Raw genomic sequence first — 230,686 nt, 5'->3', positions numbered from 1 at the left:
TTGCTCAGTAGCTTATCTATTTCACTGGCAAGGCATGCCGACCTAGATGCAGGCACGTGGTTAAAACAAGTTAAACCTACCTATACGGATTCAGTGCTACGTGAGTGGCGGGTACGTAATGAGCTATTAAAAGGGAATTGGAAGCAGGCATTGTATTGGATCAATCATTTAACACGTAGTGAACAAAAACTTCCTTGTTGGCGTTATTGGCGGGCGAGGGCATTAGAAGAAACCCAGCAAACACAGGCGGCCACGGTTATTTATAAACGTTTAGCCACTGAAGTGGATTATTACGGTGTATTGGCCAGTCAACGCTTAAAGCAACGCTATTCTCCAGCAATACAGCGGGTATTAGGCAGTCCGGTGGCGTTGCAACAAAGTGAAGCGATACAACGTGCAAAAGAACTTCATGCATTAGGCTTTACAGGCGATGCGCGTCGCGAATGGTTATGGGCGCTACCGCATTTATCTATTCCACAGCGCCAGGCGGCTGCACAGTTAGCGAAGCAATGGGAATGGTACGATTTAGCCATCATTGGTGCCGCTAAGGCTAACATACACAATGATATTCGATTACGTTTTCCGATGGCTTATCGTACACCGGTTTTAGCGACGGCAAGAAGTTTGCATTTAAATGCCGCTTGGATTTGGGCCATTATGCGCCAAGAAAGTGCCTTTATGTGGAATGCAAAATCGAGTGCGGGGGCATTAGGATTGATGCAAATTATGCCCGGAACAGGGAAAATATTAGCGAAAAATCTTAATTTAGCCTCGACTAATTTATTAGATCCCAAACAGAATATTCGTTTAGGCGGTTTTTATTTAAAACGCTTGTTAAAAACATTTGATGGTAACCTGGTATTGGCTACAGCGGCGTATAATGTAGGGCCTACACGCGTTAAAAATTATCAAACGCTGTATCAACGTTTACCACGAGATGTTTGGGTGGAAATTTTACCTTGGAAAGAAACGCGCGACTACGTTAAAAGCGTTAGTTTGGCCCGAAACTTATATGGCCAATCCTAAGCAATGACGGTCTATTAGCGAATGCTTTGAGTGACTCGGGCCTGTCTTATTATTGTCTTGCTCCTTTTTTAAAAAAGAAAACATTAAAAAGCCAAGCGGCTTAATAAATCCTTAATTTATTTACTCTATTATTCTTATCAAAATAATAATAGGACAGATCTCAAATGATTTTGGATAATAAAAATAAAAATCAACTGGTAGGAAGACTATTCGATAGATTGAAGCGCGATGAGGCGTTCAAAAATTTACTATTTAACAATGATAAAGTAAAAACATTACAGGTATTTTTAACCCTGTTTCCGTTTAAAAGTGATTTGTCTAAGCCTACAGATAATGAGAAATCATATAATGATCTGGTATCTCTAGAATCGACTAAAGAGAAAAATAAAGAACCAGAAAACAAGGGCTTTATTTATAAGACACTGTTCACTTTAGCAACGCAGGTCAAATCTGCAGCTCCCCTGAGATCTTATGTACTTTCTAACTGCCGTCGTGATCACGACGAAAAAAGCATTCTCGTAGAAAATATCGTCTGGGAGCGTATAAGAAAGACTATCGATTTTTTTCTTAATTTTGACGTTGAAAATGAAAAATATCGTATAAAAAAAACGAGGGTGTCAAACAATACGCAAGATTATTGGGTTCAACCTTACGCTTATAAAGGGAGAGAGGAGAGCGGTGTATTGTACCTTTTAGGGGAGTATGAAGATGGGGAAAAACCTAAAAATCTAATCGAATTATTATCGAATCAAGCCGGATGGAGCTTAAATTCAACAAATGATTCATTGTTATTAGAAGATTTATTGTATCAACTATTAACCTATTGCCTAGTCCATTTTTTAAAGCTTAATTTTAAAAATATTTCATTAAGCTTAACGGAACACCTAGGTTATTTCATGCAGAGTAAGCAGATAAGAACCAATATAAAGAACTGTGATATATATCTTGAGGCTTTTAATGATTCAATACGCCATATAATCAGTGGGTTTGGTGAAGAAAAATTAAAAACAGGCGAGTTTGAAAAAAATAAATCCCCTTTGCAATACAATATCGATGCGGCTACTTTTCCAGAGCTTGGTTCAGGGTATGTGCTTACACAACAAGATTTATATGCTTATTTAAGTGCTGAATTCTTTTCAGGCGAGATCCTCAATAATAAGTTATTTAGAAGCTTTGTTATTAAGCCGGACGGCAACGGTGCTGTTAACCGACTAGAAATAGAATATGACCCTATACGGGTATGCTGTTCCAAATTAAGGCTAACCCATCACACTGAGCTGAATAGGCTTCCTCATGAAATCCTCGATTACGTTACTTTATTAATTGTTAATTTTGGTACCGAAGCAAACCCAAAATGGTCTTGCCTGAAAAAAAATAAAGCAGGAGATTGGTTAGCTTATTTGCCAAAAAAACATGGGGTAACGCTATGGAGCATCATTGATATCGCCTCTACAATTTCTTTCGTCGATGATGAAGTGAGTGATTCTATAGAAGCTAAGCCAGAGGACTGGAGCGAATGGAATACCGCGCTGCTGAGTATCATTATTCCTTCCTTATATCATAATCAGGAAAGTGAGATTGAAGAACGCATCCGAGCTTCTACGCTTGAAGAGCGTTTTAGCGCGGTGACTGAAATCTTAGTCACCGCTGATAAAAAAAAATCATATCACGAAGCATTAGTTTTATCCGGCCGTTACTCAGATCATTCTATAAAAGATATTCTTAATGATCCAAATTTAGTCAAGGAAAATCCATTTTTAAGTCTGCCAGATTATATTGAGTTTGAAGCGCAGGTATTAACCGGTAGTTATAGAGATATCTCAAGCGATAATAAGACACTCACTTTATCTCCCTCTAATGCTCAGGAACTCATTGCAGGTTTATATAAAAATGAACGAAGCAACATCGTCGTTAACTTAAAGGATACGTTTAGTCTTTCAAATGAAGAAGGTGCTTTATTGATTGAACTGTTTGCGCATGATGCACATATTTTAAATATTAGCTTTGAATTTTCAACGAGCACTAATAACCAAGCGGCTAACGATATTAATGCATTGATTAAGCATTCAAAAATCTGTGTTGCTAGAAATAATTATCTCAATTTAAATTTAAAGGCATCGTTTCCAGGTTGCTATAACAGCTTAAAAAATGCTGAACACATGTGGCGTGACACGGGTCTGTATATGGTTGATTATTTAAGCGTTAATCGAAAAAAATTTTCAAATAAATCATTTATTGAACATTATTTAAAATCCAGATCATCTTCGCCGGAGCACCCAAGCTATTGGACCGCTTTGGGGGAATCTGGATTAAACACATTTTTTAAACAGCTCAGTCAATTTCCTGTCGATAATGAGCGATTCCCATTGCATGGCTTTTTTGATCTTGAAAGTGAAATAGAGCCTTTATATAGCCAATATTTTTACAAAGCACTCAAAGTCTTTTATGAAGCTAGGGATAAAATAAACGATAATGATGCAAAAGATTTACCTGTTTTTGAGAAGCTTGAAATTGTTCTTCCAAAAAAATCGGTAGATACCGATAGTGTTGCTAAGCTATTGGCTTTATTAGATAAATATGACAATAAATCGCCTTTACTGAAACAGTGTTTGGTGTTACAGGGATTTGACGTCAACTTGAATGAACATAGCGCATTATTAGCCGTATTAGAACAAAAAATCCATGCGTATAAAATAAAAGTTCAAATCGCTATTCCGGCTTTAGATGCTCAATATTTTACGGATATAACAAAATCATCTATCGTTGCTCAGTATAGAGCCTTGCAAAATCAAGTACAGTGTAACTGCCAAAAAGACGATACCCGCCAAGAAGTCGTAGAAAGTGCTAAAGAAACCTTAAGCAACCATAGCGTAGTACCTCAACCTGTAGTCCCTCAATCGGATGGAAAATTAACTGGTAACACACAATGGTTATTAAAGGAAACGCCTGTTTTGTGTTTTCAACAGCAGCAGCAGCAACAGCAGCAGCAACAACAGCAGCAGCAGCAACAACAGCAGCAGCAACAACAGCAGCAAACGGCAAAGTTGGATGCTTATTTATATGACGAATCACAGTTGTTGGCACGTAATAATATATGCGCCTATTTATCTGAACATTCAAACAATCTTTCAGCCGATCAAAAACAAGATTTTTCTAAGCAATTTTCTAGTGACGCACTTAAATTATTCAATGCCATTGTAGGCAGTACGAAAGAGGCCAAAGGATTGATTGAGGCCATAGAGAAAGACGCAATGGATGTCATCTTAAAACATTCAGCTCAATTTCAAATGGGTATATCCATACATTATCCCCCCGCCGGATTTTATTTTTGTAGCGGAAAAAACGATCGTATTATTTTATGTTATAGCGAATTACAGAAAATATCAGATCTTAAACAACAATCCGCCGCGGAGAATTCTATTGCCTATAGAGTGAGCTTAGACAATAAAATGCCGACAGAAGTCATGCAAGGTGATTACCGTTTATTTGAAAGTATTTCTATTAATGAAAAAAGCGCATTGAACGTATGTTTTGACTTAGCAACACCATCGTATGATGACTCAAGCGATCTTGTTCTTAATGCATTCGAGACCTTAAGGGATAAGAGTCAGACAGCGCCTAATTTTTTTAATAAAAAACCTTTGCCCGTTGCCGCTATACAAATGAGTTACTACGCTGTGAACGGAGCGTTGTTTTTGGCCAATGAATCTGCTGAGACAACGCGCGAACAACTTAATTCTTTTCTGAGCGATAAGGATAGCTTTGATAAAAATTTTATTACATTATGTTTTGCAGATAATTTTCTGACAGAAGCTAATTTAAAGGCTTTAGGGCAGCTTTATTATTATTATGGCGATGCAGCCGTCGTTCAATTTTTCAAATTAGCTGAATCTATTTATGCTTGTTTTGGGGAAGAATACTTCAAACAATGGAAAATTGGCTTTGTTGATACGGTTGTTAATTTTTCTGAGCTATTAGATATAGCTCAAGTTAATGCCGTGTGCGACTGCATTAAAACCTTGCAACAGAGTGACTATCGACTATTCTGGGAGTTATCGAAAAAAAATACCGATTCATTAGCTTATCATCCATTTTCTACAGACTGGAATAGCTTTAAATGTTTCATGACTTATCTAAAAAAAAGGCGATTACAAGTAAAGCCAGAAACGATAGATGCATTGATACTTTATAAAAAGCCATTCCAGTTATCCTTATTTATAGAGCGGGTCATGTATGCACTGGATAGCATAGAAAACATAGGTAAAGATATAACTGCGAAGCAACAAGATCTTATTGACGATTTGGCTAAGTTTTCTTGGTGTTCCGGTGATCTGATCTATGCCATAGATGAAGGCTTCTCTTATTTTGATCCTGATTTAGCATTAGAAAACTTTACAGGCTCAGAAAATAAAATTTCTTATCGTACTTCTATGAGCCCGAGCAATGATAAGCAATATTGTATGTTTAGAGGCTTGCGATTTGCTGCGTTTCTGTCAGATATTACGCTAGCGCAATTTAAAAAATATAAGACTCACTTGCAAGCGATTAATGCTTTAGCGATTCAGGATTGTGACAAAGAAACTTTAACGACGCTGCTTTTTATTATGACCCGTAGCGGATGTGATTCAATCGATGATTTAAAGAATGATTTATTTGATAAGTATAGCGAAGTTGATAGTTCATTTTTTACTTTTATCAGTGATTTTAATAGAAAATTTGTTTTAGAGACTGAAACTCAATTTGGCATAGACCCCTGTAAATTACACTTACAAGATCTCAGTATTCTTTATAACTTTTGCAATCAGGAGAATTTATTAGCCGATTTTACAGCTAAAAGTAATCATTTTATTAACGCGGTTGGAAGGTTATTACAGTTAAGCAAAGAAAAAGATTTATACGGTAAAAATGGTTATCTTGAAATATTAAATAAATACGATGTCTTCTTAGAAAGAAAAAAGATTAATCAATATTGTCTTTCTACCATCGCTTACTTTATTTTTCGTACTAAGAATAGTAACGATGAGGCGATAGTCTCGTTATTTAATTTAATTAATAACGTTTATGAATCATCTAATGATAATAAGATCAAGCAAGTAGATTTTCTTTTTCAACAACTTAATTCTATTGATTTTAATCATAAATTCCCGGATAAATCAGAAGTTGAAAGCGTTTTAACTTTGATTAAAAACGCAACGAATGAACAAAAAGTAAAGCAGATCAGACGCGAATTTATTAACCAGCAGATCAAGGCTGGCTGTATTATTCCCTTGCAAGATGCGGATTATCGTATGTTGTCAGGGGATGAGCAAATAAAAGCCTTTGGTAAATTAAAATTATCACGTTTGTACTGCGATGAAAATCAAAACTCGCTAAAGGCTTTATTTAAACGCATTGCGGTTCCTTCGAATGAAAATACGGATATAGATTCATTGCTAGATAATTTAGCAGAGATTTTATCTAAATTAGATACACATCCAAATTTTAATCAGCTTATTCAGATCGTTGCTTTACTTAATAAACAGGCTGAAAAGGGAAGTTATTATTCTTTGTCGGCGTTGAATTCCTTATTATCTGCTTTATTACCCGTGTCAAATGGATTCCTGCAACTTTATCCTATAAGCGCATTGGACGTTATTTTAAATGAACTAAAAAATCAACAGGGTATGCAGGGATTAATCAGCCCTAATTTAGGCTTATTATCTGGCAGCATAGATAGTGATTTACTCGTATCTATTCAACAATTAAAACAGGAATCCTTTACACCAACGCAAACGGTTAAGTTAATCCAACTTTTCTTAAAAACCAAGCAAGGAAATTTGTTAGATTACGATAGATGTTTAGAGGTTTTAAAAGAAATTAAAAGTAACGGAAATGAAGCACTGGCTGCTAATTTTCTGAATTTATTTTTAGGTATTGCGCAAGAAATTGAACAGGGTGAAGATGAAAATATACCAGAGAAAGCCATGGAATCTCTTCATGATTTAAGAGATTTAGCTCTAGAAAAAGATGAAAAAAAACAAGCGATCGTTATTCAACTCATAACACTTAGCCTAAGCACTAACTCGGCAATTATTTTTTTAGATACATTTTTAGATAACTATAAAAAAATCCTAAACGAGAACCAATCAAATGAATTAAACGAAACTAATTTGTTGATGGTACTGGTTCAATCAATTAAACAATCGAATCTGCTGGATGAGAGTTCTTTACAAAATTGTGATGCACTTATTAGCTTATTAACATCATTATCTGACCCGGAACTTGAAGAATTAGCGCTGTATTATGCTTCCTCGGTACCCGTGCCAGATCTTAACTTTTATCGAGATTATCAGCAGCAGAATAACGCTTCCGCTGCTGAAACAAATATTACGCAGATGCTGGATTATTTTGAATGTGGCTATCAAAAGGGTTCTACACGTAATTATAGTGTAACTGAAGAAGATAAAAGTAATTTAAAACGCATTTTATCTGAACTGAAGTTTAAAGGTGGTGCGTCCTTAGATTTTGAGCAACAACAAACGCTGATCAGTCTCTTATATTTTACTAACAGCTATAGTCAATCAGAAGGTTTAGCTACATTAAAGACAGTTAAACTAGTCAGTAAATTGCATGGCTTAGCAGAGGATTTACGTGCTGGCAAGATGGATAGCTTTGACAAGATGAAGCTGGTTGCCATCATGCGTGAAATTTTATTACGTAAATCGGGTAAGTGGGCGACACATACACAATTATTAGCCTTGACTCAAGGGATTTTAAGCAAGGATCAAAGTTTGATCCTGCAGATAGCGCCTGGGCAAGGAAAAAGTATGATTAGCGCGCTGTATACCGCATTTTTAGCGCTAGCAGGCCACGAGATAGATCTTTTCAGTGCTAAAACCGAGCTCTCTGTGCGTGATTATGAGGAATCCTTGCCATTCTTTAAGACGATGGAAATTCCTTGTGGTTATATTGATCAAAATTCCGCTGAAAATGATTATAAATCGGCTATTGATGGTTCTTTAGGTGCTGTTAATTTTACTACCCCTGCTGGATTGAGCTTATTTTTTTCTCGCTTTGTTCTACTTGGAAAAAGTATATTTTCAGATAAAAGCAAACGCATTGCTTTTATCGATGAAGCCGATTTCATCTTATTTCAAGAAGCCAAGATTCAATATAATTATGCGCCAGGTGAAACGGCTGCTTTTGATTCTAATGTTTGGATTTATAAGGTTATTTTCGATTTTTATGAAGAACATCCAGATCGGTTTACTACATACATCCAAACAGATGATCTAAACCTATTGCTTGAAGAAATTAAAAAAAATAGTTCTTTAGCACCTGAATCTTCCGACTTTATCGAACGTTATGCCATTGAACAACCGAATCAAGCAACAGCAGAAATATTAGTCACGCTAATTAAAGCGGCCCATGCTGCAAAACAGTTAACTAAAAATAAAGATTATTCTATTGTCAAAGAACAACGTTTAATTCAAAAGGAGTTGATTACTGTAAGCATGGCGTGTCCTTTGATTGAAAGCCAGCTTCAATTAGGATCAAGCTATGGAAACTATGTACAGCAGTTTTTACATATTGGCTTGAATAAACGAGAAGCTAACCAAGATAGAACCCCTAACTTTTTGATTAATCCTATTTCTTCAATCGCATTATCACTCAATATACGATCGTTTCTAGCGGAGTATTATCAAACTTGTATCGGTCTGACAGGGACCGCTGGTGGTCGTGAAAAACGCAGGCTCTTAAAAGCACAGGGTTTTAACACACTTAAAATACCACGGCATACTGAAAGTCGGGCTATCGAATTAGCATCTATTTTTGCGTCGTCACTAGACCAGCAAGTTAACTCTACTTGTGACATGTTGCTTAAATACCATCAGCAACCTATTTTAATAAGCTGTAGGGACGATAATGAAGTGTTAGTGCTGCATCAAAAAATTAAGGATGAGTTAGAAAATAGAACCGCAGTGCAAGAAAATAGTACGATACAAGAAATACTCAATCATTTAATATGTGATACCAACACGAGTGGTAAATCTGAATCAGAAATATTAAATGAAGTGGGAAGGGCCGGTACCGTAACACTCAGTGCTCGAATGGGCCGTGGTACTGATATTAAACCGTATTCATCGGAGGGGGCTGTCGATTTAGGGGTTATACAAAGTTATTTACCGGGTGAAAATGACAGTGACGGAGATACGCGTAAACAAGAAATAGGGCGTGGAAATCGTGGTCATGAGGAAAAAGAGATAGTTGCTTTTTCTATCGGTATCTATGATCTATCCGATATTAATCGTAGGGCTTCTTCAGCAGAAAATAATTATCCTGAGTTATGGAAAGCTGCCGAAACGTATACACATTATAAAATAAACAAGCGGAAAACAAAAGCCAGTGAAACGCTAACAAATGTTTCTGAAATTACGCCAGAGATATTAACGGCAGAGACATTAGTTGAATTTGAATCGGGCCTAGCAAGAAGAGAACATCAACTAAGCAACGCAAAAAATACAACCTTATCCACCTTATCGCTTTTGGTTGCAAAGTTTGCCTCAGCTGGAACAATCACTATTAGCGATAAAAAAAATAAAGAAAAATGGATAAGCTTCATGCTAGAAGTGAACGAAAGTTATGCTGGCTTTTTATCGCTGGAAGAAGAAGGCACTGCAATTAATAAATTTAATCAATTTATTAATGATTTAAAGTCAAAAACGCGTGAGGTATTTAGTTCATTAAGTCTTCCTGTTTTAACAAAGTATGTTGACGTTATTAATAATGCACTCAATCTACTTAAATTAGAAGAAGTCGATTTAAAAGAAGCCTTAATAAAAGAATGGGAAGTGCCAAAAGATCGAGCAGGGCAAGCACAAACAGAAACTAATCCTACAAAAGGATTACTCGACTTTTTACCCGATTACGCAAATAAGATTAATACCCGTTTTTTTTCTGAGGATATTAATGATGTGGATCTATTAAAAAATAGCTTTCTTCCTGAAGGCGATAAAACATTGCTCCAGTTTTATCGTCGTATGGATTCATTAATAAATAATAAAACCTATTCAAATGAACAATTGCATAGAGTTCATTCTGCGCTGAACGAGTTATTTAATTCAGATGCTATATTGTTGATAGCATTAGATAAGATTCAGATCTTATTAGATATTTTAGATAATAAAAATGATCCGGGCCGTTTAAGTGGTTTTATACATCTATTATCTATTTTTCATCAACATGCTATTTTTAAAAATAAACCCATTACAGCAGACTCTTTGAGCTGTTTTTCAACATTGTCTGAAATGCTCGCCGATTTAATGGGATATACGCAGACTGAAGAAGACAAAGAGGATTATGGTAAATTTTTAAATGAGCTGTTAGACGCATTTAAAGATAGATCGCTTGATCATAAACGTTTAGCTGCTATTAAAAAATACATAGTAGGTAATAAACAAGCATGTGACATACTCATCAGCTTTTCAAAACAACAAGCTAATAATGAAGAAGGTGCGTTTAACTATTTATATGATTTAATTTTAAACATTAATACGCTGCCACGTGTAAACGATCTAGAGGATAGACTCGATACGTTTGTAAACATTATTATAAGCAATCAATCTACACTGCGTAACAAGCCTTATTTTGTAGAAGTTATTAGCTTACTTTTTTTTGCTGACGGATCCACTGTTAATGCGAGCGTTTCTGACAAGAAAGAAGTGTGTGATCTTTTGTTTAAATTGTCGGATCTAGCAATACCCGAACAAATTAAAGCCAGTCTTTACGCTAGCTATCCAGCGCTTAAAGCAGTAAATGAAATAAAAACTTATTTAAATTTCGTTTTAGCATGGGAGGAAGCAGCTAAAGATTATTTAAGTCAAGCAAATTTAAATAAGGATGAAGGTCTAGGTCAATCCATTTTACGGTGCTCACAGCAAGATAGGACTGAAAACCATGTAGTTAAAAATTTATATTTTTATAGCTCACTCAATAAAGAAAACTGTCATAGTGTAGCTCCAGCCTTTATTTTAGAACTAAGCCAGGATTATTTTTCTTCTGAGACCGCTCAAACCGACAAAGAACTATACCAGAGCCTACATCTGGCAGGATGTTTGTCGAGCCGATTAGAGTATATAGAAACTAAGACCGCCCAATTTATTGAGTCTTATAGACAAGATGAATATGCCTTAGCGTTTAGTAAAAAAATAAAGGCTTTTCATGGAAATAAAAAAGAAGAAGAACTTTTTACTTCACTGAAGGCGCCTAATGCTGAAAAAGAACGGATGCTATTCGGATTATTATTAGCTTCTGAATTATTAAAAAATCAGGATGAAGGGAAAAAGGCATGGTTGGAGCAGCTTAGCCAACTTTATGCTGAATTAATTACACCAGCGCGTAAAGACAAATCAAAGCTATTGGCACGTTCAAAAGAACTTCAGCATATCAATGAGAATAAAAACAATTTTTTATCTGATCCTATCCCTCTCTCAACAGGTGATAAAGTCTTAATAGACGAACCATTGAGAAACACGTTGGCGAATATAATTCAAACGATGAATATACTTTTCAATTCGGGTGAAGGTTCCCTTGCTCAGGAAATAGCCAAACAATTAAATGGTTTAGGTGCGATTATTTCAGATCAATTGATTATTAAGTGCTTTGATAAATTTAATTCAAATGTACCTTGGCAAAAAAAGTTAAAGATACTAAAAGCTAAGCTGGATCCCTTGTTTAAAACGAGTGAAGCGGTTGCACGATTCGAGAATTCATCACCTAGTTTATATCAATTTTTCAAAGATAAAAAAAGAAAACAGATAGATCAGTTTTTTGGATTAGTAATAACACAGGATTGTGAACCGGTGCATGACAACCTTCTGCTAGCCTTAGCAAAAGAATATGTTGCTAAATCTATTTCTTTAGCTGACTTAGAAGCCGCGCTTAAACTAGCCGGTCACTTTGGTACTTATTTGAATTCAGGAGATCCTTCAGCGGTGCTTAAGTTTTTAAAGGAAAATAGCAACGATGAAAATAGCGAGCGATATAAGAAGCTTATTGATATTGCAAACGCTTTAAAGGAAGAAAATTGGGCCATATGGTTTGAAAAAGTTAGCGCTTATTGGGAAGAGCGCGTCTTATTTATGAGCTTATTAAGTAATAATGTTATTGTTAACGCTACTGGTTTACATGCCGAGGCTTGGGAAAAATATTCTCAGCTAGCTAAAGAAACGATAAATGAAAACGAAATAAACGAAAAGTGTCAATTTATCGATACGCTCAATCTATTAAATGAACTCAATCACGTCGTCTTATCAGAAGAAGAAAATCAGCCCATAATACAAGATCAAAGACTCAGTGATGATGGTGATTTTGATACATGTAAAACAAGATGGTTAAATGAACTTCATCAATACGGTGGATTTTTTTCAACAGCTGATTGCACGCGTAATCAACAAAAGAAAAAACTGTATACGGCCGTTGAATCGATTCAAGCTGATCGACCAGAACTTTATTTAGAAGTATTGCAGGCGCTTGAAAAGCTGCAGCGCGATATTTTTGTGAGCGACCAATATTCACATAGAAATAAAAAGAAGGGCTTTAGCCGCTTACTTGACTTAAGCATGAAGATTAAGATAGAGGTGATAAAAAAAATAATGGCAAGCAAGGATTCATCGCAGATTGAAGAGGCCTTCACGCTGGTTGAAAAAGGATTTGAAAATAGTGAAGCTATATTAAGCCGGCGTCTAGAGAACGAAGGTAGTAGCTTACTGCTTAACCTAATAAAAAGCTGGTTCCTTAAAATAATAGCACTCTTTTCTCCTGAACTTGATTCTCAAGTGAGCGAGCGAGCTACGATTTTTAGCGACGAGGGATACCCTAAACAGCTCAATTATCTAGTAAAACATTGTGAGGATATGAACGAAAGTGCTTTTTCTGAAGAAAAAGCTAGAGATTACGATCTTTATTCTATAAGCGGGTCTTATTAAATAACTATCGTTTTTATAATCAATAAAATAGCCTGTCACCCCACATGAAAGTGGGGTGACAGGTTTAAGTCTATACGCCGATTAATTTCTTACTTTGGCATTTTTTTAACAATTAAGGCATTGTTTACATTCGTAACGCCTTCAACTTGTTTTGCGAGCTTGGTTGCTTGTAGTTTTTCAGCGTCTGTATCAACAAACCCCGTTAGCTTGACTTGGCCTTTGTAGCTCATAACAGAAATAGCTAAGCTTTTAAGATCGGCATCAGCCAATAACTTTGATTTAACTTTCAGTGTTATTACACTGTTATCAACATATTGACCCGTGGATTCTTGTGGTAGTATTTTATGATTACCCATAGCCATTGGGCCAACAATAGGTAATGCGATTAAGCTTAAAATAATAAGTAATTTTGCTTTCATAATAATGAATACTCCTATTTAAAAATAGAAACCTTAGTTTTCGACTATTTTTTTACGGTTTTGTATCAAAATAGATGACTAAATAACCAAATAAGTAGTAATACGGCAATAGGGATGCCCAATAACCAAGCAATTAAATATTTCATCGTTTTTTATCTCATATTGATGATCTTGCAGAGAAAAAAGCCTCTCTATCCAAAGAGTAGCCAAGTCATTCAATAAATCAAGTTTAAGGATAGGTAGCCAAGTGAGTCGCTATGCTCCCGAAGAATTTCGGCCATCGTGTCCCCGAAATTCGTTCGCATGACGCGACTGAAATTAGGCCGCGATACGTCCTGCGTCCGGCACGCACTCACTACTTCGGAGTTCATGCCCGTGCCTCCCACAAATGACTTTACGGCGTGATGCGTTTCCTGCTTCGCCCGTCAACGCACGCCTATCGCGGGCTCTTCGACTTCGCATTGCTTTCACAATGCTTTCCTGTCTCATCGTTGGACCGGCGTGCTTAAAATTTGCGCTATAGCTAACAAAATTTAGCTAAGCAAGGTGGTCCAGCCGAAGGACAGGAGCGCGTGTCGTTGTTTGCCTTTTAGACAACTCTAGTCGCATCCCTATTAAAAAGGAATATCATCGTCAGCAAATTCACTGACCATTTCGGTTGACTTGTTCGTTCCGCGTGCAGGCTGCGGCGATGCTGAGAAATTATTATTCTGTTGTGTAAACGCAGGGGTGTCGGATGCTTGAGCACCTCGACTATCGAGCATTTGTAGTTCATTTGCCACAATTTCAGTGGTGTACCGATCTTGACCGGTTGTTTTATCTTGCCATTTTCGAGTTTGCAAGCGTCCTTCAATATAGACTTTAGAGCCTTTTTTCAGATATTCACCGACAATTTCAGCGAGTCGCTGAAAGAGAACGACACGATGCCACTCGGTACGATCATGTTGTTCACCGGTTTGTTTATCTTTCCAGGTTTCACTGGTTGCAATATTAATGGTTGCTACAGCACCACCACTTGGCATATGGCGAATTTCAGGATCCGCACCTAGATTACCTATCAATATTACTTTATTAATGCCTCTAGCCATTAGGGTACTCCGACAAAATCGATACTAAATACAAATTCTAATTCTTGTGAGTAAAAAAAGAAAGCTAAAACTAGGGTTTTTATAAGAGGTTTCTTTTCGCAATGTTCGGGGTTATAGTGCGAGGTTTGTTAGATCATTGACTCGTTTATTCTAAAATTTAACGTAGAGCTCTATGGATATTATTCAAATTCGCGGCGCGCGTACGCATAATCTAAAAAATATCGATTTAGATATACCCCGCGGACAATTGGTTGTCATGACAGGCTTATCCGGTTCGGGTAAATCTTCTTTGGCGTTTGATACGCTCTATGCGGAAGGGCAACGTCGCTATGTAGAGTCTTTATCGTCCTACGCACGCCAATTTCTTTCGATGATGGAAAAGCCCGATGTGGATCACATTGAAGGACTTTCTCCAGCGATTGCGATTGATCAAAAATCGACCTCACATAACCCACGTTCCACGGTGGGAACGGTCACCGAAATCTATGACTACTTACGTGTTTTATTTGCCAGAGTAGGGGAGCCACGTTGTCCTATTCATGGTACTAGCTTAGCGGCACAAAGTGTCAGTCAAATGGTAGACACCTTGATGGCTTTGCCGAACGAGACCGGGCTTTCCATCTTAGCGCCGTTAGTTCGAGGGCGAAAAGGCGAATATAAACAATTGTTTGATCACTTGCGTAGTCAAGGTTATCTGCGCGTACGTATTGATGGGCAACTCCAAGAATTAGATCAACTTTCTTCTTTAAACGCTAAACAAAAACATACGATTGAAGTGGTGGTAGATAGAGGCATTAAAATAAAACCTGAAAATCGATTGCGTTTAAGTGAATCCTTGGCAACCGCCGCTTCACTCAGTGAAGGTTTGGTGATGGTGGTAGTACAACCGGATTCAGCCAATAAAAAAGCGCAGGAATTAGTTTTCTCCGAACGATTTGCTTGTACCGAATGTGGTTATAGTATCAGTGAGTTAGAGCCGCGTTTATTTTCATTTAATAATCCAGCCGGCGCTTGTCCACAATGTGACGGTATTGGCCATGAACAAATTTTTGATCCCGAAAAAATATTATCGCATCCTGAAAAAACCTTAGCTAAAGGTGCTATACAGGGTTGGAATGCACACAATCCCTATTATTTTTCGCTATTAAGCGCTTTAGCCAAGCACTACGACTTTTCTTTGGATAAACCCTTTAATAAGTTGCCAAAAAACATTCAAAAGATGATTTTAGAAGGTAGCGGAGAAGAGGAAATTAATTTCCAGTACAAAACTGAAAAAGGACATACCTATAGTAAAAAGAAAGCATTTGAAGGCGTTATTCCAATGATACAACGCCGTTATCAGGAGACTGAATCACAAATGGTGAGAGACGAACTCGCGCGTTATTTGGTATTAAAACCTTGTTCGGCCTGTGGTGGTACTCGTTTAAAAGAAGCTGCACGTAACGTTTTTGTAGCCGATAAATCCATTGCACAGTGGGCTGCCTTACCGATTGATCAACTCCGCGCTCGTTTTGAAAAATTAAGCTTATCCGGACAACGTGCTGAAATTGCCAAAGGTTTAAAAAAGGAAATCATTGATCGTTTAAAATTTTTAATTGATGTGGGCTTAAATTATTTATCATTAGATCGTAGCGCCGATACCTTATCGGGCGGTGAATCACAACGTATTCGACTGGCGAGTCAAATTGGTTCGGGTTTAGTAGGGGTGATGTATATTTTGGATGAACCTTCGATTGGCTTGCATCAACGAGACAATGAACGCTTACTCAACACCTTATTACATTTACGCGATTTAGGTAATACCGTTATCGTGGTAGAGCACGATGAAGAGGCGATACGGCACGCTGATTATGTGGTTGATATGGGCCCCGGTGCTGGCGTACACGGCGGGCAGGTGATTGCACAAGGTTCACCGGCCGCGATTATGCGTAACCCGGACTCCTTAACCGGAAAGTATCTCTCAGGTGAGCGCCAGATCAATCCACCTAAAAAGCGTCATAAACCGAATTCAAAGCATGTACTGAAGTTGATAGGGGCTTCTGGGAATAATTTAAAAAATCTGGATGTTACGATTCCTTTGGGTCTGATGACCTGTATTACCGGCGTTTCGGGTTCAGGTAAATCCACCTTAATCAATGACACGCTTTATCCCATCACCGCAAGAGCATTAAATAATGCCACGCTGATTCAGCCTGCGCCTTATACGGAAATTACCGGTTTAGAACAGCTGGATAAGGTGATTGATATTGATCAAAGCCCCATTGGACGTACCCCTCGTTCCAATCCAGCCACGTATATTGGGCTGTTTACACCCATACGCGAATTGTTTGCCGCTACCCCAGAATCACGTTCACGCGGTTATAAACCAGGGCGATTTAGCTTTAATGTCAAAGGCGGGCGCTGCGAAGCTTGTGAAGGCGACGGTGTACTGAAGGTTGAGATGCATTTTCTGGCTGATATCTATGTGCAATGTGATGTGTGTAAGGGCAAACGTTATAATCGAGAAACCTTAGAGATACAGTATAAAGGTAAAAGCATTCATGAAATTCTAGAAATGACCGTGGAAGATGCGGCAGTTTTCTTTAAGCCTGTTCCGGTACTGGCTAGAAAGCTACAAATGCTGGTTGAAGTCGGTCTTTCTTATATTCGTCTCGGTCAAAGTGCACCCACACTCTCCGGTGGTGAAGCGCAGCGGATTAAACTGGCAAAAGAACTCAGTAAACGTGATACCGGTCAAACGCTTTATATTCTTGATGAGCCCACCACGGGTTTACATTTTTACGATATTGAGCAGTTATTAAAGGTTTTATATCGTTTACGTGATCATGGTAATACCGTGGTCATCATCGAGCATAATCTGGATGTCATTAAAACAGCAGATTGGATTATTGATTTAGGCCCTGAAGGTGGAAATAAGGGTGGGGAAATTGTTTGTGAAGGCACACCAGAGCAAGTGGCTAAGAATCCTGCGTCTTATACTGGGAAATTTTTAAAACCCTTACTGGGAAAACAAAGCGGATTGTCAGCCGAGAAAAATGGCCGTCACGGCTAGGTGCATTGTCATTGCGAGCGCCGCAGGCGCGCGGCAATCCAACGATGAGACAGGAAAGCATTGTGAAAGCAATGCGAAGTCGAAGAGCCCGCGATAGGCGTGCGTTGACGGGCGAAGCAGGAAACGCATCACGCCGTAAAGTCATTTGTGCGAGGCACGGGCATGAACTCCGAAGGAGTGAGTGCGTGCCGGACGCAGGACGTATCGCGGCCTAATTTCAGTCGCGTCATGCGAACGAATTTCGGGGACACCATGGCCGAAATTCTTCGGGAGCATAGCGACTCACTTGGCAAAGGATAATTATTATCAAATAAAAAAGCCAGGGTGAACCGGGCTTTTTAGATCTTAGAGTTAAGATCAGATGAGTAGACTCATCGATTAACCGAAGTGGTAACCAAGACCCACAGCAACAAAATCAATGTTACCGGGACGGTTTTTACCAACGGGTTGGATATGCGTCCAAGAAGTATCAACCGATACATTTGGCGTAATGTCATAGCTCACACCCACAGCCGCTTCAGGCGCCCATATGTGTTTAGCTACGTCACCAGGAACTAATGTCATGGATGATGGAATAGGAAAATTAGCAGGTTTATTTTTAGCATCTGTCACGGAAATAGAGTTAGCTTCTACTGTCGTGGTTAAATAAGCTACACCCAGCTTACCATAGACATTAAAATTGCTTGCAATCGGTAAAATACCTTTTGCAGCCACGTCAATAGCATTCTGATTGAGTTTTAATTTTCCATTAACATTTACGGTGTTATTATACTCAGGGTCAATATTGGTATCGGTTATAGCATAATTTGCATTCGTTTTTCCGCCATGTAATTGCATATAACCTAATTCAACTGCAAAATTTTGGCTGAATTGATAGCCCAAGGCTAAACGGCCGGCTAATCCATTATCAGAAACTTTATTCGCGCCTAAGCTTTGTACAGAGAGTGTATCCTGATCATCGCTAAACGGAGATACTATATTGTTAATATCATTAGCAATATTTAGTTTATTACCCATATGGGCATTGGCATAACCGAGCTGGCCAGAAACATACACGCCAGGGGTTGCTGCATTAGCGGCCATAACACCCAGTGCAGAAACACCAAGTACGGCTGTTGTGATGATTTTCTTAAGCATTTTTATTGTTCTCCAAAAGAGCTTAATTAGTTAAGTTGAGCATTATTTAGACTAAAACACGGATTGTCAATCAATCTACTAAATTAGTAAAAATATTGTTATCTAAAAAATTGATTAAGTTTAATAAAAAAAGCCCGGATAAACCGGGCTTTTTAACGCTCAAACTTTGGTCAGATTAAGAATAATCGATTAACCGAAGTTATAACCTACACCGACGGCAACAAAGTCAATGTTACCAGGGCGGTTCTTACCACCGATAGGCTGGATATGTGTCCAAGAGGTATCAACTGAAACGTTTGGTGTAATGTCGTAGCTCACACCAACAGCCGCTTCAGGCGCCCATTTGTACTTATTAACAGCCGATACGGAATCATCATCCGATTTAACGGTTGTGGTTAAATAAGCTACGCCCACTTTTCCATAGACATTTAGATTATTAGCAATCGGTAAAATACCTTTTGCAGCTAAATCAATGGCATGTTGGCTAAGCTTAGGATTTAGATCGGTATTTACTTTTTTACTACGTAATTGTAAATAACCTGCTTCAACCGCTAAATTTTGGTTTAGTTGGTAACCAACGGCCAAACGACCTGCGATACCATTGTTAGACAATTTGTCTACATTGGTTTTAGGTCCCATGTGCGTGTCAGCGTAACCGAGTTGACCAGTAATATACGGGCCAGGAGCAGCGGCATTGGCAGTCATAACGCTAAGCGCAGAGACAGCAAGTACAGCCGTTGTGATTACTTTTTTAAGCATTTATTATTCTCTCCTAAGAGGTTAACTAGTTAAACGAGCCTCTATTTAAACGTTCGCTCAACTTGTTGTCAAGTTATGTCAAGAGATAATAACTTTTATCAAATTAATCTATTACTAATTATTAATGTAAGTAAAAGTGCATATACTTTTTAAAAATAATTAAACTAACGGTAAAAATAAGTGTTTTAATCAAACCTTAAGTAAAGGAGTTGGTTAAAAAATGTACTGTTATCCAATGAAGGGTAAAGTGTAAAGGTAAAGCTAACATTACCAAAAAATGAACTGATAAAACAAAAAACCCCTTATACAAGGGGTTTTTTTTAACACGATAACGAACTAACCAAAAGTGTATCCTACACCGACAGCTAGAAAGTTAATGTTACCCGGACGATTGTTTCCTACTGGGTGGATGTGGGTGAAGGAAGTATCAACGTTAATATTTTGTGTAACGTCATAGCTCATACCTACAGCCACTTCAGGCGCCCATTTGTGTTTGGCAATACCTAGGGCATCGTTAGTATTAAAGGAGTTATTACCATCATTTGTTTGTAAACGGGTTGTTAAGTAAGCAACACCGGCTTTACCATAAACATTAACATTATGCGTTACAGGTAATATGCCTTTTCCAGCAATATCAAGCGCATATTGGTTACTAGAAACAGTTGCTGCGTCAAGCTTGGTTTTGCCATCTTGTAATTGCAAAAAACCAACTTCCATGGCAACGTTTGGGGTGATTTTATAACCCAGCGCTACACGACCGGCAATACCATTATTATCAAGCATTCTTTGCTGTACGTTAGATTTTAAGCCGGTATCAGCGTAACCAATTTGACCTGTTACATACACGCCGGCAGGAACTTGGCTAGCACGTTGTACAGAAATGGTTTGAAACTGACCGTTGCTGTCTTTCGCTTCTACAACAACAGGCTTAGCTTTGCGCTTTGCAGGTGCTACTTGAGCAGGCTTGTTGTTCTTTTTCGCGTTTTGAGCGGTATCTGAAACAGTTGCAGCGTTAGCGTTTACGAGCGCTAAAGCGGAAACACTGAATAGACTAATAGTGATGATTTTCTTAAACATTGTTATTATTTTCTCCTGGAGAGATTTTCTTGTTAGAAGCTGTATTTAATCGTCTGGCGTTGACATTGTCAATTTTTACAGCAAATTATTAGGCTCATCCATTCATTAGAAACAAAAATCTGTCTGGTTTAGCCAAAATAATAAGAAACACCCAGTGCATAAAAGTCACTGCTAGGCGCGTGATTGCCACCACCTATTTTTTGAATACGATTCCAGGAAAATTCAACTGGTACATTAGGTTTTAATGCATAACTGATACCTAAACCAATGGTAGGTTCTAATGTATTCGTGTAACTATGGCTAGTGGAAGTATATGATCCATTCGTAGTTGCATAACCTTGAGAATTAGCTTTGACATAAGCAACACCTAGTTTTCCGTACGCACTCAGTTCCTTGGTCAGTGGCAATATCGCTTTCCCGGTTAAATCAAATGCTCTTTCTTGAGCGGATGCCGTGGCAAGATAATTTGTACCACCCGTTGCGGTGATTTCGCTGTTGCTAAAACGACGGTAACCGACTTCAACGGCTAAATTTTTATTCAGCTGATAGCCAAAACTAAGCCTATAAGCGGCCGCCCAGTTATTTAAATCCGGTAAGGCAACCGAGGAAACACCATTGTTGATGGTTACCAAATTACTGGTATTAATATGCGTATTACCATATCCCAGTTGTGCGCCGGCATAAAATCCATCCATTTCTGCCCGTGCGGATTGTGTGATACAGATACCTATGAGCAAGGCGGCAGTAGAAATTTTTTTTAGCACAGGGGACTCCTAAAGCTTAGAATTATAAATATACAGCAGAATATATTAACGTATTTTGTTGCTGCTTTGTTTACTAACCAAAATAATAAGCCACGCCCACAGAATAAAAATCAGCGCTAGGGGTAGAATTACTTCCACCTACACTTTGGAAGCGTGTCCATGCTAAATCAATTAATACATTGGGTGTAATGTCATAACTGAGACCTAAACCAAAAGCAGGATCCCAGCCATCTGAATAACCTAAATACGATATCCCATTCACGATACCAGAGCCATCTGCTTTAACGTACGCTAAACCCATTTTTGCATAAATATTAAAATTATTAGAAAGTGGCAATAGCGGTTTTGCCATAAAATCAAGCGCGTTCTCACTTAACGAGATATTTTGACCAGAAACACCACCTACACCTGAAAAATCTATATCCGAAAAGCGCGTATAACCAATTTCCAACGCTAAATTTTGGTTGAATTGATAACCACCCGCAATACGGCCAGTAAATACGACTTTACTATCAATAGAAAGTGCCGCTGCATCGGACGCTTCCGCATGCGTATTACCCGAGCCGATTTGACCTAAAATATAAAATCCAGGGATAGTGGCATTCGCTAACGCCGGAAGGGCACTAAAAAAAACAAATAAGCTCTTTAGCCAAAATTTTTTACACATCGAGCACTCCTTGCTAATATGTTGCAACATTGTACTCTTTGCACTTGGATTTTCGGCTGTGTTCCCGCTCAATTCGCAATCCTCATGTATGTCATATACACTGCGGTTGCTCATTTTCGCGGCGCCTTGCCGAAAACCCCATTGCTGTGAGTATATCAATGCAATCGATTTTCTTCTTGCTTATTATACGATACCTTTCATGAAGCAGCTAACCCGTTTACGACCCTACGCACATTTACTACGACTACATCAGCCCATCGGTGGTTTTTTACTGCTAGGGCCTACGTTATGGGCCTTATGTTTAGCAGGCGAAGGGCATCCTTCTTTAAAGCTGATTTTTTTATTTACGCTAGGGACTTTTTTGACACGTGGGTTAGGTTGTGTGGCTAGCGATATTGCCGATAGAAACTTCGATGGCTTGGTGGCACGGACTAAAAAGAGACCGCTAGTGACTGGCGAAGTAGGGCTTAAAGGAGCACTCGGCTTATTAGCAGGCACCTGTTTTTTGGCACTTTGTGTGGTACTGCAACTGAATGCACTCACCATCAAGCTTTCTATTATCGGCCTTGGGTTGGCATTGATTTATCCTTATGCAAAACGTTTTACGTATTGGCCACAAATGGTATTAGGTTTGGCTTTTTCATGGGGAGTCCCTATGGCATTTGCCGCGCAAATGAATCAAGTTCCACCTATGGCGTGGTTGCTCTTTATGACGGCCGTTTTATGGCCATTAGCCTATGATACGATGTATGCCATGGTGGACAGGGAAGATGATAGACATATAGGCGTTAAATCAACGGCACTGTTATTGGGCCGGCATGATCGTCTATTTATTGCAGCCATACAGACTAGTTTTATGGCCTTGTTGATTTTATTAGGGTTTTTACTCAAACTGCAGGCGAGTTATTATTTGTTTTTAAGCCTAGCGGCGAGTTTGTTTGTTTATCAACATTACTTGATCAAGGATAGAAACCCTGAACGTTGTTTTAGAGCCTTCCTTAATAATAGTTGGGTAGGCGCCTTACTGCTGTTAGGATTTGTTTTAGGAACGCACCCCCTATGAATAAGACCGTTATTTATCCCGGTACCTTTGATCCCCTCACTAACGGGCACTTTGATCTGGCGCAACGCGCATCGCGTTTATTTGAGCGGGTGATTGTTGCGGTGGCTAAAAACCCGAGTAAGACCCCTTTATTTGATCTGAATAAACGCATCGAATTAGCACAGGAGGCCTTGAAAGGCTTGGCCAATGTTGAAGTCACTGGTTTTGAAGGCTTATTGATTGACTGTGCACGACAACACCATGCACATGTTATTCTACGAGGGTTACGCGCTGTTTCGGATTTTGAATATGAGTTTCAATTAGCTAGCATGAACCGTAATATGATGCCCGAGCTAGAAACCTTGTTTTTAACGCCGGCGGAGCAACACTCCTTTATCTCAGCGAACCTGGTCCGAGAAATTTCCAAACTAGGGGGCGATGTGACACAGTTTGTACCCGCTATCGTTGCACAAGCCTTAAAAGAACGCACCAAAGTTAAACTATAATATGAAAAAAAAGCGAGACTATGTCATTACTCATTACTGATGACTGCATTAATTGTGACGTCTGTGAGCCTGAATGTCCGAACGAGGCTATTTCACAAGGTGAGCTCATCTATGAAATCAATCCTAACCAATGCACCGAATGCGTTGGTCATTTTGATGCGCCACAATGCGTCCAAGTCTGCCCGGTGGCTTGTATCCTCGTCGATACCAAAACCCCCGAGTCCCCCGAACAGCTGTTAAAAAAATATAACGAATTAACAACGCTAAAAGCCCCATCGACGGGTGACGCGTAGGAGGGTCCCCTGTGTTGCGGTTTAGCAACAACAGGGTGCCGAAGCGGCAGGACCCATCGCCTCCGTAATTTAAACGAAATCAAGGTTGTTTTTTTACAGCGTAAACCTCATAATACGCCCCTTTCAACGTTGTTTACTGAGGGCCTTCTATGGCAGTCCAAAAATCACGCAAATCCCGCTCTAAAAGAGGCATGCGACGTGCGCATGACGCTTTAACATCACCTTCCTTGGCGATTGATGCTAAAAGCGGCGAGACACATTTACGTCACCACATCACTAAAGATGGCTATTATCGTGGAAAAAAGGTCGTAGCAGCTAAGGAATAACCCCTTTAATGACCCTCTACACAATCGCAATTGATGCCATGGGAGGCGATCATGGGCCTTCTGTGACCGTGCCTGCGGCACTCATGTCCCTTGAAGATGATGCCAACCTAAGCATCATCCTTGTCGGCGATCCGGCTGTTTTAAACCGGCAACTTCGCCTTAGTAAAGTAGCTATTCCTGAGCGTCTAAAAATACATCCTGCTTCGCAAACCGTCGCCATGGACGAGCCACCGGCTTTAGCGTTGCGCGGTAAAAAAGACTCATCGATGCGCGTCGCGATTGATTTGGTTAAGGATGGCCAGGCGCAGGCCTGTGTCAGTGCCGGAAATACCGGTGCGCTCATGGCAACGGCCCGTTTTGTACTAAAAACCTTACCCGGGATTGATAGACCCGCTATCTCTGCCATGCTCCCCACCATGAAAGAAAACACCAAAGTGCGTGTCCTTGATCTAGGGGCAAATGTCGATTCACAACCCGAATCGCTCTTTCAATTTGCGGTGATGGGCTCAGTATTAAGCTCAGAAGTGGACAATATTGATCGTCCGCGCGTGGCGTTACTGAATATTGGTTCCGAGGAAATAAAAGGTAACGAACAGGTAAAAAAAGCCGCTGAAATATTAAAAGCGAGTAGCCTTAATTATATTGGCTACGTGGAAGGCGACGCGATTTACCAAGACGTAGCTGACGTCATCGTCTGTGATGGTTTTGTAGGAAACGTTGCGTTAAAAGTAACAGAAGGTGTCGCTAAACTGGTTGGTCATTACACGAAATTAGCGTTTAATCGCAATTGGTTTTCAAAGCTTTCTGGCTTAGCGGCGTTACATGTCTTAAAAGGATTACGTAAACGAATGGATCCCGCACATTACAATGGTGCTAGCTTAGTCGGCTTGAAAAGTACTGTGGTTAAAAGTCATGGTAGTGCAAATGACTTAGCCTTTAAAAATGCAATTAATGAAGCCGTCTTAGAAGTGAAAAAGAATATTCCCGAACGTATTCAAGAACAGGTTATTGGACTATTAAAAGAATCTGATAGTAGCCTATGAAATATTCTAGAATTGCTGGTACAGGCGCGTATTTGCCTAAAAATAGCGTAAGCAATGCTGACCTCATTAAACGGGGTATTGATACCACCGATGAATGGATAGTCTCACGCACAGGAATCCGCGCACGTCATTTAGCCGATGCTTCGGATACCACCTCAACCATGGCAGCAGCCGCTGCAAAAAAAGCTTTAGAGGCCGCGGGTTGTGCGGCAAAGGATATACAATTAATTATTGTTGCGACCAGTACCCCTGATAAATATTTCCCCAGTACGGCTTGTTTAGTACAATCTGCTTTAGCCGTTGATGGTTGTCCTGCATTTGATGTCGTTGCGGCATGTGCTGGTTTTAATTATGCTTTAAGTGTTGCGGATCAGTTCATTCGTAACGGTCAAATCAATTCAGCTTTGGTGATTGGCAGCGAGACCATGTCGAGCATCATTAACTGGGAAGATCGCTCAACATGTATCTTATTTGGTGATGGCGCGGGTGCCGTTGTTTTGCAAGCCAGCGATACGCCCGGTATTATTTCTACGCATCTTCATGCTGCAGGTTCCTATAAAGATCTACTTTTTTTAGGTACCGGATTACGTGAAGAAAAAGCCCACTTGGTTATGCAAGGAAACAAGGTATTTAAAATTGCCGTCAGTAAATTAAGTGAAATTTTAGATGAAACCTTGCAAGCAAACAATATTCAAGCATCAACGATTGATTGGCTAATACCCCATCAAGCTAATTTACGTATTATCACGGCGATGGCTGATAAACTTAAGCTGTCTATGGATAAAGTCGTTATTACGGTGGATCAACATGGAAATACTTCGGCAGCGTCTGTACCCTTAGCGTTAGATACCGCTATACGTGATGGTCGAATACAGCGTGGACAGTTATTACTGATGGAAAGCTTTGGAGCAGGGTTAGCGTGGGGCTCTGCCTTAGTCAGATATTAATTTGAATAAAGAGAACTATGCCTAAAAAAATTGCTTTTATTTTCCCTGGTCAAGGCTCACAAGCCGTTGGCATGTTATCTGAACTTGCTGCGCATTATCCCTTGATCGAAGAAACCTTTGTTGAGGCTTCGCAATCATTAGCGTTTGATCTTTGGCAACTCAGTCAACAAGGTCCGGCCGAACAACTGAACCAAACTCAAAACACACAGCCTGCTTTGTTGGCTGCCAGCGTTGCACTTTGGCGACTTTGGCAAAAAGAGGGCGGCAAACTTCCGCTATTAATGGCCGGCCATAGCCTGGGTGAATATTCTGCCTTGGTGTGTTCAGGCGCACTCGAATTTTCTGCCGCGATACGATTGGTGGCTGAACGAGGACGATTAATGCAAGAAGCCGTTCCTAGCGGCGTGGGCGCCATGGCGGCAATCGTTGGTTTAGAAGATAGCGCACTGCAAGAACTGTGTACCTCGTTAGCGCAAGGCCAAGTATTATCGCCGGCAAATTACAATTCCATTGGGCAAACCGTTGTGGCAGGAAACAGCGAAGCGGTTGATAGATTAGTGGAAAAAGCGAAACAAGCAGGCGCTAAATTAGCCAAACGTATCCCAGTCAGTGTTCCTTCGCATTGTGCGTTAATGAAACCCGCGGCAGAACGTCTCGCTGACTACTTAAATACCGTTTCTTTTTTACCGCCGCGATTTCCTATCATTAATAATGTGGATGTCAAAATAGAGGAAACGCCCGAAGCGATTAAAGATGCGTTAGTAAGACAGTTATCTAGCCCCGTACGTTGGGTGGAAATTATACAATACTTAGAAAAACGAGGTATTGAACAACTTATAGAATGTGGATCAGGTAAAGTATTGGCCGGTTTAAATAAACGTATTACGGATATCCCTACCTTATCAATACAAAACCCTGAAACATTTAAAAGTGCTTTAGTCGCGTAAGGATCTTTTATGTTATTACTAGAAAATAAGGTTGCATTAGTTACCGGCGCTAGCCGGGGTATTGGTGCCGCCATTGCCTTAGAATTTGCAAAACAAGGTGCCAAAGTAGCAGGGACGGCAACAACTGCAGAAGGCGCAGAAAATATTTCTAAGCAATTCAAAGAATTAGGTTTAAATGGCCAAGGTTTTGTATTAAACATTACCGATCCAAGCTCAATAGAAAATTTATTTAACGAGCTAAAAACGTTTGGGGCCGTTGAAATTGTGGTTAACAATGCGGGCATTACGCGTGATAATCTTTTATTACGCATGAAAGATGATGAGTGGAATGCGGTGATAGAAACAAATTTAAATGCGGTTTTTCATTTAACACAACAATGTTTGAAATCCATGCTCAAAGCGCGCTATGGCCGTATTATTACTATCTCATCGATCGTAGGTACCACGGGGAATCCCGGCCAAGCTAACTACGCCGCCGCTAAAGCAGGCATCATTGGTTTTACTAAAGCCTTAGCCCAAGAAGTCGCTACGCGAAACATCACCGCTAACGTGGTGTCACCCGGCTTCATAGAAACCGATATGACAGTCAAGCTCAATGAGGAGCAAAAAAAACTCTTATTGCAAAAAATTCCAGCGAATCGTTTAGGTAAACCAAATGATATTGCACAAGCCTGTGTCTTTTTAGCATCCCCTTGGGCAGATTATATTACCGGCCAAACACTGCATGTGAATGGCGGAATGGCTATGGTTTGAACGGCTTTTTAAAAAAAATTTTCCAAATAGATTCAATAGCGTCAGTTCAATTTAATGACGCTACTTGCGTTCCAGCAAGAATTGAATAAACTAAGCGACAGGTTTTTTACTAAATAGAGAGGAGATGCGAGTGAGTACAATTGAAGAACGTGTGAAAAAGGTCGTCATTGAACAACTAGACATCCCAGAAGCAGATGCCACCATGGAAGCTTCCTTTGTTGATGATTTAGGCGCCGATTCTTTAGATACCGTTGAGCTCGTGATGGCATTAGAAGAAGAATTTGATACTGAAATCCCCGATGAAGATGCCGAAAAAATCCGCACCATTCAACAAGCGGTTGATTATGTAAAAGCACATGAGAAATCGGCATAAGCGGATCCGTTTAAACTTAATATGACTGCGGGGGCAGACAAACGGTGAAAAAAAAACGACGTATAGTAATAACCGGCATTGGTATGGTGACCCCGTTGGGTCTTTCGACTAAAGAAACCTGGGAAGCTATTCTTGCTGGCAAAAGTGGAATAGCGCCTATTGATTTCTCAGCGCCGGATTCACTCTTTAAATCGTTTGAGCCGGATAAATTCCCCTGTCAGTTTTCTGCAAGCGTGAAAGGTTTTGAGGGATCAAACTATATCGATAAACGCGATTTAAAAAAAATGGACTTGTTTATCCAATATGGCTTAGCCGCTGCGGTTGAAGCCATTACGGATTCAAAACTCGAAATCACTGAAAAAAACGCAGATAGAATTGGTGTGGCGGTTGGATCGGGTATTGGTGGGTTACCTTTTATTGAGGAAAACCATAGCAAACTCGAAAAAGGCGGTCCCCGAAAAATATCACCTTTTTTTATACCCGGTGCAATCAGCAATATGGTGGCTGGCCAAATCTCTATTCGTTATGGCATGAAAGGGCCTAACATTGCGGTTGTCACCGCCTGCACCACAGGTACACATAATATCGGTTTGGGCGCACGTACCATCCTCTATGGTGATGCGGATGTCATGATAGTTGGCGGATCTGAAATGGCGACGACGCCTTTAGGTTTAGGTGGATTTTCGGCATGCCGTGCCTTATCGACACATAATCAAGATCCACAAGCGGCGAGTCGGCCTTGGGACAAAGCCAGAGATGGGTTTGTATTAGGTGATGGTGCCGGTATTTTAGTGTTAGAAGAATACGAACGGGCTAAACAACGTAATGCCCCCATTTATGCTGAATTAGTTGGGTTTGGTATGAGCTCCGATGCGTACCACATGACAAGTCCTGCACCGGATGGGCAAGGCGCTATGGCAGCTATGTTAAATACGCTACACGATGCCAATATCGATAAAACAAAAGTGGGTTATATCAATGCGCATGCGACTTCTACACCCTTAGGTGATGAACTAGAATTACGTGCTATCCGTCGTGTATTTGGTGAACATACAAAAAATTTAGCGATTAGCTCTACAAAATCCATGACTGGCCATTTGTTAGGTGCAGCGGGCGCGGTTGAAGCTATTTTTACTATTTTAGCGTTGCGCGATCAAAAAGCACCGCCTACGATTAACTTGGATAATCCAGGTAATCCGCCTAATGCAGAAAATCCCAATAGCAACGATGATGACTACAACGGTCTAAATTTTGTTCCGAATAAATACCAAGAATTAAAAATGGAATATGCCTTATCCAATTCATTTGGATTTGGTGGAACCAATGCCTCATTGCTTTTTGCACGCTTATAGTAGGCATGTCTAAAAAACTGACGCCAATCGCTCTCATTCTTCTGGTTGTATCGATTTTTTTAACGTATTTTGCAATACAATACCATCGGTTTTTGATAACACCCTTATCAAAAACCGAAGTCATTCATTATGTATTTAAACCCGGATCATCGATGCATCGTTTAGTCGATGATTTACAAGCACAAGGGTTTATTCAACATCCGCGTTTTTTTTATTTTTTAGCTTATTCAAAAGGCGCAACGAATAAACTAAAAACAGGTGAATATTTATTTGATCCCGGCACAACACCTTATCAGCTGGTGGATCAAATGATGTCAGGCCGTGTTATTTTACATCGGTTTACTATTGTAGAAGGTTGGACTTTTCAACAGTTTCTAACCGCCTTACAAGCATTGCCTTATGTAAAACATACCCTCAATAAAACTTCACCTGAACAAGTATTGGCAAACCTTGGCTTACCGCCTGAAAATCCAGAAGGTTTGTTTTTTCCTGCCACGTATTATTTTAGTTTAGGTGCAAAAGATACGGATTTATTAAAATGGTCTTACCAGCTTTTAGAAAAAAAGCTAAACCAAGAATGGCTTAAGCGATCCAGCGATTTACCGTATAAAACGTCTTATGAAGCGCTAATTGCCGCTTCATTAGTTGAAAAAGAAACCGCTATTCCTAAAGAACGGCCGATGATTTCAGGTGTGATTGCGCGTCGCCTACAAAAGGGAATTCCTTTACAAATTGACGCGAGTATTATTTACGGTTTAGGCGTGCACTATACGGGAAAAATAACGGTTGATGATTTGCGAAAAGATACACCTTATAATACCTATACTCGCAGAGGCTTACCGCCTACACCGATTGCAATACCGAGTTTAAGTTCCATTGAGGCCACGCTACATCCTGATAATAGTCAAAATCTTTATTTTGTTGCCAAAGGTGATGGTAGTCACCAATTTTCGAGTAACTTAGCTGAACACAACCGAGCGGTACAAATTTATCAATTAGATATGCGTTATCCGATTATTCGCAAAAAAACGAAAGGTTGCCAATCACTTTGGTATTTAAGCAAGCGAATGAAATCACTTTTTTGTCAGTTAAATGAGGTACATTCCCATTAATATGTCACGTGCGCGCTTTATTACCTTAGAAGGTATTGAAGGGGTTGGAAAATCAACACAGTTAAAATTTATCACTGACTATCTAAAACAAAAAAATATTCCTCTGACCGTAACACGCGAACCGGGTGGTACACCCTTGGCAGAAGCCATTAGAGAATTAGTGTTAACATTTGATCCCTCTAAAGAAACCATCACGCCTGACTCCGAATTATTACTTTTCTTTGCCGCACGTGCGCAGCACATTCACACCGTGATTGAACCGGCGCTAGCGCGGGGTGATTGGGTTATTTGTGATCGTTTTATCGAAACCAGTTATGCTTATCAAGGCGGCGGGCGGGGCATCGATTTAGCTTTTATTCAAGATTTACAAAAATGGGTACAAAAAGATTTAAAAATTGATTGCGTGCTCCTATTGGATGCGCCTGTTGAGCTGGCATTAAAACGAACGCATCGCCGAAAACACATTGATCGCATCGAATCTGAAACGGCTGATTTTTTTAATCGCGCCCGTGATACTTATCTTGCGCGTGCAAAACAAACGCAAAATAATTATCATGTCATCGACGCCAGTCTTCCACTCAAAGAAGTACAAAAACAAATTCAACTAATATTAGATAAGCTGTTACAACATGGATAATTTTTTACCCTGGCAACAGCAGCAATGGAGTGATCTCAATCAACTACATCGCACGAATCGCTTACCACATGCCTTACTTTTTACCGGACAATCGGGCTTAGGAAAATATGTACTGGCTATGCAGTTTGCAAAAAGCTTGTTATGTAAAGCGACAATAACCCCAGCAAGTGCCTGTCATACCTGCAATAATTGTTTATTAGTTGCTGCGCAAACCCATCCCGATCTAACGTGTGTTGTTCCAGAAAATGTGGGTAAGGCGATTAAAATTGAGCAAATACGCCATCTTATTCAGCATTCAAACCAAACCACGCAATCGACTTATAAGATAATTATCATTAATCCGGCTGAAAGCTTATTAGCCGCTGCCAGCAATGCCTTATTAAAAAATTTAGAAGAACCCACCGAGCGTACCTTATTTATTTTGATTAGTGATAAGCCAGGGTTACTGCTGCCCACTATCCGTAGTCGTTGTCAGTTTATTCGTTTTACGCCACCGCCACCATCATTAGGAAAAAGCTGGGTACGTAGTCAACTAGACTATAAAGTGGATGAAGCAGAGAACGCTATTGATATACTCTACCATTTAGCGAATGGCGGTCCTTTGAAAGCATTAGAATATGCTAAAACAGACGCGCATAAGTTATATGCCGACTTACTCCTTGCGCTGGCACAGCTACGCAGAAAAGAAATTGATCCTATAAAACTGACTGAAAACTACTTAAAAACAGACTTATCCATGTTGCTACACTGTCTGATGAAAATTGTCAGTGATCTTATTAAGTGTCATTTTATATCGGAAGATCAAACGATCCCGTTGCGTTCATTAGCGGCTGAACTCGATCCTACTTTCCTGCTCGATTTTTTTGATCAATTAATCGAGTTACAACAACATACAAAAATAGCTTTAAACCAATCATTGCTGTTAGAAGATTTATTTTGTCATTGGTTCTTACAAGGTGAAGTATGTACCCTATAGTTGATTCGCATTGTCATCTCGATCGACTGGATTTAAATTATTTTCAAAAAGATTTGAGTCAGCTATTAGCCTTTGCAAGAGAGCAGGGTGTTATTCATTTTCTCTGTGTTTGTATTGATTTAGAAAATTTTCCTAAGGTTCTGTCTATTGCTGAGCAATTTCCCGATGTGTCTGCCTCAGTCGGCATTCATCCCACAGAAGATATCGCCGAAGAACCATCACTGGAACAATTAATTGCGCTTGCTAAACACCCCAAAGTAGTCGCTATAGGTGAAACAGGCTTAGATTATTATCGTGATACAACTAAAAAAGCAGAACAACAAGCACGATTTCGACAACATATACAAACGGCGTTAGCCGTTAATAAACCGTTGATTGTGCATACACGTCATGCCCGAGAAGATACGATAGCTATCTTAAAAGAAGAGGGCGCTGATAAAGTGGGTGGCGTATTACACTGTTTTACCGAAGATTTAGCGATGGCGACCGCTGCGATTGAAATAGGATTTTATATTTCCTTTTCCGGCATCCTGACCTTTAAAAATGCTAAAGAATTACAAGCGATTGCCCAGCAACTTCCCCTAGAACGAATCCTGATTGAAACAGATTCACCTTATTTAGCACCGGCCCCTTTTCGCGGCAAATCCTGTCAACCGGCTTATGTACACTATGTTGCTGAAAAATTAGCTGAACTTCGTCAATTACCCTTAGCAGAAATTGCACAACAAACAACCACTAATTTTTTCAAATTATTCCACGACGCACAACCTAAGCCCTAATAATGATGCGGAAACTGATTTTTACTACGATTCTTTTTCTTAGTATCACAGCGAATGCACATAGCGTCTCAGAACAAGCCACCGAAAAATATTTTGCCACGATTAAAAACGATCCTAAACAACTGGATATTTTTTTAAAAACAATGCCCAAAGGGGGGGATTTACATAATCATCTCGGTGGCGCCAGCATGGCAGAAAATATGATTCGCTATGCTAAAAATGATCATCTGTGTATTAACAAGCAAACCTTGTCTACTCAGGAACAAGCGGCTTGTTGTCCCGCTTATCGCTTAGAAAACCTCCTTCACTATCCTCATTTATATAACGCAACGATTGATGCGTGGTCGATGCGAAATTTTCATAGCGATAAAGAATCGGGCCATGATCATTTCTTTGCAACATTTGAAAAATATGCGCCTATTTTAGTCAAGCATCGTCGCGAAATGATTAGCGAAGTCGTTAAAAAAGCATGCGCACAAAACTCGCTTTATTTAGAACTTATGATAACGCCAGATAATAATGCATCCGGTCTGCTAGGCAAGCAAGTTGGTTGGAACCCTAATTTAAGGCTATTACGAAAAACACTTTTAAACCATGGTTTAGGCCCTATTGTCAGCAAAATGTCAGAACAACTTGATAACGATGAAAAAGTAAAGGCATGCCGTGATTTTAAACTACGTTATCTTTATCAAGTATTACGAGAACAGCCACCTGCACAAGTCTTTGCACAATTACTGGCAGGGTTTGAACTAGCGAGCAAAGACGCGCGTGTACTCGGAATTAATATTGTTCAGCCTGAAGATGGAAAAATTGCTATGCGAGATTATACGCGGCATATGCGTATGATCGCCTTCTTGCATGGTTTATATCCTAAAGTACACATCAGTTTGCATGCAGGCGAGTTAAACACCGATTTAGTTCCTGCCAGTGGGCTACGATTTCATATTCGTCAAGCCGTAGAAATAGCGCATGCAAACCGTATTGGTCATGGTATTGATATTCAACAAGAAACTAATTCAAGCTCATTACTCAAAGAAATGGCAAGAAAACACATTTTAGTAGAAATTAATTTAAGTAGTAACGAGGCTATATTGGGTATTAAAGGAAAAGCACATCCGATATTATTATATAGGCACTATAAAGTACCGGTGGCATTATCTACCGATGATCAGGGTATACTTCGAACTAATCTAACTGAACAATATAAAAAAGCCATTTTAAGCTACAATTTTTCTTATTTAACGCTAAAAAATTTGGCACGCAATAGCATTGCTTATAGTTTTTTACTGGGTAAATCATTATGGGAAGATGATCAATATCATCAACGAGTACCTGCTTGCCGAAATAGTTTTTCTCACCGGTGTCAATACTTCCTAGAGGCTAACGAAAAAGCACAATTACAATGGGTACTAGAAAATCAATTTTTAAAATTTGAAAAACAATTCAAGTGATGAATCGGTATATTGCAAGACTTTTGTAATTTTAGATTATCTTTATCTTTCTTCTCTATCACCCGCAGATTAGCCTAATCAGAATTTTTCTTTTCTTAAAGAAAGTCCCTTCCTGAAATCTGTCATTGTGACGATGGCTATATTTAGTAGCTTTTAAACGCATTAGATTTATTTTACTCTTTAGCAAATTTAATACAATTTATGCTTAGGGACGTTGCTGACATGCAATGAATTACTGCACTTTCTATCTCTAATAGAATTATCTCATTATTTTTTTAACTTTTAGAAAAGGATATCTTATGAATACCGAACACATTACCTATAGTGCAAAACCTGATTTGAATGAAGAGTTCTACTGGGAACGCGTAAACAGAAATTTGGGTTGGCTAGGCGCTACTAAAACAGAGCAGCGTGAACGGCAAGAAAAATTACGCGATGTGGTTATTGGCGTGGCTGGCTGTGGTGGTATTGGTGGTGCCACTGCCGATCGCTTAGTCAGAATGGGCGTAAGGAATCTAAAACTTGCTGATCCGGATACATTTGAAATTTCTAACATCACAAGTGAGTCGCTATGCTCCCGAAGAATTTCGGCCATGGTGTCCCCGAAATTCGTTCGCATGACGCGACTGAAATTAGGCCGCGATACGTCCTGCGTCCGGCACGCACTCACTCCTTCGGAGTTCATGCCCGTGCCTCCCACAAATGACTTTACGGCGTGATGCGTTTCCTGCTTCGCCCGTCAACGCACGCCTATCGCGGGCTCTTCGACTTCGCATTGCTTTCACAATGCTTTCCTGTCTCATCGATGGAAAGATAGCATTGCCGTCAAAACCATTGCTTATGGCCTAAATGGTTTTTTCTTTTCAGCCTATATTGTTGGAAACGGCAAATTTATTGCGGCTCTTGGAAATACTGAGGCGGGCGCTGGCTCTTTAGTATCACCTTACCAATCTGTTATTTTAGGAAGCTCCGTTGGCTTTTGTTTGAGTACGGGCCTTGAAATGAGTGCCTTAGTTGGAGAAGAAAATTATCGCGCCGCCGGTAACACAGCAAAAGCCGCTTGGCGATTAAATGCGGTACTGGGTGGAATAGGTTCACTTGCCATGGTTTCAACGCGCTGGATTTTTCCATTGATGTTTGAATTAGAGACCGCTAAAGCGGCGGGTGACTTTTTTGCAGGGTGCGCCGTTGGTAATATCCCCATGTTAATGATCGTTACCGATGTACAAATTGGTTTTCAAGTGAGTCGCTATGCTCCCGAAGAATTTCGGCCATCGTGTCCCCGAAATTCGTTCGCATGACGCGACTGAAATTAGGCCGCGATACGTCCTGCGTCCGGCACGCACTCACTCCTTCGGAGTTCATGCCCGTGCCTCCCACAAATGACTTTACGGCGTGATGCGTTTCCTGCTCCGCCCGTCAACGCACGCCTATCGCGGGCTCTTCGACTTCGCATTGCTTTCACAATGCTTTCCTGTCTCATCGAATGAAGGCCACTGGTTTATTCCACCCGGCGTTGCTGCTGTACTGTTTGGATCCACAACAGCCTTGAGTTATTTACTGGCGTTTAAAGCAGATCTGGGTGCGCTAGGAATAGGCTTGGGTGGTTCACTGGCGCAAATTGGAGTTTGCACCGGCTTAAAATTGTGGTTTCTACAAGATAGTTATCAAAAATATCAACTTTACCAAAAATTAGATGCGCCTCTGAAAGAAATCCTAATCAAATTATTGAGTTCGGGTTGGAAATTGTCCTTACAACGATTATCCGAGTGGGGAAATTTGATGCTGATAGCAACCGTCATTGGTATGCACAGTAACAAAGATTTGAAAGCATCCAATCCATCTATTCAATATATTGGTTTAATTGCCGCTTCTTTGCAAGGTATCGCGCAAGCAACGGGTATGCTCCTGGTACGAAACAAACGTAAACAAGATAAAGCACTTGAACGAAAAGATACTACCGAAGCGATGCAGTGGAATCATAGAAATAAAATGACTATTATTCAAAGTAATGCCATTGCGTTGTTGATCAATGGCAGCATTGCTAGCACATTTTATTTTTGTAGAGAACCATTAGCGAATTTTTTTCTAGATGATGCTGAGGATCATGAAACGCATATACTCGCTGAAACATTATTGTGGGTCAATATGTTAGGGTTATTGCCTGATTCTATTCGTATTATTTCAGCAGGTGCTTTGCGAGGCTGGGGAGATATTCTTTGGCCAACAATGATAAGTTTATTAACGATGATTATGGTAGGAGTGCCGCTTGGATATGGCGCGGGTGAGTTTTTTTCAGGTGATGCGGCAGAAAATAACGAAGCGACGTGGATGTTTTATATGTAGTAGCTCAGACTTGATCGTACAGTTGCCGGTTTATAAGAAGTGACTGTCAGTTCAAGTTTAGTGAATAAACTTTTCCTTCCAGATTTGTTTCCCATCAACGAGAGTTTCTATAGGTGTTCTTCCACAACACATTTTGCCTTGACGAGTTCGTTTATTATTATAGAAATTAATCCATTCGTCTAGATCGTGTTGTAACATTTCTATACTTGAATACAATTTTTTTCGAAAAGTAATTTGATAAAACTCCTGCAAAATAGTTTTATGAAAACGTTCACAAATTCCATTCGTCTGAGGTGAACGTACTTTTGTCTTTGTGTGATCAATGTCATTAAGCGCTAAATAAAGCTGATAATCATGATGTTCGGCTTTACCACAATACTCTGTGCCTCTGTCAGTTAAAATCCGCAATACGGGCAAGCTGTGCTCCTCAAAAAACGGTAATACCCGGTCATTGAGCATATCGGCTGCCGTAATCGGTGTTTTCGTCGTATACAGCTTAGCAAAAGCAATTTTACTATAGGTGTCGACAAATGTTTGCTGGTACACACGACCAACTCCCTTTAATGTCCCTACGTAAAAACTATCCTGCGATCCAAGGTAGCCAGGATGGACTGTCTCAATTTCACCACACACTTCATCATCGTGTTTTTTCCTTCGATGAGACAGGAAAGCATTGTGAAAGCAATGCGAAGTCGAAGAGCCCGCGATAGGCGTGCGTTGACGGGCGAAGCAGGAAACGCATCACGCCGTAAAGTCATTTGTGGGAGGCACGGGCATGAACTCCGAAGGAGTGAGTGCGTGCCGGACGCAGGACGTATCGCGGCCTAATTTCAGTCGCGTCATGCGAACGAATTTCGGGGACACGATGGCCGAAATTCTTCGGGAGCATAGCGACTCACTTGTCAAGTGCGACAATCTGTGCTTCTGTTAGTAAGATGCCTTCTTCAGCCACCTTGGTTTCTAGCGCCTTCAGACGTTCTTTAAAATTCTCTAATGAATGACGAACCCAGATACTCCGTACACCACTGCCGGATACAAAGATACCTTCCTTGCGTAACTCATTACTTGCCCTGTGTTGACCGTGGGCTGGATAGGCGACGGCATAGTTCACGACGGCTCTTTTCAAATAAGGCTTCCATTCCACCTTTTTCAACCGCTGATTTATAGCTGTAAAAGGTATCTCGAGATAGCCCCATGACCTGGCAAGCTTTCGATACGTTTCCTAATTCCTCCGCTAAATTAAGCAATCCGACTTTATGTTTAATAATTTTATCAGTAGTATGTAACGTGAGAGTTTCCTCTGTTTTTAAATTTTGATTCGAAGTTTTGCACCTCTATCAAAACCGGAAACTCTCGCTTTTTCAAGCTCTGTGTACGATTACATCTGAACTAATACAGCTTAGGCGCAAAAAATATTTTCATTGTGGGTTTGTCGTTGTTTGTATTGACATCTATTGGCTGTGCCACCGCACGGCATCCTGGGTTATTAGTTTTTTACCGTTTATTTCAAGGTTTTTCTGCAGCGTTAGTGGTACCAACATCACTTGCATTAATTAAATCTTCTTATCAATCAAAACAAGAACAGTCAAAAGCGGTCGGTATATGGGGAGGAATAGGGGGTATTGCTGCTGTTTCTGGGCCACTTTTAGGTGGAATACTCACCGCATGGTTTGGTTGGCAAGCCGTGTTTATTATTAATGTGCCGATTGGGTTACTTGGTATTTTTCTAACCATGAAATACGTTGCTAATCCGCCACCTAATATTTGTAAAAGTGGTTTTGATTTGCCCGCGCAACTTAGCATTATCATAAGTATTGCTGCACTAGCATTTAGTTTAATTGAAGCCGGAAGATACGGCTGGCTTTCACTACCCGTTATCAGCAGTTTTTGCCTCTTCGTCATTACATCTGCGCTTTTTATTGCAATTGAAAAACGTACTGCATTACCGATGCTTCCTTTAAATCTTTTTCAATCAAAAACTTTTTCGGCCTCACTCATTGTTGGCCTGATGTTGAATATCGGATTTTATGGCGAATTATTTGTACTACCTTTATATTTTCAGCGGGTAGCAGGGTATTCCGTATTAATGACCGGTTTAGCAATATTGCCGCAGCCTGGGCTGGCAGCGATTGCTTCTTATCTGGGCGGCAAAATGGCAAGCCTATCGGGTCCAAAATTACCGATGATGATTGGATTGGTGATTGGCAGCATCGGTTTTTTTAGTTTATTCATCTTATTAGCTGTCATTCCGCCTCATGTTTCATATTGGTATTTTATTTTACCCTTAGCCGCGATGGGATTTGGCTCCGCCTTTACGATGCCTGCTGCAACCATTGCAGCCATGCACTCTGTCTCTAATGCACAAGCTGGAATTTCTTCAGGTGCATTTAATGCAAGTCGTCAAATTGGTAGTTTATTGGGCGTTGCTATTTTCGGTACACTCTTAAAGATGATTACACCCTTTACATTGGGCATGTGCGTGACGCTTGCTATCGGCGGCTTAGTTTATTTATCTGCTTTTATTATCACGTTACTTCGAGTGCAAACAACGAATTAAATAAAACAGAAAGTTTAAAAAAAACAATTCTAGTGACGAAGACTATTTAGTAAACTCAAAAATTCTGCACGTGTTTTCATATCATCACGAAAAACGCCTAACATAACCGATGTTTTAAGCGAAGCGTTTTGTTTTTCTATGCCGCGCATCATCATACAGAGATGCTTTGCTTCAATAACAATAGCAACACCTTTTGCATCAAGTAGGTTCATCAACGAATCGGCTATTTGGCAGGTTAAATTCTCTTGTATTTGTAGACGTCGCGCATAAAAATCTACCAGTCGTGGAATTTTTGAAAGGCCAATAATTTTACCATTCGGTATATAAGCAATATGACAGTGACCAATGAAAGGTAACAGGTGATGTTCACATAAAGAATATAATTCTATATCTTTAACCAGAATCATTTCAGTTATGGTAGAACTGAAAAAAGCGCCGTTGATCAATGTTTCAAGTGATTGTTGTGTGCCACTGGTTAAATAACGCAGTGACTTGGCAACCCGTTCGGGCGTTTTTTTTAAACCTTCACGCTCGGGATCTTCCCCTAATAATTTTAGAATCGCTTTGACATGTGTTTGCATATTTTTACTTTTTTATCCAGGCTGGGATCGCTTCGTTATGGAATAATTTTTGTGCAGCAGCTACCACTTCAGGAGATTGCAAGGCTTTTACCAGCGCTTGTAATTTTGGATCGTCCTTATCCTTTTCTTTAACCACTAACAAGTTAGCGTACTCGGAATCTTTATTTTCCGAAAACAACGCATCTTGTTGAGGATAAAGATTTGCCAGTGCCGCATAATTGCTATTAATAACTGCCGCATCCACATCCGGCAATGAACGGGTTAATTGTGCTGCATCTAGCTCTTTAATCTGCAAATGTTTAGGATTAGCCATAATATCCCGTGGTGTAGCAAGGCTTTTTGCATTCGGATTTAACTTCAGCAAACTAGCCTGCCGAAGTAATAATAAGGCACGTGCTTCATTACTCGGGTCGTTAGGAATGGCTATAATCGCATTTTGTTGGATTTTCACTAAAGTCTGTATTTTTTTTAGAATAAATACCCATCGGATAAATAAAAATCTTAGCCAACGCGACTAAGTGGTAATGCTTATTTTTAATCTCTTCATCTAAAAAAATTCGATGTTGAAACATATTGGCATCTAAACTACCCTCATTTAACGCTCTATTGGGCAGTGAGTAATCTGAAAATTCAATGATTTTCAGCGGCAAATCGGCTTGCTTTAATAAGACTGATTTAGCGACTTGCATTAATTGCGTTTCAGGACCACTGATAGTGCCTACACGAATTTGCTTCGCATCACTTTCTGAATGACATCCACTCAGACTGCTGACAAAACAGCTGAATAAAAAACATAGGCTTAAAATTTTTTTTAGCATGATTAGATAAATCTCTTTCTACCTTAATGGGAAAACCGTTTGACCCATCGATCGCCAACATATTGTATACCTTGTACAAAAGCTATCAAAATCACAATCGTGGCTAGCATAACGCTCATATCAAATCGTTGATAGCCATACCGTATCGCGAGATCCCCTAAGCCACCACCACCTACCGCACCAGCCATCGCTGAATAAGCCACTAAGTTAATTAAGGTAATCGTTAGGCTATTAATAATGCCAGGCCTCGCTTCGGCCAGCAAAATAGCCCTTATCAACTGATAAGGGGAGGCGCCCATCGCTTGACCGGCTTCTATTAGCCCTGGAGATAGCTCATTAAGGCTATTTTCAACCATACGTGCAAAAAACGGAATAGCCGCTAAGCTTAAGGGGACAATCGCCGCGTTGGTTCCAATAGACGTTCCCACCAACAATCGTGTCAATGGAATGATAGCCAACATTAAAATAATAAACGGAATAGAACGGGTGATATTAATGAGCATTGCTAAACATCGGTGAAGCAGCGGATGCGGTAATAACTTATTTGGACGCGTGACAAAAAGTAAAACGCCTAAAGGTAAACCAAAGATAAAGGCGAGGGCACCCGAAAGCAAAACCATCATCACGGTTTCACTGGTTGCATGCATTAATTCAAACAATAGATCCATCGACATAACCCATCACCTCAACCTGAAGACCTTTAGCGATTAAATAATCGATACCTTGTTGTAACGGTGTTTGATCGCCCATCACTTCTGCCACCATAATACCCAAAGTAACCTCTTTTAGAAGCTCAATATTGGCCTGTAAAATATTAAGATGTATACCTAGTTTACGCATTAAGTGCGCAATTAAAGGCTCAGCCGCTGCTCGACCATGAAACAAAATACGTAATACCGCGTGGCTATTTTCTTTTTTAGTAGGGTTAAGGCGCATTTGTAATAAAGGCGGGAGTTCCTGTTTTAACGAATGGTACACAAATTTTTCGCTAAAGCGCTTGAGGGGTGAGTAAAAAAAGTAACAATATCGGCCACTTCTACCAAATGACCTCGATCCAGCAAGGCGACACGATCACACAGTGTTTTAATGACCTCAACTTCATGCGTAATAAGAAAAATAGTCAATCCAAGACGCTGATTAATCTCTTTTAACAGCTGAAGAATATTTTTAGTCGTTTCAGGATCCAGTGCTGAAGTGGCCTCGTCACAGAGCAATATCTTAGGTTGATATGCCAGTGCGCGGGCTATGGCGACACGTTGTTTTTGACCACCGCTGAGCTCAGCCGGATAACCAAGTGAGTTGTGACTTGAATTAGAAAAATTATCTATTTGATAATTAATTTATGCTTTAAATACTTTAAATCATTTGTTAGAATGTTTCGCAGAAAGGCCTCAACCAGAAGTTTCACAAGCATCATTCCGTTTAAGGGTTTAGTTTAAACTAACACAGGAGTAAAAATGACCACAGGTAAACTTCTAGCATCCATCATTTTTAATTTAACCATTGCTACTTTGCTTGCTTTATCAGTATTTGTACCCGGATGTGCTTTTCTTTTTCCTGCTGTAGCGGGAGCAATTATTGGTTTACATTTAACAATCCCTACCTTAGCTATCATTTATCTTGCAATTTCAGCCGCTTTTATTTTAAAAGACACGATGAACGTTATTTTTAATCTTACTTGTGCCAATACCCAGTATCAATCAACAAATTCAGATATTAGCCCTAATGATACGTATTTTAATAATATGAATTATAGATTTTCTAGAACCAACGATCGTCCGTTTGTTAGCCCATCAGGCCCCTTCTTTAAGAGTAGCGATAGAAGTAACTCAGTTAATAGTCATGCCACTAACAATTAGTTATAAATAAAACAAGAATCCTTACGCCTAAGGGTTTAATTTAAATTATAAGGATAAATCTAGATAATCATGCTTAACTATAAAACTTTAACGACTCAATTAAATCTACACTTAGCTAAATTACATATTAATGTTACCAACATAGAACTTTTTGAACATGCATTTCTGCACCTTATAGGCTATCAATTTGTTCCAGAAAAATGTAGGGCTTATTATAAAGAGGGTGATAATAATTATTTATGTATGTTATTGAAAGAACCTTATAAGGTAGATGTAAATGATTTTATAACCCATTTAAAACGCTGTGTCACAGGGAAATTTTCAAGTATTAGCATTCAAGAAATTCTTATGGGGCACAATTCAAGAAATTTTTGTGCCAATATAAAAATTCCTTATCCGTTAATAGAAGAGTACCTGCCAAAAATAGTTGAAACTATCGATCTGATGCTATTAGATCCAATAAAGCTAGATTTTTATAGGTATAACCATGAATATATAAAAAAACATGGTTATTCTTTAGCCATAATCAATATTAAATATTTATTGAGTTTACAATTAAAAAATTATCCTTATGCTGATTTACCCGAAATATGGAGTGCAATGGCTAAAAAAAACGCTGGGCTAGATAAAAATACGGAATTAAGGTTTTTACAAAAAGAAATAGCGTCAGATATCGATAATTTCCCAAAAGTCACGATAACACTTCAATCGAAGGAGGGCGGAGTAAAGAAAATTGATCTTACTCGTCAATATATCGTTGCTACATTAGCCAATCCATATAGTTTAGATAGATTTTTAACTTATGATATATCACAACAAGAATTTCTTATTCCTGCTATTAAAAGTAAAAGCTCTAAAATATCGCTTTCTTTTAATGAAGCAGGTAATTATGAAGTAGACTTAGGTTGTAGCGGCTATAAAGCGCTAAATAGCTTAGAAAAATTTGGAATAGAAGCGTCTTCATATGCTATTTTTCATTCCGCAGAAAAAAATATTCGATATTGTTTTTATGATAAAGAAAATTATCTGCGATCTGTACTCGCATTTAAAGAAATAAAAGGGGATCGATGTTTTAATGAAAGGTTACATCAATTAACCTACTATATTCGTAATAACAGGTGGGAAAAATTAAGCACTGCATTAGACTTTTTTCTTAACTTTAAAGAAGAAACAGCTATATCTACTGACTACACGGGATTAGGATTCTGTTTATTTGATCTCGCTAGGAATAGTTTACATGGTGAAGCAAGAGAAAAAACGCTTTCAATTCTATTCAAAGCCTTTGAAAGGTTAATAAATAAAAATAAAGTACAAGCCATCTATAAAACAACGATGCATATGGTTTTATTTGAAATATGCTTAATAAAAATGAATGAACTATCAAAATCAGACAACAAAGCTGAAAAATTAGAATTACAAAAAAAATTATTTATTCATTCACAACAAGCAGGATTAGAGGAAAGCAATTTTTATCTAGCAGAACTAACGGGTTTAAAGTTTGGAAATACTTTAAAAAGTGATGTTATTCAAGATCCATTAGCTGTCATTTTAGAGCTAGCGGCTCTCCATAAAGAAAATAGTGAAAAAAATGAAAAATTAGCGCAGACACAAGCAGGCAGCGCTACAAATCAAGTTTTTTATTCTGGCGTCATGTTTGGCCGGAAATAGCATTGATGACTGAATATAAGGTAATTTAAGCCCAGCACTTCCGATAATTTTTCTTACCGGATTCTATAGATTACATAAAATGGGCACAATCAATCCTGCTATTCACCTTACCCGTAACAGCGGCCACCGTGGTAGGGGGGGATGGGGGATAAACTGCTAATAATAGTCGATCGCTGCAACATATGAATAGCGGGTCATACTACCATTTCGTACCACCACATAGAAAAAGTATCTTCCAGGTTTAAGTTTAGGCATGGGCACAATCAATTCCGTACGCTCTGTATTCACCTTACCCGTAACAGTAGTAAGCAACTTAGAAGACTCGAAAATTTCCACGGTATCACTAAAGTGCAGTCCGGTAACCTTCATCTCCCCCCCGTTCGCATTAAACGCCTTAGGGTTATAATCATAGATAATCGGGTCATCTACGCCTTTCTCTGGATAAGTATAGTTAGTCACAGGGGGGGTGATTACACTGGGCCCTCCCGGGGTGACTACCACAACACTGTACCTCCCTGGACTCATGGGCGGTGAGATAACCGTTATTTGCGTACCCGCACCATTTACGCGCACATCGTTGCCTTGAACACCGCCAAACGTCACTCTGCTTGCCCCACTAAAACTGGTACCCGTAATCGTTACCAACGTACCCCCTTTGGTGTCACCGTAGTAGGGCGATAGACTGCTAATAGCGGGTGCATCCACATAGGTGTAACCGCCTTTCTTAGTCACATTCCCACCAGGCGTCGTCACCATCACATCCACAGGCCCCGCTGTGCCCGCCGCAGGCGTATCGACTGTCATTTGCGTACCATCGGTACTTACCTGCACATTCTTTCCTGCCTTGCCGCCAAAGAGCACGGTCGTTTGGCCTGCAACAAAACCTGTACCGCTTATCGTGACAGGAACGCTACCGTTTAGAGGGCCTGTAGCAGGCGTGATACCCGTCACCGTCGGCACGCCCACATAGGTGTAACCGCCTTTCTTAGTCACATTCCCACCAGGCGTCGTCACCATCACATCCACAGGCCCCGCTGTGCCCGCCGCAGGCGTATCGACTGTCATTTGCGTACCATCGGTACTTACCTGCACATTCTTTCCTGCCTTGCCGCCAAAGAGCACGGTCGTTTGGCCTGCAACAAAACCTGTACCGCTTATCGTGACAGGAACGCTACCGTTTAGAGGGCCTGTAGCAGGCGTGATACCCGTCACCGTCGGCACGCCCACATAGGTGTAACCGCCTTTCTTAGTCACATTCCCACCAGGCGTCGTCACCATCACATCCACAGGCCCCGCTGTGCCCGCCGCAGGCGTATCGACTGTCATTTGCGTACCATCGGTACTTACCTGCACATTCTTTCCTGCCTTGCCGCCAAAGAGCACGGTCGTTTGGCCTGCAACAAAACCTGTACCGCTTATCGTGACAGGAACGCTACCGTTTAGAGGGCCTGTAGCAGGCGTGATACCCGTCACCGTCGGCACGCCCACATAGGTGTAACCGCCTTTCTTAGTCACATTCCCACCAGGCGTCGTCACCATCACATCCACAGGCCCCGCTGTGCCCGCCGCAGGCGTATCGACTGTCATTTGCGTACCATCGGTACTTACCTGCACATTCTTTCCTGCCTTGCCGCCAAAGAGCACGGTCGTTTGGCCTGCAACAAAACCTGTACCGCTTATCGTGACAGGAACGCTACCGTTTAGAGGGCCTGTAGCAGGCGTGATACCCGTCACCGTCGGCACGCCCACATAGGTGTAACCGCCTTTCTTAGTCACATTCCCACCAGGCGTCGTCACCATCACATCCACAGGCCCCGCTGTGCCCGCCGCAGGCGTATCGACTGTCATTTGCGTACCATCGGTACTTACCCTGCACATTCTTTCCTGCCTTGCCGCCAAAGAGCACGGTCGTTTGGCCTGCAACAAAACCTGTACCGCTTATCGTGACAGGAACGCTACCGTTTAGAGGGCCTGTAGCAGGCGTGATACCCGTCACCGTCGGCACGCCCACATAGGTGTAACCGCCTTTCTTAGTCACATTCCCACCAGGCGTCGTCACCATCACATCCACAGGCCCCGCTGTGCCCGCCGCAGGCGTATCGACTGTCATTTGCGTACCATCGGTACTTACCTGCACATTCTTTCCTGCCTTGCCGCCAAAGAGCACGGTCGTTTGGCCTGCAACAAAACCTGTACCGCTTATCGTGACAGGAACGCTACCGTTTAGAGGGCCTGTAGCAGGCGTGATACCCGTCACCGTCGGCACGCCCACATAGGTGTAACCGCCTTTCTTAGTCACATTCCCACCAGGCGTCGTCACCATCACATCCACAGGCCCCGCTGTGCCCGCCGCAGGCGTATCGACTGTCATTTGCGTACCATCGGTACTTACCTGCACATTCTTTCCTGCCTTGCCGCCAAAGAGCACGGTCGTTTGGCCTGCAACAAAACCTGTACCGCTTATCGTGACAGGAACGCTAACCGTTTAGAGGGCCTGTAGCAGGCGTGATACCCGTCACCGTCGGCACGCCCACATAGGTGTAACCGCCTTTCTTAGTCACATTCCCACCAGGCGTCGTCACCATCACATCCACAGGCCCCGCTGTGCCCGCCGCAGGCGTATCGACTGTCATTTGCGTACCATCGGTACTTACCTGCACATTCTTTCCTGCCTTGCCGCCAAAGAGCACGGTCGTTTGGCCTGCAACAAAACCTGTACCGCTTATCGTGACAGGAACGCTACCGTTTAGAGGGCCTGTAGCAGGCGTGATACCCGTCACCGTCGGCACGCCCACATAGGTGTAACCGCCTTTCTTAGTCACATTCCCACCAGGCGTCGTCACCATCACATCCACCGGCCCCGCTGTGCCCGCCGCAGGCGATCTGACTGTCCCAATTTTGCGTACCATCGGTACTTAAGGGACCCTGCACATATCTTTCCTTTCCCTGCCTTGCCGCCAAAGAGCACGGTTCCGTTTGGCCTGCACAAAACCTTACCCTAGCCTGCTTATCGTGACAGGACCGCTGAAGCCGGTTTAGAGGGGCCCTGTAGCAGGCGTGATACCCGTCACACCAGTCGGCACGCCCACATAGGTTGTAACCGCCTATCCTAGTCACATCTCCCACCAGGCGGTCGTCACCATCACATCCATCCACTAGGCCCCGCTGTGCCCCGGCCGCAGGCGTATCGCGACTGTCATTGCGTAACCATCGGTACTTACCTGCACATTCCTTTTCCTTGCCCTTGCCGCCACAGAGCACGGTCGGTTTGGGCCTTGCAACAAAACCTGTCACCGCTTATCGTGACAGGAACGCGCTCAAACAAACGTTGGAGAGGGCCTGTAGCAGGCGTGATATCCGTCACCGTCGGCGCGCCCACATAGGTGTAGGTTGTCGCAGGTGGATTGGCTACACTGACACCTCCGTATGCAGTAACTATCACTTGTACCGCCGCGCTAGCAGTACTCGCCGGTGCGATAACGGTAAGTTGGGTGCCATCAGGACTCACGTTATTAATCCTAGCGGCAGCACCGCCAAACATCACGCTGCTTGCCCCACTAAAACTGGTACCCGTAATCGTTACCGACGTACCTCCCGCTACAGGCCCATTACGAGGCGCTAAGTTCGTGATACTAGGTAAATTATTATACGTATACCCATTATTCATTATAGCTTGCTGATTATCAGGACTCTCTATCACCACGTCAACAGATTTTGTCGTTGTCGATCCAGCCATACCCGGCACTTCCACCGTTAGCATCGTCGGTGAGAACAACTCAATAACCTTCGCTAACTGTCCGCCAAAAAATACCTTTAACCCTTGGACAAAATTACTCCCCGTAATCGTGACAATATTACCTCCCGCTACAGGTCCATTATTTGGGTTAAGTTTGCTGATAGTCAGTGAGGATAAACGCGTTATCTGTTCTACTATCGCTAACACCTGAGGCATGTACACTGCGGGCGCTTTCACCCAATGGCTCACGTTAGATAACTGTTTTTGCTTCGAATCAAAGTATTCATCATAATTCAGGTTAGTACCTGGCAACCACTTTACCTGTAAACTGACGTTGCTATTACTCTGCATGCTATCGTGGAAAACCACATGCTGGCCCAACACACTTAATTCCACTCCTAATTGTTTAGATAATGGCAACCAACTTGCCCCCGCCCCGTAGCTGTCATAGCTATTCCGTACAGAAGCCTCTGTCCATAGTTTAAAACTCCCTCCAAATAATTGTTCTAGCTTAATTCCCCCTCCTAACCCTTGCCGATTTCGGCTGGTAGCTCCCGTTAATTGCGTACCGTAACGAACTCGATCGAAATACAGATTCCCACCCAGTAAGGTCTTCCGACTTAATAGCAACTCCGTTCCAACATCGATGCCGGAGCTGATTGCCCCTGCTATGCGCCGTTCATTCAAATAATTCAAACCATTCACACTGAATACCACAGGTGGTAGATCTTTATTTGCAGCCCTGGCATAATAGCCTCCTAGGCTAATACTTGGCCTATAGGGCGATTCAAACACTTGTCGGAACCGCACACCGTAGGCGAACTGATGCAGTCGATGTATAACGCTGCCCGAATCAAATTGAAAAGACAAACGCTGGTTCAAATACTCTCCACTCACCTTAAGTTGTGACAGCGGTGAAAACCCATATCCAATGGTTCCATTCAAACGGTACTGACCAGGACCATATTCGCCCAATAGCCCTAAAGCAACTTGCTCGGCTAAAGGTAGAATATATTGGGCATTCAGAAAATATCCTGTCACATTACTGTAACTTACTCCCCCACTTAAAGGACCGCTTAATCCAAATTGTTGGCTTGTTAAAGAGATATTCGATAGGTCCCCACTTTTGGCCAACTGGGCTAACGGCCCCGCTACAGACTCTATATAGCCTAGGTCGCTTAGAGACATCGCGGGCTCTTCATTCCATTGATGCTTTAATAGGGGATCCGCGGGGTTGAAACTTCGAGGCGGTTCATCCCCTGTAATATGCACTTTTAACTTCTTTTTAAGAGCTTGTAGCTTCTTATTAGTCAATGCATGAGGCCTAGCCTTTGTTAGCACGGGCTTCTTCTTCAATGTTCCCCGGCTTCCTACCCCCAGAGACTCTTTTGTTCTTGCTTGCACATATACTACAGAACTAGCGCTGGCGGGTTGAGGAGACAGAGTCTGCTCTGGCTTTTTTGCAGCCATATGATGAATAACAGTCTGCTGAGAAGGTAACGCGTTGAGTTCGGTTATCGGTGAGGCACCTACAACCCCTATCTGTAATATTTGACTATATAGCAATAATTTTATTACACGGCTGGCCTTACTAAAAAAATGAGCATACATCCCAGGCAAACTGCACTTCCTTGTCATTTTAACCTAGCGAAAGAATGGAAAAACTTTTTTGCTGTTCAGGATGAGTATAGAAGTTATTTTCGAAATTTCTAGTTTTTCCTATACGCATCAAGTGAGTCGCTATGCTCCCGAAGAATTTCGGCCATGGTGTCCCCGAAATTCGTTCGCATGACGCGACTGAAATTAGGCCGCGATACGTCCTGCGTCCGGCACGCACTCACTCCTTCGGAGTTCATGCCCGTGCCTCCCACAAATGACTTTACGGCGTGATGCGTTTCCTGCTTCGCCCGTCAACGCACGCCTATCGCGGGCTCTTCGACTTCGCATTGCTTTCACAATGCTTTCCTGTCTCATCGACGGCGTATTTTCTGTATTTAGGGTATTGATAAGCGCAAACCATATTAGACAGATGATTGGTTTTAGCGTCCAATAATTTTTAGATATAGAATAAATTTTTTGGTAAAGTAACTTCCTCAATAATGCACGAGTTTTCGTGTTTCTAAATGATATCCTAGTACGACGACTTATTTTAACATAATGAAATACAAGTGAGTCGCTATGCTCCCGAAGAATTTCGGCCATGGTGTCCCCGAAATTCGTTCGCATGACGCGACTGAAATTAGGCCGCGATACGTCCTGCGTCCGGCACGCACTCACTCCTTCGGAGTTCATGCCCGTGCCTCCCACAAATGACTTTACGGCGTGATGCGTTTCCTGCTTCGCCCGTCAACGCACGCCTATCGCGGGCTCTTCGACTTCGCATTGCTTTCACAATGCTTTCCTGTCTCATCGGTAGCTTATCCCTCAAATAAGGATAATAGCGCTTACTGATTCCATAATCACTGTAAAGAAAAGATATTCCAAATTATACTTTTTCCTTTGTTCAGACGACCATATTAGGTGTAATTTTTTAAATACATAATTTCGCAGTTGCTTATTGCTATCTGGCTTTAATCGCTTTCGTCGCATGGTGTTCACTTGCGAGGGAGACGCCGGGCGCGTTTTCCAGTTTTTCCCCTACCTAGACAGCAATAGGCGTTTTTAAATAAATCAGGTATTTCAAACCGCTACGACTCTATATCAAAAAGCTATCAATAATTACAATAAAAATATTAGATATGGTGATAGCAGTAAGAATAGAATTGAGGTTCCTATCATTACATAGCACATATAAATGCTTATTTATATACCATCTGGTTTAATCGTACTCCAATTACGACAAGCCGGACAAAACCAGTCTAAAAATTTACTATTAAATCCACAACGTAGACAACGATAAATAGGTTTTTTTTTTAATAGTTTAGCCGTAAGTGTCTTTAAGGTCGCTAAATTATTTTCCTGCTGATATTTCTCTGTTTTTTCTTCACTGCAAACATTATCTTCCTCCAAATGTAAATCAATTAAGTAATATAATCCCTGTAAGGAAGGACTTCTCTCTAATTGTTGAACTAGAAACTGCAGTGCTTTCTCTCTATCTTTTTCTTGGATTAATTTTACAATAGCCAGACAAATAGATATTTTTGAGTATTCAGATAAGGTGGTATATAAATAATTAAGCCAATCCGCTTCGCCTGATTCGCGTTTCAGATAACATTGGCTTAAAGGTGTTAGCGTTTCGGTAATATAGTCTGGATCTTGTTTTTTAATGCTTTGGTATATCTGAATGGCATTTTCCCATTTTCCTGCTTTGATCGCTATTTCACCTTTCATTAGACTCGCACGTACACAACTTGGATCATATTTAAGCGCTTGCTCGAGGAACGTGATAGCTTCTTTGGATGAGGATTCATTCTTTAGTGTGTTAAATGCTAGCTCGCAATAGTAATGGGCAATATTTTTAATAATACGCGGTTCCCATTTAGAAATTTTTTTAGCATTTTTTATGGCGACTTCCCAACGTTTTTGTTGTTGGTAGATCTCTAATAAATAACGTAATGCAACTCGGGTATATTCATTATTATTATCCTCTTCATTGGTTGCGACCTCAAAAAACAAACGCTCTGCCCTATCTAATAATCCGCCATAATAATAATCTTGGCCTAAGGCTAACAACGCCTGTATTTTTTGTGATTGGGGTAATTGGGGTCTATCAATCAAGTTTTGATGTAGTCGAATAGCACGATCGATTTCACCGCGACGCCGAAATAAAACACCCAATGCCAAATGTGTTTCGACGGTCTCGGTATCAACTTCTAGGATTTTAATAAAGGTATCAACCGCTTTATCGGCTTGTTCATTTAATAAATAGTTTAAGCCCAATAAATATTCACGATTGAAGTCATTTTTTTTATCGCAGGTGGAGTGAGAAAAATGATAATAAGCCGCATACCAGCCTGAAGCAGCTGCAAAGGGAAGTAATAAAAACAATAGTTCCAGCATACTAATGAGGATGATCTTTAAGTGGCAAAGCACGCAGATTAATCAGTTCTTCCTCTACCAACTTTAAGCGGTGTCGTAAGCGGCGATTCGCGTATTTTAATTTCACATAGATACTAAAAGCGGTTAACAACCCTAATAGCCCACCTACAATAAAACTTAATATGGCAAACAAGGAAAGCGGTAATTGTGCTGTTCCCAAATAATAATTAATGCTGATCGGCGCTGCATTAAGACCGGCAAATGTAAGGGAAAAAAGAACTAATAAAATGAGGAACAAATAAGTTAGGATGCGCATAAAACTACTACCCTTCCTATCTAACGATTACCCCACGCTTTAACGTGGGGTTTTCAATAGCTGTGAGTCTATTATTAAATAGAAGATTTTTCTTCTAATGGAGATAAAGAAAGAGAGAGGATATGATTTTTACGATCAATATCTAAAATCCTCGCTTCAATTTCTTGTCCGACTTCAAAGGTTTTACCTTCTTCGCCTAACTCTGAGGTTTTAATTTCAGCTTCTACATTATTGCCTAAATCAACTTTAATGACATCACTTTCAATAGCTCGTACTTTCCCTTTTACCCATTGACCCTTCACATAGTTATCAAAGGGATGAGCAGAAAGCGAGGCATTTTCATTCTCTAATTGTTTAATTCCGAGTGAAATACGCTCACGTTCGGGATCAATCGATAAAATAACGGTTTCGAGTTCGTCACCTTTTTTATATTTCCGTACCGCTTCTTCACCCGATAGGTTCCAAGCAATATCAGAAAGGTGAACTAATCCGTCAATACCGCCTGATAAACCGATGAAAAGTCCAAAATCGGTAATGGATTTAATCTTACCGGTAATGTGTTCACCTTTTATATGTGTATTAGCGAAATCTTCCCAAGGGTTTAATTGGCATTGTTTGATCCCTAAAGAAATACGACGTCGATCCAGATCAATATCTAAAACAACGACCTCAACTTCCATGCCTACTTGCACTATCTTGTTCGGATTAATATTTTTGTTGGTCCAATCCATTTCAGAAACGTGGACTAAGCCTTCTACGCCTTCTTCAATTTCTACGAAGCAACCATAATCCGTCACATTGGTTACTGTTCCTTTTAAGCGTGTGCCAACAGGGTAACGCTTGATCAGGTCTAACCATGGATCACCGGCTAATTGTTTGAGCCCTAATGAAACACGTCCTCGTTCTTTTTCAATCTTCAGTACAATGACTTCAATTTCATCGCCAATCGTTAATACTTCACTTGGGTGTTTAACACGCTTCCAAGAAATATCTGTCACGTGAAGTAAGCCATCGATGCCGCCTAAATCAATGAAAGCACCGTAATCAGCTAAGTTCTTCACAATACCCTTGATAACTTGGCCTTCTTCTAATTCTGTTAATAATTGTTCGCGACCCGCTTGCCCTTCTGATTCGAGGACAGCACGACGTGATAGAACGATATTATTACGCTTCGGATCAAGTTTAATAACTTTAAATTCAAGTTCTTTATTTTCAATAATACTGGAATCCCGAACAGGTCGAACATCCACTAAGGAGCCCGGTAAGAAAGCACGGACATTACCTAATTCTACAGTAAACCCACCCTTCACTTTGCCTGTTACAAAACCTTTTATAATAGAGCCAGCATCATGTGCTTTTTGTAATGACGTCCACATTTCAGCGCGTTTTGCTTTTTCACGCGATAAACGTGTTTCACCAAAACCATCTTCTAAAGACTCTATACTAACGTCAACTTCGTCGCCTACCTGAACTTCTAATTCGCCCGCTTCATTATAGAATTGTTCTATAGGAATTAGACCTTCGGATTTTAAATTGGCATTCACAACAACACGGTCTTTTTCAATTCGAACTACCGTACCGCTGATGATCATTCCTGTATGAAAAACTCGATCTGAGAAACTTTCCTCAAGTAATTGCTTAAAACTCTCTGTCATATCGTTATATCACTTGTTCTTTTTTAGAGAACTATTGTAAAAAATAGCGCAAAAAAATGCGCAGTTAATATTCAGTCATTATTGTAAAATAATGACCCCCAAAATAGCGTATTTAGCTTACTTGCAGTTTATCTAGGATACGCTGCAGTACGTCCCGAACGCTTAAATGTGTGGTATCGATCATAAAGGCATCTTCAGCGGCTTTTAAAGGTGCAGTAGAACGCTGTTTATCCTGATTATCACGTTGTTCAAGCTCTATCCGTACTGCGTCAAGACTAACACGCTCCCCCCTCGCCTTCAACTGTAAATAGCGTCGTTTTGCACGTTCTTCTAGGCTCGCGAAAAGGAATATTTTGAGCTGGGCATCTGGGAAAACAACCGTCCCCATATCACGGCCATCCGCGACCAACCCAGGGGTCTGTCGAAAGGCCCGCTGGTAATTGAGTAAGGCCTCCCGAACCTTCGGATAAGCACCCAGTCTGGACGCCAAACGTCCAGATTCCTCGGTTCGTATATCCTCGGTAATATCGCGCTGTTCCCATAGGATTTTCAGCTTATTGTCGGAAGAATCGCTAATAAAGCGCAATGTTAACTGCTTGACCAAAGGAAGCAATGAGGTCTCCTCGAAGGGGGTATAGGTTGCTACCGCTATAAAGGCAAAAGCACGATAAATAGCGCCGCTATCTAAAAAATGCCAACCTAGTTTTTCGGCTAATCGGCTACTGACGGTACCTTTTCCTGCGCCACCGGGGCCATCGATGGTAATGACTGGGACTGGGGTGTTTTCTAACAACATGATAAATAGGCTTCCCACGTCGCTTCTCGGTATCGCCTCGCTTCAAGCAACGGGTCACTGGCCTGATAAATGCCCCGTCCCACGATGATAATATCGGTTCTATTTTCCAGAATAGCCTGCTCAGGTAAGATATAATGCTGACCTAAACTGTCGCCCGCCTGATGCCATTGTACGCCAGGCGTCATATGGATGAGCCCAGGATTCTCAGTTAATTGTCTTTGCGCAATAAAGCCCATCACAAAATCAGGGTAATCTTCTGCCATTTTGACACTGGCTTGGGTATAGCTGCCCTGAGCAAGCGAACCCACAGAGCTCATTTCAGCCAGCAATAATAACCCACGCTGCTTGCTTAAACCTACTTCTTGTAGCCCTTGGATAATCCCAGGCCCAGGAACTGTGTGTGCATTAGTGATATCGGCCCATTCAGCAATTCTATAGAGCCCTCCTCCATATTGTTGTTTAACCGTATGGCCAATATCAGCAAACTTTCTATCCTCAAAGATCAAAAAAGCATGCTTTTGCGCTAAGGTTTTAAGCGCTATCAAAAAGTCAGAATCAAAATCACTCAGAATATCGATATGTGTTTTTAATAAACAGATTTCTGAACCAACGTGATCGACCAAATTCAATAATTTTTTACTGTCGGTTATATCGGCTGATAAACAAAGATTAGATTGTTTACTCGCTATCACTTCACACAAACGTTTTGCCGTTTTATTTACGCAATAGTTAATACGATCGGTATAAGGTAATTTTTTAATTTTTTTTAACATGGGATTAGAAAAGTAAAGGATCAAAGGCGGTCATCATGGGCTTAAGTTGCGTTTCCTTACTTAATAGCTCCCCCAAGCTTTTTAGTTTCGCTGGTTTAATTTCAGGCCCAACAAAAACACGGAGAACAGGTCCCGTTGAAAGTATCACTTGTCGCATATACGTTTTAGAACCCTTTTGACGTAAGGATTGCATAAGCGCATTAGCCGCTACGTTTTCCTTTAACTTAAAATCAGCCACTTGCAATACCCAAGCCTCTGCAGGAGATATAAATGCTTGGTTTGAGCCTGGATTAAACTGCTCTTGAGTAGGAGAAAAAGGCCAATGGGGCATGGTTAAGGATCTAAATTCCGCTGGCATCTTTTTAAAAAGGAGCGGTATAGCAATAATAAGTACCGCCGTCATAACAACCGCAGCAATTACCCTACTGTTTCTTAATTGTGCCACCTTTTTCCCCTAGAAATCTATTCTCTAGGATTATAACCCATTCATTAATAGACTGCCCATACTAAAAAATGTGAAATTAGCAAACTATAAATGCCCGGTATTTGCTCACATAGCCCTACACAAACTAACCTATGCTTAGACATTTAATTGTATTGCATTAAATATAGTTTCTTTATATGATCGTATAAAAAATAATATGGATTTATTTTTATAAAAAAAAGGATTTTTTAGTGCTTGATATCCTATTAAAAACTACAAAACTAACTGAACGTGCCTTTCAACCAAAACCCAAAGATCTCGATCTCCTCAAAAACAGTGAACAGTTTTGGCGGGAAAACTATCAAATTCTAGATACCGTAAAAGGTTTGAATCATTTTCACACTGAGTTGCGTCAAAAACACGCTGAAATTGATCAACTCTTTGAGACATTAATAGAGGCTATAAAAAGCCTGAAAAAACCCTACAATCTATTAGAAGAAAGCACGGAGGCGCTTGAAGGGTTAAAAGGAAGATATTGGCATCCGTTTTTTGGAAATTACCGAAAACAAATAAAAAAGCAATTAGAAATCATTACTTATTTCCTAATAACGAATGATGACTATGATAGAAAAATGCTCGTTGTTTTGCAGCTATCAGAAACGGATGTTTGCGCAGGAGGATGCTATTCTAAATTACAAAAAACTATTGATGAATTAAACAATAAAATCAGTCTATCCAGTTGGTTAACTAATTTACGCCTAGAAATCATTCAACGTTATGTTAGTAGTAAGCATAATAGCCAAGCGGTACATCATTTTAACGCTATTTTAACTTATGCTCAAAAAATAGGCTTAAATGTAGTGAATGACGATGCAACCTATCATCAGCTTAAAAAAGATCAGTATATGCAAGCTTTATCAGAAAGCGAAAAAAATGAGTTTAAAGATTTTTTCTGTTCTCAATATAACATACGAATAATCATTGAATATATTACTGAACAATTACAATTAGAGGCCAAGCAATCTCTAGCACCATTTCAAAAGCAAATTCCTCCCTTTGGTTTGGTTTTTTTATCTAGTGATTTTATGCCTATTAATGAAAACTTAAAGCACTTACCTATTGGACCTTCTACACTGTTTACTAGCATCGAAGAAGATTATAATTATTTTAAATTTAAATCAGTAAAAGAAATAAAAGACGGGGTTTTATCAAACTTATTAGAAAAAAATATTTTAAAAAAACAAAGCAAAACATTTATATTTAACGGGCAAAGCTGGAAATTTAATACTATAGACGGTGATTCTTACAATGATTATGGCTTTATTCATAGAAACGATGAGTTAGATCCTGAAGAAAAATACCCCCTTTCTGCTTTTGAAGAAAAAAAACTATACCAATACTGTTCTGCAGAACAATTTCATAAAAACAAAGCATTTTTTAATTTAGGTCAAAATGCTTTTAATTATTTTTATGAAAAAAAGGCCAATTTTAGCAATTGCCACTTAATAGATATAGATTTTCGAGAGTTAGATGCTGATTTTATCTCTGAGCTTTATGATACTGACGATAAGGATGCCTGTTTTATTCGTGCCAAATTAACTTATAAACAATTACTCTGCTTTTATAAGCTTAAAAAATATCATACTTTAAATAATAGCTATCTCGTTACTATAACGAGTGCTCAGCAACTTTTTGAGATTATAACAGAAATTATTGCGCCTGATAAAAAAGAACAAGCCTTATTTTTAGAACGCCATAAAGCTATTTTAACTACTAATAAATTACATCTAGAAATCTTGCAATATTTAAACGATAAAAAAATCAGAAAAGAAAAGGAATTAATAGAAACGATACAAAAAATAAACTTTTTTGAAGAATATATTATGTTATTCCTTTCTACAGAAACGCCTCTATTTATTATCGGTTTTATACTCTTAAGCCTATGGCTTTTTTATTATCTACCCTTAATATACTGCAGTATCAGCTTAATATTTTCGACTATTTCAATCCCTATTGTTTTTATCATATTCGATGAACTACAAGACAGCCCGGATCTTTTTAATTATAAAAAGAAATTAGAAGAATTAAGAAGAGAAGAACAGGATCTTTTAGCTTTAGATGAAAAAATACTTGAATTTAGCAATGAACAAGAAAAAATTGCACTAGCGGCCGCTGAAAACAATGAAGATAAAACGACTTCTGCTATAGCACATCCCTCTTCAAATCCAACCAGCATAAGTACCCTTTTATTAAAAGGCCAGGAATTAACAATAAAAGATGAACTCGAAGAAACATTAGCTACGCCACAAACTATTAATTCAAACGTTTATGCATATCGCATTTAGTTCATACCGGATATACTAAACCAACGGTATGAAATGAACCAAAAATAAGCACGCGATCGCCTTTACTAGCTACTTTACATGCCTCTTGTACTGCAATAACCGGTGAAGAAAATGTTCGTGCGGGGGCTTTAGTATTTAATCGCATCAAATGCTGGTTTAACTGCACTGCTGTCGCACCTCTAGCGACATCTAAATCAGCCAGATAAAACTGATCGATCTGTGCCGTCAATGGCGCTAAAGTATTACTTATATCTTTATCCACTAACATACCAACAACCGCATGGGTCTTTCCAGCACAAGCTTCTTGTGCCAATCTTTTTGCTAAACACCTTCCTCCAGCAGGATTATGCGCAACATCAAGAATAAATTGCAGACATCCTTGCTCAACAACTTGGAAACGACCTGGAATAAAAACCTGTTTTAATCCTTCTTCTATAGCCTCTAGTCTAATAGAAAGTTGCTTGCTAAGTAATTCAATGACTTGCAAAACAGTCGCTGCATTCTGCAAATCAATTTTTGGTAAGGGTAAATCGCTTAAGGTTTGTCGTTGGCTCTGCCATGACCAAGAGGAAATCTGTTTTTTATAGTCAAATTGCTGGCCTTGGTTATACAAAAAAACATTTTCTAAAACAGCATGCTCATAAACCGCTGCGGGAAGTGAAAAATCACCCATAACACAAGGCTTATTCGGACGCATAATGCCGGCTTTTTCTTTAGCAATCAGCTCTCGTGTATCACCTAGCCATTCCATATGATCTAAATCCACCATACTAATCACAGAAATATCGGCATCAACACAATTAACCGCATCCAAGCGGCCTCCAAGACCCACTTCTAAAATAATGGCATCCAGTTGCGCTTGTTTGAATAATAACAACGCCGCTAACGTCCCGAATTCAAAATACGTTAATGAGACCGCTGCACGCGCTTTGTCAATGCAGTTGAACGCCTCACATAATGCACTGTCACTAACAGGCTCTCCGGCTATCTGTATGCGTTCATTGTAGTCAAGTAAATGGGGTGATGTATAAGTTCCTACGCGATACCCCGCCGCTGCTAAAACCGCTTGGGTTAATGCAACACAAGAACCCTTGCCATTGGTTCCGGCTACCGTAATAACAGGGCAATCAAAATCTAATACCTCAAGGCGCGCCGCGACTATTTTAATACGCTCTAAACCTAAATCGATGGTTATAGGATGAGCCGTTTCTAAATAATTTAGCCAGTCTTCCTTTGTGCCTAAATGCGGAGCAAGAACCTTATTCATTATCCGTATCAAGGGCCGAAATTGAATAGTGATTATTATTGGTCTGGAGCAATTTATTTAATAAGGACGCTATTTTGGCTTTTAACACGCGTCTATCAACTATCATATCAATAGCACCATGTTGCAGTAAAAACTCGCTGCTCTGAAACCCCTCTGGCAATACCTGACGAACCGTTTGCTCAATAACGCGAGGACCTGCAAATCCAATCAAGGCCTTAGGTTCTGCAATAATAATATCGCCCAACATCGCAAAACTAGCCGATACCCCACCCATCGTCGGATCAGTTAATATGGAGATAAAAGGCAAGCCGACTTGTTTAAGTTTTCCCAATACAGCACTGGTTTTAGCCATTTGCATCAATGAAAAAAGACCTTCTTGCATCCTGGCACCACCACTGGCAGCCACACAAATAAAAGGCAAGTTCAATTTTATCGCGGCTTCTACCCCTCGGGTAAAACGAGCACCGACCACGGACCCCATCGAGCCACCCATAAAATCGAATTCAAAGGCTGCCGCGATTAATGGAATTCCACTTAATTGGCCTTGCATAACCACCAGCGCTTCTTTCTCGCCTGTTTTTTTTATCGCTATCTTTAAACGGTCCTTATAAGATTTTTCATCTTTAAATCGAAGCCTATCCACCGCTTCAATCTCACCGCCTATCTCTTCGCCTGTTTCATCTAATAATTGCTGTAGCCGCTGCCTGGCTTTAATGCGATGATGATGGCTACAGGTAGGACAGACTGCTAAATTACGTTCAAATTCCGCTCGATATAAAGTAGCTTGGCACGCTTTGCACTTAATCCATAGTTCAGGCCCGTCGGTAGTCTTTCTAACCGCCGTCCGGATGCCCGTAATTACTTTTTTTAACCAACTCATACTGTCTATATTCCTAAAACAAATAAACTTTTTACCTAGTTCTTCTCTCTATGGGGGACCAAAAAACCACTATCATTACACGAGCCGTGAGGAGAAGCAATCCAGTAAAATTCGAGTTTTTTACTAGATAGCGAGGCGGAAATGAATTTCTGGCTTTGCTATGGCGAGATATTTTAGTTTTATCCCCTACAGGGAATCACCTTCAGCAAAGCACCCATTTTAATATTTCTTTAATTTTCCTAAAGTAAACTGATTATATACCGCTCGCGGCGGGTGGTATATACGATTTAAAAATATCTATCGCGATAAAAAAAAATAAAAATGAAACATTTTAATTGGCTTGTAAGGCTCATTCGATGAGACAGGAAAGCATTGTGAAAGCAATGCGAAGCCATTATAGATTTTCTAACTGATTACGCAAAAAATTCATTATGGAATATTTGTAAAACACATAAAAATCAAGTTAAAAAATTCTTAATGGAAAATAACAAAATAAAAAGCCTTTCCGCACTTTTAACCAATTTAAAAACATTGGAAAATCCAGCTGAATCGACTAAAAAAGATCTTTATGAGCGTTTACAAACAATAAAATCCATATCGGGGAAAAGATGCGCATAAAAAAGCATTCCTCGAACAAACTATCCGCCTATTTTCAATAACTCCCAATATTTTTGATAAATACTCTCTGCATTCCCCACATCTGCTTGCACCACACTACGCTTTAAGATCGTCTGAGCGGGGTAAATCATGGGATTGCTTAAAATTGATTTTGGCATCAATTTAACAGCCCCCTCATTAGGCGAGGCATAGCCCGTGGCTAAACTAATTTTCTTTGCGATATCTGGGCGCAAAATAAAATTCATAAAACGATAGGCATTATCCAGGTGGGTTGCGCCTATAGGAACAGCCATGCTATCGATTGAAATAACAAAACCGTCCTTGGGATAAACAAATTGAATCGCAGGATTTTCTTGAGCGGCTTGATAAATATCGCCATTCCAACCCATACCCAAGGTCAAGTCCTCATCAATAAACAATGACTTAACCCCATCCGCATTGAATAATCGAACATTGGGCATTAGCTGCTTGAGCTTTAAGTAGGCCTGGCGAATGTGCTCAGGATTGGTGTCATTCGGAGAGTAGCCTAATACCAGCAACGCAACCGAAAACACCTCGTGCATATCATCTAACAAAAGCAATTGATTGCGATATTCAGGCTTCCAAAAATCAGCCCAGTTTTGAATCTCAGTAAGCGAATGGTAGTGTGTATTCACGGCAATGCCAGTGACACTCCAAAAATAAGGAATACTATAGCGATTATCGGGATCATAGGCTTTGTTTAACAAAGCCGGATTTAGATTCTTGAAATTACTCAGCTTAGCTTTATCTAAAGGCTGCAACATCCCTTGTTTACGCATACGATCAACAAAATAGGTTGAAGGTACGACAATATCATAACCTGAAGTCGGATTTGCCTTGAGTTTGGCATACATCGTTTCATTACTAGCATACGTCGCATAATTAACTTTAATGCCGGTTTCTTTGGTAAATTCTTTTAAGACATCACTGGAAATGTAACTTGACCAGTTATAAACATTGACGACATTATCTTGCGCAAATGCAGCACTGTTAAAAAATAAGCTAGTAAAACAGCAGAAATAGAATATTAACGATCTCATCCTACTTCCTTCTTGCTTAAAATCAGTTGGAATATCACGACGATGCATAAAGTGATGGCAAACATCACGGAACAGAGTGCATTTAACTCCGGTTTCAAGCCAATGCGCACTAAAGAATAAATATAAAGGGGTAAAATTTGAAAGTCAGGGCCTGTTACAAAGAAACTAATAATCACGTCATCCAGTGATAAGGTAAAACTCAAAAGCCATCCTGCTAAAATAGCCGGCCATAACATAGGAATAATAATGCGACGGAAGCTCATAAAGTCACTGGCACCTAAATCCCGCGCCGCCTCAAAAATATTTTTATCTAACCCCGTTAAACGGCTGTAAACCGTCACCGCAACGAAAGGAATACAAAAAGTAATATGCGAAATTAATAGCGACCAAAACCCTAACTGCATTTTAATAAGAAAAAATAAAATGAGTAAGGAAATCCCCATAACGATATCAGGCGAAACGATTAAAACAAACATCAAACCATGTAACAGTTGTTTGCCAAAAAAAAGATAACGATAAAGACAGGTAGCTGCCAAGGTTCCTATACACGTAGCCAATGTAGCCGCTAAAACACTCACTTCTAAGGAATGCAAAGCAACCACGGCTAAATCGGTATCATCGCCTAATTGCTTGTACCAATCGAGAGTAAAACCGTGCCACAAGGAAGAATAAGTCGAATTATTAAATGAATAAATAATCAAAATAATAATAGGAAAATAAAAAAAGCAGTAAATAGCGGTTAAATAGCTAAATTTCGCTAATCGATTCATGCTGTTGCCCTATTTTATCTGCGCGTCTATAAATCAACAAAAGGAGTCCCATGCTTAAGGTTAGTACCATGCTAACCGCTGACCCTAATGGCCAATTATGGGCGGATAAGAACTCATTTTGAATAAGATTTCCCACTAATAATGATTTTGCCCCACCTAAAATATCAGGAATATAAAACATACTCATCGCTGGCAAAAAGACTAAAACAATTCCACCCACAATGCCGGATAAGGTTAAAGGCAAAATAACTCGAGTAAAAATAGTGATCGTGTTAGCGCCCAGATCACGCGCCGCATCAATAAAGCGAATATCTAATTTTTCTATATTGGCATACAGCGGTAAGATCATAAAAGGCAAAAGACTATAGACTAGCCCGATAATGACAGCGCTGGGTGTATATAAAATAGAAAGCGGTTTATGAATAATACCCAGTGATAATAAAACTGTATTTAATAAGCCTTTTGCTTTTAAAATAGAAATAATGGCATAAGTTCGAATCAATGAGCTGGTCCAAAAAGGAATGATGACCAAAAATAATAACAAGCTTTTATATCGCGATTGCATTCGTGCTAAAAGATAAGCAAAGGGGAACCCTAAACACAAGCAAATCAGTGTACATAACCCCGCAATATAAAAAGAATGCCAAAATACTTTAAAATAAATAGGATTAATTAAAGCGCGATAGTTTTCTAAGGTAAATTGCCAACGAACCAGATGCACGGGATCGTTTTCTAAACAGCTGATTACCAACACTAAAATAATAGGTAACAAAGCAAATAGCGATAACCACAGCCAAATCGTCGCAATGTTTGTCCATTTAAATAAACGATCAGCCTTCATCAGGTAAAATAACCTCCCACCCTGGAATCCAATGCACCCATACCGATTCACCGCTATGGAAATCCAATTTCTCATCGTCTTCATTGAAAAATTGTGTTGCCGCCAATAAGGTTTTACTTTCTAGGCGAACCATTAAATCAACCGTTGAACCTTTATATATCACTTGTTCTACAACGCCAGGAAACATTTGCGAAGTATCGGTGACTTCCGACGGTGACCAAACCTCTAAATCTTCAGGGCGAACCAAGGTATATACTTTTTGATTAGGGGTAAAATGACGGCGATTTTTTAAGGTAAACTGTTTTCCTTCAATAATGACATGAAAAACATGTTCATCCACCGAAATAACTTGGGTTTCAAAAATATTCACTTCACCAATAAAACGCGCCACGCGTAAACTATGCGGCTCTTCATACACTTCGCGCGGTGTTCCAATCTGCTCAATGTGTCCCTCATGCATGACAACCACACGATCGGACATAGATAAAGCTTCTTCTTGATCATGCGTTACAAATATAAACGTAATTCCCAATTGGGTTTGTAATTGTTTTAATTCAAGTTGTAGAATTTTACGCAGACGGTAATCTAGAGAACTTAAGGGTTCATCCAGCAAAAGAATAGAAGGGTTATTAATCACGGCACGCGCAATGGCAACACGTTGTTGTTGTCCACCACTTAATTGATAAGGCTTGCGTTCACTTAAATGCTCCAATTTGACCATTTTTAATGCATCTTCAACTTGCTGTTTAATCGTCGCTTTTGTCACGCCGCCCTTGCAGCGCAAACCAAAAGCAATATTGTCAAACACATTGAGATGTGGAAATAAAGCATAACTCTGAAAAACAGTGTTGACGTGCCGTTGTTGTGGCGGCAAGCCTTTAACACTTTTTCCATTGATACGAATAATTCCACCATCCGGTTCTTCAAAGCCAGATATCAAACGCAGCAACGTGGTTTTTCCACACCCGCTCGGACCTAGCAAGGTCAAAAATTCACCGTGTTTAACTTCAAAGTGAATGTCTTCCAACACTTCTTGATCATGGAACTTTTTGTAAACGCCCTCGAGCTCAAGCACATTCCCATTCATTAAATAGGCAACCTCACGTCAGGGTGGAATGGTAAAATCGAGAGCGATTATGCAATGTGTAGCTGGCTATGTCTACTTTTTGTATTTAGGCAAAAACTAAAATGCTTTTATTCTAAACACTGCGTTTTCCTACGCCTCATAATAAGCGTCTTGTATATGACTAAAAAATTAAATCAAATGAATCGTAGGCGCAGGAATAGAAAACCGCTCCGGGTAGAAAACCTTAGCAAGGTATAAGCCATTAGGATGCGCTGTTGCAGCTGCTTTTGTCCGATCTTTTGCTAATAATACGGCTTCAGCCCAAGCGGGTTCACGTTGGCCCGAACCTATCAGCATTAATACACCCACAATATTTCGCACCATATGATGTAAAAAAGCATTGGCTTGTATATCAATTAGAATTAAACCTTGCTGTTCACGACTTATTTTAAGATGTTGTATGTGCCTATGACTACTTTTAGATTGACAACTCACCGCACGAAATGAGCTGAAATCATGCTCTCCGATCAAATAATTAGCCGCTGTTTGCATTAAGGTTTCATTTAAAGCGTAATAACAGTGCGTGGTGTGTTGGTTCCATAGCGCGCTGGCCAGCGGTTGATTATAAATAAGATAACGATAGCGACGTGCAGTCGCTGAAAATCGGGCATGGAATTCATCAGCCACTTCGCGCACCCAATCAATACGGATATCGGCTGGAAGATGGCTGTTAATGCCTAAAACCCAAGCCCTATCACTGCGTATCGCGGCGGTGTCAAAATGCGCTACCTGCCCTAATGCATGCACACCTTTATCAGTACGCCCGGCGCAGGTCAGCGTAATAGGATGATCGGCTACTTTTGCAATCGCTGTTTCTAAGGTCGATTGAACGGTTTGCAACCCTGCTTGTGTTTGCCATCCATGATAAAGAGTACCTTGATAGGAAATACCGAGTGCAATTCTCATAAATTAAAGGACCACGTCATGGCGAGGCTGGAACTTTGTTCCGGCCGTGGCCATCCAGAAAAAAACTAAACTTTTCACTGGATTGCCGCGCGCTTCGCGCTCGCAATGACGAAATTATTATCATTTATTTAAACTTTTCTCTTAGCGACGATATTCGCATTAGCCGAAATCATTGCTTGAAACTGCTGTAATCTTGCTTGCGCTGCTTGAGCCGCTTTAGAATCTGGATAGCGTTGAATTATTTTTTTAAATGTATCCATCGCCGTGGGTTTATCGCCTTTAGCAAAAAAAGCCAAGCCTAATTGCAAAAGTGCATCCGGAATACGGGCATCTTGTGAATAGGCCGCGATAAAATGATTAAATCGACCGATTGATTGCTCAGGCTGCCCTTGCAACAAATACAGTTGACCTAAAAAATAATTGGCATTAGGAAGGTTAATGTCCGAAGGGTATTTCTTGATAAAATCTTCAAACCCTTGAATAGCCAGCGGATATTGTTTATTTTTTAGCAGTTGAAAAGCCGCTTGATAAGCACGTTCACCCACAGCCGTTGGTACCCCAGGAGCCGAGCTAACTGAAGTCTTAACGGCCATGGCCGGCGCTGAAGAATTTGCGTGAGTGACATTAGCCGCTGGTAATGCGCTTGTGTTTGCAACCGATCCGGCAGAAACAGGCGCGGTTCTGGACGTTAATCGTTTATCTATATCTTGGTATTGGCTTCGAATTTGATCGTCTAATAATTTTAAACGATGTTGTTGCTCTTCTATCTTACCTTGTAGCACTTGTACCTTTTGTGTCAGATCATCCACTTGTACTAGTAATGGATTTAGATTAGCAATTTGTTGTTCTTGAATGGAAAGACGCTGCCCTAGCGAAAACGAAGATTTATTATTTGCCGCAGAATCACTGCTATTCCCTGTATCCTGTGATGTAGAAGGTGCAGGTGCAGTAGAAGAAGAAGATGATGATGATGAAGGTGAAGGATCATCACCATCATCATAGGCATCGACAACGGGCGCTATCGCGTAAGCACCCGCACTAATACAAAAACCTAATAACAAAATACTGACTCTAATAAATTTCATTGATTAAGTTCCTAACTAATTTAAGCGGCTTGAATACGCCGCATTGAGTTACTCTTTATCCGTAATAATGGGCACCTGATATTGTAAATTGGCGCGGCGATTTTTTGAATAATCCGCTTCAGAGTGACCAAACGCCACTGGCTTTTCTGCACCATAGCTCACTAGGCTAATTTGATTTTTATTCACACCATTCGATTGCAAAAAATTTGCAACGCTCGATGCGCGCCGTTGGCCTAAAGCAATATTATATTCCCGACTACCACGCTCATCGGTATTACCCGCTATTAAGATTTTAGCTTGTGGATGCCTAATTAGGTAATGTGCTTGTATTCTAAGTGAAGGAATAGCACTGCTTTGAATAACGCTGCTATCAAACTCAAAATAATAGGTTTGGGTTCCTACTTTAAGGGGATTGGTATTGGCTTCATCTGCATAAAAACTGCCCACATCCCCTGCTCCGCCGGTCATGGCTTTATCTGAATTTTGTGTCGCACTCAGATTTCCATCCCCCAATTCATCTTTTCCGGTTGAACAAGCGGCCAAAATAAAAAAGCTTGCACTGATTACACTTATTTTTAGGATTTTTTTAACTAACATTTTTTTCCCCATTACCATTAAGATTTAATCACTATTTTTATGACATAAAAGGCGACCACGTCGGATCTTGCACATCACCTTGTGGCGTTGGTAAACGTAAATTTATCCGACCATCCACGGATACCATACCTAACATACTGCGGTTTCCCGGCTTTGATTCATAGAGCAACATTTGACCATTCGGTGCAAAGCTAGGTGATGCATCGTAACCGGAATGGGTCAATATCTGTAATGTATTATCGTCGTCTAAATCTTGTACCGCTATATTATACGATCCTTGTTCTTGATTGAGTACCACTATCGTCTTTCCATCATTTGCAAACGAAGCCCGTGCATTATAGTTTCCATCAAACGTAACACGACGCACTACACCAGAACGAAGAGCGAGTTGGTAGATCTGCGCAGCACCTCCTCTATCCGAAGTAAATAACAATGATCGTCCATCTTTAGAAAAACTGGGTTCGGTGTCTATAGAAGGGCCAAACGTAATTTGTCGTAATTTTTTATTGGCTAAATCCATTAAATAGATTTTTGGTGCCGCAGAATCTTTTGATAAAGCTAAAGCCAAGGTTTTATCATCCGGCGACCAGGCGGGTGCACCATTAATGCCTGAATAACTGCTCACTAATTCACGAGCGCCCGTATTGACCTGTTGTATATAGATGCGCGGTAACACTTTCTCAAATGAAACATAAGCCAGACGTTTGCCGTCACGTGACCAAGCCGGCGACATAATGGGCTGTGTAGAAATGAGTAAAGATTTAGCGTTATAACCATCCATATCGGCTACTTGTAAACTGTAGCGTCGATTACGGCTGTTTTTATCGGTTACTAAGATATAAGCGATGCGCGTTGAAAAAACGCCCTTAAGACCGATTAATTTTTCATAGATAAGATCGCTAATATGATGTGATAACCGACGCAATTGTGCTTCGTTGGCAGTAAATTCCTGTTGAATCAAGGCTTGGCTTTGTCCCTGAGCAACATTGACCAGAGAAAATCTAACACGGTATTGTCCTTGACTGATCGTCTGAATCTGTCCTACCACCACATCATCAAACTTTTTATTACGCCAATAAGACGCAGAAACTTGGCTTAAGGTATAAGGCAAAATGCCGTTTTGTGGGGTAGTTACTTTAAATTGGCCACTGTTATTCAAGTCATTTTTTATGATCGCACTAACATCGCTGGTTTCAGCTAAATTAGCGGATCCTGAAAAAGGCACTATTGCAATAGGTAATTGATTAGAAATCCCTTGCGTCAATTCTAAATTAAGTGCTGCGCGTGCGGGAAGAACCCATAAATCGATTAGCAATAAAATGATAATAGTTCGAATTTTCACGTCAATCCTCTAATGTTTTTGTTGGCAATATGTCTCTTTAATACCGAAAGCCACGAACACGGCAAGCAAGAGACTGCTTAATAAAACGAGTAATGCCCAGTGAAAATCAGTAGTAGAATAAACAGCCAATCCATTCACAATTAATCCACTCCAGTTTTTCTGTAACAACCATCCAATTAACGGCTGAAATCCCGCGCCAACTAATACCGAAGCCATATTAGAAAAAGCGACGGAAGTACCGGATATGGCATGTGAATTAATTTCAGCCGCAACCGCATAGGCCGTTGCAACTCCGGTATTGGCTAAGCCATACAAAAACAATAAGCTAAATAAAAGCGGTAGCGGTAAATGCGGCACCATTAACACCGTACTCGCAAGCACAAAGCTTAAAAAAGCCGAGAGTACCAAGATTATTTTTCGGCGTTTTATTCGATCCGAAATCCAACCCGTTAAAGGACCACCGATTGCCCAACCAATAAAAATAAGTCCGATTGCCATAGCAGCTATTTCATTACTTAAATGATAAGCCTGACGAAAAAATTTAACGCCCCATAATTCAGCTAATGCCGCGGTGGGCGCATAAAGAAGACCTGCAAACAAGGCATTCCACCAGCTTTGTGGGTTTTTTAAAACCTCAACTAATCCTGACCAGGGGGAATGCAATAAGTTTTTTTTAGTGGGAGCATGCGGTGCTGCGCGATCACGTACCACGGCGGCAATAACAATGGCTAATACAACCATAATGCTCGCAATTAAAAACAACGTAATGCGCCAGCCAAAATGAGCGACTAAATAAGCCATCGGCATTTGTCCAATAGCGGCCCCTAACATACCTATCGCCTGTGTTAAACCCGCCAACAACCCAAATTGATGCGCCGGAAACCAGACTGACGCGACTTTTAGTGCGCTCACAAAAGCAAAAGCAGCGCCAAAGCCCATCATTAAACGTGCGAGCGCCGCGACATGTATTTGAGTGCTAAAAGAAAAAATAAAACAACCCGTGGCACAAATTAAAATCATGCTGGTTAATAACCAACGCAAACTAAAGCGGTCGATTAATATCCCTACGGGTATTTGCATGCCCACATAAGTATAATAAAAAAAAGCCGATAAGCTTCCTAAGGCTAATGCTTGTACTTTAAAATCTCGCATCAGCGAGTCGATCATAACGCCCGGTGCTACTCGGGCGAAATATTCAATAAAAAAAGCGCTCGCCGCTAGTCCCCAAATTAGCCAAGGATAGTAAGGCGATTGCAAACATTTGGTTATACTCTTCGCACTTGAACTTTTGGCGGCGTTCCCGCTCAACTTGCCATCCTCATGTATCATACATACACTCCGGTGGCTTCGTTTTCGCGGCGTCTTGCCAAAAGTCCCATTGCTGTGAGTCTATAATATGATAGTTGGACATTTTATAACCACATAGTTTTTAAATACAAAAATATCCGTATACTCATTTATAAGCAATATATTAAAGAGAGACTAAATTTTTGTCTATCGATTTGTCAATGATGCAAACTATATGACGGCATAGGTATTCGCGGCGATGCATGGTCATTAGAATAACTTTCTGATAATTCATTCCCCAAAAATTCTTTTGCCGGAAATCTTTTCTGCCTTGGTTTTAAGTTATGGAAGGGTATGCCTAACAGTTCACTTTTTAAGAGTATTGTCTCTATGCATTTTTTTCTTAAAAGTTTTCTTTCTAACGCATTTTGTTCTAAATGTTTAAAAGGATATTTTTCTATGTTTTCTAATGCATCGAGTTTCCATTCTAAGATCTCTAGCTCCCTCTCTTTTCTTGCTGTGCGATTTACTATAAATCGCTCTTTGTCAAAACAAAGATTACGTTTCTCGCAACAGAAGAAATGCCGCCTATTAGGGGCGTTAATAACCCTAGAGAAAAACGTTACGCGGTCTAGTGGTAAGATTAATTCCTTGCGCCAGTTACCTGCTAAGCGAACCTTAGAAAAATCGCTTACCCCTTGTTTATATAATCGATGTAGTTGAGAAACGGATAAAGTAAGATCCGTTATAATAGATTTTTCCAGTAGCGCACACACTAACTCGGATCTTGAAAAATTAACCTCATTTAAATCAGACGCACTAAAATTTACGCCTAATATTTCGCTGCGATTAAAATCAACGCGATTTAAACATGCGCCCTCAAAGAGGACATCGATCAATTCAGTGTTCTTAAAGATAAGCGCTGATAGTTTAGCTTTATAAAAAGAAGCTGACATTATCTCCGCCCGTAAAAAATTGATATTCTCTAAATTAGCAAAACGAAAACTAACCCGTATTAAACGCGTGTTAAAAAAATTTGTATTTTTTAAATCCGCGCTTATAAAGTCAACCATCGATAGATAAGCTCTATCAAATTTACAATCTAACAAATTAGCATGACTAAAATCACTATCTGATATGCGAGTACAGCTAAACTTTGTCCCTTGTAAATTAGCATGGCTAAAATCACAGTTTGAAATAGCTTCATGAAATACGACATTCGCTAAGATAGTGCCTGAGAAATCTATATTGTCTAGATAACTTTCTCTTTCTACCACATCGTAACGTAGATCTCTTTTTTTAAACTGAATACCGCTAAAATCCTTAAAACCAGCCTGTATTATCCTACGAATAAACCAGTTAATCATGAATAAAACGTTGTTATGATTTAGATCTTCCATTTGCTGCAGAATATCATTCAGTATCGAATAAACCAGTTCAGGATAATTACTTATAAAAAATTGCCGGCCTTCTTTTGACAAACAAGTAAATAGATTATAAAAGTCGATGAAATTAATAGAACCATCTAATTTGTCGACTAGAATTGAAGGTATATCAAAGTCAATAGACACTAGTTTTGCTAGTGTGTTTAAATGATACGATGCTGGTAAGTGCTTAAAAAATAAAACCAGATCTTTCAGGTTTTGTAGTAGATCCTTTAGATTTTTAGGATCCGAAAAAATATTACTATTTAGCCACTCAACCCCTTCTTCTGTTGCCAGCACATCAAGCATGGCTTGTCTTTTGTCCTCTTGCTTCACCCAACTTAAGGCAATATTATTGGGATAAATTCTAAAACTTGGGTGTATTGGCTTTAATGGTAACTGGGATAAACCCAAAAGATTCCTAAACCAACTAAAGAAAAGATTATTTGATTTTAGAGAAGGAAACTCTAACCACTTGCTGTCCATCAAACGCTCTGCAATGGTAATCATAAAATCATCAATGTTTTTTAACCCCCCCTCCTCGGTGAAAATATCACCCCAGCTAAACTCAGGATCGTTACCTAATTTGATTAATTGACTCTCTATAAAAGTTTGTAGTAAATGATAATCGCCCAAATAAATCGAACAGGCCTCATAAAGTTGATGACTAATGAATCTAACTAAATTAGTCGCATTGAACTGCCGTTCAAATTCATGAAAATATTGAACGTAAAGACGATCTTCTCGTCCGGGCTTCTTAATTGCACTTAGATAAAGTGCTTGCATAAACGAATCAACGTAAGGATCATTAGGCATGATTAAAAAATGCAGCTTTAAATCAAATTTAAGTCGTTCACAGAGGTAATTCGCCGCATGGATTTCGTAATTTGCGATTAAACAGCCTGCATAGGTGCAAAGAACTGCGCTGAAAGACCTGCAGTCATGTACGGTATTACTTAGCGCTACTTCTCTGGCCATTGTCACTGAAAATAATTTTATTAAGCCAATAGGTAAAAAATGGTCATAATTTTTTAATTTTTCTGCCGCATCCGAGAGATTTGTCAAACAAGCCCCTACACAACGATTAAAGTTATTCTCATCTAACAGTAAAACAATAACTTCTTTTCGAAATTCTAGGCTAATACTTTCTTCTTTTATTAAAAGAGCAATAATTTCAAGGTTTTTTTTCCCTTCGCTATAAAGATAAGTTTTAGACTGAGAAAATTCATTGCTTTGTAAACGATTCAAAAAATCATTCAGTACATAAGGTCCTGAATATTTTCTGGCATCTTGCGATAATTTTAATACAATTTTTTTTTCTAGCATCCAAAGATTAATGCATTCAATACAGGTTTGAAATTCTTCAATTAAAATATTAAATTTTTCTGAGTGAATAAAATCATCTAACTCTGCAGGATTCTTATTAAATCTGGAATTATAATAAACCGGTAAACGCTGAGTATAACCATAAATATCTTTTTTAATTCTTGCATCAATGTCATTGCAATGCGCGTTATCTCTAGGATAATCGTGAAATGACAGTAATTTTTTTGATAGCAAATGGTTTGGAAAGGAAAAAGGTTCACCATGTTCCTCAAGTGGTTCGCGAACTACCATCATTATTCTCCTTAAAATAGATACATTTAGAATACCAAGAAACGAGGTGTGATAAAAATAGATAAATAGCTAAGAAATTAAACCTTCTGGTCTTACCGTAAGATTAATTTGTCTAAAACTATTAAATAAACCACTCTCTTTAGGAACGGGTAACGGTGATGCTTTATACACAGCCGTCTGTGCAGAGCGATCTAAAACAGCGTTACCACTACCTTTTATAATAACCACTTCTAATACCATACCTCCAGGTGCAAGACGTACAGCTAATCTCGTTTCTAAGTGTTTATCCACATCGGGAGGAATAATCCATTGTTGCGCAATAGATTGCAAAATTAAATGTCTGTATTTTGTAGTAGCCGCCGCATTACGCGTCGCCCTTTGATTTTTTTGCAAGGTCGTGTTCACTTCTTGCTGTAACAATTGCTGTACGTTTTTCTGTGCTATTTGCAGCGATAAAGCGTGGTTAGCACTTTTTGCTTTTTCTATTGGCTTATGTTGTGCTAACGGAGTAGCCTGTTTTTTTTGCGGGGTTGTCATCGTTTTTAAGCGTGGTTTAGCCAGAACCGGTGTTGGATTGATTTGCTTTTTAACTAATTTTTTCTCTTTAACCGGCAAAGCGATAGCACTTTTTTCTATCAGTGTTGGCTTTATAAGCACATGCTCTGTTTTAGAAGGTGGCTTAATCTTTTCTTCTGCAACAGGCGTCGGTAATGGAGCAGTCTCCACGGCTGTTGCATGAATAATCGCTAAAGGTGCCGAAGCGCTCAACAATAAGGGCTTTGAACAACGCAGTGTTAAAAATAAAGCTGAAAACAATACAATATGGAACAAGGTAGCCAGTAATAAAGTAAAACGATAATTTTCTTTACGCGTGACAGAATAAGATTTCATAACTCAAGCAGCCAATTTATTAGGGGACTCCGTTATTAATCCAATATTAATAGCGCCCGCCTTCTGTAATAAGACCATCGCGCCTACCACTTTCCCATAATTGACGTTTTTATCTCCCTTAACAAAAACTTGACGCACTTGATTTTTTTGCTGAGCTAATGCTAATTGTTGTCTGACCTCTTGGCCAAGTTGTGTCTCATCAAGCACTACATCAGGATGTACGCTGGTATTTAAATAAAAATGACCTTCGCCATCGACTGAAACAATGATAGGTTCTTGTGATTGTGAGATTGTCTGTGCTTGTGCTTTAGGCAAATTAACGTTAATACCCTGAGATAATAAAGGCGTTGTCGCCATAAAAATAACCAGCAATACCAACATGACATCGATATAGGGAACCACATTAATCTCTGCGAGTGGGCCTTTATGGCGTTGATGGCGGGATTTATTATGAAACATGGTTACTTCCATGAATCTGTCTATAGAGAATATTTGAAAACTCTTCTTGGAAGGTATGATACTGATGGAGTAAATGCTGAATTTGACTTGCATAGCGGTTATAAAAAATAACCGCTGGAATTGCCACAAACAAACCCATTGCTGTCGCAACTAAGGCTTCAGAAATGCCAGGTGCAACCATAGCAATCGTTGAGGTTTGCTGAGAAGCCGACAGTGCTTGAAAGGAAGTCATTATTCCCCATATGGTGCCAAATAATCCGATATAAGGGCTGGTAGAACCTAAGGTCGCTAAAAAATCGAGATGCTTTTCTAAATGTTGGTGTTGCTGTGCATAAGCAATGCGCATGGCACGCTGAACACCTTCCATAATAATGGCCGGTTTATCGCCTACCTGCTTATGCAAACGCACAAATTCACGAAAACCTGCATGAAAGATATGCGCTAAGCCTTCGTGTTCATCAGCGGCACGACTTAATTCAGTATAAAATTTACTCAAATCCAAACCTGACCAAAATTTTTCTTCAAATTCGACAAGCACCGCTTTGGTGCGCCGCAAAAAAAAGCCACGGTGTAAAATAATTGACCATGATAAAATCGATGCAAAAAGCAACAATAACATGACCAATTTTACAACGGTGCTTGCTTGTAAAAAATAACCCAAGAAAGTTGGATCAGCGACTGGCATTCATATCTCCTTTTTTATACACGCATTTTTATATACGGATTGTTATGCTTAATTTTTAAACAAAGATTGAATCGTATCTCACTTGATCTTATCAGAAAAATCAAAAAGAAGGGGGTTGTTTGCATTAAAAGAAGGAAAATTTATCGTCACTACGAGCGCCATAGGCACGCGGAAATCTAGTCTGGATCGCTTTCATACCCTTGGTACTCGCAATGACGACAGTATTAGACTTTCACACTAAAAAATATTTCTCTATAAGTGCTTAACGCGTCAATCTCACTTTGGCAATCTTTGCACTCCGTTGTACCGCTTGCCTATCAGCGGCTGCCACATGGATATCGCGAGGCGTAATATTCGCTGTGACACAAAGTTTACAATTGTTAGCAATGTAATCAAGTGAGTCGCTATGCTCCCGAAGAATTTCGGCCATCGTGTCCCCGAAATTCGTTCGCATGACGCGACTGAAATTAGGCCGCGATACGTCCTGCGTCCGGCACGCACTCACTCCTTCGGAGTTCATGCCCGTGCCTCCCACAAATGACTTTACGGCGTGATGCGTTTCCTGCTTCGCCCGTCAACGCACGCCTATCGCGGGCTCTTCGACTTCGCATTGCTTTCACAATGCTTTCCTGTCTCATCGTATGACTGTCTGCTCCACCTACGTGAATATCAGTAACATTCACTAATTTATTCGTCCCTATATTTTTATCTTCAAAGCTACCTATACCGCTGAAGTAAATGCTATCACCAGGTAACACCTCGTTGCTTATCAACCTCACTTGGGCGGCAGGCGTTCCATCATAGGCCTTGTCCGCTGCCGTCGCTATTACGTTAACATGTAACGGTACGATAGTAGCCACCGTACTGACTTTAGGATTGTTAATTTGGTAATTACCTTTATCGGTGCCTTCTACTCGAATATCACCAACCTTCACGGCTTTATTCGTCCCAGCATGTTTATCTACAAAATTAGCGGTGTCTGCCATCAAATTAACTTTATCACCGGGTAATACGCTATCGCTCGCCAACGTCACTTGCGCAGCAGGAGTACTGTCATAGACCTTGTCCCTACCCATCGCTGCCACATCGATACCTAGCGGCGTAATACTCGCTACGGCGTTACTCAAAGAAGTCCGTACTAGCAGATACTTACCGGCATCAGTGCCCGAGAGGGACGGCTGGATTATGGTCACCGGCTTTTCCATTCCCACATTCGATGAGACAGGAAAGCATTGTGAAAGCAATGCGAAGTCGAAGAGCCCGCGATAGGCGTGCGTTGACGGGCGAAGCAGGAAACGCATCACGCCGTAAAGTCATTTGTGGGAGGCACGGGCATGAACTCCGAAGGAGTGAGTGCGTGCCGGACGCAGGACGTATCGCGGCCTAATTTCAGTCGCGTCATGCGAACGAATTTCGGGGACACGATGGCCGAAATTCTTCGGGAGCATAGCGACTCACTTGTGGCTTTCTGGCGTACCCTTGAGAGAATCCTTATCCACCAACTCAATTAATTGATGTAATTTAGCATCTGGCATCGAAGAATCTTTTTTAAGAAATGCTAGGTATTCGTCACTGTTAATTTTTATTTCACTAAATTCTCTATTTTTCTCTTTCTCTGCATTAAATTCATCCACATCGTCCCAGTTAATTTTACACTGTTCTTCTATATTTCCAGTGAAACAGTCCTCTAGCTGAAAAGAACCTACCCCACTATACTGTTCAGCTGAACGACGGTTACGAAGACCATCACTATAAATTTGATTTGTTATTCTTGGCATAAGAAAAATTCTCCTTAAAATTATTAGTATTAGAATTATTTAAAGCGCAATTCTTTAAAACTTGAAGCGCAGCCCCGAAGTCTTATAGATGCGAAAAATAAAGGAAAAATAAAGATTGCTAACAACCGTAGCCGGCATGAAAAATCCTTTTTTTATTGATGATTTAAATCAGAATAAACAACATGAAATGAATATTCAATAAAGTATAATTTATTGAAGGTAATGTGTTTACCAATAGGGATATACGGCTAAAAACGAATGAAGCGCTGGCTAGATTAGCGCGCGCTTACGCTGTCATTGCGAGCGAAGCGCGGCAATCGCAATGAGGTCTACCATTACAAGGCCGTATTTTTTATGAAGATAGGCGCGGGCCCGCTGTGACAATGAGGCTTAAACCAAGATTTTTTTCATACGCGCTAACACTTCTTTTTTACCTAGCAAGCGCAGCGTCGCATTAATAGGTGGTGATACTTGCAAACCGGTCACAACAAGACGTAACAGCGGCGCTAATTTACCTAGTTTTAATGAAAACTGCGCCGCGGTTTCAACCAGAATCTGATGCAGTGACTCATCGCCCCAATCATTGAGTTGCGTAAACTGAACTTGCAGTGCTTTTAATGCCGATAAAACATCCTCAGGAAAGCTTTGTGGCACAGAAAAATTTGCTTCGTAAAAAAAGCGACTTTTTTCTGCCATTTCTCGTAGCGTTTTAACACGCTCACGTTGCAACATAACAACATCTTGTAAATCAGGTAATCCCTCTCCTTGTGTCTTGACGCCCAATTGTTGCATTTCTTTTTCTAATAACTGCGTTATTTTTCTGGGATCATCGGTTTTTAAATAATGTTGGTTGAGCCAACTTAATTTATCTGGATTAATTGCCGCCGGCGATTTATTTAAATCAGCGATATCAAACAGATTAATCATCTCTTCACGTGAAAAAATTTCTTGATCGCCGTGTGACCAACCTAATCTGACTAAATAATTTAATAAGGCATCCGCTAAATAACCTTCTTCTCGATATTCCAATACGTTCGCGGCACCTTGTCGCTTGCTGAGTTTTTTTCCATCGGGGCCCAGAATCATAGGCACATGCGCATAGATAGGTAAATGCGCGCCTAACGCCAATAATAAATTAATTTGACGCGGTGTATTATTCAGATGATCATCGCCGCGAATCACATGGGTAATTTTCATATCCCAATCGTCTACAACCACCGTAAAATTATAAGTGGGCGAACCATCGCTTCGGGCAATAATTAAGTCATCCAGCTCTGCATTTTGAAAGGTCACATTTCCATGTACCTGATCCGCCACCACCACTTCGCCTTCTAATGGATTACGAAAACGAATGACAAACGGTTGATTGGCTAGCACTGTTTTACGGTCTCTACAATGACCATCGTAGCGTGGTTTTTTTTGCTGCTGGAGTTGCTCTTCGCGCAAAGCCGTCAAACGTTCTTTAGAACAATAGCAACGATAGGCTTTGTCTTCGCTGAGTAATTGATCTAATACCGCTTGATAACGCGCTAAGCGTTGGCTTTGATAAAAAGGACCTTCATCCCATGTTAAACCTAACCACTGTAATCCTTCTAAAATAATATCAACCGCTTCCGGTGTTGAACGCTCTAAATCGGTATCTTCTATGCGTAATACAAATTCTCCCTTTTGTTTTTTTGCATACAACCAGCTATACAAGGCTGTTCTGACGCCACCAATATGTAAATAACCAGTGGGACTGGGTGCGAAACGTGTACGAACTTTCATAGCTTTCTCTTTAATTTTTATATACTTATAGATTTCCGCGATATATTAAAGAAAGGGGGTAATATCGCCCTTTCCCTTACGAATAATTCTTGGCAGACCATCCACTAAATCAACCACGGTGCTTGGCTCTAAACCACAGGGTCCGCCATCAATAATTAAATCCACCCGCTTGCCCAGCATATCACGCATGGCTTCAGGCTCTAATAAAGGTAAATCGGCACCCGGCAAAATCAAGCTACTACTGACTAACGGCTGATCGAGCATCTCTAACAGTGCGGGCACAATTTTATTATCTGGAATACGTACCCCCACTGTTTTGCGCTTGGTATTCATGATCGTTTTAGAAACTTCTTGGGTAGCCGGCAATATAAAGGTATAGGGGCCTGGCGTATTGGCTTTTAACAGACGAAAAATAGGGTTTTCAAGCTGCGCATACGTCGCTAGCTCAGAAAGATCACGGCATAACAGTGTTAAAGAATGCCTATCATCTAACTCACGGATTTGTCGCAAGCGTTGAATACCTGCCTTATTACGCATTTGACAGCCTAAGGCATAGGCGGAGTCGGTAGGGTAAACAATTAGCCCCCCTTTTATCAAGAAGCCAGCCGCCTGACGAATCAAATGAAGTTGGGGGTTGTCGGGATGGATTTTAAAAAACTGACTCACTGCTACCACTCTTTCCTAAACACGGAGCACTGTTATATACTAAAGGCTAATTTAGCCCACCCTTTCCACTACATGCGCTTACTTTTTGATTTTTTACCGATTGCTGCCTTCTTTGTGGTTTATAAGTTCTATGGTATTTATGTTGCCACAGCAGCCGCTATTTTAATCAGCCTTGTCCAAGTCATCAGTTACTGGGTCAAGCACCGATCGCTGCCTAGTATACAACTTATTAGCCTTATCCTCATCCTCTTATTTGGTGGCAGTACCTTACTTTTGCATAATGAATTATTTATCAAATGGAAACCCACCGTACTGTATTGGCTCTTAGCTTTTGTCGCCCTTATTTCACATTATATTGGCAAAAAACCGTTCATACAGCATCTCTTAGAAACCAATATTACCTTACCTAATACCGTATGGTCGTCCTTAAATAGAAACTGGTTTGTTTTTTTTATGTTGATGGGTGGCATTAATTTATGGGTTGCTTATTCGTTTGATACCAACACCTGGGTCAATTTCAAATTATTTGGTTTCTTAGGCATCACTTTTTTATTTATTTTGATTCAAGCTATTTATCTGAGTCGTTATATTCAATCCGATGAAAAAACATGAAAACAACTAAAACCGATGATCGTATCGCCTCGCTGCAAACTAAACTTTCGCAAGCCTTAGCGCCCACGTATTTAGAAATTATTGATGACGGCGCTCAGCATATCGGCCATTCCGAAGAAGGCGCTGGCCATTTTACGGTTCGTATTAGCTCACCGCTTTTTCAAACCAAGCCGCTTATAGAATGCCACCGACTTGTTTACTCAGCACTAGGCAACACGGTAGGCACCGAAATCCATGCCTTACGTATTGAAATAATACCTCAAAAATAAGCCGCCTTATTAAGCCGCTAGCGCAGGCGTGCTAGCATTTTCATTTGACAAAAAATTGTCCATGGCCTCAATATACTTTTCTGAAACGAGTTCCTTCGGCAGTCCATGCTTCGGCGAGTCCTTCGTTTTAAAAAAGTGATATGCATTTGAAGATCCAACTACCACACAACCAACGGCTATTACCGCTGTAACACCTATGGTTAACACCGCAATGGCTAAAGGCAATACCACCGTAACGGCCAAGGTTGAAGTAATTCCAAAAGCCAATACAGCCAGTGCCTTATAGGTATACTCTAATAATCGCTTATATTGCGCAGCCATTTCCGGATTATTTTCGGCTTCGGCATGAAACTTAGCGTTGGCGAATACACGACCTGGAAGCGTTACAAAACAGGGAATAAAACTAGGCCATACAATCCCACAGCTAAGGTAATTCAAGCTAACATTAGAAGAGTCAGGCTTTGGAATATTTGCAAATTCACTCAGAAACCATTGTGCTGCCACGGCACAATTCTCGCTCAAAATACTCGCATTCTGCGAAGTATCATCCCAGTATTGGTTCCAATTTTCAGTGATCGCAGCGGGATCCGCAACAATATCAAAGCTATAAACTGAACTGGCTCGTTGGATACAGTTATTAGGGTCTCTACTCCATTTATTGAGAGGCGTTTCCCAGCGATTAATACTATAAAAAGCAGGGGCTTTGGAAGATAGATCTTCTAACACAATCTCAATATGCGAATTAAACACACTATGAAAATTTAAAAGATGCACTCTTATATTAGTCATACTATCAAACAAAATAAATAATCTTATTCAATAGCGTATCAAACTAGTATTAACCCAATATTAGCCCAATATTAACAAAATATTAAAAGGCTAGAATTTAGGGCTTATAGACAAGCTCTGTCATGACGGAATCTAATTGATCAGCCGAGCTATTCTTGTCGTTTTTAGTAATACCAAAGGCGCTATACAGAGATTGCTGGTAGCGCGCAGAAGCTACCGAGAAGGGGTCAACATTATTTGATACGCTAAATAAGTCTTCACGCAGCAAACTCGTTTGTTTTGAAAATAAAAGTTCTTTCAATGGTTTATAGTTGGGATCATTCAATAAACTCAAACAGGCTTTAGCTGAATGCGTTTCTGAGCCTGTAAACTAACAAGTGAGTCGCTATGCTCCCGAAGAATTTCGGCCATCGTGTCCCCGAAATTCGTTCGCATGACGCGACTGAAATTAGGCCGCGATACGTCCTGCGTCCGGCACGCAGTCACTCCTTCGGAGTTCATGCCCGTGCCTCCCACAAATGACTTTACGGCGTGATGCGTTTCCTGCTTCGCCCGTCAACGCACGCCTATCGCGGGCTCTTCGACTTCGCATTGCTTTCACAATGCTTTCCTGTCTCATCGAAGGATGGCGCCTTAAATAGGCAAAGATTGTAGCTGCGGATTTTTGGTATAGGCATCGATAATTTCTTCAGCGATTTGCTCGACTAAGCCTAAACGTGAATCTTCCGTAATCAGTCCCTGTTCTTCTTTCAAGTTAGCTAAGCGTTTTTCAACTAATTTTTTTATGGTTCCATTCGGAAATAAGCGTGCTAATACGCGACGCGTCTCAACCGGCCCCAACTGGTGGTAAAGTCTATTACGTAAATTAGCATCTTCTACGGTGGTACTAAATGCCCATAATTCGATAGGGCCTAAGGTTAAGGTCAATAATTGGGTATTCATCCCTTCTTTAGTTGCAAACTGTGCTAAGAAAGTCGCACCGCCTTCCCGTGGTCCATGCACACGCGTACGTAAAGCAATGGTTGCAGTAGGTGACAAACCAAATATCTTAGCGGACTTTTCTACTGATTGTGCAGGGCCTGCATCCATAATATAAATAGAAGTTGCAAACTCTACCATGACCTCATCAAAATCATCTAAAGATTGCGATAACAAGGCAATTTGAATGTTCCATTTACGTCCTTCACGCATATCCACCACAACTTGATCACGTACCGCTTTCGCTTTTGAGGTACGGTGAAATTCATCAAATACAATACGCTTGGGATCTTCTCTTAATTCAGCAATACGTTGTTTGTGATAATCACGGTACTGACTAGAAATATCACTGAGATTATCTTCACTTAAGTAATAATGTCGTGCCAATATATAGCGCGCTAACATATACATCACTGCCGTTTGTCTATCCGCTGCATCACCACCACTCTTTGCGACTTCATCTAAATCTAGCGATACAATGCGTGCTTCACCTAAATCAAAGCGCGTGACGCGTGATAAAATAGGATATTCTCGAATAGCACTGGAAATCATGCGCGCAAAGGCATTAATTAAGGTTTCACCGGTAGGCGCGGTAATTTTTCCATATAAATCTTCGATAATTGGCGTACGACAAATAGACGCGGCATCGGCTAATAAAGGCATCGCATAACGTTGTGCCAACATGGCTTCGTGCGGGAAACCCGATATAAACAAGGCATCGGTTACTTCCCACCAAGTCGTCAACTGATCGGGAATAAAACCCATTTCTTCTAAAATACCGTCGACTAACGGTTCAATTCCCGCTGTATATGGATAAGGTTTTCCATCGTCAGCAAGATTTTTATAGAGTTCATCAATCACCAAACCTGTCATATCTGAAATCGCATCGTAAGGCTTGGTTGCACCCAACGGTGTTGTTAATAACGTTAAAAAATTAACTAAAAAACTTCGCTCTTGCGGCGTTGGATAACGACAACCTAATTGGGTATCAAATGGGTTAATGGAATAATCCGCCGTCATACGTAAACGATGATAAGCAACCCAGTGGCGATTTTCTAAGGGCAGCGCTTCGCGCAACAATGAAATCAAGCCGCTACTTGAAGGACCAATATCAATAATAGCAATGCGAGGCAAGCGTTGTAGTCCACCTGCTAAGCACAGCGCTAAATTTAAGGTATTTGAAAGCACCGATTTACCGGAACCGGGTCTTGCATAAATCAGATCAATCCAGGTCGTCTGTTCGCTTGAACCGGGTTGAAATGGCCAAGGTTTACCATCAGGACTTCTAAATAACTGTGCTCCGGTTTTCCACGGCGATGCGGGACGTGTAATCGGTAGCATGTAAACAACTTGCGAAAAAGGAACAATGGTGGGTGTTGCAACACTATGTGCTGATATACCTAACATGGTTGATGCTAAGCCACCAAACGGATCACCCGACACTTCGGATACATCACAAGAACCCCACCCTTCTATCGCTTTAGCAAGCTCAGCTGCACGCGTTCTAAGTAAAGGAAGCTGACCCTCAGGCGCCCAGGTGCACGCCGCGACGCGTAAACGAACGACCGCATCATCGGTATTGATCGCAATGTATTGTAATAAATTATTCGCGTCACTGAGCAATCGATTTTGTGCCGATGAAAAACTTAACACTGACGCTAAAACAGATTTTAATTTGATGGTACGTAAACCATCACTTTCAATAAAAAATGAGATCCGCCAAGGAATTCGCGCCGCTAAAGTCCTTTGTAATAAGGCATTAAACGATTTTATTTCTTTAGGTAATAAATCAATAAAAATACAAGAATAAATTTGATCGCCTAGTCGCACCGTTCTTAAATCGAGGTTTTCAGCATCTCTAGGCAATACTTGTCGGGCTAGCGAAGGCCACAAGACATCCGAAATCGTATTGCGGGATCGATCATATTCTTTAGGGAGTATTTTATCGCCCGGTAAGCTAGGGCGCCAATTTTTATCGGTAAAACGAGGATCCGCCACGGTTCGAATCGCATGCACCGCATCATGGACTTCTAAAAGGCTAGCCGCAATATTTAAGGTTGATAAATCATGAATAATGGAGCGCACAAAGGCATCGTGCGTATCGCGTAAATCAGGAATAGCTGCAATTGCATTTTGCGTGATCTGAAAAGGCGGTACTTTCTTATCTCGTATGAATTTTAGTTTGTCTTTAGTTGAACGCTGGTATTGCTCGGTGGTCAAACTTAAAGGACGCGTCCATAAAACAAAATACACGCATTCATAAGCACAATGTTTAGATAAAAAAGAAACGCGTTCTTTAAATAAATCACTTAGATTTAAGCCTAAGCGCTCACTGGTTTGCTGACCAGGCGCTAAGGTATCATTAATTAAATCCTTAACCACTTCTCGATCATAATGAAATAAAACCTGTAAGGCATGCCCCGCACGCGATAAAGCCGTTTGCAAGCTGAGCGTTAAGCCTTCATGTAAACGCTCAAATTCACTGCTACCAATTAACTGTGTCACACCTGAAATTTTAATTAAGGAAATTAAAGAACCATCATGCGCGACGATAACGGTGGGGCTATCGGCTGTTTCCAGATCACAATACGATTCCGTGGTTTGTTTCAGCGATGTGCTTAACCAAGCAAGGAAGGTATCGATACCATCTAGAAAAGAGTTGAAATAACTAGCCATTGCTTTCTACCTCAAGCTATCAAAGAAGAGGCATTCAAGCCATATTCGCTTTTAAACCCTGCCCGTGAAGGCAGTAAGCGAATAGATGTAAAAAGTTCCTTTTCAAGTAATGAGGCTTTATGACCCGATTCAATTAATAACTGTCCAAACAGTGCGGGGTCCTGCATATTTTCACCCCACTCTGCTTCTATAATTTGTGAACGTAATTTAAGGTGCCTATACGCATTTTGAGCCGATTCTTTGTATTCTATATTATTATTCATGGCTTGAAATAAAAGATGACATAAAGCATTCAGATAATTTTGTTCTATTTCGGGTAAATAAATTAATACCCCGCCGCCCTGTCCGCCCGCACCTACAGATTCCAGAAAAACACATTGTGCACACAAAACACAGGCAGTCACTAAGTTTGAGGCTTTATTATTAAAATAATTGTGATCCAAATTAATAATTTCATGCTGATCGCGAGATTCTAAACCACAAAATTGACAACAAAACTCATCACGCGCAAAGATTTTTTTACTAAAATCAGTAAAGCGCAGATCAAGCTTGCGGCGCATAAAAAAGCGCCAACCTTCGGGATTTACATTTAATTTAAGTGGAAACACGTTTTTCTTTTTAATTACCGATTAACCCGGTTGTACCATAAATACCTGCCGCACCACTGGTATCGCCAAAGACGGTTTGACCCGCAATCGAGAAGATTTGCGGTAAAAACATCAGTGAGGAACCCACAAATAACAACGCGATGGGTGTACCAATAGGAATTTGCGTAGGATTATCTTTATGCGCTTTAAACTTTAGCATCGATGCCATGACAAATCCTATGCCTGCCATATAAGCACCCGCTGTGATTAACTTGGCTAAACCATAAAATGACTGCGTGATCGTTAACGCCATATCACCTAGGGTTTTTACTCCCTCTGCATGGCTAATAGCGGTATAGCTTCCCGTCGTGATAGCAACGATAAAAGCGAACAAGTTGCGTTGTATTCTAAAAAGCCTTACCAGACGATCATTTTTATTTTCATTCATAAATACGGATAACCTCAATACTTTTTTATAGCGCACCCATGGCGTGGTTTTTAAAAACGAGTATCCCCGCATCTATTTTAACAAAATAAATCAGTTTATTTCGCTAAAATAGATGCGGGGGTTACCCGCTCTATACTCACAGCACTTGAACTTTCGGCAATACAGCCAAAAATTCAAGTGTGAAGCATCTATTTATTAGGCGCCTCCGGCCAGACCGGTCACACCGTAAATACCACCCGCACCGCTCGTTCCACCAAAAATCGTTTGACCAGCAATACCAAAGATATTCGGTAAAAATATTAATGCGGCACCAATAAACAATAACGCAATCGGTGTTCCGATAGGAATTTGTGTAGGATTATCTTTGTGCGCTTTGAATTTAAGCATCGATGCCATTGCAAAACCGATACCTGCCATATAAGCACCCGCAGTAATCAGTTTAGCCACACCCTCAAAAGAGCTCGTTAATGTGGTTGCAATAGCACCTAAGTTATCTCCATCCTTCGCGCTAGCTAATTCCGTATAAAGAAAAGGGACTATAAATAGCGCGAGCTTTGCTTGCCAACGCATAAAGCGACGCACTAGTTTTGTTGCAAGGTATTTATTCTTCATTCTTATCTCTCCAAACAAGTAAATAATAATAGGGTTATCAACATAAAAAACCTTAAGAAATGCCAAAGCTCGCTTGTAGCATTTCCCGTGTCCCTTCAATATTAATGGCCAATAAGCCGGCAATGATATGCGTCACTGCTTTTCCAAAGGTACTACGGCCATTAGGATTTGATGTATGCGTGAGGTAAACCCAACCACGTATAAACGAAATAGTACCTATTAATTGTATAAAGCGCAAAACCGCTTCTGAGGCCCAAGGACTCCATAGCCCTTTTGCAGGCTGGTAACTCATTGGATCGGTCACTGTAGTTGTCGCAAAGGTCGACAGTAACATACTCTTAAAAGCTGTAGGCGTATATAAAAGCGCTGCGCCCGCGAAAAACACCATCATCGTCGCTTTAAAATTAGTTTGCACCGACATCATAGTACGAAGATCACCGTACACCTTCAGCTGATACACACCCCTAAAAATAAAGGCTATACCCATCAAATAGGCTGTTGCTGTGATCAAACGATAGATGTTCGGAAACTCATTCGTCACATTCACTAACATGCTTTCTACTTTTGGAAATCTCATACTAGAGCATCCACTCAGTAGCAAACAAGCAAGCAAAGGTAGTAAAAAACGACCTATGTTTTTAATAGACTCAGATTTTATGGCTGACATAATACTTATCTATCATCTGGACTATAACCAATCACGGCACCTGAACTAAAGGTAACAATGCCTTGATTTACATTAATCGAATCAAGAACGCCATAACCTGCTAATTTATCACTTACACCTAAGGTCAGCGTCGTACCTTCTTGGGTTGTTAACCAAACACGGCCAGGAATCATAGCGCGAACATAATAAACAGGTTTAGGTATTTCTTTTTCGGCAATAGGCTTTTTTACCGGCTTTATTTGGCTTTTAATTAATGTTGCTTGGCCCGCGTGTAGGCTTTGAATTTCATCATTAACCTGCGTAAGCTGGGTTGTTAAATTAGCCAGTGTGGTTTGAATACTCGATAGCTCTGAATCCAATGATTGAATTGAGGATTGAACATCCAATTGTCCTTGTGCTAAATGATCTAAACGACTCGTCGTATTATCAACGTTAACCACCATACCCTGTTTACTTGGATCTATTTTTGCAATGGGTTTAACCTTTGCAACCACAGGTTGTTTGCTGATGCCGTGAAAAAGTCCACTGAGTAATTTATAAGTACCAAATATTAATAAAATAAAAATAAATCCGGCAATAATATTCTGACGGTTGATACGCTCAAAAATACTCGATGCCTCTGGCGAAGGACTCGTTGTAGAAAAGTGAGCAGCTGCCTCAGGTTCTTGGAACTGATACTCTTCTTCGTTCACATTATAAGTTTTTTTATCCATCATAGCCTCGTACTATAAAACGTTGTAAAAATAAATTTATTGCGGCAATGCCGGTAAATCAGAAAGAAATAATATGCCCATCGCCGTACCTGAATAAACATGTACCGTCGGTGGCGTATTGAAAATACTGCCTAAAGCGGCGGCATACTGCACCCCTACTTGACCTAAACCGACAAAAACTCTGTCTCTAGGCTTTAAGTCAGGCGCTTTATTATCAGGGTTAACAATAATTGCGCCGGAATAGTTTGCATTTGACGCTAAGAAGGACTGTCCATAACCTTGAACAAACGCAGAAGCAAATAAAGTCCCGTAACGCAACCAGTAATGGTTGTTGGTATAGCTTGATAACGCGGTACGTGCCGTATTGTCATCAATCGCGACGGTATTAATAGGAATACTTTGCGACAACTTCGGTAAGGTTAAGGTGTTAAAGGAAAGTAATACTTTCTTCTTTTGATTGCTTAAGGTACCAATTAAACGCGCACCTTTAAATTTACCTTGCACGATTTCTGCTAACACAGGACCCGGTTCATCGCTGTTCACCGCGGTTAATAGCACCGCATACATAATCGTTCCTGCTTTAACAGCGGGTGGTGCAGTGGATGCCAACGCCGTTCCATTAGCAGCCATAACACTGCCTAGACTTAGATTTCTATCCGCAGAAGGCGTACCCGCCACATATTGTTGTGTGGGTGAAGCCCAGGCAACAAACAATTGATTTGCCTGCGTTGCCATAGACGACTGCATTTGTTGTTGTAATTGTTCTGCTTTTTGCGCCGATATTTGTTGTGCTTGTCTATCGAGAATAGCCTGCAATGCTGGATTAGCATTATCGGATGCGCTCGGCAATAAACTCACGGAAGACGCTTGATTTAAAGCTGCATTTGGATTTGCCGGATCATTAACCGATGAAGTTGGCGGCGTCGTACTACCTAAAGCGGTACCTTGTGCATCACGCGCAATACCATCGGATCCCATGTTGGCAATGGCTCGTCCTTGGCTATCTCTTACAATACCATCACTACCTACCGTTCCTACTAATCGACCTTGCTTATCATAAACCGGTGTACCAGGTGCAGTAGCACCCACTTTTCCTATTAGCTGTTGATTTTCATCACGCAGTGTTCCATCGCGCGCTAATGTACCTAAAACCTTTCCATGCGCATCACGTACACGACCATCGGATCCGACGGTTCCCATTATTTTACCGTTACGATCATAAACAGGTGCGCCCGGAACAATACTAGAAGCACGTTTAGCCATGCCACCTAAATAAGCACGTCCTATTGATTTGCCATTAACATCCTGCACAACACCGTCCGCATTCACGCGGCCAATGACATTACCTTTTGTGTCGCGTACTTTACCGTCTGCTCCAACGGTTCCAAGTAAACGACCTTGTGCATCGTAAACCGGCGCACCTACGCTATTAACACCGGTTTTTGCAATAATTTTTCCATCCGCATCACGCACAATACCATCAGCGCCTACGGTACCAATGACATTGCCTTTTGCATCACGTACTTTACCGTCTGCTCCAACGGTTCCAAGTAAACGACCTTGTGCATCATAAACAGGTGCGCCTACGCTACTCATACCGGTTTTACCAATAATTTTTCCGTCAGTATCACGCACAATACCATCAGCACCGACGGTACCAATGGCATTGCCGTCTTCATCACGCACTTTACCATCAGAACCGACGGTCCCAAGTAAACGACCTTGTGCACCATAAACCGGTGCGCCTACGCTATTAACACCGGCTTTACCAATAATTTTTCCGTCGGCATCACGCACAATACCATCAGCACCGACGGTACCAACGACATTGCCTTTTGCATCACGTACTTTACCATCGGAACCCACGGTTCCAAGTAAATGACCTTGTGCATCATAAACCGGTGCGCCTACGCTACTCATACCGGTTTTACCAATAATTTTTCCGTCGGCATCACGCACAATACCATTAGCATCTACTTCACCAATGACATTACCTTTTGCATCACGTACTTTACCATCGGAACCCACGGTTCCAAGTAAATGACCTTGTGCATCGTGAACCGGTGCGCCTACGCTACTCATACCGGTTTTACCAATAATTTTTCCGTCAGTATCACGCACAATACCATCAGCACCGACGGTACCAATGACATTGCCATCTTCATCACGCACTTTGCCATCAGAACCGACGGTTCCAAGTAAACGGCCTTGTGCATCATAAACCGGTGCGCCTACGCTATTAACGCCCGCTTTACCAATAATTTTTCCGCTGGCATCACGCGCAATACCATTAGCATCTACTTCACCAATGACATTACCTTTTGCATCACGCACTTTGCCATCGGAACCGACTGTTCCAAGTAAATGACCTTGTGCATCATAAATCGGTGCGCCTACACTACTCACACCGGTTTTACCAATAATTTTTCCATCAGCATTACGCACAATACCATCAGCACCCACGGTACCAATGACATTACCCTTTGCATCACGCACTTTGCCATCGGAACCGACGGTTCCAAGTAAACGACCTTGTGCATCATAAACTGTCGCACCAGAACCAGAATTTGTTAATTTAGAATTGACTGCTTTTCCAATCACCGCGCCTTTCAGATCACGAACGATGCCATCGGCAGCAACCGTACCAATCACCGCGCCTTTCAGATCACGTACTTTACCGTCAGCACCCACATGACCGATTAAATGACCGGTTGCATCGTAAACAGGATCACCCGATGCGGCTACCGCTGCACTTCCAATGACCGTACCGTCCGCCGTACGCACTAAACCATCTGGCCCTACTTGACCGATAACCTCGCCATTTTGGTTACGTACTTTACCGTCTGGTCCTAAACGACCAATCACTTTGCCTTGTGTATCGTAAATTAAGGTACCTGATCGTAGATCACTGGGTTGTAATAACGATCCCGCTGAAGAATTAGTCGCTGAAGAAGCATTATTTCCACAACAGGAACAAGGTTTACAACACGAAGTACAACCACCCAACTGATTCTGTGACTGACTATTAAATTCAGAGCTATCTAATAAGGTAGGAATCACACTCGCGCCGGTTTTTTCTGCCAGCGCGGCCTGTTGCAAATTTTGTTGCTGCTGAAGACGTTGATAATCCGCTGATGGTGATTGTTGAAGGCCACCCGGAACAGATTGTATGTTGCCTGGCGCATCTTTTAATTGAACCGAGGTATCCGCTGCCGGCGCCGTTCGACTCATTAAATGCCTAAAGCCTAATAAAAATCCAAATAAAAGAATTAAGACCGTGACAATAATAATGCTACGCGTTCTCACATTCTTAAATGCGTGTGTAATATTTTGTAATTTAAGATTCATAGGAATCCTTAAAACCCTTCAACTTTTAATTGTATTGATTGACCATCCTGAAAGCCTAAAATAAGCGATGTTTTAGGCATTTCATACGCTTTCATGCCATCAGGACTGGACATGGTTGCAATCCATGCAGGTGAAATTAATGTCAACCGTGTACGTACGTACAGGTGACTACCGCTATACCACGCTTGCGCAGGGCCGCCTGAAATCTTTAATGCCGTGCTTCCTTGTGGCGCAACGCCTTCTAAAATATTTAACAACATCGGATCCGCATTATCCGGCAACGATCTACCTAACAATGCTTTAGCATTCGGGCCATTACCTGGAATACGCAGATCAATACGATAATCAACGGCCTTTTGACCAGAAATTAATGTCACCATGACGGGGGTGGATAAGCCTTGCAACTGCACCGCAAGATTACCTACGCTATATAAAGCCGTCGCTTGTATCATCAATAAATTACTTTTTTTATCCCACTGAATATTAAACGACTGTGGATTACCGATGTCATAATTATCGACGGGCCAAGGCTGTCCTGTAGAATCTAAAAATGCGACCGTTGTCACATAACCTTGCGATAAACGAACCACTATCGGTGTTGCACCGGGCTCTAATTTGACATACTGCGAAGAAATAGTGGGTCGCGGTGGCGTACCAGGTGTTGCTGCCGCTGCCGCCTGTGTTTGATTAAACAACGCTCTTAAGCGTTGAATCTGCTCCGGTGTCATCGGCAGCATGGCTTGTGCCATAGAACCAAATGCTGCTTTATTCAAGACGCCTACTGAAACTGAACCATCACTCGCATCAGAATTATTATTTGCTGCGGCACTATTTCCCGCTGAAGCTGCCGCTTGCGTGGGTGCTGCCGCATTATCCGCAGCTTCTGCCGTCGTACTAAGCAATCCTATTAATAGTATTCCCATAACACAGTAAAGGTATCTGCGAATAAAATTAAGTCCATGATGCCATTTTAAAAGAGGTCTATTCATGGTGTGACTAACCGGTAATACCGCCGCCTCCTGATACAATGAATTGCGCAATACCAATACCACGAGGCGATGTTAAAGGCGAAACGCGCACAATAAGCATCGTCACAGTAACCGATTGCTGTGAAAATTGGCTGGCACTTTGAAATGTAATTAACATAGGGATTTGTACTTTCCACGTATAACGACCCAACATAACACCCTGCTCGAGCACAACAGGCACGCCCGTTGCTACCGCAGAAACAATGAGCTTCTTAGCAATCACTGCCTGCAAATTATTGGAGCTTTTTACGGCATTGAAAAACATCTGTCTACCTTCCGGGGTAAAATAATCCGCTGCTTGCTGTAATGCCTCTCTATAATTAACAAAATTATAACTATAAGCGGCTGTAGCAGCGGTATTAGACCACTCCAATACGGTAGAATTAGTCAGATTAGGGCGATCAAAGGGAATTAAAGGAACCAGACGGCCATCATTGCTCGTAGCAAAATAACGTGGCGCAGGCGGATGCGTGACGATATAAAATAACGCCCCAGCCAAAGTCAGCACAATGAAGAAACTGAGTAGTAATGCCGCTACAACCTTCCGGTAATTATCGCGATAGAAGTCATTGCGTAATTTAACGACTTGGAGTGCATCTTCTTTCATATCATCTCTCTTACAATTTATTCTTATTAAGCACTCGCTTGTACAGGCGAATCCAGAGAGACCAAGCGAGTTATTTGCCCATCCATAGAAGTAGCATAAATATCCGAAACAGGACGGAAAACAGCTAGATAAATAACTAAAGCGCTGAGTAGTAAAATAGCCGCCAAGGCTAACAAAAGCCCGATGCAAACTCGATTATAATTATCTCGATAAAAACCTTTTCGAGACCGCACTAACTCAATTCGGCTGCCCACCTTACCCCTCTACACCTATACAGGATTTATTTGAGCGAACTATAACCTAGTCTTATTAGAAAAAGCTACTTTTAAATGTATTATTTAATTATTCGCCAATGTTTTTTATATTTTTGCCTATTTTACAGGCGTAAAGACTATTGACTCTGCTCCGGCTGTAACAAACGAGCCCTTATTTCAACTGAAAAAACACCCGGCGCATCATCACTGAAACAGCCCGTACCTTGTTTTTGCTTATCGCTGACCCCCGTCCAAGCACTCGCCGTAATCAGTCGTGTATTTAAACCGTGTTGTAAAAGGTAGTCCACAATCGCTTGCGCCTGCTGCTGTTCTAAACTGGTATTCGCTTTAAAGTCATCCGCCACCTCTAAAGAGGGGGTATACGCTAATACACTAATGCCAAAGTTTTTTCTCTGATTAAGCAAAGCCACTATCTGATCCAAGCTAAGCAACGAGGTTGCTTGTAAAGTATAAGTGTTTTTGCCGAAAAATCGCTTAGTAGGGAGCACTAAGCGCAGCTCATCCCCAAGTTGAATCACTTGTACCCCCCCTTTTTTTAAATTATCGATTTGATTCTGCTGCTGATACATCACAGAACCTGGCACGGGCGTAGCGACCGGATGTTGACTTGCACATCCGCTCAGCAATAAAACACTAAAAATAAAAAAATGGCATGATTTCATAGCTTAAACACTTATATTGATATTAATTTTACTTATATTCTAAAACACCAGACTACCGTTTTTATACGCACAGCAATGGGGTTTTCGGCAAGGCGCTGCAAGAATGAAGCAACCGCAGTGTATATAACACACATGAGGATTGCGAGGCTAGCGGGAACGCCGCCGAAAATTCAAGTGCAAAGCGTATATTATTCTTTTTCCTTCTGGGGCTCTTCCCGTCCCTTCTTAATACTTTCAACCAGTTCCTCGGTTACTTTTCTTATATCCTCAGCAGAAAAAGCCGTGGTTACTTCAGGCGGATAATGTGTCGCCACCGTCATATCTTTTACAATTTCTGTCGCAATACTGAGCGCATGTTTTTCAAATTTACCGGATATTTTTTCTATAACCGCCATTTGCCCTTGTGTAACGCTGCGATTTAAGAAAGGCGCGGAAAATTGATCGATATTATCCGCCAATAATACGCTTTGTAATTTAGCTGAAATGTTCAGCCTGCTAAATAAATTTAACTCACCGGTCTCTAAAATTTCTTCTTCAATGCTGAACGCTTCATCATTTTCTTCTGTTTCATGTATAGCTAATAAGGCGGTTAATGCCGCATCAATTGGCTTTAAATCACTGTCCTCGCTTAAAGTATCCGCTAAATCAGCAATAATAGAAGACTCATCTAATTTATCGAGTGCAAATGCGTCTTTATCCATCACCTTTTTAAAGTTAATCAATCGCTGTTGTAGATTGATCATCACACGATGGGTAGGCAGCCCCACCTTTAAAAACTGATTTAAACGCATCCGTTTCACAGGCAGCGGATTCGCATAAAATAAACGTGCCCGAATAATTTTTGACTTAAATAAAATATGCGCTTCACCTTCGCGTTGTTCTTTCAGGTCTAACAGATCAATACGCGCACGTTTTTCACTGGAAGCACTACGTGTATCGGCATAATTATTCAGAAGACTTTCGGCACGTGTTTGGAAAGCATCCACCTTCGTTACCCAAGCCTCGCCTGCACTTTTCGAGAAGAAATCCCAAGTTTCTAAGGGATCCTCTAATTTCATACACAGTTTTATATTACAGTTTGCACCGATAGAGGCCGCTTCTTCTTTAGAAGCCTTTTGAAAAGCAGGTAAATCTTGGCCGGCAAAAACAATAGAAAAACCTAAGGATCGTGCCTGTGCGGGAACCACAGCAAATCCAGGCACCGCATAGTAACCATATTCATCTAATACGCATAAATAAGGCGTCAACGCATTGGTGGGTTTTCGTTCGATAATATCGCTATAATCACCCTCAACTTCTTCTCCTAAACCAGCCGCTAACATCGCTTTCAGCGAAGCAATAATAATTTTACCTAAATTAGACAATTCATCCGGTGATTTCTCAAATGCCGGTAATAACACTAATAAGATGCGTCGATTCAAAACAACGTCCTTTAAATCAACTTCCGCTAAATTAGTCCGTAAAATATGCCCATAGGTATCCGCTAGCGATCCAAACACACGGGTTAACTGCATGGTAATAAAACCATGCTGTTCTAACACCTGAGAAACTTGTTTACCTTTTTTTGATTTATCATAACCCGGTAAGTTGATGAGATAGTTAGTAATCGGCTCCAAGACTAAGTCCGGCACTTCATTTAAACTCAACGGTTCCTGACCATCACGTGGGAACACTTTATCGACTACAATGTTTTCTACGCGTGTTAATTCAAAATAATTCCGCACCACGTGTACATCTAATAAAATAGCGCCTTGATCGCGCATATAAACCAATAGCTTCATTAACGCTTCAACGAAAACTATCGCACGCCCTTTCCACATATCACCATCGGGGGTCTTACTGCTACCGTCCATCAAGCTCACCACGAGCTGCGATAACATACTCGATGAACCGTTCGCAAAGGGATTCATGGTATTCGACAAACGTTTCTCTTGGGGTCCAACGATATCCCGTGCACCCGTCATAAAGTTTACAACCAAAATATCGTCTTCACGTCCCATCGAACGCGCCATTGAAAATATTTTAGCGTATAAGCTATTATCGCCTTTTCCATCCACATAGATAAAACCACTGCCTTGCACCAGCGCATTAAAAGCAAGCGAAACTAAGGCTTCTGTTTTACCACTACCGGTGGAACCAAAGATTAAGCAATGGGTACGCATATCATCATTGCTAAACCAAAGCTCTTCGCCCGTAGAAATTTCATTACCAAACAAGCAAATACCGCGCGCTTTACGCGGTTTATTACTACTTGGCATTAAGTCATTATTATCCAGTTGCTTTGCACGCTGCGGCATACGAAACGGTAATGAGGTTTTACGGGTATAGGCATACCAAAAAGAAAGAACGCCGAGTAATAAAGCGATGTCGGCAATGGCAGGAAGAAAAAAAGAACCTGAAGCAAATCCTACTAATAAGATAGTAACGGCTTGTGGATTTTTAAAGAAATCAACAAAACGCTGTCCCAGCGTACGCGTATCCCGTAATAGTCGACGGGGATCTTGTTCATGCTTTTGTTCTAAGCCACGTGCAACAGCAACCATTAGTCGGAGTCCGGTATATATAAAATATCTTTAATAGCGGCATCCAAACCATTAACGGCTTCATCTACCATAGGCGCCAGTAACCGCCTTCCCATTGCGCGCTCAACATTCCAATGCGCAAAAGGTCCAGCTACTTCGGAGCAAACAGTTTGCCGCCCCACTGAATTTAACATAAACCACAACGCCCTATCCGTGGGTTTTAACCATAAAAAATCAGCCGACGCTAGTACACCGTCTTTTCTTGCTAATTCTAACATCGAAGCCATTACGGTTAACACGTAGGCATGGCTATGAATAACGCGATTAACCGCTTTATTATGCTTATGTTGTTCCCACAAAGCATTAACACCGGAAAAATTAAGCCGCCCTGTTTGGGTTGATTCGGCTATTTGTAATAACAACTTAAGTGCACCATCACGATCGTGGTTAGCCCGTGCCGCAAAAACCGCCAACAACGCTTTAGTTGAGGGCGTTAAACGTTCTACATCTTGCCAATAATCCCCTAATTGTAATGTAAACACATGATGCGCTACATCTCGTCGTATCTGCACGCTGGTTTGACTACGCGGTGCGGTCGCGGTCATCGTCAATACTGTTTTTTCCTCTCGGAGTAGCTGATGCTTCTTTGCAAATTGCATAGGCGTTAAAGCCATTGCCCAGGCACCTTTATCGATATCTTCTTTAACCAAATTAAGCTTAACCACGGGCGTAATCTGCGGCCAATTTTGCCGTTCCGCCTCCGTTAATGACTTCATGGTATAAGTTTTTTTAAAGTTTATATTGATATGACCAAAGTAAATAATAGAGGCTAATACAACTAGCACTAGAATAACCGGGTAACGTAAGTACTCGCCAACGGTTCGACTAATATCGAGTAATTGTGAAAACGCGACGGCCGAAGGCGATAAATGCTTTATTTCAGCAGGTAGATAGGAAACACTCGGTAGAAAAAAGGCAATGAAACGGGCTTCCCACGATTTAATGAGCAGCGTGAACCCTACAATTTGCGTATGGAAGAATGCCCACAATAACCACCCAAGCACGAAAAGGGCTATGATAATCCATAAAGGTGCAAGCGAATTATCGCCTGATTGCTGTTGTGGACCGGAAGAAGGCGGCATAAGTAAGTGTTATTCTTTTAATTGCTGTGAGTATACGTTTATATATGGCAATCTCAAAATTTCTGTTCTGCCACTTGAGGCCACCCTGTTGACTCAAGCCTGCTTAACTAAAAAATTTCCGACCAGTTTATAATGGCCTGAAGCATGCACTAGACGAACAATATTATGTAAGGTGATGGCCCCTTCCTTCAATATAAGGAGTTTACGCCCTTCTCGATCTACTCTTGGCTGTTCTACTGAATCAGCTAAGATAGAATCAGCATTCACCTTCAGCACCACATAGGCATTATTAGGATTTCTATCCGTTAACTGTATAGCTGCTCGGACATCATCCTCATTCTTATAGATAGGCCGACCCATGGAATAATGCACGAGTGAAGCAATAACTTCTTGCCACTTTTGTATATTACTGCCCTGTGATTGGTAAAGCGATATATAAATTTCGGCGGTATTATTCAGACCTTGACCCAACGAATCATTACCGCTAGAGACCTCTCGCTTCAAGTGTTCTAGACCAATGTCTGCTTCAAATTGACTGTGTAATTCTTCTAATTTTTTTTTTATACCTTTTAGAAATAAATTAGCTTGCCAGGGACCTTCTTGAATACCTTTGTCTAATATTTTTTTTACTTCTCTGGCAATCTCTACTTCTTGTTCTGAATAAGGCATACATAAACCTATTTACGGTAATTAATGCCGGTACTATTAAGTGGCGAGACTGTTGACTCAAGGCTGTTTTTCATCTCGTTTAGATTGTTAGCGCCTTTTTCTAAAGCATCAATAACCGGTGTTTTAGACCCCGCTTTGTCTAAAAGAAGAACCTTAATTAATCGCATTATAGAACTGCGCAAATCTTTAATTCCATCAGTCACTTTTTTGACTTTATCGATAACTGAGGCCTTTTCTCTCACCAGGGCTTCCCCTTTTTCAGCAGAGAACATTGTTCTATTCGCCATAAACCTCTTCCTTATTTTTATTATATAAAAGTTTAAACATATTATTATGCACCAAACTAAACCTACAAACGAGCCCGCTTATCATACTGCAGAAACCCCTGTAGTGTTGATTGATATCCACGAGTCAGCCCTATTACCTTAATTAGCTCGCCCATTTCATTCGGCGAAGTTAAATATTGCACCTGTCGATTGATATCCACAGCTGCAATCGCATTATAACATTCTTCCATGCATTGTAACAAACCACTATTAATCAAAAAGGCCGCCTGAGATGTAAACCCGGCTAAATCCAACCCCGCCTCTATGGCATAACGGGCCAGTAAACTAAAATCAACCGAGGCGGTCAGGTCTTGTAGACCCACTAAAACAAAAGGATTGCTATGACCACGATGCTGGTAGTAACACATCGATGTACCTAAACAGCGGTCTGGGTGATAGTACTCATGCGCCGGGAACCCATAATCAATAATCAATATCAAACCTTGCTGTAAAACCGCGCTCAGCTTATTCATCCAATCATACAAACCCAAACAAACTTCAGATTCATAGCGAAGCGTTTCATTAAAATAATTTAATTTCAGCTGCGCTAAGCGGTTTTCAAGCGGCGGTGAGGCTAGCGGTGCGCAATGCCAAGTAAAGTTATTTTCTACATGCGTCACACGCATTTCTTGAATGCTATTCTCTTCCCATAAAAATTTATGCACGGGTAAGGCATCCACGACTTCATTCGCAATAATAACCCCTGACAACGGCTTATCAGGCCAATCGTCTAACCATTCAATCAACGGGAATAAATGTGGAATTTGCGCTTTGAGCCTATCTTGTTGGCGCTGTTTTAGATCCGGACTAATTTCTAAAATTTTATATCGTACTGGTAAAGCGCCCTTCCTTTCTAAAAACAATAAGAGATCCTGGGCCATTTTACCGGTTCCTGCACCAATCTCTAAAATATCACCACCACCCCACTGCCCAAAAACTTCCTGACATTGTCGCCCTAGGCATTGTGCAAATAACGGCGAAATTTCCGGTGCGGTGACAAAATCACCCTGTTCACCCAATTTATTTAAACTCGCGGTATAATAGCCAAAATTCGGCTCATACAGCGCTAACGCCATAAAGCGCGCAAAACTAATTGACTGGGTTTCATCCTGCTGAATCGCATTAATGATCAATTGGCGCAGCGCTTCACTTTGCGCTTGATGCGTGGAACTAAGATGTGGCAAATCAGCGAGTGTTTTTGTCGCCATCATTCTACTGGTATACTCACAGCAATTGGATTTTTGGCAAGGCGCCGCGAAAATAAGCAACCTTCGTTCCTACAACATACATGAGGATTGCGAGTTGAGCGATGACGCAGCAAAAAATTCAAGGGCGAAGCGTATATAGGTAAAAAATTAATATGTCTGATTCTAATACAGATTCTAAAGTTGTCCTAATCACCGGTGCTGGGAAACGCGTAGGTGCGACGATTGCCCGTCACTGTCATCGCCAAGGCATGCGTGTTGCCATTCATTACCGCTGCTCAGCCACAGAAGCCGAGGCACTGGCACAAGAACTGAATCAACAACGGCATGATACCGCTATTACCTTACAAGCTGAACTACAAAATACCGACGCTTATCCCGATTTAATCAAAAAAGTCATTGCACAATGGGGACAATTAGATGTCCTGATCAATAATGCCTCCAGCTTTTATCCAACACCCCTCGGTGAAATTACTGAAAAGAGCTGGAGCGACTTATTAGGCAGCAATTTAAAAGCGCCACTTTTTTTATCCCAAGCGGCGCTACCTTATTTAAAACCGCAAAAAGGCTGTATTATTAATTTAGTTGATATCCAAGCCCAACGTCCTCTGAAAAAATATCCGGTTTATTGTGTCGCAAAGGCTGGTCTGGTGATGCTCACCAAGTGCTTAGCCAAAGAATTAGGTCCTTCCGTCAGAGTGAATGCTGTTGCGCCGGGCATTGCACTTTGGCCCGAGGATGAAACTGAATTTAATCCGGCGCTACGTGAAAAAATCGTTGGCCGTACCGCACTAAAGCGTGCTGGAACACCGGATGATATTGCAGATGCCGTTACTTTTCTTATCCAGCATGGAAACTATATTACGGGCCAAATTATTGCTGTCGATGGAGGCTTATCACTCGATTATTAACAGCCACTTATAGAGCGCCTATGCTTTTTCACTTACTTAACGCTAACAATAAGAAAAGCAGATTTTCATGCCAGAAGAAAAACGTATTAATGTTGTCAATAAAAACATACCAACGAGTGGACTGGGCCTATTAGCTTATGCCGTATCCAGGTTTGCACACGATATAAATCAACTAGCAAGCGGCGTAAAAGGCATTTTTAACCCTGTATTTACACCGGATACGGAGGGTGAGACGCCATTAGAAGAGGGTGATGCATTATCAAAAGAAAGTGAACCTTGCAAAGAACCCAGTCTATTAGCAGGGCCATCTAATGCCATATTTACTGCTGAGGATGCGGAAACGCTAAACAGCGCTAAAATTAAGATAGCAAAACTTAAAGAAGAATTGCTGAATGAAGAAGCACAGCAGAAAACTCCCTACACTCAGCTAGCCGATAGTCCCTCAGCAAAAATAAGAATACAATCAATACGCCACCAGCTTGATCCTGTATCTAGGCTGATGAGCGATAAAATCCGACGCTTGGTTAAAGAAGGAAATGACAGCGCAAAGAGGAAAGCCAGACTACTTGCTGAAATTACAAAACCTATTTCAATGCTGTTAGCATCCAATCTTGAACACGAATACTATCGTAAAAACGCACTAATCCAAGCTATCGCCACCATCAGAAAATCTATTCTAGATAACCAGCGTGAACTATCGAACTATAGCAGTAAATGGGGCAGCAGTTTCTTTTTTGGCAAAATACTTAGAATCGACCTGGGGAAGCGTGTCGCCAGTAAAATACTCATAGATAGCTTAACGACTGAATTAGATGAGATTGAAAATCAGCTTGGGATAAGAGGATTGACTCCGCGCAGAGAATGGTGAGGACAACGTAGATAAAGTAAAAGCTCCGTTGGTGTCTTAATCTACTTGAAAGCGACTAAGCTATAATGGCGATATGTGATGCACTTTAGGCTTCCTACTCGAGGTAGGCTTGCACACCATGCTTCAAGACAATCCCCAACCTTCTAGGATCAAACTTCAAGCGCAATCCAACGGAGCTTTAGTAAAGTGTAGCTTCAATTAGACATAATGCAAATACGAGCAAATTTAATGCATTATTCCGAAAGAGAGGCCAATGCAGCACTTGCTTTGGCCTCCTCTCAATTGCCCTTATCATGCATCGGCTCTTTGGCTAACTAAGCACGGCCTCTCTGCAATATACGCTGCGACGGCGCATCATCCTTTAGCTGTGTTAGATTATTAATATTCTCAAGTAAATAACGTAAATGCTTAGGCACATTATCATATTGATTCTTAATAAAATCTTTTAAGCCCTTTAACTCCATTGAGCCGGGAAGCCATTCATCGGCAACAGGTATTTTTTCTGCTAATGTTTTTAATTTAGCTTGTTCAGACAAACGCTCACGCAGTATTTTAATTTGCAACCCTAATTGATCTTGTAATAAATCATTTAAGTTATTTTTCGTATTCAAACTTACCTGCTCATTGACCAAACAATCGTGTGCCATACTCAAAAACATCTGCACCGTTATGTCATAAAGACGACTATACCCTTTTTTATTATGTATTTTTGCTTTATCTTTATAGACATCGCTATCGCTTTGTAAAATATCTCGTTGTGCTTCCAATATCTGTTTAAAACTAAGTAAATAAACATCATCGATTGAACCTGAAGAATTCTCACTGTCTAAATTTTCAAGTGATTCAAAGAATTTGTGTGCCTGCTCTTTGCGCAACTTATTCGTAAACCAAAAACTGGAATACCGAGCGCGTTGTGCCGCTATATACTGTTGACGTTCAATTAAAAATTCTTCATTAGACGCATGATTAACGCTATTAGCGGCAACAGCAAAAGGTGATCGCGCCACAATAGCAAGCTCTCTGGTTACACGCATTAATCGTTGAAAACCATCCCTAATTGATAAACGAACCTGCTGATCCTTGGTTATTTTATCTGGAATAGACCCAAGTTGTTTCTGTATAAGCTGTAGATAATATTTCCAACAGTTATTATTAAATGCATCGCCTAAATTAAGCACCCCATGATGCAAATACTGCATGATTTGCTGCCTTTTCTTTTGATTCTGCGTAGAAAAATCATAGAAATAATCGGCATAATTCTTCTTGTTAGCTAATTCATTTGCCTCGCAAAGTATCGAAAAAGCATGTAGTAACGCATCAACCCTAGCCGGACTATCACCAAAATGCGCTTTACATAGCGTTACCATAGCAATTTCCGGAACTTTCTCGCCTTTAAGTGTATTGCTTACTTTAAAGAACTCCAAATCACATTTAAGTTCATCTACACTTCGATCAGCCATACTATTCACGTAACGCAGCATAAGCTCTTTTGCGCTAGGATATTTTCGGGCATAGCTATCAATTTGCTCCAGAATTTCTAAAACAATTGAATTCCCTAGCGTATCCAGGCTTAAATTTTTCCACTGCTCGAATAAAGGGCTTAGTATATCGCTATCGCCTTTAGCACTATTGATAAGCGAAACAAACGTACACATCTGGTTAAGCTGTGGCTCAATTTCATTAGGATCTGCATTTAAAATTTCTAAAAGTTCAACGCGTAATCTACTTTGATCATCTAGAGATAATTTTTCTATATCTTTAAATAAAACAAAGATTTTTTCCAGCAATGCCGGGCAATTTATTTTTTCATTAGCAAAATTTTCAGCTAAAATTAAGTGCACTGCGTGTGAAATATTTGAATATTTTGTTAGCAATCCAAAGAAAACCTGATTTTTTATTGGCGACATACTTTCAAAACCGTTTAAATAAGCGTTATAAAGCGCTTTTTTATCCGGATCTGAGGGTATTTCATATTCTACTTCTGGCTGGATGATGCCTTGTTGAGATAGAAAACTATTTAATGCATCACCAGCCTCTTTGATCGCTACTATATTATTTTTACAATCTTCAAGAGAGTTTTTACCCAACGCAAATGTCAACTGTTTACTAATATAGCTTAAGGAGACATGTGCCGGTAAATTTACCAACGGCTTAAAACTTTGCTCGAAAAACGCCGGATTTTTTTTCTGGCTGTTTAATAATCGAATTAATTCTTCAGTCTCATATTGGCTTATTGCTACACGCTGACTTAAGAAATACCAGAAATTTCCCTGCTCCACAACCGATACGCCAGACAAACAACCAGGCGCAGGCAGATAATTTACTCCATCTTGGTTTGGTGTTAAATACATAGCAAACAAAGGTTTAATCACATGCGGTGATTCCCCTAGTGCTGCTGCATTTTTCTCAAGATAGATGAATAACTGTTCTACACGCGCATCCGATCCCTCATCCAGCTTAGCCAGTAGATTAATAACATAAGCAATATCTGCTGCATTCGTATGGCACATTAATAATTTGGTGACCTTTGGATCTTGAGCAAATATCTGTTGAATATAGTTTATATTTCTAAAGTTATCCCAAAAATTATCATGCACGGCATGCGTAAAGTCATCAATAAACTGTAAAGAATCATCTTTAACATAAGCCGTTTTAATGGTATCCATAGTCAGTTTAAGCAAGGCATCATTTTTTGCCATGTCTTCTTTACATAACTCGCTAGCAGGTTTTTTAGCAAACCATGTTTGACTGAAGAAACGCTGCGCAGATTTCATATAGTTAGTTGCATGCTCGTCGCCTGCACTACTCAATACTTCAACTAACGCTGACCACGCGTCGCAAGAAAGATGATAGGCCGAAGCGTTTTGAACTATTTCTGTTAATCCTGTGAATAATTCAATACGGCGTTTTTCTTGCTGAAGTGCCGGCGTATTATCAGATAAGTCTATACTCGCTGCGTATAATTGCCTATAAAACTTATCTAGACCCGCATAAAACGCTTCGACTAATTCAGCATCTTCTCTAACAAGGTCGTTAGCTATACCTGTTAACCATTGCTGGTAAAAATTAATCACCGTTTCTCTATCCGCTTCATGCGCGATAGCTTGCCCTGGCAATCCGCTATACGGAACAATAGCGCCTTTTGATAAATGCGCTTCCATAACGGCTGGCTCAGCCGCTTGTTCGACTGGCTTGCTAGCAGGTGTAATCGTATCTAAACAGTTATCAACTAATCTCTTTAACTCATTAAGTAGCTTGAAAGTGTCTGCGTAGCGATCCTTTTCAACATTGTCAACATTTTTATCCGGATGAAAGACAAGCGTCTTTTTTTTCAGCTCTTTACGTAAGATCTGTAATTTCTCTTTATCCCCTGGCAATAAACTATTTTCATCAAGCTTTTTTTGCCAGAACTTTAAATCTATGTTGGCTTGTTTTTCTGCTTTATCGGCTAATGTATCGATTCTAAGCGCTGTACTACCATTAGGTATAAAGTCTAATAATAAAAAGTAATCAAGATCGGGATACCGCGCAGAAAGTATTTCCCACTCCTGCGCCGCTTTGTCGAAAAATTCTTTATAGATCGCATCACTATCAGCTAATTTGCCAGTAAGACGTGCATTCCAAAGCGCTTCTATTTTTTTTCTACCGTCTAACCAAGCATCAATCAATCTTGTATGAGAAGAACCCTCTGTATTGATATATTGATGCAATACCTGCTTAACATTACCGCTCATTGAGGCAATGATAAGCTCTTTGCAACGCAAAAACTTTTCTTGTTGTTGCTTAATCTCATCACTTAATTGCACCACAGAGCGCATTTTAATATAGTTTTCACGACTGTCTGCATTAGATAACCAAGCAAATTTTTCAGACTTGTTACTATTATGCTTCGCTATCTTTTCATCTAAATGAACAGTCTGTTCTTTTTCAATCGCTTCAAGTCTTGCTTTATAGTCCGGAGAATTAAAAAATTTAGTGTATTGCTTTTGTATGAACGAATTATCAAAGATATCTTGACACGTTCCTTGCGCACCATTACGTCCTTGACGCCCATATTCCTGCTTGGTGACACGTGAACTGGTTGCATAGGTGCGTAATACCATCAGACCTTTTTCTGATTTTGGTTTGATATCGGTGCCGCGTCCTAAACGTGAACTAATCGTTACAGCCGCCTTATTTCCAGCATCTGGCACGATCTGACTTTCTGTTTTACCACTATCATTCGTATCGACGACAAGAGTACTCAGATCATAACCAGGGTGTCCTACTTGCAATTGTTCACTTATTTTTTTAGCAATACGTTTAACAGCAATATCATCTTCACAGGTAATTAATATCGGTTGGTCTTGATGACTCATGATCTTAGCCACTAAGCACTCGATCTGCGCCTGTTCAGACTCACAAAACTCACTCGCTAAAAACTCTGTTCTTATTCGCTCGTGACTCGGTGGTTTGACGACATGCTTGATCCCATAAATCGCCTCATAGGTCGCTAGATCATCCTTATTCCCTGCCGTACCGGTACAACCTTCTAATTTACAGTAATATTTTTTTAATAAATAAGACGCGTTTTCCGATAAAGCAATTTCGGTACAGGGCTCAACAAAATAATTCGGTGTTTCGCGAGCGGCTGCCGCTTCTTTATTTAAGCGTACATGTAAAAATTGTTGTACTAAATCACTATAAGTAGAACCGTGTCTAACTTGATTATTAATCACTACTTTAGCAAAACGTGTATGGATAACCGTATTGCCAGTCAGCAATTTTGACTCAGGCCTTTCACAGAAATGAACACCTTCGTCTAAACCATGCGCGGTATGCGCAGCAATCAACAATTGCTTTAACTTTTGATCACGTTTTTCAACCGCTTCGGCATTATTGTCCAAGGCCGGAATAATATATTTTTGAAAAAAAGTAGACTGTTTAGGTGCTTGTTTAAGGCATTCTTGTAAATAGCGGCACAAAGGCTTTAGATGTCTTTCACGAGAAATGCGCGGATCAGATTTAAAGGCATCCTTATGTTCCAAATAAAAATCATAAGCCGCTCTATAAACCCATTCATCTAAATTATAAACCACATCACTGTCTCGGCTATCTGAATAATTAAACTGCGTTTTCTCATCCTTTAAAACATGGTCACACTCATCTAAGAAGGCAACCCGATTATTGGTATAAAGATTAACGGCCTGCTCGCCTTGCCAGATATGTCTGGATTGAAACAAACTAAAATTACCGATAGTTGCGTAATTGATAGCCCCTACCATACCTGCATGCTCTAAAGAAGAAGCTACTTTATAAGTCTTCGCGTCGGAACTTTCGGCAATATAGGCATTTTGAATACCAAACGCATCCAACACGGGCATAAACTCTTCATGATCACGTTTCGATAAACTATCTTTAGCACTGAATACATCCACGACAAAGCCGGTTAACGCCAAATAGCTAGCGCGCATCACCGTAATTATGCTTTTCCCTTGTCCCGTGCGCACTTGATGCAACAAACTTTCATCGTTATAAAGTGCTGCATAAATTAAATCGAGCATTTGTGTGTGATTTGCCCATTTACCCGATTTACGTAATAAAGCTTCCCGCATACAGGCCAATAATTGCGCTGAGCGCTGATGTTTTTCTTCCTCAGAAAACGCACCTTTTAAGGCTAACAAATTCTCCTGCAGGATTTCTTGTAACACTTGCATTGGCTGTACATGCAATTGATTCGCTTCAACATAGCTATTGGTGTAATAAAAAAGATTAAGCAGTTTTTTTTGTTCGCTATCCGCCAGCTGTGTTTGTCCTTTACGCTTTAAGCCTTTCAATATTCGATCTAAACCTTCTTTATCTGCTGGGGTAATACTGTAATGCCGCTTAGAACTTCCATCTTTGTTGCTTGCTTGATCGATGGATTCATAATGATGAATTATTTCTTCTGCCGAATACAGTTCCTTTTCAGTAATTAAGCGTTTAAGCAAGCTAACTGAAGGACAAGGGGGAGTTGCATAATAGACTGTAAGTGCTTTTAACTCGGCTACAGGCAAGCTGGTAAGCACTGCTTTGAGATTTATAACGTCACTATTACCTGTTGATAAATCTGTTTCTGTAACGGCTTGCGTTAAAATCATTTGTAAGTACGGTTGTTTTACCGTATCACTTATTGTAAAAGCATATTTTAAGCCCGTTGTATCTATTAACCCTTTCTGTACCCATTGAATTAATGTAATCTGACTTTTTTCCCATAACGAAATTAAAGCTTCATTACGCGCGTCCGCTGAATCAACAAATACTTGCTCAGCCGCTTGGGTAACCCTAGCAAGTATTACATCGAAAGATGATTTTTTCGCTGCCATTGCCTCAATCAGCTGACCGCTGGCATTTAACCAACGCGTACTTGCCTTAACCGCCTGAAGCCTTAATAAAACCTGTTCAGCTTCCCCTACATAAGCATTGTTTTGTAAAATTAATTTAATTAACGTGGACTTACATAAACTAGGCAGCTCATTTTTTACCACGCGTTCAATCGCGTTTTGTTGCTTTCTATCGGCCGCTTGATTAAGTTTATTTAAGCGCGCATTAACTAGACTGGAATTAGGATTTTTAATGGACTCGTTCAACACCGTATTCAGTAAATCCACTGGATAATGCTGTTGTGAGAGGGTGTTTTTATCCATTAAACAGTTTAACCAGCTTATTAATTGCGGCACTGAATAGTAAAGCGCAGGTTTAGATAACTTTACTTTTTCTAATAAACAGCCAATTAATTGTCCTACTTCGTTGTAATGGGTTTTTTTATCTAAACGAATAAAAAATTCCGCTAAGTCTTTCATCTGTTCTTGAAGATCTAGATCTGATTTAACTGCCAGATGCGAGGTTAATTCATTTAGTAAGGATAAATTTTGCGCTTTAAAACCTTCAAAAAAACTTTTCTCTAAATATTGCTTACTTTCCTGACGTTCTTCCTCTTTAAGTGATTTAAAATCAGCATCCTGATAGCTAATCGTGCAGCCTTGACTCAGCCATTGTTCTATTATGCCTCTTCTTGTAGCAACAGGGCTGGTCGCCGTTGAAATAGATTGATAAGCATTTTCAAGTTCTGTATAGCTGGGTAAATAACTCGATGTAGAAAAATCAATGGACTGTAATTGTTTTTCAAACAACTGCAACTGATCTTGCCTCCTTGAGCCAATGGATTTTGCTGTTAAGAGTTTTCTTCCTTGGGCGATGTCATCCAATAACCAAGGATAGTAGTTTAATAATGGTTCTAATGCTTTTTTCTGCGATACAAGCTTAATAAGTTGATCAAATTTATCTTTATAATTAGCTTTATCCGTAACTCTGTAACACTGAATCGCACGTCCACAGTTGTTAATAAAATCAATTGCTTCATGAGACGGTAATTTTTTCAACTCTGGTAAAGCGTTATTTTCTAATAATGTTTTAGCCAAAAGCGCTATATCACTAAAACGAATTTTTAGTGTGCCACGCAATAAATTAGCATCCAAAACAAACTGCTGATTGATCCAATTTAAAATTTCAACATCACAACTTTGCAAAGCAGTGAAATGGCTTCCTATTTCAGGATGATCGGCTACACGATCAACGCCTAAAGCAATACACGCCAAATACAAACGTGTTACAAGAAATGATTCTTGCTTACCTTCAATTGCAGCGAGTCCAGCGTAAAGCTCGTCTTTAAATAGATTAAAGTCGTTAAAATCAAGCCGGATGTGTTGACTCGCATAACGCAATGCTTGCAACTCAATTAATCCCGCTGGAATCTTTTTATCCCATTTAGCACAATAGCTTTTTTCATCACCCTCAGCAGAGGCCGTAAATTCTTTTAATTTTGTCTGTGCATGCCAGTAAGGGTAATCCTCATATTGATTCGCATAATAAAAGCCATTATGGCGCCAATCTATCTGATCGATATGATTGAAAATGCTTTGCTGTATTATATTCCCTGCTACTTCAGCACCTACTCTTTTTAATACACGATAAAGCCTGTCAAGGAATACCTGTGCTTGAAAATTTTCATCGCCCGCTAAACACCGGAAAAATGCAGCTTTATCGATAGCAAGCTGCGCTTCTTCAGCTAAACCCAGTACTTTTTGAAAGGCATACCATAAATCTGCATAATGCATATGACCGGTTGCTGCACCATGCGCATCGACTAATTTCCACCATAGCGCTTGATAATCCGGTTTATCTTTTAAAGTAACCATGCTGAGCGCATAAGCATCGATCTCGGCTTTATCCAATAACTCTGAGCAATTTAGCGAACTATCTAAAAATCGCTTTTTCCATACCGCAAAATGATCCGCCCCAAATTTTTTATAGATTTGATTCGCAAGAAATAAGAAATGTTGCGTCCCTTGATTGTCTTGCCTTTGATTTTCTATATCATAAACATTAAAAAGCTGACCAAATGCCTTGAGATTTGATTCAGTCAATGCTGTAGCACTATCTGGCGTAAATAAATCATTAATTAATGCACTAGAAGATGAATATTTATTTAGGATCCATTTTTTTAATATTGTAAGGCAAGCATTAAAATCACCCGCTGTTATAGGTTTAGCAGGGTTATTGAGCTCAAAATATTGTAGGCTAGTAGAAATATTTTCATCGCGCAGTGTACCGTCCGTTAGCATTTTAGTTAACACGGCCCTAGCATTAGCAACCCGCTGTGGATCCTTATCTTCTAAGGCCAGATGTTTCCATACGGTTAAAGCCTCCTGATCTGTTAAATTCTCATTAACTATCTTTGTAAATTGACGAAAATCCCCTCTAAATTCACTTTCTACTGCGGCTTGATGAAGTTGTACCGTAAATGGATTACGTTTTTTTAAAGCTAAAGACGCCCGTTCTCTTAGATCTCGTTTTTCACGTTTTTCATCAAAACATAAAATTAATCCTTTATTTCTCGAGTAATTTAAATAAAAACCAGCAGGAAGATTGTCTTTGGAAAAACCCAAGCGAAACTGCGGCGCATTCTGCATTATTTTTTGCACCGCCTGTGGATGAATTTTCTCAATGACCTGCGCTGCATTTTTATCACTACCCACCCACAGCGAAAACAACTGCGCTAAATCAGTTTTAGTCCAACCCGATGCATTTTTAATATCTGCCGATAATTCGTCCCATATTTTCTGGCATTTTAAATCGATATTGCCACGGCTAATAAGATTTTTTTCATCGCCGTGAAACGGAGTAACTTCTTGCTCCTGCTCTTGTTCTTGCTCTTGCTCTTGCTCCTGTTCTTGTTCCTGTTGAAATTCTTGCGTTACTTCTTGTTGTAACTGTTGCTGAATACCCGGTGTTTGTGCAGATAGCGGATATAAAATATCGTCGCCATCAAAAGGCTGTTCTTTTTTAGCATCTTGATCCGCAATAATGACTTCCGCATTTAATCCCCCGTCCGCAGCAATATAAATAGACTGAGTATTTTTTATTAAAGAAGCTTGGCGAAGTTTTCTTTGATTATCTAGAATCTTATTTTGAACTTCACGATACAGTGCTTTTACTTCACAATCGTTTTTATCCGTATAAGCGTCTCTATCCCAAGCGGGTATACGAATTAAAATGGCTAAACCCTTAACAGCCTCCTGCTGCAGTGCTCGCAGAAAATCTCTACTATTTAAATCTTCAATATCTAAATTATATAAAAGCACTTCGCTGAGATCATTCGGAAATTTTTTATGGCGATCATTTAAGCCCGAAATCAGACCTTTAACAGCGCGTTGATTCTCATGTGATAAACTATCAGGCATAATCAATGACAAGCTATTAAATAAAGGGTTACAACCCTTTCCTAACCGTCTATCAAACTGCCTAATTTTATCTGTTAGATAAGCAATATATTCATGCGGTTGATCACTTAAACTTCCGGCTAAATCAAAAGTACAGCTAAGATTTGGCGCAGGTTCTTGTTCAATGCCATTCCAAGTAGCCGCATAGTGAATTTCTAAGGCCTTAAAAAACTTATCTAAGCCTTCACTACCCATTTGAGCCATTTGTAGAAAAGCCCATGCTGGCGCATGTGGATCTAATGTAGCTTTATTATTTTCACTGCAGAAAGTATCGCGCCAACTTTTATTAAACGGCGTTATTCTATTAATTAAATCCAAATCTAGCGTAGCACCATACATTTCAAAAAAGCGTATCATTTCCAAACCAGTAGCATCCCAAAGGGTTGTACGTTTTTTTATGCTATCTTCTGCTGCTTGAAGGTGATCAGCTGCGAATGCCGCTAAAAATCGATTGCGCGCCGCACACTGTAAGGGATAGACATAACAAGCATTTAAGTTAGCCAGCGAATTACCTAGCGGAGAAATTTCTCTCAAATGCGGATCATAGTTAAACAATTTTTTAACCCGATCATCATTACTCACTATAGTAGGAAAAACTAGCCGCGCTAATTTGGCATGATAGACAATTTGCAAGGCGCCAATAAGATCGACTGCTTGGAACTTATGCTGTTTAAGCGTTAGTGTTTTTTTAGTATTGTCGAGCTCAAATAAATGCTTATCAAACTTGTCTAATATATTGCTTACCAACAAATCGTCTAAATCAGAAAGTTTGCTTAATAGCGTAGAAACGCTTTTTTCTTTATCCCTACAAATCAATTCATCAACACTAAAACTCGTGAATGGTTTGCGATTTAAAAAGGCCATTCTAACTTCTTTTTCAACGGTATAAGGCCTAAACTGTATTTGCACCCATTCCCACAAAGTAAATACAGGCGTGTTATAGCGATAGGTTTTTACATCCATCTGCTCACGGCACGCTGGGAAAATTCGACCAAATAAAACTGCATACCAAGCCGCTTCTGCAGACATTTCAATATCATTGAGCTGGGTATTTTGCGCTATATTGATTGACTGGGTTTTAATCTTATGTTCTGTAAAAATAGCCGCTACCTCTTCTGGTACTTCAATATTTCCATTCGTATAAGCCACCCATTGCTCGTTTTTTTTATTTAAAAGAATCCATAATGGATCCGCTTCCGTACGAATATTGACAAATAAGATTTGAAAATGCTGCCATTGCGAAGGATGGAAATGTTTAAGTTCGCTAATATGGAAGGGAGCATAATTTGGCGTATCGATATTATCTATAGATTCGACCCTTAATCCATTTTTACTTAAAAAATGTATTACATCGATACGATTGGGCTGGTACGATGACAGAGAAGAATATTTTTGCGTTTTATTACTTGGACTTAATAAGTTATAGAAAGCATTGATAGTATAGGCAGTATAGTTGCTTCTAAAGTTGCGATGCTCAATTGAAAAAGGATAACCTTCTATGGTTTTTTCAAGCCGTTCCTGATCTACATCAGCCCATTTAATGGTTCCTGTCCAGCATTTATTTGGCGTTGTAGAAGGTGTGGAAAAACAAAATGGTTTCTTAACGCCAGAGATTAATTCAGTCCTTAAAAAATCTTCAAGGAAGGATTCAGCTATAGATGCGTGTTGCTTAAGCCACGCATGTCTTCGATAAAGTTGCTCTAATACCCCATCTAAGTCAAGAACGGCAATCCTATCCTCAAAACTTTTTCTTACATTAGCACCATCTAGCCAAATTTCACGATCAAATTTATTTTGATAGTCTTGAACAAGCTGATTATGATAAAGAGCGCTAAACGATTCATCTATATACGCTTTGAGTAGCGCTTCGTCAGGCTTCCGTTGTTTGACCTCGGTTTGTTTTAATCTATCCTTTAGTGTTTCTTGGAATTTTTTTTGTAATTTTATTTTTAATTCTTTTTGAATTTCAGGTTCATAGAATGAAAGCCAGCTGCGCTCCAATGAATTACGAATAGATTCAAGTATATTTGAATTTACTTTCTTCACATCGCATGCAGCCATATAAAACCTTATTGTTATATTATTTTTACAAATAATTCACATTGAACCAAATATAACTTAAGGAATTATTAATGCTGATTTGCATGCAAAAATTCTGTGCATCTATGCTCAAAAAAACAACATAAAAATAAATACTTTAAAAGGGAAAGCGAGAACCTTAGCAAGACGCAAATAAAGAGACTACACCGAAAGAGCGCTTGTTTAGCCATCGATGAGACAGGAAAGCATTGTGAAAGCAATGCGAAGTCGAAGAGCCCGCGATAGGCGTGCGTTGACGGGCGAAGCAGGAAACGCATCACGCCGTAAAGTCATTTGTGGGAGGCACGGGCATGAACTCCGAAGGAGTGAGTGCGTGCCGGACGCAGGACGTATCGCGGCCTAATTTCAGTCGCGTCATGCGAACGAATTTCGGGGACACGATGGCCGAAATTCTTCGGGAGCATAGCGACTCACTTGAGCGATAGGCCTCTCTCCTTGGCAAGTAAGTCTTGCCTTCGTTGCTAATTAGGACTAAAATGGTCCTAATTAAAAATTTAAGCCCCCCCTTAATGCTTACAGCAATGGGGTAATTGTGTTCTTTTTCTATGTTACGACTCAGCAAACTAACGGATTACGCCATGGTGACGATGGCCTATTTGGCCAAGCACCCGGGGCAAGCCCGTAATGCAAGAAATATCGCCGAAAAAACCGGTGTTTCCTTAGCAACCACGAGCAAACTATTAAAACGTTTGGCTAGCCACCAGCTATTGCTGGCGCACCGTGGCATTCAGGGCGGCTATCAGCTCGCGCTCCCCCCGCAAGATATCCCGCTCGGCAAAATTATCCAGGCCTTAGAAGGTCAAATTGCTTTAACGGCATGCAGCCATTCAAACCGGCCGTGCGACGTAGAGAAACAGTGTATGATTCGCGATAATTGGCGTAATATCAGCGCCTTTATTCAGGGTACCTTATTTCAGATCAGCGTAGCCGATCTGATAGAGCCTCTGCCATTAAAATCGCTATTAAAACAACCTTTAGCCCTACTAGAGAATGCCTCATGACCGATGCCGCTTTAGATAAATTACTTCAACAAGACTATCAGCATGGATTTGTCAGTGATATTGAGTCCGATACCATACCCTGCGGGCTCAGCGAATCGGTGATACGCACTATTTCGAGCAAAAAAAATGAACCTGAATTTCTATTGGAATGGCGTTTAAAAGCCTACCGTCATTGGCTCACCTTATCTGAGCCCCATTGGGCGGATTATATGCATTATCCGGCCATTGATTATCAAGCGATCAGCTATTATTCGGCGCCTAAAGTAAAAAAACAGCTAAAAAGCTTAGACGAGGTTGACCCCGAACTACTGCGCACTTATAACAAATTAGGTATTCCGTTAAAAGAACAAGAATTATTAGCCGGTGTCGCTGTCGATGCCGTCTTTGACAGCATTTCTGTGGCCACCACCTTTAAAGAAAAACTGCGTGGCATGGGTATTTTATTCTGTTCCTTTTCAGAAGCGGTAAAAGAATATCCCGAACTGGTCAAAAAATACTTGGGTACTGTGGTTCCGCCGCAGGATAACTTTTTTGCTTGTTTAAATTCAGCGGTATTTACCGATGGTTCGTTTTGCTACATTCCCAAAGGCGTACGTTGCCCAATGGAACTGTCCACTTATTTTCGGATTAATGCAGCAAACACCGGCCAATTTGAAAGAACACTGATCATTGCCGACGAAGGCAGTACCGTCAGTTATTTAGAAGGTTGTACTGCACCACAACGCGATGAAAATCAATTGCATGCCGCCGTAGTAGAATTAGTAGCACTCGATAATGCAACCATTAAATACTCCACCGTGCAAAACTGGTATCCCGGTGACAAAGAAGGAAAAGGTGGTATCTATAATTTCGTGACCAAACGCGGCCATTGTCGCGGTGTTAACTCAAAAATTTCTTGGACACAAGTTGAAACGGGCTCTGCGATTACTTGGAAATATCCCAGTGTTATTTTACAAGGTGATCATTCCACCGGTGAATTTTATTCGGTTGCTGTCGCCAACCATAAACAGCAAGCAGATACTGGAACCAAAATGATCCATATTGGTAAAAACACCAAAAGTACCATTTTATCTAAAGGTATTAGCGCAGGTCACGGACAAAATACCTACCGCGGCCTGGTTAGGATTGCGCCCAGCGCCGAAAACAGCCGTAATTATACCCAATGCGACTCCTTATTAATTGGCGATCGTTGTACGGCACATACCTTTCCTTCGATCGAAACCAAAAATCAAACTGCACAAGTAGAACATGAAGCATCCGCCTCAAAAATTAGTGACGATCAGCTCTTTTATTGTCAGCAGCGTGGTATAGCCACGGAAGATGCCTTATCACTTATCGTCAATGGTTTCTGTAAAGCGGTCTTTAAAGAGCTGCCGATGGAGTTTGCAGTAGAAGCACAAAAACTATTAGGCGTAAGCCTTGAAGGTAGCATTGGTTAATGTACTCTTCGCACTTGAACATTTGGCTGCGTTGCCGCTCAACTCGCAATCCTCATGTATGTTATATACACTCCGGTTGCTTCGTTTTCGCGGCGCCTTGCCAAACGTCCCATTGCTATGAGTACACAATACAGACAAGCTAATAAGTAAATTCAACTTTTAAAAAAAATATGTTAAAAATTCAAAATTGTCACGCAGAAATCGATAATAAAACCATTTTACGTGGTATTAATCTGGATATAAAACCAGGCGAAGTGCATGCGATCATGGGACCTAATGGTTCCGGTAAAAGTACCTTAGCCAACGTATTGGCTGGACGCGGAAGTTACACACTCAGCCAAGGTAGCATACGTTATTTAGCTCAGGATCTGTTGGAATTATCACCTGAACAACGCGCCCAAGCGGGTTTATTTTTAGCGTTTCAATATCCGGTAGAAATTCCGGGTGTAAGCAACGTTTATTTACTCAAAGCCTCTTTAAATGCGATTCGCAAAGCACGTGGTGAAACAGAACTCGATGCGATTGATTTTTTAGCGCTGGTAAAAGAAAAATTAAAACGGGTGGAAATGGATCAAGACTTTCTTTATCGATCCGTCAACGAAGGTTTTTCTGGCGGTGAAAAAAAGCGTAATGAAATTCTGCAAATGGCGCTGTTAGAACCTAAGTTAGCGGTTCTAGATGAAACCGATTCAGGCCTTGATATCGACGCCTTAAAAATAGTGTCTAATGGTGTTAATCGTCTGCGTTCACCGGAAAGATCCATGATATTGATTACCCATTATCAACGCTTATTAGACTATATTAAACCTGATTACGTGCATATTCTTGCGGGAGGAAAAATCATTCGCTCGGGTGATTTTACGTTAGCGCAAACCTTAGAAAAAGACGGTTATGCCACGATCCTACAAGAAGAATCGGTGGCTTAAAAACAATGTTAACAACCGCACTCAATCCTAGCGCTTCTGCCGTTGCACATTATCTCAACGAATACCAACGTGTAGAAAAAGAACTGCCGGGCTATAAGCATGAATCACTCGCATCGCTGCGCAAAACAGCGCTGACACACGTTTCAAGCTTAGGTTTTCCTACGCGAAAACACGCCGATTGGAAATACACGCCACTCACGTCCTTTTTACAAACGCCGTTTTCAATTAATCCAAATAATAGCGAAGCATTATCAGCCGCGCTTGAAACTTCAGATAGCCCATATCGCTTAGTGTTTCTTAACGGACATTTTTCACCATCTTTATCAACAATAAGCACGCTACCCGATCAACTGATCATCAGCGATTTAGCGACACAGATTAAAAATAATCCTGAACACTTATTTAATTACTGCCGAACATCGACTGAACAAACAAACTGCTTTATTCATTTAAATACCGCCTTTATTCAGGATGGCGCTTACCTTTATTTACCCGCTAACACAGTACTAGCCTCCCCCATTGAACTACTATTTATTAACAGCGGTGAACAACAATTTATTCCCATCCGCAATCTAATTATTGCTGAAGAAAACAGCCGCGCGGTCATTATCGAAAAATATATCTCGTTAAAAGAAAAAACCAGTACTTATTTTTCCAACACCGTCACCGAATGCTTTTTATCCGCACAAAGCCATATTGAACATTACAAACTCATAGAAGAAAGCGAAAAAAGCACGCATATGGGCAACCTGTGTGTGACACAACAAGCAAACAGTCAATTTTTCTCTTATTCCATTGCATTAAAAGGCGGTTTAGTACGCAGCGATACGCAGGTTAAGCTTTGCCAAGCGCAAGCGCAATGTCACTTAAAAGGCTTGTACGATGCGCAAGGAAAACAGCACATCGCACATCACACCGTCATCGATCATATTAGCCCTTATACAAGCAGCAAAGAATTTTATAAAGGCATTGTGGGTGATAAGGCAAGTGCGGCATTTAATGGAAAAGTAATTGTTCGACCACAGGCCATCAAAAGCAAAGCCGAGCAACTTAACAAAAACTTACTGCTTTCACGCGATGCTGAAGTGAATACTAAACCTCAATTAGAGATATTTGTAGATGATATTCAATGCACACACGGTGCCAGCATAGGCCAGTTAGATGAAAATGCGCTTTTTTATCTACGTGCACGCGGTTTAAATGTCAGCGAAGCCCGTCAGCTTTTAATTAAAGCCTTTATCCAAGATATTATTCAGCAAATGCCTTTATTAATGTCACACGCTTCATTATCGCCTTCAATAAAATCTTTATTCGCGAGCCAATATGAAACCGTTTGATGTAAAAAAAATAAGACAAGATTTCCCTATTTTTCAAGAAAAAATTCAGGGCAAGCCACTGGTTTATCTGGATAGTGCCGCCAGTATGCAAAAACCGCATTGCGTTATAGAACGACTGCGCGATTTTTACCGCCAAGAATACAGTAATGTACATCGCGGTATTCACCATCTAAGCGAACAAGCCACCGATGTGTTTGAAAAAAGTCGCGAAAAAATTCAACAGTTTATTAACGCTAAATATTTTTCTGAAATTATCTTTGTACGTGGTACCACCGAAGCAATTAACTTGGTGGCACAAACCTATGGTCGTCAACAAATAAAAGCCGGCGATGAAATTATCATCACCCATATGGAACATCATGCAAATATCGTACCCTGGCAGTTACTGTGTAAAGAAACTGGCGCTCAGCTTAAAGTTATTCCTGTTAATGATGCGGGTGAGTTAATTTTAGAAGAATATGAAAAGCTACTCAGCAACAAAACAAAGTTAGTTGCGCTTTGTCACATTTCAAATACCTTAGGCACTATCAATCCTATCAAGAAAATTATTGATTTGGCCCATGCGAATAACACGCCGGTATTAATTGACGGCGCGCAAGCTATTGCACACCAAAAAGTAGATGTACAAGCCTTAGATTGTGATTTTTATTGCTTCTCAGGACACAAAATGTTTGCGCCTACGGGTATTGGTGTGCTGTATGGAAAACGACATTTATTAGAAGCGATGCCCCCCTATCAAGGTGGCGGTAGTATGATCACCGAAGTCAGTTTAGAAAAAAGCAATTATCGGGAACCCCCTTATAAATTTGAAGCCGGAACACCGCATATTGCTGGCGTCATCGGTTTAGGTACCGCGATTGATTATCTGAATCAATTCGATTTTTCAGACATACAAAACTACGAAAAAGAGTTACTCACGTATGCCACTGAACAATTACAGCGCCTGCCCGGTATACGCTTGATTGGTACGGCACAAGAAAAAACCGCTATTTTAAATTTTGTGGCGCACGACAATCAAGGTCAGCGTATCCATGGGCATGATCTCAGTGACATTTTAAACTCAGAAGTCGGTGTTGCAGTGAGAGCCGGACAACATTGCACCATGCCTTTATTACAGCGCTTTAACGTCGACTCTACCGTGCGTGCGTCCTTAGCTTTTTATAATACCAAAGAAGAAATTGATAAATTAATACAAGGCTTAAAAATCGCACAAAGCATTTTTAACGTACCCAACACGACGTCGGATTCTAAGCATGTCTGAGTTAAGAGAACTTTACCAAGAAATGATCCTAGACCATGGACGTCATCCGCGTAATTGTCACGTATTAGCCAATGCGAATCGGCAAGCAGAAGGATTTAATCAGCTGTGCGGTGATCGTTTAACGATTTATTTAAACGTTGAAAATAATACGATTAAAGACATTAGTTTTACTGGTTCAGGTTGTGCTATTTGCATGGCATCAGCGTCATTAATGTCAGAAACGCTAAAAGGGAAAACTGAACAAGAAGCGCAAGTATTTTTTCAAAACTTTCATGAATTATTAACCCATGAAAAAGAACCTACTCACGCGATGCCCTCTTTTAATAAATTAAGCGTTTTTTCCGGTGTTAAAGCCTACCCGGCGCGTGTCAAGTGTGCCACCTTAGCTTGGCATACCTTACAGGCCGGATTGCAACAACAAAAAACATCCGTTTCTACTGAAAATTAAACATCATGAACTTAGCGAAGTATCCCCTATCAGAAGAAAACATTGCACAGTTAAAGCTGGATATTATTGCAGCACTTCAGGGTATCTATGACCCAGAAATTCCAGTGAATATCTACGATTTAGGTTTAATTTATAATGTCGTGATCGATACTCAAGGATCCGTAAAAATTGAAATGACCCTAACCACGCCAGGTTGTCCGGTAGCACAAACTTTCCCCGGCAATGTAGAAAATGTAGTTAATCATGTACCCGGCGTAAGTGAAGCGGTTGTTGAGCTAGTTTGGGATCCACCCTGGACATCGGACAATATGTCTGAGGCTGCAAAATTACAGCTGGGTATGTTGTGAAAGTCTAATGAGCTTTATGTGAATTGATGACTAATACTATCCATGAATAAACCCGCTATATTTAACTTAAACTGCTCATCTAACTCACGAATACCGGTAGGACTAGTGATATTAATTTCTGTTAAATAATCACCTATCACATCTAAACCCACAAAATACAAGCCTTTTTCTTTTAACGTAGGTCCTACTTGCTGGCAAATCCAACGATCACGCTCGCTTAATTCAACCCCTATACCCTTGCCACCGACCGCTAAATTAGCACGCGTTTCACCCTGTGCAGCAATGCGTGCTAACGCATAAGGAACCGGTTCACCATTGATCATCAAAATACGTTTATCGCCCTGAGTAATTTCTGGAATATAACGCTGTGCAAGCATATAACGCTGATTATTTGCCGTTAAAATTTCTAAAGTCACATTAATATTCGGATCATCTTGGCGTAATCGAAAAATAGAAAAACCACCCATACCATCCAATGGTTTAACAATAATATCTTCATGCGCTGCTAAAAATTGTTTAACCGCCGCGATATGATGCGTCACTAAACTAGGCGTACAGCATTGCGGAAAATGGCTAGTAAATAATTTCTCATTAAAATCACGCAAACTTTGTGGCTTATTCACCACTAACACACCCTGTTGTCCGGCTTTATCTAACAGTTGCGTGGTATAGATATATTGCATATCCACCGGTGGATCTTTTCGCATCAGGATCACAGCCAGTTGATCTAAACCCTGTATGGTTTCTTTGCCAAATTCAAAATAATTTTTAGCATTATCTTTTACCGTTAAAGAGCGCATTCTGGCACAGACTTTATCTTGCTGAAGAAAAAGATCGCTTTGCTCCATATAAAAAATAGGCCACTCTCGCTGCTGTGCTTCTAATAACATCGCAAACGTCGTGTCTTTTTTAGGATTGATGTGTGAAATAGGATCCATAATCACACCTAATGCGTATTTTTTCATACTTCTAATTCCCCGCCTTCAACACAGCCGCTTGTTCACGTGCCGCCGCTAATGCAGCCAAACGCGCTATCACGCCATAGGTATAAAAACGATTCGCGCATTTGCCTTTTTGGCTGGTCGTTACTTCGGGAATATTACAGGCTTTCACAAAAGGCAGTGGTTCAAATTGCATGCCCGGCGAATTCAGATTATCACTGACGCCTCGACCGGTATGCACACGATAAAATCCACCGATAACATATTGTCCTAGCATATAAACGACGGGTTCAGCCACCGCATTATTCCAGGTCTCAAAGGTATAAACCCCTTCTTGTATAATCACTTTTTCGATAGGGCGATTGCCTTTTGCGACCATCATATCACTGCGTTTTTTTCTATTTAAGTTTTGAATTTCAACGGGATCATGAATAGATAAAACACCCATCCCATACGTTCCTGAATCCGCTTTAATGACGACATAAGGTTTTTCTTTAATATGATATTCATCGTATTTTTTTTGAATTTTATCTAATAGCTGTTGGCTTTGTTCCACCATACAGTCTTCACCTTCGCGTTTCATAAAATCTACACCTTCACAACGCGTAAAAAAGGAACTAATTAACCAAGGATCTAACTGAATTAATTGCGATAATTCGTTGCATACTTGCCCATACTCTTTAAAGTGTTGAGATTTTAAACGTCTATGCCAACCTAATTCACTGGCAGGCAGCGTTTTTTGCTTAACGCCCTTTAGAATTTCAGGTATACTATTGGCTAAATCATTATTTAATAGCAGTAAACAAGGTAAAAAATCATTTACACTGATTTGATCACCCACTCTTTTTATTTTCTCAAGTAAAATGGATCGACCTGAAGCTAATGAAACTTCCTTTGACTCTCCAATATCTTCTAATAAAGAACCAATCCGTACTTCAAAACCTGCTTGAATCAATATGTCATGCAAGGCAAGCAGATTTTCAAAATAATACTGATTTCTAGTGTGATTTTCAGGGATAATTAAAAGTCGTAAACATCCTGGCATTAAACGATCCAAAGTTTCCTGAGCCGCCTGAACCGCTAAAGAAATAAACTCTTCTTTTAAGTTATTAAATCCCGCCGGAAATAGATTCGTATCGACCGGTGCTAATTTAAATCCTGCATTACGCAGATCGACCGAAGAATAAAACGGTGGTGGCGTTTTACGCCATTGATCGCGCAACCAAGCTTCTATCGCCGATTGAGAACTTAATAACTGTTTCTCCAATGTGTGTAAGGGATCTAAACAATGCGAAGCTAAACAGGGAATGTCGTCACTCTTATCTGATGGTTGATTCATTCATGTCCCCTTAGGTCAAAATATACTCTTCGCGCTTGAATTTTCGGCGGTGTTCCCACTCAATGCGCAATCGGCATGTATGCTGTATACATTTCGGTTGCGCACCTTCACGAAAAATCCAATGGCTGTGAGTAGAATGCGTACTAGTGAATTTTCAGGTCATATCCTACCTAAGTGTCATAAAAAGTCCTAGATGTTGTATAGCGTATTTATGGCATAAAATCAGCTTAAGCTTCAAAAAGAAAAGCGAAAGCGCTATAGTAGTCTCAATCTCTTATTGTCTTCACAGAATGACACTTTTCCAACGATTGACTCGTTTTTTACTTGGGAAACCTCGTAACCCCTTAAATCCAGATGCGCAACGTCATATTGCACTCGTCGCTTTTTTGGCCTGGGTAGGTTTAGGTGCGGACGGTCTTTCTTCTTCTTGTTACGGTCCTGAAGAAGCGTTTATCGCTTTAGGCCCTCATTATGGCTCTTTAGCGCTTTATATTGCGATTGCAACCATCCTAACGGTCTTTATTATTGCCTTGGCCTACAATCAAGTCATTGCCCTATTTCCTAGTGGTGGTGGTGGTTATAAAGTAGCGACGCAATTATTAGGCCCACATGCGGGGTTGGTTTCAGGTGCGGCGCTTATCGTTGACTACGTATTGACCATCACCATCTCTGTTGCCAGTGGCACCGATGCTTTGTTTAGTTTGCTTCCTTCTACATTATTAGATTACAAATTATTAACTGAAGCGGGCATTATTTTTTTACTGATTACGCTGAATCTACGTGGCATGAAAGAGTCCATTAAAGTCTTGATGCCAATTTTTTTAGGCTTTGTTGTTACACATTTCTTTTTAATTATTTATGGCGTTGTTTCGCATAAAAGTGGTTTGCCTACGGTCGTTGCTGATACGGTTAACAGCACCCTAAATTTATCTCATCAAGCCGGCTGGCTATTTGTCATCGCTTTATTATTACGCGCGTATTCATTAGGAAGCGGAACTTATACCGGGATTGAAGCGGTTTCAAATAATGTCAATCGACTGGCAGAACCCCGTGTTCGAACCGGAAAGTGGACCATGTTCTATATGGCGCTTTCCTTAAGCTTCACCGCCGGTGGTATTATCCTATTGTATCTGCTGTGGCATGCTCAGCCTGTTTACGGTCAAACTTTAAATGCGGTTGTTTTTCATAAAATATTAGGCGATTCCAGCCTGGGTCACACCCTGCTGATGATCACCTTATTATTAGAAGCGGGGCTTTTATTAGTCGGTGCTAATACCGGATTTTTAGCCGGGCCGAGTGTATTAGCAAATATGTCGGTTGATAGCTGGCTGCCTAATCGTTTTCGTCATCTTTCCAGCCGATTAGTCACACAAAACGGTGTTATTGTATTTGGTCTTGCCGCCTTACTCATTCTCTGGTTAAGCGATGGACGTGTTTCGTGGTTGGTCATCCTTTATAGTATGAATGTGTTTCTAACCTTTTCACTGTCTCTATTAGGACTATGTGTCTATTGGTTAACACAGCGCAGTGCAGCGTCTCCTCGTTGGTTGGGACGTTTATTCTTTTCTGCCTTTGCTTTTTTTGTCACGGTCAGCATTTTAATTGTCACGCTTATTTCTAAATTCACCTTTGGCGGTTGGGTGACAGTGGTCATTACTAGCCTGGTTATTGGCATGTGCTTACTGATAAAAAAACATTACACCCACGTCAATAAAAAACTGCATGAAATTGATTTGCTGATGACCAGTACACCCCTTGAAACACTCAACGTGGTCACCCCTTTACAACCTTCAGAAGCCACGGCGGTCATTATGGTTGGAAAACATCGTGGTATTGGCTTGCATAATTTATTATGGATACTACGTTCATTCCCACACCATTTTAAAAATTTTATTTTTCTCAATGTAGGCATTGTCGATGTGGAAAGTTTCAGTGCTAAAAAAGAATTAACCGCTATGCAAGAATCATCCGACAAGATGCTCGATTATTTTGTCAGTTATTGTCAGCAGCAAGGTTTAGCGGCTAAAGGTCTGGTTGCTTTTGGCACGGATCCAACGGAAAAATTAACTCTATTATCTAAAAAAATCATGAAAGAATTTCCCAATTCGATCTTTTTCGCCAGTAAATTAATTTTTTCAAAGGATAATTGGATCACCCGTTTTCTACATAATGAAACCGCGGTTACCTTACAGCGTCGCTTGCATCTACTCGGTGCACAGCTGGTTATTTTACCCATGAAAATAGATTAACGATGAAACGCATTCCTGAAAAAACACTCGATACGATTCTAAATCAGCAGGATCCGCAAAGTATCTTGGGCTTTATACAAAAAAAAGTGGCACAGCTTAATCAACTGAATGAAATATGGCAAAAAAATTGGGCTGATTTAGCGCAACATAGTCGCATTGCTAACTTCCGCGAGGGTTGCTTAGTCATAGAAGTGGATAATGCCGCTTGGGCAACACGTTTACGTTATCTTATTCCTGATCTGACTAGAAAGTTAGTCAAACATACGGCGCTGCATAGCTTAAAACACATTGAATGGTATATTCAACCACATTCCCCAACCGCCTCCCCGCGTAACCGCTTAGTACCCATGTTATCCGATCATAGTGCGCAACTATTAAAAAATACGGCGTTGACGGTTAGAATGAAACAACTGCAAGAAGCTTTAATTCGATTATCCAATAAAGATTAAATGACCCTAAATAGCTTAAATAGGGTCATTTGAAGCACTCGGATCATCAATAAATCAATTTCTAGAAGATAACTGAAAGGAGCTATTATTAATCCCCTCATACTGTTTTTCTGCTGCGCGCAACTGTTCAGCAGCATGATTTATTTTCTTTGCCTTGAAATCAATCGCCGATCCATTCAAGGCCGGTTGAGCATTCGCTAGCGATCTATTCTTGAGTCCCAAAGATTTTAACAACATAGAAATTCCATAGGTCCCCAATAATAACGTATCATTCTTCAAATAGCTTTGAGAAAAATTCACTTCCGCTGACTGTGGGCCTATTTCTTTTTGGGAAGAGGACTCAGGACCAATCGAATGTCCTAGCGAAGAACCTATCGATCGTGCAACACGACTCAAATTAGATTTCATTTCTTTCTCTACCCGCGCCTGCTTCACATGCTGTATTTCCTCCTCCGATAGCTCCACAGCTACCTGCCTCGGTTGACTAGCCAAAAATTTTACCGCCTCTTCTGGCGTAGCTGCATTTATACAACGATCTAAAAGATTATGGACAACAGTCTCTTCCAGATCTTGATACGCTATCCTTTTTATATTTTTCGTCGTATTATTTTCTATACTATGATTTATAAGTCGATCATTACATTGCAGTAATTTATTAAAAATAGTATGGAGTTTTTCAGTATCTATCCAAACAGAAATGGGAACAAACTGTAAAAGATAATCAAAATTTTTCAATTCCTTTTGAGATAACAACTTCTCTATATAATCTCTATCGGCGGAAACTTTCCAAGAATCGCATCAATTTGCGGTTTAGATATTCTGACTGTTCTTAAATAAGTATATATCGTGGCGATTGCTTCTCGTTCATCTCCAGTGAGTGCATTATCATTTGTAGACATAGTAATCTCCTTATTATTTTAATAAAAAAATGATCGACTTGAGTTAATTTCTAGCAGAAAAAAACTTGCATAAATTTACTCAAGCGATGAGACAGGAAAGCATTGTGAAAGCAATGCGAAGTCGAAGAGCCCGCGATAGGCGTGCGTTGACGGGCGAAGCAGGAAACGCATCACGCCGTAAAGTCATTTGTGGGAGGCACGGGCATGAACTCCGAAGGAGTGAGTGCGTGCCGGACGCAGGACGTATCGCGGCCTAATTTCAGTCGCGTCATGCGAACGAATTTCGGGGACACCATGGCCGAAATTCTTCGGGAGCATAGCGACTCACTTGATTTTGAGCTTCAATTTTTATACCTGGAAATAGACGAAGCGTATTCGTAAGAGTAATATTATTCTCCAAATCGCTATTAAGGTTAATACGCTTGTGGCTAAGATAATGCAGGTATGATGTTGGCAAACTAACCGTTTGGGATACGGCTTCATTATCTTGAGGATTGTGAGAACGTGGCATAGTTTTTACTCCTTTAAAATTATATTTCACTCCCTTTGATTGTAAATTACATTTAAAAAATATTCATTAAAAAACATTATAGCGAAGTAATTGTTTTTAAGCGCCAAATCTTTGTTTAATCATTATTTTCTTCTGCCCAACCGGCTTTTACTTTAACCCACAAATTCAAATATACTTTTTTACCAAAACATTGTTCCATATCTAAACGCGCTTCAGTACCGACTTTTTTTAATAACTCACCTTTTTTTCCGATAATAATCGCTTTTTGTCCTGGACGTTCAGTCAGAATAACCGCACTGATTTTGATTAATTTCTTTTCTTCGTTAAATTCTTCAATAGCAACCGTAAGCCAATAAGGAAGTTCTTTATATAAAGAACGCATCAATTTTTCACGAATAAATTCAGCGGCTAAAAAACGTTGATTACGATCCGTATATTGATCCGCCGGATAAACAAATTCAGCCAAAGGCAATTGCTCAGCGATAATTTTTTCCAACGCTTCTATGTTATCGCCCTTTTGCGCAGACAGTGGAATAACTGCTAAAAATGACATTTTTTCATAACAAGACTTTAAAAAAGGCAATAACCGGGCTTTATCTTTGATCTTGTCGACTTTATTAACAATCAAAATAACCGGATGTTCTTGTTGTTTCAAGCGTTGCAAAATAGCTTCGTCTTCAGAAGTCCAGCGACCCGCTTCCATCACAAACCCAATCACATCTACTTTTACTAAGGCATTAATTGCTTCGCGAACCATGGTTCGACTTAAACGATGTTCGGTTTGTTGATGCAACCCAGGCGTATCCAGGTAGATCCATTGTGTATTTTGCTGTGTTTTCACCCCTAAAATTTGATGGCGAGTGGTCTGAGGTTTTGAGGAAGTGATGCTAAGTTTTTCACCTAAAATTTTATTCAGTAATGTGGATTTACCTACATTGGGTCGCCCAATAATGGCAATAGTACCGCAACGCGTCGTGGCACTGTTCGCACTTGAGTTTTCGGCAGCGTTCCCGCTCAATTCATCCTTCTCATGTATCATATATACACTCCGCTTGCTTCATTCTCGCGGCGCCTTGCCAAAAATCCCATTGCTGTGAATATATTTGAATATATTTGAATATTTTTCATGATTTTTTTAAGATTCAGAAGCGGATTCTAATTCCGCTAAAATTTTTTCTGCGGCTTTTTGTTCTGCACGTCGACGACTGCTATCTATTCCTATCGCCTTATTCGGCAATCCATTGACTTGGCACTCAACTTTAAATATTTGTTGGTGCGCAGGCCCTTCTAACATTAAGACGGTATAAACAGGCAAAGGCAGCTTACGCGCCTGTAGATATTCTTGTAAACGGGTTTTAGGATCTTTTAAATCAGGTAATGTTTCTACATTTTCTAAGCGTGTTTCATACCAACGAAGAATACAGGTTTCACACGCTGCAAATCCACCATCCAGATAAATAGCACCCACGACGGCTTCCATACCATCCGCTAAAATGGATTTACGTTGCGCGCCACCGGTTTTTAATTCACCCGCACCCAAACGTAAATATTTTCCTAATTCAAATTCTTTAGCTAAATCAGTTAAGGTTTCGCCACGGACAAGGTTCGCACGTAAACGACTTAATTCACCTTCACGTGCACGAATATTTTGTCTAAATAAAGCCGCCGCAATGACAAAATTAAGCGCCGCATCACCTAAATACTCTAGACGCTCATTATTTTTATTACCGCGAAAACTACGGTGACTTAATGCGTCTTCCAATAATTCAGGATTTTTAAACTGATATCCTAAGTGTTTACATAGCGTGGCTACTTCTGATCTCACCATGACCTCTTCTGTACTCTTCCCATTGAATTTTTTACTGCCTTGCCAAAAATCCAATGGCTGAGAGTAATTATATATAGAAACATTTAAGCACTAATACGCGAACCTATTCTATGCCAACGCACCTGATTATGTTCGCTGTCCCAACTAAAAAATATCCACATCGCTTTACCCACTAAATCTTTTTCAGGCACAAATCCCCAATAACGACTATCGTAACTATTGTCTCGATTATCGCCCATCATAAAGTAATTGCCCGCAGGTACTTTTACGGAGAAATCATCCGCTGGTTGATCCGGGCGAATATAAATAGGATGTTTTATACCTAATAAGTTTTCTTCAGTGAGTAGTACCGGCCATCTTGCTTCACCTTTGTTATCGTGATCGGTATTCTTACCTAATAAGGTTTGCGATGCGGGGTAACCATTGATAGTCAAAATTTTATTTTTATAGCTAATGATATCGCCCGGCAAACCGATAACACGCTTAATATAGTAGATCGATGTATCACGCGGCCATAAAAATACCACCACATCGCCACGCTTCGGTTCACCCACTGCAATCACTTTATGACGCAATACCGGTAAACGTATGCCATATGCAAACTTGTTAGAAACAATAAAGTCACCAATGAGTAAATCAGGTTTTTCTGAACCTGAAGGGATACGAAAAGGTTCCGCTAAAAAAGAACGCAATAGTAATACCAACAGTAAAACAGGGAAAAAAGACCGTGAGTATTCAATGATCTTGGAAGGATGAGCAATAAGTTTTCTTTTTCGTTTTGGCGCCCAAATTAATACATCCAGTAAAGCAATCACGCCGCTTATTATGACCAATACAGTTAACAAAAGCTCAAAATTCATAGTAAAACTCAATTGGGTTGTTGGTTATTTTTTATCGCGTTGTAAAACCGCCAAAAAAGCCTGTTGCGGAATATCCACCCGGCCTACTTTCTTCATACGTTTTTTACCGGCTTTTTGCTTTTCTAATAATTTTTTCTTACGTGATATATCGCCGCCATAACACTTGGCTAAAACATTTTTACGCAATGCTTTAACAGACTCTCTCGCAATAATATGGCCACCAATCGCCGCCTGTATTGCCACATCAAACATCTGCCGCGGAATAAGTTCTCGGAGCCGCTCGACTAATTGACGCCCACGATATTGAACTTGGCTTCGATGTACCACGAGCGCTAGTGCATCGACTTTATCACCATTAATTAGAATGTCCAGCTTCACTAAATCCGCTTCTTCGAAGCGAATGAAGTGATAATCCAGGGAGGCATAACCGCGGCTTAATGATTTTAAACGGTCAAAAAAGTCGAGCACGACCTCACTCATCGGTAGTTCATAAGAGACCGACACTTGATTGCCCGTATAATGTAATTTAGTTTGCGTACCTCGTCGTTCATTACAGAGTGTTATCACGGCGCCTAGATAGGTTTGTGGTACTAATATATTAGCTAGCACAATCGGCTCACGCATGATTTGAATCAGATTAGCCGCCGGCAAATCAGTTGGATTATCAATGCGTAAGGTTTCACCGCGCGTATCAATCACCTCATAAACAACGGTAGGTGCCGTGGTAATTAAATCCAGATCATATTCGCGCTCTAGACGTTCTTGTACAATCTCCATGTGCAGTAGGCCAAGAAAGCCACAGCGGAACCCAAAACCTAATGCTTCCGAGGTTTCTGGCTCATAAAAGAGCGAAGAATCATTTAAACTTAGCTTTTCCAATGCCTCGCGAAACTCACTAAAATCTTCTGCATTCACGGGAAATAAACCAGCAAATACTTGCGGATGAACGCGTTTAAAGCCAGGTAATGCGTTTGTAGCTGGTTTCGCGGTATGCGTGAGGGTATCCCCGACTGGCGCGCCATGAATATCTTTTACACCGGCAATAATAAAGCCCACTTCACCCGCACTGAGTTGCGTTTGTTCCTGATGTTTGGGTGTAAAAATGCCCAATTTATCAGCAATATAGGAACGTCCGGTAGACATCACTTGAATCTTTTCACCGACCTTCAAACAACCATTTTTAATACGCACTAGCGATACAACGCCTAAGTACGCATCAAACCAAGAATCAATAATCAATGCCTGCAAAGGCGCCGTCGTATCACCTTCAGGTGGAGGTATGACCTGAATTAAGCGCTCTAATAATTCCTCGATACCCCATCCTGTTTTTGCGCTCACCCTGACCGCATCGGATGCCGGAATACCAATGATATCTTCAATTTCGTGTATCACACGATCGGGATCAGCCTGGGGTAAATCGATTTTATTCAACACAGGCAGCACTTCTAGCCCCTGCTCAAGCGCGGTATAACACACCGCAACCGTTTGTGCTTCAACACCTTGTGCCGCGTCTACGACCAGCAATGCCCCTTCACAGGCCGCCAGCGAGCGCGATACTTCATAAGAGAAATCAACGTGGCCGGGGGTGTCAATAAAGTTTAATTGGTAGCTTTGACCACCTTTGGCCTGATAGCTCAGGGTCACACTTTGTGCTTTGATAGTAATGCCGCGTTCCCGTTCTAAATCCATAGAATCTAAGACCTGCGCAGACATTTCCCGCTCACTTAAACCACCGCAGACCTGTATTAAGCGATCTGATAAAGTGGATTTTCCATGGTCGATATGAGCGATGATAGAAAAATTACGAATTCGTTGCATCAAAAGTGCCGCCTGTTATTAAAGTGTATAGACCACTCAGCAAGAGGCGGAGTATAACGTTTTTTAACTTATTTTTGTAAATGCTTTTGCAACCACTGTGCAATATCCCTCAGCTCTTCGGGAGAGATACTATGACCCATAGCAGAATAACGATTAAACTGCACCGGATAAGCTAACTCTTTCAAACAGTTATAGGAAAACTCACCTAAAGCCGGCAGAACAACCTCATCCGCATCGCCATGCGCCATAAAGATAGGTGTTGTTTTATTTTCAGGGCTGCCTTCTTCGGCTAAAAAGCGATGCAACGGTAAATAGGTCGACAACGCTAGCACGCCTGCTAAGGCACGGGGATAACGTAATGCTGTATATAAAGCCATCGCCCCGCCCTGAGAAAACCCAGCCAACACAATACGCTTAGCGGGAATACCCCGTTGAATTTCTTGTTCTACCAGCTCAAAAAGGCTTTTAGCCGCCGCTCGAATTCCTTCCTCATCTTCAGTTGAGTCAAAGGTTAAGCCATGGATATCATACCAGGCCCGCATCGGCGTCCCCCCATTCAAGGTAATAGGCCGCACGGGTGCATGCGGAAACACGAAACGAACGCCGGTTCCAATTGCAACCGCTTTAGCCATGGCGGCAGAATCATGTCCATCCGCGCCCAGCCCATGCAAGCAAATAATACTAGCTGAGGGCTTTGATAGCGGATTGACTTCTTCATAGGATAATGAGTTAGTATTTTCCATCTTCTTAAACCTCTTAAAATAAAAGTCTCTCACTTTATTATGAGTATATACTAGGAATTTCACAGTTTCCCATATCCAACGCCATGGAAATTTGCTATGCAAAAAAATAGTTTAAAGCTTGTCACTTTTTTACTTGTTCTTTCTTTGACCGCTTGCGGTCAAATGGGCCCGCTGTATTTGCCTGACCAAAAACCACCGGTTTATGTACCGCATCATCCTTCTAAAACTGTGCTTTAACGATGTCCTTACGCTATATCAACCAGCATTTACAGCTAGAAGACATTCCAATCGCGCAGATTGTACAACAATACGGCACACCTTGTTATATTTATTCCGCAGCTGAATTAATCAAACAATGGCGGGCTTTTTCTGAAGCGCTGAGCGATTATCCGCATCAAATCTGCTATGCGGTTAAAGCCAATGCTAATCTGAGTATTTTGTCCCTCTTAGCAAAACAAGGGGCTGGTTTTGACATTGTTTCGGGTGGCGAGCTGGCACGTGTTATCAAAGCCGGCGGTGAAGCTAAAAAAAGTGTTTTTTCCGGTGTCGGTAAAAGCATTGACGAAATTAACCAGGCCTTGGAAGCAGATATTGGCTGCTTTAATGTAGAATCGCATGAGGAATTACAACGCATCGAGACCTTAGCAAAAACATTAAATCGTACCGCACCTATCGCGTTACGCATTAATCCCGATATTAATGCCAATACGCACCCCTATATTACAACGGGTATCAAAGACAATAAATTTGGCATCAGCGAACACGATGCACTCGCCCTCTACCGATTAGCCGCACAATCAAAGCATTTAAAAATTCAGGGCATTGCTTGTCATTTAGGCTCGCAATTAAACACACTACAACCTTTTTTACAGGCTATTACGCGTCTTTTGGTCATTGTTGAACAGTTAAAAGAACAACAAATTAACTTACAAAGCATTAACATCGGTGGTGGCCTCGGTGTTTCCTATAACCAGCAAATCATTCCCACACCACAAGATTATTGCAAAGCGGTCTTAGAAACATTAAAACAAAAAAAGTGTCATCTGCGTTTGGTGATAGAACCAGGGCGCGCGTTGGTGGCTAAAGCGGGTATTCTGGTCACACGCGTTGAATATCTCAAGCGTAATGCGGATAAACACTTTGCGATTGTGGATGCCGGCATGAATGATCTGCTACGTCCTGCGCTTTATCAAGCACAACAAACAATTAAAGAAGTAGACTTACACCCTGAGTTAAATGAAACTATTTATGATGTAGTAGGCCCCATCTGTGAAAGCAGTGATTTTTTAGGTAACGATAAATTACTGCGCATTAAAGCCGGGGATTATTTAGCGATTCTTGATGCGGGTGCATATGGTTTTTCTATGAGTTCCAATTATAATTCTAGACCTAAAAGCGCCGAAGTTCTGGTTGATAAGGATAAAATCAGCTTAATTCGTTCACGTGAAACGATAGAACAACTGTGGGCTAACGAGGATAACCATCCGTCATTGCGAGTGCCGTAGGCACGAAGCAATCCAGGAGAATACTTAACTAGATTGCCGCGCGTCTTCGACGCTCGCAATGACGAAAATTTTTTAACCCTATTAAATTAACGCCATGAAAATTAGATTTAAAAAAATGCATTTACTTAACAATCATTTTATTGTTATCGATGGTGTTAATCAAAGCTTTACGCCGAATACGAAATTAATACGGGAATGGGCGACACGTAGCGATATGGGATTTGATCAATTATTATTAATAGAAAAATCTCGCCATAAAGAAGCGCACTTTTATTATCGTATTTTTAATGCCAATGGCAGCGAAGTCGGACAATGCGGCAATGGTGCACTTTGTGTGGCACAATTTCTAGCGAGTGAAAACTTATCAAAAGAAAACCCTATCCGGCTTGCCACCCGAACCAGTTTTATAGAATTACAATTAGGCAATGATCATCAAGTTACCGCCAATCTGGGTACACCTATTTTCACACCTGAAAAAATTCCCTTCACCAGTTTCTCCAGAGGTCCTATTCATGCACTTGAAACACCTTTTGGACGTTTTGATTGTTGCATCCTCTCTTTGGGAAACCCGCATTGTGTCATTCAAGTTGACGGCTTAGAAACGGCACCCGTCGCAGAACTCGGTGATTATCTTAACCAATCGCCGCGCCCCTACTTTCCACAAGGGATTAATGTGGAATTTATGAAAATAATAAATCCAAAACGCATTGATTTACGGGTTTATGAACGTGGTGTAGGCGAAACACAGGCCTGCGGCAGCGGCGCGTGCGCTGCTGTGATTGCGGGTCGTTTGCTAAATCGACTTAAAAAGAAAGTAGACGTACATTTGCCCGGTGGTCAACTACAAGTAAATTGGCAAGGCAATGGCGCATCCGTGTTATTAACCGGCAAAGGCGAAACGATTTCTGAAGGTGAAATTGATTGTCTTTAACCCTGCCACTTATTCAGCGTCCTGATAATTCAGCTAAAACAATTTCTTAAAAAAATAGTTTATAATAATCAAAACTACAGTTGGTTTACATAATTAAAATAAATATTCAACAGGATAAAAAAATGCCTCTATCGATGAGACAGGAAAGCATTGTGAAAGCAATGCGAAGTCGAAGAGCCCGCGATAGGCGTGCGTTGACGGGCGAAGCAGGAAACGCATCACGCCGTAAAGTCATTTGTGGGAGGCACGGGCATGAACTCCGAAGGAGTGAGTGCGTGCCGGACGCAGGACGTATCGCGGCCTAATTTCAGTCGCGTCATGCGAACGAATTTCGGGGACACCATGGCCGAAATTCTTCGGGAGCATAGCGACTCACTTGTTGCCTGTGCTACCATTGATTGCGCTTATGAAGAAAAGTTTGCTACCGTATTAGAAAAAATACGCCATAATCATCTAGAACAAACATCAATCACTTTGTATCGCATATGCCCCTCGTATAACAACTTTGAAAAACTTGCTAAAGCGCTCGAGAGAAATTCCACCTTAGATTCGCTTACACTTTGTCCATTTATATGTGATACCCCTGCGGATCATCATGGTATTATCGCACTGAATAAAGCACTTGCAGAAAATACAACTCTGACCTCTTTTACCAAGTGAGTCGCTATGCTCCCGAAGAATTTCGGCCATCGTGTCCCCGAAATTCGTTCGCATGACGCGACTGAAATTAGGCCGCGATACGTCCTGCGTCCGGCACGCACTCACTACTTCGGAGTTCATGCCCGTGCCTCCCACAAATGACTTTACGGCGTGATGCGTTTCCTGCTTCGCCCGTCAACGCACGCCTATCGCGGGCTCTTCGACTTCGCATTGCTTTCACAATGCTTTCCTGTCTCATCGGAGGTAGCCAGGGTGGGCGGTCTCAATCTCACCGCACACTTCATCATCGTGTTTTTTCCTTCCAAGTGCGACAATCTGTGCTTCTGTTAGTAAGATGCCTTCTTCAGCCACCTTGGTTTCTAGCGCCTTCAGACGTTCTTTAAAATTCTCTAATGAATGACGAACCCAGATACTCCGTACACCACTGCCGGATACAAAGATACCTTCCTTGCGTAACTCATTACTTGCCCTGTGTTGACCGTGGGCTGGATAGGCGACAGCATAGTTCACGACGGCTCCTTCCGTTTTATCATCGACTCTATTTTTTAAATTAGGTTGACGACGGCTCTTTTCAAATAAGGCTTCCATTCCACCTTTTTCAACCGCTGATTTATAGCTGTAAAAGGTATCTCGAGATAGCCCCATGACCTGGCAAGCTTTCGATACGTTTCCTAATTCCTCCGCTAAATTAAGCAATCCGACTTTATGTTTAATAATTTTATCAGTAGTATGTAACGTGAGAGTTTCCTCTGTTTTTAAATTTTGATTCGAAGTTTTGCACCTCTATCAAAACCGGAAACTCTCTCTCTTTCAAGAGTTTTGTACGATTTGGTCGGAACTAGTACAATTAATTGTCATTGTCACGCTTCGCTCGCAATGACGGAAGGCACGCGCCAATCAATAACCTGGCTCTATTGATTGGCAAACTGATCGCGGGTTCACCCGTCTATCTATCACGCTGGACCCAACATCTTTTTAGGATCGACCACTTCATCAAATTGCTCTGCGCTTAAATAAGCTAAGCTTAAACACGCTTCGCGCAAACTGGTACCCTCTTCTAGCGCTTTTTTCGCAATTTTAGCTGCTTTGTCATAACCGATGACTGGATTCAATGCCGTCACTAACATTAAGGAGTTATCTAGAAAGCTTTTAATTCTCGCTTCATTCGCCTTTAACCCTTTGATGCAATGCTGATTAAATAAATGACAAGCGTCACTTAACAAATCAATAGAATGCAGGAAATTATGAATCATGACCGGTTTAAACACGTTTAACTCGAAGTTTCCTTGACTAGCAGCTACCGTAATTGCTGTATCGTTCCCCATGACTTGTACACACACCATGGTCAGGGCTTCGCATTGTGTAGGATTCACTTTGCCAGGCATAATCGAAGAACCGGGTTCATTTTCCGGCAAAATTAACTCACCTAAACCACAACGCGGCCCCGAGCCTAACCAACGAATATCATTCGCTATTTTCATTAACGCACAAGCCAAGGTTTTTAAAGCGCCGCTAGCAAATACTAAGGCATCGTGAGACGCTAATGCGGCAAATTTATTTTTGGCAGAAATAAAAGGTAATCCGGTTTCTTTAACAATATGCTCTACGGTGAGTTCTGCAAATTTTGGATGGGTATTCAGCCCGGTGCCGACCGCGGTTCCACCAATGGCTAAGGAATAAAGTCCCGGCAATGAAAGTTCAATCGCTTGTCTTGCCGCATCTAATTGATCCACATAAGAAGAAAATTCTTGCCCTAAAGTTAAAGGAACAGCATCTTGCAGATGTGTACGACCTATTTTAATAATGTCCTTAAATTCTTTGGTTTTTTCTATCAAACCCTGATGTAATTCTATTAACGCGGGCGATAATTTTTTTACCACCGCTAATGCCGCCGCAATATACATCGCCGTCGGAAAAGTATCATTGGAGGATTGCGATTTATTCACGTCGTCATTGGGATGAATAGGATCTTTACTGCCGCGCTCGCCGCCCGCTAATTCAATCGCACGATTAGCAATCACTTCATTCACATTCATGTTACTTTGCGTACCACTACCGGTTTGCCAAACATGTAACGGAAACTCGCTATCATGCTGACCCGATTTCACTTCTTGTGCCGCTTGTATAATTAATTTAGCTTTTTCCTCAGGCAATAACTTTAATGCTGTATTCGCTTTAGCAGTTGCTTCTTTCAGAATGCCAAATGCATGAATAACCGCCAACGGCATTTTATCGTTACCAATAGCAAAGTGATGCAAACTACGCTGCGTTTGCGCCCCCCAATAATGATCAGCAGGGACTTCGATAGTACCCATACTATCGTTTTCAATTCGCATTTTTGGATTTTTTGACATAAAACACCTAATTAAAGTGGCCCCACTAACATTTTTCAGCGCTATTGTATGCTATTTAGCCGCTACTTAAAAACTCTATTTGTGAAGCAATGGTTAAAACAGGGGTAATTTAAATGCAGCACCTGCTTGCTCTTTAACCAAGTTGGGCACTAAATAACCGGATAACTTTTCTCTCATGCCTTTCACTAAGGTTTTAGCCTTTTCTTCGCTCAATGCAAAATGTGCCGCACCTTGCACTTTATCTAATAAATTTAAATAATAAGGTAAAACGCCAATCTCAAATAATCGTTGACTCAATTCAATCAATGTTTGCACCGCATCATTAACCCCGCGTAATAAAACCGATTGATTAAGCACTATTATTTTTTTTTGTAGTAAATGATCGATAGCCATAGCAACCGAGTCATCTAGTTCGTTCGCATGATTACAATGAATCACCATCACCGCTTGCAAACGGGTTGCGGTCAGCACATTTGCCAAATCCAGTGTTATTCGCTGCGGTAATACAATCGGCAAACGTGAATGGATGCGCAAGGTTTTTACATGGGGAATCGCTGCAAGATCATGCATACATTTTTCTAAATACTTATCATTGGCTAATAGCGGATCACCACCGCTAAAAATAACTTCATAAATACTAGGATCAGCAGCGATATAATCCAAAATAGCGGTCCAGCTTTTTCCTCCCGAAATATTCTCTTGATAAGGAAAATGGCGTCTAAAACAATAGCGACAATTAATCGCACAGGCACCGGCTAATAGGATTAATACTCTGCCGTTATATTTATGCAATAACCCTGGAATAGGATTGGTCGATTTTTCATTCAGCGGGTCCTGAGTAAAACCGGGGACTATGATTTCCTCTTCCGCTAAAGGTAGTATTTGCCTTAGCAAGGGATCATCCGGATTCCCTTTCTGTATGCGGGAAACAAAACCTCTAGGCACACGTAAAGGAAATAATTTCGCACTCTGCTCTGCAGCGCTTAATAAACAGGGATTTAAGGCTAATACTTCGAGTAATTCGGCCGGGGAGGTAATAACGTCTTTCAGGGCGGACTGCCAATTTTGTTGCATAAATTTCTGATGATGCGTTTTTAAGGACCATAAAGCTAGCAAATCCCTGTACCTAACTGATTTTTTATTTTTAGAGTCGCATCATGAGCAATGAAACACGATTTAGCAATACTTAATCGACCATCCCTGTTGGTGGCAACACCACCTTTTCAGGCGTTTGGTTTAAGCTAGCTAAATCATCCGGCGAAATGTTGAGTAAGTGCAACGCATTACTCATCACATGAGAAAAAATAGGTCCTGCCGTATAACCGCCGTAATAGGCATTGCCTTTGGGATCATGTAACACCACTGCAACCACTAAACGTGGGTGACTTGCCGGCGCTATACCAATAAAAATACTATTATGACGATGTTTTTCATAGCCTTGTGCGCCTACAATACGCACGGTTCCAGTCTTTCCTGTGACGCGATAACCGGGTACTCGTGCCAACGGCGCCGTTCCGCCTTTCGTTAACACGGTTTCCAACATATCTAATACTTCTCGACTAATCTTGGGATCAATAATACGTTGCCCTGTTGGTGGTTGTCCTTGAATTTTAAGGAAAGTAACGGGGACTTTAATCCCTCCGTTGGCTAGTACGGCATAGGCTTGTGCTAATTGCAGTGCTGTCACTGAAAGACCATAACCAAATGACAAGGTCGCTAAAACAAAAGGGTTCCATACCCTAAAATTCGGCAAACTACCGATTCGTTCACCGGGAAAACCGCTTTGACTAAGCTGACCAAAGCCAACGCCATGCAGCAAACTCCAAAGGTTATCGGCTGGTAGCGACAAAACCAGTTTTGACATACCCATATTACTTGAAATCTGCAATATTTTTGTTAAATCCATCACGCCATTATTATGTTCATCCATGATGCGTTTACCGGCAACAATCATCCATCCGGGCGAGGTATCCACTTGACTATTGGGCGTAAACTTCCCACTGGCTAATACACTAGCCATACTAAAACTTTTAATCGTCGAACCCGGTTCAAATAAATCCGTGAGTGCCCGATTGCGATAACGACCATATTGGCTAGTGACACGCTCATTTGGGTTATAGGAAGGTGCATTAGCCATGGCTAAAATTTCACCTGTTTTTACATCCAATACCACAACCGAGCCCGAGTCAGCCTGATACTTTTTAACCCCGGTATTAAGCTCTCTATAAGCAATATATTGGATTCGCTTATCAACACTCAGCTGTAAATCATGTCCTGGCTGAGGCGCCCGTATAGAACGTACATCCGCAATAACACGCCCTAACCTATCTTTAATGACTTTTTTTAAGCCCGAACGACCTTGTATCCAATTATTGTAAGCAAGCTCTAAACCTTCTTGGCCTTTATCATCCACATTCGTCAATCCAATCACATGCGCCATCACTGGCCCTTCTGGATAGTAACGATGATATTCATCTTGCAAAAAAACACCGGGGATTTTAAGTGATTTAATTTGCTTGGCTAAATTTGGATTAAGACCACGTTTTAAATACAAAAATTCTTTATCTTGCGCACGCCGCGCTTGTTCTCGAATTGTTTGTGCGGGGATCTGTAATAACTGACTCAATGAGCGCAGCTGAGTAAAATTAGGACTAAAGGAGGCGGGATAAACCCAAACGGCATTAACCGGTGTACTAATGGCAAGAGGTTCGCCATTGCGATCCAGAATCATGCCACGATGCGCAGGAATAACTAAATTGCGTACCGTTCTTGCATTACCTTGCTTACGCAAAAATTGACGGTTAATAATAGTGAGATCAATAAGCCTAACAATCAAACCGAAGGCAATGATCATCAATATCAATACAACAACCCCTAAACGCCAACGATTATTTGATGAAGTACGCCCCGTTGAATGTAAGTTTCGCACTCCCATGAAATCGCATCAATCCTAAGTAGGCTGTGTCAATAATACGGTTGCCTTCGTGTGCGGAAGTTGCATTCCTAGCTCTTGCTGTGCCAATGCTTGTATACGTATTGGTGCAGCCCAGGTATTTTCTTCCAGTAATAACTGACTCCATTCGGTTTGCAAATGATCACGTTCTTGTTGGCTAGATTGCAATTCACTATACAAATTACGCTGCGAAGCTTTAACGTAAATCACTGACAATGCTGAGGACAATACAGCTAGCATTAATAAAATAACACCCATCATCTGTAAAGAAATTCTCCGCCGCCAGCGTTGTCCTTGTTCCCATGTTAAAGGACTTTGTGCAAGTGCACGTGCCGCCACATTCATAATAATTTCTCCCCAATTCTTAACACCGCGCTACGCGATCGTGGATTCTTTGCAATCGCCTGCGCATCCGGTTTAATTCCTCGACCGAAGCTTTTAAGCCGTGGTCTCCATTCTGTAGGTATGATAGCTAAGCGTTTTAATTCAGCGGGTTCACTCGAATGCTTACGAATAAAACGTTTAACGATTCGGTCTTCTAAGGAATGAAAACTAATGACGACTAAACGTCCACCAATAGCAAGCATATCTAAACTTTGCTCTAAGCACGTTTGTAGATCTTCTAATTCCTTATTAATCCAAATCCGTATTGCTTGAAAAGTTTGTGTAGCCGGATGTTTATGCCGCTCCCACCGAGGATGAGCCCGCTTTACAATCTCTGCCAACTGAACTGTTGTCGTTATCGGTGTTTGTTGACGCGCTTCGTCTATAGCCTTCGCAATACGCTTTGCATACCGTTCTTCACCATAGTCCTTTAATACTTGCGCTATTTCTTTTTCTCTTGCACAAGCTAACCATTGTGCAGCGCTGATCCCATGATTCGGATCCATACGCATATCCAATGGCCCATCCCGCAAAAAACTAAATCCCCTTTCTGCCTGATCTAATTGGGGTGAAGAGACACCCAAATCTAATAAGAGCCCATCGACTTGACCCTCTATTCCATTGGTTTTTGTTATTTCCCCAATCCTCGCAAAGGAACCTTCACAAATCTGTAAGCGTTGATCCTGTCCCCAGTGTTGTTTCGCATACGCCACTGCCGCTGGATCTTTATCAATCACGAATAAACGACCTTTTTCCCCTAAATGCTTTAATATTTCCCGGGTATGCCCACCACGCCCAAAGGTCGCGTCTATATAGATTCCATCTGGCTTAATCGCTAAATGTTCTATCACTTCTTCAAGTAAGACCGGCTGATGTTCTTCTTTTGTCTGCATTTAAAAATTCACACTATCAACATGAGTGGTTATAACGCTAATGACTGTAACTCATCGGGTAAATCCCCTGGCTTAATCGCCTCCACAATCCATCGCGCGCGGTATTCATCCCACTCCTTCGCGCTCCACAACTCTAATTTCCTGCCCTGACCTATCACCCGAATGTCCTTTTCTATATGGGCATAATCCCTTAAAAGCGCCGGTAATAAAATCCGCCCATTAGTATCTAATTCAAGATCCGTGGCATGTCCTATTAATAAACGCTGAATACGTCTAGCTGCGGGGTTGAAGCTCGGCAAAGCCTGTAACTTTTCCTCTATCAACTCCCATTCCTGAATGGGATAGAGTAAGAGACAGGGAGATTCTGTATCAATCGTGACCACTACTTCGAGTGCTTTATCTGTGGGCAATAATCGTCGATGACGTGCCGGTAACTTAATCCGGCCTTTCGCATCGAGCACCACAGAATTTATACCCCGAAACATAATTTAACCCACTTTTTGCCACATTTTCCCACTTTTTGTCACCTTATTACACTATAGGAAGTAGAAATACCTCTTGTCAAGACTTAGAAGAGCTGAGCTAGATATTCTTTAGCCATGAAAAAAATGGATATCGCTTTAATTAGGAATAAAAAAAAGAGCCCTGAACGAGCTCTTTTGGCATAAAAACAATGAAAGTCAGCCGATAAGCCGGGTTCTGTCGTGGACAGTCATTCATCTAGGATATACGTCACCCTATACCTCAAGCGACCTACCCGAACCTGACGTGGACCACGCCGTAATAGGTTCCTATTTGGTCTTGCTCCAAGTGGGGTTTGCCCTGCCATCACTGTTACCAATGACGCGGTGCGCTCTTACCACACCTTTTCACCCTTACCTCGTTTAAGAGGCGGTATATTCTCTGTGGCACTTTCCGTAGGCTTACACCTCCCAGGAATTACCTGGCACTTTGCCCGATGGAGCCCGGACTTTCCTCTGCAATAAAAATTACAGCGACTGTCTAGCTAACTTTCGCCCTCAGCGTACTATGTTTTTAAGCCTAATTGCAATAAACTAGGCAAAATTAAATCATTTTCTTTTATCTAGTACAAAATGAAAAAACTCTACATCGGCCTCATGTCGGGGACCAGTATGGATGCCGTGGATGCCGCTTTAGTGGATTTTTCGGATGCCACCCCCCAACTCGTCGCCACACACAAAGCGCATTTATCGCCAGAATTAAGAGGCGAGTTAAATCAATTGTGCGCAAGCGATTCCCCCAAAATAACGCAGCTTGCTGAGCTTGATGTAAAAATGGCCCATGCCTTTGCAGACGCGGCAAAAGCATTATTGGTAAAAACATCATTTTCTGAAAAGGATGTACTTGCCATTGGCAGTCATGGGCAAACCGTTTTTCATTACCCCCAATCGCCTTATCCTTTCTCCATGCAAATTGGCGACCCGAACACTATTGCTGAAAAAACCGGCATTACGACGATTGCTGACTTCAGACGTCGCGACATAGCGGCAGGTGGACAAGGCGCGCCTTTAACCCCTGCCTTTCATAACTTTATGTTTCGCAGCGAAAAAGAAGACCGCATTGTGCTTAATCTTGGCGGTATTGCGAATATCACGTATCTACCCGCTAATGCTAAAAGTCCTATCGTTGGCTTTGACACCGGTCCTGCCAACTTACTGCTCGATAAATGGATCTATGAACACCAACGTCAATGGTTCGACGAAGACGGTAATTGGGCCGCGAGCACTTCTTTTGATGATAAGTTACTCCAACAGTTTTTATCTGATCCCTATTTTCATTTAGCACCTCCGAAAAGCACAGGGCATGATTACTTCAACCTGAACTGGCTAAAATCTCAACTCACACAAGGGAAAAAATCCTTGTCACCTGCCACCGTTCAAGCCACTTTATGCGAGCTAACGGCGGCCAGTATTGGCATGGCGATCCAACAGCTTAATAGCGAACAAGGATCGATTTTACTGTGTGGTGGTGGAAGCAATAATAGTTATTTAAAAAAGCGTCTAGAAAGTCACTGTCCAAAACATCAATTGTATCCCTGCGATGATTTACAATTTCCAGCGGAATGGATAGAAGCGATGGCATTTGCATGGTTTGCGAAACAAACCTTAGAAGGGAAAACGAGCAACCTACCTGAAGTAACTGGCGCTAGAAACCCTACCGTTCTAGGCGGCATCTACTTAAAAGCTTAAAACTCGTCAGTTATTTATTAAGCAGAAAAGGAAGAGCCACAACCACAGGTGGTCTTCGCATTCGGATTGCGGATAATAAACTGTTCCCCGCTTAAATCGGATTTATAATCAATTTCCGCACCCATCAGATAAGTCAAACTCATCGGGTCAATCAAGAGCTGTACGGTTCCACTGTCAGCAGCAGGCCCAGCAACCGTTTTACTCACCACGGTATCATCTTCACTCAACACTTCATCAAAGGTAAAACCATATTGAAAACCAGAGCATCCGCCGCCAGTGATGAAGACTCGAAGCTTCAGCGCCAAATTTTCTTCTTCCTGTATCAGCTCCCATACCTTATTCGCCGCATTTTCGGTTATCGTAACCACTTGAGGAGGCGCTAAAACCACGGGTTCTGCCATAGGGGCTTGGTGTTGTAATACTTCTGTCATAATTTTAAGATAAGTAGTGGAATATGCGAACCGATTATACACGAATTATGCGTATATACCCTAGGATAGGCGCTGCAATTGTCGCCTCAAGCACCGAAAATCGTGATCATTTAGGCTATCCGATAACACTAACACACTGACATGCGACACCGCTTGCTGCTTGTTGAAACAGTTAAAATTTAATAAAACAAAATAGCGCGTACAAATACTATTATCTGCCAGCTTTGCTGTTTTTATCTCCGCCAAATTATCCCTTAATTGCCAATGTCCTCCATTTTGCTGCCAAAACTCGACGACGGAACGTGGGTTATTTAATAAAACATGCTGACGGAAAAGCGTCATAAAACTGACTAAAGCGGCTAGCACTAACAGTAATTTAGTCCACCAGGGCCAAGGTACCACCCATAAACAAGCAATGGCACCGCCATGGATAATCAGTAATAAAATAGCTAAATAATAGGAAGGTTTTAGACGGAAAAACTTACGCGCCATGGCTAATAGCCTCTGCCAAGCGACATAGCAACGGATCTTCAACAGATTTGTTCCTAATCAATATCTGATAAAGATCTTGGTCTTGGTAAGTAAGCAATTCCTCAAACAATCTCTGATCAGATAGGCTTAAGCCCAAATAATGTTTCTCAACAAAGGGTAAGAGTAAAAGATCTAATTCGAGCATACCTCGACGACATTGCCAACGTAAACGATTTAGACTCTCCGCACTGGAATTTTCTTGCTCGGGGAGCGTATTTATTTGATTCATTTAACTAGAATATCATGAATTAAACGTTGGCTGCCATCCGCCATTACTACATAACCTGCGGCATGAGGTAGTTTATCTTGATATAACTCAGAAAACTGCGCTAAATAATCTGCATTAAAAGAAATCGATTTTATGCCCACATTAGCCAAGGTCATATAGTTAGCACGTACGCCGACTAAGGTATGTTTTAAAAACAATAGCTCTAACTCTGAGTAAAGCGGATCAGTTTCTTGAACAACATTGTTATTTGTTTTAGCCACTAAATCCAAAATACGACGCGTCTCAAGCACATCATCCCGGTGATCTTCGGGCGATTTACTGGGGTGTATGACTAAAAAACCTGAATTTTCAGGTAAAAAGGTAGGAAACTCTTTATTACTTTTTACTTTCATATCCACAGCCAATGCACGCACCAATGGCCCTGAACCCATAAAAAATACTTCTTCACTCGGAAAATATCGCGTTAGCAAAATATAGGCCAAGCTAGCTATGATAATCGATACAATCGCGGCGATTATTTTTAACCCTGTCATATTAATATCCCTATCTTTTTAATAAAACAACTGGTCTATATACTAACGTTTTGTCAGTACCCGCTTCGCCTGCATAATACCCCCGGATCCAAACGGCCTTCTATCACCACCGATTGCCCTTCACGAAATAAATCAGGTAATACCCCCTGGTATTCAACCAGCACATTATGCTGAGGATCACTGACAACAAAAGCGACCTGTAACTTATTTGCGTCTTGCTTAATCGTACCTTTTTTTATTTGCCCGCCTAAACGAAAAGACTGACCCGAAGCAACCAGACCTTTTGCAATCTGGCTGGGCGTATAGAATAAGTTAAAGTTTTGTTTGGGTGGATAAAATAATAATAAAGCCAGGACCACTGCCAATATAATCAGTGCTGGCATACTCTTAACCACTGAACTTTTGGCGGTGTTCCCGCTCAACTCGCCATCCTCATGTATCATTTATACACTCCGGTGGCTGCGTTTTCGCGGCGTCTTGCCAAAAATCCAATGGCTGTGAGTAAACAATAAAGTAGAAACCTTGTCTTTGGACCGCATCCATTGCTTTTGTCCTTTTTAGATTCTGCCCCGGTTGTTTCCAAGGCAGAATAATATTCGCTGGTTAATTATCGTTAACTAACTCATTAACCTGTAGCGCAGCAAAAACCTCATTCAATTGCTGTGTTACACGTAAAAAGGTGGTACGTTTTGAAAGTTCTTTTAAGCGCTGCGCACCGACATAAGTACAGGTAGAACGTAATCCGCCTAAAATATCGAGTACAGTATTTTCAACCTTACCTCGATAGGGAACATTCACAGAGCGGCCTTCGCTGGCACGGTAAGCATTCATCCGGCCATGATGTTTATACATCGCCTCACTCGAGCTCATGCCATAAAAGCGCATAAACCATTTACCATCTTCCTGTATCTTTTCTCCCGAACATTCTTCATGGCCGGCAAACATACCGCCCAGCATAACAAAATCGGCTCCGGCCGAAAATGCCTTCGCCACATCACCCGGCGAAACACAGCCTCCGTCGGCACATAAATGCCCACCTAAACCATGCACTGCATCCGCACATTCAATAATAGCGGATAACTGCGGATAACCCACACCGGTTTTTAAACGCGTGGTACAAACAGAACCAGGACCTATCCCTACTTTAATAATGTCTGCACCGGCTAAAACTAACTCTTCTGCCATTTCAGCCGTCACCACATTACCCGCAACCAACGTTTTTTTAGGATATTTTTCGCGTAAAGCACGAATACAATCCACAAAGCGCTGCGTATAACCATTCGCCACATCAATACAAATAAAAGGTGTAGGAACGGCTTTAAGAATTTTACCGAGCAGTGCTTCATCTTCCGGTTTAATACCGGTAGTTGCAAAGCAATACTTATGTAGCTTGGGATGTTTTGCGTGAAACTGCTTCCACTCTTTTAAATCCGCAAATTTATCAATTGCCGTCAGTAGCTTATGCTTGGCTAAACTATCTGCCATCGCAAAGGTGCCGGTATGGTCCATATTGGACGCAATAATAGGTATTCCTTTCCAAGAAAACTGCGAGTGTTTAAAAGTGTATTCCCGGGTGAGATCAACGTCGGCACGTGTCTGCAACGTGCTACGTTTAGGCCGAATCAATACATCTTTAAAGTCAAATTTTATTTCTTGCTCAATACGCATAGAATAACCTCATAAATTAACCCTAACTTTGCACTATCCACGGTATTTATGATCAGCCATGTGACTCGTGCGGCGTATGGTATCATACTGAGAACGGTTAAACACTGGCGAACTTCTCTGATGAAAAAACCGCTTATTCTGGTGGATGGCACTTCTTATCTGTATCGCGCCTATCACGCCCTACCCCCTTTAAATAATACAAAAGGTGAACCCACGGGGGCTATTTATGGCGTCATTAACATGCTGCGCAAGCTGATCAAAGACTATCAACCCGATCATATAGCGATCGTATTTGATGCGAAAGGCAAAACCTTTCGTGAAGACCTCTATACGGCCTATAAAGCAAACCGCGCGACGATGCCTGAAGAATTACAGCAACAAATAGAGCCCCTCTACGCCATTGTTGATAGCTTGGGGCTGCCTCGAATAATCCAAGCGGGTGTAGAAGCCGATGATGTCATCGCTAGTTTAGCGGAAAAAGCGATACGCGAGCATTTACCAGTCTTAATTTCCACCGGCGATAAAGATTTTGCGCAATTGGTTAATCCGCATATCACACTAGTCAACACCATGAGTAATACCGTGCTCGATCGTGAAGGCGTCATAAAAAAATTTGGTGTAACACCCGAGCAAATAACGGATTACCTCAGTTTAGTCGGTGACACCGTCGACAATGTACCCGGCGTTCCGAATGTAGGTCCCAAAACAGCCGCTAAATGGCTTAATCAGTATGGGGATTTAGCCACGATAATAAAAAATGCCGCCGAAATTAGCGGTAAAGTGGGCGAAAACCTTCGTGCGCATCTGGATCAACTTCCCCTTTCTCGCCAATTAGTGACCATTAAAAAAGATGTTGAACTCAATGTCACATTAGAAGATTTACGCCCTAAAGCCGCTGATAGCGCACAGTTAATGCAATGGTATAAACAACTTGAATTCAAAGGCTGGATTAAAGAGCTAGAAAACAGCGCCCCGACTGTAGAAGAAAATATCGCGCTAGAAAATACCTCTAAAAAAAACTATCCCATTATCCTCGATGAACCCAGCTTGGATGATTGGATTAAACAATTAGAAACCGCTGCAGAATGGGCATTGGATACTGAAACAACCAGCTTAGATGCAATGAAAGCGGAATTAGTTGGCTTGTCATTTGCAATTAAACCGGGAAAAGCTGTGTATATTCCGCTCAGCCATGATTATCTTGATGCGCCTAAACAACTGGATAGGAATTTGGTACTAAAAAAATTAAAGCCGCTATTGGAAAATCCTAAGCAGTTAAAAATAGGTCATAATCTAAAATATGATATGAGCGTATTAGCAAACTACGATATACAGTTGCAAGGGCTTGCTTTTGATACCATGTTAGAATCTTATTTACTGGATAGCGCCAGCAATCAACACAGTTTAGATAATGCAGCCTTAAAACATCTGGATTATAAAACCATTCATTTTACTGATATTGCCGGCAAAGGGGCTAAACAAAAAACCTTTAACCAAATCGATCTCGCCACTGCCGGCGAATATGCGGCGGAAGATAGCGATATTGCGTTGCAATTACACCAATCACTCTGGCCACAACTAATCGAATCGCGCCCATTAGCAACCGTCTTAACAACACTTGAAATGCCGCTGGTTTCTGTTTTATCACGCATAGAACGCTATGGTGTTTTAATCGATGCCACATTACTAAAAAAACAAAGTGTTTCACTCGCTAAACGTCTTTTAATCCTAGAAAAAAAGGCCTATGACTTAGCAGGAAAAACCTTTAACTTAAGCTCGCCTAAACAACTACAAACTATTTTATTTATAGAACAAGGGTTACCTATCGTAGAAAAAACACCCACGGGACAAGCATCCACCTCTGAAAGTGTTTTACAAGCGTTAGCGTTAGAATATCCTTTAGCCAACGTTATCCTAAAACACCGCAGCTTAAGTAAATTAAAATCGACCTATACCGATAAACTACCACTACAAATTAATCCAAAAACGGAACGAATCCATACCTCGTATCATCAAGCGGCCGTTTCTACAGGGCGTCTTTCATCCTCTGACCCCAATTTACAGAATATCCCTGCACGCACCGAAGAAGGACGGAAAATTCGCCAGGCTTTTATTGCAGCACCGGGCTACCGCATCATTTCCGCCGACTATTCACAAATTGAACTACGCATCATTGCACATTTTTCACAAGACAAAGGTCTACTTGATGCATTTGCACAAGGACTTGATATTCATCAAGCCACGGCCGCCGAAGTACTCAAAATCCCACTTGAACAAGTGACCCCCGAACAACGCCGTAGCGCTAAAGCCGTTAACTTTGGCCTGGTTTATGGTATGTCTGCCTTTGGTTTAGCACGACAATTAGGCATTGGGCGTGAAGAAGCCAAACAGTATATTGATCGTTATTTTATGCGCTATCCGGGTGTAAAAAATTATATGGAAAGTACGCGGCAACAAGCAAAAAAACAAGGTTATGTCACTACCTTGTTAGGGCGGCGCTTAAATTTACCGCGAATTAATGCCAGTGATCCATTACAACGCAAGGCCAGTGAACGTGCTGCCATTAACGCACCACTACAAGGCAGTGCGGCAGACATTATCAAAAAAGCCATGATCGATGTGGATCATGCTTTTTTAGCGCAAGGTCTAGATGCACGTATGATCATGCAAGTCCACGACGAACTTGTCGTTGAAGCGGCAATCAGCTGTCAAGATAAAGCCAAACAATTAATCGAAGACCTCATGGTCAATGTGGTAAACTTAAGCGTCCCCTTAACCGTTGATATTCAAATTGGTAATAATTGGGATGAGCCCCTATAGCCATTAGTCGCTATAACTAGTAGCTAAGACCCCGGTAAAACCCGGTTTTATTGCATTAAGATAATACTATCTTACATACAGTCTCTGTTGGGACTATGCCCTATCCATTTCCCATGCTAAACTTACAAGACTTGGCTATAAGCTAAATAAATTTAAGACCAAGGCTTTTTGAGATTATATTTATATTTAAAATTTGCATGGAGAAGCTAATTATGTCTAAAGGGCAACTACAAGATCCTTTTCTAAACGCGCTGCGTACAGAAAAAGTCCCAGTTTCAATTTATCTCGTGAATGGAATCAAACTGCAGGGCTTAGTAGAGTCTTTCGATCAATTTGTGGTGTTATTAAAAAACTCAGTAAGCCAGATGGTCTACAAACATGCTATTTCAACAGTCGTGCCTGCACGAAATGTTAGTTTAGCCATTAGTCCTGCAAAAACTGAAAAAGATGAGGAATTAGAAAGCATTAATGTTTGAACGTCCGCAGAGCGGTGAGCTAGCGATATTAGTACATATTCATTTTGAAAAAACCGAAAGTAAGGAAATTGTAGAAGAATTTCATGAGCTAGCTCTAGCGGCGGGCGCAAAACCAATGCATTTAATTTTAGGGGGGCAACGAACACCTTTCGCAAAGTATTTTATAGGACTTGGGAAGGTAGACGAGGTGCACGCCGCATTAACCGCTCATCAAGCAAAATTAGTCATCTTTAATCATGATTTATCCCCTGCACAAGAACGCAATCTAGAACAACAATTACAGTGTCGTGTCGTAGGTCGTATTGGTTTAATTCTCGATATCTTCGCCCAACGTGCACGTACTTTTGAAGGAAAACTGCAAGTCAAACTGGCACAGCTACAACATATGTCAACGCGACTCATTCGTGGCTGGACTCACTTAGAACGACAACGTGGCGGCATTGGTTTACGCGGCCCCGGGGAAACACAGCTAGAATCTGATAAACGTCTTATTCGACAACAAATTAAAACCATAAAAAAACGTTTAACCAAAGTACAAAAACAACGTGCGCAAAGCCAACGTGCTAGACGGAAATCGCAGTTAAGTCATATTTCTTTGATAGGCTATACCAATACCGGCAAATCAACGCTTTTTAATGCACTAACCGGCGCCAGCGTTTTCGCCGCTAATCAACCTTTTGCAACCTTGGACCCAAGTATACGGCGTTTACGTCTATACAACGGAACCCATGCCATTTTGGCGGATACCGTTGGTTTTATTCGCCAGCTTCCGCATGATTTAATTGAAGCTTTCAGCGCAACCTTAGAAGAAACACAAGAAGCTAACTTATTGATACACGTTGTTGATGCCACCAGCAGCGATAAACTAGAACGCAATAAAGAAGTTCAGCGTGTACTGGAAAAAATTCAAGCCAAGCAAATTCCTCAACTACTTGTTTACAATAAAATTGATTTACTCACGGATACGCCCCCCCGTTTAGAACGCGATAGCATGGGATTACCCAGCAAAGTTTGGGTATCGGCGAGTACGGGCGAAGGCTTTACCTTATTACAGCAAGCACTGTACGAGCTATTGCTTGCCCAGCAAGCCCCCGTTTCTATTCAATCCTTTCCTTTATCCACCCAAGAATTTGGCTCATGCTGAACCTATACTCACAGCCAAAAATTCAATGGTTAAGAGTATATTTTAATTAATAGTTGCGAGAACCAACCAGCATGCCTAAAATGAGGCAGCTGAATCGGCAAGCGCGCCTCTTCAAATGAGAAAGGCTACTTAAAGCCATAACTTATTAAAAACAACTGGAGCCACTTATGCCCTGGAATGAACCGGGTAATTCAAGTAATAATAAAGATCCGTGGACCGGTCGACCTAAACAGACCCCGCCGGACCTAGAAGCTTTTTTACGTGACTTACGCAAAAAAATTGCTGCATTTTTTAAATTAAAAGCACTCAATAAAAATACCCGTGCGCTCACAAAAACCTTTTTACCAGCTCAATTCAATATTAAAATGTTGGGATTACTTTTTAGTGCGCTTTTATTAAGCTGGCTATTTTCCGGTTTCTTTACCGTAGCACCTTCTGAACAAGCGGTGATCACCCGGTTTGGAAAATATCATGCCACGCTTTCGCAAGGACACCATTGGATTTTTAGACCCATTGAAACACGTTATATTATTTCAGAAAAAAACGTAGCCTTTTCTTATGAAACTAATTTATTAACACGTGATGAAAATAAGGTCTCTTTAATCATAAAAGCACACTACGCCATAGACAATCCACGTCAATATCTTTTTGCGGATACACAATCCTTGCAAAGTTTACAAGACGCTATGGCAAATGCTACCCATCAAGCCCTAAGCCAATATTCTTTAGCACAGCTTTTAACCGCCAATCTTTTTTCGCTACAGCAAACGCTGCAAAGCAAAATCGATACCTTGCTTGCGCAATATGCGACGGGTTTAACCGTCAGTGATCTTGAAATCCAAGCGATTCAAGCACCTGAAGAATTAAAAGCGTCATTCGAAGAGGTAACACAAGCACAAGCAGAAAAAGCGCAGCTTGAAAACCAAGCTAAAACCTATGCCTTGCAGCTAGAACCCAAAACGCAAGGCGAAACAAAAAATTTAATCGCTAACGCAAAAAGTTATCAACAAGAAGTGATCCTAAAGGCAAAAGCAGAAACAACACGCTTTTTAGCGTTATTACCTGCTTATGAAGCAGCGCCGCTATTGACACGTAAACGGCTGTATTTAGACGCCATGCAAGTCATGATGGCACATAGTCATAAAATGCTGCTCGATGTTCCCAGCAATACATCACTCTCTTTAAATTTAGATAATATAAGCAAGCAAAGCGTAGCGGAACCCACCACGATGGCGGCTGCTCAAACAGCGACAGCAACAAAACCAAACACGGTACTTAGCATGGCAACGCCTGCAAAAAATGATACTGTGCCCAGTAGTTATAATATAACCGGAGGCTATGAATGAGCCTGACTAAAAATAAAATTATTCTTATTCTAGGCTTTTTAATAGCGACTTTATTTCTAAGTTATCAGAGTATTTATACCGTAGCGGAAGGTCATACGGCGCTATTAGAAAAAGCTAACTTAGCAAATTCGCAAGTGGGACCTGGTTTACACTTCGCGCTGCCTTTTTTTGTGCGGCCTGAACAAATTGATCTACGTCTGCGTAGCATCTCTTTTACAAAATCCAATCTTTTAACAGCGGATGGGCATCCACTGCTTATCGATTATTATACAAAATGGAAAATTATTGATCCTGTTTTATATTATCAACAGACACATAATGATAGCCAGAAAACGCAACAACGTTTAACACAAATCATTAATACGCTATTACAAACCGAGTGTGCGCGTAACACGCTGAATACGATCATTAGCAACCCGAATGTTTCTACCCAAACCGTACGAGCGCAAGCGAACCAGCAACTCCAAACACTGGGTATCTCCCTAGTTGACATAGGATTTAAATCCATCGATTTCCCTACTGAAGCTAACAACACATTGTTAGAAAACAGACGTTTGGAACAAGCACAAATCGCATTAGAACAACGTGCGATGGGCAAAGCCAATGCTGAAAGCATTCGTCTAAAAGCAGATAATGATGCTGCTTTAGAACTGGCAAAAGCTACCGAAGAAGCAGCGTTTATTCGCGGACAAGGCGATGCGGAGGCTGCAAAAATCTACAGCGCGGCTTATCAAAAAAACCCTCAATTTGCGGCTTTTTATCTTAATTTAGAAGCGTACAGAAAAGGCTTTACACAATCATCCACTAAAAATAACTTCCTCGTATTAAATATCAAAGATGGTCTTTTTAACGCTAAGGAAAATTTGAGACTTAAATCATGACAAAAACCCTTATTATTGTTGGCTGCCAATGGGGCGATGAAGGCAAAGGCAAGATTGTTGACTTATTAACACCGCATGTTAAAGCGGTAGTACGATTTCAAGGCGGGCATAATGCGGGCCATACACTCGTCATCCAAGGCAAAAAAACTATTTTACGCTTAATTCCCTCGGGTATTTTGCATGCCGGCGTAGAATGTTTAATTGGTAATGGTGTTGTTATTTCACCAGAAGCCCTACTGAAAGAAATGAACGAGCTAGAAGAAAAAGGTATTCCGGCGAGTCAACGACTACGGATTAGTGCTAGCTGCCCACTCATCTTGCCTTCGCATATTGCACTCGATGAAGCACGCGAAAGCAACGCAAAAAATGCCATTGGTACCACTAAACGCGGCATAGGGCCTGCGTATGAAGATAAGGTGGCGCGACGTGGTTTACGGATGAGTGACTTGTTTAACCCTACACAACTTGCTGCAAAATTAAAAACTTTGTTGGATTACCATAACTTTCTGCTACAACACTATTATAAAGTCTCAGCCATTGATTACGATCAAACCTTAGCTTCATTGCTAGAGATGGCTAAAAAATTAACCCCTTTAATTACCGATATACCGGCGCTTTTATCAAAATATCAACAAGAAAAAAAACCACTCTTGTTCGAAGGCGCACAAGGAACCTTTTTAGATATCGATCAAGGGACTTATCCTTTTGTTACCTCTTCCAATACTATTTCAGGTGGCGCTGCAACAGGCAGTGGATTAGGCATACGCTATTTCGATGCTGTATTAGGGATTAGTAAAGCCTATAGCACGCGCGTGGGTAATGGTGTATTCCCAACTGAATTACTTGATGAAGATGGACAGACCTTGCGCGATCGTGGCCATGAATACGGTAGTGTAACCAAACGTCCGCGTCGTTGTGGTTGGTTAGACAGTGTTTTATTACGTAGGGCGGTACAACTCAATAGTATTTCTAGCTTATGTCTAACAAAATTAGATGTGTTAGATGAAATGGAAACCATTAAAATTTGTACCGCGTATCAATTAGAGGGTAAGCAGCTCAATGATTTACCGCTAAATCCCGAAGATTTAGCACGCTGTGTTCCCATCTATGAAGAACATCCGGGTTGGAAAACATCCACCACGGCGATTAAAGAATTCTCGAAGTTACCGGCTAATGCACAAAATTATATACGGCGCATTGAAGAATTAACCGGTGTTTCTATTACTATTATTTCTACCGGGCCCGATAGAGAAGAAACGATTATATTGGAAAAAATAATTTAAGTCGTTTTCAAAATAGCTCTAGCATAAACGGAATATTTTTAAAAAACGATCTTAGCCTTATTTTATAGTTTATTAGAATTTGTATAAATCGATAGCGATACAATTTTTCGCGAAACCTTTTCCTAGGCAGGGTATTTTTGCTTGAACACAACTCAGCCGGAATAGCATTCTGCAAAATACCCTGCTCTTTTTCATACGCTAAGAGTATCTTCCATTGTGATTGCTGCTCCTCAGAGCAAGAAAATTGAAACCGTTGCAAATCTTCCTTACACAAGCGAATTAAATTTTCCTTATTTATCGCATAATTGCCTATTTTCAAGCGATTTAAAATATTATAATCGTAAGAGCAAAAATTATGTAGCGAACCATACAGGTTAGCGATAGGCAGGTCATTTAAAACCCACATCAAATCACTATCTTTTAAAAAAGCTAATGCAGTCCCACTTTTATGTTCATATTGGTATCCATTACCTTTAAAATTATTAACCGAATAAAGTAATACTTTCTCATAGCACATCGCTTTATCCGCATACGCTAAAGCCAAAACACAGGAAGTATAATCACATGAAACAGGAAAAAACACGCGCTCATGGCTAGATTTTATTTTATTAATCAACCGTGCGCTGTAAAAACCAAAACATATTTTTCCCAAAATATAGTGTTTCCCGTCCTGTCTAATATCCCCTTTTAAACTAAATCGTCTTACTAGTTCCTGTTTAGGATCAAAATAATATTTAGTCTTATTATCTTTTTCCATAGGACCTTGAAATTTATACTTAAACAATTTTTCTGCATGATATTCAATGCCTCCATGGCAATAATTCAAAATATCAATGTTTAAATCTTTATTCAATAAGGCATAAGCTTCCTTTAAAGCCGTTCTACGTAAAACTGTTTTGTCTATTAAAACACCCACATAAAGTCCTTTCGCATGATCTAAAGCAAATTCCCAATTATCATGCATACTCAACACTTTATTAGGTCTGATATAGCTTAAATTCTTCCTGTGTAACTGCTGTATAAATTTAAAATTAATCGCTTGATTTTCAGCATCGCTATTATCAGAAATAATGATTTCAAAATTATTAAATTTTTGCCTAAGCAAACTAGAAACAGCCAGACGCAGCATATCTGGACGATTTCTTGTCGGTATAATAATTGAGAAAAAAGGGTTACTTGACATAGGATCCTTCAAAAATAACTACACTAAAACTTCATTTAAGGTTTTTAAACTATTTGCAATATATAAAATTTCAGACTTTTTTAAATTCAAATGACTAGGTAAATTAATCGCTTTTTTAGCGATCTGATAAGCATTTTTGTTGTATAACGCTGCGCGCTCCTGATCCGCACTGTTGTCGTAAGCTTTTAGTGAGCTTAAGGGATCAAAAAAAGGACGGCTTGATATGTGGTTCTTTTTTAAATTTTCTATGATGTGCGCTTTTGAAGGATAATAGTGGGCATCAAAAACAGCGGTTGTCATCCAATAACTGTTTTTTATATCATCATGATCCGGATTTAAGCTGATTTTATTGAGCTTAGATAAAGCTTGGCTATATTCATTAAAAATAGCACGCTTTTTATTAACCAATTCATCCACTCTTTCAAGTTGCGCTAAACCTAACGCAGCTTGTAAAGAAGACATCTTGTACTTATAAGCAACTTGAAAATTTTGGAATAGGGTATCGCCAGGTAAACGCCCATGATCACGTAAAATCATACATTTTTGATAAAGCGCATCATCATCCGTCACTAGCACCCCTCCCTCTCCGGTGACCAAGGTTTTAGAACCATGAAAACTAAAACAACTGCTTATACCAAACTGCCCGGATAAACATCCTTTATACTCTGATCCAATTGATTGCGCGGCATCTTCAATAATAGGAATATTATGTTGAGCCGATAAGCGCATTAAAGCATCGTACTCGGGCATATGGCCATAGAGATTAACCGCAATAATTGCTTTAGTATTTTTAGTAATACACGACGCTACAGTTTCTGCGGATAAACACCAGGTTTTTAGATCGATATCCGCAAAAATAGGCGTCGCGCCCACATAACTAATAGGCGCTGCTGAAGCAATCCAAGTCGTATCAGGTACAATCACCTCATCCCCTGCGCCGATATCTAAAGCTAACAAACTTAAATGTAACGCGGAGGTACAGCTAGGCAAACTGATGGCATATTTTCGATTAAGATAAGCTTTAAACGCGTTTTCAAAGCGATCAATATATTCATTAGCCCGATCATACCAGCCATGTGTCACCGCATCGGTCACATAAGCAATTTCTTTGTCTGTAATCCAAGGACCGGCTACAGGAATCATCTGTTATACCTAGGTTATTTAATGATTAGTCAGAAAATTTTTTATTTAATACATTTTAAATAACCATCTTCTGCCACTGTAATCAACAATTTATTAGGAATTGCCTCATCTATCTCGAAACGATCGCTTGTTTTAAGAAAATCATGTACGGCAATTTTAGGGTTATTGCCTTTACCCCAAGGGCGAGGCGGAAAATAATCACTGGGCATGTTTTCAATCACGGTATCCATCACTAATAGATAATGACCGATACTGACCCAAGGACTATACAACTCTAGCTCTTTAAGCACATGAGCATGGGTATGATTTGAATCTAAAATAACCATAACCTTATCGGTAGCTTGGATTAATTTAGAAATTTTTTGAATAGTATCAGGCTCTATAGAAGACCCTTCCACTAAATGAATACGAAAAGCTAAGGGATGCGCTTCAATGGCCTTCCTATTATGTTCGCGTATGTCTATATCAACACCAATGACTTTTCCTTTACCATTTAAAAGGTGCAATATAGATGCGCTTAACATTAATGATCCACCGCGTGCCACACCAGTTTCAATAATAATATCCGGTTTAGTACGCCAGATAATTTCTTGAATCGCTACCATATCCTGTGGAAATTGAATAATTGGCAAGCCTAACCAATCAAAGTTATAAGAATAATAATTTACCGAGCTTTTAACTAAGAATTCAAGTGCATTATTTTTAAGTTCACCGGCACTACCCAGCTTTTCAATATTTCTCAGTCGCTCGCAATAAAAATCATGTGTCTCACTCATGAATTTTGTCCTCAAGTTTTTTATATATTCTTGCAGGAACCCCAAAAACAATCGTATTGTTAGGAATATCCTTGGTCACCACTGCGCCTGCTCCCACTATAACGCCGCTGCCAATTTTTATACGTGGAAGAATAGTCGCATTGGCGCCAATCGTAGAAAAACTCCCAATTTCAACACATCCTGTAATCGTCGCTCCTGGCATAATATGACAACCTTTTCCTATGTTGGATTCATGATCCACCGTTGCATTCGTATTAACAATGGTTCCTTCACCAATTTTTACACGCTCAGATACAGCCGCCATACCTAAAACCTGAACACCTGCTTCCAAAAAAGCGGTTTTAGAAACCCAAGCCGAAGCATGAATAATAGTTATAGGCACAAAGCCCCGATTAATTAATTTAGCATGTATGCTAACCCTATCTTTGCCTTTATCTCCCCCTATAGCGATACAAAAATAAATAGGTTCAATGATCGTAGCGAGTAATCGACTTTTTAATAAGAAAATTTCATCGTGAAAAATAGGATAATTTTTAATCGCCGGGTTAATTTCTTTATTTTTGTCTATCAATGCTAATAAATCAAAATTATTTTCTTGTAAAATAGAAAATAATATTTGGGCATGTCCAGAAGCACCCCATATTATGACTTTCTTTTTCATCAGCTAAAAAAACTTACCATCATCTGTTATTCAAGAGAAAAATCGTGGTGCTACCTTAACAACTCCCATTCGGTGCAAGTTAGCATTAAAAAAACAAATGGGGTATCACATCCTCTATTGATCGCCCTACTGCAAAGCCGCCTAACCATTTTGTTTCCCTACCAAATTTATTTAAAAAGTTAAAATATCTAAATTGCATTGACCAACGCGATTTTTGAGAAAAATTAAAACCTGATTTATGGATAGCACAAAAATCAAAAACCAGTAAATCACCCGGTTTTAATAGCGGTTTTATAATATCATAATTTGAAATGAGCGCGTCTACATTCTTAATTCGTAAATTATATCCTTTATTTTCATTATTTCCTGCATAGTATAACTTCTGTGCGCCTTGCTTATGTGAACATGCTGCGATTTGTAAAGGCCCATTTTCATTGGTTAGCGTGCGTAGTGGAGACCAAAAAACAATACCATCTAAACTTCTAAGCTGATAAGGAAAATCTTGATGCCAAGAATAAAGAAACTTATCTTCCTGTGGAAGATCAATTCTAATACCATTGCCACTTCCCGCATATCCAGCTAGACAAGCATCTAACAACGATTCATATAATTGTTTATTTTTTAATGAAGACGATAAACGTATAAATTCAGGTATATATTTTATAATATCATAAATTAAACTGGCTTCTTTTCTATTCCCATAGGCTAATTCTAAAAACCCATCATCAAAATTATCTTCAGAGATAGCATCTTTCACATCTATGGATGGCAAATTATTTCTTTCTCGAACTAAATCGATAAGTTTTTTTATACCCACATAAATAGGCATGAGCTCATCAAGGGTATAAAAATTTTTTAAAATAAGGTAGCCATTATTCTGGTAAAATAAAGCTTGCTTATCGGTAATCATTATCTAAGGTTCCAAAATATACTCCGGATGATAGCTTTCAAAGGCATCACCTTCTATCATACCTCCTGGCCAATCTCTTGCTATCGCATCAGGATGATCAAAGTCACCATGGCGTACTTGTACTGTCCAACGATAATTTTCACTGGTATTTTGAGTACTTTGATGCAATAAAAGAGTCGAAAACACCAAACAGCTTCCAAATTCCAGGGGAATTAAAAAAGACAAGTGAGTCGCTATGCTCCCGAAGAATTTCGGCCATCGTGTCCCCGAAATTCGTTCGCATGACGCGACTGAAATTAGGCCGCGATACGTCCTGCGTCCGGCACGCACTCACTCCTTCGGAGTTCATGCCCGTGCCTCCCACAAATGACTTTACGGCGTGATGCGTTTCCTGCTTCGCCCGTCAACGCACGCCTATCGCGGGCTCTTCGACTTCGCATTGCTTTCACAATGCTTTCCTGTCTCATCGTTCGTATTTTTCCTTTAAATATTTATTCGCTAATTCAATCGTGTGCGCGCCATTTTTATTCAAATTAGCTGAATCTATTACCTTAACTTTTGCCACCCCTTCCTTATGTGATCCCGAATAAATTCTTAAAGTGCCTTCTTTTGCAGTAACCTTTTTTAAAGGGATCCAATAAACGAGGGCATTCATAGAATCTTGTATATACGGATAATCTTGGTGTAAATCAAACAGATAGGTATCTTCATTCGGGTGGTCAATACGAACGGCTTTTAAGTTAGAAGAAACCACATAAGAGGTCGACATAATTTGTTTGGAAAGTTGAATAATTTTTTTATGACAACTCAGCTCATGTAAGGGTGTTATTCTACGGCAAGCTCTATAAACAATGCCGGCTAATTTTCTATCTTTATGACATAATGCTTTAAATCCATTATCAAAATGCTCATCCGATCGTATCGTCGCACTTGAAATACCTTGTTTTTTACACAGTTGAAAAATAAAATTACTGATATATTTCCTAACGGATTTTAATAGGCGCTCATCTAATAAGTTTTTAGCGATAAAAAATCCGTTATTCGTAATCTGTTCTCTTGCTTTGGATAAACATACTTGCCAATTATTTAATTTAAAATCAATTAAATATCTATCAAGCATGGTTAGCTTCCCTTGATAATATATGTTCCTGGCGTGGATGCAAAAGGAAACTTATTTAATTTTGGCATACTAGAACCAAAATATTCCTCAACTGCTTGACTTTCGCCTGGCCATTCTGTCATGCCATACTCATCAAATATAACAACACCACCCGGAACTACGAGAGGATAAAATGCTTTTAATGCCGCCAAAGTAGGCTCGTAAAGATCGACATCTAAGTGTAAAAGAGAAATTCTTAATCCAGGATTTTCTTTAGTGTATTGTTCTGCAGTTTTAGAAAGATCACCTTCAACTAATTCAATTCTTTTAGAGCGCGGGATAAAACTATCCTTATGAAATAAATCGATATGTTTAAGCAATTCTTCATAATAAACACCTGCATTCCATCCGCCGACTACCTTAGAACGCTCAGGTTTTTCCATACCATCTTGCGTAGCTAATCGCTCAAAACCTTTAAAATTATCAAAGCCAAGGACTTTTTTGATCCGATCCCCAGGACAAAATATTTCAACTAATTTAGCCCATGTTAAAAGACCTGCGCCTCTATAAACGCCACATTCAACGATACATCCTGGAAGATCTTTTGCCATTTTAAATAGTTCATAATGAAGCAAAAAACGCGTTAAATTTATTCTACGTGTATAAATAGAAAAAGATTCAAGCACGTCCTTCAAGGGAACATCGTGTTCTTTAACAATTTCTTCAATATCTAGCCACACCTCTTGATCATGTGGATATGCACTACCCGTTCTTTCAAAGGTCTTCATATTATTTCTCCTCTTTTTCAACACAAAGTAAAATATACATTAATATCTTTAATACTTAATACGCTTGCTGATTTATGCTCATAAAAAGTATCCATCATATATAAAACTTCAGATTTATCCTCTAAGGTTTTATATCCATGCGCAAATCCTTTCGGAATGTAAAACATTTTTTTATTTTCTGCGGTTAATTCAGTACCATAATACTGATAATAGGTTGGCGATTCTAGTCTTATATCGATGATAACATCATAGATTGCTCCTTGTGTACAGCGCACTAATTTAGTTTCCGCATACGGTTCTTGCTGATAATGCATTCCGCGAATTTGTCCCTTTTTTTTATTAAAAGACGTGCTCATTTGCACAAAATTTGTTACCAGGCCATGCTTTTTAAATTCTCTACTACAAAAAAAACGTGAAAAATAACCCCGCTCATCCTGATGTGGTTCCATTTCAATTAAATAGGCGCCCATTAAAGGTAAAGCGGTAAACTTCATCCCAGCGTTTTAACATGCGGTAAAGGAACAATAAATTTTCCACCCTGCTCTCTAAATGCTTTTTGTTGTTCTAAAATCTCTTCCGTAAAGTTCCAAGTTAATAACAACGCATACTCTATTTTTTTATCCAGCAACGCATTAGGTAATTTAACTTCTAAAGAAGTGCCAGGTGCATAAAGCCCTTGTTTTTTAGGATTTCTATCTACTATAAAATCGAGTGCGTCGCTATTTATATCAAAAAAGTTTAATAATGTGGTTCCCTTTGCTGAAGCACCATAAGCCGCAATACGCTTGCCGTGTTTCTTTAACTCAGAAAGCTGATTGATTAAATTATCTTTTAAATCAAGTAAGCTACGCATAAATTTAAAGTAGGTTGATTGTTCATATAAACCTCTTTCTTCTTCTTTTGTAATCAGCTCATCAATCATTGGCTTAACCGGCCGCGCGCCTTTATGTCCAACAAAAATCCTTAAACTTCCGCCATGAATTGCTAATTGATCAATATTAAATATTTCTAAATCATTATTATGAAAGGCTATTTTTAACGGTTTTACTGAAAAATAATATACATGCTCATGATAGATAGTATCAAATTGTAAATTATTGATGAGGTCTAGAAAATAAGGCACCTCAATGATCGCATATCCCATCGGTTTTAATAAAAGCTTCAAGCCACGAATAAAATTATTGATGCTCGGAATGTGTGCCATGACATTATTCGCATGAATAATGTCCGCTTGTTTATCTTCTTCCACTAATTTTTTTGCTAGATTTTCATTGAAAAAATCACATAACACGGGAATTTCATCGCTGTAGGCTTTCTTTGAAATGTTTTCAGCCGGATCAATCCCTAAAACGCTAATACCGTAGCGTGTATAGTTTTTTAATAAATAACCATCATTGCTACCTATTTCAATTATAAAGGGATTTTCTGGAAGACTAGGAATAATATGCTCAACCAGCTGCTTTGCTGCTAACAGCATGGTATCGGAATAAGAAGAAAAATAAAGATAGTGTGAAAATAAGCTTTTTGGATCAAGCACATCACGAAGTTGTACTAAACCACAGCCCTGACAGAGCAGGGCCTCTAGGTTATACTTTTTTTCATCCTGAATTATTTTATTTTCTGAGAAAGCGTTTGCTAAAGGTAGCTGGCCTAAAGCAATAATAGAAACTAGCTCACTCTGCGCACATAAGCGACAATTCATTCTGCACCTTCTCTTTTCTCTCTAGATGATTTATATACCAAGCAATCGTCCTTTTTAACCCTTCTTCTAGAGTAAAACGAGGCCACCAGCCTAAATCGCGATGCGCTTTTGATGAATCTAAAAATTGCGCTGAAATTTCACCTGCATTTTCACCCAAAATAACTGGACTAAAATCTGAATGCATCAAATTGAGAATGGTATGTACCAATTGTAAAACAGTGCATTGCGACTCATTAGAAAAATTAAATGCCTCTCCACATAAAGCACTATTCTGTTCTAGTCCTTCACATAATTTCATATATGCACTAACCGCATCTTCTATATAAATATAATCGCGTATTAAATTTCCATCTGAGCGAATAATAGGCGCCTTCTTTCGAAAAATAGCACGAATGCTGCTTGGAATAATACGGTTCCAATTCAGATCGCCACCACCGAAAAAATTCCCGCACCGTGTAATCGCAATGGGGAGATTAAAGCTTTTAGCATAACTGACACTAATTCTATCCGCACAAGCCTTGCTCACATCATAGGGATAAATAGCATTCAGCGGCATCGCTTCGTTATAGGGTAAATTAGGCGCTTCTCCATAGGCCTTATCAGAAGAGGCTATAATAATTGAACTGATACCTTTATTCAAGCGACAAGCTTCTAATAAATTCCATGTTCCAGCGATATTAGATTCAAAGGTTGATAAAGGATTTTTATTCGCTATAGGCACAATCGTCTGCGCCGCTAAGTGAAAAACAGACTTAATTTCGTATTCAGCTAAAATACGCTCCAACTTTTTCACATGGCTCAAATCGCCTCGGACAATAGAGATATTATTGTAATTTTTTCTTTGCAACAACAGTGAATTAGGAACCCAATCACGTAATAATACAACAATATCGGCACCTTCCTTTAATAAGGCTTCTACTAGCCATCCGCCGACCAATCCGCTAGCCCCCGTAATAAAAACACGTCTATCTTGCCAAAAATTATTGTTCATCATCAAATTTTCCAAAGCGCCGCGCTTAAAATCTGTTACTCAAAATTATTTTTCTTTCCAAACCCTATGTTTAGTTTCATTAAACGATTTGCCATATAAAAAGCATATCGCTTCATCCCTTCGGATAAGGCATAAAGTTTTTTCGTCCCTTTATAGGGTGAATCAAACATAAAAATAAAAAAATTCAACATAATAAACTTACATTCTGCTATGAAAACATAAATAACATTAGTCATTCTATTTTTTTTCTTCACTTGACTTAAATATTCAAAAACTCTCTGATTAGAAAGATGCATTTCCTGTTTAAATGATTTTTTTAAAAGCAGCAGCTCTTTTTCGACCATATGACACAGCTGTTTAGCTGAATATTCTTTTGCTAGTATTAAATCAGTATACGTTCGTTCAGTCAGTACTTTTATATAATCATCATTTTTTAATTTATTAACAACCTCGGAAAAATTGCTAAAATCCTTTTTTAGCGCAATATAATGCAGCTCCTCTTTTAAAATTCCATTATAATTTCCCGGGAAAAGTATCATCGCGGTGCGCAAAGCAGCTGCCTCAAAAATACGCGGTGAAATAGCCGCATAAGGGACTTTATTTTCATGTTCGGACAACAATAACTTAGAAGCGACTTTAAATTTCATATCAGGATACTTTTTGAGCAGATATTTGGTTTTCTTTTTTATATCACCTGTAAAGTCCCAAATGCTTGCGCCACTTTCTGTACCCAATACCGCACGGCTTGACTGCATCTTATTAATCCAGGCTTGGCCATAGATTCTGTCTCGTTCGTTAACGCTAATATCACAATTTAGATCATACTCACTAACCCGTTCTTTAACGCCATGCGCTATAGCCACTCTTTCTTGGGCTAAATAACCTAATGAAAAGGGGTAAATCCGGGAACGATAAAAAATATCTAAGGGTCTATCTGATAAGGGTAATGGCGATATATTTTTGATTGAATCAGGCACATAAGCAGTCAACACCGTCACCTTTTTCATCGGCTTAAGTTCAGGGTAAGGATAAGCTAGCTCAATATTTTCTTGATCGACCAATGTGAATAAAATATCAACCTTTAAATCCGCTAAGCAAGCACTGGTTTTATTGACGTGCTGGTATTCATCTTGTAAAAAAACAAACTTAATCCCGGTATATTTTTTTATTTTTTCTTTTAATTGTTTGCAAAGATAATACTCATTATAAATCTTTATAGAATAATGAATGCCTATGGCATCAAACGTTGCTAAATTTAACTTATGGAGTATTTTACAGGTCAAAGGGTTTTCTATAAACCAATTCAGCGTAGGGCAATCCGTCGTGGCTCTAATATGATCCTGAACTGCCATTGCAGGGTGACTCGTGTCAGCGAGTAATAATAGTTTCATATGGATTTTTTCTCTAAAAGAGAAAAATAGATATGCCTTATATATTTTTTTAAAATACAAGGCAGCAGTTCATAAAAAAACTTTAAAACCTTTTTTACTTTTTTGGATGAATCTTTATAAAAAATAAAGGAATTACTGTCCTTGATGAAACAAGATTCGCTGTACGGATGCTGTACTTTAACTTTTTTGCGTAAATCAAATTCACTCTCAACCACCACATCAAATCTATGGATAAAGTCTTTATAGGAATAAAGGGGGTTTAAAGCAATTTCTTGATAAGCCGCTTCAGCGATTGTTTGTAACTGACTATTTGATCGAACAAACTCAATAACCGTCTTTATATTACTAAAATCTTTTTTTAACGGTATATAATGTTGCCAAGGCTTTAATATGCCTGAATAATTTCCTTCATATAAAATGAGTACTGTTTTTAAAGCGATGGCTTCAAAACAACGTGGTGAAATTTGATTTAAACTGATTTTGTTTTCATGCTCTTTTAAAAATAAATCTCTATTTTTTTCAAAAGAAGAAAATGGGTGCCATAATTGATAACTTTCTACTGTTCTTTCTATCTCACCGGAAAAATCAAATACACTAGCGCCACTTTCTACACCTAACATCGTTCGGCAGGAAGAAATAAATTTTATCCAATCATCCCCGTACAAACGTTTTTTTTCATTATAAGATAGATCTAAATTTAATTTTTCATGTTTAGTATGTTTATAAAAGCCGTCAGAAATTTGATATTTTTCAGCACCTAGGGTTCCTAACCAAAACGGAACTTTACGTGCCCGATACCCCACATCAACTGAACGGTCCTCTAATGGCGTAATAGATTGCTTTAATAAATTTTCCGGAATATAACCGGTTAAGTTATTTATTTTTTTTAGGCTTGGAAATAATGCGCTAGGATAAACTTTTTCAATTTCGGCACTAGGCACACACGTATAAAGAATATCAATTTCTAAATTAGCTAATTCTTTACATACCGCATTAATGCGTCGATATTCATCCTGAATAAAAACAACTTTTAAACCATTAAATTTTTTAATCGCATTTTTAGCTCTATCTGCTAAATACACAGAGCCAAATAAACTAACTGAATAATGTATGATGAGTACATCAAATCTATTCAGATCTAAATCTTCAGGATATACGCCAATCTTTGAGTAGAGAGAAATAGTATGTGTAGAATATTTAACAAAGGCATCAATATGATCGATTATCGTTGACGCGTCCCCTTTAACTTGGGGTCTATTGCAAAACATTAATATATTCTTCGCACTTGAATTTTTGGCCACGTTGCCACTCCACTTGCCATCCTCATGTATCATATATACACTCCGGTGGCTTCGTTTTCGCGGCACCTTGCCAAAAATCCCATTGCTGTGAATATATATTTAATCTAGATTTATTCATCATAAAATGGGACTAATTATCTATAAATTTTAAAAACCATAGTTCTAAACACAGCGCTCCCCAAATAGAGCGGTTAATCGGTTCTTTATTTTTAAACACTTTTTTTAGCTTGCTTATATTAAGTATGCCACGCTCTTTCGCTTTCTTTGATAAAAGAATATCTTGTATAAAACCATGCTGTTTTCCATAAAACCATTCCGATAAGGGAACAGGAAAACCCATCTTATCTTTTCTTTTTACAATACTCTCTGGTATATGATGTTTAATCGCCTCACGAAAAATATGCTTGGTTTTTCCCGATGCAAATTTAATTTTATCTGGTATGCTCGCTGAAAACTCTACTAATCGATGATCAAGCAGAGGAACACGCGATTCTAGCGAAACGGCCATGCTCATACGATCTTCAACCTGTAATAGCGCAGGTAGCGATGTCTTCAAATCAAAATAAAGCATTTTGTTAAGTAAGGAACTTTCATTTTTGTGATTAAATATTTTTTTAAATCTAGAAAAACAATCCGTCGCTTTATAATATGAATCAAGGTAAATTTCATCCTGATTATTCTTTCTATCAATAAGATGAAAATAATTTTCATCTTCATCGCCAAAAAATTTTTTCTCGAAAAAGTTTTTTAACATTCCTTTATAATTGCTCAATAAGGAAAGATTATTAGCAATGCAACCCAAGGTAATTTCGTTAGCGGCTGTTTTGTTAGAAATAGCACTGGATAAGCATTTTTCTAAATACGCTATCAGATATCTCGCATAACCGATAAACAGCTCATCGCCTCCCTGCCCGCCTAAAACCACTTTCACATGATCGGCTGCAAATTTAGAAACATAATATTGTGGAATTAAACCAGGCCCGGCAGCCGGTTCATCCATAAAATGGATAAGTTCTGGCAGTATGCTAGCCAGATCAATCTCAGATAATGCAATTTCATGATGTTGGGATCCTACATGGCTGGCTACTTGATTAGCATAAGGACTTTCATCATATTGACTATCAATAGGGAAAAAACCGGTAAAGGTTTTAAAACTATCCGGCGTTTTATGACGACGGCTTGCTAGACAAACGACGGCACTGGAATCTAAGCCGCCGGATAAATGCGCACCTAATGGTACATCCGCTTGTAAATGTAGATTAATCGATTCGTCTAATAAACCACCCAATCTATCAATATAATAAGGCTCCGTAATAACATCATGCGCTGTATAGTCGATATCCCAATATTGCTTATGTTCTATATTAAGCGTGTTTTCATTGACACTGACAGTTAAATAATAACCTGGCTCTAATTTCTTAATATTTTTAAATAAGGTTTGATCGCCCAAACAAAATTGAAAGGTTATATAGTCACTCAGACCTAAATCATTAAGCTCGGCACCTACCCTATCTGAAGCTAATATGCCTTTAATTTCTGAAGCAAAAATAAACTGCTGCTGATTAGAAAAAAAATAAAACGGCTTAATGCCAAGTCGATCGCGTGCGCAGAATAATATTTTTTTTTTATTATCCCATAAGGCAAATGCAAACATGCCCCGCAAATGATATAAGCATTCTAGGCCCCATTTTTCATAGGCATAAATGATCACTTCTGTATCAGAATGACTGCTAATAGGATAGTGTTCTTTTATAAGGTCACGGCGTAGCGCTAAATAATTATATATCTCGCCATTAAAAACCAAGCTATAGCGACCATTTTCACTGATAAAAGGTTGTTTCCCGCCTTGTAAATCAAGAATACTTAAACGCTGATGACCTAAAGCAATACCGTATTTTTCATCAATATAAGTAGCATGCCCATCAGGACCACGATGCCGGATGGTTTTCTTCATGGATTCAATACTGATTGCTAAATTTTCTTTTTCTTTTAAATCAACAATTCCAGCGATGCCACACATAAAAATATATCAATGACTAGCGATTAAACTAGCTCCTATTTTGAATCAGACCGTCTCTAAATAATAAGCATGTTTATCAATACATTGCTGTATGAGTGGTAAATTTACGCGCGTCCAATCAATGGTTTGCTCAAGACCCTGGGTAATTTCAACACTGGCAGTGAAATTCATCTCTTGCTCTGATTTTTTTGTACAACCATAACGCTTACCTGAGCGATCCCAGTCTCTTGCTAAACAAAAATTAATCGGTGTAGCATTTTCAGTTAATTGATTAATTAATTCAGCTAATTGATGAATTGAAGTTTCTTGCCCCGATGCCAGGTTATAGCTCTCTCCCGATTTTCCTACGGTTGCGCAACGCATTAAGCCTTTTACAATATCAGCGACATAAATAAAATCTCGTGACGCAACACCTTTATTTTCAATCGGCAATGCTTCTTTATTCAGTGCTTTAAAAATAAAACAGGGGATAACATTCCGCCAAATCGTATGTGCAGTGCCACGCCATTGACCCGCACCTAAAATTTCACCAGGACCATATACATTTTGAAAGCGTGCCTTCACAAAGGGTAGTTTATTTTGCGTGAAAAAATAATTCCCGTAAAACTCTCCAAATATCTTTGACATTTGATAAGGGCTATCTAAATAGAGAGAGACCTGTTCCGCTTCTAACGTTGCCTCTGCACTATCAAAGGTTTTTTTTGCTATCGAACAACCCGCCGAGGCGTAGACCACTTTTTCTAAGTGCTTAAAATCTTTAATATGATTAAACAATTTTAAAGAGGTTAAGGTGTTATTTTCATGATCCGCTAGCGGATCATGTATTGAACTCTGATTTCCATGATACGTTGCTAAATGAAAGATAAAGGAAACATCGGAGGGAATTTTAGCTAGTACCGCATCATGACTGATTGAACCGAAAATAAAATGAAGCTTTGGATGTTTAGGTAGTTGCGAAATTTCTGAGGATAATAAATTATCGATGACTATAAGTTCGGCTATATCCTCTTCCAATAATTTTTTACAAAGATTACTTCCTACAAAACCAGCACCGCCAACAACAAGCACTTTTTTATTTTGAAATGTTAACGACATACCCTCTCCTATTTTATACATTGTACATAGAGATCAGTACCGAGGACTTTTCCGAGATTATTTAGTAAGTATTTTCGGAATGGTCCACCGACATTTTCTACCTTCACTTTACAACTAGAAAAATCATTACATAATTTTTTTAATTTCTTTTTTCCAAATAACTCTGTAAAGGGTGCACTTTTTCCAGCCAGGTTATGATCATAATTATATCTTTCGCTATCATTTAAAACGCGAGATTCTTTTAATAATGAATTAAACGTTTTAAAGGGACGAAGTAAATATTCTCTATAAGAATATTGGTTATAACACATAAATAATAATTTTCCGCCGGGCTTCAAAACGCGATAGGCTTCATCAACACATTTTTTTACATTCCCTGTATGATGAAAACAGCCTATCGATACTACCAAATCAAAAAAATTATCTTGAAAATCAAGTTGATGCGCGGACATTGTACGTGCAGTCTGTGGTTTTCCTATAAGCTTTAAACGATGATTTAGAAAGTTAACCGGCTCTTCCGCTAGATCCACCCCTGTCAAAGAGTGGGCATTTCCAGCAAGGTACTGAGAAACCGTACCATAACCTAAGCCTATTTCTAAAACTACGTTTCCATGACTACTTTCTGGTGTTACGTAAGTTTTTTTTAAATACGGATAAATGGAAAAATACCAATCATCAAATTTTTTAAGCGACTCACTGGATGAATCATTAATTTTTAGTTGTTTTGCCGCATTTGAACCACAAAGCTCACTCCAATATTTTACATTTTTTGCATCCAATTCTGCTTGCAGCAATGGCATATTAGCTTTCTACTCCTTGTAAATGTGTATAGGTTTCTTCTATTCCATATTCCTGATAATAATTAATGGTCTGCATAATGCCTTGTGATAGCGGCGTGGTCACTTTCCAGTTTAATTCGTTTACGGTACGGCTGGGATCGAGCAGAATAGTAGGTGCATCATCTGGATTTCTTGGACGCACTTCGACCGGTTGATCCAGCTGTAGCGATAAAGCCTCTAGCGTTGCATCAAATAATTCTTTAATTGAATAATCACCACCTGAAGAAATATGGTAAATACCTTGTGCATCACCATCAATAGCCTTGATAACACAAGCAATAAGATCATCGATGTAAATAAAGTCTCGTCGGGTATCCATCACAAAACAGGGTTTTTTAGCGAGCAAGCGTTGATAAAACGTAGGTAGCGGTCCAGAAATATTGCGTGGTCCGTACGCATTCGCTAAGCGGAATGAAATAGTATTTAAACCCGATAACTGAATAAATTGTTCTGCGCTGGTTTTGCTAATCGCATAGCTACTATTCGCGGGGTCAAGTGGATGATCCAGTGCAATAGGTTGCTGTTTAGGATTTAACCCATAACATAACGCGGTTTGAAAATAAATAAGGCGTGTACAATGATTTTTTTTAGCCGCTTGTATAACATTGACCGTACCTAATACGTTGGTTTTGGTATCCTCTTCCCAATTATCAGGATTTTTATACGAAGCCGCCGCATGCACAATAAGCTCAGGCTTAAAATCACCGACTAGTTCGTGTACCAGCGCTCCCTCGGCAATACTTCCTTCAATAACCTTCAAACGCGGATGACTTTTAAGGTTATCGCGGCGACCTGTTTCATAGTTATCTATAACAAGCACCTCATCACCACGTTTTAATAATTGGTCAGCTAAATGTGAGCCAATAAATCCTGAACCACCTGTAATAAAAATTTTCATTCGGAGACCTCACTAAAATAAATCAAGTCGTACATATTGCCGCATTAAACTTTTCAATAGCCGAAGAAATTTGGCAAATTTCTTCTTTTTCTAAATAAGGATGCATCGGTAAACTCAATACATTATTAACCGCATATTCTGTGTGTTGCATACTACCCGCTATTCGGCAATGATCTTCAAAGGCAGGTTGTCGATATAAAGGCGTGGGATAATGTACTGTAGTAGGAATCCCATGTTGCTGTAGATGTTTCTTTAAATCATCACGCCGAGCTACCGCTAAGGTATATTGTGCATACACGGAAGTATTGTTGGCATGTATTGTTGGGGCTTTTATTTTGCTACCTAATAATTCGGTATAATAATTTGCAACTTCATTCCGTAAAATAATTTCTTCTGGGAAAATAATTAATTTTTCCAGCAGTATTGCCGCTTGTAATGTATCTAAACGACTATTCATGCCTAATAAAGCATGATGGTAACGCTCAGTTTGACCATGTGCGCGAATTTGGCGCATTTTTTTAGCCAATTCAGCATCGTTGGTAAAACAAGCACCGCCATCCCCATAACACCCTAAAGGTTTTGATGGAAAAAAACTAGTACACGCTAAATCAGATAAGCCACAAGAACGACGTCCTTTATACGTAGCACCGAAACTTTGTGCCGCATCTTCAATAACAGGAATATTTTTTTCTGCCGCTATAGCATTAATTTCTGTGAAATCAGCGCATTGGCCATATAAACTCACCGGTAAAATAGCTTTGGTTTTTGTCGTTATTGCCTCAGCTATTTTAGTAGGATCAATAAGATAGGTATTCGGATCAATATCAACAAACACCGGTACCGCACCGAGTAAACGAATCGCTTCTGCCGTGGCGACAAAAGTAAAAGGCGTTGTAATAACTTCATCCCCACTTTGTATATTGCACGCCATCAAAGCAATCTGTAATGCATCCGTTCCATTACCAACGGTAATACAATGTTCGACACCCGCAAATAAAGCCAGTTGTTTTTCTAATTCATCGACTTCGGGACCTAAAATAAACTGCCCTTCATCAATGACTTGTTGTAGTCGCTTATCTAATGTTTGTTTAATCTTTTGGTATTGCTTATTTAAATCTAAAAATAGCATCTTTATCTCTCAGCTAGACACATTGTCTTTTTCTAAACGAAACAACTTCCCATCAATTAGTTGGTAACGCTGCTCGGTTTGTTTACATGTCGTCATCGCGTGACCTTGCAGTGGTAAATCCAAGCGTTCACCCTGCTCATTCATCCAGCCTATCTGGCGTGCCGGTACACCTGCGACGAGTGCATAATCAAGTACAGAACGATTGACAACAGCGCCTGCTGCAACAAAGGCATAAGCTCCAATTTCAATACCGCAGACAATCGTACAGTTAGCCCCTAGCGTAGCACCTTTTTTTACCCAGGTTTTTTTATATTCATGCTTACGATTGATGAATGCGCGTGGATTATAGACATTAGTAAAAACCACACTGGGCCCACAGAAAACTCCGTCTTCTAAAATAACGCTATCATAAACGGAAACATTATTTTGAATTTTAACGTTATTGCCAATAATGACATCATTCCCAATAAATACATTTTGGCCTAAGGAACAATCACTTCCGATTCTGGCAGCTGCGGAAACATGGGTCCAATGCCAAATATGTGAATTCTGGCCAATCTGTGCACCTTCATCAACAATAGCCGTTTCATGTTTAAAATAATCCATTTTGTTACTCTACACTTTCTACTTTTTCATTGTCGGTTAAACATTCTGGCGATGCTTCTGCTAACGGTAAATTCACCGTGATTGCTTGATCAGCCGCTCGCTGAGCAGCGACTAAAATCTCTAATGTTTTTAAACCCTCTGTCACATCAGGTAAAGTATTGGTGTTGTTTTCTAATTCATCCACTAAGCTCGCATAATAATAATAATGTGTATTTTCTAAGAATTCAGCCGTTTTCTTATTGGTTTCAGCAACAATAGCGCTTTCATTTAATGACGGATCGGCAAATTCCCAATGCACAATTTCATTACTGGCTGGCCCCATCAATTTAACGCTACCCTTTTCACCTAAAACCGTCAGAGAAGTTTCTAAATTTCTTGCATAAGCCAATGTACTTAGATTAAAAGAGCCTAAAGTTCCTTGCTTCCAACGTATATTTAATACACAACTATCTTCAGTCTCTATTTTTCTCGCTTGCGTTGCATATATCGCTTGTACAGCCTGTATTGGACCAAATAACCAATGTAGCCAATCAACCGTATGACTTGCTTGATTCATTAATGCACCACCATCTAAGTGACGTGAACCACGCCAAGGTGCTGCATCATAGTAAGCTTGTGGCCTTGTCCAGAAAACATTAATATTGACTTGAAAGATTTTCCCAAAACGCTGCGCATCAATCGTTTGCTTCAATAACTGCAACGCAGGATTAACGCGGTGCTGATGAACGATACGTAATTTCACCTTAGCTTTATCCGCTGCTGCTCGCATAGCCAAGCCTTCGTGCCAGGTAAGCGCCATGGGCTTCTCTACTATCACCTGTCTAGCATTGTCTATGCAACGAATCGTTTGCTGCGCATGTAGTCCACTCGGTGTACAAAGTATAACGATATCTGCATCGCTTTTTTCAAGCATTTCTTCTAGGGAAATAAAACCAGTAACGCCTAAGGTTTTTACATAGTTTGACAGCGCTTCAGGCTGAGAATCAACGATGGCAACGAGTTGGAAATGATGTGGAAATTTTAAAATCGCATTAATATGTTTTTTTGCTACTGCGCCTAAACCAACGATAGCAAGTTTAACCAGCTTGTCCATAAAAACGTTATATAACCTTTAAAAATAAAAAACTATTTTTTAATCTAAATCGTATCTGGCACATACTAAACAGCCTCATTTAAGCTTTAATAATAGTATCTGCGGTAATATCATGATACTTACCACGTGTATCTACAATCAATTGTGCATTTTCACGAATCATATCGTAATCAAATTCAGTATGGCAGGTTGCTAATATAACGGCGTCATATTGTTTAATGGTTTCAACCGATAAATCTAGACTCGTCATGTCATAGACTTTGCCATGATAATCATTAAATTTAGGCACAAAAGGATCAGAATAATCCACTTTAGCACCCGCCTTAAAAAGTAAATCAATTAAATTAATCGATGGTGATTGACGAATATCATCGATATCCACCTTATAAGCGAGCCCTAGGAGCAAAATTTTACTATTTTGAATGGGCTTCCCATATTTATTTAAAGCTGATACTAAACGCCGAATAACCCATGCTGGCATGCTGCTATTGATCTGTCCTGCCAACTCTATAAATCGTGTATGAATACCAAATTCACGCGCTTTCCAGGTTAAATAAAAGGGATCGACCGGTATACAATGACCGCCAATACCTGGTCCTGGATAATAAGGGACGAAACCAAAAGGCTTTGTAGCTGCTGCATGAATAACTTCAAAAATATCAATATCCATTTCATAAGCGAGATGTTTTAACTCGTTCATTAAACCAATATTGACAGCACGATGAATATTTTCTAATAATTTTGTAATTTCAGCCGTACGTGTTGAGCTAACTTTAACGACACGCGAAACGACTTGTTCATAGAGGGCTTCGCCTACTGCCAAACAATGCGGTGTAATCCCACCACAAACTTTCGGAATAATTGCCGTATGAAAATCTTGGTTAGCCGGATCTTCGCGTTCTGGAGAAAAAACAAGGAAAAAATCTTCACCTAGTTTAAAACCACATTTTTCAATACGTGGCTGAAGCTCTTCTTCCGTTGTTCCAGGATAAGTCGTACTTTCCAATGAAACAATTTGACCTTGATGTAAATAAGGCAGTAATGCCTCTACACTGCCTAATACGCAGCTTAAATCAGGTTCTCGATATTTATTCAGGGGAGTTGGCAAACAAAGAATCAACGCATCGACTTTGCTCGCTTCTTCGTAATTCGAAGTAGCTTTAAAACCACGTTCACGCGCAACAATTAATTTATCGTTACTAATGTGACGAATATAACTTTCGCTTCGATTAAGTGATGCGACTCGCTCATCGTTAGTATCAAATCCTATCACCGAAAAACCAACCTCGGCAAAACGCAGCGCCAGTGGTAAACCCACATAACCCATACCAACAATACCAAGCGTAGCCTTACGTTCTTTTAACTTTCCAATCAATTCCGTCTTAAACATACATGTTTCTAATAACTATTAAAAGTTTAAGATAATATTTCGGCATAATAAGTATCACGTTTGAGAAACGTTGTAAAGATATTTTACAATCTTAGCAGCTGCATCTCCTTCTCCATAAAGCGTGCTTTCATCGCCGCTTTTTTGTATAGATTGTGCTACATAATCCGCAAGCAAATCAAAATTTTGGCTAGTACATAAAGTGTTCCATTTTGCATTTATTAATTCCGGCCATTCCGTTTCATCACGTACGGTAATGCAGGGAACTTGGTAGAAATAAGCTTCTTTTTGTACACCGCCCGAGTCGGTAATAATCAAGCTAGCATATTTTTCCAACTGACTCATTGCAAGATAACCAACCGGTTCGCTGATGATCAATGAAGGCGGCAGTGTGTTCAAAAGTCCTTGTTTTTCTAGGGCACCCCGCGTCCGTGGATGCAGCGGAAACACAAGCGTATATTTTTTTGCCAGTGTTAAAAGACTGTGCATTAGTCTTTTTAACTTTATTGGATCGTTTGTATTTTCTGCGCGATGAATGGTCACCAGTAAATAAGCTTTTTTTTCTAGGTTTAATGAAGTAAAAATAGTATTTTTTTCATCGCTCGTTTGCCCGTAGTATAGCGCCGCATCCAACATCACATCGCCGACTAAAAATAACTTATCCTCACTAATCCCTTCTTTTTTTGCATTCTCTACTGCCGTTTTTGTGGGACAAAACAATAAGCTGGATAAATGATCGGTTATGACTCGATTAATTTCTTCAGGCATTTTCCGATTAAAGGAACGAAGTCCTGATTCTATATGTGCAATAGGAATATGTAATTTTGCAGCTGCCAATGCGGCTGCCAAGGTAGAATTCGTATCACCATAGACTAATAAATAATCCGCCTGCTCTTGTATAAGAATTTTTTCAAGTTTATGTAACATAAATGCCGTTTGTTCGCCGTGTGGCTTCGAGCCAACATTCAGAAAAAAATCGGGTTTTTCCATGTTTAAATCTTGCAGAAAAATATCCGACATATTGTGATCATAATGCTGGCCGGTGTGTACTAAACATTCTTTATATCCCGGGTATTTTCTTAACTCCCGGCTAATCATTGCGGCTTTAATAAACTGAGGACGCGCACCGATCACTGAAATAATTTTTTTCACTTTCTTTATCCTTTATTAAATTTATAAAAATAATTAATGACGCTTCATCTTATCAATTGCTTAAAATTTTTTCATACAGCGCTCGTGTCCGGTCAATCATTAACTGATTGGTAAAGTTTTCTTTAGCATAGGCATAAGCCGCTTCTCCAAGCGTTTGACATAAGCACGGTTCATGGTAAAAACGCTCGATGGCTTTTGCCAATAAAGCAGGCGATCGAGGCGGTACTACTAAACCCGTTAGACCATCCTGATTAACTCTATGAGTATAATTTGCTAAATCACAACTAATAACCGGTTTAGCGCAAGCCATTGCTTCTAATTGTACAATCCCAAATGCCTCATTTTTCTCAATAGAAGGCAAGCAAAATACATCGCAAGCATGATAATAAGCGGGTAAATCCTCTTTTTTCACTTCACCCAGAAAAAAAACTTGTTTTTCCAATTTCAATTTTTTAGCTTGCTCTTTAAGCACTTGGGTCAATGGACCCTCACCGCCTAATAATAAAATAAGGTTAGGCGATAGTTGCGCCATCGCTGCAATCAAATAATAAAATCCTTTGTAGCTTACATGGCGACCCAAAGCAAACACAATAAAACGGTTAAGAAATTTTTGACGAATAATATTAATTTTTTCTTTATATTTATAAGCAATAAAATAATCCAGCGTTATTCCATAAGGTATGACTTGTATAATATTTCGTCGTCTTGCTACTGCAAGCTGTCGTGAACTTTCAGCTAAATAAGCCGTAGAAACAATTAGTGCACTGGCTTTATTTAATAAACGGTTAATCCAAGGTTGATAAACCCGCAATAAATGCTTTTGATGAATAACATCACTATGCCAACTGACTATTCGCTTCACAGAATCAGGTAAAACCTCTGAAGCAAAATGTGCCATAGGGTTTGGTAAATGCAAATGTACAATAGAAAATTGATAACGTTGTTGAAGCTTTTTTATAAGGTAAGGCATCGTCGGACAAAATGGTGTGCGCGCTAATAGACCCACTAATGGAACACTCACTTCTAAGTAATTCAATTGTTCTATGATTTCCGTTCTAAAGCTATTATTAGCTGCCATCTTTAACAATTGAAAAAAAGGACTCAATCCTTGTAATAAATTATCAACAGCGGTTTCTATACCTCCCATATGCCAATGAGAAAATTTTCCTAGATGTAAAATACGCTCCATGAAGTTTAACCATCCTATATATAGATAACTTTATACTATTGATATAAAAAAAACTCTGTGTTTCAATAATCGTTCACACACCAAAGAAAATAATATCAGGAAGCGAAGTAAGGATAAAAGAAGCTACTATACTCACAGCAATTGGATTTTTGGCAAGGCACCGCAAAAACGAAGCAACCGGCGTGTATATAACATACATGCGAATTGCGAGTTAAGCAGCAACGCAGCCAACGCTTCAAGTACGAAGAGTATAAATTCAAGGATGAAGTCAATGCTAGTCCCTGTGATACTATCTGGCGGAAATGGTTCCCGACTATGGCCTATTTCTCGCGAAGCATACCCTAAACCGTTCATTCGATTCAACGACTCACTTTCATTACTACAGACAACCTATCAACGCGCACTGAGTATTCCTAATGTAAAACAAATGGTTACTGTCACTCACGCAGAGCATTATTACCAAAGTAAAATGGAGCTTAAGAATCTACCTCTAGCCTCTCAAAAAGTACACTGCCATTTTTTACTTGAACCTATTTCACGTAATACAGCGCCAGCCATCATTTTAAGCGCTCTATTTGTACAAGAATTAGTTGGTCTTGATGCTACTTTACTTATCTTACCCACCGATCAAACCGTCACGAACCAACACGAGTTTAATTATTGCGTAGAACAAGCGGTTCATTTAGCCCAACAAAATCTATTGGTTACTTTTGGCATCATTCCAAACCAATCAGAAACGGGCTATGGTTATATTCAATATTCTACTTTACATCCAGGTTATAAGGCCTATCACGTAAAAAACTTTCATGAGAAACCATCGCAGGAAGAAGCAAATTTTTTTATTAAACAAGGTAATTATTTATGGAATTCGGGAATCTTTTGCTTCTCTGTCAGTACCTTCATTAAAACCATCGAAAAATATAACCCTGAACTCTATCTTCAAATATGTCACTGTTGGGAATTAACTAAGAAAAGTATTTTCTTTAAGAAAAAATCGATTGATAAACTCTATTTAGACAAAGATAGTTTTTATCAATTAGATAACATATCAATTGATTACGCCCTCATGGAAAAAGCAAAAAATATAGTGGTCATGCCTACTGATTTTGGCTGGTCTGATATCGGATCATGGGATTCATTCAGCAAACTATTAAAATCGGATGAAGGTGGTAATCGTACGATAGGCCACGCCATTTTACAGCAGTGCCAAGACACGACTATTTATAATCAAAACCCCTCAAAGCGGCGGGTTATTGCAGCCGTAGGTCTAAAAAATTTAATTATTGTTGATACTTTTGATGGCCTACTGATCGCAAAGAAAGATCAAGTGCAAAATGTTAAAGATATTGTTAAAGAATTAAAAGAAATTAAGCATGAATCCTACCAGACACATCAAACGGTAGAGCGGCCCTGGGGGCATTATACGGTGCTTGCTCATGAAAAAAATTATAAACTCAAGCGGATTATCATTAATCCTGGCAGTAGCTTGTCTTTACAAATACATCGTCAACGCAGCGAGCATTGGATAGTTATACAAGGCGTAGCTACCGTACAAAATAATCAATCCCACTTTACTTTAAAAGAACAAGAATCTACTTTTATCCCTGTAGGGAATAAGCATAGGCTCAGTAATGAAACATCAACCACGCTTATTATCATCGAATTACAATTAGGATCCTACTTAGGTGAAGATGACATCATTCGCTTAAAAGATAACTATGATCGTAACGATCCTATAATTGAAGAAGAAGTTAGTCTACTTGAATAACTGCGCCTTAAGTATAAACCTTAGTTTCTATCGTTTGAGGTGTATTTTTCCAAAGCTTCCAGGGTGCTTTATCTGAAGCCCAAAGTTCCTCTAAAGCATTTTTATCCCGTAAAGTATCCATAGGGTGCCAAAAGCCTGGATGAAAAAAAGCAGATAATTCACCCTCTATTGCTAAAGTTTCAAGTGGCTGCTTCTCCCATACGGTATCGTCATTCTCAATATATCGAAATACTTTAGGCGACAATACAAAAAAACCACCGTTTACCCAAACACCATCTTCCTGTGGTTTTTCTTTAAACGCAGTGACTTTTTTACCCACAATATTCAACACACCAAACCGACCTAAGGTTTGTACTGCTGTTATAGTCGCTAGCGTATTTTGTTGCTTGTGATAATGGATGAGTGCTTGAATATCAATATCTCCAAGACCATCTCCGTAGGTAAAACAAAAGTCTTCATCAAGTAGGTAAGGAAGTGCTCTTTTTAAGCGTCCTCCCGTCATCGTGTGCTCGCCTGTTTCAACTAAGGTTATTCGCCATGGCTCAGCATTATTTTGGTGTACTATCATCCGATTTTGAATCAGATCAAACGTGACGTCTGAAGTATGTAAATAATAGTTAGAAAAATACTCTTTAATAAGATAACCTTTATAACCTAAGCAAATAATAAAATCATTGATACCTTGCGCTGAAAATATCTTCATAATATGCCAGATGATAGGTTTACCACCTATCTCGATCATGGGCTTAGGTCGCAAACTAGTTTCTTCGCTAATTCGCGTGCCTAAACCGCCGGCTAAGATAACAGCCTTCATAAGTCTCCTGCCTACTATTTCAATAGAATAAGTTCTTAGAAAAATAAAAAACCTGTGCGCTCGATCATCACGAATCATTCAACCCAGATTGATTAACGGCGATCCTACAATGATTATCTATCGAGTACAAGAATATCCCTGCATAACTAAACTTTATCGAAAAAAAATTATCCCCATTAAAAAATTTAATTTTAACTAAAAGAATTTAAAACATTTTTATAAACACTCACTGTATTTTCTAGACATAATTTCCAAGAAAATTGGCTAGCTTGGGTAAATCCTTGTTGCTTAAGCTTTGCACGCAAATAATTATCACCTAATAATTGCTGTAATTGACCCTTTATTGTGTACACGTCAAAGGGATCCACCAACAATCCAGCTGAACTCACTACTTCTTGCAGAGATGAAACATTCGAGGCCAACGTAGGAATACCGCTGGCCATCGCTTCTAATATAGGCAATCCAAACCCTTCATAAAGTGATAGATAGGCGAATGCATAAGCACCTGAATATAAAAAAGGCAAATCTGCACTGGGAACATAACCTAAAAAAATGAGCTGTTCTTTTGCATGTAGTTGGTTAATTAATGCAATTGAGCTAAATCTTCCCCACCCTTTTACCCCCACTAAAACTAATGGATGTTTTTTGCGCTGTTGTTCCGGCAGAGTACTAAAAGCCTGTATTAAACGTTCTAAATTTTTTCTTGGCTCTAGCGTTCCAACACTGAGCAAATAAGATTTATCTAATAAACCATAGCGCCGTATCACCGTATTGATATCGCTTGACTGCCTCGGCCTAAAAACATCCGATACACCATGATAAATAGCACTTATTTTTTCTGGTGGTATTTTAAAGTAATCAATAATCTGGCGGCGTATAAAACAAGAGCCCGTAATAATATGATGCGCATTTTTTAAGCTTCTACCCAAATAACGTAATAAAAACTTTACTCGTTCTACTGGATGATATTCTGGATAATATAAATGTGATAAATCATGCACGCTACAAATTTTAAGTCCGGAATAAGGCCTTAAAATATAACAAGGCTCATGGTATATAAAATTTTCTTGCGCTAAGCGACGTGTTTTTTTATTAAAAATATAATTTCGGTAATAGTTTAGACCGTTGTAACTACCCACCCAAGATCGGATCACCTTTTTTATTTTTGCTTGAAAATATTTGTTTTTTTTAGAGTAATCATGCTTATCTGATAATACGGGTAGACAGGCCAGCTGACTAATAGCTGAATGTGCTTGCAATCCCTTCTTCAAATAATGGGTATACCAACCAATACCGGTCACAGGGTATTTTAAAGTATAGGTGCTTAACAATACGTTCATCAACTACTTAAGCGCTGTTAATTGTAGAATTAACCCAACATATCTGTAAAAGTAATAAATAGCCACTCCATATGGAATTACGATTCAAGCTTTGCTACTATCCTTCCTTATCAAAGGAATGCATATGACAATCAAAGCGTTAATTACGGGAATCACCGGTCAGGATGGCGCCTATCTTGCTCAATTTTTACTCCAAAAAAACTATGAGGTTTACGGTTTAGTCGCACGACGAACCAGCGATAATCTCTGGCGCTTACGTGAACTCAATATTGAAACGGCTGTTCACTTAATTAATGGTGATATGATGGATCCCGCTTCTCTCATCCGAGCCATGGAATTATCAGAAGCCGATGAAGTCTATAACCTTGCTGCACAAAGCTTTGTAGGAACCTCTTGGGAACAACCGAGTTTAACTGGACAAGTGACGGCACTCGGCGTGACTAACCTCTTAGAAGCGATACGCTTAACCCATCCAAAAGCAAAATTTTACCAAGCGTCCAGCAGTGAAATGTTTGGCTTAATCCAAGCCGAAAAACAAAATGAAAAAACGCCTTTTCATCCACGAAGCCCTTATGGTGTTGCCAAAGTTTATGGACATTGGATTAGCGTTAATTACCGCGAGAGCTTTGGCATGCACGCTTCTAGTGGCATTTTATTTAATCATGAGTCGCCATTACGTGGCTTAGAATTTGTTAGCCGTAAAATAACGCATGCAGTGGCTAATATAAAATATGGCACATTAAATAAACTCTATTTAGGCAATCTTGATGCTAAACGCGATTGGGGCTTTGCTCAAGATTATGTTGAAGCCATGTGGTTAATGCTACAGCAAGAACAGCCTGACGATTATGTCATCGCAACCGGTTGCAGTACCACTGTAAGAGAATTATGTGAGCTTGCTTTCCAAGAAGTTGATTTAGATTATCGGGATTACGTTGTAATTGATCCTAAATTATTTAGACCCGCTGAAGTCGATATCCTACTAGGCGATCCAGAAAAAGCTAAAAATAAATTTGGCTGGCAAGCAAAAACAAACTTGAAATCATTAGCAAAAATAATGGTACAAGCCGATGTCAAGCGAATACAAACTAAAAGCAATCAAGTTTGCTTTTCTTAATAATCTAAAACCTAAACTTATATTCACAGCAATAGGATTTCCAGCAAGGCGCCGCGAAAACGAAGCCACCGGAATGTATACATAATACATGAGGATGGCGAGTTAAGCGGGAACGCAGCAGAAAATTCTAGCGCGAAGAGTATTAATTGTTTTTACTCATATGTACTTCTTGTACATATCCGCCACAGGAGATATTCCGAAATAAAGGGATAGATTCTACCCAAGGTTCTAAAAATTTAAGTATTTTGGCTAAAAAATCAGGGCAAAACATAGGCACTAAGCAAACATATGCCGATTTATTGATAATCGCACCCTGCTTAACAAAAAATTTATCGAGCTTTTTAGGAAAAAAAGATTTTTCCTCATGTCGAATATGATAAGAAGAAAATTTTTCAAGTATTTTTAAAACAGGATTATAACCATTTGGCTCTAAAATAATAAGTCTATCTGCTATTTGACAGACTCTTTCAATCGCCTTCTCCGGGTGATACAAGTGATGCAAAACACCTCGGAGAATAGCGATATCATAGCGTTGATGCAAAGGAAGATCATAGATATCCATAACCTGAAACTCAACGTGACTAAATTGAGCAGTACTTTTCTTTGCCAGCTCTATAGCAGCTTCACCTGGATCGATCCCTATAATAGATTTTGGCTGTAAATCGATGATCTCTTTAACAAAGGCACCATCCCCACATCCAATATCAATAATTTTTTTATCTTTGATACTGCCTAATAATTGATGAATTGCTTGGTTATTTCGATTAACCGACAATTTACAGGATAATTTATTCGTGTTGGTATAGAGATACCCGTTATTAGAAATAATATCCTCGTTAAAAGCAGATATATTTCTTTCGCGCATAATAAAGATCTCCCTAACTTTCAATAAAACGCATCACTATTGTGTTATTTTACCAAACGACTCTAGCATAGTCTATCGAATAGATATCAGCTTATTGGCTTTATAGCGGTGCAACAACGATCTCTGTCATAATACCTCTATTAAGTAGCATTCTGATTAGAAGTTTGTTACTTTATTCAATGGATTGATAAGTTGAAATCTTAACTATATGTAAGTTAATTATGGCCATGGAAAGACCGACTAAACATCAACATGTCATTAATGGCGTTAAATGGCTAATATGCATAAACAACGCGATTAAACACTATTTAACTAAACTCATTAAATTTTGTTTACTGGGTATTAAAAAAATAATAAGCTTTTTTAAAGTTATTATTTACATACTAAAATATATACTGCGACTAAATTTATTTTACGCTTATATTTTATTAAAAAAAAGAATACCTGCTAAAATTAAATTAAATATAAAGTATAAATTCTATCGCTATCCAACACTGATAAAATGGTCGCAGCATCTACGGCATTGGCTCAAACTAAATCAGAGTTCCAACGAAGAGTTACTTCCCGATAAAATTATTTTATTTTTATTGGACGCACTCATTATAAAGAGTTTAATTTTTTTTAAAAAAGAAAAATTTAGACTTGCCATTCTACAGAAATTACTTATAAATTTGAAAGTAAAACAACAACTTCAAACTTTAATCTATAATGATGGTAAAAGCGTACAAAAAAAACCGTTAGCTTATTCATCTTTTTCTATAGAAACCCTTAATACCCTCTCTAAGACGGCACAATATATCTATATGGATATACAAAGAGCCATTCTTAATCATGAAAAATAGTCATAAAACACATTATGAAAATTGTTATAGATTTACAGGCGGCACAAAGCGTCAGTCGTTTCCACGGTATTGGTCGATACAGTCTTGCGCTTACAAAAATGATAGCGCAGCAAGCGGGAAATCATGAGATATGGCTAGCTTTAAATAGTTCATTTCCTGAAACCATTGATGCGTTACGCGTTGAATTTAAAGAACTAATACCACCTGAGCGAATAAAAATATTTGAAACCCTGCGTATTATTGGTGAATATGATCCAAGCCAGGCGGCCAAAATAAAAATTTCCAAGAAATTACGTGAAAATTTCTTAATTAATTTATCACCTGACATCATCCATATCAGTAGTTTATTTGAAGGTTGGATGGATAGCGCGATCACCTCTATAGATAATTTAAATAATCATGCCTTAACCAGCGTTACGTTATATGATCTCATACCGCTTATCAATTCAGAACGTTATTTATACGATGATAAAATTACTCGCTTCTATTTTAATAAACTACAAGAAGTAAAAAAAGCTAATTTATTATTAGCTATTTCTAGCTCAGCTCAACAAGAAGCTATTCATACCCTCTCAATTTCTCCAGATCGTGTCATTAATTGCTCGGCAGGTGTTGATGAGAAATTTAAAGTTTATACTGTTTCTAAACCGGATCGCCTCGAAGTAGAAAAAAGATATGGTATTAACCGGAAGTTTATTTTTTATGTAGGTGGCTTTGATCTGCGTAAAAACATTGAAAGCCTTCTTGAAGCCTATCGTCTTTTAACGAGTCCGTTGAAAAAAAATTATCAATTAGTTATTACGGGAAAACGGCTAGAACACACCGACTATGAAGCACAATTGAGAGCACGATTTAAACTCAGTCACAATGAGCTTATTATTACAGGCTATATACCGGACAACGAATTAATTATCTTATATAACTCGTGTAGTTTATTCGTATATCCTTCTTTACATGAAGGATTTGGCTTGCCTATATTAGAAGCGATGGCTTGTGGCGCTGCCGTCATTTGTTCCAACTCAAGCAGCTTGCTCGAACTCATAGGATGTACACAAGCATTATTTGATCCCACAAAACCAAGCTGTATTGCAAATAAAATAACGGCGGTCTTAACGAATAGCGCTTTGTATTACTTTCTAAAAGAACATAACCAAAAACAAGCAAAAAAATTCACCTGGGCTGCCACGGCCAAAAAAGTGCTCACTAGCTTCGAAAAATTACAGGAAGATAAAAAAAATCAGCACATTAAGTCGCATCACATCGCTTATTTAAATGCCAGCCATACTACAAAAAAAATGGCTTTTGTTTCTCCCCTCCCACCTCAAAAAACCGGTATTGCTAACTACAGCCTGCAACTATTACCAGAATTAGCACGTTTTTATGAGATTGTTATCATCCTAGAAAAAACCCAGATCGATAATAAATGGCTAAAGAGTAATTTTACGATACAAGATACGCATTGGTTTACTCAACATGCCCCTACTTTTGACGTTATTCTCTATCAATTTGGAAATTCGCCTGCACATCATTATATGTTTAAGCTACTAGCCGACTATCCGGGTATCGTCGTATTACATGACTTTTTTTTAAGCGGTTTAGTGCATTATGCGGATGTGATGATGCCGAGTGAAAAAGATTGTTTTTATCGAGCACTCTATGAATCACATGGTTTTTCTGCCTGTCATTATCAAGTAGAAAAAGGCAGAGAAGCCACACTGAGTCGCTACCCTTGCAACTTAGCCATACTAAAACGTGCTAGAGGCGTTATTGTACACTCACAACATGCTATTAATTTAGCATTTAAATGGTATAAATTTAAACAAGAGACACATATTCGTCAAATTCCACAAGTACGCTTAAAATTAACCGCTATCGATCGAGAAACGGCCAGAAAAAAACTTAAATTATCGAAAGATGACTTTATAGTCTGCTCCTTTGGATTTATTTCACCCCATAAATTAAGTCAGCGTATCGTTTCCAGCTGGTTAGATTCCTCTCTTGCCAAAAGTGCTAATACGCATTTAATTTTCGTGGGTGAAAACCATGTGGGTGATTATGGCGAGCAATTAACATCGCAAATTAATGCTTCTAAATTAAAAAAACAAATACAGATTACTGGTTTTATTGAGCTAGAATTATTTGAAAGTTATTTAGCTGCTGCGGATATGGCTATACAACTACGCGAAACATCTCAAGGCGAAACATCCGCCTGTATTATCAGTTGTTTATCCTATGGCATCCCAATGATTATCAATGCGCACGGCAGTGCTGATGAATTTCCAAACAACGTAGCTATAAAAATAAAAGAAAACTTTACCAATAATACCTTAAAAGAAGCGATGAATCGGCTTTATGAAAACACTCTACTGTGCGAGCAATTCTCTGAAAATGCACTCGAATATATTAATAAAAATCATCATCCGACAAAGATAGGTGAAAAATACCAAGAAGTCATTGAGTATTTTTTACGCTTTAATCCCATTTCTAGAGAAAAGCACCTTATTAACGACTTAGTAAAAAACAAGCTTTTTGAGCTGGAGGACGAAAATATCCAATCCACCGCATCAATCATTGCAGCTAATCGTCCGTCTATAGGCTTAACACAATTGTTGGTAGATATATCAATACTGGTACATTGTGATGAAAAAACAGGGATTCAGCGGGTTGTACGCGGTATTTTAGTTAATCTTCTAATCCACCCCCCGGAAGGCTTTCGCACAGAACCTATTTACGATAATGGTAAAGGGCAATATTTTTATGCCCGACGTTTTACGAGTCGTATTTTGCAATTCAGCGATACGATCCTGCAAGATAGTGCGGTAGAAACTTACCCAGGGGATATCTTTTTAGGTTTAGATTTTTGCCCAACGACTATTCCACATTCTAAAACGATACTCTCTCACTGGCGTAATAGAGGCATCAAACTTTATTTTATGCTCTATGATATTTTACCTATTTTAAGACCTAACTTTTTTCCGATACAAACAAAACCTACTTTCAGTACCTGGTTAAACACCATCAGTGAAATAGCTGACGGGGTTATATGTACGTCTAGACAAACAACCGATGAATTTTTGACATGGCTTTATAATGCTTTACCAAATAGGCTTGTCCCATTAAAAATAAGCTTTTTTTATCTTGGCGCCAACATAGCACCCACTATTCCATCGCTAAACCCTCATTTTGAAAGCAATCCATTCACTATAAAAACATCACTCAGCTTTTTACTGGTAGGAAGAATTGAACCTAGAAAAGGACATCTTCAAACACTCAATGCTTTTAATCAACTTTGGTCAAAAGGACAGGATGTATCTTTAATCATCGTTGGACGCCAAGGTTGGATGGTGGAAGAACTCATGGCAACCCTACTTCGGCATCCCGAATATGGAAAACGACTGATATGGTTAAATAATGCCTGCGACAAAACGCTAAGCGCGATCTATCAACAGGCTAGCGCCTTAATTCTTGCCTCAGAAGGAGAAGGTTTTGGTCTTCCTCTCATGGAATCCGCTCAATATAAATTGAGTATCATTGCAAGGGAACTACCTATTTTTAAAGAGTTAGCAAAAGATAATGCTTTTTATTTTAATGGTTTAACAGCCCATGATTTATCACGCGCTATAGAAGATTGGATCGTATTACGATCAAAAGGACAAGAGCCTAAAGCCCACTCTATCAAATGGTCTACCTGGCAAGAAAGCAGCCAAGCACTCATTGATATTTTATTAAATGAGCGCTGGACAGATTATTACACGCCCAATACCCGCAACACTTATGATCCTCATTTATTAGAAGAGACGATGACATGAAACGAAATATCTATATTGACGCTAAAAACTACCTGATTACAGGTGACACAGACTATTTAGGTACGCGAGGAGAACACTTTGAACCAGCAACAACGCATCTTTTTCAATGTTTTTGCGAGCAACACTTTCAGGTGTTAGATGTTGGAGCAAATATCGGCCTGACTACCATCGCATTAGCTAATATTTGCAATACAGGAAAAGTAGTCGCCATTGAACCTATACCGCGTGCTTTTCAATTTCTAGAAGAAAATATAACAAACGCGGCACTGAAAAATGTAAAAATAGTTAATTTTGCGGTTGGTGAAAACGATAGTCGCGTAATGATGCAAGGTAAAGATGACTTTTTAGCCGGCTCATTCATCGCTGAACGCTATCAAGCCGATAGCGAGCATTTTTCTATCACTATTCCCATGAAACCTTTAGATGAAATATTTGATTCTTCTGAAATAGAACGTGTAGATTTTATAAAGATGGACTTAGAAGGCTATGAGCTTTTTGCCCTGGCGGGAGCACGGAATATTCTGAAACAATTTAAACCGATGGTTTACCTTGAAATGAACCATTGGTGCCTCAATGTTTTCCACCGCATTAGTCTGCCCGAATTTCACGAACGACTGCTTGATTTTTTCCCCTATATCTTTTGTATTGATGGGGATTCTTACCTAGATTTCTCAGAATCGCGCAATTTTCACCATATTGCTCACGAACATTTGATCAAACTGAAATATTGCAACCTCATTGCTGGTTTCGATCGCGCTGAAATATTAAACCGGTTAACGCAACTAAAAAATCACCTTAGTCTTTTATAAGCGTTATACGCTTAACTTGTAAATTAGCATGTCCTAAAAACAAGGTGCGTATTTCAAAATTATTATTTGCTAAATCCAGGGGTACCCGTAAGCTAGCTTTCAGCTCTGTTAATTTTCCTTCGGTACCCATCAGTGGACCGCTCGAAAATATCATGCCTCGTTTAGCTAAAACACTATCCCACGTACCTACTTGCCTATTAACCAATGCATCGCTGGAATAAACAATAGCAAAAGAATAGTGTCCTGCCGGCAATGTAATATAGGGTCCAAACGTCAGATAGCCTACGGCATCTTTTTCTGTTGCTTGCCTACTATCAGAAATTTCACTCTTTAAAAATTGACTGGGCAAAAAAGCAGCTTGCCAAGTAAATTGATCCTGCTTTTTTTCAAAAAAAGGCACTTTTAAGGTGTCTTGAGGATAAATCAATATTTTTCTGTCTTCACAAACCACTACTTTTTTCGCCTGTCCATTAACGCCTTGGATAAACTTTTCATCCAATCGCAAAGCAGGCAATACGCTGGTGTTTACAATAGCAAAACTATAAGCAGGAACAAATTTCTTCAAATTGATCGCATTAGGAAATGCGACTAAATTTGAAGAAACGGGCACAAGGTCTAGGCTAGTTTTACTCAGCATTGAAATAAGATTAGCGTCCCAATATTGCGCTATTCCCTTATGGCCATAGCCACGTAAGGCCTGATCAATACAGGCAATAAAGCTTGGATAATAACTTAATTTAACTTTAAATCCCGGCTTGCTAAGCAACAGCTTTATGTTAAAAATAAGCAATAAGAAAAACACCGCGCCTAGCCATGCTAAGCCGTTATAAATAGCCTTTATGTTAACGAACAAACAATTTAAATAAAAAAACAGCAGCACTGGCAAAAAAAACACAGAAAACATATACCTATCTAACACATAGTTTTCTTTTGAGACTAAAAAGATAGATATAATCGCTAATAATGAACTAAAAATTATAAAATAACTTAAATACTGTTCTTTAGAGTGCAAGTCATCGCCATTCTTTTTATTAAAAATAACCCTGAATAACGATATAAAAGTCCCTGTATAAAATACAACCAATATACCCCATAAAAATCCATTAACATTCGTTTTAAATAGTTGTATCAACTGCAACCATTGCTTATGCAGGGAAGATAAAGAGATAGTATTAAGCGATGGATTATCCAGATAACTACTTAATACATCCGTAGGAACAATATGTTTTGTTAAAAGCGCCGCTATCACGGCGGCTATAAATGGAATACAGGCATAATAAAATGCAAATTTAAATTTAATACCTTTATTTACATAGAGGAAAAAATAAGCCACAAAAGCGGCACTGGAAAATTGTACTAAAAATAACAAATCTGACAAACTGCATAGAAAACTCAGCAAGATACCAATAAAAAACAAGCTTTTCCCTTTATAAGGGTCCGTATTATTGATTAGATTCAACTGTATACCAATAAAAAAAAGACCCATAATGAACTCTCCCATATGTGCAGCGGGAATCATCGCGAGTTCATAAGGGGAAATATTTCTACAGCTGAACAAATAAAAAATACTGACTGACGAAAGTGCATAAATAATTGCTTTATTTTTGGTGAAAAGCTGCAAGTATGTATATTTAACCGCCAGATATAGTAGAATTAATTGCAAACATAACACAGCAAGAAACTGAAAATAGACATCTTTAAAAACAAGAAATACCGGAAAAAAGATCAAAAAATCAGGAAAAAAATGTGGCGCTGGTGATAAACTCCAATCCTTATAATGGCCGTGTTGTAAAAATAGATTTTTAAACACAGAGGGAAACATCAGAGAGTCTGAATTGAAAAACAATCCAATAAACTCCTGATTTAAATAGACCAAGCTCGTAAAAACCAGAAGTAACGCTAGCCAAAACAACTCAATAAAAACAATCGTTTTTCCTTTATAGCGCATTCAAATAAATCCATTAATTTAAATTAACTTAATACACTTCGCACTTGAATTTTCGGCCTTACAAGCTAATTGATTAATTGAGCGTATTTTTCAAATCCTTCTTCCACGGGCCCAAAATACTGAACGCATCCTTTTTCCAATAAAACTACTTTATTACATAGTCTTTTAATGGTCTCATTAGAATGAGAAGCTAATACTAAAATACTTGATTGACTAATAAAATCGCCTAAACGCGCTTGTGCCCGTTTTAAAAAAGCGGCATCGCCTACCTCTATTAGTTCATCCATCAGTAAAATATCAGGTTTTATACAGGTAGCGACTGCAAACGCTAAGCGTAATTGCATCCCGGAAGAATAAGTACGAACCGGTGCAAATAGATAATCACCTAATTCTGTAAAATCAGCGATTTGATCTAATTTAACTCGGATCTCTTTTCGGGTTAATCCTAATAATAACCCCCTTAACATAATATTTTCATAGCCGGTTGATTCTTGATTAATGCCTAACATGACATTCAGCAAAGGAGAAACATTGCCTTCATAATGAATCTGCCCCTGTATAGGCTCATAAATCTTAGCTAATACACGCAATAAAGTACTTTTTCCTGCGCCATTATGACCAATAAGACCCACACGATCACCGTGTTCAAACTTTAAACTAACCTTGTCTAAGGCTTTAACCACAACCATATTGTCATTATTATTTAAAGCCCCACCCGTCGTTAGACGCAAAAACTGCTTCTTTAAGGAACGAGCATTGAAATTATAAATAGGAAAATCAACTGAAACTGAATCGAGTCGTATAGTAGCCATAGCAACCCTTTTTATAACCAATAAGTAATTCTGGCGCGATAACGAGAAAATATCATAAAACCAAGCACTAAACCGATTAAAGTGATAAATAGCGTGGTGTAAAGTGTATAGGATGAAGGGAGACTTCCTAGGAAAGGGTTCCTAATTAACTCCATAAACTGAGCAAAAGGATTATATTTAACAATATACTGATAACGCTCAGGCAGTATAGTCGGTGACCATATAATAGGCGTTAAAAAAAATGCAACTTGTACCAAACTAACAATTAACTGCACAATATCTCTAAACCGCGTTCCCAAAATAGCCAATATGACGCCATAACAAATTCCATTTAACCAAAGAATCGCTAAACTTATGAAAATAAATAAAGAATAAAAATTAATTTTAACCTTAAAAAATAAAATGATTGGAATAAGAACAATAATATGATGAAAAAAAATCATAAAACATTTAGTAACCGTACGAAAAACAAACACGGAGTAAGGTTGTTTCACTTGCTTGATAAATTGTTCCGACTCAACAAAAATGCTTGCGCCTTCGGTTAGCAAAGCAGAGATAAGACTCCAACCTAAAATGCCCACGGCAAGAAAGGGATAATATAGAGATAAACCCATCTTAAACAATCTTCCATACAGCAGACCCATCGTATAGATCGTCACCGCCATACTCAATGTAATCCAAAAAGGTCCTAACGTAGAACGGCGATAACGCAGTTGAATATCTTGCCACGCCAGTAAAAGCCAAATACGCCATTGTTTAAGTCCATCGTAAATATCGGCTAAAGCAAGATAGTAAATTGAATGTGGAGAACGACTAACCATGATATTCCATTGCGTGATTATCTTTATAAAACTTTTTAACTCCGCACAATATACGAGCTTTATATAACGGTCAACCTACTCATCCCGAATGGCGTTAATTCGCCTCGTGATAGCTAATCAGATATAATAAGCCTGTTTCTTCGTGAGGAAAACTTAAAATGGATTTGCCCTTTGCGTTACCACCCACCCTAGAAAATGGACCCTGCCCTTTATGGACCGGTACAAAATTCCTGATTGGAAATGAACAAACAAATGTATTGCACTATAGTACAAATAATAAAGGTTGGAATGATAATCTAACAAACTATGCGTTTGAAGAAGTCACCGACGCTGATTATTTCATGCATAAAGCCTCTAGAATGCATACACTACATCAACTTAAAGCGACATTGAAACACCCTAAACCTACTATTTTAGAAATAGGTTGCGCAACGGGGTTTATGTTAAAAGAAATTTATGCCACGTTCCCCAAAGCAACCGTGATTGGTTCTGATGTTGTTTATGATCCGCTTTTAAAACTAGCGGGACAATTACCCATACCGTTACTTCGCTTTGATTTATTACAATGCCCATTGCCCGATAACAGTATCGATGCCATTGTCTGTCTCAATGTCTTAGAACACATAGAAGACGATCAAAGCGCATTAGATCAAATCTATAGAATTTTAAAACCAGGCGGTGTCTTTATTATTGAAGTACCGGCAGGCCCACATTTATATGATATACACGACGAAATGTATATGCATTTTCGACGGTATAAACTGACTCCACTATGCCGATTATTAAAACAAAAATACTTTACCTTACTCAAACAATCGCACTTAGGTTTTTTTATCTATCCTGCTTTTTGGTTAGTCAAACAAAAAAACAAACGCTTTCTTGCTCAACCTGAGGCAGTAAAACGCCAATTAGTAGAAAAAAGTATTCGTCAAACCGGCAACAGTAAAATCCTTTCCAAGATGACGGCATTGGAGTTGGCATTAGGTCGCTTCATATCATATCCCTTTGGGATTCGCTGCTTAGTCAGCTGTATTAAATAATAAATAGCCACGGTCGAAACAAAGTTCCGACCTCGCTATGATGGGTTTCTACTATTTTTCAATAATATGTTGTAGATCGGCGGCTGGCTGGTGTTTCTGATGTTGTAATCTTGTCGCTTCAACAAAACTAACAAACAATGGATGTCCATCACGTGGATTTGAAGTAAATTCAGGATGAAACTGACAACCAATGAACCAAGGATGATTTTTTAACTCAATCATTTCGACTAGATTACCATCTGCTGAACGCCCTGAGACGATCAAACCGTTTTCTTCTAATTTAGGTAATAGTTGATCATTCACTTCATAACGATGTCGATGACGCTCAATGACACTATCCTTTCCATATAAAGCTCTCGCCTTACTTCCTTTCGCCAAGCAGCAGGTTTGTCCACCTAAGCGCATGGTACCGCCCAAGTCAGAGTCTTTATCACGCTTTTCATACCGTCCTTCAGGTGTCACCCACTCGGTCACTAAAGCAACCACTGGATAAGGTGTTTGGTCATCAAACTCTGTACTATGCGCACCTTTTAGCCCCACATGACGCGCAAATTCTATCAGTGCTGTTTGCATGCCTAAACAAATTCCAAGATAAGGTATGCCATTTTCACGTGCGTATTGTGCAGCCATGATTTTTCCATCAATGCCGCGCTTACCGAATCCTCCAGGAACCAAAATAGCATCTAAAGGTTCTAATAATTTAGTGCCTTGTTGCTCTAACGCTTCGGCATCAATATAAACCACATTCACATAGGTATGCGTTTTAATACCCGCATGAATTAAGGCTTCGCTTAAGGACTTATAAGAATCGGCCAAGCCCATATACTTGCCAACCATCCCCACTTTCACTTCGGCTGTAGGATTTTTTTGGGCGGCTACGACTTCTTCCCATTCCTTTAGATCGGCGGGTGGATAATTTAGGCCAAATCGCTTGAGCACCATTTCGTCCAATCCTTGCTCATGCAACAGTAACGGCACGCGATAAATGTTATCCACATCTGGTAATGAAATAACACCCGCTCCCACATTGGTATATAAAGCAATTTTTTCCCGTGCTTGCTCTGGAAGTTCTTTTTCTGAACGACAAATCAACATATCCGCTTGTATACCAAACGATCCAAGCTCTTTGGTCGAATGCTGAGTAGGCTTAGTTTTAATTTCACCGGCTGTGCCAATATAAGGTACCCAGGTTAAATGGATAAATAAGGTTTGCTGATTGCCTAGCTCAATACGCAATTGACGTATCGCTTCTAAAAATGGCAATGATTCCATATCACCGACCGTTCCACCAATCTCGACTAAGGCAATATCCGCATCATCCGCACCCTTAACAATGGCCTGCTTAATTTCATCCGTTACATGCGGAATAACCTGTACCGTGCCCCCTAAATAATCACCACGACGCTCTTTACGCAGAACACGCGCATAAATTTGACCCGCCGTAAAATTATTATTTCGCGTCATTTTAGCACGCACAAAACGCTCATAATGACCCAGATCGAGGTCGGTTTCCGCCCCGTCTTCGGTGACAAAAACCTCGCCGTGTTGATAAGGGCTCATCGTCCCCGGATCAAGGTTTAAATAAGGATCCAATTTAAGTAGGCTAACTTTAAGACCCCTCGATTCTAAAATAGCCCCTAAAGAAGCCGCCGCAATACCCTTCCCTAAAGAAGAGACCACGCCACCTGTGATAAAAATATACCGCGTTGTCATTAAGGGATATAAACCTCCGAAATCAAATGATCATTTAGCCATCGTGTCAAACAATTTGCCAATAAGGCAGCCGCTTCGGTTTCGCCCACTAAACCGCGCGCACAAACAAGCTCACATACATCGGCAAAACAAGAACCTGCAGAGAAGGCTGCAAAAACAACCGCCTCTGGTTCTGTCAAACTATTAGCATAAGACTGTAATTCCTTGCGCCAAACAATGCAATACGAATTTTGGCTTGTAGGCGTAGGAAACGCTGTTTTTTGCACCAGTGCTTTCCACAGTGAAAACGTATTCCACTGAAATGAGAAGTAGTGCACCGAGGGATGATATTTAAAGCAGAGCGAAGGCCAATTTTGCAGAGGCATTTTTGCTAATGCCGTTGGGTCTAAAAATTGCGCATCGGCCGCCTCTAAACTAAGGCTTAAGGCGCTAATAATTTGCGCTAATTCACTCAAATAACCCTGCTGTGGCTGATGCTGAAGCAAAAACTGAGGCAGTTGCTTAGTAAAATCACTGATAGAGTAGAAACGTGAAGGATATTCATCAAGATAGACCTCAGATAGCTCAGTAAAAGCATCATCACCTAAGTAATGATGTAATGACGCGTACTCTTTCTGTAGCGCATCGATAAGCCGCCAACGATAGCCATCCGCATAGACCGCCAAACGTTCAGCGAGCTCACCTTGCCGTGGCAGCACTAATTCATTGGCAATCTGTTCATCATCCTCAAGCAAATGGCGCTGCAAAGCAGCTTGTAGACTAGCTAATGAAGACATCTTCTTCTTTCCATACAGTTTCTGCGATTTGTTTTGCCTGCTGTAACTCGGTTAATAATTCTGATAGTACGGGAATATTATCATCACGTTCTATCATCGTAGAAACCTTACCAAATCGACGCAAAGCCGCCGCATACAGTGACCAAACAGAATCAATAATAGGTGCATCGTGCGTATCGATTATATAGCTTCCGAGATTTTTATGGCCCGCCAAATGAAATTGGCGCACACGATGCGGTGGAATCGCATTTAAATAATCTAAGGGATCAAATTGATGATTAACTGAACTAACATAAATATTATTGATATCCAATAAAATAAAACAATCCGCTTGTTCTGCAATAGCCGCTAAAAAATCCCACTCTTTCATCATGGATGCTTGATATTCAATATAACTCGATACATTTTCTAATAATATTTGTCTTCCCAAAAAGTCCTGTACTTTTTTAATTTTACTCACCACATGATTTAAACTTTCTTCAGTATAGGGAAGCGGTAAAAGATCATGCATATTGAACCCGTGAATGCCTGTCCAACACAAATGATCGGATATCCATGCCGGTTGTATTGAAGCCGCTAATGCCTTTACTTTTTTTAAATACTCAAAATTAATGCCATCGCCACTGCCTATAGACAACGACACGCCATGCATCACTAATGGATAGTGCTCACGTATACGATTAAGGTAGTAAAGAGGTCGGCCACCCGGCACTAAATAATCTTCGGTAATCGCTTCAAACCAATCCACTTTAGGACGGCTTTCTAGAATAGCTGGATAATGGGGTGCGCGTAGACCAAGACCGAAGCCAAGAAAAACTTCATCCATCTTAAAAATTTAACCTACTAAAAATTTTTTATTCCCATCGAATGGCATAAAAAAAGCCGCGTAGTTTATACGCGGCTTTATTCTACACACACTGTTTACTAATGGAAAGCCATTAATAAACTATAAATTAATTTTTATGCGCTCATTTGTGTTTGTGTATTTTCTGCACTGCATCGACGGTGTTTTTTATGTTTTTTGTGTTTTTTGGTTGGGCATGCGGATTTACAGCTACTTGTACATTTACAAGTGTTGCAGGGTGCTGCACAAGGTGTTTCACAAATTGGCGAATTTTCAGGTATGTTACGCGCGCCTGTAGCACAACCAGAAAGTATCATAGCAGCAGCAGCGGCAGCAATAACGAGACCAGTCTTTTTCATGATCATGATCATCTATCCCCTGTAATAAAAATGGATTAAGAAAAATTTTTCTGTTACTAAAATCCATCGTGCTACAAACGCACGCTGCAACATCTAGTAACAACTTAGTTTTTATACATAATTGCTAAAGAATGCAAGTATTTTTTAATTTTCACCCAGTAAACGTGCAAAAACTAAACTATTTTTCTTTTGCGAAAGCTTATATCGTAAATAAAGTAGACTTATAAAATACAGCACAAAAAGAATGATAAATCCACTAAACGCTATCCCTTCCGCCAATTGGTAATGACAAGCTAATAAACCAAACATACCTAACACTAAATTGCTAGCCCCTAAGGTGATACTTATTTGTGCAGGTGTCATATTTAACTCGACTAACAAATGGTGCAAATGTTGTCTATCCGAAGAAAAAATTGATCGCTTTTTGCTCGCTCTATAAAGCATGACGGCCGTTGTATCAAATAAAGGCAAGCCCATAATCCATAACATCGTCACTGGCGTGACGGTTTGTGTTCCTGACTGCGACAGTTCAATTAAAAACCAAACTAACGCAAAGCCTAAAAACATACTCCCTGCATCACCCATAAAAACTTGCGCATGTACACGCGCGGGTAATCGAAAATTAAACACTAGAAAAGCTAAAACCGTTGCCGCAATTAATAATAAAATAGCCAGCGATAAAAATTGTCCCGTTATCACGGTGCAAACTATTAGTAGTATTAATTCTGTTAGTACTAAGGTCCCTGCCAAACCATCCACACCATCGGTCATATTAACCGCATTGATAATACCCAAACCTGCTATGAGCGTCACTGGAAGACTATAAATGCTTAAACCTATGGGCTTATAAAAAATTAAATCACCCAAATGCGTTAACTTTACGGCACCCCAAAAGTACATTAATAATAATGCAAAAATTTGTGCTAAAAATCGACTTTTCGGTGAAAGCTCATGAAAATCATCCAGTAGTCCAACGAAAACCAACACGGCGGATCCAGCAATAAAGCTACGATAATGCTGTAAAGAAATCGGCAAGGTTAATAGCGCTGCCAAAAAGCCCATAAACATCGCTAAACCGCCTATTAAGGGGGTATGATTTTGATGATGCTTTCGATCATTTGGTACATCAACCAAACCAAGACGTAAGGATAAAGGCTTAAGTAAAAAAACGCAAAGTAACGTGACGAAAAATGCGATACAGGCAGAAAATAAATGCATTATTTTTATCCTTTACAATGCAAGCCCGGCTTCTACAGCATCTTCCCTAAACATTTTTACTGTTTCTAAAGAAACTTGATTTAAATCTTTACCAATCCATTCTATTTTTTTAAAAAGCCCACCGGTTAAAGTTATAATCGGACAATTAACCTTAGCCGCTTGAACCACATTAAATATTTCCCTGGGACTTGCCCAAATAAGTTCTTGATTAGGTCTTTCTTTCATAAGCTTCACTGCGTTAAACATTAAGGGCACCGGATCGATTCCTGTATCAGCAATCCGCCCGGCAAACACTGAAATATAAGCCGCTGTTTCGTCTCCCAACGCATCACTCACTGCTTTAACTTGTGTTAAGGTTGTCAGCGCCGTAACATTTTGCTTAATTTTTTTCTTGGCTAATAGGCTAATCAAATTAAGCGTGGATTCTCCCTGCGTATTACTGACAGGAATCTTAACATAAACTTGTTCACCCCATGTGCTAATGGTTAAAGCCTGGTTATACATCTCACTTAAATCATCTGAAAAAACTTCAAATGAAATAGGACGGTCAGGGATCGCGGTTAAGATATCTAAACGAAAAGAACGATAATCATAAACGCCTGCTTTTTTCATTAAACTAGGATTCGTTGTAAATCCTTTAATGAGTGGATTTTGATAAAGACGTAGCATTTCTTCTTTATCCGCGCCATCCGCAAAGAGTTTGATAGAGAATGCGTCTAAACTCATTTGATTTATTCCTTTATAACGTTGTGTCTATTCCTGAGTCACTTAGTACTTATTCCACACTCATGGTTTCATTCAGTGATTCCCATTTTGTTTCAGTCATTTTTAATTTCGGATGTGAAACAATTAAATGCCATATAACGGCCTGAAAAGCCTCAGTATGTGGCGTAACACGTACATTATTAACCGTAGGAATACAGATGCAAGCATGTGCTACTTGCGCGGTATAACCGCCATCTCTTCCTACAATACCTACAATTTTAGTCCCTATGGTTTGTCCGTACTTTAAAGCAGTGACTAAATTAGGGCTAATATTTTCTGCCAAATTACCTCCACCTACGGATAAAACAAATAACATATCTTTAAAAGACAAACGGCTTATTGCCAACCAATTTGCAAAACTAGATGACCAACCTTCATCATTAGTACGAGCAGTTAATTCAGCCACATTATCCGTTGGTGTATACGCTTCTATCCCTGCAATTTTTCTAAAATCATTAACGGCATGCGAAGCATTGGCGGCACTGCCGCCAATGCCTAAAAAAAACAAACGTCCTCGTTTCTCACGTATTTCTACTAAAAGATCAACGACCAAATCAATAGCTCGTATATCTAAATGATCAATGATTTGCTTCGCTTCAGCTAAAAAGTTCATTATAAACATATAAAATCCTTTTTTGGACTTAACGCCTCATTAACTCCACTTCTGTTTTAGGTTTGAAGGTTAAACCAATGCAGAGGTTACACCAAACAAAGGGAAGAAATTTAAAGGGAAAAAATTGACGCGATTCTAAATTAAAATACTGCAGAATTTCTTCTAATACTTCTGCCGGTCTATTCACATGCTCTCGTTTTATAAACCAGCGATAAGGCTGTTTATAACGTTTTTCAAAGAATCTTTGTCCTGAAATTTTTCTAGCCAGCTGATGCGCCATACCACCTTCGCAAGGAATAACAACAGAAAAGATGCCTTTATGCTTATCACTGACTCTGTAAATTTCTTTAATAGCGGCAGGTAAATTAGGTAAGTGTTCTAATACATGAATAGCAATGACTCTATCAATCTCATTATCATTAATAGCAATTCTTTCTTGACAATCACCTACCTGCACAGGGATATCTGGATGATTTTTTCTTATTTCCTCGGCCATATTTTCCCTAAGATCCAATGCGATATAATTAACGCGTTGCTCAGCCGATAACTTTTCATAATAAAGATGTTCGCCCCGCCCTGCTCCTATTTCTAGCGTTTTATTAAAATCTTTTGTACTATTATTTAGGACATAATGATTATTAAACTTCTCATACAATTTATATTTTTTTGGCGCTATTTCATGCCAATACTTCATAAAATCATCACTGATCCACTTTTGCTCATCGGTTAGTTCGGGAAAAACCTTAGGCCACTTCGTTGATATATTATTCAAAAAAAACCTCCTGGTGCGTCAAATAATGGGCCATATCCGCTAGCCCCTGCATTGAACCTATTTCATAAAATCGATTATAAACCTCAAAAGCAGCCAATTTCTCCTGTAAAAGTAGTGTTTTATATAAATCCGCTAAATCAAAGCTTTTACGCTCAGAAATAGGATTAAAAACAACGCTATTAAATAGACCTAATCCATAATCAATATATTTCATCCTCGCTGTCGTTATTTTTTTATTGTAATCAATTATTTTTTTAGATTTAAACTCGATATTACTTTTATCGCCTTGATTATTATTTTTATATATCGTCATCAAAGCTGGTTTATTTTGTTGTAAAAAAGATTGCTGAATTCGCTTATAATCTATCATTAGATAGCTATCGCCATACATGACAAAAAAGTTCTCTCCTAATAAGGGAAGTGCCTGTTTAATTGCGCCGGCTGTTCCCAATAAATGATTACCATCCCATGCATAGCGAACCACTAAATCAAATTGCTTACCATCCTGTACATACGCTTGAATCAAACGACCTAAATGGCCAATGCACAAAATAATTTCTTTAAATCCTTCATTTTTAAGTAAACGCAACTGATGGGCGATAAAAGGCTCTCCCTTTACTAATAGTAAGCTTTTAGGCAGTTTTTCAGTCAATGGCCGCATTCGCGTCGCCATACCGCCTGCTAAAATAGCAATCGGAAACAAATCCTTCACTTTCTCCTTAAATAAAAAATCAACTTTTAGGATTGTATAATTAATTTTGTTCCTTCAAAATCAAAACTAAATCTAACTTCATGAAGTCCAGCTTTTTTCATGACTTGACGTAATAACACTTTATCTTTGACATAAAACATCAAAAATCCACCGCCGCCCGCACCAATTAATTTTCCCCCTAAAGCGCCATTATTCAATGCTAACTCGTGCCATGCATCAATCTGTTGATTACTCATATTTTTCGAACGATGCTGCTTATAACGCCAATGTATGTTCATTAATTCAGAAAAATGCACTAAATCGCCTTCTTCCAATGCTTTTTTACTTTCAAAGGCCAACTCCTTAATAAAATGTAAATGTTCCATTATTTTCTCTTCTTTCAATTTGCTTCTATCATCTTGTTCTTTAAGGATAAGAGAAGCTGAACGAGAATAGCCCGTAAAAAATAACAGTAAATTTTCTTCCAAGTTATAAAGGGTATCGTTAGAGACTTTTAGAGGAAATGCAGTAACCGTACCATCGTTTAAAAATTCAAAACAAGTCAGCCCGCCATAGGCAGCAATATATTGATCTTGTTTGCCTATAGGCTCTGCTAATCTCTCTAGTTCAATATGGCACGCTTGTTCCGCCAACTGTTCGGGATGCACCAGGTTTTTTTTAAGTGCATGTAAACTTTTCAAAAGCGCCGTCGTAAAACTACCCGATGAACCCAATCCAGTTCCCGCTGGAATATCAGCCATGCTTGAAATTTCTAAATGCGGTGCTTCTATGCCAATATATTTTAATGATTCTCGAATAATAGGGTGTTGAACATCCTCAACATCCTTCACTTTTTCTAAACTAGAGTATTTAATAATTAACTCGTCAACAAATGTTTGGTGCAATGTAATATAAACATATTTATCAATCGCACCTGCAATTAAAAAACCCTCGTACTCGCTATAATAAGAAGGGAGATCCGTGCCTCCTCCGCCTAATGAAACGCGCAGTGGGCTACGTGTAATAATCATAACCGGATTCCTTGGCTATTTGTTCTACAATAGCTAAAGCCGCTTGCGCATCTGATAATCCAGGACTTGAATGTCTATCATGTTTAATATCATCCAGTAATGCACTAAACTCACGCTGCCAAGAATTATCGCCCCGCGGAAACTCCCAAATCGTCGTTTCAGGAGGACCTAATTCAGGTAACATTTGATAGAACGAAAGACGTTCTATGCCATAACTACCACCTAAACCTTGAATCTCAAGTTTTGCTTTTTTCCCATAAATTTCAAAGGAAAAAAGATTTTTCCACTCCGTGCAACTGGCATGTAAAAAGGCTGTTTTTTTATTGGGTGTTTTCAATAAAATAAATCCATTATCATCCACTGCACGATCCCAATAATACGTATTAGCAAAACCATTTATTTCAGAAAATTCACCTAAAAACCAGCGCGATAAATCAACCAAATGAATACCTTTGTCCACTAGCTCTCCGCCACCTGATAATTGTGGATTAGAACGCCATTCCTTATCATAGCCCACGCGCCCGCCATGCCCATATCGCGCTCTAATAAACATCAGTTCGCCCAGCTCACTCGCTTGAAATAATTCATACGCCTTACAAAAGGCGTTATGGTAGCGATGATTAAAGCCCACACGTACCCTAACGTTCATTTTTTTAGCCGCCTCTATAACGGGTGTTAAATGTCGGCTAGCAATCGCGCCCGGCTTTTCAACCAATACATGGTTTCCTGCACTGATAGCCGCCAAACTAATCTCAGTGAGTACTTCATGTGTCGTTGCAATAATAACAATATCGACTTCAGGTTTTGTCATCACCTCTTGCCAAGTATCAAGCACTTCGCATTGCGCTACACGACTGGCTAAACGCTCTGCCCGTTCCCGATGTGTATCAACACAAAATCGTAAACACCCCCCCGCTAAATGATCGGCTCGCTTATTACCAATCAAACCACAACCAATAATAGCAACATTCATTAAACATTCTCCTTTTGTTTTTTACACCGCTTAGGTTCAATTCTACGTAACGTATAAGTATCTTTTTCTGCAATACGGGGGTAATACTGATGTAAGGATTGCCAGGGATCCCAAACCGCACTAATCAATTTACCCGTAATACCTTTAGTTTTTTCAGACGCAAGATACACACAAAGTTTAGCCGCTAATTCTAAAGAAGAACCGCCACTCTTTTTCTGAGTCAGCGATTTTTGATAGAAACTTTTCCCTACCTTTTTGCTGCCTGCTTTTAGTACTTGTTCTAGAAAGTCAGTATTCAATGCACCGGGCGATACTGCTACTACATCAATATTATAAGGCTGTAACTCAAGCGCTAATGTTTCTGAAAAACGTACTAAACCTGCTTTTGAAGCAGAATAAGCCGTAAAATTTGGCATCGGTTTAGTCGCGCCACCACCTGAAATAATAATAATTTTTCCTCGTCCTTGTTTTTTAAATAACGGAACAACCTGCCTACATTGAAGAACGACTCCCTTTAAATTTGTATCGATTGTTTTGCTCCAAAGTTTCCAGTCTACTGACTCAAGCAATCCAATCGGGCCATAGATACCTGCATTAGCAATTAATATATCGATAGATCCTAAACCTATGTGTGCTTGCCTAACAAAATTGGCGACTTGCTTAGGGGAAGAAACATCGGTAGGGACCGCAATAACCTTCGCTTCATTTAAAGCAATTTTTCGTAGTTCACGTTGTTTTTTTAAGAGTAACTCTTTATTTCTTGCACAAATGGCAATACTTGCACCGGATTGCAAAAAAGCACGTGCAATCGCTACACCTAAGCCTTTACTCGCGCCACTAATAATTGCTTTTTTATTAAGTAACGGCATGACTAGCTCCTAAGGTATAATAATTAATACCTTGGACATCTTTTAATTGCTGGCTTAACAAACCGCCAATATCAAAAATATTAGGTTCTAGTAAGGTAGCAATCAGTCTTTTCATGTCAGTATTTACAAACTCCGGGCATTCTGCCCCTATAACCACTGCATCGGCTTGATTAAAGGCTGACGCAAGATCGTTTTGTAAAGAAATAACGGTTGCCAACTCAGTTGATAAACTCGTTATCAACGGATCATAAGCGCTGACTACAGCCCCCTGGCTATCTAACCAAACACCCACACGAACTGCTAAGGAATGCTGCAGTGCGTTTGTGCCTGGCTTATAAGCAAGACCTAAAATGGCGATTTTTTTTCCTTTAAGCTGTTTAAATTTTCCAAGCAATTTTTGCTGCACCCAATCGCTATGCCTTCTATTACTTGCTAAAAGCGCTTCAAATAAAGGCGTGGATACTTGTTGCGCATGACTTGCCTCAAGTAAATACGTCACATCGCGCATTAAGGTACTACCTGAAAATCCTGAACCTGCTGATAAGTAGGCTAATGGCCCTATTCTTTTATCTGTCTTTAATCCCTTTTCTACTGATTTAATATCTACCTCTAACGCCTGGCATAATGTCGCTAACTCATTGATAAAAACGATTGAAGTCGCTAAAAAAGTATTAATCGCATGTTTTGTCATCTCCGCGGATGCCATTGACATCCAAATGATTTTATCTGCGATGGGATAGAGTAATTTTTTTATTTGTGCTTTGATGTCTTCAGATTCTACGCCCATCACAACGCGGTCGGGATTCATGAAGCGAGCTATAGCACTGCCTAAACGTAAATTTTCTGGGGAATAAACTAATCTAATTTTTTTATCTGGATCGATTTTTTGAAACAGTGTCTTCATTTCCCGCGTTGTCCCTACCGGTAACTGTGAAGAAATAATAAGCAACACATCTTCTTTAAAATAAGGAAAAAGCTTTATCAAACGATCTTTAATCAGTTTAACATCCGCCAATCCATCCGAATCAACCGGTGTATCGTACGTTACCCAAATGATTTCTAAATCCCCTAAAGAAGCAGGATCATCACTAAAAGATAACTTAGTTTTTTTCTCAGCTTCGCTGATATATTCAAGTAAATTAGGTTCATAAACAGGCAATTTCTTTTGCTTAAATTCAGCAATACGCTCAGCATCCTCATCATATGCGGTCACAGTATGATCCAGTTTTGCTAGACAAGCGGCTGTCACGCAACCCAAATGCCATAAACCTACTACACCTATTTTCATACCTTCGCTTCCATGCAATGAGAGTTAGACACTAAGTCATCAACTGTTTTAACGATAGCTTCCTCAATTCGGAGTTTTGGCTCCCAACCTAAACCACGAATTTTACGGCAATCTAAAAATATAAACGGGTTATCGCCAATCCACCCTCGCTTTCCACCCCTATAATCTAATTGCGGTGAAAGGCCTAAGGCTTTACAAATCCAGCGAATTGAATCATTAACTTGGCAATAATGATCCGTTCCTAAATTAAAAATATTGATTTTTTCGTGTGCTTTTTCTAAAGCGATAAACATCGCATCAATACAATCGTGAATGTAAAGATAGGATTTTTTTTGCTCACCATCGCCTAAAATTTTTAATAGGCTTGGATCGCTGTAGAGTTGCTTATAAAAATCAAACACATGACCATGGGTATAACGTTCTCCCAAAATAGATACAAAACGAAAAATATAGGATTGCATTGCGAAAGCTTCGCAATAGGCTTGAATTAAGCCCTCGGCCGCTAACTTGGAAGCACCATATAAAGAGGTTTGTATAGGAAAAGGCGCGTCTTCTGGTGTTGGAATCAACGGTGCTTCGCCATAAATAGAGCCGGTTGATGGAAAAATAATCCGCTTGATAGCTTTTATTCGCATGGCCTCCAGCACATTAAACGTGGCAATGGTATTTTGTTTTAAATCTTTATCGGTATGATTAATGCCACCACGTACATCGGCATTGGCTGCGAAATGAAACACCGCATCACACGCCGCAGGCATGCTTGCTAGTAAATTTTGAAAATCCAATACATCATATTGGTTAAATTTAAAATAAGGATTTTTTCTGGCTTGTATTAAAAACTCAACACGACCCGTAACAAGGTTATCATAACCAACTACCTCATGCCCTAAAGCAAGCAAACGATCAACCAAATGACTGGCAATGAAACCCGCACAACCTGTAACAAAATAACGCATCCATCGCCCTTTGTTTAAAGATTTTAAAATCTATAACGAAATTTCATCAACCATACGTGCCTCTGTATCAGCGGTAGTTTTTTTTTCTACTATTTTATCAATGATATACAGTGGTCGTCTTTTGGTTTCATCATAAATACGCCCTACGTATTCGCCCATTAACCCTAAAAAGAATAATTGTATGCCTGAAAAAAAGGTAATGATTAAAATAGTAATAGATAATCCTGGTGTTAAATTAACACCGATCAATTTTTGCACCACGAAAAAACCACCCAGTAAAAAACCAAATATGGCTGCCGCTATTCCAACCAGTGACATAATTTGTAATGGACGACTGCTAAAACTAATTAGTCCGTTTACCGCCAATCTAAGCGCGCCTATAAACTGATTGTAATTACTTTTTCCTGCGTATCTAGCATCCCTATCAAACTCAATAGAACTTTGCCTATAACCTACAAATGCAATTAAACCCCTCAAAAAACCATGACTTTCATTCAAACAACGTAATTTCTCAATAACCCTACGGGTCATAATTCTAAAATCACCGGTATTACGGGGAATAGATACCTCGCTTAACTTAGCAATCAAAAAATAGCCTGTATAAGCAATTAATTTTTTTATCCAAGATTCACCTTTACGTGAGCGACGCGTTGCATAAACAACATCATAACCACTCTTTAATTTTTCATACAATGGTTGAATAAGTTCCGGCGGATCTTGTAAATCAACGTCAATAACAACGCATACGTTCCCCTTACAGTTAAATATGCCAGCCATGCTTGCGGCCGGCTGACCGAACTTTCTTGAAAAAATTAATAATTTAATATTAGGATTTAACTCAATGGCTTTTCGTATCTGAATTTCTGAACTATCGGGAGAGGGATCCAAACAAAAAATTATTTCATAAGGAAGTCCTATATTCTCTAATACAGGTGTAATTCTTCGTAAGAAAATATTAATATTATTTTCTTCTTTATAAACAGGGACTATTACTGATAATTCTGTACTTGAATCATAGTCTAACATCATAATTTCCCTTTATACGCTTAGCACTTAATCCTTAAAATAGTTCAAATTTTATTTTTTCTATCGATCTGTAACGAAGCAACAAAAACGCCTAGCTTACGCACATCTGAATTAAAACCAACTTCGGCAGGAGAAATTGCTTCATTAAAATAAAGCTCAAATTTTATTAGCTTATCATCGCTAATGATTGATTGTGGAATAGTCATTTCACTGATAGGAAGTTTGTTTTTTATATCAAAGTGTAGATAACCCAAAGAGTGCTGATTCGCACGCACTTCCATATCTAAAATGGGATGCTTCTCAGTAAGAAAAGGCATCACATTCAACTTCAGTACTAAATCTGAATTAGGTTTTTCAGCTAGTCTAAGAAGAAATAAAGAGGAATCACCCACTGTCCACGTTCCTTTTCCTTCAGGTATACTAAATCCACCTAGAGGAAGCAAATAATCATTAAAATTACTTTCTGCCGTTGAAAAGTCAACCACGGTACCTAATTTATAGGCATAATCGTTTGCTATTTTTTGCAAATTTATCGCAACATCATCAGCAAAAGGGAATGGCAGCTTAGGAGCAAACACAAAAAAATTATCTACGTAAGCAAATTGATAGGGAGTTTTTATATTTTCTGCAGAGAATAGCCCAAATAAATTTTTATCATTAAAAACATATAAGGTGTCATTATCAAACTTACTCTGCAGAATAGAATCCATCAATAGCATTTTATTTTCATGGAGTCGTTGCACATCAGTACGTGCAAAATAACCCATATTAATTGACATATGATTTAGTGAGGCATAATAAACCAGTGGTTTTAAGCTAAATCGATAAAGCCCAGGTAATACATAAACAATTTTTTTATACTTCTTAGCCACTTTCCCCCAAAAAGGATTGCGCAATGATGAGTCATAGGGCTTTGCTTGACTTAAAAAACCTCTAAGCTGAGTATAGATATTGCCGGAATCAACGAGCTGAATAAGCAAACAAATAGCGATTAAGAGTCTAGCGGTATTTTTTTTATTATTTTTAATGACTAAATAAAAAATGAACAAATAAATCAAATAAAAAACGGGCCAAAATAAACGCCCAGAAGCCCTAAATACACCCAAAATCCCAGGCAGCTCATAGTGAAACAACTCATAGGAACCAAAAGCAACTTGATTGGATAATGCAAGTAACGTTAATAATGTTGCCGTTAGCAATAAAATACTGTTTTTTCTAAAAGCGCGCCATAATACATTGAATTGTAAAGTTTCTATGCCGCGTAAGAAGCCTGTTAACGCTAACAGCAGCATGCCAATACCTAAATACATGAATCCTTCAAAATCCCCTGACCCTCTGGATTGATTCTTCAATATATGCGACCAATCATTTATCAGGAAAGCGTCATCTCTAGGATTAAATAGCGATAAAAGATTCATTCGGTACAAGCCAAACCCACCTGTGGTTATTGCGTTAGCAGGAATCATGAAATAACCAGCTTGCCATATAATCAGCAAAACGAGAGTACTCACAAAAGAAATAGAGTACGCCATGTCTTTATAATTTAATTCGTGTATTAATTTTCTATGACCTACATCAGCCGCCCATAAAACTAATAACATGAGTAAAAGATAGGGATGCACGACTGCTGCAATAGCAATAAAAATGGGCCACGCTCGTTTACGAAAATGATCTGAAAAATAAAAAAAAATTCCGGCTAAGATTAACCACTGCCCTAAAAATTGTGGATGACCATGCAGACGACACAGAAAAGGCGGTGCTAATACAAAAAAGACACTGGCTAAAAATTTTATACCCTTATCGGTGGTTATTTTTGAGAGTAGTAACCAAGAAAAAACGGCCTGTAATATAAAACATAGCGATAGCCACAAACCCATATACTGGAATTGTTCGGGCAATAGATTAGAAATTAATTTAAAAGGGATTGCAAAAAGTAAAAGTGGTTCTGCATAGCTAAGAGAACCTCCGATCCCCATACCGTAGGGATAATTACTCGCTAAAGGACTTTGCAATAGAGGCGTATGTCTAAAAAATTGCCATGCTATAAAACTATTCCCTGAATCGCAGGTATTTAAAAGCCAATCTACGAAAGTAGGATCTATAATTTTCCCACCGGTAATAAAAACAAAAGCCGATATGCCTAAAAAAATGGGGAGTAATAAGGGAAAAGATTCTAAGCTAATTATTCGTGCAAACCAGAGAAATAAAGCGGATCGATTAGCAGCAATTTCATAATCCCTTTTCTCTAACATTGAATTATTTCCCTATGATTCAATGAAAATTAATATTTAATATTTTAATAACTCGTTGTTTTAAAACATTTAAACTGCAAACTGCATACTATAAAGCTTGGCATAATAACCATTTTTTGCGAGTAACTCTTGGTGTGTACCGGTTTCAACAATACAACCCGCATCCAACACTAAAATTTTACTGGCTTTTTCTACGGTAGAAAGTCGATGCGCGATAACTAAGGTTGTGCGATTGTGCATAAGCTCCTCTAATGCCGCTTGTATATGTCGCTCCGCTTCGGTATCTAAGGCAGAAGTCGCTTCATCTAAAATCAGAAAGGGTGCGTTCTTAAGTAACGCGCGTGCAATTGCAATCCGTTGCCGTTGACCACCAGATAGTAACACACCATTTTCACCAATTAAAGTATTCAACCCTTCAGGCATTTGTTGAATAAATTCCATGGCATGCGCCGCTGTTGCCGCACGTCTAATCATAGATTCACTGACATTACTTAATTGGCCATAAGCAATGTTATGCGCAATGGTGTCATTAAATAAAGTCACATGCTGCGAAACAAACGCAAATTGAGTACGTAGATCGCGGAGTTTTAATTCACGAATATCAATATCATCCAAAAGAATTTTTCCGGTGTAATGATCATAAAAACGCGGTAATAAATTAACTAAGGTGGATTTTCCGCTGCCTGAACGCCCTACTATAGCAATCGTTTCGCCCGGATTAACGTTAAAACTAATCCCCGCTAAAACAACCTGATTTGGCAAATAAGAAAAATTAACATCCCGAAATTCCAACGCACCTTTGACCGTCGATAAAGTATGCGTTCCTTCATCACGTTCTGGCTTTTCATCTAATAAAGAAAAAATACTCGTCGCTGCCGACACACCGCGCTGAATAACGTTATTAACGGCGGCTAAATTGCGCATAGGCTTTAATAAAAGCAACATAGCCGTCACCATCGAGGCAAATCCCCCTGCCGTAATATGCGTCAAATGGGATGTCGCAAGATAAATCGTAACCACAATGATTCCTCCCGCAATAAGTTGTACTGCTGAACTGGCTAAAGAACCCGTTACGACCACCTTTAATTCACGAAAACGGTTTCGCCCTAGTAAACTATTAAATTTTGTTGTTTCGTAATTTTCGCCACCAAAGGTGCGAATTACTTTATAGCCATCGATAACTTCTTCAGCCACTTGCGTCAATTCACTCATTGAATCTTGCACCGCTTTATTCAAAGTGCGCATACGACGGCTTGAATAACGCGCAATCCAAATCATCGTAGGCACAGTAATAAAGAAAAGGAAACTCAATTGCCAACTGGCCGTTAACATAATAATGACTAAGCCAATAATAAATGCACTTTCTTGCACTAATGTAATTAATGAATTGGTGCTTGCATTGGCTATTTGCTCAACGTTATAAATAATCGTCGAAAGTAATTGGCCGGACGTTGTATTATCGTAAAAAGTAGCTGGTAAGCGTAACAGTTTGGCTAACACTTCTTGCCGAATATGCATGACGGTACTTCTAGCAACCCGTGCTAAGCAATAACCTGAAGAAAAATTAGCCAGCCCGCGCACAATAAACGCAATCACTAAAATAAGCGGTAAATAACGTATAAAGTGCATATCTTTAGCGACAAAACCTTTATTTAATAAAGGCTTTAAAAACCAAATCAGACCTGCATCGGTACCCGCTAAAAAAACAGTGCCTATTACCCCTAATAAAAACCATCCCCAGTTACGGTGTAGATAGCGCAATAAACGACGATACGTGTAAAGATGGGATGTGGATTCTGTCATAGTGTAAAAAATAGTTTTGTAAATTCAAAGAAAGTGTCGTTGATTATGCTCGGACGAGACAAAAAACGTTGTTTTTTGTCCATCAAAGTGCAATCAAAGACACTTTCTAAGTTGCGGTACCACCCACGGTTAGTGTATCTATCTTCAAAGTAGGCTGTCCCACGCCAACAGGAACACTTTGCCCTTCTTTTCCACAACTACCAATGCCACTGTCAAGTTTTAGATCATTACCTATCATCGAAACCTGAGTTAACACTTCTGGTCCATTGCCAATTAAGGTAGCACCTTTAACAGGGCGCGTTATTCGACCATTCTCAATCAAATAGGCCTCACAAGCTGAAAATACAAATTTACCCGATGTAATATCAACCTGCCCACCGGAAAAATTCACGGCATAAATGCCTTTATCAACCGAAGCAATAATCTCTTCCGGCGCATAAGGTCCGGGCAGCATATACGTATTGGTCATTCTCGGCATAGGGAGACAAGCATAGGATTCTCGACGACCATTACCGGTAGACTGCGTTCCCATCAAACGCGCATTAAGTTTATCTTGCATGTACCCTTTTAAAATCCCTTTTTCAATCAGTATGGTTCGCTGAGTAGGCGTTCCTTCGTCGTCAATCGTGAGTGAACCACGTCGATTCGGTAATGTGCCATCATCTACCACGGTACAACCAGGTGAAGCGACACGCTCACCAATCCGACCTGTAAAAGCAGAACTTCCTTTACGATTGAAATCACCTTCTAAACCATGACCTACCGCTTCGTGCAATAGAACGCCCGGCCAACCAGGTCCTAATACAACCGGCATCGTGCCAGCGGGTGCTGGCACTGCTTCTAAATTTAAAATGGCTTGCCGAACCGCTTCTTTGGCTAAATCAACGGCAATATTATCGCGTATAAAATAATGATAATCCGTTCGCCCACCACCGCCAGCAAATCCTTGCTCGCGTTGACCTTTTTCTTCAGCAATCACACTGACATTTAAACGAACTAAAGGCCGAATATCCGCTGACATCGAGCCATCGCTATTGAGTACTAATATGGTTTCTTGTTCACCCACCAAACTCACATTAACTTGTTGTATACGCGGATCCATCGCCCGCGCCGCTTCATCTACTTGTCGTAATAAGTCTAATTTTTCACGTTCATTCAAGGATAAGGTGGGGTCAATGGGCTGGTATAAGGGGTTAATTAAGGGTTTCTTCTGCCAAGCATTCATGCGGCCATGCTGCCCTCTGCCCGCAATACTTGCCGCCATCTTAGCGGCTGATTGTAATGCAGGTAAGATGATATCATCCGAATAAGCAAAGCCGGTTTTTTCACCGCTAATGGCGCGCACGCCCACGCCCCGCTCAATATTAAAGCTACCATTTTTAACGATTCGATCTTCTAGCACCCAACTCTCTGATTGTGTTGCTTGAAAATAGAGATCGGCCATGTCCACCGCTGGACTGAGTAGCTGACTTAGAACGGTTTGTAACTGATTTTCAGTAAGACCCGCTGGCTCTAATAAAACTTGGCGGGCAAGTATAAGATTATTTTTGCTCATCATTACATCCTATCGTAGCCGGCAATAGGATGCAATTCATACGCATAGCTGCTAATTTTAAAACAGCATGCATGCTGTTTTTTTATACCTTATCAATCTCTCAATTGAATTTTCAATGCGCTAAAATTAAGTATTTTTTTGAATGTTTGGTTTCGCCCAAGATCCGGTTATATGATAGCTTGTCTCCGCAATTTTTTGCACCGTAGAACCCAATACTGCATTAGCAACCCAAGTAATAGCCCCGGCAATAGGACCACCAGCTAAACCGACGATGACGGGTAAACTCGATGTAAAATGCGGTAATACTTTAATCCTTAAATCATAATCTTTAGTCTGCAATCCAACACGCCCTACAATACTAATCGCTGCGACAGACCCTTCGATAGTGACATCGCGTGTAATCGCATTGCCAGCCCTTAAAGTAAAGTGTCCCTGCATGCTAGTAAAATCAAAACCCTTTGCCTGCAAATCACTAAAATCTAACTGCAAACGTCGACCTAAACTTTGCAAACTTAAAAAAGTTAGCAATCGACCAAAACCAAGTTTAGCTTCTGCACTGGATCCAATATCAACAATCTGACCATTCGCTGCATTAAAAGAAAAACTACCCTGTAGTCTAGCAAGATTGACGTCATAGGGCGCACCTGGCCATTGCAAATTGAATCGAATATGCGCTTGCTCAGCGCTAATACTAGCGGGTAATCCCCAACTACGTAAAAAACCACTTAAATCAGGACTATCTAATTGTCCTATGAATTCAGTTTTTTTATTTTCTTGTCTATGCCAAACACCATTGGCTATTAAATGATAACTCGTATTGCCTGCCTGTAATCCTCTAATGGCAATACCCGCTAAAACGGGACGTAATCTTAACTGTACTTTGCCAAAATCCATTTCATTGTAACGAACATCTTTAGCGTTCAAGTTAATCGCTGGAATTTGTTTAAAACTCCAATCACTGTGTGAAGATGACTCGGAACCTAAAATAAGCGAATCAAAATTTGCTTCTATAGCCTGATCTTTATTATTAGGAATTAAGACACTACCCTTGGCTGTTTTATTATTAATCAAAAATCGCCAACCTTTTCCTTCCGGGCTCAATAAGGTATCAATACCATCGTAGTTAATAGCTAACTGTGTTTTAGGTACCGATTGAATACCAATTTTAATCGGTTTATTCCAGAGTAAGCCCATTAAATTTTGGGCTTGCACACCCGTTTCAGACAAAGAAAATTGGCCTTTTAAATCATCGATTTGAATGTTATGTGCAGGAATATTGGCTTTGGCGTTTTGTGTTATACCTGTACCGGCTACTTTTAATTTTTCTTTTCCTGACTCCAATGGAATACTAAGCTGCAACGCTAACTTTAAAGGTCCTGTCAGCGCTAAGCTTGTTAAGCCACCCATATCTTTTGCTAAAGGTGTTGCTTGTAAAAAAGCCAAGCCTTTTTCTAATTGCGTATTAATGGTATCCGTTGCAATATGCAACATGGCTTGCACATGTGTTTTAATCAATGGGATATTCGCGCGAATATCCTTTAAATCCACACCAAACGTTTCTGCAGAATCCACCACCATCTGCATTTGACGGCCTGAAAAAACCAGTTCGCCATTAATATCCTGTAAATTTGGCCAACCAGATTCATAATGCAATTCGGCATTATGAATTGTTGTATCAATTAAAAAAGTACCGTCATTTTTGTCGAAGGGAAATTCAGAAAGAGCGCCTTGTAGTACGACACTACCATCGCCTTTACCTTTTATAATGGCACTATCTAACCACTGCACTAACTCATGCCCTACAAACGGCAATGGTAAATAAGCGCCAATTTGAGAAGGTCGCTTGGTTTTAACATGCGCTAACAAATTAATTTTTGGGCTTGTATCATTTGCCGGGATTAATAAACCCATTTGTCCATTCGCCGACGCATCGGCGTTAAATGCAGAAAATTTTGTTACTTTTATTAAGGTTGCATCCGTTGTACGTTGCCAATTTAACTCACTGTATAAACTATCAAGGTGAATGGGTGCTTTGAATAGTTTCTTAAAATCTACATCCAAATCCCTTGAATGCGTAACAAAAATTCCCGAAGTCGGCGTGATATGGGCATACGCATTTAACCCTTTAACGCCCGGTATTTTTTTCCAAGCTAAAAAACCTAAATTTTTTACAATGGCATTAACAGACCAGTTGTTATCAGATGCGGACTGCCATTCTATATTGGCAGAAAAAGGCATTAAGGTAAGAGGCGGTTGTCCGGCAATCTGTACAACACTGTTTTCAGTATGTGTGACTAAAGCCTGTATCTTAGTAAAATGCGCTTGCTGCCAATCTGACCAGAGTTTAAAGCTAGCAACACCCTGTTGAATGATATATTTTTTTGATAATAAAGCCATCCATCTATCGAGCAAAACGGCGTGTCCCTCAAGATAAAACTGGCCTTTTATATTATTTAGCGAAGCTTCTGCTGATCCTGTCATATCAGCAATTAACGTTAAATTCTCTGGCTCTGTTCCTATAGATTCTAATTGTGCGCTTACATAATGATGATTATTTTTATTTTCTATCGCTGCACTCAGTTGCATCTCAGGCCATTTTTCGCCCGATGCCGGATAATAGGTTAATTTTATATCTTGCAAACTTAATTGTGGCTCTAATAACCATCCTAAGAGTGCATTAATGTCATTAGAGGGATCCTTATCAGACTGAGCCAAGATGGCATTAAACCCATTGACGGTGAATTGATTATCTTTTGTTTGATGAATCACTAATTCGGTACCCAGACCTCTCACTTCACCTAATTTAATACGGCCTGTTAGAAGCGTTTTTAAAAGATTAATACCTACATCTAATTGTTTTATCTGGAATAGAGGCTGCGTACGTGAATCATTCCAAATAGTAACGTCTTCGCCCTGTAAAACGGGTCGTAACCCCCGCCAAATCACTGAGAATTGCTTGATCTGTACCGGTTTATGCGATAAATCAGCCGTAAAATGTTCAATAGTTTGCGTTTGGTGATTTAAAAAAGGCGTTAAAAGTCGACCCACAACGACAACCAGCGCAATAAAAACCAAACTACTGGCTAAAAAAACCACCGCAAAACGAGAGAGTGAAAAAAACAAATGTTTCATGCGCGCACAACAAAATGATGACAACCTAATTCGGTTTATATTGCTATGAACCCTAGTCTTAACGCTAGTGTAGAAAATGCTGAGGAAAAATCGAATGCTCAATCTAACACAGATAAAGTATTTTTAAAAAAATACTTTATTAAGCGAGTAAACTTATTAAAATTAGACCTTTCAGCCTATCCCTTGCTCAAACTCTAAACAATTATTAGCCGCGCGACTAAATAACAATGCCGTAAAGAAAACATAGAATGTTCCCTGGGTCACATCCAGCAACCAGGAGTTAAATAAACAACCTACCGCTATAGCGACGACCACCGCTTGCGCAAAATTTTTCGCAAACCAAGACAACCTAAAACTTTGCTGCCAATGCGATATAAATAAAGCTAATAACACGATAATACCTAATAACCCAAATTGAACGCCGATATTCAAATATTCATTATGTGGATTTTTGGTTAGCCATTCATTTTCTTTAGCGACTGAAGCATAGCCTTTAGTAAAACTACCTGTGCCTGTACCTATCCAAGGGTGTTTAGAGAATAACTGCAGGCTGTTCCTATAGAAACTTAAACGCAAGCCGGTTGAGGTATTCTCTTTCCCTTTATCATATTGTTGAATTTCTTGGTGTACTGTAAAAAAACGATCTTTAAAATGTGATGGTAATAGCAATGTGCCGCCTAATAAAAAAACAGACAGCAATAAAGCCACACTAAATCCCTTCCAGGAAACTTTCTGCCAGCTTAACAATAAAAGTAAGCTGAAAAAAACAACGTATCCCGATCGGCCTAGATTAATAAATAATACGTTAAATGACGCAAGTAAAAATAAAACAATAAAAACTAAACGCCATTTTTTATTTAAAAATGCCAGTAAAGAATAGGCATAACTGGTAAATGCTAACAAGAATCCCGTAAAGATATGATCTTTAAAAACACCTGAATCGCCACTAAAGCGATGCAAAATATCCCAACCAAAAAACTTAAGATAGGAAAATAATAAAGTTAGGGTTGCAGCCCATAAAAAAGCAAAAAACGCATAATAACGTGTTTTTTCATCGCTAAAAACTGAAAATAAAAAGAATCCTAAGAGAAACTTACTATATTTACTTAAGGTATATAGTTCTTCTGACCATGAGGCAACGCTATAGCCGATACGCACTATAAATAAAGAGAAAAAAACGATAAACATCAATGCCATACGATTAGTACGTAACACTTCAGCATGTTTTTTCCAATCCCCTGCGAGGAGACAACAAACAACACTGGCGATAAAAAAAACTTCCAGTGCGGCCGTTGACAACGGTAAAACAAAAGCTGTAATAATGGCAAAAATTTGACTTAAGTGCTTAAAACTATTCTTAAGACCCGATATCTTTGTAGCAAGGGTACTAGCAGACATGAATATTTCCTATAATTCTTTAGCGTGTGCTTGATATAAATAAATTAATTTTACATAGCGATAGAAAACGCCCATGGCATTGGAGACAGCTAATATAAATCCTTCTCGCCCATCCAGAAAACCTAGACGTATGAAATAACCGCGAATAAAGCACCACGCGCCATGCAAACCTGCTTTAAGCACACTGGATTTTTTACCACGTTGATACGCAAGTTGCGCGCCGGATGTTGAATAGCTATCTAACTTAATCAGCATTTGACTGATATTTTTAGTAGTCTGATGAAAAATAAAATGTTTCAGATAGCCTAAATGATGATAATTGACGATTTTTTCATGCACAGGCACGGGGCTAAACTGAATCTTTAGATGGTTTTTAAATAAACGCACGATCCTATCATTACCCCAATCGCCATAATGAATTTTCTTTCCACAAAAATAGGAAACTCGCTTTATACTATAGGCATCCTGACAAATTTTTGAGTTAGAAATAATTTGCTTTATTTCAACGATTAACGCCTCGCTCAATACCTCATCCGTATCAATCGATAAAACCCACTTTCCTTGTGCTTTGGCTAAAGCGCGATTTTTTTGCGCCCCAAACCCAGGCCAATCGGTGGAAAAAACATTTGGTGTATATTCTGAACAAATTTCCAGTGTATTATCTGTGCTACGTGAGTCCAATACGATAATTTCATCTGCCCATTTAACGGACTCCAGACAAAAGCGAATATCGCTGGACGCGTTTTTGCTAATAATAATGACACTTAATTGCATTAGTAAAAAATGCTGGGTGAAGATGAAAAAAAGAATACACCAGACTTAAGCGAAAACCCAGTGCTTTTTACAAACTTATTTTAAGATACTGCTACAGGCTCTCGTACCGTATCCGTTAACTGTTGAATAACCGCAATCACTTGTTGCGCGGTTAAATTTTCCAGACAACGACTTCGACTTTTTGTATGTCGCTCACAACCTTCTTGAAAACAAGGCACACAGGAACCACCCACGCCTTGAATTAAATACACATTATTTCTTTGTTGCGATCCTTTATGAACAAACGGATTACTCAATGAGTTCCATGCTTTTGGCCATGGCCCCCATTTTACCGGATTAGTCGGCCCAAATAAGGCTATTGTCGGTATACCTACAGCGGCTGCCATATGTGTCACAACGGTGTCAGGACCAATATAAAGTTGACTATGGTGTAATAAAAATGCCAGCTGGCTTAAACTGAAGCATCCCACCGTATTAATGGCATTACCTTTTAGATGCGCAAGTATCTCGCTGACTATTTTTTTTTCTTGTTTGGTATTCCCGCCGCTAAAAACAACGGTATAACCACGCATCTGCAAACAATGTGCCAGCTGTAACCACCCTTGCAGCACCCATTCTTTATAAGAAAATTTGGGCATAATATGTAATACAGCCATTTTTTGATCAGCAACGTCAATATAGTTTGCAACCCGCGCCGCATCTTGTTCATTCCAAGCTAATACAATCTCAAGGGAAGGCGTTAATTGCAGAATTTCTGCTAACCGTAAATTCATTACGACGGTATGGGTTGATAAATTATCAAACTCGACTGCCTTGGAAAGCAAACGCGATTTCCACCATCGGCTTTTATCCTCACTTAGCATACCCACACGATAATGCGCAGCAAAAAAAGCATACAGTGTTGATTTATCATTCGGTAAGGTGGAGATTGAAAGATCGTAAGCACGGAAAATCTTTTTTATTAAACGACAATGGGAAGAAAAGTGAGGACGTTCTTCTATGGAAATAACAGTCCGTATATCCTTATTATTAGCCAGAATAGATTCTGTACCCTTGAATACTAATACATCGATTTGCGCATCGGGCCAATGATGCTTAAACGTTCGAATTAAAGGCGTCACCAACAAAACATCGCCAATGCGGCGCATGCAAATAATTAAAACCCTTCCTGAGTGAATTTTATCCATAAAAATAAACACACGTCATGGCGAGGCCGGAACGAACGTGAAGGCCGTGGCCATCCAGGAAAAAATTAAATCCTATTACTGGGTTGCCGCGCGCTACGCGCTCGCAATGACGATAATAACTTTATGCGCTTATGCGCAAAGGACGAAAATATAAACTAGCTATCCTTTGAGATATCTACTCTCACATCGCCAAAACATTGTATATTATAAAATTCGTCTTTTAAATCTTTAAACCATTTAACACGCGAATCTATTCCAATAATCTCACGAATAATTTGAAACATTTCCGCATAAGGATGATTACAAGCAAAGTCATGTTCAAAACTTGTACCATCGCTCAGTGTAATCGTTACTTTACTCATATTACGCCCTTTTTCGGTAACACTTGCCAGGCCTCTGCGCACCTCTAGCTGACAAAGTGATATGAAGTGGTGAAATGGTGCTTAAATTTTCGATTAACCATGCATTTAAGCAGGTATCTTCCCCTGTGATACGCACAACAATTGGCTCTTGAATATGCGCGGCTATTTTAGGCGCAATACGCTGTTTAAATGTTGTACTTCCCGAATGCGTAGATAGACTTCGCTTATTACTTTCTTTACCAAACATAATACCCCCTTGGAACCATTTTCTTCAGATTGTGTATAAACTTGCCATTTTCAGATCGTTTAACTTGTTTTATGATCTGCAATTATAATTATCTGGCTTAAAGCATTATTTTAGTTTTGATAACACAATCCCTGTTACTTACGCTTAATACGCTTCGCACTTGAATTTTTTGCTGTGTTGCCAAAAATCCTATTGCTGTGAATATATTTTTTAGCTTTTGTTTTCAAGAATTAGATATGAAGCTTAACTAAGTAATCAGTTCCTTTCTGTACTCGGCTAATTTATATTTTAGAAAGGTTTCAATGCATAAGTCTGAACTCACTCTATTACCAACCACCAAATGTAGTGTTTATTTTTTTTATGGCAACTACATATTGTGAGTGTAGTTTTACTTACATTGTTTTATACAAACACGTATAACAACTTTAGCAAAAGATTGCATTATTCACAAGTTTTCAAAGGTTTCCTCACAACTTATAAAACAGTTACACACTGCATTGTTAGCTAAAATTTTTAAAGCAAGCTGTTTTATACCTAAGCTAAACGAGTGGCAAATCGCTGATAATAATACAACCCAATGTTCAAAAAAACGAATAAATCACTCTGTGTAGTTCATGTATAATCCTGGGTGTTAGTCAGTAATTAGCAAAGGATAAAGAAGTGAATCAAATTTTCACCTGGCATGGATCTTTCTTTCAACTCCCCCAACTTAAAAAGGGCTAAAATAATAATGAAATATAATAAAAACCTAGGTAAGCCAATAAAGACAGAAACCCTTATAGACTTATATCTCGGCTTGTACCACAAAACATACATAGAGCTTGACCCTTTTGAGCCACTTTTTAATCAGAACAGTGTTGAAGCAAACATCAGCACCTTTATTGAGAAGTGCATGGGGTTTGCTGTTCTAAATACCTTAAAAAAATGGGTATTAAAGAAGTCATATTACTTGGCAGAATAAATGATAGATCAGTTCCTGGAAATATTTCACGATACCGTGCCCTATGCGTTGCAGATGTTCGCTTTCCTATTTTTCTACATCTGGGAGGCCTTGGTGGAACAACGCTGTCTTTCTATCAGAAGACAGCGGAGATGATTAGCGCAAGAGGGGAAAGTGCCTATTTAACCTCTTGCTCGTTTGATTCTTTTGTAGAAACTGAACCTACTTTAGCGGCTGTATCACCTTCTGAAGCACTAGCATGCTTGAACAATTACGGTATCTTTCCGCTTACTGCCAAAACATTGGGCGATGCGAATTATTTAGGTATCACTTTAGGTCAGCCAGATCAAACAAGTAGTAACGCGCATAACTTTTTTCTACAACCCATAAACTACGGTGCTATATCCAGGGAAAAACTTATAATATTTAAAGAATTATTACTCAGCGAATTAAAAGAAATAGTGAGGCGTGATCCGCTCTTTGCGCATTACGGTCCAGCAGCATACGCTAGTGATTCTATTACAATAACTGGAAAAGGTTTTGGCAACCAGGGTAAGCCCGCATTTCGCGGCGTTGCTATGCAACGTTACAAGCTGATGGTAAAAAACATTGCAGATTTGCTTGCTAAATTTACATCGGATCAATATACAGAGCAGTATTGTACCAAAATCGATGAATCTATTCTAAACCACATGTCTAGTTTTTCTACAGCGTTACGGAAATATATTGTAAAATGCTCACCTGGAGAAACGCTTGAAAAAAACCTTGATGATCCCTTAATGAGTTCCTGTTTAGGCGATATTGAACCGTCCCCGATTTTACTTTCAAGGCGCTTAAAGATTCCAGTTAGATTACCTAACCCTACCCTAGCGGTATCAAATGAGAACTATGACTTAGTTGAACTCTTGCAACTTCCTGCAGGACCTGATGGGCATCGACATGATCCTGTGACGCGTCAACCTTTTCATTTAAATCAAATTGTTCCCGCTCAGGATCTGGCAGATAAAATAGCGGCGGTGGCGATAATACAAGAAGAGCCAGTTAATAACCCCGCGGAGCCTCAGATATCAACACGTCTAAGCTAACAAACTTAGACGTGATCACTAATAGCCACTTTATGCGGTATTTTTAATGCCGCATATCGATGGGACTTATTCTTAGTAGTTTTTGTAATACTGGCCACATAAACGCACTGACAATTAAAGAAACCCATAACCAACGAAGCTGAATCGTTACCTTAAGCATTGATTGAATCCAAGCAAGCAAGCCGGCATAAATAAGCAACAACATAAAAACGAACAACATTTGTTGTGTTAGAGGGAACATACGAAATTGCAAATGAAAACGATAAGCTAAAAAAGTAATCACGCATAATGCAAGACTGTGTTCGCCCAAATAACTGCCATGTAGTACGTCAATAATTAAGCCAAAGCTCCACGCTAAGGTCAAATGAATATGTTCAGGTAAAACCATCACCCAATAAATTAAAATCAGCGGTAACCATAAGGGATAAATTAATGCCAGTGTTGGCGTTAAAGGCACAATATTTGCCATGACTGCGAAAACAAAACTAAAAATAAGCAGCAAATACGTAGAGAAGTAAAGCGGTTTCATAAGATACCTACTTTTTAAGTGTTTTGGAGTGCGGCGGCGCCACTTTTGCAGCAGCACCTGCGGATTTATCAGACCAAATCAACAACACAGGTCTATTACGATTTAATTGTGCACTCGGCGTCACTTGTATGCTGGCAAATTGTGTAGCAACATTCACCTTGACAGAACTAACCAGACCGACTGGATAACCCGGTGGATAATGCCCACCTAAACCGGATGTCACTAAAAGATCATTCACTTTGATATCTACCGTACCCGGTGTATCCCGCAATGTTAACTTAGCTAAGCGTCCTCTACCCACTAAAATACCTCTAGCATCGCTACGTACATCTTGCACAGGAATAGCACTGCGAAAATCTGTTAGTAACAACACGCGACTGGTTAATAAATCCACGCTGATCACTTGTCCCATAATACCATCGGCATCAATAACGGGTTGTCCTATATAAACACCATCGTTCTGTCCTTTATCGAGAAGCACTTCATTCAGTAACGGGTCAGCGTTGACCAACAATAATCGTGCTAATTCTATGCGTTGTTTTTTTAGATGTTCAGACGCCGATAATAATTGACTTAGTTGCCTATTTTCACTTTCTAAGGCATCAAAGCGTTGTAATTTTGCTTCAAGAAATAATTGCTGTGACTGTAATTTTATATTGTCGGTACGTAATACGCTTTGTGTTGTGACACTTTGATCCACTTTATTCAAGAGGCGAAGCGGCGCATCAATGACATACTGTAGAGGCGCTGCGGCATTATTTAAGATGCGACGCAGCGAAGGAAGATAATGGTGATAATCTAATAGCAGTAATACTATCGATAAAACAATGAAGAAACCCAAACGTAACCATAATGGGGTTCTTCCTTGATTAAATAACAGCTTAATGACAAATCCCTATTAGTCTTTGACTAAGAAGCCGCCACCCATTTCATCAATAATTTCTAGTGCACGCCCACCGCCGCGCGCAACACAGGTTAAAGGATCTTCCGCAACAACCACTGGCATACCTGTTTCTTCAGCAATTAAGCGATCGAGGTTTCGCAGTAAAGCGCCTCCTCCGGTTAATACCATCCCGCGTTCTGAAATATCGGCGGCCAATTCAGGCGGCGTCTGTTCTAAGCCGGTACGAATAGCACCGATAATATTGGAAAGTGGCTCTTGTAAGGCTTCTAAAATTTCATTACTCGTCAATACAAACGCTCGAGGAACACCTTCTGAAATATTTCGTCCCCGTATTTCCATTTCACGCACTTCAGGCAATGCAAAAGCAGTACCAATTTCGTGTTTAATTCTTTCCGCGGTGGGCTCACCAATTAAGCTACCGTAGGTACGTCGCACATAATTAACAATCGCTTCATCAAATCGATCACCACCAATACGTACGGATTGCGCATACACCACGCCACCTAAAGAAATCACGGCAACTTCTGTTGTTCCGCCACCGATATCAACCACCAAAGAACCACGTGCTTCATCCACGGGCATCCCGGCACCGATAGCCGCCGCCATTGGCTCTTCAATTAAATACACTTCCCTTGCACCAGCCCCTAAGGCTGATTCCCGGATGGCTCGCCGCTCTACTTGCGTTGAACCACAAGGAACGCAAATCAATATACGGGGCGCGGGACGTAAAAAACGATTTTGGTGCACTTTATGAATAAAATGCTGAAGCATCTTCTCTGTCACGAAGAAATCGGCAATAACACCGTCTTTTAAAGGACGAATGGCATTAATGTTACCGGGCGTACGGCCTAACATGCGTTTAGCTTCCCAGCCCACCGCCAGTACAGAGCGTTGATTACCTTCCTCCATACGAATCGCAACGACGGAAGGCTCATTCAGCACAATCCCCTCGCCACGCACATAAATCAAGGAATTTGCTGTACCTAGATCAATGGAAATGTCTTTAGAAAATAATCCGCGGAATTTGCTTAGCATAAAGTGGGTACCTATCTCTAGAAGCGTCTAACTACACAATATAGTGTGCGCTGTAGCACTTTAGCAAATAGGGGAGATTTTATGCAAGTATGGGAGTATAATATGCACTTTTTTATAGCAACTTAATTAAAAAATGACGATAACACTTGATGACGTAAATAAAGTAGCTAAATTAGCTAGCTTAAAAATCGATAATGAAGAAGCGGCCCATTACTTGGAAAATCTACAAGGGATTCTTAAGTTAGCCGGCCAAATGGACGCTGTCGCGACTGAATCGATTCAAGCGATTGCACATTGCTTTGACGTTCCACAATGTTTGCGCAGCGACGAAGTCACTGAAACCAACCAGCGGGATCGCTTACAGCAACTCACCGAACAAGTTCAATCAGGCCTTTATTGCGTACCACCAGTTATAGAATAACGAAGAGATTAATTACATGCACACAGCGACACTCACTGAGTTATCGATTGCTCTGAAAAATAAAAAAATATCCAGTAGAGAGCTTACCGAACATTTTCTTGCTCGTATTAAAAAATATGATCCGCAGATAAACAGTTTTATTACCGTCACGGCTGAACAAGCCTTACAACAAGCGGATCGTGCCGATGAACACTATAACAAAGGCATTGCAGGCCCATTAACGGGTATTCCCATTGCGCACAAAGATATTTTTTGCACGGATGGTATTAAAACCAGCTGCGCCTCTAAAATGCTCGATAATTTCATTGCGCCTTACGATGCCAGCTTAGTCACCACCCTCAAGCAAGCGGGCACTGTTTTATTAGGCAAAACCAATATGGACGAATTCGCCATGGGTTCATCCAATGAAACCAGTTTTTATGGCTGTGTAAAAAACCCCTGGGATCTCACACGTGTACCAGGTGGTTCATCTGGCGGATCAAGTGCGGCTGTCGCGGCCAGGCTAACACCCGCTGCAACCGGCACCGATACAGGTGGTTCTATTCGACAACCGGCTGCGCTTTGCAATCTTACCGGCTTAAAACCCACTTACGGGCGTGTATCACGTTATGGTCTTGTTGCTTTCGCATCGAGTCTTGATCAAGCTGGCCCGATGACACAAACCGCAGAAGATGCCGCCTTATTAATGAATGCGATGGCCGGTTTTGATAAAAAAGATTCAACTAGCATGAATGAACCGGTGCCGGATTATACGCAGTCACTGAACGATTCTTTAGAAGGCCTGAAAATTGGCTTACCTAAAGAATATTTTTCCGCGGATCTGGACCCCAAAATAGCCAGCTGTATAGAAAAGGCCATTAAACACTACGAAAGTTTGGGCGCCAGCATCCATGCCGTCAGCTTACCGAACTGCCATCTCGTCGTTCCGCTGTATTATATTATTGCTTCTGCTGAATGTTCCTCAAATTTAGCGCGTTACGATGGCATACGTTATGGTTACCGTTGCAGTAACCCCAAAGATCTGCGTGACTTATATGAGAGAACACGTGCCGAAGGTTTTGGCGATGAAGTAAAACGACGAATTTTAATGGGCACTTATGTTTTATCGGCTGGTTATTACGATGCTTATTATATAAAAGCACAAAAAATCCGTGCCTTGATGATTCAAGACTTTGAACAAGCCTTCAAACAGGTAGATATTTTAATCGGGCCTACCACACCCAGCACTGCCTTTAAATTAGGTGAAAAAACTAAAGATCCTGTCAGCATGTACCTTTCTGACATCTACACGATTGCCGTTAACCTGGCTGGTTTACCGGCGATATCCATTCCAGCCGGTTTTAGCGATGGACTTCCAGTGGGTATGCAGCTGATTAGCCCGGCTTTTACAGAAGCAAAACTACTCAATGTTGCGCATCGTTACCAACAAATCACTGATTGGCATAAAGAACTACCGGAGAATTTTAAATAATGACTTCCGCTGATTATAAAAATAGCCCAGAAACATCATGGGTACCTGTTATAGGACTTGAAGTCCACGCACAATTAGCCACACACTCGAAACTGTTTTCAGGCGCTGCGACCGCCTATGGCGCTGATCCCAATACACAGGCCTGCCCTATTGATTTAGCCTTACCCGGCGTACTTCCCGTACTCAATGCGGAAGCGGTTAACATGGCGGTTAAATTTGGCTTAAGTATTGAAGCTAATATTCCATCCTATTCTGTTTTTGCACGAAAAAATTATTTTTACCCTGACTTGCCTAAAGGCTATCAAATTAGCCAACATGAACATCCTATTGTAGGAAACGGGCAATTAACGATTGAATTAGAGAATGGTGAACATAAATCAGTTCGTATTACACGTGCACATTTAGAAGAAGATGCGGGCAAATCCATCCATGAAGGATTAGAAGACATGAGCGGCATCGATCTCAATCGTGCCGGTGTCCCTTTATTGGAAATCGTTTCAGAGCCCGATTTAGCTTCACCCAAAGAAGCCGTCGCCTACCTTAAAACATTGCATACATTGGTACGTTATTTAGAAATTTGTGATGGCAATTTACAAGAAGGCTCTTTTCGTTGCGATGCCAATGTCTCGGTACGCAGGGAAAATGGCCCCTTAGGAACACGTGTAGAGATTAAAAATTTGAATTCATTTCGTTTTGTTGAAAAAGCCATTCAATATGAAATCGACAGACAAATTCAAGTGTTAGAAAACGGTGGCACTATCCAACAAGAAACGCGCTTGTATGATTCCGATAAGCAGGAAACACGCACGATGCGTAGTAAAGAAAATGCGAACGACTATCGTTATTTTGCTGATCCCGATTTATGCCCTGTGGGATTAAGCACTGATTTTATAGACGGTCTACGTCAAACATTACCTGAACTACCGCATAAAAAAACCCAACGCTTTCAAGAAGCCTATGAACTCAGTGCCTATGATGCCAGCTTACTCACCAGTAGCCGTGAATTAGCCGATTACTTTGAACGTGTCGCTCAACAAAACATTCCTGCGAAACTAGCGGCCAATTGGGTCATGGGCGAACTTTCTGCTGCATTAAACAAGGATAATTTAAATATCAGCGAGTCTCCTGTAGCGGCAGAACGATTAGCTGGCTTATTACAGCGTATTGCGGATCATACAATTTCTAGCAAAATTGCGAAGGACATTTTTTCGGCGTTATGGGAAAGTAAAAAAACAGCGGATGATATTATTCAAGAACAAGGGTTACGCCAAGTCACGGATCAAGCTGCGATTGCTAAAATTATCGATGAAGTGTTAGCCGCACATCCGCAACAACTGAGCGATTATCGTGCTGGAAAAGATAAGCTCTATGGCTTCTTCGTCGGCCAAGTGATGAAAGTATCCGGCGGAAAATTAAATCCACAACAACTCAATAACTTACTTAAACAAAAACTAGATTCATAATATGACTATATACTCACAGCAATGGGATTTTCGGCAAGGCGCCGCGAAAATGAAGCAACCGGAGTGTATACATGATACATGAGGATTGCGAATTGAGCGGGAACACAGCCGAAAATTCTAGTGCGAAGAGTAGCCTGCAAAAATTGTACATTGAAACCCATGGCTGCCAGATGAATGAATATGATTCGGATAGCATGGCCAACCTGTTGCATCATTCTCATGGCTTAACCCTTACCAAAGATCCTAGCGAAGCCGATGTGCTGTTGTTAAATAGCTGTTCTATTCGTGAAAAAGCGGAAGAAAAAGTATTTTCCCAAGTCGGTAAATTTCGTAAAATAAAAGATCGACATCCGCACGTGATTATCGGTGTGGGTGGCTGCGTCGCTAGTCAAGAAGGCGCGGGCATTCGTCAGCGCGCACCGTATGTGGATATCGTATTTGGCCCACAAACACTACACCGCCTACCCCAACTCATTGACCACGTTTTAGAACAAAAACGCCCTATTGTGGATATTTCCTTCCCGGAAATCGAAAAATTTGACCATTTACCGGCACCGCGTGCAGAAGGCGTGCGCGCTTTTGTCTCTATCATGGAAGGTTGTAATAAATATTGTAGTTTTTGTGTTGTTCCCTACACACGTGGTGAAGAAATTAGCCGTCCTTTAGATGATGTTTTGGCAGAAGTGGTGGCGCTGAGCGAACAAGGTGTACGTGAAATTACCTTATTAGGTCAAAATGTTAACGATTACCAAGGTCCGCGTCACGAAGGTGGGCTGGCTGATTTGGCAGATCTTATACGCTATATAGCGGCTTTAGACGGCATTGATCGTATTCGGTTTACCACCTCACATCCATTGGCCTTTTCTGAGCGATTAATCCAAGCCTATGCCGATATCCCAAAGCTAGCTAACCATTTACACCTACCGGTACAAAGTGGCTCAGATCGCATTTTAGCAGCGATGAAACGAGGCTATACCGCACTAGAGTTTAAGTCCAAAATGCGCAAACTACGCAAAGTACGACCCGACATTAGTATTTCTTCTGATTTTATCATTGGCTTCCCTGGGGAAACCGAAGATGACTTTCAAGCCACACTCAATTTAGTTAAATCCGTGGGCATTGATCACTCCTTCAGTTTCATTTATAGCCGCCGCCCCGGCACCCCCGCCGCCGAGCTCCCCGATAATGTACCCCTAGAAACCAAGAAGCAACGTTTACAGATTCTGCAAAATCTCCTAGTATTTCAAGGAGGGGCTATCAGTGAAACGATGCTTGGCAAGGTAGGACAAATACTGGTAGACGGCCCTTCTAAGAAAAACGACAATGTTCTGCAAGGGCGTACAGAAAATAACCGTGTCGTGAACTTTAAGGGTAATACTCGCTTAATAGGACACATTGTTCCTGTCACGATTACGGAGGTCTTGAAAAACTCTTTACGAGGAGAATTAGTAATCGCTTGAATACTCAACCAGAGCCTTACAGTTTTCAACTTAGCCCCGAAGATAATCACCGTTTAGCGAATCTTTGTGGGCCCTTTGACCAGCACTTACGTCAAATTGAACAGCAGCTGAATGTTTCCATTTATAATCGTGGCCACGACTTTCAAATTAATGGCCCTACGCCATCTGTTGAAGTAGCCGCTAAAGTTTTACATCATCTGTATGAAGAAACACAGGGTAAAACCACATTAACCGCTAATAACATTCACTTAGTCTTGCAAACCCTACAAACGGATAGCGCTGAGCCAGAAAAAACGAATTCGCCGGCTGAAGTCATCATACACACAAGGCAGGGAAAGATTAAATCGTGCAGCCCTAATCAAGAACTCTATCTAAAAAATATATTAAGTCATGATATTAGTTTTGGTTTAGGACCCGCTGGAACAGGAAAAACTTACTTAGCAGTTGCCTGTGCGGTTGCCGCCTTAGAAAAAGAAAAAATTAGTCGTATTATTTTGGTACGACCCGCTGTAGAAGCAGGCGAAAAATTAGGTTTTTTACCCGGCGACTTTTCACAAAAACTCGATCCTTATTTTCGGCCTCT

At 39.9% G+C, this 230,686-nt stretch carries 214 protein-coding genes, 2 other RNA genes and 5 pseudogenes (2 of these 221 running past the window's edge); 68 read left to right on the top strand and 153 right to left on the bottom strand.

Annotated elements, in window-relative coordinates; genetic code table 11:
- A protein-coding gene (locus tag KX723_RS04890; RefSeq protein WP_218813318.1) for a transglycosylase SLT domain-containing protein crosses the window boundary here: on the top strand, window positions 1-1,026 show its 3' portion. Its footprint begins 822 nt before the window's first position; only the last 1,026 of its 1,848 coding nucleotides appear in the window; its start codon lies off the left edge, out of view; the stop codon is at window positions 1,024-1,026.
- A gap of 164 nt (window positions 1,027-1,190) precedes the next feature.
- Complete coding sequence (locus KX723_RS04885; protein WP_218813317.1) at window positions 1,191-12,992, top strand: hypothetical protein; 11,802 nt, start codon at window positions 1,191-1,193, stop codon at window positions 12,990-12,992.
- Between the two features lie 89 nt (window positions 12,993-13,081).
- On the opposite strand, the gene KX723_RS04880 is transcribed toward KX723_RS04885, so the two are convergent.
- The 3 genes from KX723_RS04880 to ssb form a co-directional block, all read right to left on the bottom strand.
- Complete coding sequence (locus tag KX723_RS04880) at window positions 13,082-13,411, bottom strand: BON domain-containing protein (protein WP_218813316.1); 330 nt, start codon at window positions 13,409-13,411, stop codon at window positions 13,082-13,084.
- A gap of 318 nt (window positions 13,412-13,729) precedes the next feature.
- On the bottom strand, window positions 13,730-13,900 hold the full coding sequence (locus tag KX723_RS04875; protein ID WP_218813315.1) for a hypothetical protein: 171 nt from the start codon (window positions 13,898-13,900) through the stop codon (window positions 13,730-13,732).
- Window positions 13,901-14,025: 125 nt separating this feature from the next.
- Window positions 14,026-14,499, bottom strand: a complete 474-nt coding sequence (ssb, locus tag KX723_RS04870) for a single-stranded DNA-binding protein (RefSeq protein ID WP_218813314.1) — start codon at window positions 14,497-14,499, stop codon at window positions 14,026-14,028.
- Window positions 14,500-14,671: 172 nt separating this feature from the next.
- Between ssb and uvrA the strand changes: the two genes are divergently transcribed.
- Window positions 14,672-17,551: an excinuclease ABC subunit UvrA gene (gene uvrA / locus KX723_RS04865; RefSeq protein WP_218813313.1), complete on the top strand. Its 2,880-nt coding sequence runs from the start codon at window positions 14,672-14,674 to the stop codon at window positions 17,549-17,551.
- 44 nt (window positions 17,552-17,595) lie between these two features.
- The gene (locus KX723_RS04860) at window positions 17,596-17,766 is read left to right on the top strand and encodes a hypothetical protein (RefSeq protein ID WP_218813312.1); all 171 of its coding nucleotides are present in this window, start codon (window positions 17,596-17,598) and stop codon (window positions 17,764-17,766) included.
- A 163-nt stretch (window positions 17,767-17,929) separates the two neighbouring features.
- Here KX723_RS04860 and KX723_RS04855 read toward each other — a convergent pair whose 3' ends face one another.
- From KX723_RS04855 to KX723_RS04835, 5 genes are all read right to left on the bottom strand, one after another.
- Window positions 17,930-18,688, bottom strand: coding sequence for an outer membrane beta-barrel protein (locus KX723_RS04855; protein WP_218813311.1), 759 nt, complete (start codon window positions 18,686-18,688; stop codon window positions 17,930-17,932).
- A 189-nt stretch (window positions 18,689-18,877) separates the two neighbouring features.
- Window positions 18,878-19,447 carry a porin family protein gene (locus tag KX723_RS04850; RefSeq protein WP_218813310.1) on the bottom strand — a complete coding sequence of 190 codons (570 nt, stop codon included), beginning with the start codon at window positions 19,445-19,447 and terminating at the stop codon, window positions 18,878-18,880.
- Between the two features lie 336 nt (window positions 19,448-19,783).
- Window positions 19,784-20,524 carry a porin family protein gene (locus KX723_RS04845; protein ID WP_218813309.1) on the bottom strand — a complete coding sequence of 247 codons (741 nt, stop codon included), beginning with the start codon at window positions 20,522-20,524 and terminating at the stop codon, window positions 19,784-19,786.
- Window positions 20,525-20,652: 128 nt separating this feature from the next.
- Window positions 20,653-21,288 (bottom strand): outer membrane beta-barrel protein, encoded by a 636-nt coding sequence (locus KX723_RS04840; RefSeq protein ID WP_218813308.1) that lies wholly within the window; start codon window positions 21,286-21,288, stop codon window positions 20,653-20,655.
- Window positions 21,289-21,361: 73 nt separating this feature from the next.
- Window positions 21,362-21,955, bottom strand: a complete 594-nt coding sequence (locus KX723_RS04835) for an outer membrane beta-barrel protein (RefSeq protein WP_218813307.1) — start codon at window positions 21,953-21,955, stop codon at window positions 21,362-21,364.
- Window positions 21,956-22,154: 199 nt separating this feature from the next.
- Between KX723_RS04835 and ubiA the strand changes: the two genes are divergently transcribed.
- The 16 genes and pseudogenes from ubiA to KX723_RS09855 all read left to right on the top strand — a co-directional run.
- Window positions 22,155-23,018: a 4-hydroxybenzoate octaprenyltransferase gene (gene ubiA, locus KX723_RS04830; protein WP_218813306.1), complete on the top strand. Its 864-nt coding sequence runs from the start codon at window positions 22,155-22,157 to the stop codon at window positions 23,016-23,018.
- The gene (coaD, locus tag KX723_RS04825) at window positions 23,015-23,503 is read left to right on the top strand and encodes a pantetheine-phosphate adenylyltransferase (RefSeq protein ID WP_218813305.1); all 489 of its coding nucleotides are present in this window, start codon (window positions 23,015-23,017) and stop codon (window positions 23,501-23,503) included. Before ubiA ends, coaD begins: the two co-directional genes overlap by 4 nt.
- A gap of 20 nt (window positions 23,504-23,523) precedes the next feature.
- Window positions 23,524-23,796 carry a YfhL family 4Fe-4S dicluster ferredoxin gene (locus KX723_RS04820; protein WP_218813304.1) on the top strand — a complete coding sequence of 91 codons (273 nt, stop codon included), beginning with the start codon at window positions 23,524-23,526 and terminating at the stop codon, window positions 23,794-23,796.
- Between the two features lie 149 nt (window positions 23,797-23,945).
- Complete coding sequence (rpmF, locus tag KX723_RS04815; protein ID WP_218813303.1) at window positions 23,946-24,122, top strand: 50S ribosomal protein L32; 177 nt, start codon at window positions 23,946-23,948, stop codon at window positions 24,120-24,122.
- Between the two features lie 8 nt (window positions 24,123-24,130).
- Window positions 24,131-25,165, top strand: a complete 1,035-nt coding sequence (gene plsX / locus KX723_RS04810; RefSeq protein ID WP_218813302.1) for a phosphate acyltransferase PlsX — start codon at window positions 24,131-24,133, stop codon at window positions 25,163-25,165.
- Window positions 25,162-26,112, top strand: a complete 951-nt coding sequence (locus KX723_RS04805) for a beta-ketoacyl-ACP synthase III (protein ID WP_218813301.1) — start codon at window positions 25,162-25,164, stop codon at window positions 26,110-26,112. The genes plsX and KX723_RS04805 overlap by 4 nt, the downstream gene beginning before the upstream one ends.
- A gap of 17 nt (window positions 26,113-26,129) precedes the next feature.
- Window positions 26,130-27,059 carry an ACP S-malonyltransferase gene (gene fabD / locus KX723_RS04800; protein ID WP_218813300.1) on the top strand — a complete coding sequence of 310 codons (930 nt, stop codon included), beginning with the start codon at window positions 26,130-26,132 and terminating at the stop codon, window positions 27,057-27,059.
- Between the two features lie 9 nt (window positions 27,060-27,068).
- Window positions 27,069-27,812 carry a 3-oxoacyl-ACP reductase FabG gene (gene fabG, locus KX723_RS04795; protein WP_218813299.1) on the top strand — a complete coding sequence of 248 codons (744 nt, stop codon included), beginning with the start codon at window positions 27,069-27,071 and terminating at the stop codon, window positions 27,810-27,812.
- A 130-nt stretch (window positions 27,813-27,942) separates the two neighbouring features.
- On the top strand, window positions 27,943-28,185 hold the full coding sequence (acpP, locus tag KX723_RS04790) for an acyl carrier protein (RefSeq protein WP_218813298.1): 243 nt from the start codon (window positions 27,943-27,945) through the stop codon (window positions 28,183-28,185).
- Between the two features lie 44 nt (window positions 28,186-28,229).
- Window positions 28,230-29,537: a beta-ketoacyl-ACP synthase II gene (gene fabF, locus KX723_RS04785; RefSeq protein WP_218813297.1), complete on the top strand. Its 1,308-nt coding sequence runs from the start codon at window positions 28,230-28,232 to the stop codon at window positions 29,535-29,537.
- A 5-nt stretch (window positions 29,538-29,542) separates the two neighbouring features.
- A complete protein-coding gene (mltG, locus tag KX723_RS04780; protein WP_218813296.1) occupies window positions 29,543-30,649 on the top strand; it encodes an endolytic transglycosylase MltG in 1,107 nt (368 codons plus the stop codon).
- A gap of 1 nt (window position 30,650) precedes the next feature.
- Window positions 30,651-31,286: a dTMP kinase gene (gene tmk, locus KX723_RS04775; protein ID WP_246562424.1), complete on the top strand. Its 636-nt coding sequence runs from the start codon at window positions 30,651-30,653 to the stop codon at window positions 31,284-31,286.
- Complete coding sequence (gene holB / locus KX723_RS04770; RefSeq protein WP_218813295.1) at window positions 31,279-32,262, top strand: DNA polymerase III subunit delta'; 984 nt, start codon at window positions 31,279-31,281, stop codon at window positions 32,260-32,262. Before tmk ends, holB begins: the two co-directional genes overlap by 8 nt.
- Window positions 32,250-33,041 carry a TatD family hydrolase gene (locus KX723_RS04765; RefSeq protein WP_218813294.1) on the top strand — a complete coding sequence of 264 codons (792 nt, stop codon included), beginning with the start codon at window positions 32,250-32,252 and terminating at the stop codon, window positions 33,039-33,041. Before holB ends, KX723_RS04765 begins: the two co-directional genes overlap by 13 nt.
- 2 nt (window positions 33,042-33,043) lie before the next feature.
- Window positions 33,044-34,492 carry an adenosine deaminase family protein gene (locus KX723_RS04760; protein WP_246562423.1) on the top strand — a complete coding sequence of 483 codons (1,449 nt, stop codon included), beginning with the start codon at window positions 33,044-33,046 and terminating at the stop codon, window positions 34,490-34,492.
- 299 nt (window positions 34,493-34,791) lie between these two features.
- Window positions 34,792-35,001 (top strand): annotated as a pseudogene (locus KX723_RS09855) (hypothetical protein); the annotation flags it as partial.
- Window positions 35,002-35,124: 123 nt separating this feature from the next.
- On the opposite strand, the gene KX723_RS09675 reads toward KX723_RS09855, so the two are convergent.
- Window positions 35,125-35,295 (bottom strand): hypothetical protein, encoded by a 171-nt coding sequence (locus tag KX723_RS09675; RefSeq protein ID WP_218813323.1) that lies wholly within the window; start codon window positions 35,293-35,295, stop codon window positions 35,125-35,127.
- A 198-nt stretch (window positions 35,296-35,493) separates the two neighbouring features.
- Between KX723_RS09675 and KX723_RS04750 the strand changes: the two genes are divergently transcribed.
- Window positions 35,494-35,793, top strand: a complete 300-nt coding sequence (locus KX723_RS04750; protein WP_218813292.1) for a hypothetical protein — start codon at window positions 35,494-35,496, stop codon at window positions 35,791-35,793.
- Window positions 35,794-35,804: 11 nt separating this feature from the next.
- Here KX723_RS04750 and KX723_RS04745 read toward each other — a convergent pair whose 3' ends face one another.
- A complete protein-coding gene (locus tag KX723_RS04745) occupies window positions 35,805-35,975 on the bottom strand; it encodes a hypothetical protein (RefSeq protein WP_218813291.1) in 171 nt (56 codons plus the stop codon).
- On the opposite strand from KX723_RS04745, the gene KX723_RS04740 reads away from it, so the two are divergent.
- Window positions 35,948-36,838, top strand: a complete 891-nt coding sequence (locus KX723_RS04740) for an MATE family efflux transporter (RefSeq protein ID WP_218814903.1) — start codon at window positions 35,948-35,950, stop codon at window positions 36,836-36,838. The two genes, KX723_RS04745 and KX723_RS04740, sit on opposite strands and share 28 nt — an antisense overlap.
- A gap of 57 nt (window positions 36,839-36,895) precedes the next feature.
- Here the strand turns inward: KX723_RS04740 and KX723_RS04735 are convergent.
- Window positions 36,896-37,492: pseudogene (locus KX723_RS04735) on the bottom strand (integrase core domain-containing protein); the annotation flags it as partial.
- 3 nt (window positions 37,493-37,495) lie between these two features.
- On the opposite strand from KX723_RS04735, the gene KX723_RS04730 reads away from it, so the two are divergent.
- Window positions 37,496-37,666, top strand: a complete 171-nt coding sequence (locus KX723_RS04730; protein ID WP_218813323.1) for a hypothetical protein — start codon at window positions 37,496-37,498, stop codon at window positions 37,664-37,666.
- Between the two features lie 70 nt (window positions 37,667-37,736).
- On the opposite strand, the pseudogene KX723_RS09850 reads toward KX723_RS04730, so the two are convergent.
- A pseudogene (locus tag KX723_RS09850) lies at window positions 37,737-37,961 on the bottom strand (IS481 family transposase); the annotation flags it as partial.
- The gene (locus tag KX723_RS09845; RefSeq protein WP_425516594.1) at window positions 37,900-38,085 is read right to left on the bottom strand and encodes a helix-turn-helix domain-containing protein; all 186 of its coding nucleotides are present in this window, start codon (window positions 38,083-38,085) and stop codon (window positions 37,900-37,902) included. The gene KX723_RS09845 and the pseudogene KX723_RS09850, both read right to left, overlap by 62 nt.
- 164 nt (window positions 38,086-38,249) lie before the next feature.
- Between KX723_RS09845 and KX723_RS04720 the strand changes: the two are divergent.
- Window positions 38,250-39,395: pseudogene (locus KX723_RS04720) on the top strand (MFS transporter); the annotation flags it as partial.
- A gap of 29 nt (window positions 39,396-39,424) precedes the next feature.
- On the opposite strand, the gene folE reads toward KX723_RS04720, so the two are convergent.
- The 6 genes from folE to KX723_RS04695 are packed head-to-tail and all read right to left on the bottom strand — an operon-like array spanning window position 39,425 to window position 42,008.
- Window positions 39,425-39,976: a GTP cyclohydrolase I FolE gene (folE, locus tag KX723_RS04715; protein ID WP_218814901.1), complete on the bottom strand. Its 552-nt coding sequence runs from the start codon at window positions 39,974-39,976 to the stop codon at window positions 39,425-39,427.
- Between the two features lie 4 nt (window positions 39,977-39,980).
- Window positions 39,981-40,427, bottom strand: a complete 447-nt coding sequence (locus KX723_RS04710) for a MetQ/NlpA family ABC transporter substrate-binding protein (RefSeq protein ID WP_281421184.1) — start codon at window positions 40,425-40,427, stop codon at window positions 39,981-39,983.
- Window positions 40,390-40,794 (bottom strand): MetQ/NlpA family ABC transporter substrate-binding protein, encoded by a 405-nt coding sequence (locus KX723_RS09745; RefSeq protein WP_281421183.1) that lies wholly within the window; start codon window positions 40,792-40,794, stop codon window positions 40,390-40,392. The genes KX723_RS04710 and KX723_RS09745 overlap by 38 nt, the downstream gene beginning before the upstream one ends.
- 23 nt (window positions 40,795-40,817) lie before the next feature.
- Window positions 40,818-41,468, bottom strand: a complete 651-nt coding sequence (locus tag KX723_RS04705; RefSeq protein WP_218814900.1) for a methionine ABC transporter permease — start codon at window positions 41,466-41,468, stop codon at window positions 40,818-40,820.
- Window positions 41,446-41,772, bottom strand: coding sequence for an NIL domain-containing protein (locus KX723_RS04700; protein ID WP_218814899.1), 327 nt, complete (start codon window positions 41,770-41,772; stop codon window positions 41,446-41,448). The genes KX723_RS04705 and KX723_RS04700 overlap by 23 nt, the downstream gene beginning before the upstream one ends.
- Window positions 41,757-42,008 (bottom strand): ATP-binding cassette domain-containing protein, encoded by a 252-nt coding sequence (locus KX723_RS04695; protein WP_246562562.1) that lies wholly within the window; start codon window positions 42,006-42,008, stop codon window positions 41,757-41,759. Before KX723_RS04695 ends, KX723_RS04700 begins: the two co-directional genes overlap by 16 nt.
- Window positions 42,009-42,251: 243 nt before the next feature.
- On the opposite strand from KX723_RS04695, the gene KX723_RS04690 reads away from it, so the two are divergent.
- Both KX723_RS04690 and KX723_RS04685 read left to right on the top strand, forming a co-directional pair.
- Window positions 42,252-42,653, top strand: a complete 402-nt coding sequence (locus KX723_RS04690) for a hypothetical protein (protein ID WP_218814898.1) — start codon at window positions 42,252-42,254, stop codon at window positions 42,651-42,653.
- Between the two features lie 69 nt (window positions 42,654-42,722).
- Entirely contained in the window at window positions 42,723-44,321 is a 1,599-nt protein-coding gene (locus tag KX723_RS04685; protein ID WP_218814897.1) for a hypothetical protein, read from the top strand.
- Between the two features lie 156 nt (window positions 44,322-44,477).
- On the opposite strand, the gene KX723_RS04680 is transcribed toward KX723_RS04685, so the two are convergent.
- From KX723_RS04680 to KX723_RS04625, 12 genes are all read right to left on the bottom strand, one after another.
- A complete protein-coding gene (locus tag KX723_RS04680) occupies window positions 44,478-46,169 on the bottom strand; it encodes an IPT/TIG domain-containing protein (protein WP_218814896.1) in 1,692 nt (563 codons plus the stop codon).
- Window positions 46,090-46,785, bottom strand: a complete 696-nt coding sequence (locus tag KX723_RS04675; RefSeq protein ID WP_281421186.1) for an IPT/TIG domain-containing protein — start codon at window positions 46,783-46,785, stop codon at window positions 46,090-46,092. The genes KX723_RS04680 and KX723_RS04675 overlap by 80 nt, the downstream gene beginning before the upstream one ends.
- Window positions 46,786-46,798: 13 nt before the next feature.
- Window positions 46,799-47,230 carry an IPT/TIG domain-containing protein gene (locus tag KX723_RS04670; protein WP_218814894.1) on the bottom strand — a complete coding sequence of 144 codons (432 nt, stop codon included), beginning with the start codon at window positions 47,228-47,230 and terminating at the stop codon, window positions 46,799-46,801.
- Window positions 47,231-47,538: 308 nt separating this feature from the next.
- Window positions 47,539-49,668, bottom strand: a complete 2,130-nt coding sequence (locus KX723_RS04665; protein WP_246562582.1) for an IPT/TIG domain-containing protein — start codon at window positions 49,666-49,668, stop codon at window positions 47,539-47,541.
- A 192-nt stretch (window positions 49,669-49,860) separates the two neighbouring features.
- Window positions 49,861-50,031, bottom strand: a complete 171-nt coding sequence (locus KX723_RS04660) for a hypothetical protein (protein ID WP_218813323.1) — start codon at window positions 50,029-50,031, stop codon at window positions 49,861-49,863.
- Between the two features lie 265 nt (window positions 50,032-50,296).
- Complete coding sequence (locus KX723_RS04655) at window positions 50,297-50,467, bottom strand: hypothetical protein (protein WP_218813323.1); 171 nt, start codon at window positions 50,465-50,467, stop codon at window positions 50,297-50,299.
- 392 nt (window positions 50,468-50,859) lie between these two features.
- Window positions 50,860-52,056, bottom strand: coding sequence for a lipopolysaccharide assembly protein LapB (gene lapB, locus KX723_RS04650; RefSeq protein ID WP_218814892.1), 1,197 nt, complete (start codon window positions 52,054-52,056; stop codon window positions 50,860-50,862).
- 1 nt (window position 52,057) lies between these two features.
- On the bottom strand, window positions 52,058-52,351 hold the full coding sequence (locus KX723_RS04645) for a LapA family protein (RefSeq protein ID WP_218814891.1): 294 nt from the start codon (window positions 52,349-52,351) through the stop codon (window positions 52,058-52,060).
- A 74-nt stretch (window positions 52,352-52,425) separates the two neighbouring features.
- Complete coding sequence (gene rpsA, locus KX723_RS04640) at window positions 52,426-54,006, bottom strand: 30S ribosomal protein S1 (RefSeq protein WP_218814890.1); 1,581 nt, start codon at window positions 54,004-54,006, stop codon at window positions 52,426-52,428.
- A gap of 112 nt (window positions 54,007-54,118) precedes the next feature.
- Complete coding sequence (gene cmk, locus KX723_RS04635) at window positions 54,119-54,802, bottom strand: (d)CMP kinase (RefSeq protein WP_218814889.1); 684 nt, start codon at window positions 54,800-54,802, stop codon at window positions 54,119-54,121.
- On the bottom strand, window positions 54,793-55,575 hold the full coding sequence (gene pyrF / locus KX723_RS04630; RefSeq protein WP_218814888.1) for an orotidine-5'-phosphate decarboxylase: 783 nt from the start codon (window positions 55,573-55,575) through the stop codon (window positions 54,793-54,795). The genes cmk and pyrF overlap by 10 nt, the downstream gene beginning before the upstream one ends.
- A 4-nt stretch (window positions 55,576-55,579) precedes the next feature.
- The gene (locus KX723_RS04625; RefSeq protein WP_218814887.1) at window positions 55,580-56,020 is read right to left on the bottom strand and encodes an SPOR domain-containing protein; all 441 of its coding nucleotides are present in this window, start codon (window positions 56,018-56,020) and stop codon (window positions 55,580-55,582) included.
- A 230-nt stretch (window positions 56,021-56,250) separates the two neighbouring features.
- Here KX723_RS04625 and KX723_RS04620 point away from each other — a divergent pair, with 230 nt between their 5' ends.
- Window positions 56,251-58,344, top strand: a complete 2,094-nt coding sequence (locus KX723_RS04620; RefSeq protein WP_218814886.1) for a hypothetical protein — start codon at window positions 56,251-56,253, stop codon at window positions 58,342-58,344.
- 1 nt (window position 58,345) lies between these two features.
- On the opposite strand, the gene folC is transcribed toward KX723_RS04620, so the two are convergent.
- The 17 genes from folC to KX723_RS04535 all read right to left on the bottom strand — a co-directional run bounded on the left by folC (window position 58,346) and on the right by KX723_RS04535 (window position 76,393).
- Window positions 58,346-59,611 carry a bifunctional tetrahydrofolate synthase/dihydrofolate synthase gene (gene folC, locus KX723_RS04615; protein ID WP_218814885.1) on the bottom strand — a complete coding sequence of 422 codons (1,266 nt, stop codon included), beginning with the start codon at window positions 59,609-59,611 and terminating at the stop codon, window positions 58,346-58,348.
- Window positions 59,604-60,491, bottom strand: coding sequence for an acetyl-CoA carboxylase, carboxyltransferase subunit beta (accD, locus tag KX723_RS04610; RefSeq protein WP_218814884.1), 888 nt, complete (start codon window positions 60,489-60,491; stop codon window positions 59,604-59,606). Before accD ends, folC begins: the two co-directional genes overlap by 8 nt.
- Window positions 60,492-61,129: 638 nt before the next feature.
- On the bottom strand, window positions 61,130-62,170 hold the full coding sequence (locus tag KX723_RS04605) for an ABC transporter substrate-binding protein (RefSeq protein ID WP_218814883.1): 1,041 nt from the start codon (window positions 62,168-62,170) through the stop codon (window positions 61,130-61,132).
- Window positions 62,167-62,940: a spermidine/putrescine ABC transporter permease PotC gene (gene potC, locus KX723_RS04600; RefSeq protein WP_218814882.1), complete on the bottom strand. Its 774-nt coding sequence runs from the start codon at window positions 62,938-62,940 to the stop codon at window positions 62,167-62,169. Before potC ends, KX723_RS04605 begins: the two co-directional genes overlap by 4 nt.
- The gene (potB, locus tag KX723_RS04595; protein ID WP_218814881.1) at window positions 62,918-63,781 is read right to left on the bottom strand and encodes a spermidine/putrescine ABC transporter permease PotB; all 864 of its coding nucleotides are present in this window, start codon (window positions 63,779-63,781) and stop codon (window positions 62,918-62,920) included. Before potB ends, potC begins: the two co-directional genes overlap by 23 nt.
- Complete coding sequence (gene potA / locus KX723_RS04590; RefSeq protein ID WP_218814880.1) at window positions 63,771-64,868, bottom strand: spermidine/putrescine ABC transporter ATP-binding protein PotA; 1,098 nt, start codon at window positions 64,866-64,868, stop codon at window positions 63,771-63,773. Before potA ends, potB begins: the two co-directional genes overlap by 11 nt.
- A 168-nt stretch (window positions 64,869-65,036) precedes the next feature.
- Window positions 65,037-65,813 (bottom strand): tRNA pseudouridine(38-40) synthase TruA, encoded by a 777-nt coding sequence (truA, locus tag KX723_RS04585; protein ID WP_218814879.1) that lies wholly within the window; start codon window positions 65,811-65,813, stop codon window positions 65,037-65,039.
- Window positions 65,814-65,941: 128 nt separating this feature from the next.
- Complete coding sequence (gene ybgF / locus KX723_RS04580; RefSeq protein ID WP_218814878.1) at window positions 65,942-66,898, bottom strand: tol-pal system protein YbgF; 957 nt, start codon at window positions 66,896-66,898, stop codon at window positions 65,942-65,944.
- Window positions 66,899-66,946: 48 nt separating this feature from the next.
- Window positions 66,947-67,495, bottom strand: coding sequence for a peptidoglycan-associated lipoprotein Pal (gene pal / locus KX723_RS04575; RefSeq protein ID WP_218814877.1), 549 nt, complete (start codon window positions 67,493-67,495; stop codon window positions 66,947-66,949).
- Window positions 67,496-67,532: 37 nt separating this feature from the next.
- A complete protein-coding gene (tolB, locus tag KX723_RS04570) occupies window positions 67,533-68,831 on the bottom strand; it encodes a Tol-Pal system beta propeller repeat protein TolB (protein ID WP_246562580.1) in 1,299 nt (432 codons plus the stop codon).
- Window positions 68,832-68,846: 15 nt separating this feature from the next.
- Complete coding sequence (locus KX723_RS04565) at window positions 68,847-70,166, bottom strand: MFS transporter (protein ID WP_218814875.1); 1,320 nt, start codon at window positions 70,164-70,166, stop codon at window positions 68,847-68,849.
- Between the two features lie 176 nt (window positions 70,167-70,342).
- Window positions 70,343-73,168 carry a pentapeptide repeat-containing protein gene (locus KX723_RS04560; RefSeq protein ID WP_218814874.1) on the bottom strand — a complete coding sequence of 942 codons (2,826 nt, stop codon included), beginning with the start codon at window positions 73,166-73,168 and terminating at the stop codon, window positions 70,343-70,345.
- Window positions 73,169-73,234: 66 nt separating this feature from the next.
- Window positions 73,235-74,056 carry a cell envelope integrity protein TolA gene (gene tolA / locus KX723_RS04555; RefSeq protein WP_218814873.1) on the bottom strand — a complete coding sequence of 274 codons (822 nt, stop codon included), beginning with the start codon at window positions 74,054-74,056 and terminating at the stop codon, window positions 73,235-73,237.
- A 3-nt stretch (window positions 74,057-74,059) separates the two neighbouring features.
- On the bottom strand, window positions 74,060-74,515 hold the full coding sequence (gene tolR / locus KX723_RS04550; protein ID WP_218814872.1) for a protein TolR: 456 nt from the start codon (window positions 74,513-74,515) through the stop codon (window positions 74,060-74,062).
- On the bottom strand, window positions 74,505-75,200 hold the full coding sequence (gene tolQ / locus KX723_RS04545; RefSeq protein WP_218814871.1) for a protein TolQ: 696 nt from the start codon (window positions 75,198-75,200) through the stop codon (window positions 74,505-74,507). Before tolQ ends, tolR begins: the two co-directional genes overlap by 11 nt.
- Before the next feature lie 262 nt (window positions 75,201-75,462).
- Window positions 75,463-75,630, bottom strand: a complete 168-nt coding sequence (locus tag KX723_RS04540; RefSeq protein WP_218814870.1) for a hypothetical protein — start codon at window positions 75,628-75,630, stop codon at window positions 75,463-75,465.
- A 37-nt stretch (window positions 75,631-75,667) separates the two neighbouring features.
- Window positions 75,668-76,393, bottom strand: coding sequence for a YDG domain-containing protein (locus tag KX723_RS04535; protein WP_218814869.1), 726 nt, complete (start codon window positions 76,391-76,393; stop codon window positions 75,668-75,670).
- Window positions 76,394-76,416: 23 nt separating this feature from the next.
- Between KX723_RS04535 and KX723_RS04530 the strand changes: the two genes are divergently transcribed.
- Window positions 76,417-76,587, top strand: a complete 171-nt coding sequence (locus KX723_RS04530; protein ID WP_218813323.1) for a hypothetical protein — start codon at window positions 76,417-76,419, stop codon at window positions 76,585-76,587.
- Window positions 76,588-76,654: 67 nt separating this feature from the next.
- Here the strand turns inward: KX723_RS04530 and KX723_RS04525 are convergent, their stop codons facing one another.
- From KX723_RS04525 to KX723_RS04515, 3 genes are all read right to left on the bottom strand, one after another.
- Window positions 76,655-76,978 carry a hypothetical protein gene (locus KX723_RS04525; protein ID WP_218814868.1) on the bottom strand — a complete coding sequence of 108 codons (324 nt, stop codon included), beginning with the start codon at window positions 76,976-76,978 and terminating at the stop codon, window positions 76,655-76,657.
- Window positions 76,979-77,368: 390 nt separating this feature from the next.
- Window positions 77,369-78,745, bottom strand: coding sequence for a glutamate--tRNA ligase (gltX, locus tag KX723_RS04520; protein WP_218814867.1), 1,377 nt, complete (start codon window positions 78,743-78,745; stop codon window positions 77,369-77,371).
- A gap of 45 nt (window positions 78,746-78,790) precedes the next feature.
- Window positions 78,791-79,411 (bottom strand): L-threonylcarbamoyladenylate synthase, encoded by a 621-nt coding sequence (locus KX723_RS04515; protein ID WP_218814866.1) that lies wholly within the window; start codon window positions 79,409-79,411, stop codon window positions 78,791-78,793.
- 72 nt (window positions 79,412-79,483) lie between these two features.
- Between KX723_RS04515 and KX723_RS04510 the strand changes: the two genes are divergently transcribed.
- Both KX723_RS04510 and KX723_RS04505 read left to right on the top strand, forming a co-directional pair.
- Window positions 79,484-80,023 carry a septation protein A gene (locus tag KX723_RS04510; RefSeq protein ID WP_218814865.1) on the top strand — a complete coding sequence of 180 codons (540 nt, stop codon included), beginning with the start codon at window positions 79,484-79,486 and terminating at the stop codon, window positions 80,021-80,023.
- A complete protein-coding gene (locus KX723_RS04505) occupies window positions 80,020-80,292 on the top strand; it encodes a BolA family protein (protein WP_218814864.1) in 273 nt (90 codons plus the stop codon). The genes KX723_RS04510 and KX723_RS04505 overlap by 4 nt, the downstream gene beginning before the upstream one ends.
- Before the next feature lie 9 nt (window positions 80,293-80,301).
- Here the strand turns inward: KX723_RS04505 and KX723_RS04500 are convergent, their stop codons facing one another.
- The 19 genes from KX723_RS04500 to KX723_RS04410 form a co-directional block, all read right to left on the bottom strand.
- Window positions 80,302-81,081: a hypothetical protein gene (locus KX723_RS04500; protein ID WP_218814863.1), complete on the bottom strand. Its 780-nt coding sequence runs from the start codon at window positions 81,079-81,081 to the stop codon at window positions 80,302-80,304.
- 97 nt (window positions 81,082-81,178) lie between these two features.
- Entirely contained in the window at window positions 81,179-81,415 is a 237-nt protein-coding gene (locus tag KX723_RS04495) for a hypothetical protein (RefSeq protein WP_218814862.1), read from the bottom strand.
- A gap of 114 nt (window positions 81,416-81,529) precedes the next feature.
- Window positions 81,530-81,700 (bottom strand): hypothetical protein, encoded by a 171-nt coding sequence (locus KX723_RS04490; protein WP_218814861.1) that lies wholly within the window; start codon window positions 81,698-81,700, stop codon window positions 81,530-81,532.
- A 14-nt stretch (window positions 81,701-81,714) separates the two neighbouring features.
- Window positions 81,715-84,735, bottom strand: coding sequence for a type IV secretion protein IcmB (locus tag KX723_RS04485; RefSeq protein WP_218814860.1), 3,021 nt, complete (start codon window positions 84,733-84,735; stop codon window positions 81,715-81,717).
- Between the two features lie 11 nt (window positions 84,736-84,746).
- The gene (gene icmJ, locus KX723_RS04480; RefSeq protein ID WP_218814859.1) at window positions 84,747-85,343 is read right to left on the bottom strand and encodes a type IVB secretion system protein IcmJDotN; all 597 of its coding nucleotides are present in this window, start codon (window positions 85,341-85,343) and stop codon (window positions 84,747-84,749) included.
- Between the two features lie 10 nt (window positions 85,344-85,353).
- The gene (locus tag KX723_RS04475; protein WP_218814858.1) at window positions 85,354-85,770 is read right to left on the bottom strand and encodes a DUF6750 family protein; all 417 of its coding nucleotides are present in this window, start codon (window positions 85,768-85,770) and stop codon (window positions 85,354-85,356) included.
- 195 nt (window positions 85,771-85,965) lie between these two features.
- Window positions 85,966-86,382, bottom strand: coding sequence for a type IV secretion protein IcmD (locus tag KX723_RS04470; protein WP_218814857.1), 417 nt, complete (start codon window positions 86,380-86,382; stop codon window positions 85,966-85,968).
- A 52-nt stretch (window positions 86,383-86,434) separates the two neighbouring features.
- Entirely contained in the window at window positions 86,435-86,959 is a 525-nt protein-coding gene (locus KX723_RS04465) for a type IV secretion protein IcmC (RefSeq protein ID WP_218814856.1), read from the bottom strand.
- Between the two features lie 95 nt (window positions 86,960-87,054).
- On the bottom strand, window positions 87,055-87,765 hold the full coding sequence (locus tag KX723_RS04460) for a hypothetical protein (protein ID WP_218814855.1): 711 nt from the start codon (window positions 87,763-87,765) through the stop codon (window positions 87,055-87,057).
- Between the two features lie 33 nt (window positions 87,766-87,798).
- Window positions 87,799-91,110 carry a 5-fold beta-flower protein gene (locus KX723_RS04455; protein WP_218814854.1) on the bottom strand — a complete coding sequence of 1,104 codons (3,312 nt, stop codon included), beginning with the start codon at window positions 91,108-91,110 and terminating at the stop codon, window positions 87,799-87,801.
- A gap of 8 nt (window positions 91,111-91,118) precedes the next feature.
- A complete protein-coding gene (locus KX723_RS04450; RefSeq protein WP_246562556.1) occupies window positions 91,119-92,150 on the bottom strand; it encodes a DotH/IcmK family type IV secretion protein in 1,032 nt (343 codons plus the stop codon).
- Window positions 92,107-92,745, bottom strand: a complete 639-nt coding sequence (locus tag KX723_RS04445; RefSeq protein WP_218814853.1) for a type IVB secretion system apparatus protein IcmL/DotI — start codon at window positions 92,743-92,745, stop codon at window positions 92,107-92,109. Before KX723_RS04445 ends, KX723_RS04450 begins: the two co-directional genes overlap by 44 nt.
- Before the next feature lie 26 nt (window positions 92,746-92,771).
- Window positions 92,772-92,978 (bottom strand): type IV secretion protein IcmL, encoded by a 207-nt coding sequence (locus tag KX723_RS04440; RefSeq protein WP_246562554.1) that lies wholly within the window; start codon window positions 92,976-92,978, stop codon window positions 92,772-92,774.
- A gap of 158 nt (window positions 92,979-93,136) precedes the next feature.
- Window positions 93,137-93,682: an OmpA family protein gene (locus tag KX723_RS04435; protein ID WP_218814851.1), complete on the bottom strand. Its 546-nt coding sequence runs from the start codon at window positions 93,680-93,682 to the stop codon at window positions 93,137-93,139.
- A 188-nt stretch (window positions 93,683-93,870) separates the two neighbouring features.
- The gene (locus KX723_RS04430) at window positions 93,871-96,225 is read right to left on the bottom strand and encodes a TraM recognition domain-containing protein (RefSeq protein WP_218814850.1); all 2,355 of its coding nucleotides are present in this window, start codon (window positions 96,223-96,225) and stop codon (window positions 93,871-93,873) included.
- Window positions 96,225-97,346 carry a type IVB secretion system coupling complex protein DotM/IcmP gene (gene icmP / locus KX723_RS04425; protein WP_218814849.1) on the bottom strand — a complete coding sequence of 374 codons (1,122 nt, stop codon included), beginning with the start codon at window positions 97,344-97,346 and terminating at the stop codon, window positions 96,225-96,227. The genes KX723_RS04430 and icmP overlap by 1 nt, the downstream gene beginning before the upstream one ends.
- A 93-nt stretch (window positions 97,347-97,439) precedes the next feature.
- Window positions 97,440-98,015: a Dot/Icm secretion system protein IcmQ gene (gene icmQ, locus KX723_RS04420; RefSeq protein ID WP_218814848.1), complete on the bottom strand. Its 576-nt coding sequence runs from the start codon at window positions 98,013-98,015 to the stop codon at window positions 97,440-97,442.
- An 8-nt stretch (window positions 98,016-98,023) separates the two neighbouring features.
- Window positions 98,024-98,302 carry a hypothetical protein gene (locus tag KX723_RS04415; protein WP_218814847.1) on the bottom strand — a complete coding sequence of 93 codons (279 nt, stop codon included), beginning with the start codon at window positions 98,300-98,302 and terminating at the stop codon, window positions 98,024-98,026.
- 62 nt (window positions 98,303-98,364) lie between these two features.
- Window positions 98,365-99,552, bottom strand: a complete 1,188-nt coding sequence (locus tag KX723_RS04410; protein ID WP_218814846.1) for a class I SAM-dependent methyltransferase — start codon at window positions 99,550-99,552, stop codon at window positions 98,365-98,367.
- A 149-nt stretch (window positions 99,553-99,701) separates the two neighbouring features.
- On the opposite strand from KX723_RS04410, the gene KX723_RS04405 reads away from it, so the two are divergent.
- Window positions 99,702-100,457 (top strand): pteridine reductase, encoded by a 756-nt coding sequence (locus KX723_RS04405; RefSeq protein ID WP_218814845.1) that lies wholly within the window; start codon window positions 99,702-99,704, stop codon window positions 100,455-100,457.
- 67 nt (window positions 100,458-100,524) lie between these two features.
- Entirely contained in the window at window positions 100,525-101,325 is an 801-nt protein-coding gene (locus KX723_RS04400; RefSeq protein ID WP_218814844.1) for a hypothetical protein, read from the top strand.
- Window positions 101,326-101,343: 18 nt separating this feature from the next.
- Here KX723_RS04400 and ssrS read toward each other — a convergent pair.
- Together ssrS and KX723_RS04395 are read right to left on the bottom strand one after the other, a co-directional pair.
- Window positions 101,344-101,505, bottom strand: a non-coding RNA gene (ssrS, locus tag KX723_RS09840) — 6S RNA.
- A gap of 134 nt (window positions 101,506-101,639) precedes the next feature.
- Window positions 101,640-113,186 (bottom strand): hypothetical protein, encoded by an 11,547-nt coding sequence (locus KX723_RS04395; protein ID WP_218814843.1) that lies wholly within the window; start codon window positions 113,184-113,186, stop codon window positions 101,640-101,642.
- A gap of 211 nt (window positions 113,187-113,397) precedes the next feature.
- On the opposite strand from KX723_RS04395, the gene KX723_RS04390 reads away from it, so the two are divergent.
- From KX723_RS04390 to KX723_RS04355, 8 genes are all read left to right on the top strand, one after another.
- Window positions 113,398-113,568 (top strand): hypothetical protein, encoded by a 171-nt coding sequence (locus KX723_RS04390; protein WP_218813323.1) that lies wholly within the window; start codon window positions 113,398-113,400, stop codon window positions 113,566-113,568.
- A gap of 202 nt (window positions 113,569-113,770) precedes the next feature.
- The gene (locus KX723_RS04385) at window positions 113,771-114,226 is read left to right on the top strand and encodes an SUF system Fe-S cluster assembly regulator (protein ID WP_218814842.1); all 456 of its coding nucleotides are present in this window, start codon (window positions 113,771-113,773) and stop codon (window positions 114,224-114,226) included.
- The gene (gene sufB / locus KX723_RS04380) at window positions 114,223-115,665 is read left to right on the top strand and encodes a Fe-S cluster assembly protein SufB (RefSeq protein WP_218814841.1); all 1,443 of its coding nucleotides are present in this window, start codon (window positions 114,223-114,225) and stop codon (window positions 115,663-115,665) included. Before KX723_RS04385 ends, sufB begins: the two co-directional genes overlap by 4 nt.
- 170 nt (window positions 115,666-115,835) lie before the next feature.
- Window positions 115,836-116,591, top strand: coding sequence for a Fe-S cluster assembly ATPase SufC (gene sufC, locus KX723_RS04375; RefSeq protein ID WP_218814840.1), 756 nt, complete (start codon window positions 115,836-115,838; stop codon window positions 116,589-116,591).
- A 5-nt stretch (window positions 116,592-116,596) separates the two neighbouring features.
- Window positions 116,597-117,928, top strand: coding sequence for a Fe-S cluster assembly protein SufD (gene sufD, locus KX723_RS04370; RefSeq protein ID WP_218814839.1), 1,332 nt, complete (start codon window positions 116,597-116,599; stop codon window positions 117,926-117,928).
- On the top strand, window positions 117,915-119,189 hold the full coding sequence (locus KX723_RS04365) for a cysteine desulfurase (RefSeq protein ID WP_218814838.1): 1,275 nt from the start codon (window positions 117,915-117,917) through the stop codon (window positions 119,187-119,189). The genes sufD and KX723_RS04365 overlap by 14 nt, the downstream gene beginning before the upstream one ends.
- Window positions 119,182-119,637 (top strand): Fe-S cluster assembly sulfur transfer protein SufU, encoded by a 456-nt coding sequence (sufU, locus tag KX723_RS04360; protein ID WP_218814837.1) that lies wholly within the window; start codon window positions 119,182-119,184, stop codon window positions 119,635-119,637. Before KX723_RS04365 ends, sufU begins: the two co-directional genes overlap by 8 nt.
- Before the next feature lie 5 nt (window positions 119,638-119,642).
- A complete protein-coding gene (locus KX723_RS04355) occupies window positions 119,643-119,984 on the top strand; it encodes an SUF system Fe-S cluster assembly protein (RefSeq protein ID WP_218814836.1) in 342 nt (113 codons plus the stop codon).
- A gap of 14 nt (window positions 119,985-119,998) precedes the next feature.
- Here the strand turns inward: KX723_RS04355 and gshB are convergent, their stop codons facing one another.
- On the bottom strand, window positions 119,999-120,949 hold the full coding sequence (gene gshB, locus KX723_RS04350) for a glutathione synthase (protein WP_218814835.1): 951 nt from the start codon (window positions 120,947-120,949) through the stop codon (window positions 119,999-120,001).
- Window positions 120,950-120,953: 4 nt separating this feature from the next.
- Window positions 120,954-122,264, bottom strand: a complete 1,311-nt coding sequence (gene gshA / locus KX723_RS04345; protein WP_218814834.1) for a glutamate--cysteine ligase — start codon at window positions 122,262-122,264, stop codon at window positions 120,954-120,956.
- A 290-nt stretch (window positions 122,265-122,554) separates the two neighbouring features.
- On the opposite strand from gshA, the gene KX723_RS04340 reads away from it, so the two are divergent.
- Together KX723_RS04340 and KX723_RS04335 are read left to right on the top strand one after the other, a co-directional pair.
- Complete coding sequence (locus KX723_RS04340) at window positions 122,555-124,513, top strand: APC family permease (RefSeq protein WP_218814833.1); 1,959 nt, start codon at window positions 122,555-122,557, stop codon at window positions 124,511-124,513.
- 2 nt (window positions 124,514-124,515) lie between these two features.
- Complete coding sequence (locus KX723_RS04335) at window positions 124,516-124,962, top strand: DUF721 domain-containing protein (protein WP_218814832.1); 447 nt, start codon at window positions 124,516-124,518, stop codon at window positions 124,960-124,962.
- A gap of 54 nt (window positions 124,963-125,016) precedes the next feature.
- On the opposite strand, the gene KX723_RS04330 is transcribed toward KX723_RS04335, so the two are convergent.
- Window positions 125,017-125,697 carry a hypothetical protein gene (locus tag KX723_RS04330; protein WP_218814831.1) on the bottom strand — a complete coding sequence of 227 codons (681 nt, stop codon included), beginning with the start codon at window positions 125,695-125,697 and terminating at the stop codon, window positions 125,017-125,019.
- A gap of 23 nt (window positions 125,698-125,720) precedes the next feature.
- Entirely contained in the window at window positions 125,721-125,861 is a 141-nt protein-coding gene (locus KX723_RS04325; RefSeq protein WP_218814830.1) for a hypothetical protein, read from the bottom strand.
- Between the two features lie 86 nt (window positions 125,862-125,947).
- On the opposite strand from KX723_RS04325, the gene KX723_RS04320 reads away from it, so the two are divergent.
- Window positions 125,948-126,118: a hypothetical protein gene (locus KX723_RS04320; protein WP_218813323.1), complete on the top strand. Its 171-nt coding sequence runs from the start codon at window positions 125,948-125,950 to the stop codon at window positions 126,116-126,118.
- Between the two features lie 11 nt (window positions 126,119-126,129).
- Here the strand turns inward: KX723_RS04320 and KX723_RS04315 are convergent, their stop codons facing one another.
- The 6 genes from KX723_RS04315 to KX723_RS04290 form a co-directional block, all read right to left on the bottom strand.
- Window positions 126,130-126,372: a hypothetical protein gene (locus KX723_RS04315; RefSeq protein ID WP_218814829.1), complete on the bottom strand. Its 243-nt coding sequence runs from the start codon at window positions 126,370-126,372 to the stop codon at window positions 126,130-126,132.
- Window positions 126,373-126,487: 115 nt separating this feature from the next.
- On the bottom strand, window positions 126,488-127,411 hold the full coding sequence (gene era / locus KX723_RS04310; RefSeq protein WP_218814828.1) for a GTPase Era: 924 nt from the start codon (window positions 127,409-127,411) through the stop codon (window positions 126,488-126,490).
- A 96-nt stretch (window positions 127,412-127,507) separates the two neighbouring features.
- Entirely contained in the window at window positions 127,508-128,200 is a 693-nt protein-coding gene (rnc, locus tag KX723_RS04305) for a ribonuclease III (protein ID WP_246562551.1), read from the bottom strand.
- A gap of 83 nt (window positions 128,201-128,283) precedes the next feature.
- Window positions 128,284-129,060, bottom strand: a complete 777-nt coding sequence (lepB, locus tag KX723_RS04300) for a signal peptidase I (protein WP_218814827.1) — start codon at window positions 129,058-129,060, stop codon at window positions 128,284-128,286.
- A gap of 24 nt (window positions 129,061-129,084) precedes the next feature.
- Entirely contained in the window at window positions 129,085-130,878 is a 1,794-nt protein-coding gene (gene lepA / locus KX723_RS04295) for a translation elongation factor 4 (protein WP_218814958.1), read from the bottom strand.
- A 68-nt stretch (window positions 130,879-130,946) separates the two neighbouring features.
- On the bottom strand, window positions 130,947-131,621 hold the full coding sequence (locus tag KX723_RS04290; protein WP_218814826.1) for an alpha/beta hydrolase-fold protein: 675 nt from the start codon (window positions 131,619-131,621) through the stop codon (window positions 130,947-130,949).
- A gap of 96 nt (window positions 131,622-131,717) precedes the next feature.
- Between KX723_RS04290 and lptM the strand changes: the two genes are divergently transcribed.
- From lptM to KX723_RS04265, 5 genes are all read left to right on the top strand, one after another.
- Window positions 131,718-131,858 (top strand): LPS translocon maturation chaperone LptM, encoded by a 141-nt coding sequence (gene lptM, locus KX723_RS04285; protein ID WP_218814825.1) that lies wholly within the window; start codon window positions 131,718-131,720, stop codon window positions 131,856-131,858.
- Between the two features lie 2 nt (window positions 131,859-131,860).
- Window positions 131,861-133,126, top strand: coding sequence for a diaminopimelate decarboxylase (gene lysA / locus KX723_RS04280; protein WP_218814824.1), 1,266 nt, complete (start codon window positions 131,861-131,863; stop codon window positions 133,124-133,126).
- A gap of 94 nt (window positions 133,127-133,220) precedes the next feature.
- Window positions 133,221-134,057 (top strand): diaminopimelate epimerase, encoded by an 837-nt coding sequence (gene dapF, locus KX723_RS04275; RefSeq protein ID WP_281421181.1) that lies wholly within the window; start codon window positions 133,221-133,223, stop codon window positions 134,055-134,057.
- A gap of 134 nt (window positions 134,058-134,191) precedes the next feature.
- Window positions 134,192-134,362 (top strand): hypothetical protein, encoded by a 171-nt coding sequence (locus KX723_RS04270; protein WP_218813323.1) that lies wholly within the window; start codon window positions 134,192-134,194, stop codon window positions 134,360-134,362.
- A 37-nt stretch (window positions 134,363-134,399) separates the two neighbouring features.
- The gene (locus KX723_RS04265) at window positions 134,400-134,717 is read left to right on the top strand and encodes a hypothetical protein (protein WP_218814822.1); all 318 of its coding nucleotides are present in this window, start codon (window positions 134,400-134,402) and stop codon (window positions 134,715-134,717) included.
- 67 nt (window positions 134,718-134,784) lie between these two features.
- Here the strand turns inward: KX723_RS04265 and KX723_RS04260 are convergent, their stop codons facing one another.
- The 9 genes and pseudogenes from KX723_RS04260 to rnpB form a co-directional block, all read right to left on the bottom strand.
- A complete protein-coding gene (locus KX723_RS04260; RefSeq protein ID WP_218813315.1) occupies window positions 134,785-134,955 on the bottom strand; it encodes a hypothetical protein in 171 nt (56 codons plus the stop codon).
- A 2-nt stretch (window positions 134,956-134,957) separates the two neighbouring features.
- Window positions 134,958-135,434, bottom strand: a pseudogene (locus tag KX723_RS04255) (helix-turn-helix domain-containing protein); the annotation flags it as partial.
- Between the two features lie 236 nt (window positions 135,435-135,670).
- Window positions 135,671-137,053 carry a class II fumarate hydratase gene (gene fumC / locus KX723_RS04250; RefSeq protein WP_218814957.1) on the bottom strand — a complete coding sequence of 461 codons (1,383 nt, stop codon included), beginning with the start codon at window positions 137,051-137,053 and terminating at the stop codon, window positions 135,671-135,673.
- A 111-nt stretch (window positions 137,054-137,164) separates the two neighbouring features.
- Window positions 137,165-138,145, bottom strand: coding sequence for an EF-P beta-lysylation protein EpmB (gene epmB / locus KX723_RS04245; RefSeq protein ID WP_218814956.1), 981 nt, complete (start codon window positions 138,143-138,145; stop codon window positions 137,165-137,167).
- 112 nt (window positions 138,146-138,257) lie between these two features.
- A complete protein-coding gene (locus KX723_RS04240; protein ID WP_218814821.1) occupies window positions 138,258-140,006 on the bottom strand; it encodes a peptidoglycan D,D-transpeptidase FtsI family protein in 1,749 nt (582 codons plus the stop codon).
- Window positions 140,007-140,021: 15 nt separating this feature from the next.
- Entirely contained in the window at window positions 140,022-140,369 is a 348-nt protein-coding gene (gene ftsL / locus KX723_RS04235) for a cell division protein FtsL (RefSeq protein ID WP_218814820.1), read from the bottom strand.
- The gene (rsmH, locus tag KX723_RS04230; protein ID WP_218814819.1) at window positions 140,366-141,301 is read right to left on the bottom strand and encodes a 16S rRNA (cytosine(1402)-N(4))-methyltransferase RsmH; all 936 of its coding nucleotides are present in this window, start codon (window positions 141,299-141,301) and stop codon (window positions 140,366-140,368) included. Before rsmH ends, ftsL begins: the two co-directional genes overlap by 4 nt.
- Before the next feature lie 29 nt (window positions 141,302-141,330).
- Entirely contained in the window at window positions 141,331-141,786 is a 456-nt protein-coding gene (gene mraZ / locus KX723_RS04225; RefSeq protein WP_218814818.1) for a division/cell wall cluster transcriptional repressor MraZ, read from the bottom strand.
- Between the two features lie 187 nt (window positions 141,787-141,973).
- An RNA gene (rnpB, locus tag KX723_RS04220) (RNase P RNA component class A) lies at window positions 141,974-142,315 on the bottom strand.
- Window positions 142,316-142,395: 80 nt separating this feature from the next.
- Between rnpB and KX723_RS04215 the strand changes: the two genes are divergently transcribed.
- Complete coding sequence (locus KX723_RS04215; protein WP_218814817.1) at window positions 142,396-143,511, top strand: anhydro-N-acetylmuramic acid kinase; 1,116 nt, start codon at window positions 142,396-142,398, stop codon at window positions 143,509-143,511.
- Window positions 143,512-143,528: 17 nt separating this feature from the next.
- Here the strand turns inward: KX723_RS04215 and erpA are convergent, their stop codons facing one another.
- From erpA to KX723_RS04185, 6 genes are all read right to left on the bottom strand, one after another.
- On the bottom strand, window positions 143,529-143,912 hold the full coding sequence (gene erpA, locus KX723_RS04210) for an iron-sulfur cluster insertion protein ErpA (protein ID WP_218814816.1): 384 nt from the start codon (window positions 143,910-143,912) through the stop codon (window positions 143,529-143,531).
- A 90-nt stretch (window positions 143,913-144,002) separates the two neighbouring features.
- On the bottom strand, window positions 144,003-144,434 hold the full coding sequence (locus tag KX723_RS04205) for a protein YgfX (protein WP_218814815.1): 432 nt from the start codon (window positions 144,432-144,434) through the stop codon (window positions 144,003-144,005).
- Entirely contained in the window at window positions 144,424-144,702 is a 279-nt protein-coding gene (locus KX723_RS04200) for an FAD assembly factor SdhE (RefSeq protein ID WP_218814814.1), read from the bottom strand. Before KX723_RS04200 ends, KX723_RS04205 begins: the two co-directional genes overlap by 11 nt.
- The gene (locus tag KX723_RS04195) at window positions 144,699-145,235 is read right to left on the bottom strand and encodes a hypothetical protein (RefSeq protein ID WP_218814813.1); all 537 of its coding nucleotides are present in this window, start codon (window positions 145,233-145,235) and stop codon (window positions 144,699-144,701) included. The genes KX723_RS04200 and KX723_RS04195 overlap by 4 nt, the downstream gene beginning before the upstream one ends.
- A gap of 53 nt (window positions 145,236-145,288) precedes the next feature.
- On the bottom strand, window positions 145,289-145,678 hold the full coding sequence (locus KX723_RS04190) for a cytochrome c maturation protein CcmE (RefSeq protein ID WP_218814812.1): 390 nt from the start codon (window positions 145,676-145,678) through the stop codon (window positions 145,289-145,291).
- A gap of 160 nt (window positions 145,679-145,838) precedes the next feature.
- Window positions 145,839-146,903 (bottom strand): GMP reductase, encoded by a 1,065-nt coding sequence (locus KX723_RS04185; RefSeq protein ID WP_218814811.1) that lies wholly within the window; start codon window positions 146,901-146,903, stop codon window positions 145,839-145,841.
- Between the two features lie 120 nt (window positions 146,904-147,023).
- Between KX723_RS04185 and polA the strand changes: the two genes are divergently transcribed.
- The 6 genes from polA (at window position 147,024) to KX723_RS04155 (ending at window position 154,853) form a co-directional block, all read left to right on the top strand.
- Window positions 147,024-149,723 (top strand): DNA polymerase I, encoded by a 2,700-nt coding sequence (gene polA / locus KX723_RS04180; RefSeq protein WP_218814810.1) that lies wholly within the window; start codon window positions 147,024-147,026, stop codon window positions 149,721-149,723.
- Between the two features lie 212 nt (window positions 149,724-149,935).
- Window positions 149,936-150,199 (top strand): RNA chaperone Hfq, encoded by a 264-nt coding sequence (gene hfq, locus KX723_RS04175; protein ID WP_218814809.1) that lies wholly within the window; start codon window positions 149,936-149,938, stop codon window positions 150,197-150,199.
- Window positions 150,192-151,343 carry a ribosome rescue GTPase HflX gene (gene hflX / locus KX723_RS04170; RefSeq protein ID WP_218814808.1) on the top strand — a complete coding sequence of 384 codons (1,152 nt, stop codon included), beginning with the start codon at window positions 150,192-150,194 and terminating at the stop codon, window positions 151,341-151,343. Before hfq ends, hflX begins: the two co-directional genes overlap by 8 nt.
- A gap of 167 nt (window positions 151,344-151,510) precedes the next feature.
- A complete protein-coding gene (gene hflK, locus KX723_RS04165; protein ID WP_218814807.1) occupies window positions 151,511-152,689 on the top strand; it encodes an FtsH protease activity modulator HflK in 1,179 nt (392 codons plus the stop codon).
- Window positions 152,686-153,570, top strand: coding sequence for a protease modulator HflC (gene hflC, locus KX723_RS04160; RefSeq protein WP_218814806.1), 885 nt, complete (start codon window positions 152,686-152,688; stop codon window positions 153,568-153,570). The genes hflK and hflC overlap by 4 nt, the downstream gene beginning before the upstream one ends.
- Entirely contained in the window at window positions 153,567-154,853 is a 1,287-nt protein-coding gene (locus KX723_RS04155; protein WP_218814805.1) for an adenylosuccinate synthase, read from the top strand. The genes hflC and KX723_RS04155 overlap by 4 nt, the downstream gene beginning before the upstream one ends.
- A 7-nt stretch (window positions 154,854-154,860) precedes the next feature.
- Here the strand turns inward: KX723_RS04155 and KX723_RS04150 are convergent, their stop codons facing one another.
- From KX723_RS04150 to KX723_RS04035, 24 genes are all read right to left on the bottom strand, one after another.
- Window positions 154,861-156,036, bottom strand: a complete 1,176-nt coding sequence (locus tag KX723_RS04150) for a glycosyltransferase family A protein (RefSeq protein ID WP_218814804.1) — start codon at window positions 156,034-156,036, stop codon at window positions 154,861-154,863.
- Between the two features lie 18 nt (window positions 156,037-156,054).
- On the bottom strand, window positions 156,055-157,179 hold the full coding sequence (locus KX723_RS04145; RefSeq protein WP_218814803.1) for a DegT/DnrJ/EryC1/StrS family aminotransferase: 1,125 nt from the start codon (window positions 157,177-157,179) through the stop codon (window positions 156,055-156,057).
- Between the two features lie 41 nt (window positions 157,180-157,220).
- Window positions 157,221-157,955 carry a cephalosporin hydroxylase family protein gene (locus tag KX723_RS04140; protein ID WP_218814802.1) on the bottom strand — a complete coding sequence of 245 codons (735 nt, stop codon included), beginning with the start codon at window positions 157,953-157,955 and terminating at the stop codon, window positions 157,221-157,223.
- Complete coding sequence (locus tag KX723_RS04135) at window positions 157,948-158,616, bottom strand: acetyltransferase (protein WP_218814801.1); 669 nt, start codon at window positions 158,614-158,616, stop codon at window positions 157,948-157,950. Before KX723_RS04135 ends, KX723_RS04140 begins: the two co-directional genes overlap by 8 nt.
- 85 nt (window positions 158,617-158,701) lie before the next feature.
- Window positions 158,702-159,526 carry a phytanoyl-CoA dioxygenase family protein gene (locus tag KX723_RS04130; RefSeq protein WP_218814800.1) on the bottom strand — a complete coding sequence of 275 codons (825 nt, stop codon included), beginning with the start codon at window positions 159,524-159,526 and terminating at the stop codon, window positions 158,702-158,704.
- Window positions 159,527-159,529: 3 nt separating this feature from the next.
- Window positions 159,530-159,715, bottom strand: coding sequence for a hypothetical protein (locus tag KX723_RS04125; RefSeq protein WP_218814799.1), 186 nt, complete (start codon window positions 159,713-159,715; stop codon window positions 159,530-159,532).
- A gap of 107 nt (window positions 159,716-159,822) precedes the next feature.
- Complete coding sequence (locus KX723_RS04120) at window positions 159,823-159,993, bottom strand: hypothetical protein (protein ID WP_218813323.1); 171 nt, start codon at window positions 159,991-159,993, stop codon at window positions 159,823-159,825.
- The gene (locus KX723_RS04115) at window positions 159,990-160,646 is read right to left on the bottom strand and encodes a phytanoyl-CoA dioxygenase family protein (protein ID WP_218814798.1); all 657 of its coding nucleotides are present in this window, start codon (window positions 160,644-160,646) and stop codon (window positions 159,990-159,992) included. The genes KX723_RS04120 and KX723_RS04115 overlap by 4 nt, the downstream gene beginning before the upstream one ends.
- Before the next feature lie 2 nt (window positions 160,647-160,648).
- Window positions 160,649-161,413, bottom strand: coding sequence for a TylF/MycF/NovP-related O-methyltransferase (locus KX723_RS04110; protein WP_218814797.1), 765 nt, complete (start codon window positions 161,411-161,413; stop codon window positions 160,649-160,651).
- A gap of 17 nt (window positions 161,414-161,430) precedes the next feature.
- Complete coding sequence (locus tag KX723_RS04105) at window positions 161,431-161,883, bottom strand: dTDP-4-dehydrorhamnose 3,5-epimerase family protein (RefSeq protein ID WP_218814796.1); 453 nt, start codon at window positions 161,881-161,883, stop codon at window positions 161,431-161,433.
- Window positions 161,884-161,903: 20 nt separating this feature from the next.
- A complete protein-coding gene (locus KX723_RS04100; protein ID WP_218814795.1) occupies window positions 161,904-163,115 on the bottom strand; it encodes a class I SAM-dependent methyltransferase in 1,212 nt (403 codons plus the stop codon).
- Window positions 163,087-164,109 (bottom strand): GDP-mannose 4,6-dehydratase, encoded by a 1,023-nt coding sequence (locus tag KX723_RS04095; protein ID WP_218814794.1) that lies wholly within the window; start codon window positions 164,107-164,109, stop codon window positions 163,087-163,089. The genes KX723_RS04100 and KX723_RS04095 overlap by 29 nt, the downstream gene beginning before the upstream one ends.
- A gap of 32 nt (window positions 164,110-164,141) precedes the next feature.
- Window positions 164,142-165,497, bottom strand: a complete 1,356-nt coding sequence (locus KX723_RS04090; RefSeq protein ID WP_218814793.1) for a hypothetical protein — start codon at window positions 165,495-165,497, stop codon at window positions 164,142-164,144.
- Window positions 165,494-166,831 (bottom strand): glycosyltransferase family protein, encoded by a 1,338-nt coding sequence (locus KX723_RS04085; RefSeq protein ID WP_218814792.1) that lies wholly within the window; start codon window positions 166,829-166,831, stop codon window positions 165,494-165,496. The genes KX723_RS04090 and KX723_RS04085 overlap by 4 nt, the downstream gene beginning before the upstream one ends.
- A 97-nt stretch (window positions 166,832-166,928) precedes the next feature.
- Window positions 166,929-168,818, bottom strand: a complete 1,890-nt coding sequence (asnB, locus tag KX723_RS04080) for an asparagine synthase (glutamine-hydrolyzing) (RefSeq protein ID WP_218814791.1) — start codon at window positions 168,816-168,818, stop codon at window positions 166,929-166,931.
- A gap of 45 nt (window positions 168,819-168,863) precedes the next feature.
- Complete coding sequence (locus KX723_RS04075) at window positions 168,864-169,913, bottom strand: NAD-dependent epimerase/dehydratase family protein (protein WP_218814790.1); 1,050 nt, start codon at window positions 169,911-169,913, stop codon at window positions 168,864-168,866.
- Window positions 169,914-169,921: 8 nt separating this feature from the next.
- Complete coding sequence (locus KX723_RS04070; RefSeq protein WP_218814789.1) at window positions 169,922-170,713, bottom strand: class I SAM-dependent methyltransferase; 792 nt, start codon at window positions 170,711-170,713, stop codon at window positions 169,922-169,924.
- A 1-nt stretch (window position 170,714) separates the two neighbouring features.
- Complete coding sequence (locus KX723_RS04065; protein WP_218814788.1) at window positions 170,715-171,650, bottom strand: NAD-dependent epimerase/dehydratase family protein; 936 nt, start codon at window positions 171,648-171,650, stop codon at window positions 170,715-170,717.
- A 22-nt stretch (window positions 171,651-171,672) separates the two neighbouring features.
- Entirely contained in the window at window positions 171,673-172,779 is a 1,107-nt protein-coding gene (locus tag KX723_RS04060) for a DegT/DnrJ/EryC1/StrS family aminotransferase (RefSeq protein WP_218814787.1), read from the bottom strand.
- 9 nt (window positions 172,780-172,788) lie between these two features.
- On the bottom strand, window positions 172,789-173,385 hold the full coding sequence (locus KX723_RS04055) for an acyltransferase (RefSeq protein ID WP_218814786.1): 597 nt from the start codon (window positions 173,383-173,385) through the stop codon (window positions 172,789-172,791).
- Window positions 173,386-173,389: 4 nt separating this feature from the next.
- Window positions 173,390-174,478, bottom strand: coding sequence for a Gfo/Idh/MocA family protein (locus tag KX723_RS04050; protein WP_218814785.1), 1,089 nt, complete (start codon window positions 174,476-174,478; stop codon window positions 173,390-173,392).
- 79 nt (window positions 174,479-174,557) lie between these two features.
- The gene (locus tag KX723_RS04045) at window positions 174,558-175,868 is read right to left on the bottom strand and encodes a nucleotide sugar dehydrogenase (protein ID WP_218814784.1); all 1,311 of its coding nucleotides are present in this window, start codon (window positions 175,866-175,868) and stop codon (window positions 174,558-174,560) included.
- A gap of 54 nt (window positions 175,869-175,922) precedes the next feature.
- Window positions 175,923-177,017, bottom strand: a complete 1,095-nt coding sequence (gene wecB / locus KX723_RS04040; protein WP_218814783.1) for a non-hydrolyzing UDP-N-acetylglucosamine 2-epimerase — start codon at window positions 177,015-177,017, stop codon at window positions 175,923-175,925.
- Window positions 177,018-177,069: 52 nt separating this feature from the next.
- The gene (locus KX723_RS04035) at window positions 177,070-178,206 is read right to left on the bottom strand and encodes a glycosyltransferase (protein WP_218814782.1); all 1,137 of its coding nucleotides are present in this window, start codon (window positions 178,204-178,206) and stop codon (window positions 177,070-177,072) included.
- 271 nt (window positions 178,207-178,477) lie between these two features.
- Here KX723_RS04035 and KX723_RS04030 point away from each other — a divergent pair, with 271 nt between their 5' ends.
- Entirely contained in the window at window positions 178,478-179,974 is a 1,497-nt protein-coding gene (locus KX723_RS04030) for a mannose-1-phosphate guanylyltransferase/mannose-6-phosphate isomerase (protein ID WP_218814781.1), read from the top strand.
- Between the two features lie 7 nt (window positions 179,975-179,981).
- On the opposite strand, the gene rfbF is transcribed toward KX723_RS04030, so the two are convergent.
- Window positions 179,982-180,788: a glucose-1-phosphate cytidylyltransferase gene (gene rfbF, locus KX723_RS04025; RefSeq protein ID WP_218814780.1), complete on the bottom strand. Its 807-nt coding sequence runs from the start codon at window positions 180,786-180,788 to the stop codon at window positions 179,982-179,984.
- A 191-nt stretch (window positions 180,789-180,979) separates the two neighbouring features.
- Window positions 180,980-182,119 (bottom strand): glycosyltransferase family 4 protein, encoded by a 1,140-nt coding sequence (locus KX723_RS04020; protein WP_218814779.1) that lies wholly within the window; start codon window positions 182,117-182,119, stop codon window positions 180,980-180,982.
- Window positions 182,120-182,252: 133 nt separating this feature from the next.
- Here KX723_RS04020 and gmd point away from each other — a divergent pair, with 133 nt between their 5' ends.
- Entirely contained in the window at window positions 182,253-183,245 is a 993-nt protein-coding gene (gmd, locus tag KX723_RS04015) for a GDP-mannose 4,6-dehydratase (protein WP_218814778.1), read from the top strand.
- A gap of 142 nt (window positions 183,246-183,387) precedes the next feature.
- Here the strand turns inward: gmd and KX723_RS04010 are convergent, their stop codons facing one another.
- A complete protein-coding gene (locus KX723_RS04010) occupies window positions 183,388-184,110 on the bottom strand; it encodes a class I SAM-dependent methyltransferase (RefSeq protein WP_218814777.1) in 723 nt (240 codons plus the stop codon).
- A gap of 221 nt (window positions 184,111-184,331) precedes the next feature.
- Here KX723_RS04010 and KX723_RS04005 point away from each other — a divergent pair, with 221 nt between their 5' ends.
- Genes KX723_RS04005 through KX723_RS03995 form a run of 3 tightly spaced genes read left to right on the top strand, consistent with a single transcriptional unit; the run spans window position 184,332 to window position 189,570 of the window.
- The gene (locus tag KX723_RS04005) at window positions 184,332-184,952 is read left to right on the top strand and encodes a hypothetical protein (protein WP_218814776.1); all 621 of its coding nucleotides are present in this window, start codon (window positions 184,332-184,334) and stop codon (window positions 184,950-184,952) included.
- Between the two features lie 14 nt (window positions 184,953-184,966).
- Window positions 184,967-188,761, top strand: a complete 3,795-nt coding sequence (locus KX723_RS04000; protein ID WP_218814775.1) for a glycosyltransferase — start codon at window positions 184,967-184,969, stop codon at window positions 188,759-188,761.
- On the top strand, window positions 188,758-189,570 hold the full coding sequence (locus tag KX723_RS03995; RefSeq protein WP_218814774.1) for an FkbM family methyltransferase: 813 nt from the start codon (window positions 188,758-188,760) through the stop codon (window positions 189,568-189,570). Before KX723_RS04000 ends, KX723_RS03995 begins: the two co-directional genes overlap by 4 nt.
- Here the strand turns inward: KX723_RS03995 and KX723_RS03990 are convergent.
- The 3 genes from KX723_RS03990 to KX723_RS03980 all read right to left on the bottom strand — a co-directional run bounded on the left by KX723_RS03990 (window position 189,557) and on the right by KX723_RS03980 (window position 193,151).
- On the bottom strand, window positions 189,557-191,518 hold the full coding sequence (locus KX723_RS03990; RefSeq protein WP_218814773.1) for a hypothetical protein: 1,962 nt from the start codon (window positions 191,516-191,518) through the stop codon (window positions 189,557-189,559). The two genes, KX723_RS03995 and KX723_RS03990, sit on opposite strands and share 14 nt — an antisense overlap.
- Window positions 191,519-191,583: 65 nt before the next feature.
- Window positions 191,584-192,330: an ABC transporter ATP-binding protein gene (locus KX723_RS03985; RefSeq protein WP_218814772.1), complete on the bottom strand. Its 747-nt coding sequence runs from the start codon at window positions 192,328-192,330 to the stop codon at window positions 191,584-191,586.
- An 11-nt stretch (window positions 192,331-192,341) separates the two neighbouring features.
- Window positions 192,342-193,151 carry an ABC transporter permease gene (locus KX723_RS03980; protein ID WP_218814771.1) on the bottom strand — a complete coding sequence of 270 codons (810 nt, stop codon included), beginning with the start codon at window positions 193,149-193,151 and terminating at the stop codon, window positions 192,342-192,344.
- Between the two features lie 158 nt (window positions 193,152-193,309).
- Here KX723_RS03980 and KX723_RS03975 point away from each other — a divergent pair, with 158 nt between their 5' ends.
- Window positions 193,310-194,191 carry a class I SAM-dependent methyltransferase gene (locus tag KX723_RS03975; protein ID WP_218814770.1) on the top strand — a complete coding sequence of 294 codons (882 nt, stop codon included), beginning with the start codon at window positions 193,310-193,312 and terminating at the stop codon, window positions 194,189-194,191.
- 51 nt (window positions 194,192-194,242) lie between these two features.
- On the opposite strand, the gene pyrG is transcribed toward KX723_RS03975, so the two are convergent.
- The 3 genes from pyrG to bufB are packed head-to-tail and all read right to left on the bottom strand — an operon-like array spanning window position 194,243 to window position 197,506.
- Entirely contained in the window at window positions 194,243-195,904 is a 1,662-nt protein-coding gene (pyrG, locus tag KX723_RS03970; RefSeq protein ID WP_218814769.1) for a CTP synthase, read from the bottom strand.
- Complete coding sequence (locus tag KX723_RS03965) at window positions 195,904-196,680, bottom strand: HvfC/BufC N-terminal domain-containing protein (RefSeq protein WP_218814768.1); 777 nt, start codon at window positions 196,678-196,680, stop codon at window positions 195,904-195,906. The genes pyrG and KX723_RS03965 overlap by 1 nt, the downstream gene beginning before the upstream one ends.
- Window positions 196,664-197,506 (bottom strand): MNIO family bufferin maturase, encoded by an 843-nt coding sequence (gene bufB, locus KX723_RS03960; protein WP_218814767.1) that lies wholly within the window; start codon window positions 197,504-197,506, stop codon window positions 196,664-196,666. Before bufB ends, KX723_RS03965 begins: the two co-directional genes overlap by 17 nt.
- 195 nt (window positions 197,507-197,701) lie before the next feature.
- Here bufB and KX723_RS03955 point away from each other — a divergent pair, with 195 nt between their 5' ends.
- The gene (locus KX723_RS03955) at window positions 197,702-197,908 is read left to right on the top strand and encodes a hypothetical protein (RefSeq protein WP_218814766.1); all 207 of its coding nucleotides are present in this window, start codon (window positions 197,702-197,704) and stop codon (window positions 197,906-197,908) included.
- 119 nt (window positions 197,909-198,027) lie between these two features.
- On the opposite strand, the gene KX723_RS03950 is transcribed toward KX723_RS03955, so the two are convergent.
- From KX723_RS03950 to KX723_RS03855, 20 genes are all read right to left on the bottom strand, one after another.
- The gene (locus tag KX723_RS03950) at window positions 198,028-199,101 is read right to left on the bottom strand and encodes an MraY family glycosyltransferase (protein WP_246562542.1); all 1,074 of its coding nucleotides are present in this window, start codon (window positions 199,099-199,101) and stop codon (window positions 198,028-198,030) included.
- 12 nt (window positions 199,102-199,113) lie between these two features.
- A complete protein-coding gene (locus KX723_RS03945) occupies window positions 199,114-199,827 on the bottom strand; it encodes a transaldolase (RefSeq protein ID WP_218814765.1) in 714 nt (237 codons plus the stop codon).
- Window positions 199,828-199,876: 49 nt separating this feature from the next.
- Entirely contained in the window at window positions 199,877-200,488 is a 612-nt protein-coding gene (locus KX723_RS03940) for an SIS domain-containing protein (protein ID WP_218814764.1), read from the bottom strand.
- 19 nt (window positions 200,489-200,507) lie between these two features.
- Window positions 200,508-201,251, bottom strand: coding sequence for a class I SAM-dependent methyltransferase (locus tag KX723_RS03935; RefSeq protein ID WP_218814763.1), 744 nt, complete (start codon window positions 201,249-201,251; stop codon window positions 200,508-200,510).
- The gene (locus KX723_RS03930) at window positions 201,244-201,963 is read right to left on the bottom strand and encodes a sugar phosphate nucleotidyltransferase (RefSeq protein WP_218814762.1); all 720 of its coding nucleotides are present in this window, start codon (window positions 201,961-201,963) and stop codon (window positions 201,244-201,246) included. Before KX723_RS03930 ends, KX723_RS03935 begins: the two co-directional genes overlap by 8 nt.
- Window positions 201,964-201,989: 26 nt before the next feature.
- Window positions 201,990-202,973: a GHMP family kinase ATP-binding protein gene (locus KX723_RS03925; RefSeq protein WP_218814761.1), complete on the bottom strand. Its 984-nt coding sequence runs from the start codon at window positions 202,971-202,973 to the stop codon at window positions 201,990-201,992.
- On the bottom strand, window positions 202,957-203,946 hold the full coding sequence (locus KX723_RS03920) for a Gfo/Idh/MocA family protein (protein WP_218814760.1): 990 nt from the start codon (window positions 203,944-203,946) through the stop codon (window positions 202,957-202,959). The genes KX723_RS03925 and KX723_RS03920 overlap by 17 nt, the downstream gene beginning before the upstream one ends.
- Window positions 203,946-204,815: an SDR family NAD(P)-dependent oxidoreductase gene (locus tag KX723_RS03915; RefSeq protein ID WP_218814759.1), complete on the bottom strand. Its 870-nt coding sequence runs from the start codon at window positions 204,813-204,815 to the stop codon at window positions 203,946-203,948. The genes KX723_RS03920 and KX723_RS03915 overlap by 1 nt, the downstream gene beginning before the upstream one ends.
- Window positions 204,802-206,103, bottom strand: a complete 1,302-nt coding sequence (locus tag KX723_RS03910) for a nucleotide sugar dehydrogenase (protein WP_218814758.1) — start codon at window positions 206,101-206,103, stop codon at window positions 204,802-204,804. Before KX723_RS03910 ends, KX723_RS03915 begins: the two co-directional genes overlap by 14 nt.
- The gene (locus tag KX723_RS03905) at window positions 206,100-207,059 is read right to left on the bottom strand and encodes an NAD-dependent epimerase/dehydratase family protein (protein ID WP_218814757.1); all 960 of its coding nucleotides are present in this window, start codon (window positions 207,057-207,059) and stop codon (window positions 206,100-206,102) included. Before KX723_RS03905 ends, KX723_RS03910 begins: the two co-directional genes overlap by 4 nt.
- A 30-nt stretch (window positions 207,060-207,089) precedes the next feature.
- Window positions 207,090-208,088 carry a glycosyltransferase family 2 protein gene (locus tag KX723_RS03900; RefSeq protein WP_218814756.1) on the bottom strand — a complete coding sequence of 333 codons (999 nt, stop codon included), beginning with the start codon at window positions 208,086-208,088 and terminating at the stop codon, window positions 207,090-207,092.
- A 41-nt stretch (window positions 208,089-208,129) separates the two neighbouring features.
- Window positions 208,130-210,337, bottom strand: coding sequence for a DUF6311 domain-containing protein (locus KX723_RS03895; protein ID WP_218814755.1), 2,208 nt, complete (start codon window positions 210,335-210,337; stop codon window positions 208,130-208,132).
- A gap of 69 nt (window positions 210,338-210,406) precedes the next feature.
- The gene (gene msbA / locus KX723_RS03890; RefSeq protein WP_218814754.1) at window positions 210,407-212,140 is read right to left on the bottom strand and encodes a lipid A export permease/ATP-binding protein MsbA; all 1,734 of its coding nucleotides are present in this window, start codon (window positions 212,138-212,140) and stop codon (window positions 210,407-210,409) included.
- Window positions 212,141-212,246: 106 nt separating this feature from the next.
- On the bottom strand, window positions 212,247-213,695 hold the full coding sequence (tldD, locus tag KX723_RS03885) for a metalloprotease TldD (RefSeq protein WP_218814954.1): 1,449 nt from the start codon (window positions 213,693-213,695) through the stop codon (window positions 212,247-212,249).
- Between the two features lie 126 nt (window positions 213,696-213,821).
- Window positions 213,822-216,827, bottom strand: coding sequence for a YhdP family phospholipid transporter (locus KX723_RS03880; RefSeq protein WP_218814753.1), 3,006 nt, complete (start codon window positions 216,825-216,827; stop codon window positions 213,822-213,824).
- Between the two features lie 171 nt (window positions 216,828-216,998).
- Window positions 216,999-218,225, bottom strand: a complete 1,227-nt coding sequence (locus tag KX723_RS03875; protein WP_218814752.1) for an O-antigen ligase family protein — start codon at window positions 218,223-218,225, stop codon at window positions 216,999-217,001.
- A gap of 9 nt (window positions 218,226-218,234) precedes the next feature.
- Entirely contained in the window at window positions 218,235-218,999 is a 765-nt protein-coding gene (locus tag KX723_RS03870) for a glycosyltransferase family 2 protein (protein WP_218814751.1), read from the bottom strand.
- A gap of 80 nt (window positions 219,000-219,079) precedes the next feature.
- Complete coding sequence (locus KX723_RS03865) at window positions 219,080-220,147, bottom strand: glycosyltransferase family 9 protein (protein ID WP_218814750.1); 1,068 nt, start codon at window positions 220,145-220,147, stop codon at window positions 219,080-219,082.
- Window positions 220,148-220,341: 194 nt separating this feature from the next.
- On the bottom strand, window positions 220,342-220,548 hold the full coding sequence (locus tag KX723_RS03860; RefSeq protein WP_218814749.1) for a hypothetical protein: 207 nt from the start codon (window positions 220,546-220,548) through the stop codon (window positions 220,342-220,344).
- 1 nt (window position 220,549) lies between these two features.
- Entirely contained in the window at window positions 220,550-220,795 is a 246-nt protein-coding gene (locus KX723_RS03855) for a hypothetical protein (RefSeq protein ID WP_218814748.1), read from the bottom strand.
- Between the two features lie 924 nt (window positions 220,796-221,719).
- Here KX723_RS03855 and KX723_RS03850 point away from each other — a divergent pair.
- Window positions 221,720-222,820, top strand: a complete 1,101-nt coding sequence (locus KX723_RS03850; RefSeq protein WP_218814747.1) for a hypothetical protein — start codon at window positions 221,720-221,722, stop codon at window positions 222,818-222,820.
- A gap of 43 nt (window positions 222,821-222,863) precedes the next feature.
- Here the strand turns inward: KX723_RS03850 and mreD are convergent, their stop codons facing one another.
- The 3 genes from mreD to KX723_RS03835 are packed head-to-tail and all read right to left on the bottom strand — an operon-like array spanning window position 222,864 to window position 225,288.
- Complete coding sequence (gene mreD / locus KX723_RS03845) at window positions 222,864-223,349, bottom strand: rod shape-determining protein MreD (RefSeq protein WP_218814746.1); 486 nt, start codon at window positions 223,347-223,349, stop codon at window positions 222,864-222,866.
- Between the two features lie 7 nt (window positions 223,350-223,356).
- A complete protein-coding gene (mreC, locus tag KX723_RS03840; protein WP_218814953.1) occupies window positions 223,357-224,229 on the bottom strand; it encodes a rod shape-determining protein MreC in 873 nt (290 codons plus the stop codon).
- 18 nt (window positions 224,230-224,247) lie between these two features.
- Window positions 224,248-225,288, bottom strand: a complete 1,041-nt coding sequence (locus KX723_RS03835) for a rod shape-determining protein (RefSeq protein ID WP_218814745.1) — start codon at window positions 225,286-225,288, stop codon at window positions 224,248-224,250.
- 133 nt (window positions 225,289-225,421) lie between these two features.
- On the opposite strand from KX723_RS03835, the gene gatC reads away from it, so the two are divergent.
- The 5 genes from gatC to KX723_RS03810 all read left to right on the top strand — a co-directional run.
- Window positions 225,422-225,709, top strand: coding sequence for an Asp-tRNA(Asn)/Glu-tRNA(Gln) amidotransferase subunit GatC (gene gatC / locus KX723_RS03830; protein ID WP_218814744.1), 288 nt, complete (start codon window positions 225,422-225,424; stop codon window positions 225,707-225,709).
- Window positions 225,710-225,725: 16 nt separating this feature from the next.
- Window positions 225,726-227,180 carry an Asp-tRNA(Asn)/Glu-tRNA(Gln) amidotransferase subunit GatA gene (gene gatA, locus KX723_RS03825; RefSeq protein ID WP_218814743.1) on the top strand — a complete coding sequence of 485 codons (1,455 nt, stop codon included), beginning with the start codon at window positions 225,726-225,728 and terminating at the stop codon, window positions 227,178-227,180.
- Window positions 227,180-228,643, top strand: coding sequence for an Asp-tRNA(Asn)/Glu-tRNA(Gln) amidotransferase subunit GatB (gene gatB, locus KX723_RS03820; protein ID WP_218814742.1), 1,464 nt, complete (start codon window positions 227,180-227,182; stop codon window positions 228,641-228,643). The genes gatA and gatB overlap by 1 nt, the downstream gene beginning before the upstream one ends.
- A 134-nt stretch (window positions 228,644-228,777) precedes the next feature.
- Window positions 228,778-230,103: a tRNA (N6-isopentenyl adenosine(37)-C2)-methylthiotransferase MiaB gene (miaB, locus tag KX723_RS03815; RefSeq protein ID WP_246562574.1), complete on the top strand. Its 1,326-nt coding sequence runs from the start codon at window positions 228,778-228,780 to the stop codon at window positions 230,101-230,103.
- Window positions 230,100-230,686: the 5' portion of a PhoH family protein gene (locus tag KX723_RS03810; RefSeq protein WP_218814740.1), read on the top strand. The gene runs 397 nt beyond the window's last position; the window shows 587 of its 984 coding nt (coding positions 1-587); its start codon is at window positions 230,100-230,102; the stop codon falls past the right edge of the window. Before miaB ends, KX723_RS03810 begins: the two co-directional genes overlap by 4 nt.

The organism is Rickettsiella endosymbiont of Dermanyssus gallinae (assembly GCF_019285595.1).
GTDB lineage: Bacteria > Pseudomonadota > Gammaproteobacteria > Diplorickettsiales > Diplorickettsiaceae > Rickettsiella_B.
The sequence above is the reverse complement of the archived record's forward strand: the minus strand, read 5'-3'. Positions and strand labels throughout refer to the sequence as shown.

Excerpts from the sequence above, each read along its gene's own strand:
- KX723_RS04885 (WP_218813317.1), top strand. The coding sequence starts at position 1,191 with ATGATTTTGGATAATAAAAATAAAAATCAACTGGTAGGAAGACTATTC.
- KX723_RS04880 (WP_218813316.1), bottom strand. The coding sequence starts at position 13,411 with ATGAAAGCAAAATTACTTATTATTTTAAGCTTAATCGCATTACCTATT.
- KX723_RS04875 (WP_218813315.1), bottom strand. The coding sequence starts at position 13,900 with ATGAGACAGGAAAGCATTGTGAAAGCAATGCGAAGTCGAAGAGCCCGC.
- ssb (WP_218813314.1), bottom strand. The coding sequence starts at position 14,499 with ATGGCTAGAGGCATTAATAAAGTAATATTGATAGGTAATCTAGGTGCG.
- uvrA (WP_218813313.1), top strand. The coding sequence starts at position 14,672 with ATGGATATTATTCAAATTCGCGGCGCGCGTACGCATAATCTAAAAAAT.
- KX723_RS04860 (WP_218813312.1), top strand. The coding sequence starts at position 17,596 with ATGAGACAGGAAAGCATTGTGAAAGCAATGCGAAGTCGAAGAGCCCGC.
- KX723_RS04855 (WP_218813311.1), bottom strand. The coding sequence starts at position 18,688 with ATGCTTAAGAAAATCATCACAACAGCCGTACTTGGTGTTTCTGCACTG.
- KX723_RS04850 (WP_218813310.1), bottom strand. The coding sequence starts at position 19,447 with ATGCTTAAAAAAGTAATCACAACGGCTGTACTTGCTGTCTCTGCGCTT.
- KX723_RS04845 (WP_218813309.1), bottom strand. The coding sequence starts at position 20,524 with ATGTTTAAGAAAATCATCACTATTAGTCTATTCAGTGTTTCCGCTTTA.
- KX723_RS04835 (WP_218813307.1), bottom strand. The coding sequence starts at position 21,955 with ATGTGTAAAAAATTTTGGCTAAAGAGCTTATTTGTTTTTTTTAGTGCC.
- ubiA (WP_218813306.1), top strand. The coding sequence starts at position 22,155 with ATGAAGCAGCTAACCCGTTTACGACCCTACGCACATTTACTACGACTA.
- coaD (WP_218813305.1), top strand. The coding sequence starts at position 23,015 with ATGAATAAGACCGTTATTTATCCCGGTACCTTTGATCCCCTCACTAAC.
- KX723_RS04820 (WP_218813304.1), top strand. The coding sequence starts at position 23,524 with ATGTCATTACTCATTACTGATGACTGCATTAATTGTGACGTCTGTGAG.
- rpmF (WP_218813303.1), top strand. The coding sequence starts at position 23,946 with ATGGCAGTCCAAAAATCACGCAAATCCCGCTCTAAAAGAGGCATGCGA.
- plsX (WP_218813302.1), top strand. The coding sequence starts at position 24,131 with ATGACCCTCTACACAATCGCAATTGATGCCATGGGAGGCGATCATGGG.
- KX723_RS04805 (WP_218813301.1), top strand. The coding sequence starts at position 25,162 with ATGAAATATTCTAGAATTGCTGGTACAGGCGCGTATTTGCCTAAAAAT.
- fabD (WP_218813300.1), top strand. The coding sequence starts at position 26,130 with ATGCCTAAAAAAATTGCTTTTATTTTCCCTGGTCAAGGCTCACAAGCC.
- fabG (WP_218813299.1), top strand. The coding sequence starts at position 27,069 with ATGTTATTACTAGAAAATAAGGTTGCATTAGTTACCGGCGCTAGCCGG.
- mltG (WP_218813296.1), top strand. The coding sequence starts at position 29,543 with ATGTCTAAAAAACTGACGCCAATCGCTCTCATTCTTCTGGTTGTATCG.
- tmk (WP_246562424.1), top strand. The coding sequence starts at position 30,651 with ATGTCACGTGCGCGCTTTATTACCTTAGAAGGTATTGAAGGGGTTGGA.
- holB (WP_218813295.1), top strand. The coding sequence starts at position 31,279 with ATGGATAATTTTTTACCCTGGCAACAGCAGCAATGGAGTGATCTCAAT.
- KX723_RS04765 (WP_218813294.1), top strand. The coding sequence starts at position 32,250 with ATGTACCCTATAGTTGATTCGCATTGTCATCTCGATCGACTGGATTTA.
- KX723_RS04760 (WP_246562423.1), top strand. The coding sequence starts at position 33,044 with ATGATGCGGAAACTGATTTTTACTACGATTCTTTTTCTTAGTATCACA.
- KX723_RS09675 (WP_218813323.1), bottom strand. The coding sequence starts at position 35,295 with ATGAGACAGGAAAGCATTGTGAAAGCAATGCGAAGTCGAAGAGCCCGC.
- KX723_RS04750 (WP_218813292.1), top strand. The coding sequence starts at position 35,494 with ATGAGTGCCTTAGTTGGAGAAGAAAATTATCGCGCCGCCGGTAACACA.
- KX723_RS04745 (WP_218813291.1), bottom strand. The coding sequence starts at position 35,975 with ATGAGACAGGAAAGCATTGTGAAAGCAATGCGAAGTCGAAGAGCCCGC.
- KX723_RS04730 (WP_218813323.1), top strand. The coding sequence starts at position 37,496 with ATGAGACAGGAAAGCATTGTGAAAGCAATGCGAAGTCGAAGAGCCCGC.
- folE (WP_218814901.1), bottom strand. The coding sequence starts at position 39,976 with ATGCAAACACATGTCAAAGCGATTCTAAAATTATTAGGGGAAGATCCC.
- KX723_RS09745 (WP_281421183.1), bottom strand. The coding sequence starts at position 40,794 with ATGCTAAAAAAAATTTTAAGCCTATGTTTTTTATTCAGCTGTTTTGTC.
- KX723_RS04705 (WP_218814900.1), bottom strand. The coding sequence starts at position 41,468 with ATGTCGATGGATCTATTGTTTGAATTAATGCATGCAACCAGTGAAACC.
- KX723_RS04690 (WP_218814898.1), top strand. The coding sequence starts at position 42,252 with ATGACCACAGGTAAACTTCTAGCATCCATCATTTTTAATTTAACCATT.
- KX723_RS04685 (WP_218814897.1), top strand. The coding sequence starts at position 42,723 with ATGCTTAACTATAAAACTTTAACGACTCAATTAAATCTACACTTAGCT.
- KX723_RS04680 (WP_218814896.1), bottom strand. The coding sequence starts at position 46,169 with ATGACAGTCGATACGCCTGCGGCGGGCACAGCGGGGCCTGTGGATGTG.
- KX723_RS04670 (WP_218814894.1), bottom strand. The coding sequence starts at position 47,230 with ATGGTACGCAAAATTGGGACAGTCAGATCGCCTGCGGCGGGCACAGCG.
- KX723_RS04665 (WP_246562582.1), bottom strand. The coding sequence starts at position 49,668 with ATGTATGCTCATTTTTTTAGTAAGGCCAGCCGTGTAATAAAATTATTG.
- KX723_RS04660 (WP_218813323.1), bottom strand. The coding sequence starts at position 50,031 with ATGAGACAGGAAAGCATTGTGAAAGCAATGCGAAGTCGAAGAGCCCGC.
- KX723_RS04655 (WP_218813323.1), bottom strand. The coding sequence starts at position 50,467 with ATGAGACAGGAAAGCATTGTGAAAGCAATGCGAAGTCGAAGAGCCCGC.
- lapB (WP_218814892.1), bottom strand. The coding sequence starts at position 52,056 with ATGCTGGAACTATTGTTTTTATTACTTCCCTTTGCAGCTGCTTCAGGC.
- KX723_RS04645 (WP_218814891.1), bottom strand. The coding sequence starts at position 52,351 with ATGCGCATCCTAACTTATTTGTTCCTCATTTTATTAGTTCTTTTTTCC.
- rpsA (WP_218814890.1), bottom strand. The coding sequence starts at position 54,006 with ATGACAGAGAGTTTTAAGCAATTACTTGAGGAAAGTTTCTCAGATCGA.
- cmk (WP_218814889.1), bottom strand. The coding sequence starts at position 54,802 with ATGTTGTTAGAAAACACCCCAGTCCCAGTCATTACCATCGATGGCCCC.
- pyrF (WP_218814888.1), bottom strand. The coding sequence starts at position 55,575 with ATGTTAAAAAAAATTAAAAAATTACCTTATACCGATCGTATTAACTAT.
- folC (WP_218814885.1), bottom strand. The coding sequence starts at position 59,611 with ATGAATAAGGTTCTTGCTCCGCATTTAGGCACAAAGGAAGACTGGCTA.
- accD (WP_218814884.1), bottom strand. The coding sequence starts at position 60,491 with ATGAGTTGGTTAAAAAAAGTAATTACGGGCATCCGGACGGCGGTTAGA.
- KX723_RS04605 (WP_218814883.1), bottom strand. The coding sequence starts at position 62,170 with ATGAGATCGTTAATATTCTATTTCTGCTGTTTTACTAGCTTATTTTTT.
- potC (WP_218814882.1), bottom strand. The coding sequence starts at position 62,940 with ATGAATCGATTAGCGAAATTTAGCTATTTAACCGCTATTTACTGCTTT.
- potB (WP_218814881.1), bottom strand. The coding sequence starts at position 63,781 with ATGAAGGCTGATCGTTTATTTAAATGGACAAACATTGCGACGATTTGG.
- potA (WP_218814880.1), bottom strand. The coding sequence starts at position 64,868 with ATGAATGGGAATGTGCTTGAGCTCGAGGGCGTTTACAAAAAGTTCCAT.
- truA (WP_218814879.1), bottom strand. The coding sequence starts at position 65,813 with ATGAGAATTGCACTCGGTATTTCCTATCAAGGTACTCTTTATCATGGA.
- ybgF (WP_218814878.1), bottom strand. The coding sequence starts at position 66,898 with ATGAAATTTATTAGAGTCAGTATTTTGTTATTAGGTTTTTGTATTAGT.
- pal (WP_218814877.1), bottom strand. The coding sequence starts at position 67,495 with ATGTTAGTTAAAAAAATCCTAAAAATAAGTGTAATCAGTGCAAGCTTT.
- KX723_RS04565 (WP_218814875.1), bottom strand. The coding sequence starts at position 70,166 with ATGATACATGAGGATGGCAAGTTGAGCGGGAACGCCGCCAAAAGTTCA.
- KX723_RS04560 (WP_218814874.1), bottom strand. The coding sequence starts at position 73,168 with ATGATGGTAGTTCGCGAACCACTTGAGGAACATGGTGAACCTTTTTCC.
- tolA (WP_218814873.1), bottom strand. The coding sequence starts at position 74,056 with ATGAAATCTTATTCTGTCACGCGTAAAGAAAATTATCGTTTTACTTTA.
- tolR (WP_218814872.1), bottom strand. The coding sequence starts at position 74,515 with ATGTTTCATAATAAATCCCGCCATCAACGCCATAAAGGCCCACTCGCA.
- tolQ (WP_218814871.1), bottom strand. The coding sequence starts at position 75,200 with ATGCCAGTCGCTGATCCAACTTTCTTGGGTTATTTTTTACAAGCAAGC.
- KX723_RS04540 (WP_218814870.1), bottom strand. The coding sequence starts at position 75,630 with ATGGCCGAAATTCTTCGGGAGCATAGCGACTCACTTGATTACATTGCT.
- KX723_RS04530 (WP_218813323.1), top strand. The coding sequence starts at position 76,417 with ATGAGACAGGAAAGCATTGTGAAAGCAATGCGAAGTCGAAGAGCCCGC.
- KX723_RS04525 (WP_218814868.1), bottom strand. The coding sequence starts at position 76,978 with ATGCCAAGAATAACAAATCAAATTTATAGTGATGGTCTTCGTAACCGT.
- gltX (WP_218814867.1), bottom strand. The coding sequence starts at position 78,745 with ATGAAAGTTCGTACACGTTTCGCACCCAGTCCCACTGGTTATTTACAT.
- KX723_RS04510 (WP_218814865.1), top strand. The coding sequence starts at position 79,484 with ATGCGCTTACTTTTTGATTTTTTACCGATTGCTGCCTTCTTTGTGGTT.
- KX723_RS04505 (WP_218814864.1), top strand. The coding sequence starts at position 80,020 with ATGAAAACAACTAAAACCGATGATCGTATCGCCTCGCTGCAAACTAAA.
- KX723_RS04500 (WP_218814863.1), bottom strand. The coding sequence starts at position 81,081 with ATGACTAATATAAGAGTGCATCTTTTAAATTTTCATAGTGTGTTTAAT.
- KX723_RS04490 (WP_218814861.1), bottom strand. The coding sequence starts at position 81,700 with ATGAGACAGGAAAGCATTGTGAAAGCAATGCGAAGTCGAAGAGCCCGC.
- KX723_RS04485 (WP_218814860.1), bottom strand. The coding sequence starts at position 84,735 with ATGGCTAGTTATTTCAACTCTTTTCTAGATGGTATCGATACCTTCCTT.
- KX723_RS04475 (WP_218814858.1), bottom strand. The coding sequence starts at position 85,770 with ATGAATGAAAATAAAAATGATCGTCTGGTAAGGCTTTTTAGAATACAA.
- KX723_RS04470 (WP_218814857.1), bottom strand. The coding sequence starts at position 86,382 with ATGAAGAATAAATACCTTGCAACAAAACTAGTGCGTCGCTTTATGCGT.
- KX723_RS04465 (WP_218814856.1), bottom strand. The coding sequence starts at position 86,959 with ATGAGATTTCCAAAAGTAGAAAGCATGTTAGTGAATGTGACGAATGAG.
- KX723_RS04460 (WP_218814855.1), bottom strand. The coding sequence starts at position 87,765 with ATGATGGATAAAAAAACTTATAATGTGAACGAAGAAGAGTATCAGTTC.
- KX723_RS04455 (WP_218814854.1), bottom strand. The coding sequence starts at position 91,110 with ATGAATCTTAAATTACAAAATATTACACACGCATTTAAGAATGTGAGA.
- KX723_RS04445 (WP_218814853.1), bottom strand. The coding sequence starts at position 92,745 with ATGAAAGAAGATGCACTCCAAGTCGTTAAATTACGCAATGACTTCTAT.
- KX723_RS04435 (WP_218814851.1), bottom strand. The coding sequence starts at position 93,682 with ATGAAATCATGCCATTTTTTTATTTTTAGTGTTTTATTGCTGAGCGGA.
- KX723_RS04430 (WP_218814850.1), bottom strand. The coding sequence starts at position 96,225 with ATGGTTGCTGTTGCACGTGGCTTAGAACAAAAGCATGAACAAGATCCC.
- icmP (WP_218814849.1), bottom strand. The coding sequence starts at position 97,346 with ATGCCGCCTTCTTCCGGTCCACAACAGCAATCAGGCGATAATTCGCTT.
- icmQ (WP_218814848.1), bottom strand. The coding sequence starts at position 98,015 with ATGCCTTATTCAGAACAAGAAGTAGAGATTGCCAGAGAAGTAAAAAAA.
- KX723_RS04415 (WP_218814847.1), bottom strand. The coding sequence starts at position 98,302 with ATGGCGAATAGAACAATGTTCTCTGCTGAAAAAGGGGAAGCCCTGGTG.
- KX723_RS04410 (WP_218814846.1), bottom strand. The coding sequence starts at position 99,552 with ATGATGGCGACAAAAACACTCGCTGATTTGCCACATCTTAGTTCCACG.
- KX723_RS04405 (WP_218814845.1), top strand. The coding sequence starts at position 99,702 with ATGTCTGATTCTAATACAGATTCTAAAGTTGTCCTAATCACCGGTGCT.
- KX723_RS04400 (WP_218814844.1), top strand. The coding sequence starts at position 100,525 with ATGCCAGAAGAAAAACGTATTAATGTTGTCAATAAAAACATACCAACG.
- KX723_RS04395 (WP_218814843.1), bottom strand. The coding sequence starts at position 113,186 with ATGGCTGCATGCGATGTGAAGAAAGTAAATTCAAATATACTTGAATCT.
- KX723_RS04390 (WP_218813323.1), top strand. The coding sequence starts at position 113,398 with ATGAGACAGGAAAGCATTGTGAAAGCAATGCGAAGTCGAAGAGCCCGC.
- KX723_RS04385 (WP_218814842.1), top strand. The coding sequence starts at position 113,771 with ATGTTACGACTCAGCAAACTAACGGATTACGCCATGGTGACGATGGCC.
- sufB (WP_218814841.1), top strand. The coding sequence starts at position 114,223 with ATGACCGATGCCGCTTTAGATAAATTACTTCAACAAGACTATCAGCAT.
- sufC (WP_218814840.1), top strand. The coding sequence starts at position 115,836 with ATGTTAAAAATTCAAAATTGTCACGCAGAAATCGATAATAAAACCATT.
- sufD (WP_218814839.1), top strand. The coding sequence starts at position 116,597 with ATGTTAACAACCGCACTCAATCCTAGCGCTTCTGCCGTTGCACATTAT.
- KX723_RS04365 (WP_218814838.1), top strand. The coding sequence starts at position 117,915 with ATGAAACCGTTTGATGTAAAAAAAATAAGACAAGATTTCCCTATTTTT.
- sufU (WP_218814837.1), top strand. The coding sequence starts at position 119,182 with ATGTCTGAGTTAAGAGAACTTTACCAAGAAATGATCCTAGACCATGGA.
- KX723_RS04355 (WP_218814836.1), top strand. The coding sequence starts at position 119,643 with ATGAACTTAGCGAAGTATCCCCTATCAGAAGAAAACATTGCACAGTTA.
- gshB (WP_218814835.1), bottom strand. The coding sequence starts at position 120,949 with ATGAAAAAATACGCATTAGGTGTGATTATGGATCCTATTTCACACATC.
- gshA (WP_218814834.1), bottom strand. The coding sequence starts at position 122,264 with ATGAATCAACCATCAGATAAGAGTGACGACATTCCCTGTTTAGCTTCG.
- KX723_RS04340 (WP_218814833.1), top strand. The coding sequence starts at position 122,555 with ATGACACTTTTCCAACGATTGACTCGTTTTTTACTTGGGAAACCTCGT.
- KX723_RS04335 (WP_218814832.1), top strand. The coding sequence starts at position 124,516 with ATGAAACGCATTCCTGAAAAAACACTCGATACGATTCTAAATCAGCAG.
- KX723_RS04325 (WP_218814830.1), bottom strand. The coding sequence starts at position 125,861 with ATGTCTACAAATGATAATGCACTCACTGGAGATGAACGAGAAGCAATC.
- KX723_RS04320 (WP_218813323.1), top strand. The coding sequence starts at position 125,948 with ATGAGACAGGAAAGCATTGTGAAAGCAATGCGAAGTCGAAGAGCCCGC.
- KX723_RS04315 (WP_218814829.1), bottom strand. The coding sequence starts at position 126,372 with ATGCCACGTTCTCACAATCCTCAAGATAATGAAGCCGTATCCCAAACG.
- era (WP_218814828.1), bottom strand. The coding sequence starts at position 127,411 with ATGATACATGAGAAGGATGAATTGAGCGGGAACGCTGCCGAAAACTCA.
- rnc (WP_246562551.1), bottom strand. The coding sequence starts at position 128,200 with ATGGTGAGATCAGAAGTAGCCACGCTATGTAAACACTTAGGATATCAG.
- lepB (WP_218814827.1), bottom strand. The coding sequence starts at position 129,060 with ATGAATTTTGAGCTTTTGTTAACTGTATTGGTCATAATAAGCGGCGTG.
- lepA (WP_218814958.1), bottom strand. The coding sequence starts at position 130,878 with ATGCAACGAATTCGTAATTTTTCTATCATCGCTCATATCGACCATGGA.
- KX723_RS04290 (WP_218814826.1), bottom strand. The coding sequence starts at position 131,621 with ATGGAAAATACTAACTCATTATCCTATGAAGAAGTCAATCCGCTATCA.
- lptM (WP_218814825.1), top strand. The coding sequence starts at position 131,718 with ATGCAAAAAAATAGTTTAAAGCTTGTCACTTTTTTACTTGTTCTTTCT.
- lysA (WP_218814824.1), top strand. The coding sequence starts at position 131,861 with ATGTCCTTACGCTATATCAACCAGCATTTACAGCTAGAAGACATTCCA.
- dapF (WP_281421181.1), top strand. The coding sequence starts at position 133,221 with ATGAAAATTAGATTTAAAAAAATGCATTTACTTAACAATCATTTTATT.
- KX723_RS04270 (WP_218813323.1), top strand. The coding sequence starts at position 134,192 with ATGAGACAGGAAAGCATTGTGAAAGCAATGCGAAGTCGAAGAGCCCGC.
- KX723_RS04265 (WP_218814822.1), top strand. The coding sequence starts at position 134,400 with ATGGCCGAAATTCTTCGGGAGCATAGCGACTCACTTGTTGCCTGTGCT.
- KX723_RS04260 (WP_218813315.1), bottom strand. The coding sequence starts at position 134,955 with ATGAGACAGGAAAGCATTGTGAAAGCAATGCGAAGTCGAAGAGCCCGC.
- fumC (WP_218814957.1), bottom strand. The coding sequence starts at position 137,053 with ATGCGAATTGAAAACGATAGTATGGGTACTATCGAAGTCCCTGCTGAT.
- epmB (WP_218814956.1), bottom strand. The coding sequence starts at position 138,145 with ATGCAACAAAATTGGCAGTCCGCCCTGAAAGACGTTATTACCTCCCCG.
- KX723_RS04240 (WP_218814821.1), bottom strand. The coding sequence starts at position 140,006 with ATGGGAGTGCGAAACTTACATTCAACGGGGCGTACTTCATCAAATAAT.
- ftsL (WP_218814820.1), bottom strand. The coding sequence starts at position 140,369 with ATGAATGTGGCGGCACGTGCACTTGCACAAAGTCCTTTAACATGGGAA.
- rsmH (WP_218814819.1), bottom strand. The coding sequence starts at position 141,301 with ATGCAGACAAAAGAAGAACATCAGCCGGTCTTACTTGAAGAAGTGATA.
- mraZ (WP_218814818.1), bottom strand. The coding sequence starts at position 141,786 with ATGTTTCGGGGTATAAATTCTGTGGTGCTCGATGCGAAAGGCCGGATT.
- KX723_RS04215 (WP_218814817.1), top strand. The coding sequence starts at position 142,396 with ATGAAAAAACTCTACATCGGCCTCATGTCGGGGACCAGTATGGATGCC.
- erpA (WP_218814816.1), bottom strand. The coding sequence starts at position 143,912 with ATGGCAGAACCCGTGGTTTTAGCGCCTCCTCAAGTGGTTACGATAACC.
- KX723_RS04205 (WP_218814815.1), bottom strand. The coding sequence starts at position 144,434 with ATGGCGCGTAAGTTTTTCCGTCTAAAACCTTCCTATTATTTAGCTATT.
- KX723_RS04200 (WP_218814814.1), bottom strand. The coding sequence starts at position 144,702 with ATGAATCAAATAAATACGCTCCCCGAGCAAGAAAATTCCAGTGCGGAG.
- KX723_RS04195 (WP_218814813.1), bottom strand. The coding sequence starts at position 145,235 with ATGACAGGGTTAAAAATAATCGCCGCGATTGTATCGATTATCATAGCT.
- KX723_RS04190 (WP_218814812.1), bottom strand. The coding sequence starts at position 145,678 with ATGATACATGAGGATGGCGAGTTGAGCGGGAACACCGCCAAAAGTTCA.
- KX723_RS04185 (WP_218814811.1), bottom strand. The coding sequence starts at position 146,903 with ATGCGTATTGAGCAAGAAATAAAATTTGACTTTAAAGATGTATTGATT.
- polA (WP_218814810.1), top strand. The coding sequence starts at position 147,024 with ATGAAAAAACCGCTTATTCTGGTGGATGGCACTTCTTATCTGTATCGC.
- hfq (WP_218814809.1), top strand. The coding sequence starts at position 149,936 with ATGTCTAAAGGGCAACTACAAGATCCTTTTCTAAACGCGCTGCGTACA.
- hflX (WP_218814808.1), top strand. The coding sequence starts at position 150,192 with ATGTTTGAACGTCCGCAGAGCGGTGAGCTAGCGATATTAGTACATATT.
- hflK (WP_218814807.1), top strand. The coding sequence starts at position 151,511 with ATGCCCTGGAATGAACCGGGTAATTCAAGTAATAATAAAGATCCGTGG.
- hflC (WP_218814806.1), top strand. The coding sequence starts at position 152,686 with ATGAGCCTGACTAAAAATAAAATTATTCTTATTCTAGGCTTTTTAATA.
- KX723_RS04155 (WP_218814805.1), top strand. The coding sequence starts at position 153,567 with ATGACAAAAACCCTTATTATTGTTGGCTGCCAATGGGGCGATGAAGGC.
- KX723_RS04150 (WP_218814804.1), bottom strand. The coding sequence starts at position 156,036 with ATGTCAAGTAACCCTTTTTTCTCAATTATTATACCGACAAGAAATCGT.
- KX723_RS04145 (WP_218814803.1), bottom strand. The coding sequence starts at position 157,179 with ATGATTCCTGTAGCCGGTCCTTGGATTACAGACAAAGAAATTGCTTAT.
- KX723_RS04140 (WP_218814802.1), bottom strand. The coding sequence starts at position 157,955 with ATGAGTGAGACACATGATTTTTATTGCGAGCGACTGAGAAATATTGAA.
- KX723_RS04135 (WP_218814801.1), bottom strand. The coding sequence starts at position 158,616 with ATGAAAAAGAAAGTCATAATATGGGGTGCTTCTGGACATGCCCAAATA.
- KX723_RS04130 (WP_218814800.1), bottom strand. The coding sequence starts at position 159,526 with ATGATTACCGATAAGCAAGCTTTATTTTACCAGAATAATGGCTACCTT.
- KX723_RS04120 (WP_218813323.1), bottom strand. The coding sequence starts at position 159,993 with ATGAGACAGGAAAGCATTGTGAAAGCAATGCGAAGTCGAAGAGCCCGC.
- KX723_RS04115 (WP_218814798.1), bottom strand. The coding sequence starts at position 160,646 with ATGCTTGATAGATATTTAATTGATTTTAAATTAAATAATTGGCAAGTA.
- KX723_RS04110 (WP_218814797.1), bottom strand. The coding sequence starts at position 161,413 with ATGAAGACCTTTGAAAGAACGGGTAGTGCATATCCACATGATCAAGAG.
- KX723_RS04105 (WP_218814796.1), bottom strand. The coding sequence starts at position 161,883 with ATGGGCGCCTATTTAATTGAAATGGAACCACATCAGGATGAGCGGGGT.
- KX723_RS04100 (WP_218814795.1), bottom strand. The coding sequence starts at position 163,115 with ATGAATTGTCGCTTATGTGCGCAGAGTGAGCTAGTTTCTATTATTGCT.
- KX723_RS04095 (WP_218814794.1), bottom strand. The coding sequence starts at position 164,109 with ATGATGAACAATAATTTTTGGCAAGATAGACGTGTTTTTATTACGGGG.
- KX723_RS04090 (WP_218814793.1), bottom strand. The coding sequence starts at position 165,497 with ATGAAACTATTATTACTCGCTGACACGAGTCACCCTGCAATGGCAGTT.
- KX723_RS04085 (WP_218814792.1), bottom strand. The coding sequence starts at position 166,831 with ATGATACATGAGGATGGCAAGTGGAGTGGCAACGTGGCCAAAAATTCA.
- asnB (WP_218814791.1), bottom strand. The coding sequence starts at position 168,818 with ATGTGTGGCATCGCTGGAATTGTTGATTTAAAAGAAAAAGAAAATTTA.
- KX723_RS04075 (WP_218814790.1), bottom strand. The coding sequence starts at position 169,913 with ATGTCGTTAACATTTCAAAATAAAAAAGTGCTTGTTGTTGGCGGTGCT.
- KX723_RS04070 (WP_218814789.1), bottom strand. The coding sequence starts at position 170,713 with ATGCCATTGCTGCAAGCAGAATTGGATGCAAAAAATGTAAAATATTGG.
- KX723_RS04065 (WP_218814788.1), bottom strand. The coding sequence starts at position 171,650 with ATGAAAATTTTTATTACAGGTGGTTCAGGATTTATTGGCTCACATTTA.
- KX723_RS04060 (WP_218814787.1), bottom strand. The coding sequence starts at position 172,779 with ATGCTATTTTTAGATTTAAATAAGCAATACCAAAAGATTAAACAAACA.
- KX723_RS04055 (WP_218814786.1), bottom strand. The coding sequence starts at position 173,385 with ATGGATTATTTTAAACATGAAACGGCTATTGTTGATGAAGGTGCACAG.
- KX723_RS04050 (WP_218814785.1), bottom strand. The coding sequence starts at position 174,478 with ATGGACAAGCTGGTTAAACTTGCTATCGTTGGTTTAGGCGCAGTAGCA.
- KX723_RS04045 (WP_218814784.1), bottom strand. The coding sequence starts at position 175,868 with ATGTTTAAGACGGAATTGATTGGAAAGTTAAAAGAACGTAAGGCTACG.
- KX723_RS04035 (WP_218814782.1), bottom strand. The coding sequence starts at position 178,206 with ATGGAGCGTATTTTACATCTAGGAAAATTTTCTCATTGGCATATGGGA.
- KX723_RS04030 (WP_218814781.1), top strand. The coding sequence starts at position 178,478 with ATGCTAGTCCCTGTGATACTATCTGGCGGAAATGGTTCCCGACTATGG.
- rfbF (WP_218814780.1), bottom strand. The coding sequence starts at position 180,788 with ATGAAGGCTGTTATCTTAGCCGGCGGTTTAGGCACGCGAATTAGCGAA.
- gmd (WP_218814778.1), top strand. The coding sequence starts at position 182,253 with ATGACAATCAAAGCGTTAATTACGGGAATCACCGGTCAGGATGGCGCC.
- KX723_RS04010 (WP_218814777.1), bottom strand. The coding sequence starts at position 184,110 with ATGCGCGAAAGAAATATATCTGCTTTTAACGAGGATATTATTTCTAAT.
- KX723_RS04005 (WP_218814776.1), top strand. The coding sequence starts at position 184,332 with ATGGCCATGGAAAGACCGACTAAACATCAACATGTCATTAATGGCGTT.
- KX723_RS04000 (WP_218814775.1), top strand. The coding sequence starts at position 184,967 with ATGAAAATTGTTATAGATTTACAGGCGGCACAAAGCGTCAGTCGTTTC.
- KX723_RS03995 (WP_218814774.1), top strand. The coding sequence starts at position 188,758 with ATGAAACGAAATATCTATATTGACGCTAAAAACTACCTGATTACAGGT.
- KX723_RS03990 (WP_218814773.1), bottom strand. The coding sequence starts at position 191,518 with ATGCGCTATAAAGGAAAAACGATTGTTTTTATTGAGTTGTTTTGGCTA.
- KX723_RS03985 (WP_218814772.1), bottom strand. The coding sequence starts at position 192,330 with ATGGCTACTATACGACTCGATTCAGTTTCAGTTGATTTTCCTATTTAT.
- KX723_RS03980 (WP_218814771.1), bottom strand. The coding sequence starts at position 193,151 with ATGGTTAGTCGTTCTCCACATTCAATTTACTATCTTGCTTTAGCCGAT.
- KX723_RS03975 (WP_218814770.1), top strand. The coding sequence starts at position 193,310 with ATGGATTTGCCCTTTGCGTTACCACCCACCCTAGAAAATGGACCCTGC.
- pyrG (WP_218814769.1), bottom strand. The coding sequence starts at position 195,904 with ATGACAACGCGGTATATTTTTATCACAGGTGGCGTGGTCTCTTCTTTA.
- KX723_RS03965 (WP_218814768.1), bottom strand. The coding sequence starts at position 196,680 with ATGTCTTCATTAGCTAGTCTACAAGCTGCTTTGCAGCGCCATTTGCTT.
- bufB (WP_218814767.1), bottom strand. The coding sequence starts at position 197,506 with ATGGATGAAGTTTTTCTTGGCTTCGGTCTTGGTCTACGCGCACCCCAT.
- KX723_RS03950 (WP_246562542.1), bottom strand. The coding sequence starts at position 199,101 with ATGCATTTATTTTCTGCCTGTATCGCATTTTTCGTCACGTTACTTTGC.
- KX723_RS03945 (WP_218814765.1), bottom strand. The coding sequence starts at position 199,827 with ATGAGTTTAGACGCATTCTCTATCAAACTCTTTGCGGATGGCGCGGAT.
- KX723_RS03940 (WP_218814764.1), bottom strand. The coding sequence starts at position 200,488 with ATGTTTATAATGAACTTTTTAGCTGAAGCGAAGCAAATCATTGATCAT.
- KX723_RS03925 (WP_218814761.1), bottom strand. The coding sequence starts at position 202,973 with ATGATTATTACACGTAGCCCACTGCGCGTTTCATTAGGCGGAGGAGGC.
- KX723_RS03920 (WP_218814760.1), bottom strand. The coding sequence starts at position 203,946 with ATGAATGTTGCTATTATTGGTTGTGGTTTGATTGGTAATAAGCGAGCC.
- KX723_RS03915 (WP_218814759.1), bottom strand. The coding sequence starts at position 204,815 with ATGCCGTTACTTAATAAAAAAGCAATTATTAGTGGCGCGAGTAAAGGC.
- KX723_RS03910 (WP_218814758.1), bottom strand. The coding sequence starts at position 206,103 with ATGAAAATAGGTGTAGTAGGTTTATGGCATTTGGGTTGCGTGACAGCC.
- KX723_RS03905 (WP_218814757.1), bottom strand. The coding sequence starts at position 207,059 with ATGCGTTATTTTGTTACAGGTTGTGCGGGTTTCATTGCCAGTCATTTG.
- KX723_RS03900 (WP_218814756.1), bottom strand. The coding sequence starts at position 208,088 with ATGATGTTAGACTATGATTCAAGTACAGAATTATCAGTAATAGTCCCT.
- KX723_RS03895 (WP_218814755.1), bottom strand. The coding sequence starts at position 210,337 with ATGTTAGAGAAAAGGGATTATGAAATTGCTGCTAATCGATCCGCTTTA.
- msbA (WP_218814754.1), bottom strand. The coding sequence starts at position 212,140 with ATGACAGAATCCACATCCCATCTTTACACGTATCGTCGTTTATTGCGC.
- tldD (WP_218814954.1), bottom strand. The coding sequence starts at position 213,695 with ATGAGCAAAAATAATCTTATACTTGCCCGCCAAGTTTTATTAGAGCCA.
- KX723_RS03880 (WP_218814753.1), bottom strand. The coding sequence starts at position 216,827 with ATGAAACATTTGTTTTTTTCACTCTCTCGTTTTGCGGTGGTTTTTTTA.
- KX723_RS03875 (WP_218814752.1), bottom strand. The coding sequence starts at position 218,225 with ATGTCTGCTAGTACCCTTGCTACAAAGATATCGGGTCTTAAGAATAGT.
- KX723_RS03870 (WP_218814751.1), bottom strand. The coding sequence starts at position 218,999 with ATGCAATTAAGTGTCATTATTATTAGCAAAAACGCGTCCAGCGATATT.
- KX723_RS03865 (WP_218814750.1), bottom strand. The coding sequence starts at position 220,147 with ATGCGCCGCATTGGCGATGTTTTGTTGGTGACGCCTTTAATTCGAACG.
- KX723_RS03860 (WP_218814749.1), bottom strand. The coding sequence starts at position 220,548 with ATGAGTAAAGTAACGATTACACTGAGCGATGGTACAAGTTTTGAACAT.
- KX723_RS03855 (WP_218814748.1), bottom strand. The coding sequence starts at position 220,795 with ATGTTTGGTAAAGAAAGTAATAAGCGAAGTCTATCTACGCATTCGGGA.
- KX723_RS03850 (WP_218814747.1), top strand. The coding sequence starts at position 221,720 with ATGGGTATTAAAGAAGTCATATTACTTGGCAGAATAAATGATAGATCA.
- mreD (WP_218814746.1), bottom strand. The coding sequence starts at position 223,349 with ATGAAACCGCTTTACTTCTCTACGTATTTGCTGCTTATTTTTAGTTTT.
- KX723_RS03835 (WP_218814745.1), bottom strand. The coding sequence starts at position 225,288 with ATGCTAAGCAAATTCCGCGGATTATTTTCTAAAGACATTTCCATTGAT.
- gatC (WP_218814744.1), top strand. The coding sequence starts at position 225,422 with ATGACGATAACACTTGATGACGTAAATAAAGTAGCTAAATTAGCTAGC.
- gatA (WP_218814743.1), top strand. The coding sequence starts at position 225,726 with ATGCACACAGCGACACTCACTGAGTTATCGATTGCTCTGAAAAATAAA.
- gatB (WP_218814742.1), top strand. The coding sequence starts at position 227,180 with ATGACTTCCGCTGATTATAAAAATAGCCCAGAAACATCATGGGTACCT.